Below are 230,686 nucleotides of genomic sequence, written 5' to 3'. Positions count from 1 at the left end.
CACCAGCCACTGCCAGAAGGCTTCTCCTGAAAGTGGGGTATCGTTCTGTTCGGGTTGGGGGGATGGTTGTTCCACAGTGATATCCGTTGCAATCACTGTTTCTGTCGCATTCTGGACTTCCGCTATCGGTGTGACGGTTCCACTGAAGGTTGCAGGCCGCTGTTGTGGATCTTCCCAAATCAGCGAAGGGGAAAAGCGCAGCAGCGTAAGCTCACTGCTCCAGCCGCCGCTGGCCTCAATCCGGCAATACCAGATGGCTTTATCCTCACAGGGGATGAGTAACTGGTGAGCCTGCATCTCGTCGAACAGTCGCACGTTATGTTGCGGTACGGCGTCAATTCCCTGGCGCAGCAACCAGCCACGGACAGCATCGGCAGCGTTCTTACTGACCAGCCATAGCGCTTCTTCCGTCAGCCAGCCGTCAGAACCGCCATTCGGGTTGTTGAGTCGGAACTCATGCGCCAGTAGGTCGCGCAGGGCGGCGATGATTTGCTGCGGCAGAGAGGTCTGTGGGTGGTGGATAGCCTTGACCGGATCGCCGCCGAGATTAAACGCCACCGACGCCCGGTCGGCTTTCTGCACCAGTTCACCCGCCAGCCCGGCATACTGATACTGGCCGTTCAGGCAGTGCAGCAGAGTGGATAACGCCGCGGCATCGGCGGCGAGCCAGTCGAGGTTTTCCGGTGGGAGTAGCTGGGTGAGCAGAAGAGCTGCCGCAGCCGGATGGCGCAGATAATCACGTTGCGGCAGATAGCGAAACCGATAAGGCTGGGTCAGCGGACCATGCCATGGAAACCAGCGTTGCCCGCTGGCGTCCTCCACCTCAATATCAGTGATGAGTTTGCCCAGATCGTGCAGCAGTGCAGCGTAGATGATGACCGTCGTCCAGCGTTCGGACTGAGCGGCCTGATCTTCCGGCGCTGCATCAGGCGGAAAAAGATAACTCTGCCGCAGCCGTGCGGCATAACAGGCGGCTTCGAGACTGTGATCGAGCAAACCGCCCGCGTGGGAATGGTGATGGTTTTCCGAGGCCGGAAACGACTGCGCCAGTTCTGCGAAGCGGTGGATTGGTATCAGCCAGAAGCGTTCAAACAGTGAGGCGGGAAGGGCGGTGCTCTGCCGAATAAACTGGATAAGCTGTTGGCGGGTCGTTTCAGCCAGTAGCGTTTGCGCGGATTCAGGATGCAGCCATCCCTCCGCGACGTCTGGTTCGCCAGTGGATGGTGTGGTGTTTTGCTTTTTGCGCGTCAGCCATATCCGCATAATGGCCCTTTATTCCCAATGGATTTTGAGGTGCAGGAAGGCGGCGACGCAGTGAATCCCTAGGAGCTTACATAAGTAAGTGACTGGGGTGAGCGAGGAAAGCCAACGCATCTGCAACTCGAAAGACGAAGGGAAGAACCTTTTTCGGGTAAGTCCGTTCCCCCTTCACTCTCTTCCCCTTCACCCTTTGGATTTTGCCTTTTGGTGCCGTCAGATTTGGGGCGAAATTGTTTATTGGGCCACGCAAATTTATTGGAGTGGAGAAAAACGGCAGAGCAGGATGCTCCGCCGTTGATATGAAGGTCATGCGCTCAGCGCTAACGGTTGCTGCGCCCGTTCAAGCAGGTATTCACAGGCATTACGCGCTAAACCGCTGGCGCGGAAAATCGCTTTTTTGTCCTGCCGCAACACCTTCAGCCACGATGCGATGTAACTGTCATGCTGTAGCTTCGACTGGATGCCAACGTGAGCACACAGGAAAGCCGCTCCCATTTCGGCGACCAGCTCTTCAAAACTGTACGTCGGATCGCCGAAGGTATGCTTTCCGGCAGTGATGCCGTCCCGGTTCAGCCGTGAAGCGTGTCCGGTAGCGTGCGTCAGTTCATGCAGCAGCGTGCCGTAATAATCCTCAAGCGAAGTGAACTGCTCAGGATGCGGCATGATGATACAGTCGCGTCCCGGCGAGTAATACGCCCGATTCTGGCGTCGGTGAGTGATCACTACCGAGCTTTGCCGGGCAACCTGCTCGGCAGCGGCGATAGGGTCATCGACCATCACGACAGGTTGTGAAAACGCCTCCGGCAGATCTTCGCATTGCTGAATGTTGAACAGCCGGAACTCGCGTACCACGGCGTAGGACGTCACTTTAGGGTTGCCGTCAGCATCAAAAACCGCGTTCCCGTTGCTGTCTACTACCTCGCGCTGCTGGGGCAGATAAAACACGGCCAGTGTAGATTTTTCGCCTTTGCGGATGTTACCGCCCGCATTGCGAATTTGAGTGAAGGTCAGCCAGCGATCGCTTTCATATCCCTGTCGTTCTGCGCTGTTCCAGAGCAGAGGAATATTGATGCCGTGATAAAACCGCCCGGACAGGGCATTCATCGGCACCACCGGTTCCCCTTCTCGCCACGGGCGAACCCAGGGGATCACACCTTTCTCCAGCGCGGCGATAATTTCATCGGTGACTTTTTGGTAAAGATCGTTGCTTCTGTTCATAAGCGTAACCTCATGATAAAGAAGCCGGGTACAGCGCTCCCGGTCGGGAGTCACCCGGCATGGGAGTAGAGGATGCTGAGGTAATCAGCTGGTGTGAAGGGCAGTAACCAACAAGTGATCATCTTCAAGGGTTAAGCGCAGCGGCGTCATCAGCGGTACATTGCTGCTGCCGTCGGCGGGAAAACAGTACAGACCGAAATTAATACTCTTACGGTCTGGGCCTGCGCTTTTGAATGTCAGTATGGTCGCGACAATCAGGTTTTCGAGACGGTCGTCTTCCTGAGAGGGATCGGGTGGAAAACTGACTACCTTTTCCCAGGCCTCAGATGAGATAGACAATGATAAGGATGTTGCTTCAGTGATGGATGAAGTTGGCATAGTATTTCTCCAGTGATGAAAGCAGAGAAACACCGCCCGACAGGGAGGAATTCCCTGCATGGTGGGGTAGAGGATGTATCAGGCGCTAAGCGCTGTCCGTGAGGATGATACGGAGCGGACGAAAAGGCGAGCCTCACCGGGTAGGTGGCAACCTGAAGGCTCTGGTTGCGGGGTGAACTTCGTCCAGATTAATACGGTATAAATAATAATCAAGAGCCTGGTTGTTCAGCGAGAGAGTCTGGGAGTCGTTATTCCTGAATCCACTTTGGTGTGCAAGGGTTATCCGCTACAGGGGATAAAGGTAATTTATCCTCTGGAGGGGATAAAGCATATTGGGCAATCGATGATACCTGCGAAGCTTACGGCTCAGGCTTTGAAGATCTGCTTACGATGCCAGCCGACGTATTGTTCAGTGGGCCACAGCGATATGTCATGAGGAAGATGCAACTGCTGGCCGTTCCGTTGCCAGAACAGATTATCCACTACCGGGCTACGGCTGACGCCGCCGGAGATACGGATAGTCAGGCTTTCATCCAGCCCGAATGCGCCCATATCAAAAGCATCATGGTGCAGAGAACACAGCGCCAGACCATTGTTAACCACACACGGCCCACCATAGGTTTTCCAGTGGATATGGGCTGCTTCAATACCAACCAGCGCACCATCCAGCCGTAGGTCGTAACCGCAGAAAGCACATCGCGAATGGTAAGCCCGGAGAACGATATCTCTGAAGCGCGGATCGCGGTTCTTCGAACGATCGATAAAATCCAGACCCAGTTGGTTGGCGAGGATCCGCTGAATACTCTCGGGGAAACGATCGATCAGGATCTGCTGGGCCAGTTGGTCGATTACTTCAGGGTGTGCAAGTAAGTGGTGGTAAGCTGTTTCATCAAAGCCGCCCGCTACTTGGTTATCAATTAACTCTTTCTTGGTCGGTTGGGTGTTGCCTTTACGGGGTTTACAGCCTTCCGCGTTAGTGATTTCCCAGAAGCCATCAGTTCTGAGCCGCCAGAAAGGCATATTTGGATAGTCAGTGTGCCGCTTGGGGCCAAACTCTTTCAGCAGGTGAGTGAGCGGTTCGTGGATCTCTAGGCCGTAGTTAAACAGGCGCGGGTGGCCTACTTTGTACTGCGATAACACAAACAACAGCAGCAACGGCTTGTGCGGCGCGCATACGTCACCCTGACGCCACACGGAAACGTTGGAGATGGCTGATTTCAGCGTTTCGAGAGATATCATAGGAATGAACCGGGTAACAGGCTGATGTTATTGCGATCATGCTCGCAAAAACGCTGAAATTCAATTGTTGATCGTCACGTTGGTTAGAGCAAAATTGACGTTTTATGTCTGTAATTGTGAAAGGTAACCTTTGCTTATTTACAGGAGTTGGTAATCATGTATAACCGAGCAGAAGAAACTGCTGGATGCAGCATAGCCCAGCCTCTTCTGGAGGCTATATGAGACAGTCGATGATTCGAAGTCAAATGAAGTAGGCCAACGTGTTTCTCCAGTGAGGAAAATTGAGAAACATTGCTTGGCAGAGACGAATGCCCTGCTTATAGGTGGCATTAGGTGCTGAGTATTGTCCGTTCGAGGATATAAACGGCGGAAAGGCTATACTTACCAGCAAGCATCATAATCCAAAGGCTATGGTTGCGGGTTAACTTTAAATATGATAATTCTTTTTAAGAGTCTTTAATATTGGTTAAGGCTATTTGAAATGTTAGAATTAGATCTCGGCAAAATGGAAGTTGAGGATATCTTTGAACTAGATATAAAGGAGTCTGATGTTCTAAAAATATACATCCCATTGGATAGTATTGGAGTTACAAATTCATATATAGATATTTGTGATGACTATTTAGAAGCAATATGGGTTGGTGAGAGATTAGCGTCAGAAGCCAAGGTCGCTAATGTGGTTTATGATTACCCTTTAGGGACGCATAAGACTCGATTGTGTTTAATAATTCATGAGCCAAGCATTAATATAAAAATCGCCCTCGAAGAATGTATCTCCTTATATTGTAGGGGTGATGATGGTAATTCAGTATTCTACCAATCTGTACGCGATAAAGTTTTAGATTTTGAACTGGAATTAGAAAACCACCCTATTAGGCTCCCCGAAATAGCAGACGATTACTATGCGAACTTAATAGAGGGGGCTTATTGTGAAATGTTATCTGAATCACCTGAATTATATCATGACGAGTTAAAAAAATATCCTGAGAGGGCGTTCGGATATTGGAGAAGTTCCTTTAGTAGTAAATTAGATAATAATTGCTATGTCTCTAAGGCAGGATGGCTATTTCCTGATGATTTAAATCTTAATCACTTTTTTGAAGTTACCGGTCAAAAATATCGAACTGAGACGCTATTACCAGCAGAAATATTGATAATAAATGATACTTCTTATGTAATGGCGGATGGTCTGGTTGCATATTTTCCGATGAAGCAATATATTAACTCAATGATTTGTAGTAGCCTTGCAATGTTTGCCGATGCTGAAGGAGATAAAGAAACAGAAGAGTACGATTGGTCAGATAGAGATATATATGATCCAAAAATGTTTGCTATTGAACATGCTTATATTTCATCTCAGAATATAAATAAATGTATGATAGATCCTAATGGAACAATGACTGCTGCTTATGATGGCAAATGTTGGCATCTTTTATATGACACAAAAATACTTTCAATAAATGCAATAAAAAGAATCTACGATAAGTTTAGAACAATATCATTAGCATTCGCTAATTATATAAATCTTCCTGATAATATCAGTTGCAAATGGGATTCTCTTTCCGATGAACAATTTGAGCAGCTTTGTTATGATGTAATTCATACGCATCCAAGGTTTAATTCTGACACAATAAGAAAATATGGTAAGTCTCGCTCCAGAGATGGAGGGAGGGATATTGAAGTGTTTGATATTCCAAGAACTGCTGGAGATATTCCTCGTAAATGGATTTTCCAGTGCAAACTTATAACAAATTCGAAGTCATTATCTGCAACAAGATTGATTGATGTAGGGGATATGTTAGAGCATTATAATGCTCAAGGATTTGGTGTGATGACATCAGCGCCAATTGATGCAACACTATATGATAAACTTGATGCTATCTGCAGTAAGCGTAAAATAGAGCAAATGAATTTTTCAGTATTAGAGTTAGAGCGCGCACTATATTATGACGGTATATTAAGATGCCGTTATTTTGGTAAATAACATAAAATCAATCAATATGGTAATATATCAATTGTGATTGATGGAAACAAAGCACATAAATACCATCTTATAAAGTTTGTGTTTTTTATGCTAATAATATAGTTTTCCTATAGGATATAAGGGAAACTATATTTATTAACTTCCATGATTGACTAACTGAAAATACACGCCGTCGTTTTTATAAAACGACGGCGTATCTTATTATTTATATATCTTTTGATTTTGTTCGCAACCACTCATGTTGATCTAAACCTATTCTTGAAAGATTGCTAACAATATCAGTTGTAATTTTCTGTGCATACGTTGTTTTTATTTCCCCAATCCATTTCAATACTTTAGGAGTGGATGTTCTTTCAACGAGTAAAGGAACGAATGAGATGTAGTCAGTATTAACTAGATTGTTCCTTTTCCCGATGATGACGCCGTTCCCATTTTCGACTCCAAAGGAAAATGAAATAATATTAGAAGCTTTTGCCGGCATTTTGATTTTATAAAAATCGCCATGTTCATCTTCGATTAACAAATTGTAATTATTATCATCTAGCGTTCCCTTGAGGAATAAAAAATCGGCTTTTTCATGCAATCTGACACTATCACATAATGGTTGTATGCATAGATAGACAAAATTATATGCATCTAAAAGCAAAGTCCCTTGTTTTAATGATACATTATCTATATGAGAATGGTATCTTAAATTCCTGCGCGTGATTTCAAGAGAGCATAATTGCATTAATTTTTTATCTTCTTCACCATCTTGGCTTAAGTATTCCTTTTTACCTAAAGATGCGCGTTCAATAGCATGTTGAATTTCTTCTAAAGAATCAGCCGAGAGTATATTCCTTAGATGTTCTACTGATAAGTCTTTTTGTGTTTTTTTTCCAGTTAATAGAAAATTCTTGCGACCATTTTTTGTATATTGAAAAATAGGCCAGTGGGATAAGGAATCTTTGCTTAAAGATTTCTTTAAGTTTTCACTTATTTGCAATGTTGATCTTATTTCTTCAGAAATTAAATCCACTGCATAATCATGAGCGTTTTCATAAGCATATGGCCTTGATTCTCTGGAGTTCATTAAATTTAAAATGTGGGAAACATATGCAGTGTCTAATTTATTATTATACTTCGTTAATATTCCATGGGTTTTTTCTCTTATTTCAGAGATGCAAGAGAGTGCGGCGTTGGATAGCAATCCAGCTGTAAGGTTAGTGAATTTTTTTATTAATACATTTGGAAGATCTTTTTCATAAACGTCTTTACTAATAACAACTATACACCATTGGTCAAGTGCATAGTTATCTTCAATAAAAATACTATCATCATTTTTTATTACGCTACGGTATATTTTCTTTAACTCATTGTTCAACTTAGTTATAACTGCAGTAACATGTTCACCAGTATAAATAGAAAGAAGACGTAAACGCCCTCCAGAATTTATATCTGATACGATAATCGACTTTATTATTTCAATAGCAAATTGCCCACTATCGCTTTGCATATCCCAGTCAAGTATTGTTATATCTGCCTTACGGGATGATGCTGTAATTATATCTCTTTCTTCAATATTAAAACTTTTGGCTAATAATCCGCAACAAGCAATGCCATCTTTGGCGAAAGCTTCTGCTAGAGCTTGGTAATCAAAAGGATGGTTTTTTATCTTTGCTTTTGATTTAGTTAATTCTATCCCTTGGGATGCTGATGGTGTTATTATTGGTGTAGCCTCATCGTCGGGATCAACTAAAGCATCAATATCTTCGTCTGTAGGGAAAGTATCGCTACCTGCTCCAAAAGACATATTGTCATCTACAGCAACTACAGAATGTAAAAAACGGCGAACGCAGTCTTCAGAAAGTTTATGAAAATCAGTAGAACTTGTCATTTATTTATATCCGTTATTCACTTTTTTCTTCTGATGGTTCAATAATAAAGAAAGCACCCTGATCAGGTGTGTAATCATCCAATTTTATGGTAAACCCATCTCGAGATAAACACTCTTTGGAAATGAATAATCCCATTCCACGACCTCCTGTTTTTCGTGTAAATCCCATATCAAATATTATATCTCGATCTCTAGTTGAAACACCGGGGCCTGTATCACCAATAACAAATCCTGTTTCAGTAGCATCAAGTATAAGTCTTTTTTCTCCTGTTGTTTTCCCGAGCCAGTATATTGCATTATCAATTAAATTGATAAAGACAGGATAAATAGTTGATGTATAAGTTACAACTTCTTGGCTAACAAATTTTGAGGTAGTGAATAATTCAATTCCTTCTTTCTCAAGACGATCATCGAATACGTCTCTGATAAATTCTAAAATCGCAGTTCCAGTTATGTTTGTTTTGGAGCGACTTAAACGTCTTGTTAATGGTGTAAAGGTTTTTAAATAACCATCTAAGTGATCAAAACTAGTTCTGATTTTTTGGTATATAATATCAAGCTTAGGGTTTCTGTCTGCCCATGCTTTCAATTCCCTTAGCGCGCTTCGAATTGCCCTAATATTACCATTGAATTCATGATGTACTACGGAAAGAGCCATGCCAAGTAGTATTAGCTCTGCGTTATTTGCTTGTTGGTCACGTAAATGTTCAAGTTCAGTTTCGATTGCTTCAGTTACTTGAGCTGATGATAAATTTTCTGAAATGGTACTATCACTAATTATGGAAATCTGGTCGGTCAGTTTTTTTATTTCATTAATGACTTCGTTTGAAGTATTCTCAATTTTACTTTCTAGATTTCTTTTTACATCCAATATGTACGCAGTATCTTTGCCATTAAGATTGGTTGATTGAAACTCATAAGAAATATTTTTTAGTTCACTTTTATGTTTTTTCTTATTATCAGAGATTAGCTTGTTTGCTTTAGATTGTACATCTTTCAAAGCATTTTTAGCATCATTATATAGCTTAGTGAGTTCTTTATCGTAGTAACTTTGCTGTAGATTCAAAGAATCCTCAAGTCTTTTCCGTAAGTTGAGGAAATCATTATTTTTATTGTCTAGCTCTATAAGCTTTCTGTCAACGTTGTCTTTTAGCTCATTTAATGATGACAATATTTTTTGTCTTTCTATTTGATATCTATCCCATAAGTTTGATAATTCTTTTGTTAACCCAACTCCAGAGGGTTTCTTTATATCGATAGAATTACGTAAGTTTTTTATGATGGTATCATTCTGTTCTTTAATTTTATTATATACATAATCTATATTGGTGTCTGTTATTTCTGTGCTGGAAAAGTAGTCTTCGTTTTTATTTATTAGTTTATTTATTTCAATGTTCCAGTAATCATTATCTAACTTATCAAAAAAGTCATATAAATCTTTCTTTAATCTGTCTTTTTTAGCTTTAGTTTGTTTAGATCTTTTGGACAATAGATCATGCTCTTCATTTCTACGTTGCTTTGTCTCAACAAATAATTCAGACATGTCACCATCATCTTTAAAGAAATCTCTTGCTATTTCGATAAAGAAATTCTCAAGCATTTCTTTAAATTGTTTATATGGTTTATTTTCAATGAATCCTTCTCGCCCCGCCTTTTCGACTAACGAAGCATTGTTTTCTTTTGTTAATTCTATTGCTCCAAACAGACGTCGATATGAGAAAAAATATTCAGAAGCGGATAACGTTCTTCGTTTTTCTATTTTCAGGAAATCCGTATCTGAATCTCCGTAAGGTAAAATTCTTAATCCATCTCGATAGATATATAAACCACCATACCTATCAGTTTTCTCCTTCAGTGGGGCCCACAGCTCCATGGGTAATCGTGAGTCACGGAGTCGACCATGAATATATGCTAACTTTATCTTAAAAGGGCCGCATTGAGTTAATTGATTATTATTTTTCCAAGTTACCACATGGTTGATTGGTTTTTCACCATAAACAGAAACAGTACCACTAAATTGACCAAATTCATTGAACCATCCTTCAATATGGTGATCTGCAATATTGAATTCTTGCGGTGTAAAAAAAATTGATTCGCTAATTCTATCAATACACTCACCATCTTCCAAATAGTCTCTAAAACGAGCTATAATAGGAGGATTCGAATCACTGTACATTGTGTTAGTGAAGCCTAATAAGGCTTTTTCTAAGCGGGAAGATTGCTCTGTTGTTTTATTGCTATCACTCGTGGAAATATCATCTATTAATATTTCTTCGGTAGGAGTTATTATAAAATGAGTCCCGTGACCATCACCGGATAGTTTTAATCCGCCTAATTTTCTCTCCCATAAAATAGGATCAAATTCAAAAAATGATAATTGTGTATTTATTTGTGATAGTTTTGATTTCGATATTTTGTGTGATAAGGAGTCTAAATTATTTTTTGCTTGCTCCAGCATCTCATCAAGAATCTTTTTACTAAGAGGCTCACCGTTGTTAATAGTTCTAATCGGTATATCTATATCATCAAGATCAAGTGATGGTATTGCAAATAGACTCCAATTAACAAATGCAGCAACTAAAGGCTTAAGTTCATTGTTTCTTTTGGCCCTAGTAAGAACCAGCACCTGTGGTCCAATTGCTGCAATAGATAAACGACCTATACCTTTCTCTCCCATAATAGGGCGGAAAGTTTTATTTCTGTCTATCACGGGTTTATCAATGGCATCTTCGTCTATTAATTTGCTGGAGGTACCAATTGTTAACCATCTCTCTTCAAATTCATCAGCGGTCATGCCTAAACCATCATCTCTCAGGATAAGAAGATTCTCTTTCCTGAAAAAATCAACTTCAACATTATCAGCATAAGCATCGTGAGCATTTTTAAATAACTCACTTAGGGCAGTAGGTATACCAGCAATTTGTTGTCTGCCAAGCATATCCAAAGCTCGGGCTTTTGTTTTTATTTTAGCCATATATCTATGAATCCTTATTAGTACAATTTTCTATGAGATGTAGCCCAAATAGTCTGGCGAGTTCGCAAGGTACAGCGTTGCCGATTTGCTTTGCCATTGAGTTCAGCGAACCTTTGAAGACATAACTTAAAGGAAATGTTTGTAATCTTGATGCTTCTCTTATGCTGATTGCTCTATGTTGCGTGGGATCTGGATGCCCAAAACGACCATTGGAGTAACTATTACATTTCGTCGTAAGCGTAGGCGCAGGTCTATCCCAACTCATTCTTCCATAAGTATCTGTATGACCATCATAATTTTTATGGCATTTATTTACTAACTCTTCTGGCCAGTTTCTTCTATCCCCCCCCTCTGGAGTGTGCATAATTCTTTTTAAGTTAAGAGGGGTTAGTGTTCCTGCTCTATGTAAAGGATCTTTGGGATCGGTTTCTCCTGAACATAATTTTGTGAAGTCTTGGATATAATCCCGTACAGTTTTGAATGGAATTTTATTTTTACCATGAGTTATTTCAGGTGGAGTAACTTCACCTACTCGACTGGCTAAGAGCACGAGCCTTTTTCTTCTCTGGGGGATCCCATAATTCTCAGAGTTGGCTATAAAAGATATATAATTATACTCTAACTCTTTAAGTAGTTTAATAAACTCTTGGAATGGACCTTCTTTTTCTTCATCAATTTTTTGCATTCCAGGAACATTTTCAAGCATAATATATTCAGGAAGGAGTTCTCTAATAAAACGATGAGTTTCATTTAATAGATTTCTTCTTGAGTCGTCACTAGTTTTGTTTTTATTCTGTTGCGAAAACGGTTGACATGGAGCACATGCACTTAGCAACAAAGGCCGTTTAGCTTGAATATCAATGATTTCGGAGATATCTTTAGGCTCTATTTTCCTAATATCATCTTGGATGAATTTTGCATCAGGGAAGTTTGCTTTAAACGTTTCTGATGCTTGTGGGTCAATATCTAATCCAAGCTCGATATCAAAGCCAGCCTGACGTAGCCCTTCACTGGCTCCGCCACAGCCACAAAAAAAATCTATAACTATCAATTTGATACCTTCTTTGAACTAAATAGAATAACTCGAATAAGTTGATATTTTAAATAAAATTGGTTGGTATGGATATAAACTTTGGTCACGCTACCGCCCTGAGGTAATGGCCATCCCCAGACCTTTTGAAGGGATTATGAACAACACTCTGTCAATGTTCAACGATGTTAATCCATACAGATCACAAACTTAGTTAATGAATTGAGTGATAATTAATCACTTATGATTAGGTATACAACAAAAAAACATTAGATAAGTTGGTATGACGGGCTTTCGGAGGGTTTTGTATCTAATTGTGCTGAACACAGTTTGTGCAATAAATTGACACTCAATCATATTGTTATGCCGCATTGTGCTGAGGGCGTAATAATTCACCTCCCAATCATCCCCCCAGCCTTCCCCCCACTGTCCTGCGCCACCTTAACCCCACCCGCCAGCGCCCCATTCACCGCCACGCCAACCCTCACCCCCGCCCACGTCATTGCCCCCAGCCAGAACGTTGGCAGCACCAAAAACATCGACCCCATCACCAGATTGATAATCACATCATCCTGCGAGTTCTGGATCCCGGCCAGATTCCAGCTACTGTGAGTATCACTGCTGTAAAGCACGCCCAGCAGCCAGCTATCTAGCCACCGGGCCAGCTCCCACCAAAACGTCAGGAAAAACAGCGCAAACTGCACAAACGTCAGCGTCATTACCGCCTTAACGTCCCAGGCCGAGCAGAGCGTTACCAGCGGAATACAAATCACCAGCGCCATTTGCAGCAACGCCTGTACCATTGGCAGAGCCTGACGCACGCTGTCAAACGCCGGGAAGGCCACCGCACTACCGATGATGTTCCCAGCAGTGGAGGCTAACCGCGTGGCGGCGTTAGTGAGCGTACCATCGACATTACCGCCGTAGCCGGGGTAAACGCGTCCATCCTGCGATACCTGCATATTGCGTTCACTGACCAGCGAGCGCAGCACGGCCTCTTCATATACTGCCTGCGACTGGCCGATCTTTTTAAACGCCGTCCAGATATCCGGGGCCGGGAGTTGCAGGAGTCGGGCCTTCAGCCCAACAGTGTCGTCGGCCCACCACTGTTTGCAGGTGGGGTAGCCGCCCGCGCCCGTATCGGCCAGCCCGGCATCGCGTGATGTGCTGTACGGCCACGCACTGTGCGGTGAAAGCGCATGGTCGGTATCGTAGTAACCAGCCGTGTTGAGAAAATAAGATGATCCCAGCCAGGCCGTATCGTCACTGGTGTCATCGTCCAGCTCTCCGGCGCGGAATTTCAGGCGGGCGCGGGAAGGGGCATAACACTCCTCGACAAAATCCCGCAGTTCCTGAGCCAGCGCCGGATCCTTAATTCGGGTGTGCTGTACCTCAAAACGGATCTGACGCAGATCCGGCTGGCAGGGAAGGGTGGCAACCGTTGCGCTGGTGATGCCTTTGCTGATCACATGAATAAAATACCACCAGACCGGGACGGCGGCGGTTTTACCGCCCAGCGAGTTTATAATCGGTTGATAGCCGGTATCGGCGGGCTGCGGCACCGACATGCCGCACTGCTTTGAGCGCGTGGTGTCATATTTGATGGTATCGAGGTCGATGTTCAACATTGGCACGCAGGTGAACATAATCACCAGCAGCGAGGTGTACATCAGGTGCTCGGTCCATATCAGGGACAACGCAGCTTTGTTGCCTTCATCCGCTCCCTGACTTCTGGCCTGTAACCACAGTGCCAGCAGCTTAATCAACAGCGGCAGGGCGAATAATCCGGTGGCGCTAATCGCATTCCACAGCCCGTTATTGACCACCCAGCCGAGCAGCGTCAGAAAGTATTCCAGATAGCTGTTGGTCGTCACCGGAACGCCTCCGGCACGATTTCGTTGAGCACAATCAGTACGATAAATATCAGCGCGATACGGCGGATTGCCGGACGATGTGGCGGTAAGCGGTCATACAGACGCCAGCCCACACCACAAATCACGCCATACAGCATTATGCGCCAGGGCAGCAGGTCGCTGTGGTTAATCTGCGGTGTATTGCCAGCAGCCAGATAAAACATCACCGCCATACAGACCAGAAGCAGGGTGCCGGACAGCATCAGTCGCTTCATTGCGTCTCTCCGCCTGTGGGTTTGCTGAGATCGTCCACCCGTTTGTCGGTATCGTCTTCTACGCCGATAGCCTGGCCTTTAGTCTTCGCCCGCATTGTCTGGCGTTCAAGGATGGTCAGTGCCGCGTTATCCGCCAGCGCCTGACGCATATCCAGCTCCAGTTTAAGCTGCGACAGTTCCTGGTCGAGCTGGGCGGTGGTCTGGGCCAGGGCGGTTTGTGCCTCTTTTTCACCGGAGACATTGGGTTCGCGCATTCCTGCCAGCAGCGTGCGCCGGGCCATCAGCGCCTGTTCCATCACGCGGGAGAGGGCCAGTTCGCCGGAGAGCCGCTGGATAAGTACCGCTGCATCGGGATCGTCGCGTAGCGCCTCAATCACGCCGCGCGTAAGATGCAGTTCGCCACCGCTGGCCTGCGCCAGCGTGTCATCGTTAACGGGCTGGCTGCGGTTCACCATATCGATAATCAGCGGCTGGATTTTATCCTGTTCTTCCTGAATCAGCGGCGTCAGCCCGACGCCAGATTGTGCGCCGCTTTGCTGGTCAGTGTCGCCGGATTGATCGTTATCCGGGGCGACGTTAATGGTCTGTTCACCAACCACCCGCGTTAGCCACTGCGCGGCATCGTCAGGCTTGCTCCATACCTGGCAAAGTTCCCCCTGACAGTCGTTGCTGGATACCGAGCTGGTGCTGGTCGCGCTGCGATTATTGAGGATGTTGTAGCCTGCAACCGTCGTATCGCGAACCAGTTTGATGGGCGATTGACCTTTACCGCCGCGATGTTCGCCACCAACCCAGCGTTTGCCTTTCTCTGCCGCTTCTTCGGCCGCTCTCTGGTCGGCGCGAACGGCGTCTTTTTCGCTGGCCGCAATTCCCTGATAGTTCTCCGCCTGGGCGCTCTGCGTCCATGCCGGACCGAGCGCATAATCGGTCATCTTGCCAGCCATCTTCTGGCAGCTTAACAGTGATTTATCAAAGTCGAGTCGTCCCTGAAGCACGCCGTTGGTCAGCAGATCGTAGAGCTGGGGATTGGCACGCTGGATCACCATCGCGGGCAGGCTGGCGACCGCACTGGTAGCGCTTTCGATAACCTCACCCATTAGTTGCTGGAAGCCGTCCGTCACGCCGTTGAGCTGATTGCGCACCGTGGTATCAATATCGAAATTGCCGCACATCATATCGCTGTTCCAGCTTACACCTGCCGTCAGCGGGAAGGTGTTACGCCGGGTTGCGGAAGGGGGAATGGCCGCACCGCCGCCGATGCGGTAATACATCCAGTCGCTGATTGCCCCCTGTTGCTGATACTGATATTTATCAGCCGCCGGGGCGAAAAAGGCGACGAACAGAAGACACCAGGCTGAGCGCATCGTTAACCTCCGCTGCTGCCAAGAAAGGTCTGCCCACGGCGCGGGCAGCATTTATAGGGTCGCCACAGCGTCCAGGCATATGCGCCATCCTCCGCCAGTTTATCGGCGTAATAGTCGGTGGAGGAGCCATCCGGGAAGATGGTGCAGGAGGTGGATTTTTTAGGAACCAGCATCTGCCACTGGTGGTTATTGCTGTCGCCTTCCGTAACCGGATCTGGAGGCCAGTAACCGTCGTGTGAAGTGGCAGTCAGCGGAATATAAACATGTGACTGACCGCTGCGTGTTACCAGATCGGCGGTGCGTTGGGCGATGATTGCCCCGGCCTTGTAGTCATGCGTCTGGCTGAGCGCCCCGGCTCGTGGGTAGATATTGCCCCACATATCGCCGTCTTTGCTGACTTCGCGCAGTCCTGGCGTTAACGCCTCCGGGTAGAACATTTCCGGTACACCGCTGCGCCAGGCGAGCGCATCCAGCGTGCTGAGAAAGTAGGGGAGGAAAGGCTGTGATGACGGGGCGCAGACGTAGCCAAACTGGGCGAAGAAGTTTGCCAGCGCATCACCGGCAGGGAAGCCAATCGCATCAGAATTTTTAAAGCGGACTTTGCTGTGCTGGCCGACGGCGCGGGGATTGGTATCGCCACCAGCTTCAGCGATACCGGGCAACGGCGAGCTTAACGGCGACATCTCAGCCCACGGGTTTTGTCCGGTAACGCTGTAGGCTGATACCACCAGGTCCGGGCGGAAATGCCGTACCTTCACTGATGTACGTACCGAGCAACCAAACGGTGAGCAGAACAGCCAGTAGCAGACGCCCACAATCTGGTATTGCACGCATTCCGGCGACAGCGCAGAGGCGGCGATTTCCGGCGTGGTGATAGCCTGTGCGGCAGGCACAGCCAGTGAGATTAATGAAGATAGAACAACGTGACGAACAGGCATATGGCACTCCGGATGAGACGGATGCCGTGGGTTTATCGCACTCTATGAAAGTTTTCCCGTCGAAACTCAATATCCAGATGGGAAAATTAACGGCGGCAGGGGATGCCGCCGTGGAGAATTATTTAAAGCGGGTAGTGGCGTTAATTTGTGTGCCGATTTCAATTTCGCTCAACGCATAGCTTTCCGGCGCGGTATTGATGACGATGCGGGCGTGTTGATTCTGCTGCAATGGCGTATCCAGCGTGATTTTCAGCCCTTCGGCAATACCCGGATCATCCGTTTGCCAGTCCAGATCGAAATCAGGCTTCACAACCGTCCAGTCGCCGTAGCCGTCGGCGGATACCTCAATACGGATATTCTGCGGTGCGGTGGATTGTGCCTGTGTGGCATAGAGGACCAGTGTGTCGAAATCCACCGACTGATGCCACTCTATATAGATATAGCGGAACTGGTCGTTGTACCAGCGTTCATTCTCCTCCTCGGTGCCGCTGCCTTTGGGATAAGTATCCGCGACGCTGAAGTGATCGCCGTCGTTCAGCTTGCCTTCCCTTGAGGTGGAGTTATCGCCGTCATAGCCATAGATATTAATAAAGGCGCGTTCGGCAATATTGTATCCAGGCAGTAACGGGTTCTGATAATTCGGCCATGGATCGGCGGGCGTATCCGCTTTTTTAAATACCCGGTAATAATCGATAGTGAAGGTTTCGTCGTTGGGCAGCGGCGGGTCGTTATCGTAGATATTGCCCACTTCGGCGTTATTAGTTTCATGGTGATTGAGAGAAATCAGCGGGAACATGCGGTAATCAATCTCAGTTTCTATTGTCGAAACCAACTGTCCGTCGATATAGAGCTTCAGATATTCCGGATCCCACTCCATACCGTAAATATGATAGCCATCATCCAGATCCGGTAGCGTAGCGCCCTCACCGTAAGCTGTCACCAGCGACTGGCTTGCCTCTCCTTGTCGAGGCAGCAGATTAAACTTAACGACGTTCTCCAGAGTGAAGACTTCCGGTGAATCGACCTCCATATTTTCGGTGTACACCGCATCCTGCATCCCCAGGAACCAGAAGGCCGGGGCCAGTCCGCTGCCGCTCAGAAAGCGGGTGCGGATTTCAAAATAGCCGTAGCGGGTGGCAAAGGCATCGTAATACGGCATATGGTTGGTGATAGGAAAACCGCCGCTCGGCCACTGATTCATATAGTCCCGCGTGCCGCCGGTGATACCCGCGACCTTGTAGGTGTTGTTGCTGGCTCGCCACGGTTGCCAGTATCCCTGCCCGGCATTATCGACATACAGTTCTAGGCTGACGGTGCCGTCTGATTCAGTAATAAAACGATAGCGGGCGCGGGAGGCATCCAGATCGCCCCAGCTTGCCTGGTAATACGGGCACCAGCGCGGGTCGAGGTCCGGTCCGTTAAATTCGTCGCTGAGATCGGGTTGATAGATCCAATCTGCGTTATCGGGCAGAAACGGTAATATTGGTGTACTCATGATGGTAATCCTCTTCAGAAGCTATAGATAAAACCGAGGCCGGTTTTGTGGAACTTCACAACAGGCTTATCGCCGGGAGATAAATCATGCCGGGCCTGCACTTCATAGGCGTAATCCAGCGTCATGGAGAGATGGGGCGACAGCTTTTGCTCGATAAAGATGCCGGTACGGGTTTCCGTGGTGTGCATCCGTTGATTGCGTGAAGCATTTTGTGACCAAACATCCAGCGTCCAGCGCCCATAAGGCGTGATGGTGGTGGGGCCTGCGTCAAACAGTGAGAAGGTGATTGGAATATAAGGGCGCAGCTGCGAGCGGCAGAACTCACCGGTCTGGTCGTCGCTGTTGGTATTCCAGCCCCGGTCGATAAAGTAATTCAGCCGCACCGCGATGGTCGGATTAAAGCGATATTCGAAGCCGCCTTCGCCTTTTAATTCCCGGTTCGCCAGACCGTTTTCATGCAGATTGTTGTACCAGTTGTAGACCGTCACCCAGCCGGTGGATTTGAATTTATCGGTGAAATTAATCCGCCAGTCGGGCTGGAATGACCAGCGCTGGGAGTTATAGCCGCCGGACTGCGTTTTTTCCGGGTTATCCTGATAGATGAAGGTGTAATTTCTGAAGTGGAAGGTCATGCCTAGCGCCAGATCCTTTTGGTCTACCATCAGATAGCGGGCGTCAAATTCGTATTGGTTAAACCAGTTGTCGCGGCTGAATCCATCGCTGTAATTGGTGCCGTGGGTTTCCTGATAATAGGAACCGTAAAACGTCCAGCGATCGCGGGAGAAATCCATCCATAATGTGGGTTCGAAAAAGCCGTCTTTATCGTACGACTGCCCTTCTTTGTTTTCGGTTTCTATCAGCAGGCCAGCTCGGACTTTCCAGGGCTTTGATGCCGGAGTCTGGTCGAGACCAGTATCCATTTCTTGCTGAATATCGTCGGTATCAATATCCGCTGCCATGACGGGTAGGCCGATACCGGATGCCAGTAGTGGCAGGGCGCAGAGTAGGGTATTTCTGTTCATAAGCTTTCTCGCAGAAAGGGAAAATGCCGCAAAAATGGGCATTCTCCTCGGTATCAGGATGGGGTTATTGGGTTGCCGCCAGGACGCGGACTTCCGCCAGCTGTGGCTTCAGATCCGGGCGCAGTTTGAAATCTGCACTGGTCAGCGTGACCCTGACTTTCTGCGCTTCGCCTTTATATGGCACCGCATTGACGACCTGCTTTTGCGAGAAGTCTTTCGATTTATCCTGAATGGTGTGCCAGTTACCCTGTGCGTCCTGAATCTCTACCGTCCAGCCAGAGACCACCGGATTACGCATATCCTCCGCCGTCTGCTCAAACTCCAGCTCGATACCGTCTACCTTCTGCACGCCCTGAAGATCGATAATCAGATCCGCAGGCCAGGTTTTATTGCCCCAAAGCGTTGAGGATTTGCCGTCTACTACCCGTTCGGTTGAGAATTCGGCGTTGATAATATCGCCGTGGGTAAAGACTGGCTTATTGAGCGCCAGATTGCGCTTGTCCTTCCTCTCCCGGTACGGGCGTAAGTCTTCGCTGGTGACGGAGAATTCTTTCAGCGCCTGCTGCGCCAGTTGTCGGATATCGTGCCCGGAAGGCTGCGTCGGATAGCCGTTACCGGTCTGATTGACCCAGCGATATTCCAGCGGGAACCAGTGGACCTTGATGGCATCCTGCTTCTGCCCGGTCGCAGCCGAGTTCTTCAACGCCTGAATCCAGGTCGCCCAGCGCTGGTAGTAGAAGTCACCGGTCAGTCCCTGCCACTGGCGGTTGGAGTAATCGCGCAGCCCGGCGTCGGCGGCTTGCTCGGTTCCCCATGTAGTGACCATTGCCCGTGCGTTAAACTCGAACTGGTCGCGGGTCCAGTCGTCCATGTCATCCAGCATCGTGCGGGCGCTGTTGATCCAGGTGCCGAGCATAAATTCCGGGCGGGTGCCGAGCACCTGATCCTGAAGTTTGATAAGACGCAGGAACTTGCCGGAAAGCTGGTTGAAGGCGCTGTAATCCTTCGCCATCCACGCATCTTCAAAGGCGCGGTAATATTCATACGAGGCGTTAGCCAATACCTGACGGGTGATATCCACCAGATCGTGCTGATACGCTGGATTATCCTTAAAGCGGTCGTAAACGCTCAGGTAGAGCGGCAGGATTTTTTCAAACTCGGCCTTGTCGTAGTCGATAAGCGCGGTGTAGTAGGTGCAGGCGTGGGTGACGCCAAAGCCGGGCTTGGCGTCGATGATGGAGTCTTCCGCCCGTTGGCGGTCTTTGCGGTGGTGATACGCGGTTTTCACCATAATATCCCATGCCTGCTCAATCTCTGGCGACTGCGCACCGTAGCGGCTGGTGAGCCAACTGTGGATATACGCCGTCGAGGATATGGGCGATTTTTCCCATGCCATGTCATAGAGCATTTCGTACAGCATCGGGTTGGTACCTAGCGATTCAGCGGTGACGCCGACACCTTTCATATTTTTCGATTCCGCCAGCGATTGCGGGATCTCCTGTGCCAGCACTTCCGGCATCCCGGAGAAGCCCATCCGACCGCCAAAGGCGTGCAGCATGTTCCAGATCCACGGCGTGTTGCTGAACTCGTGGCGAATAGCATGGTTGGGCTTGTTATCGGCGTAGAGATCGAGGATCAGCGCGTGATCTTTCTTCAGGCCGTTAAGGAAGGCGTCGGTGGGGTTTTCCTGCCAGTTCTGGATAATCCACACGGCATCTTTATCGTGCTCCAGCATCTTGTTTTGCACGGTCTGCGCCACTTTCACCATGTCCAGATCGGTGCGATTACCGCCTTCATGGAACGGATCGACGGCGTAGTAGTGGCTGATATCACCGAAGGTGGTTTTCAGCGTCTGGTAATAAACGTCGGCGACTTTGCTGAAATAGTCCGCTCCCTGCTTAACGTAGGTGCGCAGCATTGGCGGGCGGACAAAGCCAACCCAGTCGCCCTGATCGATCACCTGCGCCTGCGGGTTTTTGGCGGCGAAAGTATCCGGCACCTGCCCGGCAAAGCCGGGGAAGACCGGCGTGATGCCGTATACTTCCATCCTGTCGTGGATTTTACGCGCCAGCTCGGTGCGCTGGGCAAACCAGCTCTGCGGCAGCGGGCCGCCAAAGCTCTGCATATTCGCCATATAAAACCAACCAAAGTAAGCCGGGCCGGGCAGATACTGGCGCACATCATTATCGCTGTAGCCGAACTGGTGCAGCATCCGCCGCTGAACCTCTTCCTGACCGACAACATCCAGCATCAGGTTGACACCGTTCATCGCCGCCCAGTCGAGGAATTGCTCGTAATCGTGCCAGCGCCAGAACGCCATGGTGTAGGACGGCGTGCAGAAGTTAAGGGCATACTTGTACTGATACGGCGTCGCTTTTTCCGTCACGCCCTGCGGCATCGGCCAGTCTGTCGGTATCGCCAGATTGGACACATTTAGTGGGTCATAATTGACGTGCAGATAATTTTTCAGATACCAGTTCAGCCCGGAGGCCAGTGAAATACCGTTTGGTCCGCTGATGCTGATTTTGCCGTCAGTTGCTTTTACGGTGAAGCTGTCTTTGCCGGTGGTGGAGGGCGCAACCGCGAAGATAAAGCGGTTCTGGTACTGTGCGCCGAGCACCCGCTCAACCAGCGCCTGCGCTTCGCTGATGACTTCCTGCTGGCGATACACTGTGTTCTGGCGACGCTCATGGCGTTTCGCCCATTCGGTGGTTGCGTAATCGGTGACCTGAATCGCAGGCGGCGTCGGCGCGGTATCGCTGATTTTATCCCCCGTTAGATAGATATCGTTGACCACGCCCTTTGTACCCGCCGAGTAGTCGGTGATGTTGATGCGCAGGCGGCTGGCGCGAACGTTAAGCGGCAGTCGGTCGTTCGGTTTGCCAGTCTTTGCGGAGGCGATTTTGCGGTAAGTCACGCCATCCTCGCTGCTATAAACGTCGAAGTGCGTTAGCGTATTGAGTGGGGTAGAGAGCTGTAACTCGCTAAGCTGGTACGTGCCTTTTAAGTCCATCTCCAGCCAGCGGTTGTAATCCAGCTTCGACTGCCATTGGGTTGCCGGATTATTGTCCAGCAGAGGCTGACTGACATTGTTGCCTTGTGCATCCATCACACGAATTGCCGACGCAGATAAGCGACTGTTTGCTGCCGCCTGGTGGCAGACCAGAGAAATTGACAGCGCCAGTAAAGAGAGCCATCCGGTTGTTTTTTTCATACTTGCCATCCTGTTTGTTGAAATTCAAAAAACGATGACAGGAAACAAACGGGAGGCTTATGACCATTATCATATACGACAGTCCGTTATTTATGATCCGCTTCACTTCATTTGTTCCATGCGGAAAAAGAGTTTGCCGCTGCGAATAAATAAATCAGCCATAAACTGTGTATCCGTTCACGCTAATTTCCTGTGGCGTTATGACAACGGTTATAAGCAGGTTTTTAGGTGCTCTTTATTCTGAATCTGACGAAGTTCCGACTCTGAGGGCATTATGGCTATTCAACGCGATACAAAATGGAATGTGATCCTCTGGGGATTCTTTTTCCTGTTCTATTACTACAACTGGTCTTCCTGCTTCTTGTTTTTACCCATGTGGCTAACCCAGATGGTGGGGCTGGATAAAACGCATATTGGTATGGTGTTTTCCTCCTTTGCCGTGGCGGCTATCTGCCTGCAACCGCTGCTGGGCTGGGTAACGGATAAGCTTGGGCCGAAGAAATACTTGCTGTGGCTGATCGTTATCCTGATGGTGCTCTTCGCGCCGTTCTTTATTTACGTGTATACCCCGCTGCTGCAAAGCCACTTTGCGATTGGGCTGGTGGTGGGCGGGTTGTATCTCGGATTTATCTTCCACGCAGGCTATGGCGCGGTAGAAGCCTTTGTCGAGAAAGTCAGCCGTAATCGGGGCTTTGAATATGGTCGCCCCCGGCTGTTTGGCTGCTTCGGATCGGCAGCCTGCGCGACTATCTCCGGCATTCTGTATGGCTTCGATCCGACATGGATTTACTGGATTGGTTCGGCGCTGGCGTTACTGCTGGTGGTGATCCTGCTGGTTGCCCGCTCTGAGCCGCTGCCGGGGATTGAAGCGGAACAAGTCCGCCAGCAGAAGGTCAGCGTGTGGGAATTGTTTAAACTCCGCCGGTTCTGGTATTTCACATTATATGTATTAGGTGTGGCCTGTATATATGATGTCTTCGACCAGCAGTTTATTAATTTCTTCACTCGTTTCTTTGACCATCAGGAACAGGCGGCGAGAGCATTCGGTTATATCACTACCGCCGGAAATCTCGGCGATGCCGCCGTAATGTTTTTTATTCCCCTGCTGATTAATAAATATATTGGTAGCAAGAATGCATTATTAATTACCGGTACCATTATGACGATTCGGATCGTTGGTTCATCCTTTGCCACTGGCCCGATTGAAGTGCTCTTTTTACGGATGCTGCATAATTTTGAAGTCCCTTTCCTGCTGATTGGTATTTTCAAATATATTGCTGACGTTTTTGATACTCGTCTTTCCGGGACCATCTATCTGGTGGGAGTGATGTTTATCAAGCAATCCGCCGCCATTGTTTTATCAACAGTTGCGGGCCATCTGTACGACACTATCGGCTTTCATAACACCTATCTGATCCTTGGCAGTATTACCGCCGCGTTCACTCTGCTGTCCGCTTTCCTGCTGACTTCAACCCCACGACAGAAAACGGCGGACGCCTGCGCGCCCGTCACACTCTAATGGAGAGAACATTATGCAACCGAATATTCTGGTCTTTTTCACCGATCAACAGCGCTGGGATACGGTGGGCTGCTACAACCCTGCCGTCAGTACTACCCCTGTGCTGGACCAGCTTGCCCGCGAGGGCGTGAAGTTCGAAAACGCCTTTACCGTCCAGCCGGTCTGCGGCCCGGCGCGTTCCTGTCTGCAAACCGGGCGTTACCCGACGCAGAACGGCTGTTACCGCAACAATATCGCCATGCGACAGGATGAGGTGACGCTGGCGAAGCTGTTCAATCAGGCGGGATATGACACTGCCTATATCGGGAAGTGGCACCTGGCGGATCTGGATGAAAAACCCGTACCGGAAGAACTGCGCGGCGGCTGGCAATACTGGCTGGCGGCAGATGCGCTGGAACATACATCGCACCCTTACGGCGGTCACTTTTTCGATAACGATAACCAGCCGGTGCATTTCGACGGCTACCGGGTGGATGGCCAGACTACGTTCGCACTCGATTACCTGAAAAATCGCCAGCGGGATAATCCGTTCCTGCTGTTTCTCTCTTACCTGGAGCCTCACTTTCAGAACGATATGGCGCGTTTTGTCGCCCCAGATGGCTATGCCGAACGCTTCCAGACCGCATCGGTGCCGCCGGATCTGATTAACCGCCCCGGCGACTGGCCGCAGAACCTCCCTGATTATTACGGTATGTGTCAGAACCTGGACGAAAACCTTGGGCGTATCGTCGATTACCTGAAGGCCAGCGGCGAATACGACAACACGATTATTCTGTTCTTCAGCGATCATGGCTGTCACTTCCGCACCCGCAACGATGAATACAAACGCTCGTGCCATGAGTCCAGTATTCGCATTCCCTGTGTGGCACGAGGTGGGCCATTTAGCGGTGGCAGGACGGTGGAGCATCTTGCGACGCTGCTGGATATTCCGGTCACGATGTTGAGCGCCGCAGGCATCAAAGTACCGGATGCCTTGGTAGGCCGTGATTTGCAAACGGCTCTGGATGCTGATGATTGGGACGAGGAGGTGCTGATCCAGATAAGTGAGTCGGAAGTCGGGCGGGCGCTGCGCACCACGCGCTGGAAATATGAAATTGTCGCGCCCGGCAGCGATCCGTGGAATGAGTCTGCCGCGATGATTTACGTGGAGAGCCAGCTTTATGACCTGCTGAACGACCCGTGGGAGCGCCAGAATCTGATTGCCAGTCCTGAACATGCGCGGATTCGCGATAAATTACGTCAGGATATTGGCCGCAAAATGACGGCGATTGGTGAAGACCTGCCCGTCATTGTTCCGGTGGAGTAAGTGATGACAACATGGATGATTGCCGCGCTATGCGGCTGTGGTATGGCAACCAGCCTGCTCTCGGCGCTGTTCGGCGTCGGGGGCAGTATTCTGCTCGTGCCGGTGCTGCATTTGTTGTTTCCGCAATGTGCTGTGCAGGTACTGGCTGCGACGTCCCTGACGGTGGTGATGCTGAGTGCGTTGATTAACGTCTGCGCCTTCTGGCGACAAGGGATCCGGTTAAATACGTGGCTGCTGGTGCTCTGGTCGCTGGGGATGGCGACGGGAATGCAGGCGGGCGTGTACGCCAGCTTTTTGCTGTCGGATAAGGTGCTACTGATGTTGTTTGCACTAGTTCTCGTGGGGCTGGCATTACGCTGTGGATTTTCGCACCAGACAATCAGCGAAAACGTCCAGTTAGACAACCGGACGCGCAGCGCCGGGATGTTGTTGTGTACCGCTGGTGGTGCCGTGGCCGGGTTAACCGGGCTGGGTGGTGGTTCCGTGCTCGCACCGCTGATGTCGCAGCTCTCTGGGATCCCGCGCCAGCATATCGCTGTGTACTGCAACTGGATGATGCTGTTCGGCAGCGCCGGAACGGTGGTCAGCTATCTGTATCGCACTGCACCGGATATCGGCGCATTACCACCGGCGATGCAGTTTGGTTACGTCAATATGGCCATTGTGGCCGTGATTTTTCTCTGCACGCTGTTGTTCCAGCCGATCAGCATGAGGTTGCGCACTCTGCTACCTGAATGCTGGCTACAGCGCGTTTTCTCCGGAGTATTGCTGATGATTGCCACGTTGATTCTGGTGACGCTATGAAACACGCTTTCCATCTGATGGCAAAACCTGCGGGCTGGCGCTGCAATCTGGCCTGTGATTACTGTTTTTACCTGGCAAAAGGGCAGGGTGTGCTGCGTGATACCTGCGGACAGCGGCACATGTCCGATAAGGTACTGGAAACGTACATTCGCCAGTACATCGCGGCATCGCCCGGCCCGGAGGTGAACTTTACCTGGCAGGGCGGCGAACCGACGCTGGCCGGACTGGATTTTTATCGCCGGGCCGTGGCGCTTCAGCAGCGCTATGCCGGGGATAAGCGTATTACCAACAGCCTTCAGACCAACGGCGTACTGATTAACGACAAATGGGCGGCATTTCTGGCTCAGCATCGGTTTCTGGTCGGAATATCGCTGGATGGCCCGGCGCATCTGCATAATCATTACCGCAAGACAAACAGCGGTCAGCCCGTGTTTGAGCAGGTGATGGCGGCGCTGGATATCCTGAAGCGTCATCGTGTGGACATCAATATCCTGACCGTGGTGAACAATGTGACGGCACAGGCTCCACTGGAAATTTACCGCTTTCTGACGCGTGAGGTGGGGGCTGAGTTTATCCAGTTCATTCCGGTAGTGGAGCATGACGTGCAGCGCGGGCTGTTGCCCTGGTCAGTGACGGGAGAGGATTACGGGCGGTTTATGATCGCCATCTTCGATGAGTGGATACGCCATGATGTCGGGCGGGTATTCGTTCAACTTTTTGATAACGCACTGGCGGCGTGGTTGGGCGAACGCCCGGCGCTGTGCGTGATGCAGCCCACCTGTGGACGCGGGCTGGTGGTTGAGCAGAACGGCGATATCTACAGTTGCGATCACTATGTGGATGTGGAACATCGGTTAGGCAATCTGCTACAGCAGCCGCTGGAAAAGCTGGTTGTGGGTAAAGCACAACGACGGTTCGGCCAGCAGAAAGCGCAGCTCCCGGATGATTGCCATCGTTGTCCGTGGCGCTTTGCCTGCCAGGGTGGTTGTCCAAAGCATCGACTACACGAGCGGCTGAATCATCTTTGTGCCGGATATCGCATGATGTTTAGCCATATGGATCCGTATATGACCTATATGGCGCAGCAGATTCGTATGCAGCAGTCTCCGGCTGGGGTGATGTCGGTAGCGAATGACATTGCGTTGCATATTAGTAATAACATGCCTGCGACATCACGTGCTGCCATAACTGATAACGTAGCTCTCATGTTAAGGATGAAATTACCGGGTGAAGATTCCCCCGGTTCCTAAGAATGATTAAAATTTAGCGGGTAAATCGTGCTTATTATTAAGTATTTGATTTGTGAATTTTACCATTTTATCAGTCTTAATATTTTTGAAGTTATCGTGTATTGTCTCAATGTAATAGCTGAGTTTTTCAGCATGATTAGTATTGTTAAGGTCATCTATGTAAGGTAAAGATTTATTTATAGCATTCTTAATTTCGTTAATAAACGAGAGCCCGGCTTCAATGTCAGAGTAGACGCCATTCCGCATCCTGATATATTCTTGTAGCTGATTATTAATTTGGTCAAAGCGAATGTTGGCCATCTTGCTGTCATCTTCTGATTGTACGATCTTCGCCTCGTATTCCTTGATGGACTCTTCGAGGTTTTTTATTTTAGCACTATATTCTATTTCTTTTAATGCGGCTTTTTGTTTTGCATCACGAAGTTCTTTGTCATAGGTGACAGAATCTTCGGCAACTTTTTTAGCAATCAGCTCTGAGGATTTTAATGTCCAGCGAAATATGATTGCCTTTTTATGTATGATTTCGAAGAGGCACTGTACATATGGGTACAAAGCCGCTGCTATACACCCAAACACGATAGGGAATATGATGGAGGTATTCTGTGCTATATAGTTTATTCTGGTATCTACATTTGTAGATGTAGAGAACGCATATATAATATCTCGCCAGTTATCCACACAAAATGAGAGTGCTATAAAACCAAAAAAAGAATTATTTATTCTTTGCAAGAAAGCATCTTTAATTGAGCTAAAAGGGGAATTGTCTTCAAACATATCACCACCAAGAGAACACAAGAAAAACGGGGATTATATGTTCATCATGCGACTGATTAAGTACATCAAATGCTATACATAAGGCTTTACTGCTGAGGTGCAATGATACTGTTATCCAGCAATGCCAGTAACCGCACCGGGTGAAGAACATGCAGGCGACGCTGTGAGTCATCCAGTATGCTTGCCTGTCTCAATTCTTTGCTGAACCGTAAAGCGGTTTCAGTCTCACATCCTGCAAACTCGGCTACTTCACGCCACGTCCAGTCATAACCGGGAAAATACTGCGTCAGATACCAGAGGCTGCTCAGGACCCGGTGACGGGTGCGGTAACGAGCGATCCAGGTCATGCGATGCTCCGAATCAGACAGACTTGCCACCACCTGATTTAACAGAAATTGGGTGAACTGCGGGTGATAGCGCAGGAAGTCGCTGTTGGAGTGGGGAATGACGTGGCACAGCGATGCTGTCTGCAAAACGCAGGCGTAGCAGTGGTAGAACTCAGAGCCAAACAACCCCAGATAGCCAAACCAGTCCCCCTGTTGGCAGGCGCGAACCAGCATTTCTTTGCCATTTTCCAGCGTGTGGTGTAAACCGACGACGCCATGGTTGAGATACCAAAAGCCGCAGATGGGTTCTTCCTGTAGATAGATTTTGCTTCCTGTTTCACGAGCGATAGGGCGTAGCAGGGCATGGCGGGAAAAGTGGGCGTAGTGGAAGGCGGAGCGGTTGCGCACTGGAGCTGCGAGAAACGGCATCTCCACCGGCGGTGGTATGGCGGCCTGCTGAACCTGAACTGGCGTAGAGATACTGTGGAGGTTGGTGTCTGGAATAATCATAGCCTGCACCTGACGGGGAGCGGATTTTTTGGTTGCCGCTGTTCGCCTTCTTCCTCGTAACGGCTGGGCCAGATTTCCGCAGGGTGAACGTTGAGTGCGCGAGCAATCAGCCATTCGCCTTTCGGCCAGGGACGTGAAAGCGCATTCGCCAGCGTGGAAGAGGCCAGCCCCGCTTCCCGCGATACTGCCGCCATACTGGTGCCGCGTTTGTGCAGGGCGGCGATGATATCGGCTGGGTGCCAGTCTTGCTTAGTCATTCCTGTTACCTCACAAACTTGCGTATTTAACAAATTATCCTGTTTTGGGATTATTTTGTAAATCACTGATATTCGATTTTGGGATTAAAATCGAGTATCACAAATGTCATCTATTTATTCTGAACAGTATCAGCAAGTTATAAGACTGTTGCGTTCGGCGAGACAGGATAGAGGTCTGACGCAAGCACAACTTGCAAAAGCATTAGGTCGTCCGCAGTCATTTGTTGCCAAAGTTGAAAATGGTGAGCGTCGTCTGGACATCATCGAATTTGCCCATATTGCTCATTTGCTATCTTTGGATCCTGCTGCCGTACTGAAAATGGTTTTGCCTCAGAAGTGACGTTTTCTCAGCTCATTGTTGTTGGGTTTGATCGTAAATATCCCACTTTGGGATATTTAGGTGGTGACATGATAGTCGGGTCTTAACTTATTGTTGAGGCTGACGAAATGACTTCTGTCTACTCCATTGAATACCAGATGGTTATAAAGGCATTACGTGAAGCGCGGGTTGCTGGCTACATCACCCAAGAAGAGCTAGGCAAGGCGCTGGGAAGACCACAATCTTTCATCGCAAAAGTAGAAAACGGAGAGCGGCGGTTAGATATCGTCGAGTTTGTTCATCTATGCCGATTGGTTGGTATTGATCCTGTCAGTATCATTAATAAGCTATAGTACTAATATTCACTTCGAGAACATGAAGTTACTAAGTGAAGGATGTTCACAATAAAGCCCTCAAAAAGTGATATCGTTCAATCTATTGCCTGTTAGATTCTTTGATAATGTTTCCCGCAAAGGGAGAATGCCATGTCAGAGAGCCTGCAATCTAATACAACTCAAACGTTACCTGACGATAGGGAAGAGCTGTATCACCTTGTCTGGCGCGAGCCTGCGGAGCGAATCACTTCCCTCTATAGCATCAGCAAAGAACAACTGATAAAACGATGCGCTGAATTACTAATACCGAGACCGCTCGCCGGATACTGGAAGGCGCTAGCGAAAGGAACTGCACCGGCGGTACCTGCTTTGCCTGATTTGAAGAGTGGCAAGGTAGAAAAATCCCCCAGAAAAACCAGCCAGGCCATTCCTCCTCCCACAAAAATATCATCGAAAGTAGTAGCGCCAGCACCGCGAAAGCGAGTGAGGACAGCGGGTAGTGGCTATGCACTGATCGATGATCTCAAAACTTACCTTCCCGTCTCTTCCGTCACAAAAGACGGCTACTACAAACCAACGAAAAAGAAGTTACTCGATCTGAATGTTTCAGAAAAGGCATTCAATAGTGCTATCGATTTTCTGAGTCGGTTTTTTGCTGCACTGGGAAAGCAAGGGTATTGGGTAAGGTTAGCTGAAGGAAATGAAGGGCTTCATTGTCAGGGCATAGATATCAAAGAAGACCCAAAAGAGGGCGGTTTGCGCTATGACAGTTTATGGCGCCCTTGTTCAGCCAGTATTATCTGCGTTGGAGACATGCTGTTTGCGTTTAGCCTGGCTGAAATGACGGAATATGTTCCAGCAGAAGAGGTTGATGGTCGATACATCCGAGATGAAACGATGATCCGCTGGATGAGGGGAAAATATGACAAGCCATTTCGCTATGTCATTAAACATGCCTTACCTACCGGACGTTTCTTTCTACAGCTCTACTCGCCATACTCGTCAACTAACTGGCAGGTTGAGTTTCGCCAGACAAAACAGTGCGGGCTTATAAGCCAGATCCCAAAAATCATTTCTGCGATGCGTGATGCTGTTCCGTTGATTAAGAAGCAGCAGGAAGAGGCGAGAGTCAAAGCTGAAGAACGGCAGATCCAGTGGGAATTGGATGAGAAGAGATATCAGGAAAAGGAGCGGATCAAAAGGGAAAGAGAGGCATACAACGGCAGTTTAGCTGAATTGAAATTTATCATGGCGCAGTGGGCGGAAGATAAGCGAATAGAGCAGTTTTTTTATGAAGTAGAGCAGGATGAGGTAGGTCTTGATGAGCAACAGAAGATACAGATTATGGGACGCCTACAACTGGCCCGTAAGTTCTTATCGGAGCATAGGGCTGTTGAGCGGTTGCTGAAATGGAAAACACCGATGGAGCTGTTAAAAGAAATATAGTTATATAGGTACTATTTTTGCGGGAATACAGTGTTTTCATTTGTATTAGCTCAGACTTGAGCTGACGGTTTTCACTGGCAGAACACAATCAAATCTGATGGTCCGCTTTGAGCTGTGAGTTCAACGGGGCGATGCAGGAAAATATAAAAATACTTCCCTTAAAAAGGTAGTGTTACTTACCATCCAAAATAATGTAAAGTTTATTGATGAGTTTAATACACTTATCGTAACCTTGAAAGGAACTGACAATGCTAGAAATAAATAAAAATGAGTGGGTAATAAATGCTCACAAAGCAATTGTTAAAGAGTTATCAGATAGCTTTCAAAACCAGCAGCAAGACTCATGGAGTGAAAACTATATAACAACTAGGATGTTGATAGCACTTCTAGGTTTTGGTCAGGATATTAAATGGACCTCCATGCCTCAGAGAATAAAATGGGATTCATTTAAATTAAAAGGTGCAAAAGAAACTGAACTTGGTGACATCGCATTTTTTATAAAAATTATGTTAACATCTGAATTGTATTTAGAGGGGGTTGTCTTTTATGAGGCTAAAAGGCAATACTACGATGAAAAAAATGATCCACTAGGATTTAATTCAATTAAACTAGAACAGTTAATTAGAATTCAAAAAATTACAAGCGCAAGTAATATTCTGCTATATGATGTGGATATTAACAAAGGGAGTGCTGGAGCTTTTTCCTTACCTACAGTTTTCGTTGAAAAGATAATAAGTGAAGCACCATTAGCTGTACCGGGACGTATATTGACCCATTATGGCAATCCTTGGGTGAAATCATTGTCTGAAAATCTTTCCGGCTTTGGTCTCGATTACTCAACAGATGCGGTGAATAAGATGAAGGAAATTATAAAGTCGTCAGAAAAACCACTACATGTTATTAATGCTAGCACGAGTATGCTAGGTATAATCGAACCTGAATTGGACAGCAGCTTTATTCCAATGGATAGCTATGAAAATCTGATCTCCCCTCCATCGCCAGACCCAACTATCTCACGTTCCAAGAAAAATAGGATGGGTTAAATATTGAATGTTTCTCTTTTTAAAAAGCATTAACTGAGGGAGAATTTTTCGCTCAATGTCCGCTTCTGGCAGGAGCGGACAAGCTAACTGAGCTGAAGGTTCGCTGTGAGCGAAAAGCGGAAATTCATACATTTTCATCAGAACCAAAGTATGTATTATGCGTATTGTTATACTTTAACAACAGATGATGCACCTTTTACTAGCTCATATATAATCTAATAGCTTTGGTGATGAAGCGTTATTTCATCACGTAATTTGCATATCAGAACGACCAAGGTTATTTAAAAAAAACGTTAGCTTGTCAGATTACCTGATATCCTCGAAGTATTCTCTGACTAAGTCTTTTTTATTCATGCTTTCATAAATCATAAGAAAAAGTACATTTATGTTTTGGTATTTATAATTTATAGGGATTTTTGCATTATCTATTTTAAACGTTTTTATTTTATGCTCTCCTTTGACTGCTGGATCATCTAAACGTTTAAAATAAGTGTCCACGTCATAAACTATATACTCATGATCAATATGATTAATCACATCAATTCCATTTTTTTTTGTTACTTCTACGTGAACTAAGTTAGTCACAACATTTAGTTCTTTATCATAAAATGTGTCTTCTAGAGTTTCCTCAAAGGTTATAGAGAACTTATTTTCTTCTTTCACCACCGTAACCCATACATTATCATTTTGGGCATTAATATCATAGAAGCGAGATAAGTCAGGTAGTCTGTCTAAATTGAACGAAAACTTCTGTCCAAACATTCTTTCTTCAAGCGAGATAAGTTGATTCGTAACTGAATCAATTTTAAATGAAATATCTTGAATGTAGCTATTTGCAATTAGGTCATTGAATAAATCTATAAGGTTTTTATTCTTACTGTCGATAATAAGATAGGTGCCATTATGATTTTCATCAGAGATATAAGGAAAAACATCCTTGGTAATATATTGATTATCAATGTCAACTTTAAAAAGCTCGTACCTGCATAAATAGTTTTTTCCATACAAGTCTTTTATTTTCTCTTTTACTTCATCAGATACCATTAAGGATTTGTAATCAAAATTATTTTTTTCATACTCACGATTATACTTGTGGAATAATAACTTGCTAACTCTATAATAAATGGCGTTTTCTTGTAGGTTTTCATAGGAAAGAGCCTTCGCATAGATTAATTTATAAAATATAGACGCCATTCCTATAGAGTAGAAGCTATCAAATGCTTCCCCCTTATAATTATCAATGAAATTTTCAATGCTATTAATATGGAGGTCAGCGTTTGCACGATCTATTTCAGGCTTATGAAACAAATATGCGCTTACATATTCCTCATTGGTGAGAACACTATTTTCTAGTTTAAGTCTTATATTTTGGATTTTATTCTTGCATTCGAATTTAACTTGATCAATTAAATCACCTTCAATTTCACTGGGATTTCTTTTTATATATTCAGTAAGTTGTAGGAAGTCATTGTCCTGCAATAATACACACTCTGAACAAAAATCAAAATCAGTAACAGAAGATTGATGGCCATCAATTAAGGATTTATTCTTTAACCTCAACAACTCCAAATAATGTTTCACAAGAAATACCTCCATAACTTATAGGTTTCACAATATACTTAACTTTTTTATTAAAATCAATTGTAGTTATGTATTTTCTTGAGTGATTAAATTTAAATAATCATTCCTGTAATATGAATAAATCGCATAAGATGATATAATAGATCGGGCTGATTCTCTCTTTAAGATACTCATAGTTATGTGAACACTGTCCGCTCTTGGTACAGAGCGGATATTTCTTCAGGACTGTTCTGGACATCCCGCTAATTCAGCTAGGATCTACTGACAGCAACAGTCACCTCTGAAAAGTGAAGTTATCATCAACTAAAAGATCATCTAAGTAACTCATTATCGAGCGAATAAGATTGATCGCAAATTTTGCATCAGCATCATTTAATAATCCGTCATTGGGGTGAGCGTTGCTATGGTGATTTCTTAATTGGTTAGCCTTATCCAATATAGAGTTTGTAGATCTTAGCATGTCAAAAACTAATTTATTACGTTCGGTACTTTTTTGTACTTTCAGATGATTATTTATTAGCGGTAACAGTTCATGAATCCCAGCGTCAACTTTTCTTATAATGCCATGTTTATCACACATCATTTTTAGTGTGGCATGCAAGGCAGTATGTACTCGATCAAAAGCGTTTCCTGGCCCTTGATTCTGAATTAAATATTCAGCATCTTTCAGAAGTGTATAGATATTTTCATTAGTATGATTAACCGGCGAAGCTGTAACCGTCTTAAGAGTATCGCCATTTATATATGACTCAATGGCATTATAAAGATCTTTATCCCTGTGTTTTATAACACGCTGCATACTTTCAATATTCCAGAAATGTTTAATATTTCCCTCGTCTGCTCCAAGGATATTTTCTACTATCTGGATACATTTGTATGACAGTCCTTCATTTTTCCACTTTACATCCTTCAAAAATGATTCATTGATATACTCAGGAAATCCCGAAAGAGAGCATACTGTATACCAGTCACCCTCGTTTAAATTGTCAGCCAGAATGTTTGCCAATCCTATTATTTGTGCGTTATCTAACATTTTGTTGTACCGAAATGTTGGTTGTCTATTAGCCCGTTTCGTAATGTTACCAGAAGCCCTGTTGGCAGGCATCATATGTCGTTTAAGCCGCATTTCCTAGGCCGCTCTCTTCCAGACTCTGTTATTGTCCTCCAAACTGATGCCAAGAAAAGCTGTTGTCGAGTCCATACGTACATCTGAGAGATGATGTCTGCTTTTGGCACGGAGCAGCCTGTCAGATTAGGTTTAGATCTGTACCATAGCTGTGTTAGGCCAAATCTGAACTAATACATTTCATTGATTTTTTTAATTTATTGGGGGAATCTTTGTGAGTGAGAGTTGGGGGGTAATATCTAGCTACATATTATGCATACTTAATCACTCACAAGAGATTTTAAGATTCACACCATAGCTAAAAGCTCTTTGGTATGGGATGGGAATAGTTTGTAATTTTCTGCGAAAAATAGCATAAATAATTTATTTATTTTTAACACTATTTTTGTAAATCCAGATTTCCAAACTCCAAAGTTAGCAACATTAAAATTACTTGCAGGGGTTGCTTGTTTCTGTGTTTGGAAATATATTAGTGATTCTGCATGAATATGTTTTGAATAACACTTCCACTCTTTTGATATTTGCTCCACTAAGGTGTCAATTTGTGTCTTCAATGGTTGGTGAGTGAAGTTTGGATAGTCTTTAATATAATCTTTTAATTTTTCATGTTTAATTACAAAATCACCAGCCCTCCATTTTTTTAATTCAACTGGATGTTCATAGAAATATAGTAATTGCAGCGATAATTCAATCATGCTACGCAAATGCATATTAGCTGTTCGATATAATCCCATTGATGCCAAATAATAAGATGAGTTAACGTCTTGGTGCAATTCATCAAATATTTCGTCTAGTTCATTAATTCCAATATGATTAACACCATCTTTCCAGTTTTTGAAGATGAGAGTACTCCAGTACATTTCGAATATGTCAATTGTCTTTAAGTGAGCTAATGTTGAATCAGAAAAGATGCTAAAATCTTTTTTGTATGAATCATAGTCACAATATGCGTTTTGTACTATTCGTTCTCTGCTCATTTTATATATCCTTAAGCATTTTTGCCCATTCTTCCAAATCATTGTAGTTAATTGATTTAGAGGTTGAAGTTAACTTTTGCTCTTTGTAATGTCCCATTGAAATCAAATTACTTAACTTTGATTTCAGAATGTTTCTGAAAGCTTCATCTTTTTCTGCCCTCTTTATAATTCTATTAATAGTAACTTCACGAGAAGCATTTTGTGATTTAAACTCAACGCCAAGATTAAAGTTGGAAAAATATATAATGTCTGAGATTTTTGGGAATAGCTGTCGATTATTGAGTATTTCTTCTAGTATTTTAAATCTCTGACTATCTGAGTAATCGGGCTTTATGTTGTTCAAATCAAGAAAAAACTTGTAGTTCTTAATAAAAAGTTTGAGATAGGATGTATCCAGCCCTAGCTTTTCATATTTTCTAATGTTTTTTAAAACAGATTCTAATTTCTCTAAATTATTATCCATTAAACATTCTCCAACTGTTTTAGCATCTCATTAACTGCCGTCTTGTATGCTATTACACCAGCTACATCAGGAAACATAATCCTTGCTGGTGAACTTGCACTACTGGCTTCGCTTAGTTTAATATTCTTAGGGATAATAGTTCTAAAATCGTATACACCGTATTCCTCGCATACCTTTCTTATTTTAGGCATATATGCACTATGAAGATTGACTGAGCTTTCTACTCGCGTGAATAAGCATCCTAAAAATGAAACATCAATATTTAGTTCTCTTTTCAAACGGTCCACTCTGTTTTTAAGTAGTGGTAGACCAAGGAATGAGTAGAAGTCTGGTATTATTGGGGTAATAATATAATTAGATGCTACCAAGGCATTTTGAGGTGCTAGAGTTAAATTGGGAGGGCAATCGATTAATATATAATCATACTCACCTTCTAAACGCGAAATCTGACGGGATAGAATCATTTCCCTACCTGGTTTAGCACTAAGATCCAAATCTAGAAACGTCAATCCTAAATGTGAAGATATGAGATCTAACCCTTGAATTCCTGAAACATTTTTTATTACGGCATCGTTGATATTATATTCAGTATCTCTACTCGAAAGATGTTTATTCATACCTAAGACATCTGCAATGGTATTATTTTCTATTTGGTTCTGCCATATATCATATTTGATAAAGGAAAATGTAGCATTTGTTTGAGGATCTATATCTATAATTAAAACTCTTTTCCCATGGTCCTTAACTAAAATAGTCGCGAACTCTACTACAGATGTTGTTTTACCAACTCCACCTTTCATATTTATGAATGATATAGTTTTCATTATGTTCCTTATATCAACAATTATATAAATACTATCACGAGTATGATTTGTGTGTTTTTTGTACTTTCTTCATGGTTTAATCGTAGTCAAATTAGCTTCTAACTATGAATTTTTCAATGGTTTTTTATAGGTTATCCGAATAAAAATTGGTGAATTTTGCATGGGTTGTATGATAGTGAATCAACAATAGTCATTGATGAAACTGTGTTTTTGAGTAAATTTTTGTATTTTTTTGTCTATTTAAAGGAGAGATAAACAGTCCTTAAATTTATTGTTAGGGTTGCTTGCTGACGCAAAACTATCTGCCCAACCTGGTTGCACTGTAGTGTTATGCGGGCAGGTAAATTAGCCTATAACAGACGCTTCTCTGCAATTCTCATCGCCGCCTCCAGCTCACTACACCCAAACTCCCGCATAATCCGCATTCGCTCTGCCTTTTCATGTTTTTCCGTCATCCCCAGCGCCAACCACAGGGCAGGTGAGACCACCCGGAACAGCGCTTCCACTCTTGGCGAAAGTACTACGCCTTCGGTATATTTCCCCGGCGCTTTGGTGGCGCTGAGCAGGAGCTGCCGCTGTTCCGGCGTCAGGGATTTGAAACGACTAACCTGTTCCACTTCTTCGGGTGGCATCACCAGTAGCTCCCACCACTCAATCATATTGAGTAGCTTTTTTGCATCATCTGGGAAGTCACTCAGGTTCTGTGTCGCCAGCCACAGCCAGATCCCCAGCTTGCGCCACATCTTAGACCCCTTGGTCAGAAACCGCGCTAGCAACGGGTTGACGGTGATGATATGAGCCTCATCGGTGATATTGACGATGGGCCGGGCCAGATGCTGGTCGCGCTCGCCGAGGTTGTTGATATGGTTAATCAGCGAGATATAGGCGATCGCCAGTTGCGCTTCATATCCTTCACGGGCAAACATCGCCAGATCCACCAGAGTGATATCTGCCTCCGGCCACGCCTCACCCTCGCGGTTAAACAGTTCCCCTTCAAACCCGGAGCAGAACATATTCATCGCTTCGCCCATCTCCCATAGCCGGTTACGGCGGGATTCCGGTAGGGCTGCATCCTGTACCAGCGCAAACAGCGCATCGCGGATATCCTGCGTCAGCGTTTGTCTTTTCTCGTGAGCGGTGAGTCGGGCGGCGTGCAGAATCGCTTCGCGAATCAGCGCCCGGTCAGAGCGAGTAAGGCGGGCGTCCTCTTTCAGTTCACCGCCGGTGATCATCAGGCGGGCCGTTATCTCCATCTCGCCCAGCAGATCGCGCTGTTCGTTGTCGGCGTCTTCGGGATCGTCATCATCCGGTTCTGCTGAAGGTATGTTGCTTTCCGCCAGTTTCCACGCATCGGCAAACAGCGGCAGCGTGATGCCGGAACCGGGTTTCAGGCTGATTTTATTCACCGTCAGACCATGTTCGCGGGCGTAATCGGCCATCAGCCCGAACGAGTTGCCTGCCTCGACGATAAAAAGGCGCGGTCGATGCAGCGCCATCAGTTGCGCGATTTTGGCGTTCAGGGTGGCGGATTTGCCTGCGCCGGTCGGGCCAAGTAGCAACAGGTGCCCGTTCTGGGCGCGGTCCTCGCGGTTGAGCGGATCCCAGCACAGCATTCCGCCGCCCCGGTTGAAGTAGCTGGCGCCCGGATGCCCGGTGCCGCTCTCGCGACCAAACAGCGGCAGCAGGTTGGCGAGGTGTTGCACGAAACTGAAGCGGGTATAGAGCTGGCGCTTGTCCCGCGCCGGGTCGAAGCACATCGGCAGCCAGCGCAGCCACGAACTGAGTGGAGCGAGTTCGTCATTCTCCTGTACCGGAACCATACCCGCGTTCAGAAGCAGGCTGTTCAGGCTGCGCACGCGTCGGATCAGTTCGCCGCTATCCGGGGCGGAAAGATAAAACGCCAGCGCACTGCGGTAGAGTTTGTGGCCGTCCTTCAGCCAGTGGCGCACCTCCTGACAGTCTTTTTTGGTGTACTCCGATTCGACGTTCTCGCCGATGGCGCGGTCGCTGAGGCGGCTTAAATGCTCCTCCAGCCGGTCCTGCGGCCAGACGACGATGGTCAGCGCCATAATCACCCCTTCCGGCAGCAGGTCGAACAGCGCGTTAATGCCGTCGCCGCGTGCGGATTCTCCGGTCATATGGCCGACTGTGGGCGGTTTGCGCAGCCGGTCCAGCACAATGACTTTATGCGGACGCTGGTCGAGCAGCCATGTCCCTTGCGTGGCCTGCGAGCGGGGTTCACTGCACAACAGGCTCTCGGCAAAATCGTGCAGCTCCGGCGTGTCATCCTGCTGCGCCATCTGCTGCCAGAACTGCTGGGGCGAGTCGGCCATTTGCGGGGCGGGATTAAACCAGCGCAGCAGCCAGTGGCGAATGGCTTCACATTCCAGCCTGCGGGCGTGAATACCTGCGCCCGCCAGTGCGGAAATCATCCGTTCACAGACGGTGTTCAGCGCCTCTTCCGGGGTGTCTTCCAGCGGATCGCGGGATTTGGCGGGTAGCCAGCGGTAGACCACCATTCGGGTATGGCGCTGCTGAGCACGCCAGCGGGTATGGCTGACCGCATCGTCCAGGAAGTAGCCCTCCGGGCGGGAAACTGCGTGCAGGTGGCGCTCCATCTCGTTCAGCCAGGCGCGGGTAAAATCAGAGTTCCGTGCCTCCGATACGGCGTAGTCATGCAGTGCGGCCAGCAAGCTTGCGGTGTCGTCCTCATCCTGACAGTAAAACTGCACCACCCACGGATGGCGGTCGTATTCCGTGAAACTGTCCTGTAGCGCGTCCTTCAGAATATCGCGCAGTTCTTCCAGCCGTGCCGGAGAGCGGCCTTCGGTACCGAATGGTGTAATGTCGTACACCGCGCCGACCGAGCGTCCATCATCCAGCAGCAGCGTTTTGCTTTCCGGCTGGTACTCCACCCACGGCAGAAAATCGACAAACGACGCGCCTTTCTGGTACAGGCTGTCCACCGTCCGTTCGGTCAGGGTGCCGCTGCGCATTATCACAGCGGATCGGTCCGCTCGCCGGGCAGGGCGTACTGCACCCGGTTATAGAAGGGAAAGACGGTGGTGTAGCCCGGCACCGGAACACCTTCGCTGCCTGCCAGATGAGGGAAGATATACATCTCCAGATCCGGATTCGGCAGTCGCCGGAACAGCGCCTGCGTGGCATTGCCGTCGCTGCGTGTCGCCTGCTGCTGTTGCGCGGTCAGCGTGGCGTCATCCAGTGGGCGACGCAGAACCGACCGAGCGTCGTATAGCGCCTGCGCATCGTTATTCTGTTTGCCCCAGATGTTCAGCATGGTGGTGTTTTCATCCACCGGCAGCAGCGTTTTCTGGTCGGTGCTACAGGCGGTCAGCAGCAGCGACAACAGCAAAATCAGGATACGCATCAGTCCAGGTCTCCAGTGCGTTCGCCCGCAGTGCGGTAGTTCACCCGCCGTCCGTCAGGCTCGTAGTCGATGGCTAACTGGCGAGTGATATGGATGGCAACGGCCTGGCCGGGCGGCACGTAAATGGCGTCGAACATCTGGCCGTAGCGTTGTTTAAACCAGTCGGCGCTTTCTTTCAGACCGCCGCCCAGCGCCTGGCCGAGAACGTACTGCCCGCTGTCGCCCGTCAGCGCGGTGGTGATGGAACCATCTTCCACGGTGGAGGTGGTCTGGTTGTTCGCCAGCGCCTGCGCAGCGGCGGACGATCCTGCCAGCAGGAACTGCGAGCCGATATATTCGGCGGCGTTGGATTTGCGCTCTCCGGGGATGCAGGGCAGGCCGTGAGGGTCGGACAGCCAGCCGATATTACCTTCCGTGCCGCTTCCGGTTTTGTCGCCTTCGGCGGGTAGCGAGCGCACCGTGCCGTCGCGAAAGACAAAGGTGATTGACGTTAAGCTGCCGCGCACGCAGGAGAGCGTCCAGTCGCCGGTGGCGCTGCCGGAGATCACTGCGCCTTCAATGTCGGGCAATTCGATGCCGTTGGCGGTGAGGTTATCGCGGCCAATCAGCACTTTGAACGGGTAAGGGTCGGTGACGCTGCCATTAAGCGGAATGCGGCCCAGCAATGCGGTCATCGCCACCGATCCGATTAAGGTGCTGTTCTGTGGCAGGGTGTAGACCGGTTTGACGGCGGCGGGCGCTGGTGTTTCAGGCTGTGGTGCGGTGTTCTGCATCGCAGAGGGAAAGGCCAGCGCAGGTTGCAGAGGACGACCGTTTTTATCCGTCGGCAGAGCATCGGCGGGGGCTATCCAGCGCAGTGGTTCGCCGGAAGCCGCTTCCGGTTCATCAATGCCCAGCCCGGTCAGCGAGTCGTCCGCTGTTCTGTTGCCTTTAAGCTGTTGGATCTGCGTCTGTAGCGAGCTGAGCAATTCGTTTTGCTGCTCTGAAGTGCTAGTTTGCTGGTGGTTAATGGCCTCGTTGATACGGCTGTCGGTATTCTGCTCGCGTTCACGCAGGCGCTGATTTTCCTGCACCAGTGCGGCGTTGCTGGCCTTTACCGTTTCCAGTTCCTTGCGCCAGAGCTTCATCTGGCCGACCAGCGTGGCGACGGTATCTGCGGGCGTGTCGCCCTCGATCCCCAGCGCTTTCAACTCGTCGTGGCTGAGGGGGGTTGCAGGCGTAGAGGATTTTGACGGGGTGGTTTTACGGTCCTGGCAGGCATGAAACAGCATGACGCTGCCCGCCAGCAGGATGAGCGGCGTCAGAACCCGCAGCAGGATATTGGCCTGGAGCTTCATTTCTTCTTCTCCGGCGCAGGCTCCGGCAGGATCGCCTGTTCAGGACGATGATTGCGGGTAATGAGATAGAGCACGGTGGTGTCTTCGGCGCTGCCCGCAGGCCCCAGCCAGCGATGCTGGAAGACGGCGGCGTAAAACTGCCCCTGAAGCTGGCGCGGATCGAGTTCCAGCCGGGTGGCGCTTTTATTTTGCAGCCGGATCGCTGCCAGGTGGTAAGGATCCAGCTTCCAGCCGCCGATCGGTATGGCGTTGACGGGTAACGCGGGCAGTAGAGTGGTGATGGTTTTTGCCAGCCGCACGCCTTCGGGCTGAACGCCCGGCAAAGGCTTCACGGTGCGTAGCGGAGCATAAAGCATCTGCGCGGCGTAGCGGGTGAGCGCGACCGGCAGCGGCGTGGAGGGTAAGGGTTCAGGAGTTGTATCGGGCTTCGCGTCAGGCGTTTTTTTCTCGTCGCGGACAATGCGCATCGGTCCCCGGATGTGCTCGCCCTTGCTGGCGGAGACGTCCAGCAACATCAGCTCGCCGTTTTCTGTGTCCTGAAGCTGTAGCCGGGTGGCGGCAAACGGCTGGCTGGCGAGCAGGTACAACGTGCCGTTGCTGCTCTGAATGCGCAGCTTGCCTTCCAGCGTGGCGGGATAGCCCACCCGGACATTGCGGTCCACAAAGACGATCCGCTCCTGCCCGATGTTCAGCGCCACCGGCAGCGGGATGCGCTCCCACTTCACCAGTTCGACGGCGTGCAGGGGGAGGGCAACCAGCAGGATCAGCAGTGGGCGGACATTCATGGTTTAGCCGCCTCCAGCTTCTGCGGCGGCGATGAGAAGCAGTCCAGTGCCAGTCCCCACGGATTTTTCTGCTGGTCGATGTTATAGCGCAGCACTTTGATGGGGTAACGGACCATCGCCCGCTTGACGGGTTCGGAGTGGAAATACTCATCGACGGTCAGATCGAGTGTCACAATCCAGTTGTCGCGGTCGAGGATCTGCACCCGCTTGTCGCTGAATCCCCGACCGGGGATTTCATACACGCCGCGTACCCGGTCGCGCAGTTCGCCGTTTTGCAGGCGCTGGTGAAATTCCCGGTCAATCTGGCTGTAGCAGCCGGGGGTAAGATAAGCCCGTAGAGCACTGAGGTTGCGGGGATAATCTGCCTCGCCGTTGGTCGGCCAGCGGTTGATCTGCTGAAACACCGAAAATGCGAAGGCGTACACCGTGGCGGGCGGCACTTCCCACCATGGACGCTGACTGGCGGCGCGGAGGTCCGGCGGCAAATAAATGGTGAGCTGGTGCGGGGCGCTGTACCAGCCGAATCCCATACCTGATGCCAGCAGGAATAACGCGACCAGCGCAATATGCAGAGTGCGGATATGCGCATCCCGCGCGGCCAGCGCGTGCTTAAAGGCGCTCATCGTCGGCTCCGGCGAATGGCCCAGACGCCATCGTGCAGGACAAAACGCTGAGTGCCGATACCGAAACGGGCCAGTTTCAGCTCCAGTACCCGGTACAGCCAGCTCTCCGGGCGCCCGCGCTTCAGCCGTGCCAGCCAGCGTCCACCGCAGAGGATCGCCAGCGTAGCGCCGGGCAGGGCGCTGCCGGGGATAAGGCTCCAGTTGCGCCACAGTATTGCCGGAATGGTTCCAGTGATTGCGCCGGTAGTCAGTCCGACCAGCAGCGCTATCAGCAGCTCGCTGACCGTCAGACCGCGAAACACCGCAGGCTCGCGGTTCAGCCGTTCCGGGAGAAAAGGGATGGTACTCATGGCTTACAGGATGTCCGACGCCTGGTTGAGCAACCAGATGGTGATCACCAGCAGAACTGCGCCGACGCCCGCCATTGCGCCTAAATCTTTCCACTGCTTACGCCCACCCTGAATTTCGGAGTAGGTGGCGATACAGTTGTTGGCGACCACCAGAAAGCCCACAGCGCAGATGCCCAGCGTCATCAGGATCACAATGTCATAGCCGTAGTTCTGCAAGGTTTCCATGATGCCGTCGCCCTGACCGCGTGAGGGATCTTCCATCTCTGGCAGATCGGCCCGGACGGGCAGGGCCGGGAGCCACAGCAGCACTCTGAATAGCCATTTTTTCATAATGCCTCCTGAAGCTGCTAACTCAGTACCAGCCAGAAGCTGACTAGTAGCAGTAAGATGGTTCGCCCGCTGATGCTGCCCAGCGCTCGCCAGCTCAGCCGCGCGGTTGCCACGCCACGGTAGGCGTCATTCAGCACCCAGACCACCCACAGCAGCAGAAAGGCGCTGAACAGGCCGAGCATCACCAGACTAACGGCATCGGACTTCACCAGGCTGGCAGCCTGGAAGGCGCTGATTTGTTCGGGGGTCATGGCGTGGTTTTCTCCTCACGGTATTGCCCGACGAGCGTCGCCGTATTTCGCGGTTGGGCGCGAGCTGGCGTGAGGTAATGTTCTATCCCGCTGCGCAGGGTGGTGATATCGCCGTGGATACGCGGATAGTCAAAGTAATAGCGCTCGTTGATATCGGTTCTGGCGCTTTGTTGGGCGCGGTGGAGCGAGGCTTCGATTTGGCTAAGCTGGCTGAGGGACAGGGTTAGCTCTTCGCGCTCGGTGAGGGGGGCTGCGAGAGCGGATTTCGTTATAAACAGGCTTATGACAATTGTCGTGATGGTTCGCATAAACGGCTTTTCTTCAGTTCTGGTTTATTGAGTACCATGCAACGATCTGCAAGAAGATTTCAGCCAGAAATTGAAAATTCGATTACCAAGTTTATGTAACGCTGTTTTATCCTCATATACGATTTCATTTTTTGGGGAACAGGTTATGGATAAAATACTCGATATCGTGAATGGATGGCTTACCGCAGCAGTTTCAAGTGGGGCATTGCAGGTAAAGCAAATTCTACTATTTATTTTTATTGCCGGGCCATTGGCGCTGGTTATCTGGAAAATTCGAGGGATTATTGGATTCGTTAATGAGGTCAGAAACTCTAAGTTAAATGAATTACAGAGACTTCTTGATAGCCATGAGCTTCCTGATGAAGTTAATGTTTGCATAAAAAATGACATTAAGAGAATAATTGGTTATCGCATAACAGGTATTTCTGATGTCGCAAGGCAACGAATTATCTGGCGATTGCTGGAGAGTAATAGTCATTTAATCTCAGGCGATTTTTTTAAAAAATTCCGTTCGTTTTTGTTAATCAAAGACAAGGTTCTTATATTTGAGAAAGGAGCATCTTACTGGTTTGAGAACAGTGTGTATGGTTGGTTCTCGTTCCAGTTTCTGTTGTCTGCTGTTCTATTAATAGTGTTATCCATTTACAGGCATGAACAAATTCCTGTTTGGGGACATTTAGTCCTATATCTGGTTGCTGCGATGATGTTTCTATTTTTTATTGCTTTCGCAAATTTGATACCACGACCTAAAGAATGCAAGTTATTAAACGACATACTACAGACTCAATCTGATAATTCATCTGAATAATTCATCTGAATAATTCACCGTTGAAGGGGCGATCATATATATTTTTGAAAGCCCCACGCGACACAGATAACGCAAGCCCAATTCCCGTCGGCCTCAGCATCAAAACATACCCTGGGACGAGAAAGACTGGCACTGACAACCATACCAATCCCGTTGCCAGCCAGGCTGGAGCTGAGCATATGCTTGGTATGGTGATAAACCAACCCGGACTAATGGTCTGTGCCAAAGCGCCGCAGGTTCTGGCAAACCAGATCTCCTGCGAGGTCAATAGCAATCCTGGTTTTAAGTGCTGGAGGCAATGGATCCCGATACGGCTTTGCTAGTTTATAAAAAATGCTATAGTTTCACTATTGGTGTAACTATACTGAATTTAATAAACTAACTTAGCCATTCTGTCATGACCTTTTCCAGTTTCTCCAGTGACAGCGCGCGCTTTTCCTCTGACATCCGGCCAATATTGCGCAGCTTCCATTGAACGGCTGGCAAATTCTGAATGTGGGGCTCTGGTGCTAAATTCCAGTCAGGCTCTCCGCGTTTAAATGACATCAGGAAGTCGAAATCTTGTTGAGTGAAATGCGCTTTCAACGCGCTGAGCATTCTTTCCGGGACCTCTCTTAGCTCTTCCAGTGATACCTCCTCAAAAGTCATACCGCTGAATTCATTTTGAAAGGGTTCAGTAATATCCTTCCAGCGTGGGCTAAGCACTTCGGACAAGGGGCGATTATGGCTGAGCAAGTAAGCGATAAAACCATTGAAAATAGCGCGGTCGATTCCTTGTGTATCAAGGAGCATTTTGACGTCGTAAAAATCTCTGGGATGCTGGCGATCTAACGCAGCACATAGCTTGCCACCGTATAAATCGGGCAGTGAGACCACTGGGATCGCGGCAAAGCCAAATTCCTCCTCCACGGCTTCGACGACGTCGCGTTCTTGTGGTGGATACAACGTTCCCCGGGCAACTGGCGAGACTTCAATTTTAATTTGCGCGTCGTCAGTGGTGACAATGATGCGCATCTCATCGGGATTATGGGTTTGCAGCACTGCACGGATCCCGGCTTGAGCTTCCAGTTCAGCGGCGATACGGGTGAGCGCTTCTCGCACGTTGGGCAACGCGACCTCTCTGCTTTCCAGCGGGATGTAGGCCAGATCGATATCAACGGACAAGCGGGGAAAATCACGGATAAATAAGTTGATCGCCGTTCCGCCTTTCAGCGCAAAACAGGGCTCGTTAGCGACATAGGGTAATGCTCGCACCAGCAGGGTGACCTGGCGGTAGTAAGGGGAGGTTTTATCCATGGCTTATTCCCTTCTTAGTAAAATTTTCGGGCACAGTTATCTGGTATTGCGTGTTCAACTTGCCATTTACAACGACTTGTCGGTTGCCCGATCCTAGGTCGATTTTGCTGGTATCCACGCGTTTGAACCATGCATGTTCATAGAAACTGGCGAAAAACAGATACAGGCGCTTGGTTTGTACGGACTGGCTGAGCGTAAGCAGCTTCTCCACTTTACGTGGGTTGAGATTGACCAGCCCCTGAAAAAGCTCGGCAGCGTGCTCAAATGAGATTTCCTGAGGGACTGCGCTTAACAGCTCATAGGTTGCCAGTTCTGGTACGCTGGCGGTTATTTTTTTCCCTTTAACCTCAAGCTCGGTTCGGTACTTCTCGTCCAGTTGAGGAAGCTTCAGAGCTGATACCATCAGCCACTCAACGCCGGGAAATTCTTTAAACCATTTGGGCAATATCGCTTTGTTTTCAACGCTAAGCCAGCATTGATTCTGCTTAAGTTGTAGGTAATGGGAGCGGCCCTGCCAAGAGAGACTGCTCAGTCCGGCCAGATGTACCGGCGCTTCAAGCTGGCTTTGCAGACACCATAGCGCATCACTCCAGTCTGATTCTCGTCCTGCGCGCGCATAAACGCCAGCCCGTAGTTTTATTAACCAGCCATTTTGCGCGTATTTAAAGGCCAGAGAAGGCGATATGTTGTTCCGGGTCAGCCACGATTGTAAAACCAGGCTTCCCGGAGAGGTGTTTTGCAACAGCCAGTTTAATTTTGATGTCATAGATTCACTCAGAGTGTAACTATAATAAAAAAAGTAAACTATTTAGTGAGTGAAAAGTCAATGTACGGTGTTTGTCGCAGCATAAACATTGCCAGCGAGAGTTGTATCAGTTGGGCTGGAAATGATGACATCAAACGTATTTTTTGAAAGATCCGCCGGTCATGGATACTGTCAGCCCAATCCCTGCTGCCGCTGGTATAAATATATACTCTGGTACAAGAAAAATCGGCACCGCCAGCCACACCAGTCCCGTCGCTATCAAGCTGGATGAAATCATACGTCTGGCATGGTGATACACAAAACCGGACTCATGGCCTGCGCCGAACCGCCGTAAGTCGCGTCTTACCAGCCCGTCGATAAGGCCAATGGTAATGGTGAGCGCAAACAGCGGCAGAGCCTGCAACAAAATCGCCAGCCGCAGCAAAAAGGTTAGGGTGACGTTACTCGCAGACAGTAACGCGCAGCGGATTACCGTAGTGACCGCCTCTGTCCAGAACAATCCGCTTTGACCATTAAGGGAAGCAATAAGCGCCGCGCTCCCTTGTTGCAACGTATCGCTGATAAGGGCCAGATTTTCTACTAACCACACCGGTGCGCCAGCAGAACTCCGCCACCAATGCCATGTCGCTTGTAATACCTGTTCACTGTGGCTGGCGCAGGTATTCCGCCAGAAAAACGCATCGCCCAGCCACTCCAGCGCTATTGCCAGCATCCATGCGCCGAGGCAAAAGCCAGCCAGCACGCCGGGTAACAATGCAATCCAGCCGAGCAGTCCAGGACGGCGTACTGGTCCTGACGGAACATGCTCGGGCATCAGTGCAGCGGCAGCGTAACGTAGCGACAGAGGAATCGCGCCTCGTGAGCCTCATCCAGTCGTACCTGAAAAATATCGTGTTCATCCTGCGGTGATGTAGCTTCGCGCCATGCCTGAAAGCCCTGTAAATTCATGCGAGCGATAATCTGGTCGGGTGTCTCTCCCTGCGTCAGCGCTTCCACCGCCTGTTGCAGGGGAAGGGGCAGCGTTTGCGCAGGCCACATCACTTCAACGCTCACGAGCTGGCGGTGTGTCCGGGGTATCATCGGTTTGGTTCTCCGTGGTTTCGCTGTCGTTCAGCCATAAAATAGGGTCGTTTTTCGCCGTTACAACTGTCTCCGGGCGGTTCCACCATACGGGAGCACTGTCGTACTGTTTTTCCATATAGCGGGCGATTTGCGCGATGTTTTCCGGCATCAGCGGATCGTGTGCTGCGTCTGGTAACGGGATACGTAATTTCCAGAGCTGGCCGCCTTCCAGCAGAGCAAATGCCTGACCCTTGGGGAGCTGGACCAGCGAGGCAGGTTCCAGTAACGGCACCTGTACGCTACTCACCCGATCCTGGGTGTTGCTGGAAAACCCGATATTGCCCTGAGCGTCGGCGCTGTCGGTGACGCCGGAACTGACGCTGTTACTGAGCATGTCTACCTGCGGCAGTTGTTTGGTCAGCAGTTCGGCGGTGGCGGTCTCCCGTACCCGCATCATGATCAGGCTGTTGAAGTTGCCGACTACCTGGCCCGCCTTGGCGCGATCGCCGATGCGGGCTTCGATATCGGAGAGCGTCTGGGTGTAGGCCGTGACCTGCACGCCTGCGCCGCCGCCTTTGTTGATCAGCGGAATAAATTCATCGCCCATCAGTTCGCTGAACTCATCGCAGTGCAGGTTAATGGCCGCTTTTTCTTCCGCCTGCGGCAGACCGTCCATCACGCCGTGCTTGTAGATATGCCCGGCGACGCTGACCAGATCGGCGAACATCGAGTTACCGACGGCGGCGGCAATCTCCGCATCGGATAGCGCATCCAGCCCGACATAGACAATCGCCCGCTGGCGAATCGCCTGTTGCCAGTCGAATACCGGACGCGGGTCGTTGAGGTTGCCGTAGTCCGGGGCCAGCAGTTGGGCGATTTTCCCGGTGGTCAGTTTTTCCAGTAGCGGCAACAGCGAAGCGACGATTTTATCGAAATAGGTTTTGTCGTAGCGCACGGCAGAACGTAGGCCGTCGAGGATCGGGTCATGCAGGCGGGTGGTGGAAAGGTACTGCTCCAGCGCGACAACGTAGCTGTCCCGTCCCTGAAGGTTACGCGGCGTGTTTTTCTCAGTGATGCCACCGGCAATCCGTACCACGTTATCCCATGCCTGTCGGTCGTGGCCAGGCAGGAAGACGCGGGCGTAGTCGATAAACAATTTGTCGATATTGATGACGTGGCGGGCGATGCGGGCGTAATCTGGGCGCCGGCCCAGCGCCACCAGGGCGCGGGTGATGATGTTGACGAAGCGCCACGCAAACTCGCGGAAGGCGGCGGAGTTGCCCTCGGTGGAGAGCTGCCCGGCGATGCGGCTGGCAACTTCCGAGATGCGGCCAAAACGTCCGACGGCATTGTAGCGGGCAGAGATCTCCGGCCAGCCGAGATGGAACAGCCAGAAGACGCTTTCTCGCCCGGCGCGATGTGCTTCCGCCCAGACGCGCCGCAGCAGGTCAGCGTCACCCTTGGGATCAAAAACAATCACCGTGTCGCCACGGCGGATATCCTGGGCAATCAGCAGTTCCGCCAGCCGGGTTTTACCGACGCGGGTGGTGCCGAGGACCAGCGTATGCCCCGGTCGGTCACGCAGCGGCAGCGTGACGCGGCCTTCGCACAGTTCTACCCCATGAAGCAACGGATCGCCGCCGCTGGCGGAAGGACGGTCCGTGCGCAGCCAGTGTTCACATTGTGGCAGACGGCACAGATACAGCCGCTGGGTATGCGTGGGCAGCCAGCGAAAGCCGCGCCCGAGAAACAGGGCGTCGGGCAATAATGGGATGCGGCTGGAGGAGAGCGTCCAGAGTGGCAGATGACGCACGCGGCGGCGAAAGCGCAGGATGCGCACTCCCTGTTTTAGCCGCAGGGCAGACAGTGAAAGCAATGCCAGCGCTAGCAGCCATCCAGAAAGGGGAGTAAGCAGGAACGTCTGCGGTGCGATAACACACCATACTGCCGCCAGCAGGGCCGAGCTGGCGCTGTAAAGCTCCACCGCCGGGCGCAGGATAAAATCGAGCCTCACTGTGCCAGCCCCTTGTCGGTGATTAGCACCGGATACGCGGTGATGGGCAGGTGTTTTGCCATATCGTCGGCGCTGACGGGCAGCAGCGTTAACGCTGGAGCGATGGTCCGCAGGGCATTCAACCGCGCCAGTGTGGCAACGTTCACGACCAGCCCGGTGGCGTGCAGGGTTTTTAATGCGTCCCGGTGCTGGCGCAGCCATTCTGTGGACTGTGGATCGTCGCCGATTAAAAACAGCGGCGTCATTCCCGGCAGGTTGAGCGCCAGACGCGGTTGCTGACCGGGATGCAGATTGTGAGTGATGACCGGCAGTAACCTGGCCTCATCCAGCGCCTGCATGGGAACGGCAGGTCCGGCAATCGCGGCGGCAGTAAACAGCAGCATGGCTGGAATAAGGTGTTTCATGGCGACGTCCCTGATGCTGAGAGTAACCGGATTTGTTGGCTGATCTTCCGGCGGTAAACGGCGGCGGGTTTGCCTCCGGCAGGATGGTGGTAGTGGGCGGCAGCGTCCAGCCAGCTTCCGGGAGAGGCGTTGTAGTGCTGGCGCAGCAGCAGGGCGGTGACGGTGAGATTGTCCGCTGGATCGAAGCTGGCGCACAGCGAGGGAAACCACTGCCCGTTCCAGCCGAGGTTAACCTGTCCCAGCCCGGCGTCGATACGCTTCAGGCTGTGGGTGCGGGCGAAGGCCAGTAATGCCTGGCAGGCTGAAGAACGGCTGGGATAACGGTATCCAGTTCCCGCAATATTCAGCGTCCACGGCCACGGATGTAGCCCCTGTGCCAGACGGATGCCGCTTTCAGCGCGGGCCACCGCGTACAGCAGTTCCGCCGGAATCTGCTGTTGACGGGCGATTTGTGCATACAACGGCGGCACGGCGCAGGCGTGAGCGCTGATGAGCAGAGCGACTATCAGGGCGCAGAGACGGGATGCCATTGCTCCCCCTGTTGTTCGAGCAATAGCGGCAGCTTTCCGCCGCCGAGGCGTTGCCAGCGCCCGTTATCGTGATTAAGCGTTATCTGCCCGCGTTCGACCTTGCGCATATCAATATGCTGGCGCTGCGCCCAGCGTTGCAGGCTGGCATCGTCGTTACGACTATTGACCAGCCAGATGTCCAGCGGACGGTCGTCGTTGATAAGCTTTTGCGCCAGCGTCTCGCAGGCCGGGCATTTTTCACTGACGAACAGCGCCAGACGTGGCTGGACGACGCTGCGAATGGGCGTCAGCGTCGGGTAAAGCCGCTTCCATGCCTGATCGTAGGCACGCTGGAACGCCAGCTCTTTCTCCACCCGTTGATGCTCTTTACGGGCCAGCAGCTCAGCGAAGTGCTGGCGTTCGGTGTCGTTGTTGGTTTCCACACCAAGGGTGGTAAGGGGATCGAGTCCCGGCGACCAGATGCCGCGCTCGCCCTGACGCAGTTGCTGGTAGTGCTGCCATTCGCTGTCGGTTAATCCCCACTGCTGCGCCTGCGTGTAGGTAATGGTCTGTTCTTCAATACGGGTTTGCTGCGGGCTGGCATACAGCGGCAGTAGCAAAAGGAACTGCAACAGGTATCTGTGCATTGCGGTTTATCCTCCGGCGTTCAGCGTCAGTTGGTGGCCGCCCTTGCTGAAGGTGGCGCGGCTGCCTTCCAGTTGCAGCAGTTGCCAGCCCTGCACGCTGTCGCCGGGGGCAACAAGCTGAAGCTGTGAGAGCGAGCGATAGCCGGATGGCGCGATGACGGCGAACTGCCGCCCGGCGCGGAACTCGCTGCTGATAAGAGAAAAAGGGGCCTTTGCGGCCCAAAGCGGAGTTGTGACGGGACGTTTTGCCTTTGCGCGGCTGCGCGTGGCGGTCTGTTGTTGCAGGTGTTGATAACTGGTGCTGAGGGTCTGGATTTGTCCCTTCAGTTCTTTGAGCTGTTCGTTAATGGGGTTAAGTCGTTCGGCCTGAGTGCTGGTGGCATCGTTAAGCTGTCTGGCAAGGGCTTCCGTGCGATCGGTGATGTTTTTTACGGCAACCTTCAGCTCGTGGTAATCGCTGTCCGGCTGCGGCTGGTCGCGCCACTGTGTTATCTGGCGTTGTGTCTGCTGTTGCGCCAGCGCTAGGGTATTCAGGCGGTTGAAGCCCCAGAACATCGCCGCCGCCAGGAGCAGGAGAGCTGCGCCGGTAGTCAGGTAGGCCAGACGTTTAAGCATGATGGTCTCCCGTTCCCGGCGTGTTCAGGTGAAAACAGACTTCGCGGTTCAGTACATCTGTCTGCATCAGCCAACCCGGCCCGGCCAGCGTTTTTAGCGCCTCTTCCAGCCGCATCGGGCCGAGCCGGTATTGCGAGAGCGGCAGCGGTTTTCCTGCCAGAAACTGTGTTGGATGGTCATCGGCGCACAGGCTGTAGCCGCTCTGTTTCAGCAACCAGGCGAGGGCGTCGCCAACGGTGAGCTTCAGGTTTAGCGGCAGGTTGATGTTGACGATTTGGTGCAGCGGGTTGCGCTGGGCTTCGTTAGGGCGGGTGTTAATCAGCAGGTAGCGATCATAGCGCACCACTTCAGGTGCGGGTGGTGTGGCTGGTTTTGACGCAGGCACAGCGGGCTGTTGCGGCGAGTTGCAGCCGCCCAGCATCAGCAGTGTGATAACCATTCCCGTTGTTCGCGCCATTGTCTCTCTGAATCTGGTGAGGAATAGCCAGAGGGTGCGCAATGGTGAGAAGGCAAACAACGCGAAATTGTTTTTCGGTTGTGAAAGAAAGACGCCCGGAGCGGGCGTCGCAATGAAAATTCAGGCGGCATCATCTTCTGCCTCTGTTTCCTGATTTCCGGCCTGCCAGACGACTTCACCGTCAATTTTGACAAGGCCAATATAGAGCAGCCGGGCTTTCAGGCTGACGCCCGTTTCGCCTTTACGCTCACCTTTGCTGTAGGTGAACATATCGACGTATAAGTCGCCCAGGCGGAAGTGGATCAGCACCTTGCGCTTTTCATTGACCGCCTGCTCGCAGCGGGCAATCAGCTTACGCGCTTCGCTGCCGGTGACTTTGCAGTCAAAGCGGACATAGTCCACGTCATCGGCAGCCCCGCTTAATGCGGCAATATCACAGCATAAAAAGGGCTCGCCGCGTTTTGGGGTGACGGTGCGGACACGGTTAACGTAACCCAGACCGCTGGTGTACAGATTGAAGTAAGTTTTCTCGCTCATAGGATCCTCCCGCGTGGCTGAACGCGGCGCTAAGTGATGTGCAGAGTGCATCGGGTGAAAGGGATGCGCCTGTGTGATGCTGCGCAATTAAAAGGATTTGGAACCACGCCTTACGGCGGGTAGCGTGCAGGTTCCGACTACCAGGTAAGCAAGGGGATTTAAACGAGGGGGAAGGGAAATTGCGAGGCGATATTCTGTTTGCTGCACCTTAAATACCGTATTCCGCACGGAGGCTGTTAAGGTGCAGCGGGCTGAAGGGGCACTGGCCGCGTAGGGTTACGCGCGATTTCTGTCAGCAGTGTAAATCGCAATAACTGGCGCTTGCGCACAAACGGATCCCGTTGTTATCCGGTGGGCACCGGAAAAATGCAGGCGGTCCGGGCGGATAGCGAGACGGCTGTCGCCTGGCTATCCACCCGGAATGATACTGAACAGGAGCGTAAAGGTTGTTTTGCGCGACGGGAGCGTCACGAGCGCGAACAGGCAAAACAAACCGCGCTGTTGGGTATGGCGTGAGGGTAATGGCGTAGCCGCCTGGTGTCGTGCTGCAACTCATGTTCTGCGTCAGCTATTTTGTTGCCCCTGATACAGCATTTCTGCCTGTTCCATTTTTTCCTGACACTCCCGTGCCTGGCGGATAATGAAGGTCAGTACCGACATCTGCATATTGAACACAATGCGATCCCGCTCGATTTCCAGCAGGGCATCTCTGGCACGTTGCGGGATTTTGGGATTGCCAATCAGGTTGCAGAATGCCGGAGTGCCGGATTTGTTGTTCTGCTGGTTGCGCCAGCGCAGGAAGTTCGCGCCGGAAGGGGCTGGGCCGATGGTGAATATCAGCGGAAGCTGGCGCACGGGGTAGCGTCTGGCGCTCTGGATTAGACGTTGCATCAATGGCTCCATCATCTCGCGCACGCTTCGTGCATTGCTCTCCAGCAGCTCCAACTCCCCCTTACTCTTAAAAGGCTTTAAAAGGCCTTTTAGCGAGGAGACGTAAGCCAGCATTTTATAGTCTTCATCAGCCAGCGACTGATAGCTGGTTATGGAGTTATTCATCATCGGCAGCTCCGGGATTGTCGGTCTTGCCAGGCAGCGGTGATGAAAACGATGAGCGCAGCTTGCCGCTCAGTATCGCTTCCGGCAACGGGCCTAAACGTTCCACGGCGGCTCTGGCCTGTGGTGTATCGTCGATAAAATCCTGACGGGTCAGCCCGGAGCCGTGATATTTCTGCGCCAGACCGAAGGCGCTGCGAATAACCGTTGCGCCATTATTTAACCGGTTGTGCATTTCCCTGCGGGAGATGACGGCGATATGCGAGGCCAGCAGAAGCTGGCGTGCGAGCTGGTCGAAGTCGGTCAGCAGATAAACGCCCTGATAGGCCAGTGGAGCGTTGATAAACAGCGGAAAGCGGGCGGGCTGCACGTTGAAGCAGTTTTCGATATCGATGCCTTCCGGCAATTCGCTGAACATGGCTTTTGCCTGATCCAGCATCACTTGCATCAATTTACGCGACTGTACCAGTTTCTCTTCCATGCGCAGCATCCACAGATCGGCGTAAGGATCGTTATGTTCTGCGGCAATGCGCATCTGATTAAGGATTTCGATAAAGCGCGGCATTCCGATGATTGGCGCAGGGCCACTCTCAGTTGCCCGTCGCCCGGTCCACAGCCGGGTGGCGTTGTGAGTGTGAAGCTGAATATGGATCGCACTACGCAGGGGACCCATGTTGAAGGTGTAGTCCGACATATGTGTTTCCTGTTGCGGATGGGTGTCAGCGCAGAGTGATGGCGTGAGGGGTTGTGAGCAATGGGAAAACGAAAATGCAGGCGGGAAGATTGTTTGGTGGAAATTTTGATGCCACTGGCATCACCCTTTTGCCTATCGGTTGGTGGACATTGATAGGTGTTGGTGTGATTCAAGTGGCATCAATATTTGTCACTTATTAGATTGCCAGTCTGAAGGCTCCCGCCATCTGTTCCTTCCCTTAACGAAGCTGAAGATGCTTTGATAAAAGATCAATCGTCTATTCAACATGACTACGGCATTTAGAGCTTTTGCGGAAATGTCATACCGATCTTTATGCATCGGACATCGTTCTTCATTAAGGGTTAATGTTAAGATAGGTACAATTCATACAGATTGGTAGTTTGTTTCTACTGAGTGATAAAGTGGATTGTTAAATTTTGAATGTTTTTTTTTAGAGTCTATCAAAAAAATAAATTTATATTAACATGCTGATTTTTTCATATGCAATTGAATTGCATGTTATTTTTTTTCATGTGATAAGTTGGCATAGAGCGTTAGAGCAAAAAATCTGCTCATATGGGATCTTCGTGGAGATGTGAGAGATATGCAAAGTTCTGAGAAAGAAACTCGGATTGCTGTTATCGATAATCAATTGTGCATTGCTGGGTGGGATGTACAAGATCCAACCAAGGTTGTGCAAGAATTCGATATCCTCACTAATCAATCAGAAGGTGTAGCTAAACCTCACTATGAGTTTGGTGGGCATCAGTACAGTGACTATGTGCTGTTAGGGAAAGATGGCAAACCACTTGCTGTAGTCGAAGCTAAGCGCACAAGTAAAGATGCGTCTCTGGGCCGTGAACAAGCGAAGCAGTATTGCTACAACATCCAGAAGCAAGTGGGTGGTGAGCTACCCTTCTGTTTTTACACCAATGGGCAAGAACTTTATTTCTGGGATCTAGAAAACGCACCGCCGCGTCAGGTTTTAGGCTTCCCCACGCGAGACGATTTGGAACGCTTTGCATACATCCGTCGCAATCGAAAGCCGCTGACGCAGGAATTCATTAACACCTCAATTGCTGGTCGTGACTACCAGATTCGTGCTATTCGTTCGGTGCTTGAAGGTATTGAACAAAAAAGGCGTGACTTTCTTTTGGTTATGGCCACTGGCACAGGCAAAACGCGCACTTGCATTGCCATGGTTGATGCTTTGATGCGTGGCGGACATGCTGAAAAGGTATTATTTCTCGTGGATCGCATCGCTTTGCGTGAGCAAGCATTGGCAGCTTTCAAAGAGCACTTGCCGAATGAACCGCGCTGGCCAAATGTGGGTGAAAAGCTGATTGCTACAGACCGTCGCATATATGTCGCGACCTACCCGACAATGCTCAACATCATCCGGGATGATGTGCAGCACCTGTCGCCGCACTTCTTCGATTTCATCATCGTTGATGAAAGCCATCGCTCGATCTATAACACCTTCGGCGAAGTACTCGATTATTTTAAAGCCATCACATTGGGGCTGACTGCCACGCCAACTGATATTATCGACCACAATACCTTCCAGCTATTTCACTGCGAAGACGGTATTCCCACGTTCGCTTATACCTATGAAGAGGCTGTAAACCACGTGCCGCCTTATCTCTGCAATTTTCAGGTTATGAAGATTCAGACCAAATTCCAGATGGAAGGCATCAGCAAACGCACTATTTCGTTGGAAGACCAGAAAAAGCTGATCCTGCAAGGCAAGGATGTCGAAGACATCAACTTTGAGGGAACCCAGCTTGAAAAGCAGGTGATTAATAAGGGTACCAATACCCTGATCGTCCGCGAGTTCATGGAAGAGGCAATTAAAGATGCCAACGGAGTTCTGCCCGGTAAAACAATCTTTTTTTGTGCCACCAAGGCCCACGCCCGGCGTATGGAAGATATTTTCGATAAGCTCTATCCGCAATACCACGGAGAACTGGCTAAGGTGCTGGTGTCGGAAGACCCACGTGTCTATGGCAAAGGTGGCCTTCTCGATCAGTTCACTAACAATGATATGCCGCGCATTGCCATCAGCGTGGATATGCTAGACACCGGTATTGATGTACGTGAAATCGTCAACCTTGTGTTCGCCAAGCCAGTCTATTCCTACACCAAGTTTTGGCAGATGGTTGGGCGCGGCACGCGCCTGCTGGAAACCAGCAAACTCAAGCCTTGGTGCCTTGAAAAGGATATGTTCCTGATCCTCGACTGCTGGGACAACTTCGAATACTTCAAGCTCAACCCAAAAGGCAAAGAACTCAAACCGCAATTGCCATTGCCAGTGCGTTTGTTCGGCTTGCGGCTTGATAAGATCGAGAAGGCTTATGACCGTGGTCATGCCCATATTGCCAGTCGTGAAATTGCTAAGGTTCGTGTGCAGATTGCAGCGTTGCCCAAAGAGTCGGTCGTAATCAAGGAGGCTGTCGCAGCTCTGGCGCGGCTGGAGGATGACAACTTCTGGATTAATCTCAGCCACGATCGACTGGAATTCTTACGTGATGAAATCAAACCTCTGTTCCGCACTGTTTCTGAGGTCGACTTCAAGGCCATGCGCTTTGAGCGCGACCTGCTCGAATTTTCGCTGGCTGTGCTCGATGAAAATAAAGAACAAGCCGAAACGCTCAAAGAAGGTATCGTCGAGCAGATCAGTGAATTACCGCTGTCAGTTAGCTTCGTACAACAAGAAGAGGTCCTGATCCGCACGGCACAAACTAATCATTACTGGGCCAAAGCCGATGAGGATGCGTTCGATGTTATAGTTGCCAGGCTCGGCCCTTTGATGAAGTTCCGTGAAAAATCCAGAGGCGAGGAGCAAACTCAGCTTGATTTGGCCGATGAGCTTTATAAGAAAGAATGGGTGGAATTTGGGCCGCAGCACGAAGCCGTCAGCGTTACCCGTTACCGTGAAATGGTCGAAACTTTGATTGCCGAGCTGACTGAGCACAATCCGGTGCTACAGAAAATCAAGAACGGTGATGCGGTTAGTAGTCAGGAGGCCAATGAACTGGCTGAGCTGCTGCATGAAGAGCATCCGCACATTACTGAAGACCTGCTGCGTCAAGTCTATAAGAACCGCAAGGCACGTTTCGTTCAGTTCATCCGCCATATCCTCGGCATCGAAGTGCTCAAAAGCTTTCCTGATGAGGTTAGTGCAGCCTTCGACCAGTTTATCCGTGTCCACACTACGCTCAGCAGCCGACAGATGGAGTTCCTTGAACTATTGAAGAACTTCATTGTTGATCGCGAAAGGGTGGAGAAGAAAGACTTAATTAACGCCCCCTTCACGGTCATCCATCCAAAAGGCATCCGCGGCGTGTTCAGCCCGGCTGAAATCCAAGAGATCTTACAGCTTACCGAATGGTTAGCTGCCTAAAAACAGGCCATACCATGTTACAAAACAATCCTGAACTAAAATCTAAAATCGACCTGCTTTGGAACAAATTTTGGAGCGGTGGCATCAGCAATCCGCTTACTGCCATAGAGCAAATTACCTACCTGCTATTCATGAAACGGCTTGATGAGTTGGATCAAAAGCGGCAGGCCGATGCTGAGTGGACGAATGAAGAATACACCTCTAGGTTTGAAGGTACCTGGATTCCGCCTGAGGAGCGCAACTGGCCTGTGACGGAGCAGCGTCCCATTGACAAACGTACGCTGCGTTGGAGCGAATTTAAGCGTATGCAGGCAGAGGAGATGCTGCAGCACGTACAGGGCAAGGTATTTCCCTTCCTGAAAGACCTGAACGGTGCGGAGTCCAATTTTACCCACCACATGAAAAACGCCGTGTTCATCATCCCCAAACCGGCGCTGTTGGTAGAGGCAGTGAAGACTATCGACGACATCTTTGCGGTGATGGAAAAGGACTCACAAGAGCATGGGCAGGCCTTCCAGGACATCCAGGGCGATGTTTATGAAATGTTGCTTTCGGAAATAGCTACCGCAGGCAAGAACGGTCAGTTCCGTACTCCCCGACACATCATCAAGATGATGGCCGAGCTAGTGCAGCCGCAACTGGGTCACCGCATTATCGACCCGGCCTGTGGCACTGGGGGCTTTCTGCTGGGCGCCTATCAATACATCGTTACCCAGTTGGCTATCAACGCTGGTACTAGGAACCTTGTACCCGATGAAGATGGTTTTATCCGCACCTCAGTTGCCGCAACATTTGATGAAAAGCGCCAATTAGTCCTGCAAGAAAGCCTGTACGGCTACGATATCGACGCTACTATGGTGCGCCTGGGATTGATGAACCTGATGATGCACGGTATTGATGAACCTAATATCGACTACCAGGACACCCTGAGCAAAAGCTATAACGAAGAATCCGCCTACGACATCGTGCTAGCCAACCCACCTTTTACCGGTAGTATCGATAAAGGTGACATTAACGAAGCCTTGCAACTGACCACTACTAAGACCGAACTGCTGTTTGTTGAAAACATCTATCGCTTGTTGAAAAAAGGCGGTACTGCCTGCTTGATCGTGCCGCAGGGCGTGCTGTTTGGTTCTGGCAAAGCCTTCAGAGATTTGCGGCAAACGTTGATGGAACGCTGCGATCTTAAAGCCATCATCACCCTGCCTAGTGGTGTGTTCAAACCCTACGCTGGAGTCAGTACCGCCATTTTACTGTTCACCAAGGTCTGGGGAGCCAAAGAAATCATTACGAAACCTGCTACCGAACACGTCTGGTTTTATGAAATGGCCGCTGATGGCTACTCGTTGGACGATAAGCGTAGTAAGCAGGAAGGTTATGGTGACCTGCAAGACATCATCACTAAGTACCACAACCGCGATGCGGGGACCGACACCGACCGAACCGCGAAGTACTTTATGGTACCGTACAGCGAGATTGCGGATGAGAAGAACAACTTCGATCTTTCCCTTTCACGTTATAAAGAAGATGTATTCGAAGAAGTGAGCTATGAGCCTCCTAGAATTATTCTGGAACGTCTGATTCAAGCTGAAGTTGGCGACATAGACGAAGCAGAGTTGACCACTGTGCAGAATGGTATTGTGAAGGAGTTGCTAGAGTTGAAAAGGATATTAGGATGAAGTGGCATAAATTTTCTACTGTTATCACCGATGCCACTTCTAAGTTCAGAAAAATTAAGGCATCCAATTATCTTACTAGTGGCAGATACAAAATCATTGACCAGAGTAAAGAGCCTGTCGCTGGCTATACTGACGATGATAGACTTATTAATGAACAATTACGTCCAATATTGATTTTTGGTGACCACACTCGGATTCTGAAATATGAAAATGACCCTATAGCACTCGGGGCTGATGGAGCCAAAGCTCTTTGGGTAGATCCGAATATAGCTGATGCGCGCTACGTGTACTACTATTTACGCTCAGTCCCAATCAAAGAAGCAGGTTATAGTAGACATTTCAAGTTTCTCAAAGAGGTTAAAATACCAATACCCTACAAAGATGGACAACCTGATTTCGACTATCAAACTAGGGTTGTTTATCTGCTTGGCAAAATAGAAGGTATGATCGCTCTGCGCAAACAGCATCTGCAACAACTCGATAGCCTACTTGAAAGCGTTTTTCTGGAGTTGTTTGGCGATCCGGTACGGAATGATAAGGGCTGGGATATTGTGCCGTTTCACAAAGTAGGCAAATTTATCAGCGGCGGTACACCTAGTAAGAGTAGGGACGACTTCTGGAATGGAGACTTTCCCTGGGTTAGCCCGAAGGATATGAAGACGACAAAAATTGACAATGCGATCGACCACATTTCTGAAACGGTTTTTGAGCAGACATCCCTAAAACGAATTACTCCGAATCACTTACTGATAGTTGTTCGGGGAATGATACTTGCTCATTCTTTTCCTGTTGCGATCAATTCTGTCGATATCGCCATTAATCAGGATATGAAAGCAATTAAACCAGTTAAAGACATTAATGTCGTCTATTTATTGAACTGCTTAAAATCCCTTAAGCGTCAACTGTTAAAGCTCATCTCTACGGCAGGACACGGTACTAGAAAATTCGATTCTGTTTCCATGGAGAAGCTGTTTATACCGAAACCTCCTGAGGACCTTCAAAACCAATTTGTCGCCATTGCTGAAAAGATTGAAATCCTCAAATCTGATTACCAGCGAAGTCTCGTTGAATTGGAGTGTCTCTACGGCGCATTAGGCCAAAAGGTATTCAAGGGCGAACTTGATCTATCACGAGTGCCGATGCCAAAACCGTCTACTCGAGATATTACCGCTGTTCCCTTCGGAGACCAAACGACCATGCCCGCCCCCGTTGTACAAACCGTGCCTGCCATTCATTTACCCGATACTGATAATCTTCTGGCTGCATTGGAAAATGCTGAGGCTCGCAAGGCATTGATTACAGAATGGCTGGAAGCCTATCGTACGCAACTTGCTGACACTCCGTTTTCCTTACAACAATTCATGGAGCTGGCACAGAGTCGGCTGGCTGAGATTCATCCAGACAACGATTTGGTGCTGGGTACAAGCGACTTTGAACATATCAAAGATTGGGTATTCGAGGCGGTGGCGACCGGCAAATTGTCCCAGGTGTTTGACGATGCAAGCAATTGTATTGAGCTCAAGTCTGTTATCGAGCAAGGTCTGATATGAAACTACTACGTCTGAAGATCACCGACCCGGCAGGCTTTCGCAGCCTGCCCTGCGGTTTTGAGCACCATTTTCGCACGGAGTGGAATTTGCAGGATGAATTCGCAAAAGCTGACCACTTTGCCCCCTTCGTCTGCGCCGGACCGAATGGCAGCGGTAAATCCAACTTACTTGAAGTTCTGGCTGCAATCTTCTTTCAGCTGGAAATTCTGCGTGTGCGTCGTAGTTTTCTTCCTGAAGCATTGCAAGATGATACTCTGGATCTTTCACCCATTTCCTTTGAGCTAGACTATTTGATTCGAGTCCTTCCTGAATACCGTAGCTCTAACAGTCCCGAATGGGCAAAAGTGCATGTTAGGAAAAATGCCGGTGAAACGGTGCGCATTCTTTGGGAAAACCAAAGTGACTTTGGTTCGGACATAAATGAATCATTCACTAGTAGCCATATTGATATGCTCTTGCCCCAGTATGTGCTCGGTTACTCTTCAGGCGAGAACGAAATCCTTAGTCTTCCTTTTTTTAAGATGCGTTTTGTACAGTTTGATGAGTACTACAACGCACTTACCCAGCAACTTCCATATCCCGGTCACCCAGAAACCAGACTTGCATATCTTGATAACGGATTCAGCCAGGCCATCCTGCTGTGCAATCTGCTGTTTCTCGATGAGGATAGTTTGCGGCCTTTCCGCGAGGATGTGGGTATTGACTCACTGCAGGAATTCCGCATTATCGTTCGTCGTAGTGTTGGACTTCGGCCAGAACAACTTACTGCTTTTGCCAGTGAAGATGAAAATCAATACCAGTTACCTGAAGACATAGTCAATAGTAATCCCGCTCTACAGTTCCATATCGATGAACAGGGATTACTCCATTATCGTCTAAATATTACCCATTTACTGGAAGGCGACGAAAGATCTTCATTAATGATTAATGCATTACAGCGATGCGCTACCTTGAGTTACGTCGATGAAGTTACTGATACGCTAATCTTAGATTACCGGGTTAATGAGGCAACTAAGCAAGCCTTCCGTGAAAATTTCGACGGTTCACCATTGGCTCTATTCCAGGCGTTTCAGGTGTTGTTAGCTCTTAACCTGTATGTTGTAAGTGATTCGCTTAAGTCGGATTTATACTCTTCAACCAGTCACTATGTTAGTGAAACAGTACCGACGCTAGCATCTGATGAGCGAATCATGCGCTTTAAACATTTCTATTTCAGGAAGATAGGTGTCGAGAAGCCGATGCTCCTCAAAGAGCTATCGGATGGCGAACACCAGTTATTGCATAGCCTTGGTCTGTGTGTGCTATTCCGTGACACAAACTGCTTGCTTCTGCTTGATGAGCCTGAAACCCACTTTAATCCACATTGGCGAGCCAGTTTCATCTCCCGCCTGCGTCAATGCTTACCTGATCAAAGTGCTGTGGGGCAAGAGATGTTGATCACAACTCATACACCGTTTCTGATTTCAGATAGTAAGCCGGACAAGGTTTTGGTATTCAGCAAAGATGAAACAACTGGCGTTGTCAGCATTAACCACCCGGACTACAACACACTTGGTGCTTCAATCAACAAGATCACTATGAACACTTTTGGCAAACGCGAAACTATCGGTGGCTATGCACAGGCCCTGCTGGAAGATCTGCGCCGACGCTTTGAGGCTGGTGAAGAGGATAGGGAATTTCTTATTACCGAAATTCACCAGCAATTAGGCGACTCGGTGGAAAAACTGTTGTTGATCAATGCGATTCTTGGACAGAATGCACAAGACAGCGAGGAGGGGCAAAGCTAATGTTGTTTACTTACACTTATGTACCACATCAAATGGAGAGAATGCAGCGGTTTATCAATTTCATTTTCTATCAAGTATGGTGTAGAGCGAGGAAATTAGATGGGTATGACTTGACTCTATTTGATGCTAATCCACCACTTAAAGAGATAATGATCTCTTTTGCCTATGACCACACTGCAGCAGGAGATCGTTTTTCAAGTCAAGTTCAATCTATTTTTCAGAGTTTCGCCCAGCTCTCGCGAAAGCAAACAGCTCAGTTTAAACGGTGGTACCAAGGGAATAATAATCTGGAAAAGGTATGTGCCAATACGCCGAATACACAACTAGCCCGTTACGCTGATATAGCTGTGAACCATAAAGAGCTGTCAGAACAGCTCGGTACATTTTTCAAAGGATTATACTCGCAGTCATTGCTGGATCTCGCTGCTTTGCGCGCCAAGATTGGTGATATTGACGATCATTACAAGAACTTCGTGCAAATCAATAAAGTTGGGAAATGCCCGTTTTGTGGTATCAGTGACTTACTTAGCGAATACCATACTAAACGCGAAGCTTACGACCATTATCTGCCAAAGGCATTGTATCCTTTTAATTCTATAAACTTTCGTAATCTCGTGCCTGCCTGCCACTATTGCAACAGTAGTTATAAGACCAGTAAGAACCCAGCCTACACGCCAAAAGATCCTGCGGGAGCAGTTCGTCGTCGCGCGGTTTTCTATCCATATCAACCTGTGACACATGCCATCGAGTTACAAGTTACACTGCAAACTTCGGACATAGAAAATTTGGCACCTAACGATATCGCCTTGCAATTTGGTCCAGATGCTGTCGCCGAAGAAATCGATACGTGGAAGGATATTTACGGTATTGAAGAACGCTACAAAGCTAAACTCTGCGGGGAAAATGATGGTAAGTACTGGCTGACGCAAGTGCTTGACGAATGGAGAGAGGACGGACGAAATCCCTCTGATTTTCTGACTGCTTTAGCGCGGCAGACTCGAACGCGACCATACGCCGACTGCAATTTTTTAAGAAAACCCTTCCTTGAAGCATGTGAGGCTGTTGGCCTTTTAACTGATGGGCGATGAACAACGTCTCTTTTGACGACATCTTTATGCTCAAACACCGTCTGCCCACTACAATCTAATGAGGAAAAGGTGGGCCTATCTTGCAATGGCTATGTTAATAGTTGCAAAATCAGCGGTAATTCGTTGATACCATCGTCACCTAAAAAATGACCTGAATCGGGAAGCGCATAGAAGGGGGCATTGAGTTGCTGACTTAGTTTAAGCGTTAGTTCCGTCGGCACGATGGTGTCATTTAATGAGCCAATGACATAGCGGTGTTTTACTCCGTTAACTATCTGCCCCATTTCTAGCGGAGGATAGATGAATGCATCCATTTCTGAAAGGCCGTGTTGTCGCCATATCGGGAGTGTCTCATTGAACCCGGAAACAAGAATAATACCCGCTGGCATCTCATTTACCGTTAGTTGTGCTAACAACCGAAGTATTGTCACACATCCCAGGCTGTGGGCGACGAACCATGTTTTGTTATCTATCTTGCCTACGGAATCCCGCAAAACAGCAAGCCACTCCGATAGCACAGGGGATTCAGGGGAGGGAAGCTCAGGAATAATAACGTCAATATTCTGTTTTTCAGCTTCACATTTTAGCCACGGGAACCAGTGATCTGAAGGTTTTGCCATAAAACCATGTACGATAAAAAGCCTTTTCTTATCCATGAGTTACCAGCGTTGACGATGAGGTGTTTGGCAGACTGACAGACTGTTGGACAGTCTATTTTTGGTTGTTCAGACTAACGCGAAGTTGAAAATTTCACCAGTATATTACTGGACCAGGTTAAAAGAGGTAGTTGAACCATTGCCATAACAAAGGGCCTATTTGTTCCATTAATGGGGCGTATATCGATACTAAGACCTTTTTATGGAACAAAGTGGTGTTTATTGCTGAAGTTTTACGGCGTTATTAGAAGCGGTAGCTGAAACCCGCATTCCCGGTCCACGGCGACTCCATCCCATCACCTTTCTCGTAATTGATACTGGCGTAAATATGCGTGTGCGGCGTGAGAGCGGCGCTGATGCCAGCCTGGTAGCTTCCTCGTGTTCCGGCGATATCGTTATTGAAATTATCATCATTAACCCTGACCGGGTTGTTATGCACAAACTCCTGCTCCAGCGCGACTTTCAGCCACGGAACGAACTGCATCCCATGACGAGTTGCCATATTCTGGCGCAGCCTAAACCCAACTTGCCCCAGCGCGGATTTAGCCGTGCCGGGATGTGCCTGCATTCCATTCGACAGCCAGTAATCATCGCTTTGTGAGATGAAGCCAGTGAAACCGACAAAGGGGGAGAGGGTGGTGTTGGCAAATCTGGCGTTATACCCGGCAACCAGGCTGCTACCCAGACCGGGGATAGTGTAACTGCCGTCAGCATGGCCGCCGGAACTCATGCGGGCATTAAGGTGCTGGTTAAACAGATTGCCTTTCAGCATCCCGTCCAGCCAGAAACGGCTTTGATCATAATAGCTGGCGTATAATGCGGCGCTGTAGCTGTCCACTGAGCCATCGCTGTTATTGGCGAGATCAAGATCGGAACGGCTGTAGCCGCCTGCAATACCGAGTGTAAGCAGGCCAGTCTGGCGAGGAAGGTTTTTGTCATAGCCCATCATCAGCCCACCGAGCCGCTGGCGATAAGCTGCATTGCCTGTGCGGTTAACGTCAAAGCGATTACTTAGCGCCTGCACCCATAGCTCTCCCTGATGCGGACGGGAACGAGTAACGTCCAGGCGGGTTTGCAGCGCACTGGCTTCGGCCTGAAAAATGGTGGGAGCGACGTTTGCCATCGCCAGAACGGCTTCAGTTGATGGCGTGGGAGTTGCCTGTGGCGTCAGTGACCAGTTGCCCTGACCGTCGGGAGTGAGTCCATATTCCCAGGTGCCGATATCTACCTGCTGGTTTGGGTTCAACAGCGTAAACTGCGCGTCTCCACCTCCGGTTTGTACGACCTGTAGCGATTGCGGATCAGTGGGGGATTCGCCTGTGTCGTTTATCCAGATCCCAAAATCGCCGTTGGCTTCCCCGGAGATGTTAATCATATCGCCCTGTTGTGCGGCGAAGGAGGTTGAGTCAAACAGCACTGTACCGCCATCCATCTCCAGACCTGTAATCTGATAATTATGCGGGCTAGCATCACTGCCGTTTTGTAGGGAAAGTACGCCATCCAGCGCTAAGGTCAGGCCGGAGGTTTTTGCGCCCTCGTGAAGTACCAGTTCGCTACTGTTACCCACTACGCCTGTACCTGTCAGCGTTGCCTGGCTGCTGACGTTCATCAGCCCATAAAGCCAGAAGCTATCCAGAGCACCATCATTTATTTGGGCACTGCCGCCTTGGGCAATGATGAGCTGGTGGGAGAGGCCATAACCGCTCAGCGTGTATTGCCCGCCGGACTGCACCGTAGTGTTTTCATCGAGTCCGCCCTGATTTTGCATCACGCCGTAAACCAAAGTGTCATCTGCGGTGCCGCGATACCAGGCCGAAGGCTGGCTGTCGGTGACGACATTGTAGTGCCATGTGCCGGTGACGATTAATGTGCCGCCATCATTGACCTTGCTACCTTCGCTTGTCCCGCCGTTGCTGACCTGCTGAATACCACCGCTTTGTATAACGGCATCACGGGAAAAGGCAGTGTTACGAGTTTCGTAAGGATAGTTCCAGCCGGTATCCAGTTCGCCACCTGCTTCAATAACCGTATTCGTGTCGATGCCGTAGCGATTAACGACCAGGCCGCCAGCGCCGACGGTAGTATTCACAATCTGGCCGCCTTGTTCTGGATCTTCAACGCCATTATTTCCAGCGTTAACGTAAACCTGTCCGCCACTATCCACATAGGTGTTTTCAGCATAACCGTTCACCTGTAGATCTCCATTGGCGGTTATCTGTGTGTCATAAGCGCTGCCGCCCGGTTCCAGAAATAGCTCACCGTGATCGGTAACAGTGATGTGATTGGTTTGCCCGCCATCGCCAACGTAGCTATAGGCATAGGGGCCAGTGATGGTGGAGTTAGTCAGCGTGCCATAGACATGCTGATTACCCTTTGAGCCATCAACAATATCGCCAGAAACAGAGTTTCCGGCGTTAATCTGGGTATGGTAGTCCGCTCTGGCAGATAACGAGATAAACGGCAGCGTCAGTGTTATCAAGTAAGGGGCGAGTTTCATTAGGATCTCCCTGTAGCGATAGTGCTGAAGTCTGGGGAAATCCCTGAGGGGCGAACAGATTGTTTTGTATATGGGACGGGGAAATTTTAGCGGAATGCGATGGGGCATTGATGTGATGCCAGTGGCATCACCCTTTAGCCTATTGATTGGTGGTGAATTGATAGGGACTGATGTGATGCCAATGGCATCAACGTGTTTTCCATATCGATGTCGTGTGCGCCGGATGGTTTGAATTATTTCGTTTTTCGGTACTAAAAGTACCAGTATTGTCATTTTTCTGAACTACGCTGCTAAAAAGCATGAAGGCATCGGCTTTTACAGCTTGTAGGCTGTAATGTCTAAAAACAGCCTACAAGCTGTAAAAACATCAAAAATGGAGTACTGCTTATCCATTAATTCATACAGACAACGCCAGACAACCCAAATTAACCATCTGTAAATATGTCGATAAAATGCATTTTTTTAAACATATGGCCGAAATATGTTTATGGCATCGACACGTTCCGACCATATGTCGATAAAAATGGGTTTTATAAACATATGGGCAGAAATCGATGAAGCCGTCACAACATCAGCTACTCCCTAAACACTGCGCCCGAATCTCCGCAACCAACTTACTGATATCTCGTTTTTTAAGCGGTTCTGCCGGTGTTTGCGGTTTTGAAACTACAGGCGGTACAAACTCCGGCACCGCTGCTTTGCCGCGTCGATACTGATTAAACTCACCGCCCTGAGCCTTGCGCAGCGTCGCCAGCAGATAGGCGAGTGGGTTTTGTATACCGCCACGGGCAACGCGTTGAGCTGCGTCATCAAGCACGTCCTGGCGCAGCGGAGACGGCAGGTTCTGCATGGCCTGCAAGACAAGCTGTTTTTCAGGATGGGTTAACGGAATTTCCGGCGGCCAGTTCGGCGGTGAGTTGTTCGCGCGCGCGGTAGTACTATTACAAAGATCTGTAGGTACAGTACGTACAGGAGCCCGGTCCTGATTTGAGACTAAGCCGTCAGGCTCCGGTTTCCGGCTTAGTCTCGTTTCGGTACCAGGTGAAATTTTGCCTGGTACCGTATTGAGGCCGGACGTTTCTGGCTTAGTCTCCTCAGGAGACTGGCGTTGCTGCCAGCGGGCGCGTTCTTCCAGCAGTTCTATACGCGACGATAAATAACGCAGGCTGGTGTCCTGGCGAATGTCGTACAGAATACCTTGTGCAGTGGCGCGAATAGATTTGTTTTCATGTCGCGAGCACTGCTCCAGCAGATGAAGATAGCTGGCATCGAAACGCACGACATCCAGCACACTCAGCGGTTCATCGTGTAGTGCATAGATATTCCCAAGGATGCGCCCGGATATCCGATCCCGCGCCTTATGGCACAGGCTGAGCCAGCGCGTCAGGCGCAGCATCAGCAATGCCCGGCTGACGGTACTGCGCGAGGCTTTTTCATCCTGCGGGCGGTTAGAGAGCTGCACCTGCAATTCGCTGTAAGAGGGGAACACCGCGCCGCCGTTGTCCTGTGCCTGCATTCGGATCACCTGCCAGGCGAATTTATCTCTGGGCGATAGCAACGGATCCTGCAACAGGCGACGTGGAACCGTGTCATGTTGATTGCCCATAAACAGCAGGCTATCGGAAGCAGATGTCGGATCCTTCTGCATCCGTTGCTGGAGTTTATCGCCGGTCATGTTGATCAGCGCCTGGATATACGGTGTCATGATCTTCCCCTCAGTCACTCAGCTTTTCTCCCACTGTCGGATCAGATTCCAGACCACGGTCAGAGAGAGCGAACGTTCATGCGCCAGCAGCATCATGGCTTCCAGTGCGGGTATGGAGTCGATATTATCGACTTTGATCTCCTGCCAGCGGTTCCAGAGCGCGGCTTCTTCCTCCTCGCCGGGAACCTGGTTGCGCCCCTGACGAACGTGGATCCCCATTAGCCGACGGCGGGCGCTGATTTCAGCAGTCGATATCCCGAAGTAGTGGCTGATTAACGCTATTGAGCCGCCAAGCTGCACCGCCTGGCCGACCAGTTGCTGGAATTTCTGTTCCTGACGCACCTGAACCAGCATCTTGCGCAGTACATCATGGTTGATGGTGATTTTCAGGAACTGTGCCGAGGTGTTGCCCATGTGCATTAGTTCTTCAAAGGTCAGGGCGTTAAGTTCGTTTAACTCTTCGCGGTCAAAGCCCAGCGCTTCGCAATAGCGCACATTGCCGTCCTTCAGCGCCTGTATCACCTGTGACAAAACGGCCTGATTAATCGTCGGCAGCATGTTGTGCCTCCTGCTGGAACTCTTTGATCCGGCGGACAATACGGATCAGCCGGAATGCTTTAATAAGGAATTCATCGCTGAAGAAGAAGCCGTCTGCACCGTGTTGAAAAAAGAGCGTAGGCGTCAGCGCGGCGGCCAGATCTTCCGTCAGCGGGATCTCGTTGAGTGCCGCCAGCAGCGCCCAGCAGGCGCGTGACTGTGGCCGGGTGAACATGGGGTGATCTGATGCGAATGGCATCACCTGGAAGCCAATGCCATTTACATCGGCATCTGAAATTATCCGATCATCGATGGCGTAATGTTCTGCCAGATCCCACGCCAGGCGATCGCTGACCGAGCGTAAGGACTCCGTGGTATCCCACAGTTGTGGGATGCGCCAGATATCCGTAACGGGTTCGGTCCCTTCACACAATAGCGATGGCGCTTCTTCTGGCTCAGGCAGAGGGTCTGGCGTGCCAATGTCCTCTTCCTCTGCTTCAGGTTTACGCCTGCGCGTTGCCGGTCGCGGCTCGGGTTCTTCCGGTGGAACATAAGGCGGTGGTTCAGGTGTGGGGCCGAGCACGGCCTGACGTTTTTGCTCGGAAGGATCAACGTCCAGCAACAGCAGGTTGTAGTCAACGTTCAGCTCCTGACTCATCAGCCCCAGCAGCTCATCCTGTACCCGCTCGATGGCGAAGTCTTCAGGCTGGTCGTTGAACAGCGACAGCGCGGAGGAAAAGAGATTATCAAAGGAACCGGTATCTTCAGCCTCATGGCGTAGCCAGAGATGTAATGATGCCGCCCGCAATGACAGCAGCTTTTCCACCTGCGAGCGGCCCATTCCCGCGTACAGCACTTCGGGGATGCTGGGCAGCAGGTATTCCAGCGCCTGTTCCATGCGGCTGATGTGCGACTGGTTGATAGGATAGCCGTCGTTCTTCAGATGCTCCGCCAGCTCCCGTTGTGAAAGCTGGCAATCTTCCACCTGTTGGTACAGTTCCCGCGCCTTGTTGATCCCCAGCGCTCGCTCGATGAAGCTGAGTTTGCCGTGCAGATCGTTTTCCGCCAGATGGCCGATCAGGCATCGCAGTTCGCCCAGCATGGGTTGATCGGATGTACCGGCCCACGGCTTGTACAGACACTGAATGCGCCAGAACCGTTCATCATGCGTTTCACGCCACAATTCATTGAGGATCGACAGGCGGGTATTGCCGCCGTTGGCGATGATGAACCAATCCTGATCGGGACGGCGGGTGATCGGCGGCGGAGTGTCCAGCCCGCGATGGCGGATCGATGCCTTGATGTCGTCATAGTTGGGGTTACGCATCAACCGTGGGTTGAGATCATAAGGGCGGAGCTGCTCCAGCGTGACGGTCATCGAGGTTTCCGTCAGCGGATCGGCGAACCGTTCATCGGGCGATCTTCCACGATCAAAATTGCCCTGTAGCAGGCGGGACTGGAGTTCCGTCGAAGTCAGCTTGTTGTTCATGACCCGACTCCTTGCTGGCTGAGTGATTCGAAGCGGGTTTGGTCGCTGATAAATCGGGTTCGTACAGTGCCTATCGGTCCGTTGCGCTGTTTGCTGACAATGACTTCAGCGATGCCCCGATCCAGCGTGTTGGGATCGTACAGCTCGTCGCGGTAGAGGAATAAGATGACATCCGCATCCTGCTCGATAGAGCCGGAATCGCGCAGATCGGCATTGCAGGGGCGTTTATTAAGGCGCGATTCCAGCGCCCGGTTAAGCTGCGACAGCGCCAGTACCGGGCAGTTGAGTTCCTTCGCCAGCGCTTTCAGCGATCGGGAGATCGTCGAGATCTCCTGATTGCGATTCTCCGCTCCGCCGCTGCGCATCAGTTGTAGGTAATCAACCACGATCAGCGAGGGAAGCCCGTACTGGCGCAGCGATCGTCTGGCCCGACTGCGTAGCAGGGATGGGGTGAGGATTCCGGAATCATCGAGCAGCAGACGATCTTTCCATTCAGCCATCAGGGTGTTGGCGCTGAGGCCAATCTGTTGCCAGTCATCATCACTGAGATCGCCGCTACGTAGCCGGGTTTGTGAGACGTGCCCAATCAGAGATACGAACCGCAGCAACAGCTGTTCCGCCGACATTTCCATGCTGTAGATTTGCACCGGCTGCGTGGGGCGTAGCATTAGCGCATTCACGCACAGCGTTAGGGCAAAGGCAGTTTTGCCGACGGAGGGGCGAGCGGCGGCGATAATCAGGTCGGCAGGCTGGAATCCGCAGGTCAGGGCATCGAGCTGTTCCAGCCCGGAAGGTGTGCCGCTGAGGCTGCCACGTTCAGCCTCGTAGCGCTGGGCGATGCTTGCCAGTACATTGTCAAAGCAGGTACTGATATCGGTCAGGCCGCCATCCTGATGCGACTGCGCAATGGCAAACAGCTTTTGTTCGGCAAAGGTCAGTACATCGGCCACATTGCTACGTGGCTGGCCTGCCATATCGCTCAATTCATTGCCTAATAACAGAAGCTGGCGCAGCTCGCCGTAGCTGGCAATGTATTGCGCGTAGGGAATGATGTTGGCAGCGCTGGGCGTGTTTTTGGACAGTACTGCCAAGTAGGCGAAACCGCCCACCTGTTCGAGCTGCTCCTGCTGTTCCAGCGATTCACTTAGCGTGATCAGATCGATGGGGTTTCCCTGTTCGATCAGGGCCTGCATATGGGAATAAATCGTCCGGTGCGCAGAGATGAAGAAGTCCTGCGCGGAAATCTGCGTGGTAACGTCATCCCAGCGATCGTTATCCAGCATCAGCCCGCCGAGTACTGATTGTTCCGCCTCGACAGAGTGGGGCGGTTGTGGCCGCTTGCGCTTACTCATCTCGATTACCCTCCTGACAGGCCAGAAAAGCTTCCCACAGCCGGGTTTGTTGATGTGGAGGCAGAAGTAATAGTGGTAAATCGCTGGAGTAGAGCGGCTTATTGTTAGACCAGCCGATTTCAAACAGCGGCCAGTTTCTGGGCGCGGTCAGCGAACCGGACGTATCCCGTAGCTCGTTCTCATCTTCCAGGTTGTAGCAGTCCACCTTTTCCGGTGGGATATGCCAGAGTAGCGACATTAATACCGGTAGCGTTTCCCGCGCTTCTTCACGATCGGCAGCTTCAAAGAACACGATCACTTCATCGTCTTTCTCGAAGGGATACTGGGCGTAATAAGAGCAAAATGCTCGCCAGATTTTCCGTTTCATGCGATGCCCTCCATCTGTTGATGGGGCAGGGCGAGAAATTGCGGGAATAGTTCTTTTGCCAGCATCTGCATGGTTTCAGCCGCGCAGGGTGTTGTGCGTCCTTTCGGTCTGGCAGCATCCAGCCGATGCACCGGCATACCCAGCGATGCCGCACGGCGATAGGCCACGCTGGCGTAAACTGGCGTCATCAGGATCTCGGTGGGCACCAACAGCTCCTGCTCCTTTTGTTTGTGCTGGAGAACCTGAAGCAGGTTGTGATGAATTTCGCGGGCGTCGTTGGTGTGGTCGAGCTTGTTGATCACCGCTTTCAGCGGCGGTAGCGGGATGCCATAGCGGGTGAAGGGCTGGAGATCCCGGTACATTTGTAGCGTGCCGCGCAGGAACTCGCGTGCAGAGAGCATTTCCGGCAGTACCGGGGAGATAATGAGATCGCTGGCTAACAGCACCATTTCCAGCGCGATGGTGCGTGCGCCAATGGTATCGATCAGAATGACGTCATAGCCCGTTATCTGGCGTACCAGATGGCGCAGGCGGATTACGCCGTCGGGCGCAGCCTGAAGCAGGCTCATCAATTCGCCGCGCGGATCGTTAGAGATGATGATATCCAGTCCGGGAATGGAAGTGTGCGAGATGATGATGGCTGGATCCAGCTCGTTTTGCGCGATAAGCTCGTAGATCCCGCCGGGGGCTTCATTATCAAGAGGGTAATAGCTGCTGAGCGTCGGCTGTCGGATATCGGCGTCAATCATCAGGACTTTCAGCCCTTGATCGGCCAGGTAGCCGCCGAGGTTCGCCGTATCGGTGGTTTTCGCCACGCCACCTTTGGTGGAGAGGATGGCGGCAATTAGTGTAGGTAAACTGTGTGCATCTGCGTTTTTCATAACCAGTGCCTTTTTCGTTGTCTGAAAAGGGCTTCACTGTAAAAACGCTGATTTGTTAGTAGGTTAAGTTACCCGATCGCTTTGATTCAAAATCAACCGTAGAAATACGTGCCGGTTCGAGTCCGGCCTTCGCACTCACCCTCTAAACACCTCCTTCCTGTGCCACTCCACAAACCCTTCTTTTGGATAATTCTCGCGTAACATCGGTAGAGCAATCTCCTTTCCGTCGAAATCCCAGAACAGTCTGCCCACCATGCTGCTGCCATTTACTGCGGGTGACACCTGAACCCGCATACTCTCATCCAGCCCAATCGAACCTTTATCAAAGGCTTTATGGTGGATTGCGCACAGCGCAAGGCCGTTTGAAACCTCGCACGGGCCGCCGTGCTGTTTCCATTTAATATGGGCGGCTTCAAGCGCAACCGAAGTGCTGTCGTGGCGCATATTGAAGCCACAAATGGCGCATTCATAGTTATAGGCACGCAGAACCTGCTGGCGGAACAATGGGTCCCGCTGTTTGCGGATTTGCAGGATATCAAATCCCAGTTCATCCGCGATCTCTTCCTGAATGCTTTCGGTGAAGTGCGCCTCGAGGATGTGCTGGGCCAGGGCGTTGATGAGGTTGTTACTCTTTTTCAGCAGGGCAAAATGTTGTTCATCAAAGCCTCCGGCAACGTTATGCGTCACCAGTTCTCCGGCTGGGGGCTGTTTGCTGCTGCCGGATGTTGAACAATGCTCGGCATTTTGTAGCTCCCAGAACCCATCTCCCTGTAAGCGCTAGAAGGGCATATCGGGGCGGTACTGCGCGCGCTGTGGCCCAAATCGCTCCAGCAGGCTATGCAACGGGTCGCGAACTTCCGTACCGTAGTTAAACAGGCGACCGTGACCCTGCTGATAACCCGCCAGCACATGAAGCAGCAGCAGGGGCTTGTGCGGCGCGCGCTGCTCGCCTTTACGCCAGATGGTGATGTCGGCAATTGCCTGTTGCAGGGTTTTACTGGAAGTCATTGATTTCATTATCAGGTAAATAATTGCGATGATGCTCGCAAATTATCACCTGATCAACAGGTGTGAGGCCGATACACTATCGATGTCACTTTATCGCTTACCTGTAAAAGCTCAAAAAGGCGCCCAAAGGCGCCCGCAGGCGCCTCAAGGACACTCTCACCTCTTCGACTCTTTCCCCGCAATCACCGCGATAAACTCCAGCACCTGCTTTTGCTTGCGTGCGGAGAGCTTTTCTACTTTGCGCAGCGATTTCATCAGCGCTGACTCTTCGGGCTGGGGCGTTTGGGCGGTGAGCACGATGCAGCCTTGCATTACGCGCACATCGACGCGGGTGCCGGTGTCGAATCCGGCGGCTTTCAGCCACATCCCCTTCATCACGATGGACGGAAACTGGACGTACTTCACCGGCAGACGGCTGTAATCGGGATAACGGCTCGCATATCCCACCTTCAGGCGACGGTTATCTGCGGCGTGCACTTCTGGATCAAACGAAACTGCAATACAATGCGTATCAGTCATGGTGGCTATTCCCTATAAATAGTTACTGCGATTAGCGATGCGGGGGTGTTGGTAGCACCTTCGCATCGCGCTAATAAAACCCCTGTAAATTACGCCAGTACCTCGGGTGAAGTCCAGATGTAAATACAATGAAATAAGCGCGATTAGCACGCTTTTGGAATAAATAGAAAACCCCCTCATCCCAATAATTCCGTATTATTCACCATATAAATTCATCACCTTTTACACGCCCAAATATTCCCGCGTTCCAGAAAACAACGCCTGTCTGCATCAGGCCAAAAATGCGATCTAACTCACTGAAGCAAATAGCAAACTCTGAAACAACACCGTTTTGTACACTTTGCTTTACACTTTTAGTGATGTAAATCACAAATATCACTCCGTGAAGTGATCCGACTCTCACAAAATGAGGTGTACTCATTCAGCAATACATTACGAGCACAGCCTGGAAAGTTAAGTTTTCAGTATTTCCACTCTCCGCAGACACACTACGATGAATGGCAAATCGAAACGCAAAAAAAAACTTGTTGAATATTAACGGGTAAAAAAAAGGCGTGTGATTTGCATCACTCACATTTACAGCTTTTTAAATTATTGCCAGTGATTAATGTTGACCGGGCTATTTCCATAATCAATCAAATCTTGCATAGTGCCTCCACATTATTTCTCCCCCTGGATCAGGAGGCGAATAGTTATATTTCATCAGACTTTATTGATGAACCAGGTATGCTTTACTTCACATTAATACGTACATGACCACTGTTACTGGAGAAACAAAATGAATTATCCGGCAGAACCCTTCCGTATTAAAAGCGTTGAAACTGTATCTATGATCCCGCGTGATGAGCGCCTTAAGAAAATGCAGGAAGCGGGTTACAATACTTTCCTGTTAAACTCGAAAGATATTTATATTGACCTGCTGACCGACAGTGGCACCAACGCGATGAGCGACAAGCAGTGGGCCGGAATGATGATGGGTGACGAAGCGTACGCGGGCAGCGAAAACTTCTATCATCTGGAAAGAACCGTGCAGGAACTGTTCGGCTTTAAACATATTGTTCCGACTCACCAGGGGCGCGGCGCAGAAAACTTATTATCACAACTGGCTATTAAACCAGGGCAATATGTTGCCGGGAATATGTATTTCACCACCACCCGTTATCACCAGGAAAAAAATGGTGCGGTATTTGTCGATATCGTGCGTGACGAAGCGCACGATGCCGGTCTGAATATTGCATTTAAAGGTGATATCGATCTTAAAAAATTACAAAAGCTGATTGATGAAAAAGGCGCTGAGAATATTGCCTATATCTGCCTGGCGGTGACGGTGAACCTCGCGGGCGGGCAGCCAGTCTCGATGGCGAACATGCGTGCGGTGCGTGAACTGACGGCAGCGCATGGAATTAAAGTGTTCTACGACGCTACCCGCTGCGTAGAAAACGCCTACTTTATCAAAGAGCAAGAGCAGGGCTTTGAGAACAAGAGCATCGCCGCGATCGTGCATGAGATGTTCAGCTACGCCGACGGTTGTACCATGAGTGGTAAAAAAGACTGTCTGGTGAACATCGGCGGCTTCCTGTGCATGAACGATGACGAAATGTTCTCTTCTGCCAAAGAGTTAGTCGTGGTGTACGAAGGGATGCCATCTTACGGCGGCCTGGCCGGACGCGACATGGAAGCCATGGCGATTGGCCTGCGCGAAGCCATGCAATATGAGTACATCGAGCACCGCGTGAAGCAGGTTCGCTACCTGGGCGACAAGCTGAAAGCCGCTGGCGTGCCGATTGTTGAACCGGTAGGTGGTCACGCGGTATTCCTCGATGCGCGTCGCTTCTGCGAGCATCTGACGCAGGACGAGTTCCCGGCGCAAAGCCTGGCTGCCAGCATCTATGTGGAAACTGGCGTACGCAGTATGGAACGCGGAATTATCTCTGCGGGCCGTAATAATGTGACCGGTGAACACCACAGACCGAAACTGGAAACCGTGCGTCTGACTATTCCACGTCGTGTTTATACCTACGCACATATGGATGTGGTGGCTGACGGTATTATTAAACTTTACCAGCACAAAGAAGATATTCGCGGGCTGAAGTTTATTTACGAGCCGAAGCAGCTGCGCTTCTTTACTGCACGCTTTGATTATATCTAAATTATTTTTATGGCCCCATCACCAGATGGGGCTTTTTTGTCTTTCTTTTCCATGAACAGGAAGCCTTTGCGGTGCCCGTTACCGTGACATAACTAAAAGAAGCAAACCCTGACTCCGACATTTTTATTATCCGCATGATGTACAAATGACAGCTGTAATTATAACGAATAGTCTACAGGAACATTTATCATGGATATTAATGCCATTGAGCGACAGAGTAGTACCCCCGGACTGATTAGCGGAACCATGTTGGTTATCGCAACCGTTGTGGGTGGCGGGATGTTTTCCCTGCCGATTGCGATGGCCGGCGTATGGTTTCCCGGCGCCTCTGTTATTCTTCTTTTTATTGCCATCATGATGTTATTAACCGGTCTGATGCTGGTTGAAGTTAACCTGCATTATGGCGCCGGTGCCAGTTTTAATACCTTTACCCAGGATTTATTAGGCCGAAAGTGGAATATCGTGGTCGGTATCGCTTTCGGCTTTGTGCTGTATATTCTGACCTATGCTTATATTTCTGGTTCGTCGGCGGTGATGGCGCAAACCGTGTTCAAATACAGCGGCGTGCGCTTTCCGGCGAATATCTCGGTGGTGATCGTCAGTATGCTGGTCGGGGCGATTGCCTGGTACAGCTCACTGCTGGTCGGGCGCATCACCACTGTGTTGATTATCGGTAAATTTATCGCGTTCTTTGCCACCTTCTCCGGGCTGGTCGGTCATATCGAAGTGGCGAAACTCGTGGACAGCGTGGCGGTAGCGCTGCCGAATTCGCAGTACCTGCCGTACATTCTGATGACGCTGCCGTTCTGTATTATCTCGTTTGGTTTTCACGGTAACGTGCCGAGCCTGGTCAAACTGTATGGCAAGGGCGGTGTCTCGCATATTACGCGTTCGATTATCATCGGTACGCTGTTTGCCCTGCTGCTGTATATCTTCTGGCTGGGCGTCACGATGGGCAACATCAGCCGTTCCTCATTCCCGCCGATTATCGCCAAAGGCGGCAATATTGACGTGTTTGTCGAGGCGATCAGCGAACTGTTCACCAGCCGGTATATGGATCTGATCCTGACCTTCTTCGGCAACTTCGCGGTAGCCAGTTCCCTGCTGGCGGCGACGCTTGGCCTGTTCGATTACATCGCTGACCTGTTTCACTTCCCGGATGACGGCATGGGCCGCCTGAAAACCGCGCTGGTGACCTACTTCCCGCCAGCCGCCGTGTGCTTCTTCTTCCCGAACGGTTTTGTGCACGCGATTGGTTACGCCGGTCTGGCCTTTACCATCTGGAGCGTGATCCTGCCGCCGTTCCTGGTGAAAGCGGCGCGAAAACGTTTTCCGACCGCCAGCTATACCGCGCCGTGTAATAACACCGTGCTCAATCTGGTGATTGTCTGTGGGGCGGTTGTTTATCTGACGGTTGTTCTGGACGTATTTGGTCTGCTGCCAACGTTTCGTTAGACGGAGTCAAAATGAAAAACGTGTTGTCTGTTCAGTCGTCAGTCGTTTATGGCTATGCCGGAAATAAAGCCGCCGTGTTGCCGATGCAGCTCTCGGGGATCGATGTCTGGCCGTTTTACACCGTACAGTTTTCCAACCACACCCAGTACGGGATGTGGCAGGGCATGGCGATGCCGCACGGCGAGCTGAGCGCCATCATCAGCGGGCTGGACGACCTGCAAAAGCTGGCGCAATGCGATGCCGTACTGTCGGGTTATCTCGGTGATAAACGTCATTGCGAAGAGGTAAAGCACGCGGTCACCACCATTCGCCAGCGTAACCCGCAGGCGCTCTACTTTTGCGATCCGGTAATGGGCGACCCGCAAAAAGGCTGCATTGTCGCGCAGGGCGTGGAGTCCTTTTTTGTCGATGACGCCATTCAACTGGCCGACATAATGGGGCCGAATCTGTATGAGCTGGGCGTGCTGACGGGCAGACAACTGCGTAGTTTTGACGAGGTGGTGGAAGCGGCGCAGCAGCTGGTGGCGTGGGGTGTGAAGAAGGTGCTGGTAAAGCATCTCGGCGACTGCTCACGTGATAAGCAGGCGTTTGAAATGCTGCTGGTGACGCCGGAACAGACGTTACACATCGCCCGGCCGCTGTATACCTTTGCCAAAATGCCGGTGGGCGTTGGAGATCTGATTTGCAGCGTGATGCTGGCCTCACTGCTCAATGGCTATGAGGACAAGCTGGCGCTGGAGCGGACGACCAGTGTTGTCGATGCGGTGATGCGGCTGACGAAAGAGCGCGACTCGTATGAACTGCGGCTGATAGACGCGCGTCATCAGATTATGGACCCACCGGTTCGCTATCAGGCAACGGTGATCTGACGCCGCAAGGGGGCTCTGTGTTTCTGACATTGCTGCGGCTTCAGCATCCGTTGGTCTACCGTTTTGCGTGGCTGCGTATTTGGGTCGTGATGTTAAGAGCGTGTGGACTGCGTAAGAGAAAGGGGTGAGCATTTTACGCCGCTGTCGCTGCCGGATGCGGCTCGCGCCTTATCCGGCCTACAAATGAGCGTGAAACGCAGGCCTACAAATAAGTGTGAAATGTAGGCCTGATAAGCGAAGCGCCATCAGGCATAAGTGCCAGGTTTTACACGCGGAAGTAGCGTGGTGGAATCAACGCAGAGAAAGCGTCGAACTTCTTCACCATCTTTTTCCAGAACAACATAACAACCATCCTCGATTTGAAACATCGGCGCTATTTTAGTCAGCGCCGACAAATCGTAAAGTCTGTCGCCTTGTTCCGTTCCTGGGGCGGTGTAAACCTTTTTGGTCACTGTGTCGTCAAATACGGTTGCCGCGAATTTGACGGGGTTGACAAGGGGTTACGCCATAAACCAGTAATAAAAGAGGCCAACCTTTAAGCCGAGGATCACAATGTAGGCGCAGCAGTATTTCATGGTGCCGGACATTATCTGGTTAGCCTGACCGTCCATTTTGGTGGCCGAAACCGCGATGGCGATGCTTTGCGGCGAGATCATTTTCCCGCCCGTTGCGCCAGAGGTGTTGGCCGCCGCCAGCCAGTTGGGATCGATATGTAACTTGCTGGCAGCAATGGTTTGCAGCTTGCCGAACAGAATATTCGAGTTGGTATCGCTGCCGGTCACAAACGTGCCCAGCGCGCCAATCACCGGGGCGAGGAAGACGTACGAGCTGCCGGTCAGATCGACAATCGACTGGGCCAGCGTGGAGATAATCCCGCTGAGATCCATCACCGTAGCCAGCGCGACGATCGCCATAATGGCGACGATAGAGTTTTTAAGCTGGAAAATGGTTTTGATAAACACTTCCAGCATCCCGCGTGCAGATGCTCCCTGAATAAAACCGCCGATGATGGTCGCAAAGATGATTAGCATTCCTGGCGTGGTCACCCATTCCACTTTCAGCGCCAGCGTTTGGCCATCGGCCAGCGTGAAATGCAGCACCGAGGCCAGTTGGGACGCCGCAGCTTTTACTGACGGGAACAACGGTGAGCACAACAGGATAAACACAAAAATAAACAGATAAATAGAGCCCACGCGGAACAACACTTTTGCCGAGCGCGGTGTGGTTTCGCGGGTATGGCTGACTTCAATGCGCCACTCGGGATCGGTTTTCCCTTTGCGCAGGCGACTGGCAATGGCCACGGCAAACAGGCTGACCAGGCTTCCGGCAAAGGCGGGCAATTCCGCGCCAAGATGGATAGCGACAAAATATTGCGGAACCAGCGTGGTGATGCCGCAAATCAGCGTGATCAGAAATACGCCGCGAATAGCCTTCAGACCGCCGCCAATAATGCAAATAATCACAAACGGCAGCAGGATATTAAACAGCGCGAGCTGCAGAATAATGGTTCCGCCGAGGGTATAAACCGGCAGGTTAACCTGTTCCGCCAGTATGGAGACGGGAATACCCACCGCACCAAACGCTGTAGGTACGGTATTTGCCACCAGAGAGGCAATCGCCGCCTTCAGCGGGTTGAATCCCAGCGCGATAAGAATGCCGATCGGAATGGCGACCGCCGTGCCATAACCCGCCGCAGCTTCCAGGAATCCACCAAAACACCATGAAATCAGCAGCACCTGAATACGCTTATCTTCGCTAATGCTGGCGAGAATATCGCGCAGAATATCCAGCGCTTTGGTGGCCTGCATGACGTTATAACTAAAGATAGCGCCGAGGATCACAATCACAATCGGCCATAATCCCTTCAGTGCGCCATAGCCTATTGCGGCTTGCAGATTCTGTGCCGGCATCGCCCAGAATATCGCTGATAGCGCGGCGGTGAATACTAACGAGATCAACACAGAATAATGGATGGGCATTTTCAATTTCAATATTAAAAATACCATCAGTAGTAACGGAGAGAGTGCCAGGGCAAACATAAAATATTCGTTCATTGCTATTCCCGATTGGTTCATTAAACCTGATTTATATTTATGACGGGGAGGCTACATTGCTGCTCTAATAAAGTATGTAAACTGAATCGCTTCAGTGAATAAAGTAATTATGATTAATGCTTTTGTAACTATTGTAATCTTTTAATTAAAACCCGCTGTCAGATAAATATACTTAAGAGTAAGCCTAATACCTATAAGTAGTTATTTAATAACCTTTTTAATAATGGTAGTGACGAGAGTAGTACTCACCTGAAACTGTTTTTAAGGTGTTAATAACGCGGTGGTTTTCAATATAAAAATGTGAGCAAGGCCGAAAGAAATAAACCAGGGTGTTGCATGCGCGAGTCGATTAGAGGATTATTTGTTTTTGTCATACAAATGAAAATACAGACATTTGCGATTGTCCTGATATAAGAAGCGGAGAGTCGCCAGCAACGGAAAACGATCCGAACATCACCATGAATCCAGGCATGAGTAAAACCAAAAAACGAAAAACTGGGCGTGATATACGGCTGAACCTTTGCTTGATATCGCGATATCAAGCGCAATAAACAGAAATGAAGCAATGGAGTAGTTATTGTGAATGTAAATTTCTTTGTCACCTGTATTGGTGATGCACTGAAATCACGGATGGCACGAGACTCCGTATTGCTGCTGGAAAAACTGGGCTGCCGCGTGAATTTCCCTGAAAAACAGGGGTGCTGTGGTCAGCCAGCCATCAACAGCGGCTATATCAAAGAAGCGATCCCGGGGATGAAAAACCTGATCGCCGCCCTGGAAGACAACGACGACCCGATTATCTCCCCGGCAGGCTCCTGTACCTACGCGGTAAAAAGCTACCCGACCTATCTGGCCGATGAACCGGAATGGGCGCTGCGTGCCGAGAAAGTTGCTGCGCGTATGCAGGATCTGACCTCTTTTATCGTGAACAAATTGGGCGTGGTGGATGTCGGCGCCAGCCTGCAGGGCCGGGCGGTGTATCACCCTTCCTGTAGCCTGACCCGCAAGCTGGGGGTGAAGGAAGAGCCGCTCACGCTGCTGAAAAATGTGCGTGGGCTGGAGCTGCTGACGTTTGCCGATCAGGACACCTGCTGCGGCTTTGGCGGGACGTTCTCGGTCAAGATGGCCGAGATATCCGGCGAGATGGTGAAAGAGAAAGTCTTACATCTGATGGATGCGAAGCCGGAGTATTTGATTGGCGCGGACGTCAGTTGCCTGCTCAACATTGGCGGCCGACTGCAACGGGAAGGCCAGCCGGTCAAAGTGATGCATATTGCTGAAGTGCTGATGAGCCGCTGAGGGGAATGAGATGTCGATAAAAACCAGCGATGTAGAATTTAAACTGCGTATTCGTCAGCAGATAGAAGATCCGATCATGCGCAAAGCCGTGGCCAATGCGCAGGAGCGTATCGGCGCGAATCGGCAGAAAATGGTCGATGAATTAGGCCACTGGGAAGACTGGCGCGATCGTGCCAGCCAGATCCGCGATCACGTTCTGAGCAATCTCGACGCTTACCTGTATCAACTCTCCGAGAAAGTGACGGAAAACGGCGGTCACGTCTATTTCGCCAAAACCAAAGAAGAGGCTACCCGCTACATTTTGCAGGTCGCGCAGAGTAAAAACGCGAAGAAGGTGGTGAAGTCCAAGTCGATGGTGACCGAAGAGATCGGCGTCAACCATGTGCTGCAGGATGCCGGAATTCAGGTGATCGAAACCGATCTCGGCGAGTACATCCTGCAACTGGATCAGGACCCGCCTTCGCACGTCGTGGTTCCGGCTATTCATAAAGATCGCTATCAGATCCGCCGCGTGCTGAACGAACGTCTGGGGTATGACGGCCCGGAAACCCCGGAAGCCATGACCTTATTCATTCGCCAGAAGATCCGCGAGGATTTCCTGAGTGCTGAAATTGGCATTACCGGTTGTAACTTTGCCGTGGCGGAAACCGGCTCGGTGTGTCTGGTGACCAACGAAGGCAATGCGCGGATGTGTACCACGCTGCCGAAAACGCACATTGCGGTGATGGGCATGGAGCGTATCGCGCCGACCTTTGCCGACGTGGATGTGCTGATCACCATGCTGGCACGCAGCGCCGTGGGCGCACGTCTGACGGGCTACAACACCTGGCTGACCGGCCCGCGTGAGGCGGATAACGTTGATGGACCAGAAGAGTTCCACCTGGTGATTGTCGATAACGGCCGTTCGCAGGTGCTGGGCTCAGAGTTTCGCGATGTGCTGCGCTGCATCCGCTGCGGGGCCTGTATGAACACCTGCCCGGCCTACCGCCACATTGGTGGACACGGCTATGGCTCAATCTATCCCGGTCCTATCGGCGCGGTGATTTCTCCGCTGCTCGGCGGCTATAAAGATTTTAAAGATCTGCCGTATGCCTGTTCGCTCTGCACGGCCTGCGACAGCGTCTGCCCGGTACACATTCCGTTGTCAAAACTGATCCTGCGCCATCGTCGCGTTATGGCGGAAGAGGGCATTACCCCGAAAGCCGAGCGCCGGGCGATCAAAATGTTCGCCTATGCCAATAGTCATCCTGGGCTGTGGAAAGTGGGGATGATGGCGGGCGCGCATGCGGCGAGCTGGTTTATCAATGGCGGCAAAACCCCGCTCAAGGTTGGCGCGATTGGTGACTGGATGGAGGCGCGCGATCTGCCTGATGCTGACGGCGAGAGCTTCCGCAGCTGGTTTAAGAAACATCAGGCGCAGGAGAAAAAGAATGGATAACCGTACCGCGTTTTTAAACACCATCGCCCAGGCGCTGGGCCGCCCGTTGCGCTTCGAACCGCAAGCGGATGCCGCGCCGGTGAACAACTATGCCAACGAGCGCCTGACCGAACTTAGTCCCGAGCAGCGCTGCGATGCGTTTATTCAGTTTGCCAGCGACGTGATGCTGGCCCGCTGTGAGCTGACTCGCGAGGACCAGGCCGCAGACGCGGCGCTTCGTCTGTGCGAAGAATTGGGTCGACAGCCAGTGGTGCTGAGCGGTGACAGCCGGTTGGTGGAACTGGGGATAACCGAACGCCTGCAGCAGGAATGCAATGCCGTGGTCTGGGACCCGGCTCGCGGGGCAGAGAATATTACCCTGGCCGAGCAGGCGAAAGTCGGTGTGGTGTATGCCGAATATGGCCTGACCGAGTCCGGCGGCGTGGTGCTGTTTTCTGCACCCGAGCAGGGGCGTTCCCTGAGCCTGTTGCCGGAGTCCTCGATATTCGTGCTACGTAAAAGCACCATCCTGCCGCGGGTGGCGCAACTGGCAGACATTCTGCATCAGAAAGCGCAGGCCGGTGAGCGGATGCCGTCGTGCATTAACATCATCAGTGGACCCAGTTCAACGGCGGATATTGAGCTTATCAAGGTGGTTGGGGTGCATGGCCCGGTGAAAGCGGTGTATCTGATTATTGAAGATTGTTGAGGCAGGATGGAAAACCGCTCTGGCAGTGACGCCAGAGCGGGACAGATTTTATGCAATCATGCTGATGATCAACACGATTATCAGGCCAACCACGGAGTTTACCAGCTCCAGCAGACCCCAGGTTTTCAGCGTATCCTTCACCGACAGATCAAAGTAGCCTTTGAACAGCCAGAACGAAGCATCGTTGATATGGGTCAGCGTGTTGGAGCCAGCCGCTGTTGCCAGCACCAGCAACGCCGGGTCGACGCCCACCAGTTGACCGGTTGCCGGGTCGAGGATTGCTGCGCTAATAATCCCCGCCGCCGTCATGGCTGAGACCACGCCCTGACCCGTTGCCAGACGAATCAGCACGGTTATCAACCACGCCATGATGTAGGGAGAAATATTGCCGTGTGACATCAGCATGCCGATGGTATCGCCGATGCCGGTATCGATAATGGTTTGCTTCAGTACGCCGCCCGCGCCGATGATCAGGATCACCATGGCGATGCTTTTCACCGCGTTTTCAAAGGCGTTCATCACCCACTGCATGTCATGGCCGCGTGCGGTACCAAACAGCACGAAGGCTACAACCATGGCAATGAACATTGCGATTGGGGAAGAGCCTAAGAAGTTGACCACTTCCCAAGCCTGCGTCCCTTTGACCAGCCAGATGTTAGCGATGGTGGTGGAAATCATGATGATCGCCGGGATCAGCGGCACCAGAATCGACACACCGAAGGACGGCAGGTTGTTCTGGTCAACCGGTACATCGGCTTTCATAAATGAAGGCGTTGGGCGTTCAAGGTTACCGAGGAATTTCGGCAGGATCAGACCCGCGCAGATAACGCTCGGAATGGTCACCAGAATACCGTAGATATAGACCATACCCATGTCGGCACCATAGGCGTTTACCAGTGCCACCGGGCCCGGCTGCGGCGGGAACAGTGAGTGTGCGGTGGTCGCTGCGGCAACGGCCGGAATGGCCAGTTTCAGGAACGGGATCTTCGCTTCTGCGGCAATGACGATCACCAGCGGCGCCAGCATAATAAAGGCCACTTCGTAGAACATCGCCAGGCCGAAGATCAGGCCGATAATGATCACCGACAGCTGCACATAGCGCAGGCCGAGTCGCGCCAGCAGCGTATGGGCAATCTGATGCGCCGCCCCGGAATCGACCATCAGTTTACCGATGACCGCACCGAACACCACGATAATTGCCAGTTCACCCAACGTACCGCCGAAGCCGGATTTCATGGTGTGCAGCAGCTCCATTAAATCCATTCCCGCCAACATGCCGACGGAGAGTGCCGCCAGCAGCAGGGCGACCATTGAGTTTATTTTGAAACGCAAATTGAGCACCAGCATGAGGCCGATGCCGAATACAACCCACAGAATATTGAGAACGTGCATAAAACGTCTACCTTGTTTTGGTTGAACCATTATGATTTTGGTTGAGATGTTACATATATTGGTCAACCTATGATGCGATGGATGTCACATTGCGTTACATGTTTACATTAATACTGGGTTGTATGGCCGTTAATTAGCGGTATGGTCAGCAGATATCGTGATTTGGTTAACCAATTTATCGCTTCAGGTTGACATGTAATACCAAAAGGAGGAATTTATGTGCCATATCGTCGAGTCCATAACGTAAACGAGGAATAAAACATGGAACAGACATGGCGCTGGTATGGTCCTAACGATCCGGTCACCTTAGCGGATGTGCGTCAGGCGGGTGCAACGGGCGTTGTCACTGCCTTGCACCATATCCCGAACGGGGAAGTGTGGACGGTTGATGAGATCCTCAAACGCAAAGCGATTATTGAACAGGCGGGCCTGGTCTGGTCGGTTGTCGAAAGCGTGCCGATCCACGAAGACATCAAAACCCGTTCCGGTAACTATCAGCAGTGGATTGCCAACTACCAACAGAGTTTGCGCAACCTGGCGCAGTGTGGTATTCGCACTGTGTGCTACAACTTTATGCCGGTTCTCGACTGGACCCGTACCGACCTGGAATACGTCCTGCCGGACGGTTCCAAAGCGCTGCGTTTTGACCAGATTGAATTTGCCGCCTTTGAGCTGCATATCCTCAAACGCCCGGGTGCGGAAGCGGACTACACCGCCGAAGAGATTGCACAGGCGAATGAACGCTTCACCACCATGACCGAAGAAGATAAAGCGCGTCTGACCCGCAATATCATCGCCGGTCTGCCGGGGGCGGAAGAAGGCTATACCCTTGACCAGTTCCGTCAGCACCTTGAGCGCTACAAAGATATCGATAAAGCCGCGCTGCGCGAAAACTTTGCCGTCTTCCTGAAGGCGATTATTCCGGTTGCTGAAGAAGTTGGTGTGCGCATGGCGGTACACCCGGACGATCCGCCGCGCCCGATCCTCGGCCTGCCGCGCATTGTTTCCACCGTGGAAGATATGCAGTGGATGGTTGATACGGTCAGCAGCATGGCGAACGGTTTCACCATGTGCACAGGCTCTTACGGTGTTCGTGCGGACAACGATCTGGTTGATATGATCAAACAGTTTGGCCCCCGCATTTACTTCACCCACCTGCGTTCCACGCTGCGTGAAGATAACCCGAAAACCTTCCATGAAGCGGCGCATCTCAATGGTGACGTGGATATGTATGAAGTGGTGAAAGCGATTGTTGAAGAAGAGCATCGCCGTAAAGCCGAAGGTAAAGAAGATTTGATTCCGATGCGCCCGGATCACGGCCACCAGATGCTGGACGACCTGAAAAAGAAAACGAACCCAGGCTACTCCGCGATTGGTCGCCTGAAAGGGCTGGCGGAAGTGCGCGGTGTTGAGATGGCTATCCAGCGCGCTTTCTTTAGCCGTTAAATCAGACCGGCCGGCAACCTGTCGGGCCGGCTTTTTCTTTTCTCTTCCCGTCGGCATTTCCGGCGGGTTCTGGAGTTCACGATGACAACGACAATTGCCAATAGCAACCTGCCGGTTGCGCGCCCTGCATGGGATAATTCGCGCCTGCAATCCCGTATTGTTCACCTCGGATGCGGCGCTTTTCACCGTGCGCATCAGGCGCTGTACACCCACCATCTGCTGGAAACTACGGACAGCGACTGGGGTATCTGTGAAGTGAACCTGATGCCGGCTAATGACTGCATACTGATTGAAAACCTGCGCAAGCAGCAACTGCTGTATACCGTGGCGGAAAAAGGCGCGGACAACACCGTACTGAAAGTGATCGGCTCGATGAAAGAAGCCATGCACCCGGATCTTGACGGCTGCGACGGTATTTTGCGTGCGATGGCGCGTCCGCAGACGGCGATTGTCTCGTTGACGGTCACTGAAAAAGGTTACTGCACGGATGCCGCCAGCGGTCAGTTAGATCTCAATAACCCGTTGATTAAACACGATCTGGCAAATCCGACCGCGCCGAAATCGGCAATTGGCTATATCGTGCAGGCGCTGCATCTGCGTCGTGAGCAGGGTCTGCCGGCCTTTACCGTGATGTCCTGTGATAACGTGCGTGAAAATGGCCACGTGGCGAAAGTCGCGGTGCTGGGGCTGGCGCAGGCACGCGACCCGCAGCTGGCGCAGTGGATTGAAGCCAATGCCACTTTCCCATGCACCATGGTGGATCGCATTGTTCCGGCGGCGACGCCAGAAACGTTGCAGGAGATTGCCGATCAACTGGGTGTTTACGATCCGTGCGCCATCGCCTGTGAACCGTTCCGACAGTGGGTGATTGAAGACAACTTCGTGAACGGTCGCCCTGACTGGGATAAAGTCGGCGCACAGTTCGTTGCCGACGTGGTGCCGTTTGAAATGATGAAACTGCGCATGCTTAATGGCAGCCACTCTTTCCTTGCGTATCTGGGCTATCTCGGTGGTTATGAAACGATTGCCGATACCATGACCAACCCGGCGTACCGCAAAGCCGCGTTTGCCTTGATGATGCAGGAACAGGCGCCCACACTGTCGATGCCGGAAGGCACCGATCTCAATGCGTATGCGACGCTGCTGATCGAGCGTTTCAGCAATCCATCCCTGCGCCATCGTACCTGGCAGATTGCCATGGATGGCAGCCAGAAACTGCCGCAGCGCCTGTTGGACCCTGTTCGCCTGCACCTACAAAACGGCAGCGACTGGCGGCATCTGGCGCTGGGTGTGGCGGGCTGGATGCGCTATACCCAAGGCGTGGATGAGCAGGGGCAGACCATTGACGTTGTCGACCCGATGCTGGCGGAATTCCAGCGCATCAATCAGCAGTATCAGGGCAGTGAACGCGTTATGGCCCTGTTGGGATTAAGCGGGATCTTTGGCCATGATTTAGCGGAAAACGCGGATTTTGTGGAAGCGATTATCGAGGCTTATCAGCAACTGTGCGAGAAGGGCGCACGCGAGTGTGTCGCAGCACTGCACGCTGACGCATAACGCCCGAACTATGACGGGTCAATCAAAATATCTTTTTGGTTGACCCGTTTTCTGTTTTTGGCTTGCCGCAAATGCTATAGTTCAGGCGACATAAAGGTTATTTGTAGGCCTGATAAGGTGCGTCCTGCCATCCGACCTACGGATCTGAATAAACGCATCTGACGGATAGAACATAATGAAATCGAACACTTCTCAGCAAAGACCCTACCAGGAAGTGGGGGCCATGATCCGCGATCTCATTGTCCAGACGCCATACCAACCCGGCGAGCGCCTGCCCCCGGAGCGTGAAATAGCCGAGATGCTCAATGTCACCCGTACGGTGGTGCGCGAAGCGTTAATCATGCTGGAAATTAAAGGGCTGGTGGACGTGCGCCGCGGCGCCGGGATCTACGTTCTCGACAACGCGAACGCGCAGACAATCGACAGCACGGATATTAACCATTGCAATGATGCGGGGCCTTTTGAGCTGTTACAGGCACGCCAGCTATTAGAGAGCAATATCGCCGAGTTTGCTGCATTGCAAGCCACGCGTGAGGATATCGTCAAAATGCGCCAGGCATTGCTACTGGAAGAACGTGAGCTGGCGTCCAGCGAGCCGAACGGCTCGGAAAGCGGCGACATGCAGTTTCACCTTGCCATTGCCGAGGCCACGCACAACAGCATGCTGGTGGAGCTGTTTCGTCAGTCATGGCAGTGGCGTGAGAACAACCCGATGTGGATCCAGTTGCACAGCCACCTTGACGATACCCATTACCGTAAAGAATGGATGGGCGACCACAAGCAGATCCTGGCGGCACTCATTAAAAAAGATGCCCGAGCGGCCAAACTGGCAATGTGGCAGCATCTGGAAAACGTTAAACAGCGACTGCTGGAGTTTTCAAACGTTGATGATATCGACTTTGATGGTTATCTGTTTGACTCCTGGCCGTTGGATACGGTTAGCGCCTGATTTTAATTGCTCTTTTACAACGTGGGCTATCCCGGCCCGCGTATCACTTCCCGCTGATTTCCTCTGACTATTTTCCCGGTCTGGACGCGACGTAAAATAATGTTTCCATCAATGCAAATGGCGTTTTTTGCAGCGTCATTGCGGGGCGAAAATTGACATATATCAATTAAAAACAACTTATTTTCGCGTGCAAAAAAATGCATCATTTACCTTATCTTTACCTTTTCGTGCTTATTTTTCGACAAAACAGGTCAATGCGAAGTGAGAATCACACTGATTTGTCCAACGGTTAGTGCCGTTAATGTGTACGTAAAGGCGTATAAAAACAAAGGATTTAGATAAAAGTAGACATTAATCACGCTCTGTAACCTATTGGTCAGAATGATGTTTTGATTGCGCAGGTTGATGACTCGTCCAGCCGCTCCCATTTTAATCAAGTGAGTAAGAATAAATATTCGTAAAGTTAAAATTACACATTATTCTACAATCAAGTTATCTTTCATTTGAAATATCGTTCCACTTTTTTTGGGTTTATTAACAGTTTCATTACTATTGTGATTTTTTTTTACCGTTGACATGTTTTTACACTGGCTGCATATTTCATCGCCATAAGCGTGTTATTGCGTCAGGAGTTAAATATGCCTTCTCGAGATTATCCCGATATCCGAAAAGCCAGGGGTACCCGATCTAAAGATATGGTCCTTTTAAGTGCCCGTGTTGATACTTCTCTTTGGGAATATGTCCGAACACTGGCATTTGAAACGCGTAAAAGTAAACAAGACATTATTGCGGAAGCGTTAATGTTACATCGCTCTATTAATGAGAGCGAAAGCGAAAGTTCAAAGTAGTATCTCTCTGTTCGGGTTTTATTTAAAACCCAAAATGAAATATGTCCTGCCACTTCATTATTACCTTTATCGGTATGTTTTTTGGTGTGTTATTGGTGTTTCCCCTTAATCCATAGGGGACTTTTTTATGCAGGCGTTTTGCCTTCATAACAAAGTTGATAGCAAAATTCACAATTAAAAGTGAGTAACAACATGAAAAAGTCAGTAGTGGCATTAGCTGTAATGGCATTAGGGGTAACCTCCGTTCATGCAGCGGAAATTTATAATAAAGATGGCAACAAATTGGATCTGTACGGCAAAGTAAAAGCGGTACATTCCTGGACTGACGGTAAAGATGCTGATGGTACTTACGCGCGTCTGGGTTTTCGCGGTGAGACTCAAATTAACGATCAACTGACCGGTTACGGCCAGTTTGAGAGTCAGTTTGATGCTTCTAAGGCAGAAGGGTCACAGAATGGCGTTAATACACGTCTGGCGTTTGCTGGTCTGGATTACGGCCATGACGTTAGCTTTGACTACGGTCGTAACTACGGTATCGCTTACGATGTGGGAGCTTACACTGACACTCTTTCAGAGTTCGGTGGCGACTCCTTTGAGGATACTGACCGTTTCCTTACTACACGCACTTCTGGCGTTGCAACACTCCGCACCAAAAATCTGTTTGGTGCCGTTGATGGTCTGAACGTTGGCGCGCAGTATCAGGGCCAGGATGACTCTAACGCTAACCCGGCAAAACAGCACGGTAATGGCTACGGCTTCTCGCTGGGCTATGACAATATTGCGGATTCAGGCGTCTCTGCCATTGCGACCTATACCACTAACTCCGTGACTGCTGAGCAGAAACGTAGCGGCTGGGAAGGTGACAACGCTGAGTTCTGGGGCGCTGGCCTGAAATATGACGCGAATGCTATCTACGTTGCAACCATGTACGGCGAGTCCCACAACCTGATTCAGGATGCGGACAAAGCACAGCATTTTGAAGCGATGGCTGCCTATGTGTTTGATTTTGGCCTGCGTCCGAACGTGGCATACGTTCATGCGCGTGACAATAACAACACAGACCTGACCGAATACGTTGCGCTGGGCACTGATTACTACTTCAACAAAAACATGGTGGCCGATGTAGGTTATAAAATTAACCTGCTTGATGGCAAAAACGACGATAACCAGGTTGTTGCTGGCCTGACTTACCAGTTCTAAGTTTTTGTGATGATTGCAAAAGGCGTCTTTAGTAAGACGCCTTTTTTACATGTTTTTGAGGCTCACATCGGTTGGTTTTGCTCCGACTGTCGATCGCTAAATAGCCATTTCCAGATATCCACTTTTGCCCATGCAACGGCACAGAGAATGAGGTAAAAAAGAGGATTATGCGTAATGGAAATACGCATGACCTCCATCAGGTCTACATGCAAGTTTCCGGCTATTGCCATGTTGATAACAAAAATAGACGCAATAGCACTGACCAGTAAAATAATAATGGCCTGTATTTTGGCTACCGCCGGAAACTTTCCGGAAGCCCACTGCCACAAGAAAACGGTTGTTAGCAGAAAGATAATAAACAATCCTGTCGCACCAAATAGACCAAAGTTTTTATAATCGCCTACCGTGCTAATTAAACCAGCCAGAATAATCAACCCAAGTATGAGTTTTTTCAACCTCGACATGTACCCTTCCCGGAAGTGTTGTTGTAATTTAATTAATATGTCCATTTTTACGCATGTGCTATCAGCAAATGTATATGCGTAAAAGTGAATTATAAAGTTTTTAGAGAGGTGTTTGACTGTTATTTGCAGGTTATTAAATGCTGACATTTAATTGCAGAGTAATCTGATGAGGATATATTTATGGCGTTAGCCGAGTGATGCTCTTTACAGACTATAAGCTGTTGTTTATACCCTGGATAATTCGAGTATATATCAGCGTTTCGTGCTAATCAGGCGTGATCAGGAGGCGGGAAACGCGGCTATACAGCACCAGTCTCCGTTTTCCTGACGGTAGATAGATTCGGTATGCCCTGGGATCACCCATTCTTCCTCCCTGCCAGCAACACAGTCGATGTAGATACAGAGTCCGCAGCCACCGCGTAGCTCGCGGGGAATATCCGCCACCCGAAAGCGGACCCCTGCGGCCTGTAGCATCTTGCGCATTTTTATGACACCGACGGTGGAATGAAACAAGAACAGCGTTTCCTTCATTGACGTTTCCCCTGACGCTGGCCTATCAACGCAGCCCCGATGGCACCGGCAAACTGTGCGTCGGGATGGGTGTGTACGGGAATACCGACATGGTCTTCAAGCATACGGGCAAAGGCGTGACAGTGGCTGACTCCGCCGGTAAATAGCAGCGGCGCCTGGGCTGAAAGCCGCCCGATAAAGTTCGCGCTGCGTCTGGCCATCGCGTTGATCACGCCAGCCAGAATCGCCTCCGGCGCGATGCCCGCAGAGCGCAGGCTAATGACTTCTGACTCGGCAAATACTGTACACATGCTGGTAATAGCATGCGGTTCGACGCCAGCGGTAATCGTATCCAACTGCTCTACGCTGGCACCGAGGGTGCGTGAGATGACGTCCAGAAACCGCCCGGTTCCGGCAGCGCACTTGTCATTCATTAAGAAATCGCTGAGATTGCCATCGTCATCCAACTGGATGACTTTACTGTCCTGACCACCGATATCAATGACTGTGCGGGTGCCGGGAGCCAGCAATCGCGCCCCCAGTCCGTGGCAGGAAATTTCAGTGACCTGTTTGTCGGCATAATCGACGAGCTGCCGTCCGTACCCGGTGAGGGTCAAAAATGGCCTGTTCTCCAGCCCATCCTGCAACGTTTCCCATGCCTGCGCGATCGCATCTGCGGGGCGAAAAGGCGTTGGGCAAAGGAAGCGGCGTCTGATGACGTTACCTTCCAGCAACACGCCTTTCGTCGCCGTGGAGCCGGAATCAATCCCTATTGAGTATGTCATCCGCGTTTCTCACAACATTTCAATGAATGCGGCGACGCGGGTGCTAAGCTGGCCGATATCTGCGTTGGAGTAATCGGTTTCAATCGCGATATAAGGAATGTTGTGCTGTTGGCGTACGTGACGCTTAATCGCGAGCGATTCAACGGCGTAGGTGTGGCAAGCCTGCAAAATGACATCGACGACGCCGTCAGCCTGGTACTCTTCAACCATTTGGCTGAGCATTTTCAGACGCTGATCGTTAGGAGAAATGCAGGAGCAGCCGATGGCGAGGTATTTATCAGTCAGCGCGTCGTAGACATCGCCGGTTTCCGCCACGCATTGTTCGGTGGCCTTTGCGCCGGTGCAGTTTTCATAACCCACCACCCAACCGCCGTTTTCTTCAATGGCACGCACCACTTTCTCTGCTGCGCCGCCAATGGGGCAGCCGGTTATCAGGATGCGCGGACGTGACGCCAGACGTTTCCCGGCCTGCCATTCCTGATGTACGCGCTCGGCCATGCTATTAAGCTCGTCGATCAACGCGTCTTTATCAAAGCGGAAGGTGGCGCCGTAGACGACTTTCAGAATGTCACTGCCGCTAAGTGCGGGTGGGTTAAGTTGACCAACGCGATAGAAATTCGCCAGCGCCCGACGTTCCTGGTTTTTGAGAATAACGGCTTCACGCAGCGCAGTTTCGGTAATGGCTGTGCCAAAACGGGCTTCGACGGCCTGCTGCAGACGCAGGATCTCGGCTTTCCATAGCGCACGCGAAGCCGCATCGCTGGCGCTGTTGGGCAGTTGCATTACATGTACTGCTTTAAATTCGGCCATGTATTCGTACATTTTCTTTTTACCATCGCAGGTGGTTTCGCCCACCACCAGGTCAGAGAAATAGAAGTAGGGGCATTTGTCGGTTTTGCCAAACCCGTAGCTGCTTTTGATCAGCGGACACAGGTTCCGCGGCAGATCTTTTTCGGCTTCTTCAATGGTTTCATCAGAGGTCGAGCATAGGGAAACGACGACCGCGCCCGCCGCCATCGCAATCTCCTGCGGCATAAAGGTGCAATAGGTCCCAACGAGCGGGATACCCTGCTCTTTAAGATCCATTACGGTGAGAAAACCTTTCTGACGGGCGTCGGAGAACTGGTTGAAAATGGCGGGTAAATCGGTGATTAGCGACATGATTTTCCTTCCCCGTAACACGGGAGACAGTAAAAAGACGCCGCATTATAACCATGTAATATGTCAGGCTTTATTGATGTACAACAATTGCGCGTTTACAGATTACGACTGTAGACCCGTGACACTTCCCCCCACGGATGATAGCCCGGCCCGTCAAAGTAAAATCCCGCTTTCTCGTATAACCCTTCCAGGTCGGTACACAAATGGAGCTGCATAAACCCCAGCTGTCTGGCCTGCTGCGCAATATGTTCAATCAGGCGAAATGCCAGACCTTGCCCACGATAGCGAGGATCGATATAGAGCGCACATAGCCACGGCCACAGTTCGCCGCGACTGATAAAATCATTGGTGATCAATCCGGCGCAGCCAACAATGCTGTCGCCATCCTGCAACCAATACCACTGCGGTAGTGGGTTCTTTGCGCCAATGCAACGATGCAGCGCATCCTCGTAAACCTTCATGGAGTCTTCTGAGGCCCATTGTTGTTGAAAGTAAGCGGTGACCTCGTGCAGCTTTTCCGGTGTCTCGCGCAGGGAAAAAATGCGGATGTTGATTGTCATTGAATTTTTCTCCTTAAAAATTCGCCAGCGTCAGCAGGGAAGGTATTTGCGACAACAGATATAAAACCAGCCCAATAGAACCGCCGACCAGCGTGCCGTTGACGCGGATAAACTGCAAATCTTTACCGATGTTCAGCTCAATTTGCTGCGACATATCGTGCGCATCCCAACTTTTCACCGTGTCGCTGATATGGCGCGTCAGGAAAGTGGCGAACTCCGGAGCCACTTTATGCGCGGCCTGCTCCAGATGCCCATTCAGTGAGGCGCGCAGGGCGCTGTCGGCAACCAGCGTTTCGCCGAACCACTGCCCGGCGCTGGCGATGCGCAGCTTCACGCGGGAATCGTCGGCGTTAATGTCAGTTTTCACCCACTGGCGCAGGTCAGCCCACAGTTCGCCGAGATAGCGGTTAAAGGCTTCGTCTTCTTTCAGATAGCTTTTGAGGCTCTCTGCCCGCACGGCCATCTCCGGATCGTGTTTGAGCTTCTCGATAAGCCTTAATGTGGCGCGATCGAAGGCGTGGCGGATCTGATGTGCCCGATCGTGGCTGATATCATCCAGCAGAGAGTTGACGGCATCAGTGACCAGCTCGGCGCTGTGTTCACCTAACCATTCGGTCGGCAGGATCTTCGCCTTGAGTGGGTGTTCGGTCTCCAGCCAGCGTACGATCTGCTGGGCAATAAATGTTCGCGAACTGTCGCGCTGAAGCAGGGCGATCAGTTGAGCGATCAACGTGTCGAGCAACGCCTGATGGCGATTGTTTTTGGTCATGCTTTCCAGCATCAGCGCACTGGTGCCAGAAAGATCAACCTTGTCGATGGCCTTATGCACCGCCCGTTTAATGAGCCGCTGAATACGCGAGTCATCGGTGAGCTCGAGAAATCCGCTCATGATTTGCAGTAAATGCTGGCCAATACGCTGGGCATTTTCCGGTTGGCTGAACCAGTTGCCAATCAACAGCGCCGGTTCATGGCGGCGGATCAGCGCGACCAGAGACTGGGTATCGAGGAATTTCTCCTGCACAAACTGACCGAGATTTTCGCCGATTCTGTCCTTATTGCGCGGGATAATCGCCGTATGTTGCGCGATAAATGGGATCGGCACCCGGCGAAAAAGCGCCACCACGGCGAACCAGTCCGCCAGTGCGCCGACCATCGCCGCTTCGGCAATCGCCTTGACTCCGAGCACCCAGAAGTTAGGTGGCAGAAACAGCGTAATGACGAAGGTGGCGGCGGCGGCCAGCAGCAGAGAGAGCGCCAGTCGCTTGGCGCGTTTGAGTTCAGCAATTTTATTCATAGGCTTAAGGATAGAGCCAGACGGCGGGATCGCGCAAAATTTGTGGTGTGCCTCCCATTTTAGAGGGGAAGCGCTTATCCTGGGATCCAGTTATCCCAGGCCGGTAGCGGACCAAGTTCTGCGACCAGAAAATCGATAAACGAGCGCACCTTTGGATTGCTGTACTTGCTGGGAAAATAGAGCGCATACAGGGCGTGGGTTTCACAGGTGATGGTGCCGTCGAGCATCAGCGGCGTTATCTCTTCTTTTTGAATATGATCGCCAATCAGATAGGTGGGCAAATACGCCACGCCCTGATCTTCTAACACCGACTTCAGTAATACCAGGCTGCTGTTGGCCTGGATTGGCATATGCAGCTTCAACTGATGCAGACGATCCTGATCATCGGCCACCTTCAGCACCGGTGTGAGACCGGGGTAAACCAGGCAATCGTGATCCACCAGATCGCTTCGGCGCTGGGGCATGCCTTTTTTGGCAAGGTATCCGGGCGATGCGCAGTACGCCCAGCGGATAGGCACCAGCTTGCGCATAGCATAGTTCTGCGGTGGTGCGGTGGAGATGCGCAGGGCGATGTCGAAATCTGTTTCATTCAGATTAACGAAGTTATCGTTGAGATCGATATACAGGTTCACATCGGGGAACTGTGAGCGATATTTATCCACCAGATTTACCAGCCGCGAATAACCAAAAGCAATGGAACAGGTTATGCGTAATTCCCCCTGCGGGCTGTGATAATAACCAGAGGTAGTATTCAGCGTTTCATCAAATTCTGTCAGTAACTTATTGGCGCGGTTAAATAAATATTGCCCGGCATCGGTTAAGGTAATACTGCGGGTAGTGCGCTTAATTAATGTTGTCCCCAATGTATCTTCCATCGCCGTCAGGCTTTTGCTGACCGCCGACGGCGACACATTAAGCTGAGAGGCGGCCTCCGATAAACCTCCACAGTCGACGATTTTGACGAAAAACTCCAGATGCTTGAGTGAAATCGGCGTACTCATAGTTTCCTTAAATTCACAAGTGATGTGCAAAAACGGTACGAATAGGCCGTTACATTCGCCTTTTAAACATGCAACTATTGAATCACAGGAAACAACTTGCTTGCAAAATGAAAAAATAACAACTTAGGTGAGTTACGTCACAAAATAAAAGGAGGCGAAACGGAAACTCATCACATTGTGAATTTAATCTCATTAATTATTATTCTAAAGGTACCGATTATGTGGTCACGACTCGAACCCTACAGATCGTCGATTATTTTATTAGTTGCTCTGGTGATTGGCGGCTTATTAGGTATTTATGCCCCGACGTTTGCCAGCAAACTCCAGCCGATAGGTCAGATATTCCTGAACCTGTTATTTATGATTATTGTGCCGCTGGTGGGGATCAGCGTCATGTCGTCTATCGCCAGTATGACCGACCTGAAAAGGCTGGGGCGCATTATGGCAATTATCTTTATTGTTTCGATCGCCATGGCCTTTATTCCGGCGGCCGGGATCGTGGCGCTGGCGCTATGGTATAACCCGGCGCAGGGCGTCACTATCGATCTCTCGCAGTCCGTGCAGGCGGGTAGCGGCAAGATGGATTTTGTCAGCATGATTACCACCAGTGACTTTATCGGACTGTTTTCTAAGTCCAATATTCTGGCGCTGATCGTAATGGCGATCATCGCCGGTGTGGCGATTGGCCAGTCGGATCAGGCAGGTAAACGCATTGCGTCGCTGCTGGAAGATGCCAATACCGTGATCATGAAGATCGTCTCGATCATTATGAAGGTTGCGCCGATTGGTCTGGGCTGCTATTTCGCCGCCACCATGGCCAGTCAGGACTCGGCGCTGCTGTTAACCTTTGCCCGCGCCATCGGCCTGTTTATGGTCGCCACGCTGGTCTATTTTGTTTTTGGTTCGATTCTCTATTCGTATATTGGCGGCGGTATTCCGGCGGTCAAAGCCTTCTGGCGTAATGCGATTGAACCTTCGGCTACCGCGCTGGGGACCTGCTCTTCGCTGGGGACGCTGCCGGTGACGCTGCGTGCCGGTAAGGCGATGGGGATCAACCCGGAAATCGTTGATGTCTCTATTCCGCTGCTGGTTAACCTGAATAAAGGCGGCGTAGCGATGATTGCCGCACTGAAAATTGTCTTTATCTATTCCGTGCTGGGCATGGAGTTCACCACTGAGACCTTCTTCCTGACGATGCTGATTGCGGTGCTCTCCGCCATTATCGTCGGCGGCGTGCCGGGCGGGGCATTCCTCGGTGAAATTTTTATCGTCACCACGCTGGGTCTGCCAATGGAAGCGATCCCGATGCTGGTGGTACTGGGCACCATTACCGATGCGCCGGCCACACTGATTAACGTTATCCATGATTTGAATGCGGCGCAGATTGTTGAACGGTTCGCTGGAAAAAAGCAGACCAACGCTGAAATCAACTCTACTGCTGCGGTGGTATAGGTTTTCACACGGATTAAGAACAGGAGATGTTATGAAAGACGCAATGAAGCTTGAAACTCATCTGGTCGTGGCTGGACGGGATAAACGCTACACCCAGGGCGCGGTGAATCCGGTGATCCAACGTGCCTCTTCGCTGGTGTTTGATAGCGTGAAGGACAAGAAATTTGCCACCGCAAATCGTGCGAACGGCGAACTGTTTTACGGTCGTCGCGGAACCTACACCCACTTTGCTTTCCAGAAAGCAATGAGTGAGCTGGAAGGCGGCGTAGGCTGCGCGCTGTACCCGTGCGGTGCTGCGGCGGTGACCAACGCGATTCTGGCGTTTGTTCAGAGTGGCGATCATATTCTGATGACGGGTGCTGCCTACGAGCCAACCCAGGATTTCTGCAATAAGATCCTGAGTAAATTCAACGTGGAAACCACGTATTACGATCCGCTGATCGGCGCGGGTATCGTCGATCTTCTGCGGCCGGAAACGAAGGTAGTATTCCTTGAGTCACCAAGTTCTATCACGATGGAAGTTCAGGACGTGCCGGGAATGGTGAAGGCTATTCGCGCGGTGAATCCGGAGATTGTCATTATGATCGACAACACCTGGGCAGCGGGCGTGCTGTTCAAAGCGCTGGATTATGGTGTGGATATTTCCATTCAGGCGGGAACGAAGTACACCATCGGCCATTCGGACGCCATGCTGGGCACCGCGGTGTCGAACGCCCGCTGTTGGGACCGTCTGCGCGAAAACTCTTACCTGATGGGGCAAACGCTGGATGCCGATACGGCCTACAACGGCAGCCGCGGATTGCGCACCCTGGCGGTACGCCTCAAGCAGCATCAGGAGAGCAGTATCCATATTGCCCGCTGGCTGTCGGCAAGGCCGGAAGTGGCGCGGGTGAATCATCCGGCATTACCGGAATGTCCGGGGCATGAGTATTTCCAGCGCGACTTTGCGGGAAGCTCGGGACTGTTCTCATTTGTGCTGAAAAAAAGACTGACCGACGAACAGATGGCGAACTTCCTCGATAACTTTTCGCTGTTCCATATGGCCTATTCGTGGGGCGGATTTGAGTCGCTCATTCTGGCGAACCAGCCGGAAGAGCTGAACAGCATTCGTCCGGCTGGAGAGGTGGATTTCAGCGGTACTCTGGTCAGAGTGCATATTGGCCTCGAGGATATCAACGACCTGATTGCCGATTTGGACGCGGGATTTGCCCGCATTGCGTAAGGTGATGTGATCGTAGCCGGATGCGGCGCAGGCGCCTTATCCGGCCTACGTAACCGAGTAGGTCGGATAAAACGCCTGCCCAACATTCGCAATGACGTTATATTTATAATCAAATTAACTCATCTTTAGTCATATTGGATCATTTTTTATCAAAAGTAATCTTAATCACGATTTTTAGTATCCATCCTGGGTAGCATTGCCACTGATTTTAGTGTTATTAGCATATAAGGGATGATGAGTTATGAAGCTGAAAGATTTATTCACAAGGACACCGACTGAACGTCGCCATTATGGCGCCGCCGTGTTAGTCGGCATTGTTTCTGGCGTACTTTCTGCATTTGTTAAGTGGGGGGCCGAAGTTCCTCTTCCACCCAGGACATTTTCTCTGGGAAGAAATGAGTTTAATCCTCCGTACCTTTTTCTCCGAGACTATTTGGGGATTGACCCCACGCAAACGGTCTATACCTTTTCTGAACATGTGATTAATCCGGTTATGGTCACGCACATCATATTTTCATTGGTGTTTGCGGTTGGGTATTGCGTTGCCGCTGAAATTTTTCCAAAAGTTAAACTTTGGCAGGGGGTACTGGCAGGTTTAATCGTGACGGTGGCGGTTCATGGTATTTTCATTCCCGCACTTCATCTTTCGCCGCCCTTGTCTCAGCTACCATTTGATGAATATGTGTCGGAAATTATTGGGCATATTTTCTGGTTTTGGGTCATTGAAATGATTCGTCGCGATCTGCGCAATCGGATCACGCATGAACCCGATGCGGAAGTTCCGTTATCTCTCGTCAGATGATTAAAAGTAGATGCACTATGATGGATTGCCCCCAACCGCTAAACACAAAACCAGTGTTCGCGAATGGGGGCGGTTCATAGAAGGTTAACTCTCTGTTACTAACGTCGTTGCCTCATGCTGACGTACGCGTTTGAGTAAACCTGCCAGCGTGAACACGACAGCGATCCCCGCAGCAACCGCCAGCAGATGAAACGAAATCCTGCCGCCGTTAAACCACAGCCAGCGTCCGACTTCGACAGAAACCGCCATTACCGTCAGGATCACCATGTTCAGTGATGCGGAGACCGTACCTTTCGGTAACTTGTTGGAAAACAGCGTAAAGCGGAACAGCGTGGGGAAAATCATCCCAATGCCAAACGCATACAGGCTGGTTCCCAGCACCGACCACAGCCAGACGTGCGGCCACAGCAAATTACCCACAATCAGCACCGCCAACCCGCTCAGTTGAACAGGCGCAGCCCGCCAGATAAAGCGCGGCCTCGTCGGATCTTTTACAAAACGTACGACGACCATGTTGGCGACGATCACGGCGCCAAATACCGGCGCCTGCGCCCAGGCAAACTGCGAGGTGGTCATGCCGCCCGCGTCAATCAGGATCACCGGCGAGACCGCCACCCAACTCATCATCGGGATATAGCTCAGCGACAGCGTGGCGGCGCCAAACAGGAACACCCGGTTGCGGAACACGTCGCGGAAGTCACGCAGTACGCTGCACGCGCTGAACGGCACAGCACCGCGCTGGACGGTCTCCGGCATCGCCAGGACTAACCCGATCAGGGCGATAAGCCCCATGACGGCGATAATGGCAAACAGGATCTTCCAGTGGACAAAGTGCATCAGCGCCGCCCCGGAAAGCGGGCCGATAACCGGGGCAACCAGTACAATGGAAGTGATAACGGCCATCAGCTTAATGGCCTTTGTTTGCCCAAAGGCCTCTTGTACCGTGACATAACCGACAGTGGCGATAAAGCAGATGCTGGTGCCCTGCACGAAACGCGCAACCAGAAATTGCGTCATCGAGGTGGTGAAGAGTGTCGCCGTGCAGGCCAGCGTAAAGATTAACGCCCCAGCAATCAGTACCGGTCGGCGACCAATCCTGTCGGAAAGCGGCCCTAACAGCCACTGCAGCGCCATCCCACCCGCCAGATACAGACTGACTGCCGCCGGCGCCAGACTGACATCGGCATTGAAATCTCGCACCACATTGATGATGCCGGGCTGGATCAGGTCCGTCGACAGATAGGCGGCGAAGTCATACAAAATCAGCGCGATAGGGAAAAATAGCGTTGTGGCGCGTTGAGCGAAAAACGCGAGAATCCGTTGCATAAAACAACTCCTTGTCGGGAGAAAACCCTCAACGGGAATAGCGAAATTCAATACCGTCTTACAGACGTCAGGCTGGTGACAGAAAAAAAAACAGACTGCAGCTGTACTGAATTTCATGTAATCAAAAACGCTGCCTGCGTGAAGCGCAAACAGGAAATACGTCTTTCTGACTCAGGTCAGAAAACGTAACGATTACAAGTGACAATCAGCACATTACACCTCGGGAAGAGAACGTTGAATGGAAAATAACCTCCCGCAGTGTAATGCGGATTGGATGATAATTAAACGAGTTTATCGGGTTAATGCGCCGAAATTAAAGGGGCTTAACGCGGGAATGCGCATTGAGATAGCGATTCTGCGTGAGGTATTCCAGACAAATGCAGACGTTACAAAGGGACGTTTTTATCTCTGATAACGTCTCGCAAAGAGAGAAAGTCGCAGGTGAGAGAGCGGTTTTCCGGCGCTACAGTCACGGCATCTTATTTCCAGGTGACGGACCGCCATGAATACAGCACCGACTTCCACACCGCATGATGCGGTTTTTAAAACGTTTTTGCGCCACCCAGAGACAGCGCGGGATTTTCTACAAATACATCTTCCCGCTTCGCTGCGCGAACTTTGCGATTTTCAGACGCTGAAACTCGAGTCAGACAGTTTCATTGAAGAGGATTTACGTGCGTATTACTCCGATGTGCTGTGGTCGGTGAAAACAACGGATGGGGATGGATATATTTATGTGGTAATTGAACACCAAAGCACCCCGGATGCGCATATGGCATTCAGACTGATGCGCTACGCGGTAGCGGCCATGCAGAAACATTTAGATGCCGGGCATCAGCAACTGCCGCTGGTGGTGCCGATGCTGTTTTATCACGGCGCTAAAAGCCCGTACCCTTATTCTCTATGCTGGCTGGACGAGTTTGCCAACCCGAAGCTGGCTCGTCAGCTGTATGCTGCGGCGTTTCCGCTGGTGGATATTACCGTTATTCCAGATGACGAAATTGTGCAGCATCGACGCATGGCGCTGCTGGAGTTAATCCAAAAACATATCCGTCAGCGCGATCTTATGGGGCTGGTCGAGCAACTTGTTTCCCTGTTAGTTAACGGCTCGACTAATGACAGTCAGCTAAAGACGCTGTTTAATTATATTTTGCGAACCGGCGATGCACCTCGCTTCAATACGTTTATCAGTGCAATTGCCGAACGTTCACCGCAGCATAAGGAGCATTTGATGACGATCGCGGACAGATTGCATGAGGCAGGGCTACAAAAAGGCAGGCTGGAAGGGTTACAGGAAGGGCTGATAGAGGGGCAACGAACTGAGGCGCTCCGTATTGCCTGCACCATGCTGGCAGACGGTATTGATATCAGCACGGTACAAAAAATTACCCGGCTTTCCGCTGAAGATATTCAGGGCTTAAGCCACCAGGCAGAGGCGTAGCCGGGTGTACCGATTTACTCTATCGCCACCTTTACCGCCTCGCCGAGCTTTTGCATCACTTCCTGATGCTTCTCGTTTGGCGGTAACGCACAGTTGATGCGCACGCAGTTGCGATACTTTCCGGATGCGGAGAACAGCGAACCCGGTGCGACCTGGATTTTCAGGCGACAGAGCTGCTTAGCGACGCAGACCATATCGACCTGCTGCGGCAGTTCGACCCATAGCATAAAGCCGCCTTTCGGTCGGGTGACGCAGATCCCGCAGGGAAAGTACTCCCGTACCCAGCAGGTGTAGATCTCCATATTACGCTGATAAATCTGGCGCATACGCCGGATATGCCGATGGTAATGACCTTCACGTACAAAGGAAGCCGCCGCCAGCTGCGTAGCGGGAACGTTGGTGCCGATGACGGCGTATTTCATGTGCAGCAGCTTGTTGTAATAGCGACCGGGAACCACCCAACCGACGCGCAGACCGGGGGCGACGGATTTGGTAAACGAACTGCACAGCAGCACCCGACCGTCGCTGTCCCAGGAGTGAATGGTGCGTGGGCGCGGGTACTCCGTTGCCAGTTCTCCATATACATCGTCTTCAAAAATCACGATATCGTGACGCTGGGCGAGGGCGAGCACCGCCCGCTTCCGCGCATCCGGCATAATGAATCCGAGCGGGTTGTTGCAGTTGGGAACCAGCAGCACACCTTTGATCGGCCACTGATCCAGCGCCAGCTCCAGCGCTTCAATGCTGATCCCGGTATCCGGATCGGTCGGGATCTCAATCACTTTGATCCCCAGGCCGCGTAGCAGCTGCATTGTGCCGTAGTAGGCAGGCGATTCAACAGCGACAATGTCTCCGGGCTGGCAGACCGTCAGCAGCGCCAGCGACATTCCGCTCTGACTGCCGCTGGTGATGACAATATCATCTGCATTGACCACCGAACCGCCATCCAGCATCAGCCGTGCAATCTGACTGCGCAGTTCACGACAGCCGGAGATTTCATCGTAGCCAAGTATCGCGCGCAGGTTGTGCTGCGCCACGCGGCTGAGTTCACGCCACAGCGGCTTCAGGCTGGGTTGATCAATGTCGGGCACGCCGCTGCTAAAAGGGATTATCGATTTGTCCGCGTTGCCCTTTAGCATATCCAGCACCTGATCCCACTGGGTTATCTCGACCGGACGCTGCACCGGGCGCGACATCGGTGGCACGGGCGGCTGCGCTTTTTGTGGCGCGACAAAATAACCGGAACGCGGCTGCGGTGTGATCAACTGGCGCTGTTCCAGCGTCTGATACGCCTGCTGGACGGTGCTGATGCTCACCCCATGCTCCTGGCTCAGGCTGCGAACCGAGGGCAGTTTTTCGCCATGGCGATACAGCCCCTGCTCAATGCGTTCGGCCAGCAGATTGGCCAGATGTTGGTAACGCGTCATGCTGTATCCCTCATGGGTGCCATACAGATTAAAAAACCAGTACAGACTGGCGTGAAAATAGCGATGCAGAACTCTTTTTAACCAATCTGTATGTTAAATAAAAGTACTTTGTGAGTCTGTATTGTTCCGGGCCAAATCCGTGAAGATAAAGCCTCTGGCAAGACGGGGAGGCAAGGTATGGAATTTCACGAGAATAAAGCAAAGCAGCCGTTTATTGGATTTGTGCAGATCTGGCAGGCGATAAAACGGTGGCAACTACGGGCGCAAACGCGACGTGTGTTGCATCAGATGAGTGATGAGCGGCTGCGGGACGTCGGGCTACGACGCGATCAGGTGGAGTGACTTTCTTTTATCGACAGAGGCTGGGGATTATCTCCCGGCCTCTTTTACATTCATGATATTTATCAATTCATGCTTCTGGTTAGTCCGTTTCTTGATACTTACCCTGATAAGTATTATTTTCTTCTCAGCGATGAGGGAAAAGAAACATGACTGAAGATGAACTGTTTGCCCGCCGACCAATGGGAATGCGCATGGCAATGGTGGTGCGCCAGTGGCGGGCCATTATTGATGCTGCCATTACCGATACTGGCCTGACGCAGTCCAGCTGGACGGTACTGATGCAACTGTATCAACTGGGAGACAACGTCTCGGTCAGTGAACTGGCACAAATGCAGGGCATTGAACTACCGCCGCTGATGCGCACCCTCTCGCAGCTGGAAAAGCAGGGCTATCTACTGCGTTCCACATCGCCTTATGACAAACGCATCCGCCTGCTGGCGCTGACCGCACAAGGCCGCGCAAGGCTGGACGAACTTAACCGGGTGATTGAGACATATCAACATCGCGTCACCTGCACCATTCCTGAGGCGGAACTCGCTTCCTTCAGCGCTACGCTCAATCAAATCGCCTGCAATCTGCGGACAATCCGCGAAGAAGATAACAAGATCTAAAAAACTATGATGACCCCAGAACAAAAATTTGCCCGTTGGGTAAGGGTGAGTATTGCCGCTTTCCTGGTAGTATTCGCCTGGTTTATCGTTGCCGATATCTGGATCCCGCTGACGCCGGACTCGACGGTGATGCGTGTGGTAACGCCCGTTTCCTCACGCGTTTCCGGCTACGTCTCGCAGGTTTATGTGCACAATAATAGCCAGGTGAAGAAGGGCGACTTGCTGTACGAGCTGGATCCGACACCGTTTATCAATAAGGTCGAAGCCGCGCAAATCGCCCTTGAGCAGGCGAAATTGAGCAATCAACAGCTGGACGCGCAGATTGCCTCTGCCCGCGCCAATCTGCGTACCGCGCAATTCACTGCCCGCAACGATAAGACCACCTTTGACCGCTACCAGCGGCTGAGCACGATGCAGAACGTCTCGCAGTCCGATCTCGATAAGGTGCGTACCACCTGGCAGACCAGTGAACAGTCGGTTGCCGCACTGAGTGCCAGTATTCAGAACCTGCTGATCCAGCGCGGTGAGCGCGATGATGGCCGCAACGTGACGCTGCAAAAATATCGCAATGCGCTGGACGAGGCTCAGCTGAATCTCGGCTGGACGAAGGTGCATGCAGAAACCGATGGCACAGTGAGCAACCTCCAGCTCAACCCCGGACTGTATGCCACTGCGGCTACGCCGCTGCTGGCGCTGGTCAGCCACCAGACCGATATCGTGGCTGACTTTCGCGAGAAAAGCCTGCGCCACACTCGGGTGGATACCGATGCCGCCGTAGTGTTCGACGCCATGCCGGGCAAGGTCTTCTCTGCCCGCGTTACCAGCAGCGATGCCGGTATTCTGGCGGGTCAGGAGCAGGTTAACGGCCAGCTGTCGCAGCCGGAACAGTCAACCCGCTGGGTGCGCGATGCCCAGCGTATGCGTATTCACGTCGCGCTAAACGAACCGCTCGACACGCCGTTACCGACCGGGGCGCGCGCCACGGTACAGCTGTATAACAGCGAGGGGATGTTCGCCCGCACTTTTGCCGGGGCGCAGATCCACCTCGTTAGCTGGCTGCATTATGTCTATTAATACGCTGGCCCATGTTTTTACGCCGCACGGGAATATTGTCTACACCGCCAATGATTTTCGCCAGACCCTGCGTATCTCCGTTGCCGGGACAATCGCGCTGAGTATCTCGACCTTCTATAACGTGCAGTACGGCGTGTTTTTTGTGGTTTATCCGCTGATGCTGCTGTCGCTGGTGCCGGTGTTCAACCGCCATGTGGCAACACAGTTCGTGTTCAGCGCGGCGGTGAACTGTGTCGAAATGGTGTTGATCGTTGGCTATCTTTCACAGTGGCCGCTGATCATGACGCTGGTGGTGTTCGGTCTGTACGTGATGCGTTTTCGTTTTATGAGCAAAGGACCGCTGTTTCTGCTCGGTTCGATGGGTGTGGTGTGCCAGAGCACGATGCTCAACTTTATGAGCTATCCCACCACCAACTGGCATACGCTGATGTTCTCCAATATGGAAGCCTGCGTCATGGCAGTGGCGCTGAGCGCGCTGCTGCATTATCTGATCCCGGACGTGGAGCCGCGCCAGCCGCCGCAGCGCATAGAGAAAGATGCCGCCCGGGTGCGCCATGAATCGCTGCTTTCCGGTACGGTGGCAACGATGATTTTTGTGGTCTTCCAGATCTGTGATTTGAGTGATTCGCTGTCGGCGCTGATGGCAGGGATTTTGATCCTGTTTCCGATGCACTACCGCGGCGCGGTGATCAGCTCGATCTGGCGTGTGGTCGGGGTGGTGCTGGCCTGCCTGTATATTCTGCTGGTGCAGCTGCTTATCTATGATTTCAGCAACCACATGGTGCTGATGATGCCGCTGATTGGCCTCGGGCTGGCGTTCAGCGCCCGCCTGCACGTAATGGAAAAGGTCGGTGCAGGCGTGGGTTTTGCCAGTATCACCACCATTGGCATTATGTTTGGCCAGAACCTGCACCCGGATCAGGACCTGGTATTCAGCGATTTGTACCGCATCACCTCCGTCACCGTCGCGCTGGTGGCAACGCTCACCATGGTATTTCTGGTGCATCGGGTGTTGAACTGCTTTGCCGTGACGCGGTTTGTGATTACCGAGTGAGTGGGCAGTGAGTGCCGGATGGCGGCTGCGCCTTATCCGGCCTACGGGGAGCGGAATTTCCAGGCCCGGTAAGCAGTAGCGTCACCGGGCGTTTTTCGGATTGCCTGCTGCTTCACCTTTATCTAATTATTCAGAATATGGTTTATTTGTTCGAGGAATGAAAAAATATAAATTATAAATATTCTGAATTTTAATAATTGTGACCTTATGAACAAATTTAATTTTATGATTAAATATGATAAGCGTGATTATTATATTTTAAAGGGTGTAAAATCATATGACATGGGAATATAAAGTATCGACAGGTATACTGAGTCATAACGGTAAGTTAATTGCTTATTGTTACAGTGGTGCCGGTGAATCAAAGGATAAACCGAACTGTGAACACATTCGTAACAAGGGTCCCATTCCACGAGGTGTTTATTTTATTGCAGGATGGAATAATCACAAAAGTCCCTCCGCTATTATCCTCGAACCTATTGCAGGGACCAATACTTTTGGCAGAGATTATTTCGAAATTCATGGTGATAAAAAAGGGCTGCCACCGGGAACGGCATCTGCAGGATGTATCATTATGAATGGACAAGATAAGCGCCAAACCATTTACGATTCGGGTGATACAATTTTGGTGGTAAGATAATGAAATTTATTATTATCTTCTTTCTATTTATGCTTTCGGGTGCCTCCTGCGCTACAGAGCATACTGCACCTCAGCTTCTGCAGATGATAAATGAAAAAGGAGCAAATGCCGTTGTACACGAACTTTATAATGACGATGAATCAGAATGGTGGAACCATATTATTCCTGAAATTAGCAAAGGTAATAATGACTGGTTAACGGTGGCAAGTGCTCTGGAATCCGGAGTAGATGCCAGTACTGCGGAGGATTTGCAGGGGGCGGTTTCTGAAGCCATTCCACATAACCCAGTCGGTGTTCTGGCTATTCTCAGCGATAACAGACCATTGCTGACTATTGAGCAGATATGTGCATTTGCCTCTTTCCCTGAGTCAGAAGAAGAAATGAATAAGCTATTTGTTAATTCCATCAGAGAAATGTATAAGGTCAAAACGGCAGAAGGGAAGCAGTGTATTGCGGTTATGATCAATACTGTCGAAAATTCTGTTCCCTTTAATAAGGATTTATAAATGGCTATCCCTGGATATATGTCACTAATCGATGATGCTGGTAATGTTATCAAAGGTAGTGTGATGGTAAAAGACCGTGAAAATCAGATCGAGGTTTTAGGTTTGTATCATAATGTGAGTTACAACTCTGACTTGCATAATGGAAGGGTATTGAGTAAACGTCAACATCGTCCATTTTTAATTGAAAAGGAAATTGATGCTTCTAGTGTGCTTTTGTATAAAGCATTAAGTACCGGAGAAACATTAAGGAAAGCGGCTATTGATCTCTATCGAATAAATGATGCTGGTCAGGAAGAGGTCTATTTCACGATAACCCTGGAAGATGTGAAAGTCGTTACGATTTTTTCACTGATGCACGATGTTAAAGATCCTTATTACGAAAAACAGACCCATCTTGAACTTGCTCAGTTCCGCTACAAGAAGATTACCTGGCACTATCATGATGGGAATATAGTCCACTCTGATGATTGGGATTATCGCATAGGGTCTTGAGTAAATGACTCTGAATAAAATGATGTCACCCTGAGCCGTAATGCAATCAATACACGGCGCTTATACTCCTGAGCGCCGTCTGGCATCTTAGAAGTTATCCCTGCTTGCGCGACTTCGCTGAAATCACGTTGATAAACTCCTGCACCTGCTGTTGCTTACGTGCGGACAGCTTGCACACCCGACGCAGCGACTGTAATAACGCCGGCTCTTCCGGCTCCGGCAGCTTTGTCGTCAGCACAATGCAGCCGGGCATCACTCTGACATCGAATGGGGTACCGGTGGAAAAACCGGCGGCGGCCAGCCACTGGCCTTTCATAATAATTGCCGGAACATGCGTGTAATCCGGATAACGACTCGCATAAGTGACGGTACCCAGACGATTATTTGCCGGGGAGACTTCTGGAACGGTGAATTCTGCAATAGAATGCGGGGTAGTCATGGTCTCTATTCCTATTCCAATAGTGATTGTGATTAGCGAGGCGCTCGTGTTGCAGCACGGGCGTCTTGCGAAAAATAACACCTGTAAATCTAACCAGTAAATAAAAATAAAGCCAGCTAAAAATCGGTAATAATAACGACGTAACTGGAAATATAAATGCGGGAATTAAATTGAAGGGAAATAAAAAGTAGGCCGGATAATCAAAGCGTCATCCGGCAATAATCAGCACCCTATGCAGGCAACGTTAAATGACCCGTCGCCATATCAAACATCAGGCGGGCAAAGCCCTTAGCGCACTGCGGGTTTGATAAATACTGCAGCATAAATTCTTGTCGCGCTTCGTCGCTGTCCATCACCGCATCGTCCACCGCTTTGAAAAAACCGCCTAATATTGCCTGCTCAGGGCTGTTATTTTTTATTTGTTTCATCACGGTTTCATTCTCAGTGATTTTATTAAACACGGTCATTGCGCTGCTGAGCATATCTTTATCCGTCAGATGATCGGTGATAAACAGCTCATTCATTCGCGATAAAATATACGACAGAAATTCCTCTTTCTTGTCTTTGGGTTTTGCCGTACCCACATCGTTACTGGGATCAAGCGTATATTCCGCAGCATCTTCCTGTAATTTCAGATGCTGTTCGTGGATCTTCGATAAGCGATAGTGGCTCATCTCCACGTTGCTGAGATCGATCTCATCTTCCTCCAGTCGCTGTTCGTGCAGCAAAGGTCTTAAATGGCGGGCGAACAAGCTGAGCTTTTCCAGATCTTTGTCATCGTACTCGACGATCTGCGACATAAACTCGTAGAAACGCACAAAGCTGCCGAGATCCTTCTTGAAAATCTCCAGCCGATCTTTTTCCTGCTTGCAGGCTTTGAAGCTGTTTTCGGCATTGGTGATCAGCACCACATCACCGGTTTTTTGGGTTCTTTCGAACATCTCTTTGGCGGTCAGATAAGCGTCGATGGCGAGGGCATAGCGCTTCTGCCAGCGCTCAACGGCCGGGCGGCAGATATTACTGATGGCGGCGTTAGATTTATTCTTTGTAAAAAACGCGTCACAGAACTGATCCACCTCGTTCCACTGGAAAATCTGGCTGGCACGCAGTTTCTCAAACAGATCAAATACCTGCTGGGGATCGCTGACGTCGGTCAGCTCGGCGGTCTGATAATAGGGCTGGAAGGCATCCAGAATATCCTGCGGCTCGTTATAAAAATCGAGCACAAAAGTGCCGGACTCCGCTTTGCCCGGATAGGTACGATTCAGACGCGAAAGCGTCTGGACGCACTCAACGCCGCCGAGGGCTTTATCGACATACATGGCGCACAGCTTAGGCTGGTCAAAACCGGTCTGGAATTTATTGGCAACCAGCATCACCTGATAATCATCGCTATCGAACTCTTTGCGCATATCCCGGCCTTTCAGCCCCGGATTCATGTTTGCTTCGGTGAATTTCTGGTTCAGTAATGCGTCGCTGTTAGGGTCGCTCTCCTGAAACTCGACTTCGCCGGAAAACGCCACCATGGCGCTGATTTTTGCATAGCGGTTTTCGGCGATGTATTTATCAAATGCCAGTTTGTAACGTACCGCTGCCTTGCGTGAACTGGTGACCACCATCGCTTTTGCCTGCCCGCCGAGCAGGTTCATCACATGCTTGCGAAAGTGCTCGACGATCACTTTCACCTTCTGCGAGACGTTGTAATCGTGCAGCGTCACCCACTGGTTCAGCCTGATTTTGGCCCAATTGCTGTCTACTTCGCGGTCTTTATCTTCCAGCTTTTGCAGCAGCTGATACGCCACTTTATAGCTGGTGTAGTTTTTCAGCACATCAAGAATAAAGCCTTCCTCAATGGCCTGACGCATGGTGTATACGTGGAATGCCGCCGGTTTGTTGGTGGCCGATGCCGGTTCGCCTGGGTGCGGGAGGCGACCAAAAAGCTCCAGCGTTTTGGCCTTCGGCGTGGCGGTGAACGCATAATAGTTCAGATTGCCGCTGTTGCGACGCGCGGCAATAGTGGCGTTGAGGCTGTCTTCTGACGACAGTACCGTGTCGTCATCCCGCTCTTCGCTCATCAGCACTTCTTTTAGCTGTCGCGCCGTGGATCCGCTTTGCGACGAGTGCGCTTCATCGGCAATCACCGCGTATTTACGCTGTTTCAGGCTGACGCTATTTTCAATCGCTTTCAGCACGAACGGGAAGGTCTGGATGGTGACGATAATAATCGGCTGCGAGTGTTCCAGCGCGCTGGCCAGCTTTTCTGATTTGGAGCCATCGCCCTCTTTATTATTGATGCGCCCGACCACGCCGTCGGCATGTTCAAACTGGTAGATGGTGTCCTGCAGCTGATCGTCAAGCACCGTGCGGTCGGTGACCACAATGACCGAGTGAAACTGTTTCTCGCCGCTGTCATCATACAGGCGAGAAAGCTGGTGCGCAGTCCAGGCAATGGAGTTCGACTTGCCGGAACCGGCGCTGTGCTGGATCAGATATTTGTTGCCGGTCCCCTCGATCGCCGCGGCCTGCAGCAGTTTGTTGACCACATCCCACTGGTGATAGCGCGGGAAAATCAGACTCTCTTTTTTGTACTTCTGCCCGTTCCAGTCTTCTTTCTCTTCGATCTGTAGATGTACAAAACTGGCGAGGATTTTCAGCAGGTTATCCGGCTGCAGCACTTCGTTCCACAGATAGTCGGTCGCATAGCGGCCCGCGTCTTCCGGGATGTCATTGCCCGCGCCGCCTGCTGTGGTGCCTTTGTTGAACGGCAGGAAAAAGGTGTCGTCGCCCGCGAGTTTGGTCGCCATATAGACGTCGAACTGGTTGACGGCGAAGTGCACCAGCGCCCCGCGCTTAAAGGTCAGCAGCGGCTCGGGCTTATTGGTGGTTGGGTCTTTCGGCAGCCGGGTTTTCTTATACTGCGTGATGGCGTTCTGCACCGCCTGCTTAAACTCGGATTTCAACTCCAGCGTGGCGACCGGCAGACCGTTGATAAACAGCACCAGATCGATGCGCCAGCGTTTGGCTTTCAGTTCATTGTCATCGGCTGCGTTGGCGTAAGGGCTGTAAACCAGCTCCGGCACGATCCGGCAGCGATTCTGCCGATAGCGCGCTAGGGTGTCCGGGTTGAGTGTGTGCTCCGGTTTAAACTGGCAGAGAAAAAAGCGGGCGTTACGGATCTTCAGACCATGACGCAGTACGCCGAGCGTGCCCCAGCTGCGCGACAGCATATCGGTGGCGTTAATGTCGGCTTTTTGCAGTTGAGTGACCAGGTTATCGAGAAAATGACGTTCGGTGTCGTTGGGGTAAACCTTCGCAAACTTTTCCCACTCCTGCGGCTGGGTGGTTTGCACGAATTGCAGCGTGTCCTGTACGTAGAGCGCGCGTTCGCGATCGTAGCCGTCACTTTTGCCGACGACCCAGCCGTTGGCGGACATCTGGCGGATGATGTCGTTTTGCAGGTTGATCTCGCGGGTGATGTCGGTGGTCATACAGCAACCTCCGCTTCGGTTGTGGTTTGCTCGTCTGGAGCGCGCCAGTGGCGGATGTCGATTTTACCGGTGACGGCGGCGGAGATCAGGGCGGTGCGGCGTTCTTTGAGGAGGGCGATTTGCTGGAGTTGTTTTTCGATTAGGATGTCGATTTTGATGATTTTTTTATCAATGAAAGTGACGATACTCTCTTGTTCTATTTTCGATGGTATTAGCAGTGGTAATCTACGAAAATCTTCAAATTTCATTGATTGTCTCAGGCCTCCGCCCATGCCATAAAACACTTTAAAAATATCATAGGTATGAAGTAGGTAATATGAAAATGATGGTGTTATAGCGTGTTTTACGCTAAGCTTTAAATAAGCCGGTGTAATAATTCCACTCTGGGTCACTAGTCCAACCCGTAAACTATTTTTATCATTTTGTAAGTCAGTTAGCCTTAGTATTATATCTCCATCTTTTACTATCTGATAAGTGTTAAATGAGTCAGGTAATAATCCGAAATTTGTATCAGTTTTTCTTTTTATAATATTGCCATAACTTAATGAAAGTACATTATTTTCTAAACCATCAGTGTTTTTTTCGGTAGAATCTGAACATATGGCATACGTTGGTTTAACTTCCCATGACGAGGGGATAGAATCCAACCACTCAATACCTGAATCTTTCATCGGTACATCAGGATTTAGCCCTTTGGTCACCGCATGGCTAATCACAGCCTGACGTTTTTCTTTTAGCAGTTCAATAAGTTGTTGTTGTTTCTCAATAAGGCTGTCGATTTTTGCAGTTTCGTGATCTAGAAAATTTGCAATTTTTTCGCTTTCAGAAAATTGAATTTCTGGGAGTAATATATTTTTCATTTCAGAGGATTTTGTGCTCCATAAATCTGCCACGATCCCTTTTCCGTAGCGGTAAAACTCCTCCTGGAATGGACAACTCCTGAGCAAGTGATGAGCAAACTTTGGATTGATATTTCTAGGGCGCATGACGATACTTATTAACGAGACTGAACCATTTAATCGTGATACACCTGCAGATCCTTTTCTGTCAGAACGGCTATTTATTACAAAATCATCTTTTAAAACTAATTTACGGTTATCTCCTGCTTCAGTCTTCGCAGCTGTATCGAGTTGAGGAACTATACCTTGCATTGTAACTGATAAAGCAGGGTAATCTTTATCACTAACTTTTTCTCTTCGTTCGTCAAAAAACTGACCTAACCGTTTTATATTCCAATGAGCAGGTATCTCCCCCAACCACTCCACCCCAGAATCCTTATACTCTGGATACGCCTTATACTTAGCCATCAGGAGTGCACCTCCCTTAGCAACTGCATAATCTCGACACTTACCGCATCTAAATCAGCATCAATCTCTTCCAGCGATCGCGGCGGGGTGTACACATAGAAATGACGGTTAAACGGGATCTCGTAGCCGACAATGCCGATCTCGCCATCAATCGCGTCGCGCTTATCGGCGTTAATCCACGCGTCCGCCACGTGCGGCAACACTTCCGCTTTGACGTAGCTCTCGATCAAATCGCTGGTGGAAACGGCGGGATTGAGCGGTACGTTTTCGTTATCGCGCAGATCGCCGTCCTGCTCAAACTCCACCACCTGCCCACGATAGGCAAACGCGCCGTACAGCGGCTGGGCGTCTTCTTTTAATATCTTCTTCACCACCGGCGCGGCGTCCGGGTTTTTGCGGGTTACCGCGTCAATAAACTGCTTATTCTCTTTGGTATCCAGCTTCACACCGGCGGTTTTTAGCGCACTTTTTAAGTCAATCTGGAACTGATTAAAGTCATCGCTGACGCCGAAAATACCGCCAGGCTTATCGCCAAATGCGGCCTGAATATGTCGGGCTTTTTCCATTAATCCGCGCTGGGCCAGCCACAGCTTGCTGTCGAGCAGATCTTTGATTTGCTTCTCTCTCAGCTCGGTAAACTCGGTCTTGATAATGGCGCGGGCTTCGGTTTCTAACGCAGAGAAGTCACCGTAACTATCTGTCAGCCATTGGGCGGCAAACGCGTCAAACAGGCATTCCATCGGCGCGTTAAACGGTTTTGGCGCGAAACGTAAAGTGGCGATGGCCTCATCGGTAATTTGTGCCGACAGGCGCAGCGGGCGCTCAATGGTCAGGCGGCGATAGCCAAAATCGGTGCTGTTGAAGAGTTTGCTGGCGAAGGTTTTCGGCGCTTCGCTTTTCGCGGTTGCAGACTGACGACCACGACTGGATTTTTGCTCCGGTACTTTTTCCAGGCCCAGTGCTTCCAGCGTGGTGGTCTCTATCGCCTCAAAATCGCCGAAGGTTCGGGTGATGAGCCGGATATCGTCTTCCCCCATTAGATTACGCTTTGAACCCAGCGACTTGCGCATTTTGCCGCACAGGTTGCTGCCATCAATAAGCTGGACTTTGCCTCTGCGCTCCGGCGCTTTCTTGTTGGAGAGGATCCACACGTAGGTGGCGATGCCGGTGTTGTAGAACATATCGGTTGGCAGGGCGATGATGCCTTCCAGCAGGTCGACTTCGAGGATATAACGGCGGATCTCGCTTTCGCCGCTGCCCGCGCCGCCGGTAAACAACGGGGAGCCGTTGAGGATGATGCCGATGCGCCCGCCGCCGCTGTGGGCATCGCGCATTTTGCTGATCAAATGCAGCAGGAACAGTAAGGATCCATCGGAGACGCGAGGCAGGCCGGGGCCAAAGCGTCCGTCAAAACCTTTCTGTGCGTGCTCGTCGCCGATCTCGCCTTCGATCTTTTTCCAGTCCACACCAAACGGCGGGTTGGAGAGCATGTAATCGAATTTCTCGGCGGGTAACTGATCGTTTGAAAGCGTATTTCCGAGCTTGATGCGGCTGACATCCTGGCCTTTGAGCAGCATGTCGGCCTTACAGATAGCGTACGATTCCGGGTTTAGCTCCTGGCCAAAAGCGCGCATCACCGCGTTGGGGTTGAGTTCGTGCAGATATTCCATCCCGGAGGAGAGAAACCCGCCAGTGCCCGCCGTTGGGTCGTAGATGGTGCGGATGATACCGTCTTTGGTGAGCGCGTCGTCGTCGCCGATGAATACCAGCGAAGTGGTCAGGCGTACGATATCGCGTGGAGTGAAGTGCTCGCCGGCGGTTTCGTTAGACCCTTCGGCAAAGCGGCGGATTAGCTCTTCAAACACCAGACCCATTTCATGGTTGGAAATGGCGTTCGGGCTTAAATCCGCCGTCGCAAACTTCTGCACCACCTTATACAGCAGATTGGCTTCTTCCAGTTGACTGACAAACTCGCTGAACTTGAAGTGATCGAAAATCTCACGGGCATCGGTGGAGAAGGACTGAACATATTTCTCCAGATTGGCTTTGATGCCGTTTTGCCCCATCTTGCTGAGGTCCATCGGCGAGGTGTTAAAGAACGTCAGGCCATCTGCGGCGCGCAGGAGCATCTTCTCTTGCGCTTCTTCCGGCAAATTGAGTGCTTTAATTTTTTCTGCCTGAGCAAGTACGGCCTCTTTGCTGTCTTCGAGTACACACTCCAGTCGGCGCAGCAGGGTGAAGGGGAGAATAATGCGGCCATATTGTGATTGTTTAAAATCGCCGCGCAGCAGGTCGGCGACCGACCAAAGAAAAGCGGCCGTCTGGGTGAAATTTCCTGATGTCATAAATACTGTCCTGGCCTCTGTGAAGAGGCTTATTTTTTCTTCGGGTAGATAATCTCCTTTTTACCAGAAATTTGTAAGTTGATCATTTATAACGAGTTTTTATAATTTCTAGTGATCGTTTACAGCTAAAGATCATTTTAATGAATGTTTTTAGGAGAGAGGAAAAACAGCATTCTTGTTCTGCAAGAATGCGATAAACGGTTGGGGAGATATGCCTGATGGCGGCTGCGCCTTATCCGGCCTACGGGAAATGGAAGGGTAAAAATAGAATTCATCCCTCTCCGCTGTAGGGAGAGGGGAATGTTTACGGATTCCTGGCGTGGCTCCGTTAGATCACCTTTGCGCTATTTTCGTAGGTGTTGATAAGATGGTCGTGCAAGTTCCCTGTCCCGTGCATTGTCACCAAAAGATTCTGGCGCGCGCGGGTAAATCCGACATACAGCCGCTTGATGTCATCACTCAGATCTTCCTCATCCCTTTCCTTTGCGGCATCCATAATAGCCACTGAGTGAAATTCAAGTCCCTTACTGCTTGGTAAAGGCATTACACAAAGGAAATCATTTTGCGGCGACCAGTGTTTTTTGTCATCGCTGGTCACAATCATTTGGTAGGGGATGCTACGTGCCGCGAGACGTGGCCCCAGCATCCCCGAAATGCTGTAGGTTGAAGGGCAAAGTATGGCGATCTCTGACCATGCAACCCCTTGCTGCCGCTGCTCTGTAACCCAGTCGAGAACGTGGGTAATCTCCTCGTCCTGATTATCAAAGCTGGCCAGTGCCGGGTAATTTCCGGACAATCCACCCGCATCGGGCTGTTGGTATTTGAGCGCGGCTTCAATGTGATTATTGAGGTAGTTAAACGCCATGCTGCTGGCGAAATGGAGTATTTGCCGGGTATTACGATAGTTGGTATTCAGGATCGTAGTGCGGCCGAGGGCCTTAATATTGACACTAGAGAGTGTGAAGTCGAGGGCTTTCTTTTTCTGGTAGATAGACTGGGCGTCATCGTAGAGGAAAAGAAGTGAGTTATCTTTGTTGTCCGGCATACGTGCGAGTATTCTCAGCCACTCCGGTTTGAAATCGTGTCCCTCATCTATCAGGACTGCGCTGTATTGCTCCGGTTTTATAATCCCCTCTTCAAATGCCACCGTCAGCGCATTTTCCATCAGCTCAATAAAGTTTTTGCTTTTCGGCGGAAGACAATGATGTGCATTTAACTGCTGATAACACCAGGCATGAAAATGGATGACTTCGACGGGAAGTCTTAAAGTGTGCTGCTCAAGCTGTGATTTGAGTTTTTTGGCCAGTGTGATGTTGTAGCAAATTACCAGGATCGGCTTGGTGTTTTCAATATTGTTGGCAAGCTCAATACAACGGTGGTGCAAAATGAGCGTTTTACCGGATCCTGCCACGCCATGAATAACGCGGTGTCCTGCACCCATGCTTCTGGCGAGTTGTTCCTGGTTCCTGTCCATCATGCAAACCACATCAGGGGTGTGGAACGTAAAATTGTCCAGATCAACCTGCGTAACGGATGCGTTAATGCGTACATCGGGATATAGATGCCATCGAATACGGTCGAGTTGCTGTGGTGTTGTGTGATGAGTGAAATTATGTCTGAGAAGGGATTCGAGCCGGGCAGAGATTTGTTCCCTGGTCATGAACTCGCTGAGCTCGTCTTTGCAAATAACCTGACTGGCTGGGAATAGTTCATTTAGCGCTTCGGGAGTGAAACTCTTTTCTAGCTGTGCTCGGGTGATATTGCTCAAATAAACACCGAATCCATACGGCATAATAAAGTGGCCTTCATAATCTCCTTGTTGCTGGCGAAGCAGCGGATCTTTTTTTAGGCTATCGATAGTGTGAAAGGTATATTGACGAACCTGTTCGAGCGGATTTTTGAACGGTTGAATGCCGTCTTTAGTTTCATAATGAATATGTGATTTGTTGGCGGATTTGATTTTTGTAATAAACCAGTCTTTCACTTCTATAAATAACAAACCTTTTTCGGGGGTTAGAATGACAAAATCCGGATGCTCTTGTTTGTCCCCCATTCGGGTGTCATACCAGCAGGTACACTGTTCGCTGAGTCCCCCTTCCAGAAGTCTTGCCAGTCTTTTCTCGCCGGCAGTAATTTTCTCGCTACAACTGCTTATTGTGGGAATAATGATTGCCATGTTACGCCTACCAATTCATGAAAATTATATACATATGCTAAATTAATATTCTGATGGATATTAATGAAAACATGAATTCATCATGGTTAATGACATTAACAGACAATATTGCAAACAGAAAGCGTGATGCGAGATATTTGCTTCGGAGATATTTGCTCCCTTTCACAAATAAAAGGGAGCGGCTGTTTACTTCTTCAATCCCGCAAACGCGGCTCGGATCTCGTCTTCCGGCAAATTAATGCCGATAAACACCAGTTGGCTGTGCGGTTGCTCGTCGCCCCACGGGCGGTCCCAGTCGGCGCTGTACAGGCGCTGAACGCCCTGGAACAGCAGTCGGTTCGGCTCGCCTTCAATCCACAGCATACCTTTGTAGCGCAGTAGCTTCTCGGCGGATTCCAGCAGCAGGTTTTCCATCACTCGCGACACGTCGCTGATGTTGACCGGGTAATCCAGCTCGACGACGATCGAGGAGATATCGTTTTGCTTGTCGGCGATAAAGTGGAAGCGCGGTTTGGCGCTGACCACGTTCTCCTCCAGCATAAACCCGTTGGTGTCAAACAGCAGGGAGAGGTCGATGTCGCCATGGGTCACGGTATACACCGGGGCGCGGGCGTTGATGCGCGCCAGGCGTTCGCGCAGTTTCTCGCTAACACCCGCGACATCGGTTTTGGTCAGCAGGATGCGGTCCGCGTAGCCGACCTGCGACTGGGCGATGGTGAACTGGTTCATCTGATCGTCGGCATGTACCGCGTCAACCAGCGCAATTACGCCGTCCAGCAGGTAACGTTCGCAAATCACTTCATGGGAGAAAAAGGTCTGAATAATCGGGCCGGGGTCAGCCATGCCGGTGCATTCGATCACCAGACGGTCAAAATTGATCGCGCCTTTGTCGAGGTTGTCGAGCAGGTCTAACAGTGCGTCTTCCAGCTCACTGGAACGGGTACAGCAAATGCAGCCGTTGGTCAGGGTTTTGATCTGCGTGGCGCGGTCGCCAATCAGCTGATCGTCCACCGAGACTTCGCCGAATTCGTTTTCGATAACGGCAATCTTGTAGCCGTGCTGCTCGTTGAGAATATGGCGTAGCAGGGTGGTTTTACCCGCGCCAAGAAAACCGGTGAGTAGGGTAACTGCAATCGGGGTCATTCACTTCTCCTTCTAACAGCAACTGCTTCCGCCGCTACCGTAGCGGGCTTCCTGGCGCTCGCGGAAGAATTCTTCGTAGGTCATGTACGGCTTATCGGGATGGTTGGTCTTCATGTGCTCGACGTAGTTGTCGTAGTCCGGAATACCAATCAGCATCTTCGCCGCCTGACCGAGATACTTCTTTGCCTGACCTAAAGTACCAAACATGGAACGCCCCGGATATATGTTGAGCTCGTAGATGCAGGCTATTTCACTTGCCATTTTGACCGCGGGCAGTGCTCGCAATCCTCACGTACTGCGTGTACGCTCCGGTTGCTGCGCGCTGTCCGCGGCCAAACTGACTGCGCCAATTACGCCTGCGGCACTAAGTGATCGAGGCCGGGTAAGCGCTCGCCACCCGGCTTCAGGTTAGTGGTGTGAAGAGGTCTTCACGCCGCCTTCCGGCACCGGTACATACGGCGTCTCTTTATCAGAGCGACCGTTGATAGTGCGGGCTTTCTGCCAGGTACGGAACCCGTAGAAAATGATGCTGTACACCACCACCAGGAACAGAATACTCAGGCCGGCGTTGGTGTAGTTGTTGATGACGATATGGTTCATGTTGGCAATCTGCTGTGCGGTCAGTTCGCCGCCGTTGGCAATCTTCTCTTTGTACTGATTCGCCATGAAGAAGAAGCCTTCCATCTGCGGGTTGGTGCTGAACAGTTTCAGACCCAGCGCCCAGGTGGTGCAGATCAGCAGCCATACTGCCGGAACCACGGTCACCCAGATGTATTTGGTACGCTGCATTTTAACCAGCACCACGGTGCCGAGAACCAGCGCCACGGCAGCCAGCATCTGGTTAGAGATACCGAACAGCGGCCACAGGCTCTTAACGCCGCCCAGCGGGTCAACCACGCCCTGATACAGCAGGTAGCCCCACAGGCCTACGCAGCCCGCAGTACCGACGACACCGGCAACCAGAGAGTCGGTTTTCTTCAGGAATGGGACGAAGTTACCCAGCAAGTCTTGCAGCATAAAGCGGCCAGAACGGGTACCTGCATCCAGTGCGGTCAGGATGAACAGTGCTTCAAACAGAATACCGAAGTGGTACCAGAAGCCCATATCAGCCATCGGCAGGACTTTGTGGAACACGTGAGCGATACCGACAGCCAGCGTCGGTGCGCCACCTGCGCGGTTCAGAACGGACGGTTCACCGATGTCTTTCGCGGTTTGCAGGATCTGCTCAGGCGAAATGACGAAGCCCCAGGAACTGACGGTTGCCGCCGCATGTGCGGTGACGTCTTTCAGTTGCGCCATAATCAGCGGTGCATTTTCACCCCCCATTTCATGCAGGTTCGGCATGGTGATGCCAAGGCCCGCAGGCGGGGTGTTCATTGCGAAGTACAGACCCGGTTCGATGATGGAAGCAGCAACCAGCGCCATAATTGCGACGAAGGATTCCATCAGCATCGCGCCATAACCGATAAAGCGCGCGTCGGTTTCACAGGCCAGCAGCTTCGGTGTGGTACCAGAAGCAATCAGCGCGTGGAAGCCAGATACCGCACCACAGGCGATGGTGATGAACAGGAATGGGAACAGCGCACCTTTCCACAGCGGACCCGTACCATCAACATACTGAGTCATTGCCGGCATTTTCAGTTCCGGGTTGAGGATAACAATCCCCACTGCCAGACCAACGATAACGCCGATTTTCAGGAAGGTGGCCAGGTAATCACGTGGCGCAAGGATCAGCCATACCGGCAGCAGCGCGGAGATAAACGCGTAACCGATCAGGGTGAAGGTAATGGTGGTGTCTTTAAAGGTCAGCGCCGGGCCCCAGTACGGGTCGTGCGCAATCACGCCGCCGAAGTAGATAGACGCCACCAGCAGCACAATACCAATCACCGACACTTCACCCACACGTCCTGGACGCAGGAATCGCATGTAGATCCCCATGAACAGCGCGATAGGTACGGTTGAGCAGACGGTGAATACACCCCACGGGCTTTCTGCCAGCGCTTTTACCACGATCAACGCCAGTACCGCGAGGATAATGATCATGATTAAGAAGCAACCGAACAGCGCAATGGTTCCCGGTACCGGGCCCATCTCTTCTTTGATCATCTCACCCAGAGAGGCGCCGTTACGGCGTGAAGAGATAAACAGCACCATGAAGTCCTGCACCGCACCAGCCAGTACTACACCGGCCAGCAGCCACAGCGTACCGGGCAGGTAGCCCATCTGCGCAGCCAGTACCGGCCCAACCAGCGGACCTGCCCCGGCGATAGCGGCAAAGTGGTGACCAAACAACACGTTACGGTTAGTTGGTACGTAGTTCAGACCATCATTGTTGATGACCGCCGGCGTGGCACGCGTGGGGTCAAGTTTCATCACCTTTTGAGCGATGTAGAGACTGTAGTAACGATAGGCCACCAGATAAACGGAAACCGAGGCGACCACGATCCACAGGGCGCTGATGTGTTCACCCCGACGTAATGCCACTACCGAGAGGCAGAATGCACCGATGATGCCGAGAATGACCCAGGGTATGTGCTTGAATATCTTTTTCGTATCCATAGTAAAACCTAATAATTGGCCGAGGCCGCTGGGGGATTGATTGTGTGTTTGAGGAGATAAGTTGACTGCTATGTTGGGAGGATCTTGCCAGAGAGTTACGCGCGTAAAGTAAGGTAAATAAGTGAGTGGTTGTATGTCAGCTTAAGCGGTCCCAAGTGTCAGTGAGCGGTTCCTGATGCCGGTGAGTGGGGATAATTATGTGATTGAGATCACTGAGAAACGCCTTTAGATCCTGGGTTGACTGCGGGGATCGACGAATCGTCGATGCTGAGATCGATTCAGTTAGCACGAATTCCATAAAGTTTTCCCTTTCCAGGCCGAAAATTCTGACATCTGTCTAGCGGAAAGAGAAAACATGTTAAAACGAATGAAGATTGTTACCAGCTTACTGCTGGTATTGGCGCTATTTGGCGTTTTACAACTGGCCTCGGGCGGGTTGTTCTTTAACTCACTTAAGAATGACAAAGAGAACTTTACCGTTCTGCAAACCATTCGCCAGCAGCAGTCTGCGCTGAATGCCGCCTGGGTTGAACTGCTACAAACGCGAAACACCCTGAACCGGGCGGGGATTCGCTACATGATGGATCAGAACAATATCGGCAGCGGTGCGACCGTTGCTGAACTGATGCAGGTAGCGAGCACGGCGCTGAAACTGACGGAAAAAAACTGGGCGGTCTATGAGTCTCTCCCGCGTGACCCGCGTCAAAGTGAAGCCGCTTTCCAGGAGATCAACCGCACCTATGACATCTACCATGGTGCGCTGGCGGAGCTGATCCAACTGTTGGGTGAAGGGAAGATCAACGCATTCTTTGATCAACCGACGCAAAGCTATCAGGATGGTTTTGAGAAGCAGTATGTCAATTACATGCAGCAGAATGATCGTCTGTATGACATTGCGGTTGAAGATAACAACAGCTCTTACAGCCAGGCGATGTGGGTACTGGCGTGCGTGCTGATTACCGTGCTGGCGGCGATTGTCGCGGTCTGGTTCGGTATCAAACTTTCTCTTATCTCTCCGATGAACCGTCTGATTGACAGCATTCGCCATATCGCCAGCGGCGATCTGGTAAAGCGCATTGATGTCGAAGGGTCCAACGAGATTGGGCAACTGGCAGAAAGCCTGCGTCACATGCAGGGTGAGCTGATGAACACCGTGGGTGATGTGCGTAATGGCGCTAACGCTATCTATAGCGGCGCCAGCGAGATTGCGATGGGTAACAACGATCTCTCTTCACGTACTGAGCAACAGGCCGCTTCTCTGGAAGAAACCGCGGCCAGCATGGAACAGCTGACGGCGACCGTGAAGCAGAACGCCGAAAACGCCCGTCAGGCCAGCCATCTTGCGCTGAGTGCCTCAGAAACGGCGCAGAAAGGCGGAAAAGTGGTGGATAACGTGGTGCAAACCATGCGCGACATCGCTTCCAGTTCGCAGAAAATTGCCGATATTATCAGCGTGATCGACGGCATTGCCTTCCAGACCAACATCCTGGCGTTGAACGCCGCAGTAGAAGCTGCGCGCGCAGGTGAGCAGGGGCGTGGGTTTGCGGTGGTGGCGGGTGAAGTCCGTAACCTGGCCCAGCGCAGTGCGCAGGCTGCCCGCGAAATCAAAAGCCTGATTGAAGATTCGGTAAGTCGTGTCGATGTGGGTTCAACGCTGGTAGAAAGCGCCGGTGAAACCATGGATGAGATCGTTAATGCGGTGACCCGTGTGACCGATATCATGGGCGAAATCGCTTCGGCTTCTGATGAACAGAGCCGCGGTATCGACCAGGTCGGTCTGGCCGTCGCCGAGATGGATCGTGTAACCCAACAGAACGCCTCGCTGGTGGAAGAATCCGCTGCTGCCGCTGCGGCGCTGGAAGAACAGGCCAGCCGTCTGACTCAGGCCGTTGCGGTGTTCCGTATTCAGCATGATCAACAGCGTGCTCGCGATGTGGCGACCGCAAAACCCGCTTCAGCAACCGTACAACCACGCAAAGCCGCGGTAACGGATGCCGGTGATAACTGGGAAACGTTCTAAGCCTGTGATGCCGGATGGCGCTGGCGCTTATCCGGCCTACGGGAAAAGGTTACGTAGGCCCGATAAGGCGTAGCCGCCATCGGGCAATTAACGCAACATCAGGCGCATGGCGCAGCGTGAATCATACGCCAGGCCGTGTGCCGCTTCTGCTTCTCTTTTCTGGCGCAGTGGTGTAGAAAGCGCCTCATCTGTCAGCATCTCAAACCCCAGACCGGCATAGAAGGGCGCGTTCCATGGCACATCGCGAAAGGTGGTCAGTGTGAGTGATGCATACCCTTTTTCCCGTGCCTGTTCAGCGACGTAGCGAATCAACCCCCGACCAATCCCTTTCCCCTGCCAGTCCAGATGCAGAGAAACTTCAGCAATAAACAGCGATGATGCAAGCGGTTCTGCCAGCAAAAAGCCAACGGAAGAGTTATCTGCCAGTGCCAGCCAGCTCATTTCGTTGTCAACATAGTGCTGATGTTGGGAGAGCGTAACGGTGTGACCATCGGCGAGCCATGCCAGCGAAGGAACGCGCAGGAAGCGCTGTCCTGCGGAGCGTTCGATGCCCGGCAGGATAGGGGTATCGACCTGGGTTGTGGAGCGGAAAGTGATTTTCATGGAGGCAGTATAGCGGGGTTTCACGCAGGTCCGGTAATGTACGATTACCGGACCCTTACAGAGCATCACTCCTGACGTGGGTCGCTGATTGGCTGACGAACCAGGAAGATATAGGCGAGCGCGCCTACCATGGTGACGCAACCGCAGATGATCAGCGCCAGGCGGAACGAGTTGGTGGTATCAACAATAAACCCGGTGACAATTGGCGCGAACGATGCGCAGATAAAACTGGCAAAGTTCTGAATACTGCCCACAGAGGCGGTCATACGTGAAGCGACAGCGACGTGGATCAGCCCCCAGCAGGAGGTGCCGGCGAAGTGAATGCAGAACAGCGCCATACCGATCAGGAGTACCGCAGCCATTGATGTTGTTGCCTGTGGTACGACAAACGTGAAGGCTGCAGAGCAGAACATCCCGGCGATAATACAAATCTTACGGCTCTTAATGGGCGCCATACCGCGTTTTACCAACCCGTCGGTGACAAAACCGTTGATCAACATCCCGGCTGCGCCAAACAGGAACGGAATGGCAGCCATTAATCCGGTGCTTTTTAAATCCAGGTTGTAGGACGTTTGCAGGTAGCCCGGCAGCCAGGCCAGATATAACCATGCGGTGTAGTTGATGCCGCTAAAGCCCAACATCATGCCCCACATGGTACGGTTGCGGAACAGGCTGCGCCATTCGGCAAAGCTCAAAGGATCGCGACGCGCGTTGACACTGCCGGCGTTCAGGTACGCCTGCTCGGTGGCGCTCAATTCAATCTGTTCGCGGTTGCGGTACAGCATGTACCAGCCGATAGCGAGGAAAATACCCAGCACACCGATGGTGATGAACATCCAGCGCCAGCCCATGACCAGCATCATGGCAGCCAGAATCGGCGGACTAATGGCCACCCCGATCGTTGAAGCGGCGTTGAATAACCCCATCGGACGACCGCGCTCTTTGATGTTAAACCAGTCGTTGATGACCTTTACGCCACAGGGGTTCATTGGCGCTTCACCAATCCCCATCCCGATACGCACCAGCACGAACTGCGTGAAGCTGTGCACCATGCCAGACATCGCCTGGAACAGCGACCAGAAGAACATCCCCAGTCCAAGCATGATGCGCGGACCTTTACGATCCAGCAGCGGGCCGCAGGGCAGTTGCGCAATACCATACGCGAGAGAAAACACCGACAGTAGTATGCCGATTTGTGTGGCGCTGAGCCCCAGTTCTTCGCGAATGGTTAAGTTTGCTACCGACAATGAACTGCGGTCGAGGTAATTAATCACCGCAGCAAAAAATAATAAAATCATTGCTGTGGTCTGAATGCGCTTTATTCGACTACTGCGTTGCACCATGCCTTCTGGCGGAACATTAATATCCGCAGATGACGAGGTACCAAACGAAGAACTCGGGTCGAGGGTAATATTATTTTTTTCCACGCCGGACTCCTGAACCTCAATAATTTATTTTTACACAGCGGCAGGCTGTGCTGTATTGAAAAAGTACCGGTGATAAATCAATTTTTTCATCACCGCTCACGAAAGTTTTTTAATGCAGTCGACTTAGCGTGAGCATAGGCAAGAGGTATTTTTCTGGCGTTTTTATTTTTATAAAACCGTGCTCCCGGTAATGGTTTGCTGTTTTTAATCTGTTCTTAATAAGCATCATGGCAACGTTGGTTGATGGAGCGAATCATCGATTGTTTGGCTGAATTCAAATGGTTACAAAGCGCCAGGGTGGCATCCAGGTCACTGCGGCAAATCAGCGCGCTGAGGATGGTCATATGTTCATCGATGGCAATGATGTTGCGTTGCTTGAGGTCGCTTTCATCCCACTGATAGTGGAAGTGGAAAATCACAGAAATAATCTCAAGTGATTGATTAAAAAATATATTATCGGCTGCGGAAAGCAGTAAAGCATGAAATTCTCGGTCCAGCTGCGAGAACATGCGAAAGCTACTGCCGATGCTGTCACGCAGTATCCGGTGGCGCTCCAGCAGCGTTTTGGCCTGCAGCCAGCGCGGATCATCGTCAGGCAGGTTGAGGAAATGCTGCAGAGAGTGAGTCTCCAGCATTTCTCTCAGTTCGAACAACTGCTCGGCGTAGGCCTGATCGAACTGCTTCATGCTCCACTGACCGCGTTTTTCGTTTTTTATCAGGTTGTAACGTTCGAATTTTAAAAGATATTCCCGTACTACTACCGGGCTGACGCCCGCAGCTCTGGCCAGTTGCAGCTCAGAGAAACTCTCGCCTGCACGCAGTTGGCGCTGGTTAATCATGGTGAAAAAGGCCTGCTCAAAAATTCGATTTTGCTCAGCCATGGATGCCGTGGTACACGAAAAACCGTCATCATGGTCGGGCTTACGGACGATAACGTAGTGACTACCGACCTGCGTCAGTACGCCGCACTCGCCTAGATGGCTCAGCATGTGGCGCACGGTGGTCCGGCTGATGTTGTACATCTCCGCCAGCGCGCTTTGTGACGGCAACGGGGAAGGGATATGGCCACGCGCCATATCATCGATTATCTGGTTAATCACATTGTGGCGTAGGTTCTGTGAACGGCTCATTACGTCTCCTTTTTATCCATTAAAACCCGATTTAAAACATTTTTATGCGTTGGAATTCACAGATTGTGTTTCTGTTTTCTCCGGCATTTTTAAATTCGTCGATATCTGAGGCAACAAAAAAACAGGAGAGCAGAATCATGTCTACGATGAATACGCTGATTTGCCAGGAACCCAAAAAATTAGTCTGGAGAGAGCGTGAAATACCTATTCCGGGGGGTAACGAAGCACTAATTAAAATTAAATCTGTGGGGATTTGTGGCACTGATATTCATGCCTGGGGCGGGAATCAACCTTTTTTCAGCTATCCACGTGTATTAGGCCATGAAATATGTGGGGAGATTGTTCGGCTGGGTAAAAATATACAAAATATGAAAACTGGTCAGCAGGTTGCGGTTATTCCTTACGTGGCGTGTCAGCAATGTCCGGCGTGCCTGAGTGGGCGCACTAATTGCTGTGAAAAGATCTCGGTGATTGGCGTGCATCAGGATGGTGGTTTCAGCGAATACCTGTCTGTACCGGTGAGCAACCTGCTGGATGCGCAAGGGATAGACCCGCATGCCGCGGCATTGATCGAACCTTATGCCATCAGCGCCCATGCGGTGCGTCGGGCGGCGGTGGTACCTGGCGAGCATGTTCTCGTTGTCGGTGCCGGCCCGATTGGCCTCGGTGCCGCGGCGATAGCCAAAGCGGACGGTGCACAGGTGGTTGTCGCGGATACCAGCCCGGCACGCAGAGAGCATGTGGTTTCCCGATTAGGGCTCCCGGTTATCGATCCGTCCGCTGACGATTTTGATTCGCAACTGCGTGACCAGTTTGGCGGTTCGCTGGCGCAAAAAGTCATTGATGCCACGGGGAATCAGCACGCGATGAACAACACGGTGAATTTGATCCGCCACGGCGGCAGCATCGTTTTTGTCGGGCTGTTCAAAGGTGATTTACAGTTCTCCGATCCTGAGTTCCACAAGAAAGAGACCACCATGATGGGCAGCCGTAACGCCACGCCGGAAGATTTTGCCAAAGTGGGGCGTCTGATGTCGGAAGGCAAACTGACGGCTGACATGATGCTGACGCATCGCTATGCGTTTGACACATTGGCAGAGATCTATGAACGGGATGTGATCAACAACCGTGAGCTGATCAAAGGGGTGATTACGTTCTGAGACAGTTGCCATGCAGCGCCCGGAGTCGTGTTGGGCGCTGTTTTTTTTACTGGCACATTATTGGGGTTATCCGGATGGTTAACTCTGTATATCAACCACTTTGATTTCAACCATCCCGATCCCCAGCTTACGCGGCGAGTGGCCGAGAATATTGCCCTCGTTGGTAGCAACGGGATCGGGTGGGATTATCACCAGCGTGTCGGCGGATGTCGGGTTATCAAAATGCAAGGTGGTGGTGCTGACTTCCTGACTTAAGACCAGCGTTTGTTCCTGGTTGCCGACGCGTACGGGAATAGGGCGATTGGCGTTATCGCCATAGGCTTTCGCGGTGATAACCAGATCGAATTTCTTCGGCAACGGAGCCTTGTATTCGATTTTCACCTCTTCGCTCAGCTGGGCGTTAGACCAGCGCCCCCAGGATTCAGGGCGTGAAATTCCGCTAAACTGTTTCACTTCTTCCGGCGCGCCCGCTACGTTGAAAATGAAGCTGTCAGCTTTGTAGCGAATATCGTTATCGACAATTTTTAGCGTATCGACGTTACCTTTATAGCGTTCGATGTCGATGACCGTATCTTTAAACGTCGTCTTCCCTTTCCAGTTGGCTTTATCGACATGCTGCACGATCTGCTGCCCGCCCAGTTGCCCCTGTGATACGCACCAGTCGGTAGAGAGTGCCAGTTCCGGTGCCCACAGCTGCGCCATTTTGTAACAGCGGTCTATCCAGACAAAGTTGTCGCGCGGGGCGAAATCAGCCAGCTGGAAGCGCAGCGGGGCTGAATATTCACTTTCCGGCAGCGGTTCGACGCGTTGATCCGAGACCCGGAGCAGCAGCGGCAGACGGAAATGACTCCCGGAGAAAGCGATCATCTCTTTGTCCCGATCGATGGTGAATGCTTTCATCTCTTTCGGGAAATTCCACAAACGGATGATGTTGGGCTTCCACGCCAGCATTTTCTCTTTGATGTTCAGGAACACTTCCGATACGGATTCGCTGGATAAGCTACTGCGTCCAAGGCCGATAAAATTATCGCCGCCCAGAATATCCAGTACGGTAGCACCGTTATCCATGGTATTCCGCTTCACCGCCAGCGTCTCCTGCTGGGGTTGATCGCCACGTAGCACGAAGAACAGGTTGTTACGATCCTGCTTGTTCAGGTACTTCCATGCGGTGTTATTCATCGCCAGATGATCGGAAGACACCACGATAACGGTATCTTTAAACCACGGTGACGCTTTGATCTTATTAATAAACGTGGCAATGTTTTCCTGACTGCAACTGACGGCGCTAAATGACTGATTGGCTTTGCCATCGATGTCATAGCGTTTACGGTTGCAGGTGCGGGAAATAAACCCATCCGGGTGATGCGTGTCTACCGTCAGGGTAAACAGTGAAAAACGCTGCCCTGAGCGTGACAGCTCTTCGAATTTTTTCCATGCTTCATCCAGTACGGTGTCATCATAAAAGCCCCAGTCGTTACGATACGCAGGATCTGCAACGACGCCCTTTAACTCTTCAGCGCCGTACAGGTGATCAAAACCGTGGGATTTCAGGAACACGTCTTTCCCGGCAAAGCGCAGATTTGCGCCCTGCACAAAATAGTTCTGATAACCGGAGTTCTTCAGGATATCGCCCAGACAGATGTTGTTGGGGAAGAAACTGGAAACCGATGCCGAGGCGTTGCCTTCAAATGGTGCAAACAGCGGAATGCCACACTGTGAGGCGACCATGCCGGCGATGGTGTAATCGGTACCCGGCAGCTGCATGGTGTTGCTGAAATCCAGGCCTTCGTTTTTCAACGCGCCGAGTTCCGGGGTCAGATCCGGGAAGGCGTCATCGTTAAAATAAGTACGCTCCAGACTTTCGCCGTAGATATAAACCAGATTCAGCTTCGGATTGGGGATCGTTTTTGATGGCTCTTTGTAATAGGCCGCAAAATCGGGATCGCCATCGCGTGACTGGGATTTGACCAGTTCAGTTATTTGGTGGAACGCCGGGCTGGCATCAACAGAAGCCAGCGCCAGCAGCAGGGCCAGCAGACTGTAACCGACATGATGTGGATGATGGCGACGGCGACGCAGTATCCAGCCCAGCGTGACAAAAACGGTGGTCAGCGCCAGGGCGATCCCAACGCCCGGCAGGATATATTTTCCAATACCCGCGCCAGTCAGGCTGTTGGTCAGGGTGTACAGGACCGCATCGTTGATGCCGTCACCCGTGAAATAGTCACTGGCATACAGCGTGATGTTTAAGACAATAAAGATCCCCAGCACCGTTAACGTGGCGGCGAACCACCAGGTGTTGCGACCCGCTTTCCAGGCATAAATCAGTACCGAAGCGAGAAACAGAGTGATGGAGAGCAATTCTGACAACGGTCTATCCTCAGTAACACCGGGCAATTGCCTGGCAGGCTAATCATTTTTTTGAGAGTACAATGTAATAGCGTTGTTATATTGCTGCAATTGTAGTGACATTAAATGAGATTGTTATTCAGAATTGGTTTAGATATGCGGGTGTTTGCGGGCAATCACTCCTCATTTGATAGATAAATATCATCGGGGGATTGTTTGCTGCCGCGCCGATGGTGAAATGGCCGGGCGCGGCATTTGTTGTATCAGGAAATGAAGTTCATACCCTGTTTTAATACCAGATCGCAGGCCTTGGTTTTGACCTGCTTCGCCAGCGAGCTGTTGCCAATCGTGTTCAGGTCCAACTGTTGACCATCTTTGGCGTTGAGCAGACCCTGAATTCCGTCCATATAGTTGGTATCTTGTTTCTGTTCTGGCGCGCTGAGCCCCAGTTTATCCAGCACCTGGTTTTTGACGTTTTGCGCGTCAGTGACCGAGGCCAGTTTCTGCTTCGCGCAATATTCCAGGATCCCGGCGGCGTTATTCATGCTGTTGGAGGTCAACGACTGATTGCTGCCATTTAGCAGGCTGGTCAGGGAAGAGAGCGACGAGCTGCCCTGCGAGCCGGAGCTTTGTTTGCTCAGCTCACTGGCCGCGCTGGAGAGCGAATCTTGCCAGGAGGCGGCGAAAACGCTGGTGGAGATGAGCGTGCTGGCGGCAAGCGCGCAGCACAGCAGACGTTGGGGTGTTTTCATCATTATGTGTAACTCGTGTTATGCATTTTCAGCGCAGTATAGCGCTGGCTGTCTTAAGAGTGTTCCTAATGCTTAATACTCTTTACCGGTCACCCGACTGCGGTAGCTTTCCCAGTTAAAGATCACCCACAGGCTATTGCCCAACCGCATACGGTCCATCACCCGCTCGCCGAGCAGTTTGTTCATTTCATCCATATTGCTGTTGGTTAACATGCCGGTTGGGCGTTTAGACGACGAACGGCGATCGACAATCTGGTTGATGATCACTTTCTCGTAGCGGGATTCGGTCTGCATGCCGATCTCGTCGATCACCAGCAGATCCACATTGCTGAGATCGTTGAGCAGCTGTTCTTCACTGGTCTCACGATTGCTGAAGGTCTCTTTCATCGCCGACATGATATCGGCGACGGTAATAATCAATACCGACTTGCCGCGCAGCAGCAGTTCGTTGCAGATGGCGGCGGCAAGATGGTTTTTACCCGTGCCGGGTTTGCCAGAGAAGATAAAACTGGCGATGTTGCCGTCAAACTCTTCAACGTATTGGCGGGCTTTGCTCAGGGCATTCATCTGACCTTCGCACTCGACGTGATAGTTCTCGAACGAGCAGTTCTGGTGTAGTGGACGGATACCGGAACGGTTGAAGGTCCTTTGCATTTTCATGGCACGGTTTTCACGTGCCAATGCAGCGGCACGAATTTCACCTTGCTCCTTTTGCCAGGCCAGTAGCTCCTCGCCTGTTTTGAAGGCTGGTTCAACATTGGGTGGCATCATTTTTTGCAAACGTTTCATCAGGTCGCCAACATTTTTCATCGTTATCCCCTAAAACCTGGTGGAATATGGCTGTCAGGTTCGCTGACACTGTTCACATCGCGCTTCGGCATTCCGCCATTGCTGGCCCGGCCTATTTGGATACTGCGCGCCAGTTTTTGCTGCCACTGGATATGGTGAAAGACTTTGCCTTCGGCTTGCCAGTAGGCAACAAATGAGGCCAGTTCTTCGGCGGTGACCGGCTCTCTTAATGCCACGCCCCATAACGCCGCCTGACGCTGGAAGTCAGCATCTGGCTGCCAGTCGGCGTACATCGCAAATTTCCCCATTGGCACGGCAACCGGTGCCGCTTGCGGCTCTTCATAGAATTGGGCATCTAAGGTTACATCGCTTCCCGGGCGTGACAGCTTCTCTTCAAGCGCCAGTAACGCTGCCAGCCGTGCTGGGGTTACGGCGTAAAAAGCAGGCGCATTATTGGCAAAAACAGCCACAGCGCCAGCCGCCGACTTCGCCAACACCGCGTTGTGATCGTGTAATAAGGCGTCAATACTGATGACGTCCGGAGTCAAAATTTTGCAGGACATAATGTTTCTCAATACTGAACAACAACCGAGAAGGGACTGCTTTTATAGTAACACAGAGAAAGAGGAGAGCAGCAGATGAGGGAAGGTTCCCCCATCTGCGAAGGGGTAAACAGGTTCACTCGTTACACGCGCGGGCGTTTGCGATACAGCCATAGCCCTGGCACGGAAAGCCCAATTGAGAGTGCGCCCACAATCGATGATGCTTTCAGGAAGTTGGTCAGCAGGGTAATCATCAGCGCTTCGCTATAGCCGAAATGACCGATCTTTACGGCGGATATCATGGCGGTGTAGGCGGAGATCCCAGGGAACATAGGGATCACTGCCGCAACGGTGAAGACTTTCGGATGCGCCAGATACCAGCGTGACCACTGGATCCCAATGCAGCCTACCAGTAGCGAGGCCATAAAGGTCGACCATTCGATGTTGAATCCAGCGGTCATCATCACCATTCGGGAACCGTGTCCCAGGGCGCCTAACAACGCACACCAGGGAAGCGCCCGATGTGGCACATTAAAGACCATGGCAAATCCTAATGCCGGAATGGCAGAAAGGATCATGTCCTGTATGAGTGCAAAAATAAAATCGATTACGCCCATCCGCGAAGCCCCCATAAGGTCATCGACATCACCACGCCAATGCAGGTTGCCAGCGTAAGCAGACTGGCAATCGCCCAGCGAGCGAGGCCGGTGTTAATGTGCCCTTTAAACATGTCCGCAACCGAATTGATCAACGGAAAACCGGGAACCAGTAACAGCACGCTGGCGGCCATGGCTACGGTAGGGGTGTGATTAAACGTCGGGAGCGTAAGCAGCAGGCCGGAGATGGTGGTTGCCACAAAAGCGGTGATACAAAAGTTGATTTGTGGATGCAAATGCCGGGAAGCCAGGATCTGGCGAATGTACATGGCGATCATGCTGGCGAAGAAGGTGATCATCGCGCCATCCCAACCGCCGTTATTGAGCTTACAAAAGCAGGCGCAGGACAATCCGACCATGACAGCAACCAGCCATCTGGGATAGCGCAGCGGTTTGATTTGGTTAAACCGTTTCTCTACCCCTTTTTCATCCAGCAGATTATGCTCTGCCAAAATAACGATGTGTTGCACTTCCGTCACTACGTGCATGTTGATGCCACGATCCTGATTTTTTCGGGTCGATGTCAGGCATTGTCCGTCTTTGATCGTCGTCAGCACGATGGCATTCGATGATATGGCACTTTCTACACTGTCCATCCCCAGCGCCAGACCCAGGCGGGTGGAAAGTTCATCGACCAACGCGCTTTCTGCGCCATGTTGCAGTAAAAAAAGCCCGCATTGTATACATAACCGTGTAACCGTTCTTTGTGACGACTGCTCTGTTTGCATAGCTCGCTCTGACTAAAAGATGCTCTCTTAATGAAGAATATCTTCTTTTTATCATGAAGCGTGAGTCCGTTGGCTCTGGATAAGATCAATCTTTGTGTTGAAAAAAGAAACAGGCTACTTGGTGGTTGCAGGAAATCGTATCGTGGGACCCACGCTTGAACCCGGACTAAATTTTTCGAGATGAGCAGTAATTACGTAAGGAATGCTAATAATTTAATGTAGTTATTTTAATTGTACAATGAATGTACATGTGCGTGATTATGGCATGATGAATTTATAGTGTGATGCTATTGGGAACGTAGCATCGCCATTTTCTATTTATAATAAGGATAAATAATTCATCCTGTCTATTGTTTAACGCATGTCTATTAATTATTTATTTGATTGAAGGTGATACTTGCGTGCGCAAGATTGAGGACATGTGAATATGGAGGAGTTATGTTGCCAGGACGCTGCAAGAACGCAATTATTATTAGTAAATTACCTATCATACAAACTGGGCTTAAAGGGGTAATGCAAGCGCATTTCTCCGATTACAAACTGACCTACTGCCGCGCCGTAGAAGAACTGACATTGCTGCAACTGCGACGTTCAGATCTGGTTATCGCTGATTTAACCGGAGACTGTAGTCATCCGCGCACGATCTGCGAGCAATATTATTCTTTGTTACCTCAATACCGCGATATTCACTGGGTCTTTCTCGTTTCTCGAAATTATTATCCTGTGGCCGTTGAGCTGCTGATGTGTCCAATCAGTTCGCTGTTATCTGATGCCGAACCAATTGATAGTTTAGTAAATGCTATTGATGCAGGGAATGTTTATGCCGACAGAATTAGCCCGGTATTGCTCTCTCCGGTAATAACACCAGAAAGGCAGGATCATAGCGTACACTCAATTATTCTGACGCTATCTGAACGGAAAGTACTACGGCTTCTGGGAAAGGGCTGGGGGATTAATCAGATTGCCACATTACTTAAAAAAAGTAATAAGACCATCAGCGCACAGAAAAATAGTGCGATGCGTCGTCTGTCAATACACAGCAATGCGGAGATGTATGCCTGGATAAATAGTTCTCAAGGAGCACGAGAATTGAATCTACCTTCAGTTTATGGAGAGACCACGGAATGGAAGACAGAAGTATCAAAAGAAATGTCGCACTGGTAGAAAAGTGCGTAATGAGCAGCGTGGGTATTTATAATTTATTTAATGCCAGACCGAACAACCAATACCAACTTTATCCCTTTTCACAACTGCCAGACTTCAGCCAGGCGATGTCACAGACGTCCTTTTCCGCGGTTATTTTTTCACTTTCCGCGAAAAGAACCGATCGCCGCACTGGACTGGCTTACCTGACGGAGCTGGCGGTGAAACACCCTCGCATCAAGCGGGTGGTCATTGCCGATGATGATGACGAGGCGCGGCTAATTGGCTCGCTGTCACCGTTACCACTGGATGCCGTGATTAGTAAAGCATCCACGCTGAATGTGTTACAGGAAGAATTATTTGCAGCGCTGGATTGTGTCAGAGGGGAAACAGAAGACACGAAGAAACTCTGGTATATCAATCAATGCCGTATGCTTAGCCCAACCGAGCGCGAAATTCTGCGCTATATGTCGAATGGTTATTCGATGCTGCAGATTGCGATTGAGCTTGAGCGAAACATTAAAACGATTCGCGCGCATAAATTTAATGTGATGTCCAAACTGGGTGTTAGTTCGGATGCCGGATTACTGGATGCTGCCGATATCCTGTTGCATGTACGCTCTGCAGAACCGTCATCTTTTCGTCGTACTGCTCCGGTATTGCATGCTTGAGAAGATGCGTATCGGCGTAGTCATTGGCATGGAAAGATAAATCGATTACTGGCACACATCAACCCAGGTTGCCGCAGTCAGTTCTGCTATTCTCTCTGGCGCAATGCGAACCGCGCTGTGAGTGGCTCCAGCCGCAGGGAGCACTTCAGTATAGTGTTTCAACGAGACATCACAGTACACCGATATGGGTGTTTCCAGCCCGAAAGGACATACGCCTCCTACGGGATGACCTGTTGCGTTGACCACTTCATCACTACTCAGCATGCGCGCCTTGGCGCCAAACGTATTTTTCAGTTTTTTATTATCGAGACGAGCATCTCCTCTGGCGACGACCAGGATAATGTCGTTTCTCACCTTGAGTGACAGCGTTTTTGCTATCTGCCCGGGTTCGACGTTATGGGCCCTGGCTGCCAGATCGACGGTGGCGGTGCTTTGATCTAATTCGATGATTTCAATATCTGGCGCATGTTGCGCAAAAAACTGCCGTACGGATTGTAAACTCATTCTTCTCTCCCTCTCGCTTATCCGCAGTCCTGCACAGCAGAAAACCGCCTGGCGTAATTTGTCATAGGGGCAGCGTTACTGTAAATATTTTATTGTAACAACACAGCAACATTGGCAGTTTTTCGATCACCTTCACAATCAAAGAAACCGGTTACAGTAACCGGTTGCAGAATGTTGAAATGGCGATTAATACTGAAGCTGTCACTTCCTCTGTATCACATAATAAGAGCCATCTATGAAACTTAACTTTAATAGCGGTAGCGCTGGCGTTCCTCCCGGCACGGTTGCGAAAAGGGGTAACGGGCCTTACGTGGTGGTGTTGATACCAGCACTTTTACAGGGCTTCGCACAACAGGAGAGCGGCCATGTCTACTAACCATGCTGTGTTTAATGTGATTTTCCGCTTTGTTGAAAACTACGTTAGTCCTGTCGCCGGGCGCATTTCTTCACAACGCCATGTGATGGCAATACGTGATGGTTTCATTTCGGCAATGCCGTTTATGATTGTAGGATCTTTTCTGCTGGTTTTTGCCTATCCTCCTTTTTCGCCGGATACCACCTGGGGATTTGCCCGCGCATGGCTGGATCTGGCAAAACAATTTGAAGGCCAGATACTCACGCCGTTTGATATGACGATGGGGATCATGTCGGTCTATATATGTGCCGCCATTGCTTATAACCTGGGTAAACACTATGTGAAGTCGCATCAGCTGGATCCATTTATGTGCGCGATGCTGTCCATCATGGCGTTTTTGCTGATTGCCGCACCGAAAACCAAGGGTACGATGCCGGTTGATAGCCTGGGAGGGACGGGGATTTTCACCGCGATCCTCGTGGCAATTTATTGCGTTGAAATGATGCGCTTCCTGAAGGCGCACAACATCGGGATCCGCTTGCCCGATCAAGTGCCGCCGATGATCAAAAACTCATTTGATCTCCTGATCCCAGTACTGGTTGTGGTGCTGACGCTGTACCCGCTGAGCCTGGCGATACAGTCGCAGTTTGATATGCTGATCCCTCAGGCCATTATGGCCATCTTTAAACCGCTGGTGTCTGCTGCCGATTCTCTTCCGGCGATATTGCTGGCGGTATTGATAGGCCACTTGCTGTGGTTTGCTGGGATTCACGGGGCGGCGATTGTGTCCGGGATGCTGCAAATGTTCTGGCTCACCAATCTTGGGATGAACCAGTCGGCGCTGGCGCAGGGCGCGCCCTTACCGCATATCTTTATGGAAGCGTTCTGGACGTTCTTCATCGTCGTGGGGGGATCGGGGGCGACGATGGGGCTGGTGATTTGCTATCTGCGCAGCCGTTCGGCCCATCTACGCTCGATTGGACGCCTCAGCGTCGTCCCAAGCATTTTTAATATCAATGAACCGGTGATTTTCGGCACGCCGATAGTAATGAATCCGGTGTTCTTTATTCCATTTCTGCTTGCGCCGATGGTGAATGCCGTACTGGCCTGGGCGGCGATGAAGCTGGATTTGATTGGTCGCGTAATTTCTGTAGTTCCCTGGACCGCCCCGGCCCCGGTGGGGGCGGCATGGGCATTAGGCTGGGATTATCGTGCGGCGATCCTGGTGATCGTGTTGGCGCTGGTTTCTGCCATCATCTACTTCCCATTCTTTAAGGTCTATGAGAAGCAACTGTTGGCGCAGGAAAAAGAAGAAGCTCAGCGGATAGAAGAGGAAAATCAGCAGGTAGCGTAATCGTGCAGGCGAGGGGCTGTGGCTCCTCGTTTACTTTAACGTGCAGTCACCGCATTGCTGAACATCGGGCAAGCGATAGCGTTGACAGCAGGTTCTGCGTACTAACAGTCCCTCACGTGGAACGACGGTACGCCACAACGGATTATCCTGGCCACAGGATAGCTGTTTCTCAAAGAAGCAGGTTTGGCGCAATGTTGTCAGCAGTTCTTCGCCTAATAGCGGTTTCATTTCCGTTAAATACCAGTGGATGAGATACCCGGTATTGCTCCAGATAAGTTTCGCGTTGATCTCACCCGTTGATTCCAGCGCCTGAACAACCGGTGTCAGGGCTGACAAAATCAGCGTTTCCATACGTTGCTGCGGTGAGAGTGCCGTGGTCTGGTGATCCTGATGTACATCTATCCAGAAACATGCGGCACGCCCGGTTTCGTGAAACTCCACATGCATATGTTCCGGCGCGACATCAATGGCTTCTTTTTGCGTCAGCAGAGCCACCATAAGCGGGGGCATCATCAGGCCGATATACCATTGCGCCCAGAGGGAGATCAGCGGTTTATTTTCGCGTACTAACGTGGGCTGGTTGCGGTAGATGTGGTCTGAATAAACGGCCAGAAGCGAACTTAGCGTTGTCGGTTGCGTCCATTCATGTAATGTCATTGCCCCTTGAGGCGGGGTTTCGTCAAGGCGAATGAAATCCAGCAAGTGTTCGCGGGTTTGGGCGATGGTCGCACGCACGGAAGCCGCCAGCGAGGGCATCTCTGCAGGGAGATGGCTGTGCCAGATGACATCTTCAACGATGGGTGCGGAACGGTAAGCCATGGCGATATAAGGATGTTAATCTAAATGATAATGATTTCTAATCCTATAGGCGAGGGTAAATGATGGCAAGATCTTTGTCGCAATATCGGGCCGTTCCGCACGGAAAACTCAGGAAGAGGTGCAGTTTATCCGCAGCTCATCGCTGACCAGGGTGTTGTTTCGACCGAGATTCTTGGCCTCATAAAGTGCTTTGTCTGCTCTGGTAATCGCGGAGTCAATATCCTGATCCATTAAAGGCGCAATACCGATGCTGACCGTCACATTGGTTGCTACGCTCTCATTAAACATATGAGGAATCTTAAGGTCGTATACTTTCTGGCGGATACGCTCGGCTGCGGCCTGTGCCTGCTGTGGATCGACGGCGGTCAGTAACACCATAAATTCTTCGCCACCAAAACGCGCGACCACATCCCGGGAGCGCACGGAATCACGAATCGCGGCAGAAACGCGAATCAGCGCCTGATCGCCCATCATGTGTCCGTAATGGTCGTTATAGGCTTTGAAATGATCGATATCCAGCAATAAGACGTAATGCTTCGCGTTGCTCAGTGCCAGTAACGTATCGAGCCGGTGTTGCAGCCCACGACGGTTATACAGCCCCGTCAGCGGATCGAGCATGCTGAGGCCGTTCAGGGTTTCTCGCTCTTCCAGCAGTTTGTACATCAGCTGTTGGGCGAAGCCGTCGTAGCGCTTTTGGATCACGTGTTGAATGGCAATCCCGGCCATCGGCAACGCCATAAAATAGAAAATTCGCAGACCATGCTCGCTACCGTTAAGCCATAAACAGACGACGACTGAGGGTAACGAATGTAGCGTAAAGGCGATGATATTGTTGGCAAAAGCGATAGAGCCAATAAACAGCACGCTGAGAAGTGCAATCAACAGAAAATAATAATCATTATTATCCAGTGTTGTGAATTTCAGCACAATATGAGCTGCCCACAACAAGCCGAAAATGATTGAAATAAAAGGAAGATTAATTCTTTTATTCGTATATTTCCCATGCCATGCCAACAGTAATGTACTGGCGGCCAGGATGAGCAACGCTGGGACAGATACGGCTTTGACGGCAAAAAGTGGGAAAACAAGCGTAAACAGCGCGGAGACTGCATTGAGAAGCAGAAACAGACGTAAAGAAAGTTGATATTTCTTAGTGCGCAGAGTTCGCCAGGATTGTACTGTCATAGGTAAATATTGTTATTTATCTGCAATATACGAAGGTGTGTTTGTAAGGAAAAAATGATGAGCGAAAAATCATTCGTTCAGGTCGTTATTGTTTTTTGATGAAAAGCTAACCGGCGAGCAATTTATCACCTTAAACTATTTATGTCATCAATCGTTAAGTAAAACTCATAGAATTGATAGCCTTTCCTGGCTGACAAATGAGAAAATTTATCATATGATATTGGTTATCATTATCAATGTCATAGGTGAAACCATGTTGCAACGTGCGCTGGGCAGTGGATGGGGGGTTTTGCTGCCGGGAATAGTGATTGCCGGGCTGGCATTTACTGACCTGTCACTCGACGCATGGAAGGCGATGATTGTATTAGGACTGCTGCTGACTTCGCTAATGCTGTACCACAAACGTTTACGGCATTTCGTTTTGTTGCCTTCATGTGCAGCACTGATCGGCGGTATTGTTCTGGTGATGATGAACGTGAATCAGGGATGAGTAACACAGAGAAGAAAACCGAAAGGAAAATAAGATAATTGGTGCGAGGGGGGGGACTTGAACCCCCACGTCCGAAAGGACACTAACACCTGAAGCTAGCGCGTCTACCAATTCCGCCACCTTCGCACAGTCATCTTACTTTTTTGATATTGCCTCGTTGGTGCGAGGGGGGGGACTTGAACCCCCACGTCCGAAAGGACACTAACACCTGAAGCTAGCGCGTCTACCAATTCCGCCACCTTCGCACAGTGCGAGCAATATCAACGTGGATTATGGTGCGAGGGGGGGGACTTGAACCCCCACGTCCGAAAGGACACTAACACCTGAAGCTAGCGCGTCTACCAATTCCGCCACCTTCGCATACCATCGACACTACAAAAAGTATCGTTACCACGGAGGCGCATTCTAGTTGTTTTCAGCTTTTCGTCAATAGTTAATTGACCAGGACGCATTTAATTGATGTAAAAATGGGCGCTGTCCGGCGTTGCTTGGTGTCACGCCGGATAGCGGCATAAACGCCTTATCCGGCGTACATCCGTTAGGCTTTTTTCGCCTGACGCGTCATGATGGTACGATAAACCTTGAAACGACCGGTCTGCGCGATAACCTCATGGAAGCCAAACACCTCATCCAGCACCTTCGGATACGGCAGGAAGGCGTTGGCCACGATACGCAGTTCACCGCCGCTGTTCAGGTGACGAACCGCCCCGCGAATCAGCGTTTGCGCGGCATCAAGGCTGGTCTGCATGCCATCGTGGAACGGTGGGTTAGAGATGATCATATCGAAGCGGCCCGCCACGTCAGAAAAGACGTTACTGGCAATTACGTCACCTTCAATACCGTTGGCCGCAAGCGTTGCGCGACTGGCTTCAACCGCGGATGCGCTGACATCGCACAGGGTCAGACGAACTTTCGGCGAGTGACTGGCTAATGCAACGGAGAGCACGCCTGCGCCGCAACCGACATCCAGAACCTTGCCTTTAGTGTGCGGCGTCAGCGTTGAGAGCAGCAGCTGGCTGCCGACATCCAGGCCGTCACGGCTGAATACGCCAGGTAAGGTTTTGATGGTCAGATTGTCGACGGTGTATTCATCCCAATATTTTTCTGCATCAAAAACGGGCTGTTTTTCCAGACGGCCATGATAAAGGCCACAGCGACGGGCGCTGTCGACTTTATTCAGCGGCGCGTATTCGGCCAGCATCTGCTCTGCGCTGCGTACACCGCTGCGGTTCTCACCGACAACAAAAATATCGGTGCCGACGGGTAACAGCGACAGAATATTCATCAGCTGGAACTGGGCTTCCGGCTTATTCTTCGGCCAGTAATAGATCAGCGTATCGCTGTCAGCAACATCATCGGCTTGTGCGACGAGGCTAAAGCGGACGTTATCACCCATCTGGCGGTTCAGTACCTGCCAATGGTGCAACTGCTGAGTATGCGCACGGCTGGCGGCGCTTGCGAATTGGGCTGGCAGGTCATCCTGCAAATCACCGGCAAACAGAATACGGCTTTGTTCGAAATCATCACTGTGGCGCAGCAAGACTTCACTTGCCGGGGTAAAAGCAGACATGGAGTGCTCCTTAAATTGTACAGCGGGGGATTATAGTTGTTTGATGGCGCGGATTCGACAAATTTGCTATATTTGCGCCCCTGATTACAGGAGTGTTTCGCTATGACATCCCGACGAGACTGGCAGTTACAGCAACTGGGCATTACGCAGTGGTCGCTGCGCCGTCCTGGCGCGCTGCGGGGCGAGATCGCGATTTCAATTCCTGCGCATGTCCGTTTAGTGATGGTTGCTGCACAGTTACCCGCGCTAACCGAACCGTTAATGAGCGATATTTTACACGCATTGACCGTTAGCCCGGATCAGGTTTTACAACTGACGCCTGACCGCGTCGCCATGCTGCCGCAAGGTAGCCGCTGTAATAGCTGGCGGCTGGGAACCGAAGAGCCGCTGCTGCTGGAGGGCGCTCAGGTCGCCAGTCCTGCGTTTAATGAATTACGGGATAACCCCGCGGCACGCGCCGCGTTATGGCAACAAATCTGCGCATATGAACACGATTTCTTCCCTCGAACCGACTGATTTACCTGCAGCATTTCAGATTGAAAAACGTGCCCACGCCTTTCCGTGGAGTGAAAAAACATTCGCCAGCAACCAGGGCGATCGTTATCTCAACTTTCAATTGACCGTTGACGGCGCGATGGCAGCCTTTGCGATTACGCAGGTCGTGCTGGATGAAGCTACGCTGTTCAACATCGCCGTTGATCCTGATTTTCAGCGCCGGGGCCTTGGGCGTGAGCTGCTGGAATACCTGATCGATGAGCTGGAAAAGCGCGGTATTCTGACGCTGTGGCTTGAGGTTCGCGCCTCGAATGCTGCAGCAATCGCATTGTATGAAAGCCTTGGCTTTAACGAGGCGACGATTCGGCGCAATTACTATCCGACAGCCGATGGTCACGAAGATGCCATCATAATGGCATTGCCAATCAGCATGTAAGACAAGGTGTAATGATGATGAAGTGGGACTGGATTTTCTTTGATGCCGACGAAACGCTGTTTACGTTTGACTCGTTTACCGGCTTACAGCGGATGTTTCTCGACTATAGCATCACCTTTACCGCTGAAGATTTTCAGGACTACCAGGCCGTGAATAAACCGCTGTGGGTGGATTATCAAAACGGCGCAATTACCTCATTACAGCTGCAGCATGCTCGTTTTCAGAGCTGGGCTGAACGCCTGAAGGTCGAGCCAGGCCAGCTAAACGATGCGTTTATTAATGCCATGGCGGAAATCTGTTCGCCGTTACCGGGGGCCGTGTCGCTGCTTAATGCGATTCGTGGTAAAGCAAAGATTGGCATCATTACCAACGGTTTTACTGCATTACAGCAAATCCGCCTTGAGCGTACGGGCCTGCGCGACTATTTCGACCTGCTGGTGATTTCTGAGCAGGTGGGGGTGGCAAAACCCGATCCCCGTATTTTTGACCATGCGCTGGCGCAGGCGGGCAACCCTGACCGTTCCCGCGTGCTGATGGTAGGCGACACCGCAGAGTCCGATATTCTTGGTGGCATTAACGCCGGGCTATCCACCTGCTGGCTAAATACGCACCGCCGCGAGCAGCCAGCGGGCATTCAGCCGACCTGGACTGTCGTGTCGTTAAGCGAACTGGAGCAGCTCCTGTGTAAACACTGATTGCCTCCCCCCCATTGATGGGTAAAATAGCCGCAATTTTTCGTATTCAACTTGCACGGTCCGTTGCCGTGCTTACCTAAGAAGATTTGACTATGACGTTGTCTCCTTATTTGCAAGAGGTGGCCAAACGCCGCACTTTTGCCATTATTTCTCACCCGGATGCCGGTAAAACGACAATTACTGAAAAGGTGCTGTTATTCGGACAGGCGATTCAGACCGCCGGTACGGTAAAAGGCCGTGGCTCCAGCCAGCATGCAAAATCTGACTGGATGGAAATGGAAAAGCAGCGTGGTATCTCAATTACCACCTCTGTCATGCAGTTTCCGTATCATGACTGCCTGGTCAACCTGCTGGACACCCCAGGGCACGAAGACTTCTCCGAAGATACCTACCGTACTCTGACGGCGGTGGACTGCTGCCTGATGGTCATCGACGCCGCGAAAGGCGTTGAGGACAGGACCCGTAAACTGATGGAAGTTACCCGTCTGCGCGATACGCCGATCCTGACCTTTATGAACAAACTCGACCGTGACATCCGTGACCCGATGGAGCTGCTGGATGAAGTCGAGAACGAACTGAAAATCGGCTGTGCGCCAATCACCTGGCCGATTGGCTGCGGTAAGTTGTTCAAGGGCGTCTATCACCTGTACAAAGATGAAACGTATCTGTACCAGACCGGTAAAGGCCATACGATTCAGGAAGTGCGCATTGTTAAAGGGCTGAATAACCCTGAACTTGACGTTGCCGTGGGCGAAGACCTGGCGCAGCAGCTGCGCGACGAACTGGAGCTGGTGCAGGGCGCGTCCAACGAGTTCGATCATGAGCTGTTCCTCGCAGGCGAAATCACCCCGGTCTTCTTCGGTACTGCGCTGGGTAACTTCGGCGTTGATCATATGCTGGACGGTTTAGTGGAGTGGGCGCCCGCGCCGATGCCGCGTAAAACCGACACCCGCGTTGTCGAGGCTTCAGAAGAGAAGTTCACCGGTTTCGTCTTTAAAATTCAGGCCAACATGGACCCGAAACACCGCGACCGTGTCGCTTTCATGCGTGTGGTTTCCGGCAAGTACGAGAAAGGCATGAAAATGCGCCAGGTACGTATTGGTAAAGATGTGGTGATCTCCGATGCGTTGACCTTTATGGCCGGTGACCGTTCACATGTGGAAGAAGCGTATCCGGGCGATATTCTGGGTCTGCATAACCACGGCACGATCCAGATCGGCGATACCTTTACTCAGGGTGAGATGATGAAGTTCACCGGTATTCCGAACTTCGCACCGGAACTGTTCCGCCGTATCCGTCTGAAAGATCCGTTGAAGCAGAAGCAGTTGCTGAAAGGGCTGGTTCAGCTGTCAGAAGAGGGCGCAGTGCAGGTCTTCCGTCCGATCGCCAACAACGATCTGATCGTTGGCGCCGTCGGTGTGCTGCAGTTCGACGTGGTGGTTTCTCGTCTGAAGAGCGAATACAACGTTGAAGCGATTTATGAGTCGGTCAACGTGGCGACTGCGCGCTGGGTAGAGTGTTCTGACGTGAAAAAATTCGAAGAATTTAAGCGTAAAAATGAAATTCAGCTGGCGCTGGATGGCGGCGATAACCTCACCTATATCGCGCCGACCATGGTTAACCTGAATCTCACCCAGGAACGTTACCCTGACGTTCAGTTCCGCAAAACGCGCGAACACTAATCTGCCTCCCAGGGCGCGGTACTCACCGCGCCCTGCAACTTTTCCTGTCTTTTAAATCCCTTGCGGAATGTTCTTAAATCCCCTGTTTTTGTTTGTTTTTTAATCAATTCAGTCATCAGCCGCGAAATCGTGAACTATATTTAACAATGTGATGACATAAATATCGGCTTTTAATGCTCTTCATTAGGCATTTTTCAGTCCCTTTAGCTGATATTTATTTCAGTCACGAGATTCGTTGCTGGTTCTGACCGCTAAGCGGCAGAACATCGCTATAAGCACAACAAACAGGAATACATCGATGACAATGACAGGACTTAAGATTTCTAAAACGCTACTGGCCGTGATGCTGACTTCCGCTGTCGCAACGGGTTCTGCTTATGCAGAAAACGCCACAATGGATAAAGCGCAATCCGGGCTCGAAAGTGCGGGGCAGAAAGTCGATAGCTCTATGAACAAAGTCGGTAATTTCATGGATGACAGCACCCTCACCGCCAAAGTAAAAGCCGCGCTGGTGGACCACGAAAGCATTAAGAGCACCGATATCTCCGTCAAAACGGACCAGAAAGTGGTGACGTTAAGTGGCTTCGTTGAAAGCCAGGCTCAGGCCGAAGAGGCCGTTAAAGTTGCGAAAGGCGTTGAGGGCGTGACCTCCGTTAGCGACAAACTGCACGTGCGTGACAGCAAAAGCACCTCCGTAAAAGGCTATGCCGGTGATACGGCCATCACCAGCGAAGTGAAAGCCAAGCTGCTGGCCGATGACATTGTCCCTTCTCGTAAAGTGAAAGTTGAGACGACCGACGGCGTGGTCCAGCTTTCAGGAACCGTCGATTCACAGGCGCAAAGTGAGCGAGCTGAGAGTATTGCTAAAGCAATTGATGGCGTGAAAAGCGTCAAAAACGACCTCAAAACTCAGTAATTCGACTTAATTCATCCTCCTGACGTTTGTCGGGAGGCGTATTGTGCACCACACTAAAAATATCGCCGATGAGCTGCCTGAGCGCTCATATAAAGCGGTCGACATTAACTATGGTAAAGGAGAAGCATATGTTTCGATGGGGCATCATATTTCTGGTTATCGCGTTAATTGCCGCCGCTCTGGGATTTGGTGGACTGGCGGGTACTGCAGCAGGCGCTGCAAAAATTGTTTTTGTGGTGGGGATCATCCTGTTTCTGGTCAGCTTGTTTACCGGGCGTAAACGGCCCTAGCGTATCCCCTTTATTCTTCAAGTTGCAGGTGCGTTGGCTACGCGCGCTTACCCGAATCACTTACCAGAGTAAGCTCATCGGGACTCACGCCCTTGCCGCCTTCCTGTAACTCGAATTATGTTGGGGATTAGCTGTAAAGAAAAATTGCTACTAAGCCAGTCCATTGGACTGGCTTTTACGGTTTTAGCGCCGGGCAATTTGCGTTACCTTGTTGCTCTATTAAAAAAAACAGGAAGGCAGAGGTGGGGCAGAGAATACCCGTCACGCTCGGTAATATCGCGCCGTTATCGTTACGTCCATTTCAACCAGGCAGTATGGCGCTGGTGTGCGAAGGCGGGGGACAACGGGGGATCTTTACCGCTGGCGTACTGGATGAGTTCATGCGTGCGCAATTTAATCCTTTCGATCTCTTCTACGGGACATCTGCTGGCGCGCAAAATCTGTCGGCCTATCTCTGTAACCAACCCGGCTACGGGCGCAAAGTGATCATGCGCTATACCACCCGACGTGAGTTTTTTGACCCGGTACGATTCGTACGCGGGGGAAATCTCATCGATCTCGACTGGCTGGTGGACTCCACCGCTGCGCAGATGCCGCTGGCGCTGGATAACGCAGAGCGCCTGTTTGAGGCAGGTAAAGCGTTTTATATGTGCGCCTGTCGGGGAGATGACTACACGCCGGGCTATTTTTCGCCGAACCGGCACAATTGGCTGGATCTCATTCGCGCATCCAGTGCGATTCCGGGATTTTATCGTTCAGGGGTTGTGTTGGATGGCGTGAACTATCTGGATGGTGGAGTCAGTGATGCCATACCCGTTCAGGAGGCGGCAAAGCAAGGGGCGAAAACGCTGGTGGTTATCCGCACCGTGCCTTCGCAAATGTACTACACCCCACAATGGTTCAAACGTATGGAGCGCTGGCTGGGGGAGAGCAGTCTGCAGCCGCTGGTGAATCTGGTTCAACATCATGAAGCCAGCTACCGCGCTATTCAGCGCTTTATCGAAAAACCGCCGGGCAAGCTGCGTATCTTTGAGATCTACCCCCCAAAGCCACTTCATAGTATGGCGCTGGGGAGCCGTATTCCGGCATTGCGTGAAGACTACAAAACCGGACGCCTGTGCGGGCGCTATTTTTTGGCAACGATTGGTAAGCTGCTGGCGAAAAACGCGCCGCTGCCTCGTCAGACGCCGAAGATTGTGGTGCCCAGCCCGGTGGTGGTTCCACCCGCACCCGTTGCCAACGATGCCCATGCGTCCGTTGCGAGCAGTGCGCCCCAGGCCAACGATACGACGTTTAATAATGAGGATCTGGCGTGAGTCCCCGGTTTATCGATACGCATTGTCATTTTGATTTCCCCCCCTTTACCGGCGATGAGCCAGCCAGCCTCCAGCGTGCGGCTGACGTCGGTGTGCACCATATTATTGTGCCGGCAACGCAGGCGATGAACTTTTCACGCGTACTGGCGTTAGCGGAAAATTATCCTTCGTTGTATGCCGCGCTGGGCCTGCATCCCATTGTTATTGAAGATCACGATGATGACGGTCTGGACAGGTTGCAACAGGCATTGGAGCAACGACCGCAGAAGCTGGTGGCGGTTGGTGAGATCGGGCTGGATCTCTGGCGTGACGATCCGCAGTTTGATAAGCAGGAAAGGGTGCTGGAAGCACAGCTTAAGCTGGCGAAGCGTTACGATCTTCCGGTGATCCTCCATTCGCGCCGTACCCATGACAAGCTGGCTATGCATCTTAAACGCCATGATCTCCCGCGAACCGGTGTGGTGCATGGCTTTTCCGGAAGCCTGCAACAGGCAACGCGTTTTGTACAACTGGGGTACAAGATCGGTGTCGGCGGGACCATCACCTATCCACGCGCCAGCAAAACGCGTGAGGTGATGGCGACGTTGCCACTGGAATCGCTGCTGTTGGAAACCGATGCGCCGGATATGCCGCTTAACGGTTTTCAGGGCCAGCCTAATCGTCCTGAGCAGGTGGTCAGAGTTTTTACCGCATTATGCGAACTGCGCACTGAACCCACGGATGTGATTGCTGACGCACTGTATCGCAATACGATGGCGTTGTTTGATATGTGATTGTTGAGTGCCGGATGCGACGCAAAAGCGTCTTATCCGGCCTACGGATTGACCTCATGTGTAGGCCGGATAAGGCATAGCCGCCATCCGGCATTTCACAGGTACAGCGCCGGGAAGATTATATTATTCACACCGCGTTCGCGCAGCCCTTGCGCCAGCTTCTCCACATCTTCTGGTGTCGCGCTCGACCAGGCTTTGGCTTCACCATACACGCCATGCGCATGAAACGCGTTAAGGCGCACAGGAATGTTGCCCAGGCGGTGAATAAATGCTGCCAGCGCATCAACGTGCTGCAGGTAATCCACCTGTCCTGGAATGACCAGCAGGCGAAGCTCCGCCAGTTTTCTCCGCTCGGCCAGAAAGAGAATACTGCGCTTGATTGCCGCGTTATCGCGTCCTGTCAGTTGCAGATGACATGCGCTATCCCAGGCTTTTAGATCGAGCATCGCACCGTCGCAAACCGGCAGCAGCTTTTGCCAGCCGGTTTCGCTCAGCATGCCGTTACTGTCTACCAGGCAGGTCAGGTGCTGTAGCTGCGGATCGGCTTTGATCGCGCTAAACAGCGCCACGATAAACGGCAACTGGGTGGTTGCTTCGCCGCCGCTGACCGTCATTCCTTCAATAAACGGCGAGGCTTTACGAACATGCTGCAGCACCTCATCCACGCTCATGGTCAGCGTCATCGGCGTGGCCTGCTGAGGACACATATGCAGGCAGGTGTCGCATTGCTGGCAAATATCAGATTGCCACCATACTTTTCCCGCGCTCAGACTTAACGCTTCATGCGGGCAATGCAGCACACATTCCCCGCAATCGTTGCAACGTCCCATCGTCCACGGGTTGTGGCAATTCTTACAGCGCAAATTGCACCCCTGCAGGAACAGGGCCAGGCGACTCCCCGGCCCGTCGACGCAGGAGAAGGGAATCAGCTTACTGACTAAAGCGCATCTGCTGTTCATGGCTGATCACTCGGGGTTGTCGTTGCAGAATACGCGTATTGCGCGCGGCTTCTTCACCCAACCAGGTGGTGTTGGTACGTGAACCTTCAGTGCGATATTTTTCCAGATCCGACAGGCGCACCATATAGCCGGTCACACGGACCAGATCGTTGCCGCTCACGTTGGCGGTAAACTCGCGCATACCGGCTTTAAACGCGCCGAGGCAAAGCTGTACCAGCGCCTGTGGGTTACGTTTGATGGTTTCGTCCAGCGTGAGAATATCGCTGATCCCGGCGTGATAATACGCATGATGCGGCGCGACGGTTTGCAGATGGGTGATGGGATCGGGTTCATCACCATAAGGCAGGCGTGCGCCCGGCGTGGTGCCGATATCAGAACTGATACCCGACTGCGCATGCAGCATCGCGCGCTGCTTCCAGCCATATTTCACCGGCGTGTTGTTAACAAAGTCGGCGAGCTGGGCGCTGATACGATAACCAAGCTGATTAGCGTACTCATCTTTGCCGTAGCGAGCGTTCTCCCCCGCCTTATCGCACAGCAGGTTTACGGCTTCTGCCAGGCCGTACATGCCAAACATAGGCACAAAACGTTCGGGATCGATCAACCCTTCCTGCACCAGGAAGCTATTCTCAAAGAAATGTGATTTCTCGTAGAGGAATTCACATCGTGAATCAATGATGGCGATTTGCTGTTGGCAGTAATGCGGTAGGGTACGCGTAAAGAAGTCATCGACAGAGGTACTGCGCTCTGCAATGGCTTTCAGATTGAGCCTGACCAGCGTACTTCCACCGCCCGCAAGTGGCAGTGAGTTGTAACAACTGACGACGCCATAGTGGCCTTTTGTGAAAATTTTATCATTTTCAGGGCCGTTAGAAATGTGCGGTTTACTGCATTCGCAAATATTTTGCGCGACGTTGAGCAGCAGATCGTCAGGGGTAATTTGCGGATCATAAATAAATGTCAGATTGGGCGAAACCTGCTTTAACTCTGCATCTGCGCGTAAAATCGCCCGCGTTACAGGTGTGTCGGCAGGGCCGATATTGGCGTGCATAAACGCATCAGGCAGCGTTCTGTCGAGATAACGCCAGAAACGTTTTATTCGAATATCGATCTCGTCTTGTGTTAGAATTCTAACATACGGTTGCAGCAACGCATCGAGTTGACCGAGGTACACCGGCATCGACGTCACTGACGGGACGTGGTGGTAAAGAATGGTGAGTAAGGATAATGCGTCATCGAGATCCTTTGCGCCTTCCAGTTCCAGCCATGATGAACCGTTGGCCAGAAAACGCGCGTAATCGGGTAATACGTAGCGCGGTTTGAACGGAGCATGACCTTCGTACATATCGCAGATAACCCCGTCATCCAGCGCCTGGCGTGCTTGTGCAGGCAGTTGCGGATACGGCAGCGCGTTTTCAGCCTCCAGCGCCAGAAAATGGCGTTTCTGCTCAGGGCTGAGCACTGGACTGGTCACGATTTGTTGGCAGCGCTGTTGCAGCGTGAGTTCGCTTGACGTGGGCATCGTTGATTCCTTTATGTACTGAAGGTTAAGCGCCATTGTAGGAAGCAACGCAGCGCCAACCTTTGATCCGGATGCGCCTGATGTCACCGCATGCCGCCAGTAAAGGTCATTTATTTGAAGTAGATCTCATTAGAGTAATGCAAATCTGTATGTGGTTTTCATTAACTGTGATGTATATCGAAGTGTAATAGCGAGCGGATGTTAGAATACTAACAAACTCGCAAGGTGAAATTTTATACGGCGATGCCGTTGGAGAATGTTATGACCGATTTAACAGCAAGCAGCCTGCGTGCACTGAAACTGATGGACCTGACCACCCTGAATGACGACGACACGAATGAGAAAGTGATCGCGCTGTGTCATCAGGCGAAGACCCCGGTTGGCAACACTGCCGCAATCTGCATCTATCCGCGTTTCATCCCTATCGCGCGTAAGACTCTGAAAGAGCAGGGCACACCGGACATCCGTATTGCCACCGTGACTAACTTCCCGCATGGCAACGACGATATCGAGATCGCGCTGGCGGAAACCCGTGCGGCGATTGCCTACGGTGCCGACGAAGTTGATGTAGTGTTCCCGTATCGTGCACTGATCGCTGGCAATGAGCAGATTGGTTTTGATCTGGTTAAAGCTTGTAAAGACGCGTGCGCAGCGGCCAATGTGCTGCTGAAAGTGATCATTGAAACCGGTGAGCTGAAAGAAGAAGCACTGATTCGCAAAGCATCTGAAATCTCCATCAAAGCCGGTGCTGATTTCATCAAAACCTCCACCGGTAAAGTGCCGGTCAATGCGACGCCGGAAAGCGCACGCATCATGATGGAAGTGATCCGCGATATGGGCGTTTCTAAAACGGTTGGTTTCAAACCGGCTGGCGGCGTGCGTACTGCAGAAGATGCACAGCAGTTCCTGGCGATTGCCGACGAACTGTTTGGCGCTGACTGGGCCGATTCCCGTCACTACCGTTTTGGCGCATCCAGCCTGCTGGCGAGCCTGCTGAAAGCGCTGGGACATGGTGACGGTAAGAGCGCAAGCAGCTACTAAGTTTTATTGCCCATCGTAGGCCGGATCAGGCGCAAGCCGCCATCCGGCATGAATACGACTTGCCGGGTGGCGCATTGCTTACCCGGCCCATAATCGGGAGGTTCCCTTGTTTCTCGCACAAGAAATTATTCGTAAAAAACGTGATGGTCATGCGCTGAGTGATGAAGAAATTCGTTTCTTTATTAACGGTATTCGCGACAACACCATCTCTGAAGGGCAAATCGCCGCCCTGGCGATGACCATTTTCTTCCACGATATGACAATGCCTGAGCGTGTCTCGCTGACCATGGCAATGCGTGATTCAGGAACCGTGCTGGACTGGAAAAGTTTGCAGCTGAACGGCCCGATTGTGGATAAACACTCGACCGGCGGCGTGGGTGACGTGACGTCACTGATGTTAGGCCCGATGGTCGCAGCCTGCGGCGGCTTTATCCCGATGATCTCTGGGCGCGGTCTGGGGCATACCGGCGGTACGCTCGATAAACTGGAAGCGATCCCGGGATTTGATATCTTCCCGGACGACGCGCGTTTCCGTGAAATTATTAAAGACGTGGGTGTGGCGATTATTGGGCAAACCAGTTCGCTCGCACCGGCGGACAAACGTTTTTATGCCACCCGCGATATCACCGCGACGGTGGATTCCATTCCACTCATCACGGGTTCCATTCTGGCTAAAAAGCTGGCAGAAGGACTGGATGCGCTGGTGATGGACGTCAAAGTAGGTAGTGGCGCCTTTATGCCGACCTACGAGCTCTCTGAAGCCCTTGCCGAAGCGATTGTCGGCGTGGCAAACGGTGCGGGGGTTCGTACCACCGCGCTGTTAACCGATATGAATCAGGTACTGGCCTCCAGTGCGGGTAACGCGGTTGAAGTCCGTGAAGCGGTGCAGTTCCTGACCGGTGAATACCGTAATCCACGCTTGTTCGACGTCACGATGGCGCTGTGCGTGGAAATGCTGATTTCCGGTAAACTGGCGAAAGATGACGCCGAAGCCCGTGCGAAATTGCAGGCCGTGCTGGATAACGGTAAAGCGGCAGAAATTTTTGGCCGCATGGTTGCGGCGCAGAAAGGCCCAACCGACTTCGTGGAAAACTATGCGAAGTACCTGCCGACGGCAATGCTCAGCAAAGCGGTATATGCTGATACCGAAGGTTTTGTCAGCGCAATGGATACCCGTGCGCTGGGTATGGCGGTCGTTTCCATGGGCGGCGGTCGTCGTCAGGCTTCGGACACCATTGATTACAGCGTCGGTTTCACCGACATGGCGCGTCTGGGCGACAGTGTAGACGGACAGCGTCCGCTGGCGGTGATCCACGCCAAAGACGAAGCCAGCTGGCAGGAAGCGGCGAAAGCGGTCAAAGCGGCAATCAGCCTTGACGACAAAGCGCCAGAAATTACACCGACAGTCTATCGTCGTATAACCGATTAACTGTATACTGATCTGATCGCTTTTTTGCGGCGCAGATGTATGGAGAACAAGATGAAACGTGCATTTATTATGGTGCTGGACTCCTTTGGTATTGGTGCGACTGAAGATGCGGATCGCTTTGGCGACGTAGGCTCAGACACTATGGGACACATTGCAGAAGCCTGTGCGAAAGGCGAAGCTGACAATGGTCGCAAAGGCCCACTGAATCTGCCTAACCTGACCCGTCTGGGCCTGGTGAAAGCTCACGAAGGTTCTACCGGTAAAATTGCTGCGGGTATGGACGGCAACGCGGAAGTGATTGGTGCCTACGCATGGGCGCATGAACTCTCTTCCGGCAAAGACACACCCTCTGGCCACTGGGAAATCGCAGGTGTTCCGGTTCTGTTTGACTGGGGTTATTTCTCCGATCATGAAAACAGCTTCCCACAAGAACTGCTGGATAAACTGGTAAAACGTGCCAACCTGCCGGGCTACCTCGGCAACTGCCACTCTTCCGGTACCGTTATTCTGGATCAACTGGGCGAAGAACATATGAAAACCGGCAAGCCGATTTTCTATACCTCCGCTGACTCCGTATTCCAGATTGCCTGCCACGAAGAAACCTTTGGCCTGGATAAACTCTACGAGCTGTGTGAAATCGCTCGTGAAGAGCTGACCGAAGGTGGTTACAACATCGGTCGCGTTATCGCACGTCCGTTTATCGGTGACAAGGCCGGTAACTTCCAGCGTACCGGTAATCGTCACGACCTGGCCGTTGAGCCGCCAGCGCCGACGGTACTGCAGAAACTGGTCGATGAGAAAAAAGGTCATGTCGTGTCCGTGGGTAAGATTGCGGACATCTACGCGAACTGCGGTATCACTAAAAAAGTGAAAGCGACCGGTCTGGACGCGCTGTTCGACGCCACCATCAAAGAGATGAAAGAAGCGGGTGATGAGACAATCGTCTTCACTAACTTTGTTGATTTTGACTCTTCCTGGGGCCACCGTCGCGATATCGCTGGCTATGCTGCCGGTCTGGAGTTGTTCGACCGCCGTCTGCCAGAGCTGATGGAGCTGGTAGGTGAAGATGACATTCTGATCCTGACCGCTGACCACGGCTGTGACCCGAGCTGGACCGGTACCGACCATACCCGTGAACACATTCCGGTGCTGATTTACGGCCCGAAAGTGAAACCGGGTTCTTTAGGCCACCGTGAAACCTTCGCGGATATCGGTCAGACGCTGGCGAGCTACTTTGGTACGTCGCCGATGGACTACGGTAAAAACATGCTGTGATACCCGTTGTCTTTCGCGCTGTCGATGCGTTGACTTCATTCGCTCACCCCGGTCACATAGTGAATCTATGCTCCCGGGGATTCACGAATTCGTCGCCTTCCTACAACGCGAAATCCTTAGGGTATTTGAATACGTTTTGTAGGCCTGATAAGGCGTAGTCGCCATCAGGCAATAACAACAAGATAAGGATAAAAGATGGCTACCCCACATATTAATGCAGAAATGGGCGATTTCGCTGACGTAGTTTTGATGCCGGGCGACCCGCTGCGTGCTAAGCACATTGCTGAAACTTTCCTCGAAGATGTCCGTGAAGTGAACAACGTTCGCGGCATGTTAGGTTTCACCGGGACTTACAAAGGCCGTAAGATCTCTGTTATGGGTCACGGTATGGGTATCCCGTCCTGCTCCATCTACACCAAAGAGCTGATCACTGATTTTGGCGTGAAGAAAATCATTCGCGTAGGCTCCTGTGGCGCTGTGCGTATGGACGTCAAACTGCGTGATGTGGTTATCGGTATGGGTGCATGTACTGACTCCAAAGTTAACCGTATCCGCTTTAAAGATCATGACTTCGCTGCTATCGCTGACTTCGACATGGTGCGTAACGCAGTTGATGCGGCAAAAGCGCTGGGCGTTGACGCGCGCGTGGGCAACCTGTTCTCCGCTGACCTGTTCTACTCACCGGACGGCGAAATGTTCGACGTGATGGAAAAGTACGGCGTACTGGGCGTGGAAATGGAAGCGGCGGGTATCTACGGCGTTGCGGCTGAGTTTGGTGCGAAAGCGCTGACCATCTGCACCGTGTCCGACCATATCCGTACTCACGAGCAGACCACTGCCGCTGAACGTCAGACGACCTTCAACGACATGATCAAAATCGCACTGGAATCCGTTCTGCTGGGCGATAAAGAGTAAGCGTTGTGATGCCCGGTGGCGCTTTGCTTACCGGGCCTACCATTCTTCTCGTAGGCCGGATAAGGCGCAGCCGATATCCGGCATTTTTCAGGCCAGCGCTTAACGCACCGCTCCGGCAATCCATGCCGACAGCTCGCGTAACTCTTTCTCCTGCTGTGGGAAATCAACCAGCAGCGCCTCGCACTCCTGTTGCAGCCTATCCGCCCGATACAAACACCCTTGCAGACGACCCGCCAGCGCTTCTAACGGCGCGGGATTGAGGCTGTCGGTAAAGACCTGTGCACGGGTAATATGCCCCTTCTCAACGTCAAAATGCAGCTCTACGCCGCCCCAGGTGAAACGCTCGTCCAGCAGATGTGAAAACGCTGGAGCTTGACCAAAGTTCCACTCCCAACTGCTCTGGCGGGCAAAGGTTTCGGCAAAGTTCGGCAGATCCGGTGTTTTATCGGGAGAGATAATTTCAGCTTCTACGCGCTCGCCGTAGTGTTCAAAAAAGGCTTCTGTAACAGCCTTACACACCTGTTCGTGGGTAATGCCCGGCAACAGCTCAGTCAAATTCGCCACCCGCGAGCGCACAGAGGTAATCCCTTTTGCGGCAAGTTTCTTTTTATCGGGGTTCAGGTAGTTGGCCAGTCGACTGAGATCGGCATTTAGCAGCAGCGTGCCGTGGTGAAATCCGCGATCCTTGGTTTCCCGATATGCGGAACCAGAGACTTTGCGATCGCCCTCGGCGGTTTTAACCACCAGATCGTTACGCCCGGAGGCATCGGCGTTTACACCCAGCGAATTCAACGCATTCAGTACTATAGCCGTGGAGATGGTTTTGTCATACTCCGGTTTGCCGGCCATAAAGGTAAAGCAGGTATTCCCGAGATCGTGAAATACCGCGCCACCGCCGCTGCTGCGACGTGCCAACCGCACGTTGTCCTCTTCCATTCGGCGGGTGTTACACTCTTTCCATGGGTTTTGCGCACGGCCAATAACCACCGTATCGGCGTTACGCCATAAAAACAGGACGCGCTGCGTGGCGGGCATCTGGCGGAAAATGCACTCTTCAACGGCCAGGTTAAACCAGGGATCGTGAGAGTCAGAGATAAGCAGGCGTAGTGTGGTCATGGTCGATTTCCTTTCTTTGAATTACTCTTTTTTCTCGTTGTCTTCTTCCTGTACCGGTTTGTTGGCGGTCAGCAGGAAAGGGGATTGCTGCCAGCGGGTACGCTTGCCTTGCAATAATGTACGTGTGAGGACTACGCCAATAGCCAGTGACAGGAGCAGCATCAGGCGTAAGATGTTGGTGGTGTTGTCTACCTGCTTCGCTTCGGTGGCAAGCGTGTGGGTGTCGAGTGTCAGGCGCAGATAACCCAGTGGGCCGTTTCTCCCCTGAATGGGCTCAACGATTTGCTGATTAAAATAGCCCCCGGCTTTTTTGCCATCGAGCGCCAGTCGGTCACGGACGTTGACGCTCTCACCGGTGCGGGTAATCAGATCGCCCTGTTCATCGTACACCCCGGCATCCAGAATGCGGCTACTCTCCGTTAACTGCGTGAGTACGGCTTTGATGCGTTTTTCATCCGGTGTTTCGGTACGCATCAGCGGCGCGACGTTTAAGGTGACCTGGCGGGCCAGTGTACGCGCCAGTTCTTCCAGCTGCGGATTACGTTGCTGCTGGTGGCTTTGACTAAACCAGGATGCACCCTGCATCAGGGCGACAAGCAACGCGAGACAGGACAATACAATCACTGCACGATGAAGTCGGAATTTTAGTTTTGCGCGAGCCATATTCCACCTGCTGAAAATTTGAGGCTTAATGTTGCCAGAAGCGCTGGTTACAGGGTAGCCTCATGCGTTATTTTCCGCTGGATGATTCCGACCCGAACGATTTTACAGGAGCTTTAATGCCTAACATTACCTGGTGCGATCTACCCGAAGATGTCTCTCTGTGGCCAGGTCTGCCCCTTTCTTTAAGCGGTGATGAAGTCATGCCGCTGGACTACCACGCGGGCCGCAGTGGCTGGCTGCTGTATGGTCGTGGGCTGGATAAACAGCGTTTAACGCAATACCAGAGCAAACTGGGTGCGGCGATGGTGATCGTAGCCGCCTGGTGCGTCGAGGATTATCAGGTGATTCGCCTCGCGGGGTCGTTAACACCGCGCGCGACAAAACTGGCGCATGACGCCAAACTGGATGTTGCGCCATTAGGTAAAATTCCCCATCTGCGTACGCCAGGGCTACTGGTGATGGACATGGACTCGACGGCCATCCAGATCGAGTGTATTGATGAAATTGCTAAACTGGCGGGAACCGGCGAGATGGTTGCCGAAGTCACCGAACGCGCAATGCGCGGCGAACTGGACTTTACCGCCAGCCTGCGTAGCCGCGTGGCGACGCTGAAGGGCGCTGATGCCAATATTTTACATCAGGTGCGCGAAACGCTACCGCTGATGCCTGGCCTGACGCAACTGGTGTTAAAACTGGAGACGCTCGGCTGGAAAGTGGCAATCGCCTCCGGCGGCTTTACCTTCTTCGCCGATTATCTGCGTAACAAACTGCGTCTGACGGCGGCTGTGGCAAACGAGCTGGAGATCATGGACGGTAAATTCACCGGCAACGTGATCGGCGATATCGTTGATGCGCAGTACAAAGCCAGTACCCTGACCCGACTGGCGCAGGAGTATGAGATCCCGATGGCGCAGACGGTAGCCATCGGCGACGGAGCCAACGATCTGCCGATGATCAAAACGGCCGGTCTGGGTATTGCGTATCATGCCAAACCCAAAGTGAATGAAAAGACGGAGATCACTATCCGTCACGCTGATCTGATGGGCGTGTTCTGCATTCTCTCCGGCAGCATGAACCAGAAATAATGAGGTAAAACGTGGCAAAAGCTCCAAAACGCGCCTTTGTTTGTAATGAATGTGGGGCCGATTACCCACGCTGGCAGGGGCAATGTAGCGCCTGCCAGGCCTGGAACACCATTACCGAGGTACGCCTTGCGGCGTCGCCGACGGTGGCGCGTAACGAGCGGCTCAGCGGCTACGCCGGGAATGCGGGTGTCGCAAAGGTGCAGAAGCTGTCTGATATCAGCCTCGAGGAGCTGCCGCGTTTTTCTACCGGTTTTAAAGAATTCGACCGCGTACTGGGCGGCGGTGTGGTGCCGGGAAGCGCCATTCTGATTGGTGGCAACCCCGGCGCGGGGAAGTCGACGCTGCTGCTACAAACGTTGTGTAAGCTTGCCGAGCAGATGAAAACCTTGTACGTCACAGGAGAAGAATCTTTGCAGCAGGTCGCGATGCGTGCGCATCGACTTGGCCTGCCGACGGCGAATCTGAATATGCTGTCGGAAACCAGCATTGAGCAAATTTGCCTGATTGCGGAAGAAGAGCAGCCGAAGCTGATGGTTATCGACTCCATTCAGGTGATGCATATGGCGGATATTCAGTCTTCGCCAGGCAGCGTGGCGCAGGTGCGGGAAACCGCCGCTTACCTGACGCGCTTTGCTAAAACGCGTGGTGTGGCGATTGTGATGGTCGGTCATGTCACCAAAGACGGGTCGCTGGCCGGGCCAAAGGTGTTGGAGCACTGTATTGACTGCTCGGTGCTGCTCGACGGTGACGCCGACTCCCGTTTTCGTACCCTGCGTAGCCATAAAAACCGTTTTGGTGCGGTGAATGAGCTGGGCGTCTTCGCGATGACCGAACAGGGACTGCGCGAAGTCAGCAACCCTTCCGCTATCTTCTTAAGCCGTGGCGATGAAGTCACTTCCGGCAGCTCGGTAATGGTGGTCTGGGAAGGGACACGTCCGTTACTGGTGGAGATCCAGGCACTGGTCGATCACTCCATGATGGCGAATCCGCGTCGCGTGGCGGTCGGTCTGGAACAAAACCGTCTGGCGATTCTGCTGGCGGTACTGCACCGTCACGGTGGTTTGCAGATGGCAGATCAGGACGTGTTCGTCAATGTGGTGGGTGGCGTAAAAGTCACTGAAACCAGCGCCGACCTTGCGCTGCTGTTGGCGATGGTTTCCAGTCTGCGCGACAGGCCGCTGCCGCAGGATTTAGTCGTCTTTGGCGAAGTGGGGCTGGCGGGCGAAATCCGTCCGGTACCCAGCGGCCAGGAGCGTATTTCGGAAGCGGCGAAACACGGCTTTCGCCGGGCGATTGTGCCCGCCGCTAACGTGCCGAAAAAAGTACCGGAAGGGATGCAGGTCTTTGGCGTTAAAAAGCTAGCGGATGCGTTAGGCGTGTTTGACGACCTATAATTCATTACCCGTCGTCTTTCTGTCGGCAGGTGTGTTGGCTGCGTTCGTTCACCCGAATCACTTAGTTTACTAAGCTCATCGGGATGAAATGAGGGACATCCATGTCCCTCACCAGAGGCCAGCCTTCGGCTGGTCAAATTCGTTCCTGACGAATTTGTCACTCACTCGCCGCCTTCCTGCCAACAGAAATCCATAGGGTAATTATTTGTTTCACCCTGTAGGCCTGATAAGCGAAGCGCCATCAGGCAGTGTTACGCGATTTTCCAGCAGGAGGCTCTTGTGTCATCGTTCGACTATCTCAAAACCGCCATAAAGCAAAAAGGCTGTACCCTGCAACAGGTGGCGGATGCCAGTGGCATGACCAAGGGATATCTCAGCCAGTTATTGAATGCCAAAATCAAAAGTCCCAGCGCGCAAAAACTGGAGGCGCTGCACCGTTTTTTGGGGCTTGAGTTTCCTCGTCAGCAGAAAAACATCGGTGTGGTATTTGGTAAGTTTTATCCGCTGCATACCGGCCATATCTATCTTATTCAGCGCGCCTGTAGCCAGGTAGATGAACTGCATATCATCATGGGCTATGACGATACGCGAGACCGCAGTCTGTTTGAAGACAGCGCCATGTCACAACAACCAACGGTCTCCGATCGTCTGCGTTGGCTGTTACAGACCTTCAAATATCAGAAAAACATCCGTATCCATGCCTTCAATGAGGAAGGTATGGAGCCTTATCCGCACGGCTGGGACGTGTGGAGCAATGGCATCAAAACGTTTATGCAAGAGAAAGGGATTCAGCCTAACTGGATTTACACCTCTGAAGAGTCAGATGCCCCGCAGTATCTCGAACATCTGGGCATTGAAACGGTACTGGTTGATCCCAAACGGACATTTATGAGCATCAGCGGCGGGCAAATCCGCGAAAATCCATTCCGCTACTGGGAATATATCCCGACTGAAGTGAAACCGTTTTTCGTGCGCACCGTGGCGATCCTCGGTGGAGAATCGAGCGGTAAATCGACGCTGGTGAATAAGCTCGCCAATATCTTCAACACCACCAGTGCGTGGGAATATGGCCGTGATTACGTCTTTTCCCATTTGGGGGGGGATGAGATGGCGTTGCAGTACTCGGACTACGATAAGATCGCGCTGGGACAGGCGCAGTATATTGATTTCGCGGTGAAATATGCCAATAAAGTGGCATTTATCGACACTGACTTTGTGACCACTCAGGCCTTCTGTAAAAAGTACGAAGGGCGTGAGCATCCGTTTGTGCAGGCATTGATTGACGAATACCGCTTTGACCTGGTGATCCTGCTGGAAAACAACACCCCGTGGGTGGCGGATGGATTACGCAGCCTTGGGAGTTCGGTTGACCGTAAGGCATTTCAGTCTCTGCTGGTGGAGATGCTACAGGAAAACAACATCGATTTTGTACACGTTCAGGAGCCTGACTACGACGGTCGCTTCCTGCGCTGTGTGGAGTTGGTGAAAGAGCTGATGGGTGAGCAGAGGTAGGTTTTAATGCCGGATGGCGCTGCGCTTATCCGGCCTACACGTCGCACTAATCTCGTAGGCCGGATAAGGCGGAACGCCGCCATCCGGCGCTTAACGGTAATTACTTCGCAATACGCTTGTACTTAATACGCTTCGGCTCCAGCGCATCAGCGCCCAGCGTGCGTTTTTTGTACTCTTCGTATTCGGTAAAGTTACCTTCAAAGAACTCGACTTTACCTTCATCCTGGTAATCCAGAATGTGGGTGGCGATACGGTCAAGGAACCAACGGTCGTGCGAGATAACCATCGCACAGCCTGGGAATTCCAGCAGGGCGTTTTCCAGCGCACGCAGGGTTTCGATATCCAGGTCGTTGGTCGGTTCATCGAGCAGCAGCATATTACCGCCAACCTGCAGCAGTTTTGCCAGGTGCAGACGACCACGCTCACCGCCGGACAGTTCGCCTACGCGTTTACCTTGATCAACACCTTTAAAGTTGAAGCGGCCTACGTAGGCACGGCTTGGCATTTCGGTGTTGCCGATACGCATAATATCCAGCCCGCCGGAGACTTCTTCCCACACGGTTTTGCTGTTGTCCATGGCATCACGGAACTGGTCAACAGACGCCAGCTTCACGGTTTCACCCAGCTCAATGGTGCCGCTGTCAGGTTGTTCCTGACCGGACATCATGCGGAACAGGGTGGATTTACCTGCACCGTTCGGGCCGATGATACCGACAATTGCCCCTTTCGGTACTGAGAAGCTCAAATCGTCAATCAGTACGCGATCGCCGTAGGATTTACGCAGATGGGTCACTTCAACGACTTTATCGCCCAGACGCGGTCCTGGTGGAATAAACAGTTCGTTGGTTTCGTTACGTTTCTGGTATTCGGTATTGTTGAGTTCTTCAAAGCGTGCCAGACGGGCTTTGCCCTTAGACTGACGGCCTTTCGCACCCTGACGTACCCACTCCAGCTCTTTCTCAATGGATTTACGACGAGCTGCTTCCTGAGAGGCTTCCTGCGCCAGACGCTGATCTTTCTGTTCCAGCCATGAGGAGTAGTTACCTTCCCACGGAATGCCTTCACCACGGTCAAGCTCCAGAATCCAACCGGCTACGTTATCGAGGAAGTAACGGTCGTGGGTAATCGCCACCACGGTGCCTTCGAAATCGTGCAGGAAGCGTTCCAGCCACGCCACGGATTCGGCGTCCAGGTGGTTCGTCGGTTCGTCGAGCAGCAGCATGTCTGGTTTTTCCAGCAGCAGGCGGCACAGCGCGACGCGGCGGCGTTCACCACCGGACAGTTTTTCGATTTTGGCATCCCAGTCCGGCAGACGCAGGGCATCGGCGGCACGTTCGAGCTGTACATTCAGATTATGACCGTCGTGCGCCTGAATAATCTCTTCAAACTTGCCCTGTTGCGCAGCAAGTTTATCGAAGTCGGCGTCTGGCTCTGCGTACTTGGCGTACACTTCATCCAGGCCTTTCAGTGCGTTAACCACTTCGGCAACCGCTTCTTCAACGGATTCACGAACGGTGTGTTCCGGGTTCAGCTTCGGTTCCTGTGGCAGGTAACCGATCTTGATACCCGGTTGCGGACGTGCTTCACCCTCGATATCGGTGTCAATGCCGGCCATGATACGCAGCAGGGTAGATTTACCCGCACCGTTCAGACCGAGTACCCCGATTTTGGCGCCAGGGAAGAAGCTCAGAGAGATGTTTTTAAGAATATGACGTTTCGGCGGTACGACTTTGCCGACACGATGCATGGTATAAACGAATTGAGCCACGTGGACTTCGCCTCTTTTATAGTGATGAATAGAGTTTTCAAAGGCGAAGTGTAGCCTTTTTCATTGCTCAATCCCAGCCAGCAGATCTCACTCGCAACAAAAGTAAAAAAGTGTCCGTAACGTGGCGCATTCTGCAATGTCTGGTTAGCATGAATGAATTAAGCGGCACGATGCTGCACAGACGTAAACGATAAGAGGAAGAGCTTGTGGACAAAGCCAAACAATTTACCTGGCGCCTGCTGGCGGCTAGCGTATGTCTGCTGACGGTCAGTCAAGTGGCGCGAGCCGATTCCCTGGATGAGCAGCGCAATCGCTATGCGCAAATTAAGCAGGCCTGGGATAACCGACAAATGGACGTCGTGGAGCAGATGATGCCCGGCCTGAAAAACTATCCTCTGTATCCCTATCTGGAATATCGCCAGATCACTGACGATCTGATGAATCAACCTACCATTACCGTCACCAATTTTGTGCGCGCTAACCCGACGCTCCCGCCGGCACGTACGCTGCAATCGCGTTTTGTGAACGAACTGGCGCGCCGCGAAGACTGGCGTGGACTGCTGGCGTTCAGCCCGGAAAAACCGGGTACCACGGAAGCGCAATGTAACTATTACTTCGCGAAATGGAGCACCGGGCAAACCGAAGAGGCCTGGCAAGGCGCAAAGGAGCTGTGGTTAACCGGCAAAAGCCAGCCGAATGCGTGTGACAAATTATTCGGCGTATGGCGCGCTTCCGGCACTCAGGACCCGCTGGCGTATCTGGAACGTATCCGTCTGGCGATGAAAGCGGGGAATACCGGTTTGGTGACCGCGTTGGCTGGACAGATGCCTGCGCAATACCAAACTATCGCTTCGGCGATCATCTCGCTGGCCAACGATCCAAATTCGGTGATGACCTTTGCTCGCACCACCGGTGCGACGGATTTCACCCGACAGATGGCGGCGGTGGCCTTTGCCAGCGTGGCGCGTCAGGATGTGGAAAACGCTCGCCTGATGATCCCTTCCCTGGTGCAGGCGCAGCAGCTGAATGACGAGCAAACCCAGGAGCTACGCGACATTGTCGCCTGGCGTCTGATGGGCAATGACGTCACCGACGAGCAGGCCAAATGGCGCGATGACGCGATTATGCGCTCCAATTCCACCTCGCTTGTGGAGCGCCGCGTGCGTATGGCGCTGGGAACCGGCGATCGTCGCGGGCTGAACACCTGGCTGGCGCGTTTGCCAATGGAGGCAAAAGAAAAAGATGAGTGGCGTTACTGGCAGGCGGATCTGCTGCTGGAGCGGGGACGCAATGATGAAGCGAAAGAGATCCTGCATCAGCTCATGCAGCAGCGCGGATTCTACCCGATGGTGGCGGCACAGCGTCTGGGCGAAGAGTATGAGCTTAAAGTGGATAAAGCGCCGGACAACGTTGACTCTGCGCTGACTCAGGGGCCGGAAATGGCGCGCGTACGCGAGCTGATGTACTGGAACATGGATAATACCGCGCGCAGTGAATGGGCGAATCTGGTCACCAGCCGCACGAAGTCTGAGCAGGCTCAACTGGCACGTTACGCGTTCAATAATCACTGGTGGGATCTGAGCGTGCAGGCGACGATCGCCGGTAAGCTGTGGGATCATCTGGAAGAGCGCTTCCCGCTGGCCTACAAGGATCTGTTTACCCGCTACACCAGCGGCAAGGATATTCCGCCAAGCTATGCGATGGCGATAGCGCGCCAGGAGAGCGCCTGGAACCCGAAAGTGAAATCGCCGGTCGGCGCCAGCGGGCTGATGCAGATTATGCCGGGCACGGCGACGCATACGGTGAAAATGTTCTCGATCCCTGGTTACAGCAGTCCGAGCCAGCTACTGGATCCTGATACCAACATCAACATTGGTACCAGCTATTTGCAGTACGTGTATCAGCAATTTGGCAATAACCGCATTTTTGCGTCGGCGGCCTATAACGCCGGCCCGGGACGCGTTCGCACCTGGCTTGGCAATAGCGCGGGCCGGATCGATGCCGTCGCGTTTGTCGAGAGCATTCCCTTCTCAGAGACGCGGGGTTACGTGAAGAACGTGCTGGCTTACGATGCGTACTACCGCTATTTCCTCGGCGATAAACCGGAGTTGATGAGCGACGCAGAATGGCAACGTCGTTACTGATCGTGTCGGTTGTGTTATGCTATCGTACTCGTTAAAGAGTACAAAAGGGGGAAGCACGCACGCTTCCCCCCGCAACGATGGCGATAACTTATGACTCAGCAATCACCCTATTCAGCAGAGATGGCAGAACAGCGTCACCAGGAGTGGTTACGTTTTGTCGATCTGCTTAAACACGCCTATGAACAAGATTTACACCTGCCCCTGCTCAATTTGATGTTAACGCCGGATGAGCGCGAAGCGTTGGGCACGCGTGTGCGTATCATTGAAGAGCTGCTGCGCGGCGAGATGAGCCAGCGCGAGCTTAAAAACGAGCTAGGAGCGGGGATCGCCACCATTACGCGGGGGTCGAACAGCCTCAAGTCCGCACCGGTGGATCTGCGTCACTGGCTGGAACAGGTACTGCTCGGGAAAAATTGATCCGCCGGATGCGGCTTTGCCTTATCCGGCCTACGATTAAACATCCGGCACAATGCTATAAATACACCGCGTTATGAAACGGGCTGAGCGCCAGAATCACCGCCTGGTGATAGACGCTTGAGCGCGTCAGCTTGCCCGCGGTAAAGACGCCGATTGCGCCCTCTTTACGGCCAATCTCATCAATACCTGTATAGTCCGACATCACCGGGCCGAGTGCTTCACCTTTACGGACTCTGTCGAGAATGGCAGTAGGCAATGGCAGCGTGGCTGAACGGGCTTCGCCGCGCTGGACGCCGTTATCAATCACCACCCAACTGAAGGTGGCATCGTCGTCAATTCCCGCTTCAATAGCGACCCAGAAATCAGCCTGCGGGTGCAGGCGGCGCGCGTTATCAACGCGATTTCGTGCGCCAGTGCGCGTTTCCTGGCTTCCGAAAGGCTGTTCCGGCACGCCACTCTCGACGGCGACGGGTTCAATATGGCAGGATCCTTCCCCGAAAATCTCTTCAAATGCCCGCAGAATTGCCTGAATTTTGGCAGGATTGGTGGTCGCAGAGATAACCTTGTGCATAATTAAGCTCAGTTTGAAAATTCATCGCAGAGTCTACTCAAAGTACGACGAGTATATAACGGAAAAAAAGCATGTTACAGGTATACCTTGTTCGCCATGGCGAAACGCAGTGGAACGCCGAGCGACGTATTCAAGGCCAGTCAGACAGCCCACTGACCGCTAAAGGTGAACAGCAAGCCATGCAGGTGGGTGAACGCGCCCGCTCGTTTGGTATTACGCATGTCATCAGTAGTGATTTAGGTCGTACACGACGCACCGCAGAAATCATCGCCCAGGCCTGTGGCTGTGATATCACCTATGACTCACGACTGCGTGAACTCAATATGGGCGTGCTGGAGCAGCGTCATATTGATACGCTGACGCCGGAGGAAGAGGGCTGGCGTCGCCAGTTGGTGAACGGTACGGTGGATGGTCGTATTCCGCAAGGGGAGTCGATGCAGGAGCTGAGCGATCGCGTCAACGCGGCGCTGGCATCCTGCCTGGAGCTGCCGCCGGGGAGTCGTCCATTGCTGGTGAGCCATGGTATTGCGCTGGGCTGCCTGGTGAGTACCATTCTGGGATTGCCGGCATGGGCTGAGCGTCGTTTGCGTCTGCGCAACTGCTCTATTTCTCGTGTCGATTATCAGGAAAGCTTATGGCTGGCACCGGGCTGGGTGGTTGAAACGGCAGGGGACATCTCGCATCTGGATGCCCCTGCGTTGGATGAGCTACAGCGTTAACGGCGGATAGGAATCAGGAATTCGCAGCGCAGATTAATAGGGCGATCTCCCGCTTTGGCATCTTCTGCCGGGTAGTATCGCTCGATATCCTGCCCTTTACGGCGAGTCAGGTTCAGCATCGGCATGCAGGTGCCGTACACTGTCAGGATAAATTCCTGCACGCCCGTCCCCAGACCCTCATAGGTAAACATCACATACTCGCCGCCCTGTAACAGGATGGGTTGCGCCGACTGCACGTATCCGTTGGCCTGCTCGGGTGTGAGCGCGGTGGTATAAAACACTTCCTGTTCGTCATCTTTCTCAATGCTGGGGCGCGTTTCGTTGAGTCCGTACAGAACCTGCGGGATCGCAGGAGCCTGGGCAAGGAAGTCGCGCCAGAACTGAATCCGCATTTCATGACGGAAATCTGAAATCTGCTCAAGCGAGCAGGAATAACTCTGCGTGGTACCCAGCAGTGGTGTATCTTCCAGCGTGACGAATTCATGCGCTGGCATGGCAAATTCCCCGAGGCGCATCGGAGGGCGAATACCAAAAGCGCTCCATTCCGGCGAACGACGATACAGCGCAGGCGTCTGGGAAAATTGCTTTTTGAACGCACGGGTAAACGTCTGTTGAGAATCGAAGCGATACTGCAGGGCGATGTCCAGTATTGGACGCGCAGTCAGGCGTAGCGCCACTGCGGACTTCGATAAACGACGAGCACGGATATAGGCGCCAATAGCGTGGCCCGTCACGTCCTTGAACATTCTCTGCAGATGCCACTTGGAATAGCCTGCTTTTGCCGCCACATTGTCAAGCGACAAAGGCTGATCCAGATGGCCTTCCAGCCAGATTAAGAGGTCGCGAATAATGCCAGCCTGATCCATAAAATATCCTCATCCTTTCAACAACGAGTACCTGACGTCAGGTATGAGGATAATAGCATTTTTTGCTGTTTTAGCATTCAGTGTTTTTTTTGCTCATAAGTGCTTTTTTCGCACATACGAAAGCGTGATTATTGTAATCCTGTGATCTGTATACGTTTTATCTTAGAATGTCGAATAATTACACAGAGTAACATTTAAGAATGGTAACAATATGAAATATAAGAGCTTAGTCATTTCCTCAATTCTGCTGATGATGGCGCAGGTTGCCCATGCGGAGCAGATAGGATCTGTCGATACCGTGTTCAAAATGTTTGGACCGGATCATAAAATTGTGGTCGAGGCATTTGATGATCCTGATGTCACCAATGTGACCTGCTACGTTAGCCGCGCCAAAACCGGTGGCATTAAAGGTGGGCTGGGTTTGGCTGAAGATACTTCCGACGCGGCTATCTCCTGTCAGCAGGTGGGGCCGGTGGAGCTGAGCGACAGAATTAAAAACGGCAAAGCCCAGGGCGAGGTGGTCTTTAAGAAACGTACGTCTCTGGTGTTTAAATCCTTACAGGTCGTGCGTTTTTATGATGCGAAACGCAACACGCTGGCCTATCTGGCCTATTCAGATAAGGTGGTTGATGGATCGCCCAAAAATGCTATCAGCGCGGTACCCATCATGCCGTGGCAGCGATAACAGGTAGGCAAAATGCAACAGGCGCTGATCTGGTTGGTTGAGGACGAGCAGGGGATTGCGGATACGCTTATCTACATGCTGCAGCAGGAAGGTTTTAGCGTTGAAGCCTTTGAGCGTGGATTGCCCGTGCTGGAAAAATCACGCCAGAGGTGTCCGGATGCGATCATTCTGGATGTCGGGCTCCCGGATATCAGCGGCTTTGAACTGTGCCGGCGGCTACTGGAACGTCACCCGGCATTGCCAATCCTCTTTCTGACCGCCCGCAGCGATGAAGTCGATCGCCTGCTGGGGCTGGAAATTGGTGCGGATGATTATGTGGCGAAACCCTTCTCTCCGCGTGAGGTGTGCGCCCGCGTGCGTACGTTGCTGCGGCGGGTGAAAAAATTCTCCACGCCTTCACCGGCGACGCGGTGCGGTGATTTTGAACTCAATGAGCTTGCCGCACAGATTACCTGGTTTGGGATGCCGTTAAATCTGACACGCTATGAATTCTTGCTGCTGAAAACATTACTGCTGTCGCCGGGGCGCGTCTACTCACGCCAACAGTTAATGGATTTAGTCTGGGCCGATGCCCAGGATACTTTTGACCGAACGGTAGACACGCACATTAAAACGCTGCGTGCCAAACTGCGGGCCGTCAACCCGGAGCTATCACCGATTAATACACATCGCGGTATGGGATACAGCCTGAGGAGCACCTGATGCGCATTGGCATGCGTTTGCTGCTGGGCTATTTTCTGATTGTCGCCGTTGCCGCCTGGTTCGTTCTGTCCATCTTTGTACAGGAGATTAAGCCCGGCGTTCGTCGTGCGACGGAAGGGACGTTGATAGATACCGCTACGCTGCTGGCCGCGCTGGCGCGTGATGATTTGCTGTCTGGCTCTCCCACCAACGGCAGGCTGGCGCAGGCATTTTCGCAACTACACGATCGTCCTTTTCGCGCCAACATCAGTGGCATTAACAAAGTGCGCAATGAGTATCACGTCTACATGACGGACGCGCAGGGCAAGGTGGTGTTTGATTCCGCCAACAAAGCCGTAGGCGAAGATTATTCTCGCTGGAACGACGTATGGTTAACGCTACGTGGGCAGTATGGCGCACGAAGTACGCCACAGGACCCGGCCGATGCGGAAAGTTCGGTGATGTACGTTGCCGCGCCGATCGTTGACGGCGGGCGTATCATCGGCGTGCTTAGCGTCGGCAAACCGAATGCGGCGATGGCACCGGTGATTAAACGCAGTGAACGGCGGATACTGTGGGCCAGCGCCGTGTTACTGGGCATTGCCTTAGTGATTGGCGCAGGAATGGTATGGTGGATAAACCGGTCTATCGCGCGGCTGGCACGCTATGCTGATTCTGTCACTGAGAATCGCCCCGTTGCGCTTCCTGATCTTGGTAGCAGTGAGCTACGCAAGCTGGCACAGGCGCTGGAAAGTATGCGTCTGAAGCTGGAGGGCAAGAACTACATTGAGCAGTACGTCTACGCGTTAACGCATGAATTGAAAAGTCCGCTGGCGGCCATACGCGGCGCGGCAGAGATTTTGCGCGAAGGTCCGCCGCCGAACGTGGTGGCGCGTTTCACTGATAATATTCTGACGCAAAATGCGCGCATGCAGGCGTTGGTCGAAACGCTGTTACGCCAGGCGCGACTGGAGAATCGCCAGGACATTACGTTGATACCGGTGGCAGTAGACGCGCTATTTTCCCAGCTCAAAGAGGCGCGTAGCGTGCAGCTGGCCGCAAAAAATATCACGCTGACCATTATGCCTTCATCGCTTAGCGTCGCCGCCGACCCAGCGCTGCTGGAGCAGGCATTGGGGAATTTGCTCGATAACGCCATCGACTTCACGCCGCAGGACGGGACGATTGCGCTCAGCGCGCATCCGCAGGAGGACCGCGTCACAATACAGGTCAGTGATAACGGCAGTGGCATACCTGACTTTGCGTTACCGCGTATTTTTGAGCGCTTCTATTCACTGCCCCGCGAGAATGGGCATAAAAGCAGTGGGCTGGGGCTGGCGTTTGTCAGTGAGGTTGCGCGATTGCATCAAGGTGACGCGACGTTATGCAACCGACCAGAAGGTGGGGCGCAGGCCTCGTTTACACTTCACCGTCACTTCACATAACTTCAAATTCCCCGCACATAGCTGTTCTACCTTGCTGATATCGCAAAGGAGAACGCTATGTTTAAATCCCCCCTGTTTTGGAAAATAGTCACCTTAGGTGGCGCTATGCTACTGCTGTTAATTCCACTGACAATGGTCAGGCAGATTATTGTTGAGCGGTCGGACTATCGTAGTGAGGTGGAAGATGCTATCCGACAGAGCACCAGCGGAGCGCAAAAGGTGGTAGGCCCGCTGATTGCCGTCCCAGTGACGGAACTGTATACCGAGCTGGAAGGCGACAAACAGATCCAGCGAAAGCGCAGCTACATCCACTTCTGGTTGCCGGAGTCGCTGGTTGTTGAGGGCAACCAGAACGTTGAAGCGCGTAAGATAGGTATTTATGAAGGACAGGTCTGGCACAACGATTTATCGGTGAAGGCCGTGTTTAATGCTGAACGCCTCAGTGAACTGAACCATCCCAATATCACCATCGGCAAACCTTTTGTGGTGGTTGGGGTGGGCGATGCGCGCGGTATTGGCGTCGTGAAGGCTTCGCAGATCAATGGAACATCGCTGGCAGTCGAACCCGGTACAGGACTGGATGGTCGTGCTCAGGGGATCCACATTCCGCTACCGGATGCCGGCTGGGCGGAAAAAAATCTCAGTGTCGTGTTGTCGCTTAATCTGAGTGGAACCGGTGATTTTTCTGTCGTCCCGGTTGGTCGTAATAGCGAAATGACCTTAACCAGCAACTGGCCACATCCGAACTTCCTCGGTGATTTTCTTCCGGCTAAGCGTGAAATCAGTGAGTCAGGGTTTAAGGCGCAATGGCAAAGTAGCTGGTTCGCAAATAATCTGGGGGAACGCTTCGACGATGAGAAGATTGGCTGGCAGGGCATGCCCGCATTTAGCGTCGCTGTGGCTACGCCTGCGGATCAGTATCAACTGACAGATCGGGCGACAAAGTATGCCATTTTATTGATTACACTGACTTTCATGTCTTTCTTTGTGCTCGAGAGTATGACAAGCCTGCGTCTGCACCCGATGCAATATCTGCTGGTGGGATTATCACTGGTGATGTTCTATTTGCTGTTGTTGGCGCTGTCGGAGCATGTGGGTTTTACTGCCGCGTGGATTGTCGCCAGCCTGGTTGGCACGCTGATGAACGGCGTGTATTTACAGGCGATACTACAGGGATGGCGTAACAGCTTGTTTTTTACCGCAGCATTGCTGGGGCTGGATGGCGTGATGTGGGTACTGTTGCGTTCACAGGACAGCTCTTTACTGCTGGGAACCGGCGTACTGTTACTGGCGCTTTGTGGGGTCATGTTCCTGACGCGTCATCTTGACTGGCACGCGCTTGCACAGCCAAAGCCCGAAACGGAGAACGCAACTGAGGACGATGAATTACGGTTGTGGAAATAGGGGCGTAGTGAAATGAAAAACGGCGCATAAAGCGCCGTTTTTATACCAGTCAGGATGATATCAATCCTGCAGGTCGCCGCAGAAACGGTAGCCTTCACCGTGAATGGTAGCGATGATTTCTGGTGTATCCGGCGTGGATTCGAAGTGTTTACGAATACGGCGGATTGTTACGTCAACGGTACGGTCATGCGGCTTCAGTTCGCGGCCGGTCATTTTTTTCAGCAGTTCTGCGCGAGACTGGATCTTGCCCGGATTCTCACAGAAGTGAAGCATGGCACGGAATTCGCTACGTGGCAGTTTATACTGCTCGCCGTCAGGGCCAATCAGAGAGCGGCTATTGATGTCCAGCTCCCAACCATTGAACTTGTAGCTTTCGACGCTACGACGCTCTTCGCTCACTGTGCCCAGATTCATAGTACGGGACAGCAGGTTACGAGCACGGATAGTCAGTTCGCGTGGGTTAAACGGTTTGGTGATGTAATCGTCAGCGCCGATTTCGAGGCCGAGAATTTTATCGACTTCGTTATCACGGCCCGTCAGGAACATCAGTGCAACGTTAGCTTGTTCGCGGAGTTCACGCGCTAACAGAAGACCATTTTTACCTGGCAGATTGATATCCATAATCACAAGGTTGATGTCATATTCAGAGAGGATCTGATGCATTTCCGCGCCATCTGTCGCCTCGAATACATCATAGCCTTCCGCTTCGAAAATGCTTTTCAACGTGTTACGTGTTACTAACTCGTCTTCAACGATAAGAATGTGCGGGGTCTGCATGTTTGCTACCTAAATTGCCAACTAAATCGAAACAGGAAGTACAAAAGTCCCTGACCTGCCTGATGCATGTCGTAAATTAACATGATCGGCGTAACATGACTAAAGTACGTAATTGCGTTCTTGATGCACTTTCCATCAACGTCAACAACATCATTAGCTTGGTCGTGGGCACTTTCCCTCTGGACCCGACAGTGTCAAAAACGGCTGTCATCCTAACCATTTTAACAGCAACATAACAGGCTAAGACGTACCGGACACCCAATAAAACTACGCTTCGTTGACATATATCAAGTTCAATTGTAGCACGTTAACAGTTTGATGAAATCAACGTATCTAAATGATAGCTTTCATCACAAAATTGCAATATTACAACTAGTTGCACGCGCTAATTAATAAATGTAATGAATCCAATCTATGAGAACCATTCTAAATCAAATTATCATGGATAAACAGAAAGATATGCAACTTCTGTTAACATAAAAAGCAATAGTACAGGCAGGAAATAGTTTAGCATTTTTTACTGAATGTGAAATGCTTTTTCAGTGATTTCTGTTAAAAATATGTAAATTCGCGCTGCGTAATATGTTGATGCACATCACATAATTATCTGCAGACCGGTCAAAAAGAGTATCAAAATGCGTTTAACAATTATTCTGGTTGCTCCAGCCAGAGCCGAAAATATTGGCGCGGCAGCGCGTGCGATGAAAACCATGGGATTCACACAAATGCGAATCGTTGATAGCGAGGCTCATCTGGCGCCAGCGACGCGATGGGTGGCACATGGTTCAGGTGACATTATTGATAATATTAACGTTTTTCCAACGTTAGCCGATGCGTTGCACGACGTTGATTTTACCATCGCCACCACGGCTCGTAGCCGCGCGAAGTTCCATTATTACGCCACGCCGGTCGAGCTGGTTCCCCTGTTACAGGAAAAATCAACGTGGATGGATCACGCCGCGTTAGTGTTCGGTCGTGAAGATTCAGGCCTGACAAACGAAGAATTGGCGCTAGCGGATGTGCTAACCGGCGTGCCGATGGTGGCTGACTACCCTTCACTGAATTTGGGTCAGGCGGTGATGGTCTATTGCTATCAATTAGCAGGTTTAATACAACAACCGGCAAAAAACATTGAGGTGACGGATGAGCTTCAGTTGCAGGCGTTACGTGCCCGGGTTTTGCAATTATTAGCCACGCTGGACGTTGCGGATGATATCAAGCTCACGGATTGGCTACAGCAGCGGATGGGGTTGTTAGGGCAGCGAGATACAGCAATGTTGCACCGTTTTTTACATGATATCGAAAAAAACATTACAAAATAAAATGTCTTCTTTGTTTTGTTTTTTAGTGTTTGATTCTGACTTCAAGTGGGGTGCGCATGCTGTATTGGTTGAAAATAAAAGGGCAAGCAGTTGCTCGTGAACAAGTTTCGGAATGTGATCAATTTAAAAATTTATTGACTTAGGTCAGCAGATACTTTAACCCTAAAAGAATACAAGACAGGTCATAAATAATTACAGAGCACACAACATCATGAAACGCATCAGCATCACCATTACAACAACCATCACCATTACCACAGGTAACGGTGCGGGCTGACGCGTACAGGAAACACAAGAAAAAGCCCGCACCTAAACAGTGCGGGCTTTTTTTTCGACCAAAGGCAACGAGGTAAACCATGCGAGTGTTGAAGTTCGGCGGTACATCAGTGGCAAATGCAGAGCGCTTTCTGCGAGTTGCCGATATTCTGGAAAGCAATGCCAGGCAGGGGCAGGTCGCGACTGTTCTTTCTGCCCCCGCAAAAATTACCAACCATCTGGTGGCGATGATTGAGAAGACCATCGGTGGTCAGGACGCTTTAGCCAATATCAGTGACGCCGAACGTATTTTCTCAGAGCTTTTGGTTGGTCTCGCCGCCGCGCAGCCGGGCTTTCCGCTGACGCAGCTTAAAGCCTTCGTTGAACAAGAATTTGCCCAAATTAAACATGTCCTGCACGGTATCAGCCTGCTGGGACAGTGCCCGGACAGCATTAACGCTGCGCTTATTTGCCGTGGCGAAAAAATGTCGATCGCTATCATGGCCGGCCTGCTGGAGGCGCGCGGGCATCACGTTACCGTTATCGATCCGGTTGAGAAATTACTGGCGGTAGGTCATTACCTCGAATCTACCGTTGATATCACCGAATCTACGCGTCGCATCGCAGCCAGCCGTATTCCAGCAGATCATATGATTTTGATGGCAGGCTTTACTGCCGGGAATGAAAAAGGTGAGTTGGTGGTGTTGGGGCGCAATGGCTCTGACTACTCTGCCGCTGTGCTGGCTGCCTGTTTACGCGCGGACTGTTGTGAGATCTGGACCGATGTCGACGGCGTATATACCTGCGATCCGCGCCAGGTACCCGATGCCCGGCTGTTGAAGTCGATGTCTTATCAGGAAGCGATGGAGCTTTCTTACTTTGGCGCCAAAGTTCTGCATCCGCGCACCATTACTCCAATTGCCCAGTTCCAGATCCCGTGCCTGATTAAAAATACCGGCAATCCGCAAGCGCCAGGTACACTGATCGGCGCCAGCAGCGATGAGGACGATTTGCCGGTAAAAGGTATTTCTAACCTCAACAACATGGCGATGTTTAGCGTCTCCGGCCCAGGAATGAAAGGCATGGTGGGCATGGCGGCACGCGTTTTCGCCGCGATGTCGCGTGCGGGCATCTCGGTGGTGCTGATCACCCAATCCTCTTCTGAATACAGCATCAGCTTCTGCGTCCCACAGGGCGACTGTGTGCGAGCGCAGCGGGCGATGCAGGATGAGTTCTACCTCGAGCTGAAAGAAGGCCTGTTAGAGCCGCTGGCGGTGACTGAGCGTCTGGCGATCATCTCAGTGGTTGGTGATGGTATGCGTACGCTACGCGGCATCTCGGCGAAATTCTTTGCCGCGCTGGCTCGTGCGAACATCAACATCGTGGCGATCGCCCAGGGGTCGTCCGAGCGTTCTATTTCGGTGGTAGTGAACAACGATGACGCGACCACCGGCGTACGCGTTACCCATCAGATGCTGTTCAACACCGACCAGGTGATTGAAGTGTTTGTGATTGGCGTAGGCGGAGTGGGTGGTGCGCTGCTGGAACAGCTTAAACGTCAGCAGACCTGGCTCAAAAAGAAACATATCGATCTGCGCGTGTGCGGGGTAGCGAACTCGAAGGCTCTGCTGACCAACGTCCACGGTTTGAATCTGGAAAACTGGCAATCGGAACTGGAGTGCGCGAAAGAGCCTTTCAACCTTGGGCGCCTCATTCGTCTGGTGAAAGAATATCATCTGCTCAACCCGGTGATTGTCGACTGTACCTCAAGCCAGGCAGTGGCGGATCAGTATGCTGACTTCCTGCGCGAAGGTTTCCACGTGGTCACGCCGAACAAAAAAGCCAACACGTCGTCGATGGATTACTACCATCAGCTGCGTTTCGCCGCGGCGAAGTCGCGTCGTAAATTCCTGTACGACACCAACGTGGGCGCAGGATTACCGGTTATTGAGAATCTGCAAAACCTGCTTAGCGCGGGTGATGAGCTACAGCGTTTCTCCGGCATTCTTTCCGGTTCGCTGTCGTTTATTTTCGGCAAACTGGATGAAGGCATGAGCTTCTCGCAGGCCACCACAATGGCGCGGGAACTGGGCTATACCGAACCCGATCCGCGTGACGATCTTTCCGGTACGGATGTGGCGCGTAAGCTGCTGATCCTGGCCCGTGAAACCGGTCGTGAGCTGGAGCTTTCTGACATTGTCATTGAGCCGGTCCTGCCAAAAGCGTTTGATGATTCCGGTGATGTTTCCGCGTTTATGGCGAAATTGTCGCAACTGGACGATGAGTTTGCCGCCCGTGTCGCGAAAGCCCGTGATGAGGGTAAAGTATTGCGCTATGTTGGCAATATTGAAGAGGACGGCGTCTGTCGTGTGAAGATTGATGCGGTAGATGGCAACGATCCGCTGTTCAAGGTGAAAAACGGTGAAAACGCGCTGGCGTTCTACAGCCATTACTATCAGCCATTACCGCTGGTGCTGCGCGGATATGGTGCGGGTAATGATGTCACCGCGGCAGGGGTATTTGCCGATCTTCTTCGCACCCTTTCATGGAAGTTAGGAGTCTGACATGGTGAGAGTTTATGCCCCGGCTTCCAGTGCCAATATGAGCGTCGGGTTTGATGTGCTTGGCGCGGCGGTCACCCCTGTAGATGGTTCACTGTTGGGTGACGTGGTCTCGGTTGAGGCGGCAGACCAGTTCAGCCTGAACAACCTCGGGCGCTTTGCGAATAAGCTGCCGTCAGCGCCGCGGGAAAATATCGTCTATCAGTGCTGGGAGCGTTTTTGTCAGGAACTGGGTAAAACCGTTCCGGTGGCGATGACGCTGGAAAAAAATATGCCGATTGGTTCTGGCTTAGGCTCCAGCGCCTGTTCCGTGGTGGCCGCACTGGTGGCGATGAACGAATATTGCGGTAAACCGCTCAACGATACGCGACTGTTGGCAATTATGGGCGAACTGGAAGGGCGTATTTCCGGCAGTATTCATTACGATAACGTCGCCCCGTGCTTTTTGGGCGGCATGCAGTTAATGATCGAAGAAAACGGCATTATCAGCCAGCAGGTGCCAGGCTTTGATGAGTGGCTGTGGGTGCTGGCGTATCCGGGCATTAAAGTGTCGACGGCGGAAGCGCGGGCGATTCTACCTGCGCAGTATCGTCGTCAGGACTGTATTGCCCACGGGCGGCATCTGGCTGGGTTTATCCACGCCTGCTATTCCCGCCAGCCTCTTCTGGCAGCGAAACTGATGAAGGACGTCATTGCTGAGCCATACCGTACCCGCTTGCTGCCCGGCTTTAGTCAGGCGCGTCAGGCGGTAGCGGAAATCGGCGCGCTGGCCAGCGGCATTTCCGGATCAGGGCCAACGCTGTTCGCCTTATGCGATAAGCCGGATACGGCACAGCGCGTAGCAGACTGGCTGGGTAAAAATTACCTGCAAAATCAGGAAGGCTTTGTTCATATTTGCCGGCTGGACACGGCGGGCGCACGGGTACTGGGATAATCAATGAAACTCTATAATCTGAAAGATCACAACGAACAGGTCAGCTTTGCGCAGGCCGTCACGCAAGGGCTTGGCAAGAATCAGGGATTGTTTTTTCCGCACGATCTGCCGGAATTTAATCTGACAGAAGTGGATGAGATGCTGAACCAGGATTTCGTTAGCCGCAGTGCTAAGATCCTTTCCGCATTCATTGGCACAGAGATCCCACAAGAGATCCTGGAAGAACGCGTGCGAGCGGCATTTGCATTTCCGGCACCGGTTGCTCAGGTCGAAGGTGATGTCGGCTGTCTGGAGCTGTTCCATGGTCCGACACTGGCGTTTAAAGACTTTGGCGGGCGCTTTATGGCGCAAATGCTAACGCACATCAGCGGCGACAAACCGGTGACTATCCTGACCGCGACATCCGGAGACACCGGGGCGGCGGTTGCACATGCTTTTTATGGCCTGAAAAATGTGCGTGTGGTGATCCTCTACCCAAATGGCAAGATCAGCCCATTGCAGGAGAAACTGTTCTGTACGCTGGGCGGCAATATTGAAACCGTCGCGATTGATGGTGATTTTGATGCCTGCCAGGCGCTGGTGAAACAGGCGTTTGATGATGAAGAGCTGAAGGCGGCTCTGGGGCTGAATTCCGCTAACTCCATCAACATCAGCCGCCTGCTGGCGCAAATCTGCTACTACTTTGAAGCCGTGGCTCAACTGCCGCAGGAAGCGCGTAACCAACTGGTTATTTCTGTTCCCAGCGGTAACTTTGGCGATCTGACTGCGGGTCTGCTGGCGAAATCACTGGGCTTACCGGTGAAGCGCTTTATTGCGGCAACTAACGTCAACGATACGGTTCCCCGCTTTCTTGCCGAAGGCGAGTGGGCGCCGAAAGCGACTCAGGCAACCTTATCGAACGCCATGGACGTCAGCCAGCCAAACAACTGGCCGCGTGTGGAGGAACTGTTCCGCCGTAAAATATGGCGCCTGAATGAACTGGGTTATGCCGCTGTCGACGATGCGACGACCCAGGACACTATGCGTGAGTTACATGAGATAGGTTATACCTCAGAACCGCATGCTGCGGTGGCGTATCGTGCACTGCGTGACCAGTTGAATCCGGGCGAATATGGCCTGTTCCTTGGCACCGCACATCCGGCGAAATTTAAAGAAAGCGTTGAACAGATTCTGAATGTCACGCTGGATCTGCCAAAAGAGCTGGCTGAACGTGCAGACTTACCGCTGCTCTCTCATCATTTGCCTGCTGATTTTGCCGCGCTGCGTCAACTGATGATGACCCGCAGTTAATTGTTGTGCCCGGTGACACTCTGCTTACCGGGCCGACGAGACCTGTTATCCGGTAACAGGTAGGCGATGCTTGCTAACAATCTGAGTCGGGTTTTACCCGGCTTTTTTTATGGAGAAAATAAGGAGGAAATAGGGAGCGAAAAAGGAGAAATTCCCAATAAATGCGCTAACTTAGAGATTAGGATTGCGGAGGATAATAACGTTCATTCCCTTCACGTAATCTCCTTTTATCGACCCGATAAGGGCAATGATAAAAAGGAGTCACCAATGAAAAAATTCAAACCTGTGCTTCTTGCGCTTTCTATGATGCTGGTTGCTCCCCTTGCCGTACAGGCGGCTGAAATTACTCTGGTACCGGCGGTTAAATTACAGATTGGCGATCGTGATAGCCGGGGTAACTACTGGGATGGCGGGAACTGGCGCGATCACGGTTGGTGGGGAAACCACTATGAGTGGCGGGATCATCGCTGGCAACCTCACGGACCGCGCCCACAGCCACACAACAACCGCTATGATGATCATCATAACGATCGCCGCGACGACCACCGTCCAGGACCGAACGGGCACCATTAAGTTTGTGCTGTCGGATAAGGCGGATCCTTATCCGACATGTACTACATTATTGCTCGTGGCGCTTAAACACCAGTTCGCCATTCCCTGATGCTTCTTCATCAAAGAAATAGCCGTCGCTGTTAAACGCAGTCAGTTGCTTAGGCTTCGTCAGACGATGTTGAATAATGTAGCGACTCATCAGGCCGCGGGCTTTTTTGGCATAGAAGCTGATGACTTTGAATTTGCCGTTCTTCTCGTCAAGGAAGACGGGTTTGATCAGTTCTGCGTTCAGCTTTTTCGGCTTCACGGATTTAAAATACTCGTCTGAGGCGAGGTTAATCACCACGTTATCACCTTGTGCTTCCAGCGCTTCGTTAAGCTTATCGGTGATAGTATCTCCCCAGAACTGATAGAGATCTTTACCTTTTGCATTGGCCAGACGAATGCCCATCTCCAGACGGTAGGGTTGCATCAAATCCAGCGGGCGCAGAACACCATACAGCCCGGACAGCATGCGTAAGTGCTGCTGAGCGAAATCGAAATCCGCTTCGCTGAAGGTTTCCGCCTGTAATCCGGTGTACACGTCACCTTTGAACGCCAGAATGGCCTGACGCGCATTGTCCGGTGTGAAGTCTGGCTGCCAGTCATGGAAACGGGTTGCGTTCAGATCCGCCAGCTTATCGCTAATTCCCATCAGCTTGCCGATCTGCGGCGCAGAGAGTTGACGTGCCACGTGAATAAGCTGCTGAGAGTGATCCAGCAGTTCGGGCAACGTATGACGTGTGGTTGCCAGCGGACTTTGGTAGTCGAGCGTTTTTGCAGGTGAAATCAGAATCAGCATATCCAGTCCTTGCAGGAAATTTACTGCGACTTTAGCAAAAAAAACGACAGAATTGATCGATGGTTGTGATTGCCGCGCTATTCGCGCGGCGTCTCATCCCAGCTATCCGGCGCAAGCTGTTGTCTGATCTCAGGATAACGGCGCGGATCAAATTCCGGGCGCACACCGAGTTTGCGCTGACGCAGATAGTCGCTGGCAAGGGTATGAACAACCGGGGAGAGCAGCAGAATCGCCGTCAGGTTCGTTATCGCCATACAGGCCATGATGATGTCGGCGAGCTGCCAGACCAGCGGGAAGCTGACTACGGTGCCTGCGATCACGGTACTGACGGTAGCAATACGCAACAGCCAGACAACCCGGATATTGTCCAGACGTAAAAAGACCAGGTTGTTTTCCGCATAAATGTAGTTAGCCACGATAGAGCTGAAGGCAAACAGAATCACAATAAATGCGACAAACCCAGCTCCCCATTCGCCGGTCAGTGAGACCATGGCCTTCTGCATCAACTGGATGCCTTCCATTGGAATATAGGTCGTGCCATTCCCCGCCAGAAGAATAATCATGGCGCTGGCCGTACAGATAATCAGCGTATCACCTAACACACCGATCATTTGCACAATGCCTTGCGCCGCGGGATGCGGTGGCCAGGAGGCAGCTGAAGCTGCGGCGTTAGGTGTTGAGCCCATTCCCGCTTCATTAGAGAACATACCGCGTTGAAAACCGCTGGCAATGGCCTGACTCAGTGTATAACCAGCTACGCCGGCAGCAGCTTCCTGCCACCCTAAAGCACTTTTTACGATGTTGACGATGATCTCGGGGATCTGCCCGATATGCCAAAGACAGATAGTAAGGCTGCAACCGACCCACAGTAGCGCCATGATCGGCACAAACCATTGCATCAGACGAGCAACACCTTTAATACCGCCAATGATCACCAGGAATGACAGTATCGCCAAAGCGATGCCGGAAGCGAGGGGAGGGATGTCGAACGCAAATGCCAATGCGCGGGAGACAGAGTTTGCCTGCACGCTGTTAAAAATCAGGCCGTATGCGATGAGCAAAAAGAGGGCAAAGAGTACGCCCATCCAGCGCATACCCAGACCGCGCGCCATATACCATGCTGGCCCACCGCGGTACTGCCCCTTACTATCGCGTTCTTTATACAGTTGCGCGAGTGAGCACTCGGCAAAGGAGGTCGCCATGCCAATGATCGCCGAGACCCACATCCAGAAGACGGCCCCTGCGCCACCCGCGGCGATCGCCAGGGCAACCCCGGCGAGGTTTCCGCTGCCAATACGAGCTGCGAGACTGGTACACAATGCCTGAAACGAGGTTAAGCCACCCGGTTGCGGGCTGAGGCTGTTTTTAAGACTTTTGCCAAAATGGCGAATGTAGCGAAACTGAACAAACCCGGTACGCCAGGTGAACCAACATCCTGCGCCAAGCAGGAGGTAGATCATCACCGATCCCCAGAGTATTTCATTAATAAACGAGAAAAAATCAGGCATTAACATCCCTCTTGTTGATGCCGGTACGCGCTAATATTCCCATGTAAGCGCTACCAATTATCGAACAGTATATACCTTGTCAGGAGATTGATTGCGGGAGTTTACCATAACAATGGGTATAACCCTTAATTGCGCATCAGGGGCTTTAAGATGCGTAATCGGGAATGAGCAGTGAGTTGGACAATCCCGGCGGTTGCGCTGAGAGTGCGTCGTGCTATCATCAGGGAAGATCGGTTACATCCCCCTAACAAGCTGTTTAAAGAGAATCGCTATCATGACGGACAAATTGACCTCCCTTCGTCAGTTCACCACAGTAGTGGCCGACACCGGAGACATCGCGGCAATGAAGCTGTATCAGCCTCAGGATGCCACAACTAACCCTTCTCTCATTCTTAACGCAGCGCAGATCCCGGAATACCGCAAGCTGATCGATGACGCTGTGGCATGGGCTAAGCAGCAGAGCGACGATCGTGCTCAGCAGATCGTCGATGCGACGGACAAACTGGCGGTAAATATCGGTCTGGAGATCCTGAAACTGGTCCCGGGTCGTATCTCTACTGAAGTTGATGCTCGCCTGTCCTACGACACCGACGCGTCTATCGCGAAAGCAAAACGTCTGATCAAACTGTACAACGATGCTGGCATCAGCAACGATCGCATTCTGATCAAACTGGCTTCTACCTGGCAGGGTATCCGTGCCGCTGAGCAGCTGGAAAAAGAAGGTATCAACTGTAACCTGACTCTGCTGTTCTCCTTCGCGCAGGCGCGTGCATGTGCAGAAGCAGGCGTATACCTGATTTCTCCGTTCGTTGGCCGTATTCTTGACTGGTACAAAGCCAATACTGACAAGAAAGAGTACGCACCGGCAGAAGATCCGGGTGTGGTTTCCGTAACGGAAATCTACGAGTACTACAAACAGCACGGTTACGAAACCGTCGTCATGGGCGCAAGCTTCCGTAACATCGGCGAAATCATTGAGCTGGCGGGCTGCGATCGTCTGACCATTGCTCCGGCACTGCTGAAAGAGCTGGCGGAAAGCGAAGGCGCTATCGAACGTAAACTGTCCTTCTCTGGCGAAGTGAAAGCGCGTCCTGCACGCATCACTGAAGCTGAGTTCCTGTGGCAGCACAACCAGGATCCGATGGCTGTAGACAAACTGGCGGACGGTATCCGTAAGTTTGCTGTAGACCAGGGTAAACTGGAAAAAATGATCGGCGATCTGCTGTAATCATTAGAGCGTGGCCCTGACAGGGGTCACGCTACCTCTTCTGAAACCTGTCTGTCCTTCCCTTCGCAGTGTATCATTCTGTTTAACGAGACTGTTTAAACGGAATAATCATGAACACTTTACGCATTGGCCTGGTTTCCATTTCCGATCGCGCCTCCAGTGGCGTTTACCAGGATAAGGGTATCCCGGCTCTTGAAGCGTGGCTGGCGTCTGCCCTTACAACTCCTTTTGAACTGCAAACGCGGTTGATCCCGGATGAACAAGCGATCATCGAACAGACCTTATGCGAGCTGGTGGATGAAATGAGCTGTCATCTGGTGCTGACGACCGGTGGTACCGGTCCGGCACGTCGCGATGTGACGCCTGATGCCACGCTGGCTGTTGCCGACCGCCAAATGCCAGGGTTTGGTGAGCAAATGCGCCAGATTAGCTTGCACTTTGTACCGACGGCTATTCTCTCCCGCCAGGTTGGGGTCATTCGCAAGCAGGCGCTGATCCTGAATCTGCCTGGACAGCCAAAATCGATCAAAGAAACGCTGGAAGGCGTAAAAGATGCCGACGGTAAGGTTATCGTGCCGGGTATCTTTGCGAGTGTACCGTATTGTATACAGTTGTTGGATGGGCCGTATGTGGAAACTGCACCGGCTGTCGTAGCATCTTTTCGACCTAAAAGCGCAATACGCGATACAAACGCCTGAAAGTAGTCTATTCGTGATATAAATAGCAATCACGGTGGAGTATTGAATTGTTTACGATATAGTAATTTTTGCTTTACATATATCGACGAACAGATTCAATTACTCCACTGACTCATGGTTTGCTATGTCACAACACTCTCGACCGCTGAATCGCCAGGATTATAAAACCCTAACGCTTGCTGCCCTCGGTGGGGCGTTGGAGTTTTATGATTTCATTATTTTTGTCTTCTTTGCCGCCGTCGTTGGCGAACTCTTCTTCCCCGCTGACATCCCGGAATGGCTACGTCAGGTGCAAACCTTCGGTATTTTTGCCGCAGGCTATCTGGCCCGTCCGCTGGGCGGCATCATCATGGCGCACTTTGGCGATCTGGTCGGGCGCAAGAAAATGTTCACCTTGAGCATTTTGCTGATGGCGATACCGACGCTGGCAATTGGTTTGCTACCCACTTATGCCTCAATGGGGATCGTTGCGCCGCTGCTGTTACTACTGATGCGCATTTTGCAAGGCGCAGCCATTGGCGGAGAAGTGCCGGGCGCGTGGGTATTCGTGGCGGAACACGTACCGGAGCGTCGCATCGGCATTGCCTGTGGCACGCTGACCGCCGGACTGACGGTGGGAATTCTGCTGGGGTCGGTGGTTGCGACGCTGGTGAACACCGGCCTGACGCAGCAGGCGGTGCATGACTACGGCTGGCGTATCCCGTTCCTGCTGGGCGGGGCGTTTGGGCTGGTGGCGATGTATCTGCGCCGTTGGCTGCAGGAAACGCCTATCTTCCTTGAAATGCAGCAGCGTAAGGCGCTGGCACAGGAATTGCCGGTGAAGTCGGTGGTGAGCAAGCATAAAAAAGCGGTGGTTATTTCAATGCTGCTGACCTGGCTGTTATCGGCCGGGATTGTGGTGGTGATCCTGATGTCGCCCGTCTGGTTGCAGAAGCAATATGGATTTGCCCCGGCGCTGACGTTACAGGCGAACAGTGTCGCTACTATTATGCTGTGCGTGGGTTGTCTGCTGGCCGGATTGATTGTCGACAGGGTTGGTGCCAGCAAAACCTTCATTATCGGTAGCTTACTGTTGGCCTGTTCCAGTTGGTTCTTCTATCACCTGACCGGTAGCCACACTGAGCATCTGTTCCTGTTGTACGGACTGGTGGGGTTGTGTGTTGGTGTGGTGGGGGCTGTTCCTTATGTCATGGTGCGGGCGTTTCCAGCAGAAGTGCGCTTTACCGGCATCTCCTTTTCCTACAACGTTTCCTATGCCATTTTTGGTGGTCTGACGCCAATCGCCGTGACGATGTTAATGAGCGTGTCGCCAATGGCTCCGGCCTGGTATGTGCTGGCGTTATCGCTGGTGGGATTAGGTCTGGGGATTTGGCTGCGGCAGGATATTTATCATCACGATGCGAGCGCGCAGGGGGCGTTACAGCGCTTGTAAGGAATATCCCCCCGAAAGGGGGGATAACGTCGATTAGTGCGCTTCACCAATCGGCAGGATGGTACGACCAAACTGTTCGTTCAGTACTTCACCCATCGCCAGGTAAACGGCGCTTGCGCCACACACCAGGCCAACCCAACCTGCAACGTGGATAATGGCTTCATTACCGACAATGTTGCCAACGGCCAGCAGTGCGAACAGCACCGTCAGGCTCAGGAAGACAAACTGTAATGCGCGGGCGGCTTTCAACGTGCCGAAGAACATGAACAGAGTGAACACACCCCACAGACCTAGGTATACGCCCAGGAACTGACCATTTGTTGCCTCTGCCAGGCCCATTTTCGGCATGATCAGGATCGCAACCAGCGTCAGCCAGAACGAACCGTAGGAGGTAAAGGCGGTTAAACCGAAGGTATTGCCTTTTTTATATTCCAGCAGGCCGGCAAAAATTTGCGCGATACCGCCGTAGAAAATTCCCATCGCCAGAATAATAACATCAAAGGCGAAGAAACCCGCGTTGTGCAGGTTAAGCAGAATGGTGGTCATGCCAAAGCCCATCAGGCCCAGCGGTGCCGGATTAGCCAACTTAGTGTTGCCCATAATTCCTCAAAATCATCATTGATTGAATGGTGAAATAGTTTCCCCGAATAACGATCACAGTCTTCGGGGCGCGGCATGATAATCAGGGGAGAGGGCACTGTCTATGATCTAACGAAGGGAAAATGAATTATTTTCCCCTGTGACGAGCATCACGCTTGTGAGGTGTTGATTATTCGGCGCAGACAGGCGATTTGCAGCACGGCCGGAATGGTGACCCGATAGGCACTTCCACTCACGGCTTTTACGCCGTTTAAGGCAGCCCCCACTGGGCCGCCAAGCCCTGCGCCGCGCAAGAGTCCGTGCCCGATGACGCTAACTGCAGCGTGCGTACGCAAAATTCGGGTTAACTGGCCGGAGAGCAGGTGAGACACCCCTTTTGCCAGATTGCGGTCTTTCATTAATAGCGGCAACAGTTCTTCCAGCTCAGAGACTTTTGCATCGACCGCCTGCAGAAATTCTTGCTTGTGCTCAGCATCCATTTTTTGCCAGGTGTTGCGTAAAAAATGTTCCAGTAGATACTGTTCAATTTCGAACGTAGACATCTCTTTGTCTGCTTTGAGCTTTAGCCGCTTTGAGACATCCAGCAAAATCGCCCGGTATAATTTCCCGTGTCCGCGCAATTTGTTGGCAATACTGTCACCGCCGTAATGTTGAAGCTCGCCTGCGATTAATTGCCAGTTGCGGCGGTGCTGTTCCGGGTGTCCTTCCATCGATTTAAACAATTCGTTATGACTCAGAACGCTCGACAGGCGGGCTTTCCCTTTTTCGTTATGGGTGAGTAAACGGGTGATGTCGGCGAGTTGCTCCTCACTACAATGCTGGAGAAAAGCGAGATCGTCGTCATTCAAATACGTGACATTCATACTGAGTTCTACTTATGCAGAAGGGATTAGTCGTCGCCAATGATTTTCAACGTTGCCATATCAGACGAGTTTACCGACTGACCAGAGAAGGTAATTTTGGAGACACAGCGTTTGTTGTCGTTGTCGCTATTAATATTGATCCAATTGGTGGTCTGCCCCTCTTTAATGGATGAAGGGACATTCAGGCTTTGACTGGCCATGCGTGCAGCTTTGAAATAAACAGACGCACCGCTCAGGTGGATATCGCCACGGTCGGCGGTGAGCTGGATGCGTTTCACTACGCGGCAAACGGGAATTTTAAGTGTCAGATCGTTGGTTTCATTTCTGGGCATCGCAATCATACCGAGAACTTTATGATCGTTAGCGTGCGCGGCGCTGCTCAGTAGAAGACCCGCCAACAGGCTGGCGGGAAGTGTTAATGCGGCTTTCATGGTGTTTCTCTTAGGCGGGTTCAAAAATATGTTCGTTGCCGTCATCTTAACGCCGCCAGAAAAATGATTCATTCCTGTAATCTTTTCTTTTTATTACAATTTTTAGATGAATGATTGGTTTTTTGTTATTGGCTTTGTGTATACATTTTGGGTGGTGATTATTCGCAATTGTACATTTCAGCCATTTTTCCCTCATTTTATTGCCACGACGCTAAAAAAAATTTTCATGCCCCCCTTGATGACGTGGGTTACGACCCCATCTTGTAGACAACCGCAGTGGTGAGTCTGAAAAAAAACGATTCAGGGTAGTTGAAACCGCACGTTTCGCCCTTATTACAGATTCACAACCACATGATGACCGAATTTTTAGTGGAGACGTTTAGATGGGTAAAATTATTGGTATCGACCTGGGTACTACCAACTCTTGTGTAGCGATTATGGATGGCACTACTGCACGTGTGCTGGAGAACGCCGAGGGCGATCGCACCACGCCTTCTATCATTGCTTATACCCAGGATGGTGAAACTCTGGTTGGTCAGCCGGCTAAACGTCAGGCAGTGACAAACCCGCAAAACACCCTGTTTGCGATTAAACGCCTGATTGGCCGCCGCTTCCAGGACGAAGAAGTACAGCGTGATGAAGCCATCATGCCGTACAAAATCATCGGTGCTGACAACGGTGATGCATGGATTGACGTAAAAGGTCAGAAAATGGCACCGCCGCAGATTTCTGCTGAAGTGCTGAAAAAAATGAAGAAAACCGCTGAAGATTACCTGGGTGAACCGGTAACTGAAGCCGTTATCACCGTTCCTGCATACTTTAACGATGCTCAGCGTCAGGCAACCAAAGACGCCGGCCGTATCGCAGGTCTGGAAGTAAAACGTATCATCAACGAACCGACTGCCGCTGCGCTGGCTTACGGTCTGGATAAAGAAGTCGGCAACCGTACTATCGCGGTTTATGACCTCGGTGGTGGTACTTTCGATATCTCTATTATCGAAATCGACGAAGTTGACGGCGAGAAAACCTTCGAAGTTCTGGCAACCAACGGTGATACCCACCTGGGTGGTGAAGACTTCGACAGCCGTATGATCAACTACCTGGTTGACGAATTTAAGAAAGATCAGGGTATCGACCTGCGTAACGACCCGCTGGCGATGCAGCGTCTGAAAGAAGCCGCTGAGAAAGCGAAGATTGAACTGTCTTCCGCTCAGCAGACCGACGTGAACCTGCCGTACATCACTGCAGACGCGACCGGTCCGAAACACATGAACATCAAAGTGACTCGTGCGAAACTGGAAAGCCTGGTTGAAGACCTGGTTAACCGTTCTATCGAGCCGCTGAAAGTAGCTCTGCAGGATGCTGGTCTGTCTGTTTCCGACGTTCAGGATGTCATCCTGGTTGGTGGTCAGACGCGTATGCCAATGGTTCAGAAGAAAGTTGCTGAGTTCTTCGGTAAAGAGCCGCGTAAAGACGTTAACCCGGACGAAGCAGTGGCAATTGGTGCTGCCGTTCAGGGTGGTGTATTGACCGGTGATGTGAAAGACGTGCTGCTGCTGGACGTTACTCCGCTGTCTCTGGGTATCGAAACCATGGGTGGCGTGATGACTCCACTGATCGCGAAAAACACCACTATCCCGACCAAGCACAGCCAGGTGTTCTCTACCGCTGAAGACAACCAGTCTGCGGTAACCATCCATGTGCTGCAGGGTGAACGTAAACGCGCCGCTGATAACAAAGATCTGGGTCAGTTTAATCTGGATGGTATCAGCCCGGCACCGCGCGGTATGCCGCAGATCGAAGTGACTTTTGACATCGACGCCGACGGTATCCTGCACGTTTCTGCGAAAGATAAAAACAGTGGTAAAGAGCAGAAGATCACCATCAAGGCTTCTTCTGGTCTGAACGAAGAAGAAATTCAGAAAATGGTTCGCGAAGCAGAAGCGAACGCGGAATCTGACCGTAAGTTCGAAGAGCTGGTTCAGACCCGCAACCAGGGCGACCATCTGCTGCACAGCACGCGTAAGCAGGTTGAAGAAGCCGGCGATAAACTGCCAGCTGACGACAAAACTGCCATCGAGTCTGCACTGACCGCGCTGGAAACGTCTCTGAAAGGCGAAGACAAAGCGGATATCGAAGCGAAAATGCAGGCACTGGCGCAGGTTTCCCAGAAACTGATGGAAATCGCTCAGCAGCAGCACGCACAGCAGCAGGCTGGTGCAGCAGGCGCTGATGCTTCTGCAAACAACGCGAAAGATGACGACGTTGTCGACGCTGAGTTTGAAGAAGTGAAAGACAAAAAATAATCGCCCTTTGAACGGGTAATTACTGGCACGGGCGAAGAGGTTTCCTCTCCGCCCGTGCACGCATGTTAGGGGCAGATAAAAAGAGATGGCTAAGCAAGACTATTACGAGATTTTAGGCGTTTCCAAATCAGCGGAAGAGCGTGAAATCAAAAAGGCCTACAAGCGCCTGGCCATGAAATTTCACCCGGACCGCAACCAGGGTGATAAAGAGGCCGAAGCCAAGTTTAAAGAGATCAAAGAAGCGTACGAGATCCTGACCGATGCGCAAAAACGTGCGGCTTACGATCAGTACGGTCATGCTGCGTTTGAGCAAGGCGGCATGGGCGGCGGCGGCGGTTTTGGCGGCGGGGCTGACTTCAGCGATATCTTTGGTGACGTGTTTGGCGATATTTTTGGCGGCGGTCGTGGTCGTCAGCGCGCCTCACGTGGTGCTGATTTACGTTACAACATGGATCTCACTCTGGAAGAAGCCGTGCGTGGCGTCACCAAAGAGATCCGTATTCCTACCCTGGAAGAGTGTGACGTTTGCCACGGCAGCGGTGCGAAGGCAGGCACTCAGCCGCAGACTTGTCCAACCTGTCATGGTTCTGGTCAGGTGCAGATGCGCCAGGGCTTTTTCGCCGTACAGCAGACCTGTCCACACTGTCAGGGCCGCGGTACGCTGATCAAAGATCCGTGCAACAAATGCCACGGTCATGGTCGCGTAGAGAAAAGTAAAACGCTGTCCGTTAAGATCCCGGCAGGGGTTGATACCGGTGACCGCATTCGCTTAGCGGGTGAAGGTGAAGCGGGCGAGCATGGCGCGCCGGCAGGTGATTTGTACGTTCAGGTGCAGGTAAAACAGCACCCAATTTTCGAACGTGAAGGCAATAACCTGTACTGCGAAGTGCCGATTAACTTTGCGATGGCTGCACTGGGTGGCGAGATTGAAGTCCCGACGCTGGACGGCCGTGTGAAGTTAAAAATTCCGGGTGAAACGCAAACGGGCAAACTGTTCCGTATGCGTGGTAAAGGCGTAAAATCTGTTCGCGGTGGTGCGCAGGGCGATCTGCTGTGTCGCGTAGTGGTTGAAACCCCGGTGGGTCTGAACGACAAACAGAAACAGTTACTGAAAGATCTGCAGGACAGCTTTGGCGGCCCGACCGGCGAGCAAAACAGTCCGCGTTCCAAAAGCTTCTTCGACGGTGTGAAGAAGTTCTTTGACGATCTGACGCGCTAATTACTGCCTTACATCTGATAAAAAGCCTGGGACTGAAAAGTTTCAGGCTTTTTTATTTCTATTTTCCGTTCGGAAAATCTTTATCAACTTTTCTTTTTTAGATCGTAAAAACCGATCTATCCATCATGAATAATCTAATTTTAACGAGCTTTTTGAGGGTGTAAGATAGTAATTACGAAGTATTCACCCAATAGAGAGAATAAAAGTGAAACATCTACATCGTTTTTTTAGTAGCGACGCCTCGGGCGGCATCATTCTGATCATCGCTGCAGCGGTAGCTATGTTGATGGCCAATATCGGGGTCACCAGTGGATGGTACCACGCCTTTCTGGAGACGCCCGTTCAACTGCGGGTTGGCGCGCTTGAGATCAACAAAAACATGCTGTTGTGGATCAACGATGCCTTGATGGCGGTGTTTTTCCTGCTGATCGGTCTGGAAGTGAAGCGTGAACTGATGCAGGGATCGCTTGCCAGTTTGCGTCAGGCGGCGTTCCCGATCATTGCGGCGATTGGCGGCATGATTGTTCCGGCGTTGCTGTATCTGGCATTTAACTATGCCGATCCCATCACTCGTGAAGGGTGGGCTATCCCTGCAGCAACGGATATTGCTTTTGCGTTAGGCGTGCTGGCGCTGCTGGGCAGTCGTGTCCCGCTGGCGCTGAAAATCTTCCTGATGGCGCTGGCGATTATTGATGACCTCGGCGCTATCGTGATTATTGCGTTGTTCTACACCAGCGACCTTTCACTGCTTTCGTTGGGGGTTGCCGCTCTGGCCATTGTTATCCTGGCTGCGTTGAATCTGTGTGGCGTAAGACGGACGGGTATTTACATTCTGGTCGGCGTGGTGCTGTGGACTGCGGTACTGAAATCTGGCGTGCACGCGACTCTAGCCGGGGTGATTGTGGGTTTCTTCATTCCGTTAAAGGAAAAACATGGGCGCTCACCGGCGAAGCGTCTGGAGCACGTCCTGCATCCGTGGGTGGCTTATCTGATTCTGCCACTGTTTGCCTTTGCTAACGCAGGTGTTTCGTTACAGGGCGTTACGCTGGATGGATTGACCTCGATTCTGCCGCTGGGAATTATCGCTGGCCTGCTCATCGGTAAGCCGCTGGGGATTAGCCTGTTCTGCTGGCTGGCGCTCCGCCTGAAGCTGGCACAGTTGCCTGAAGGCACGAATTTCCAGCAGATCATGGCGGTGGGTATTCTGTGCGGCATTGGTTTCACCATGTCGATTTTCATTGCCAGCCTGGCGTTTGGCAGCGTTGATCCAGCGCTGATTAACTGGGCAAAACTGGGGATCCTGATCGGTTCTTTGCTGTCGGCAGTGATCGGCTATTGCTGGTTACGCACTCGATTGAACATGTCAGCCTGATCGGCTGACGCTTTGTGACAATTTTCAGGGAGAGAGTATGTCTCATATCAATTACAACCACCTGTATTACTTCTGGCATGTGTATAAAGAAGGTTCGGTGGTTGGTGCAGCAGAAGCGCTTTATCTGACGCCACAGACCATTACTGGGCAGATTAAAGCGCTTGAGGAACGCTTACAGGGAAAATTGTTCAAGCGTAAGGGGCGCGGACTGGAGCCCAGTGAACTGGGTGAATTAGTCTTTCGCTATGCGGATAAAATGTTCACGTTAAGCCAGGAGATGCTGGATATCGTGAACTATCGCAAAGAGTCTAATTTATTGTTCGATGTCGGTGTGGCGGATGCGTTGTCAAAACAGCTGGTCAGCAGTGTGCTGGATGCCGCTGTGGTAGAAGATGAACAAATCCACCTGCGCTGCTTTGAATCTACGCATGAGATGCTGCTAGAGCAGCTCAGTCAGCACAAGCTGGATATGATTATCTCAGATTGTCCGATTGATTCGACGCAGCAGGAAGGTCTGTTCTCGGTGAAAATAGGCGAGTGCTGTGTCAGTTTTTGGTGCACGAATCCCTTGCCTGAGAAGCCATTTCCGGCCTGTCTTGAAGAGCGGCGATTGCTGATCCCTGGTCGTCGTTCAATGCTGGGGCGTAAGCTGCTGAACTGGATTAATTCTCAGGGGCTGAATGTTGAAATCCTCGGTGAGTTTGATGATGCTGCATTGATGAAAGCCTTTGGTGCCACGCACAATGCCATTTTCGTTGCGCCCACGCTCTATTCGAACAATTTCTATGCCGATGATTCGATTGTGGAGATTGGACGTGTGGAGAATGTGATGGAGGAATACCATGCCATTTTTGCGGAGAGAATGATCCAGCACCCGGCGGTGCAGCGTATTTGTAATGCGGACTATTCCGCGCTCTTTACGCCAGTGAGCAAATAAGCAGACATAAAAAAACCCGCTTGCGCGGGTTTTTTCACAAAGCGACAACAAGCAGGCGATTAAGCCAGTTTGTTGATCTGTGCAGTCAGGTTTGCTTTATGACGTGCAGCTTTGTTTTTGTGGATCAGACCTTTAGCAGCCTGACGGTCCACGATTGGTTGCATTTCGTTAAATGCTTTCAGTGCAGTAGCTTTGTCGCCAGCTTCGATAGCTGCGTATACTTTCTTGATGAAAGTACGCATCATAGAGCGACGGCTAGCGTTGTGCTTGCGGGCCTTTTCAGACTGAACGGCGCGCTTCTTAGCTGATTTGATATTAGCCAAGGTCCAACTCCCAAATGTGTTCTATATGGACAATTCAAAGGCCGAGGAATATGCCCTTTTAGCCTTCTTTTGTCAATGGATTTGTGCAAATAAGCGCCGTTTAAATTGCAGCACTCGTTGCGTAGTGATGGCGCAGGATTCTACCAGCTTGCGTGCTGTGAATACAGCTTTTCGATGAGAAAAATTGAATTGGTTTACCGGTGAAGGGCATCAATTTGTTTCATAACAATGAAAACAATCTTCTTTCTGTTTCGAGGAAACAATCGCCGGTTAACCTTGACCGCTGTACAGGGTATACTTTCACGATTTTCACTGTTTTGAGCCAGACATGAAGCTGATACGAGGCATACATAATCTCAGTCAGGCCCCGCATGGGTGTGTGCTGACTATTGGTAATTTCGACGGCGTGCACCGTGGCCACCGTGCCTTGTTGCAGGGCTTACGGGAAGAAGGGCGCAAACGCGGTCTGCCAGTGATGGTGATGATTTTCGAGCCACAGCCGCTGGAGCTGTTTGCGACGGATAAGTCGCCTGCGCGCCTTACCCGCCTGCGGGAAAAACTGCGTTATCTGGCCGAATGCGGCGTGGATTACGTGCTGTGCGTGCGTTTTGACAGGCGTTTCGCCGCATTAACGGCACAGACCTTTATCAGCGACCTGCTGGTGAAGCGCCTTGGTGTACAATTTCTTGCTGTTGGTGATGATTTCCGCTTTGGCGCTAGCCGTGCGGGCGATTTCTTGTTATTACAGGAAGCGGGCGCTGAGTATGGTTTTGATATCACCAGTACCCAAACCTTCTGTGAAGGCGGTGTGCGGATCAGCAGCACCGCGGTGCGTCAGGCGCTGGCAGACGATAACCTGCAACTGGCCGAAAGTTTGCTTGGACACCCTTTTACCATTTCAGGACGCGTCGTACACGGCGATGAACTGGGACGAACTATCGGTTTCCCGACGGCAAATTTACCGCTGCGTCGCCAGGTTTCCCCGGTGAAAGGGGTGTATGCGGTTGAAGTGATGGGATTGGGTGAAAAGCCTTATCCCGGCGTAGCTAACATTGGCACCCGCCCGACGGTTGCCGGTGTACGCCAGCAGTTGGAAGTGCATCTACTGGATGTTGCAATGGACCTCTACGGTCGCCATATAGATGTAGTACTGCGTAAAAAAATACGCAGCGAACAGCGATTTGCCTCGCTGGATGAGCTAAAAGCGCAGATTGCGCGTGATGAGTTGACTGCCCGCGAATTTTTTGGGCTAACAAAACCGGCTTAATGCCTATACGAGTTTTAAATACGGAACCGAGAATCTGATGAGTGACTATAAATCAACCCTGAATTTGCCGGAAACAGGGTTCCCGATGCGCGGCGATCTCGCCAAGCGCGAACCGGGAATGCTGGCGCGTTGGACTGATGATGACCTGTACGGCATCATTCGTGCGGCCAAAAAAGGCAAAAAAACCTTCATTCTGCATGATGGCCCTCCTTATGCGAATGGCAGCATTCATATTGGTCACTCGGTTAACAAGATTCTGAAAGACATTATCGTGAAGTCCAAGGGACTCACGGGCTATGACTCGCCTTACGTTCCGGGCTGGGACTGTCACGGTCTGCCGATCGAGCTGAAGGTGGAGCAGGAATACGGTAAGCCAGGTGAGAAGTTCACCGCTGCAGAGTTCCGTGCCAAGTGCCGCGAATACGCAGCGACCCAGGTTGACGGTCAGCGTAAAGACTTTATCCGTCTTGGCGTGCTGGGCGACTGGTCGCATCCGTACCTGACTATGGACTTCAAAACCGAAGCCAACATCATTCGTGCGCTGGGCAAAATCATCGGCAACGGTCACCTGCACAAAGGTGCGAAGCCGGTGCACTGGTGCGTTGACTGCCGTTCTGCGCTGGCGGAAGCGGAAGTTGAGTATTATGACAAAACGTCTCCATCTATTGACGTTGCGTTCCATGCGGCAGACCCGGACGCAGTAAAAGCAAAATTTGGCGTCTCTGATGTCAATGGCCCAGTCTCTCTGGTTATCTGGACCACCACCCCGTGGACGTTACCGGCGAACCGCGCAATTTCTCTGGCGCCTGACTTTGACTATGCGCTGGTACAGATGGACGGCCAGGCGGTGATTCTGGCAAAAGATCTGGTTGAAAGCGTGATGCAGCGTATTGGCGCGGCTGAATACACCATCCTTGGCACCGTCAAAGGCGCTGAGCTGGAACTGCTGCGCTTTACCCATCCGTTTATGGGCTTTGATGTGCCGGCAATTCTTGGCGATCACGTGACGCTGGATGCGGGTACCGGTGCGGTGCATACCGCTGGCGGCCACGGTCCGGATGACTACGTCATCAGCCAGAAATACGGTCTGGAAATCGCAAACCCGGTTGGCCCGGACGGCGCATACCTGGCGGGTACCTATCCGGATCTGGACGGTGTGAACGTCTTTAAAGCCAACGACAAAATCGTTGCGCTGCTGAGCGAAAAAGGCGCGTTGCTGCACGTTGAGAAGATGCAGCACAGCTATCCGTGCTGCTGGCGCCACAAGTCGCCGATCATCTTCCGTGCGACGCCGCAGTGGTTCGTCAGCATGGATCAGAAAGGCCTGCGCGCGCAGTCGCTGAAAGAGATCAAAGGCGTGCAGTGGATCCCTGACTGGGGCCAGGCGCGCATTGAATCGATGGTTGCCAACCGTCCTGACTGGTGTATCTCCCGTCAGCGTACGTGGGGCGTGCCGATGTCTTTGTTTGTCCACAAAGACACTGAAGAGCTGCATCCGCGCGCTGTCGAACTGATGGAAGAAGTCGCTAAACGCGTTGAAGTTGATGGCATCCAGGCGTGGTGGGATCTCGATCCGAAAGATATCCTCGGCGACGAAGCTGACCAGTATGTCAAAGTCCCGGATACGCTGGACGTGTGGTTTGACTCCGGTTCAACCCACTCATCCGTCGTTGACGTGCGTCCTGAGTTTGCAGGGCATGCGGCAGATATGTATCTGGAAGGCTCTGACCAGCACCGTGGTTGGTTCATGTCTTCTCTGATGATCTCCACCGCCATGAAAGGCAAAGCGCCTTACCGCCAGGTACTGACCCACGGTTTCACCGTCGATGGTCAGGGCCGTAAGATGTCCAAGTCTATCGGTAACACCGTTTCTCCGCAGGATGTGATGAACAAATTGGGCGCGGATATTCTGCGTCTGTGGGTGGCTTCTACCGACTATACCGGTGAAATGGCCGTTTCTGATGAAATCCTGAAACGTGCTGCCGACAGCTATCGTCGTATCCGTAACACCGCACGCTTCCTGCTGGCGAACCTGAACGGGTTCGATCCGGTTAAAGACATGGTGAAACCGGAAGAGATGGTGGTGTTGGACCGCTGGGCGGTAGGTTGTGCGCAGGCGGCTCAGGAAGAGATCCTGAAAGCTTACGAAGCCTATGACTTCCACGAAGTGGTACAGCGCCTGATGCGCTTCTGCTCCGTAGAAATGGGGTCGTTCTACCTCGACATCATCAAAGACCGTCAGTACACCGCGAAAGCGGACAGCGTGGCGCGTCGTAGCTGCCAGACTGCGCTGTTCCATATTGCCGAAGCGCTGGTTCGTTGGATGGCGCCGATCATGTCCTTCACCGCCGATGAAATCTGGGGTTACCTGCCGGGCTCCCGCGAGAAGTATGTCTTTACCGGTGAGTGGTACGACGGTCTGTTTGGCTTAGGCGAAACCGAAGCGATGAACGATGCCTACTGGGACGAGCTGCTGAAAGTACGTGGCGAAGTGAACAAGGTTATCGAGCAGGCGCGTGCAGATAAGAAAGTCGGTGGTTCTCTGGAAGCGGCAGTGACGCTGTACGCTGAACCAGAACTGGCGGCGAAACTGACCGCACTGGGCGAAGAGTTGCGTTTTGTTCTGCTGACCTCTGGTGCGACGGTTGCGGATTATGCTGCGGCTCCGGCTGATGCTCAGCAGAGCGAACTGCTGAAAGGTCTGAAAATCGTACTGAGTAAAGCCGAAGGTGAGAAGTGCCCGCGCTGCTGGCATTACACCACCGACGTCGGCCAGGTGGCGGAACACGCAGACATCTGCGGACGCTGTGTCAGCAACATCGCCGGTGATGGCGAACAACGTAAGTTTGCCTGATGAGTAAGCCTCTTTGTTCAACAGGGCTACGCTGGCTGTGGCTGGTGGTAGTCGTGCTGATTATCGACTTAGGCAGCAAATACCTGATCCTCCAGAACTTTGCTCTGGGGGATACGGTGTCGCTGTTCCCGTCGCTTAATCTGCACTACGCGCGTAACTATGGTGCGGCGTTTAGCTTCTTAGCTGACAGCGGTGGCTGGCAACGTTGGTTCTTTGCCGGGATCGCCATCGGTATTTGCGTCATCCTGATGGTGATGATGTACCGCGCTAAAGCGACGCAGAAGCTGAATAACATTGCGTATGCGTTAATCATCGGTGGTGCGCTGGGCAACCTGTTCGACCGCCTGTGGCACGGCTTTGTAGTTGATATGATTGACTTTTACGTCGGGGACTGGCATTTCGCGACCTTCAACCTGGCGGATACGGCGATTTGTATCGGCGCAGCGTTGATTGTTCTTGAAGGCTTCTTACCGTCGAAAGAGAAAAAAGCCGCATAAAAAATGCCGGATGGCGCTATGCTAATCCGGCCTACAATATACTGCGATCCTTGTTTGCCCGGTAAGCGTAGCGCCACCGGGCCTACAGTCGGCAGCAATTTTAAAGAGCAACCTGCATGTCAAAATCAGTACAGAGTAACAGTGCGGTGCTGGTGCACTTCACCCTCAAGCTCGACGATGGCTCCACCGCAGAGTCAACCCGCAATAACGGCAAGCCTGCGCTGTTTCGCCTGGGCGACGGTTCTCTGTCTGAAGGACTGGAGCAGCACCTGCTGGGCCTAAAAGAGGGCGATAAAACCACGTTCTCCCTGGAGCCTGATGCGGCCTTTGGTATCACCAGCCCGGACTTAATTCAGTATTTCTCGCGTCGGGAATTTATGGACGCGGGCGAGCCAGAAATTGGCGCAATCATGCTCTTTACCGCAATGGACGGCAGTGAGATGCCTGGTGTTATCCGCGAAATCAACGGTGATTCGATCACGGTTGATTTCAACCATCCACTGGCTGGGCATACCGTTCATTTTGATATTGAAGTGCTGGAAGTCGAACCAGTACTGGAGGCGTAAAATGCAGATCCTGTTGGCCAACCCGCGCGGCTTCTGCGCTGGCGTAGACCGCGCTATCAGCATTGTAGAAAACGCGCTGGCTATTTACGGCGCGCCGATTTATGTCCGTCACGAAGTGGTGCATAACCGCTACGTGGTGGATAGCCTGCGTGAGCGCGGCGCTATTTTTATTGAGCAAATCAGCGAAGTGCCGGACGGCTCAATTCTGATTTTCTCCGCCCACGGCGTGTCTCAGGCAGTGCGTAACGAAGCTAAAGGCCGCGACCTTACCGTCTTTGATGCGACCTGTCCGTTGGTGACGAAGGTGCATATGGAAGTCGCCCGTGCCAGCCGTCGCGGCGAAGAGTCGATCCTGATCGGCCATGCCGGACACCCGGAAGTTGAAGGCACGATGGGCCAATACAGCAACCCGCAAGGGGGGATGTATCTGGTTGAATCACCAGAAGATGTGTTGAAACTGGACGTGAAAAATGAAGGTAAACTTTCCTTCATGACGCAGACCACGCTCTCTGTTGACGATACTTCGGATGTCATCGACGCGCTGCGCCAACGCTTCCCGAAAATCGTCGGGCCGCGCAAAGATGATATCTGCTATGCCACCACTAACCGTCAGGAAGCGGTACGTGCGCTGGCGGAACAGGCAGATGTGGTACTGGTGGTCGGCTCGAAAAACTCCTCTAACTCCAACCGTCTGGCTGAACTGGCCCAGCGAATGGGGAAAGCCGCGTATCTGATCGATGATGCGACTGATATCCAGGAAGCGTGGGTGAAAGAGGCGAAATGCGTAGGCGTGACCGCTGGCGCCTCGGCACCCGATATTCTGGTGCAGAACGTGATTGCTCGCCTGCAGGAGTTGGGTGGTGGAGACGCTATCCCGCTTGAAGGCCGTGAAGAGAATATCGTTTTCGAAGTGCCTAAAGAACTGCGTGTGGATGTTCGTGAAGTAGAGTAAGTCTTTCCGGTTACGATTATGCGAAGATGCCAGACTTAACGTCTGGCATTTTTTTTGGAGAAACCATGCGCTTACCGATCATTCTTGATACCGATCCCGGCATTGATGATGCCGCCGCTATTGCCGCCGCGCTGTTTGCCCCTGAGCTGGATCTGCAACTGATGACCACGGTAGCAGGCAATGTTTCGGTGGAAAAAACCACCCGTAATGCGTTGCAGTTGCTGCATTTCTGGAAGGCGGATATCCCCCTGGCGCAGGGCGCATCCATGCCGCTGGTGCGCCCGTTGCGTGATGCTGCTTCCGTACACGGTGAGTCCGGCATGGAAGGGTACGAATTTGTCGAGCACGACCGCCAGCCGCTGGCAAAACCTGCCTTCCAGGCCATTCGTGACGCGCTGATGCATGCCCCGCAGCCGGTGACGCTGGTGGCCATTGGTCCTCTGACCAACATTGCGTTGTTGCTGACTCATTATCCTGAATGCGTATTCAACATTCAGCGCCTGGTGATTATGGGCGGTTCGGCCGGGCGCGGGAACTTCACGCCAAACGCCGAGTTTAATATTGCTATCGATCCCGAGGCTGCCGCGAAAGTTTTCCAGAGCGGGCTGGAGATTGTAATGTGCGGGCTGGACGTGACCAACCAGGCCATGCTTGCGCCGGATTATCTGGCGACGTTACCAGGGCTTAATCAGACCGGAAAAATGCTACATGCGCTGTTCAGTCACTACCGTAGCGGTAGCATGAATACGGGGCTGCGAATGCACGACCTCTGTGCGATTGCCTGGCTGGTGCGCCCGGATCTCTTTACGCTCAGGCCCTGTTTTGTCGCCGTTGAAACGCAGGGGGAATATACCTCTGGCACAACGGTAGTAGACATCGAAGGGCGGCTGGGGCAACCCGCTAATGCCCAGGTGGCACTGGGGCTGAACGTTGAGGGGTTCCAGCAGTGGGTGGCGCACGTTCTGGCACTGGCCCCCTGATTTCCACGCTATATAACGATATGACGCTGCTTATTCCGTGGCGTCATGCCTTTTACTGATATCTTTCCCTGTTTATCATTAAATTCTAATTATCGACGTTTTCGGCTGGCGGCGCAGCGATACGCTGGTTAATCTGAAAACGATTTACGTAAAATTAACAAAAGAGAATAGCTATGCATGATGCACAAATCCGCGTTGCCATCGCGGGAGCCGGAGGACGCATGGGGCGTCAGTTGATTCAGGCCACGCTGGGTATGGATGGCGTACAGCTTGGCGCGGCGCTGGAGCGTGAAGGCTCTTCCTTATTGGGTAGCGATGCCGGGGAACTGGCGGGCTCAGGAAAAACGGGCGTGACCGTGCAAAGCAGCCTTGAAGCGATAAAAGATGATTTTGACGTTTTTATCGATTTTACCCGTCCGGAAGGTACGCTGACACATCTGGCGTTTTGTTGCCAGCACGGAAAAGGCATGGTGATTGGCACCACTGGTTTTGATGAGGCGGGAAAACAGGCTATTCACGATGCCGCACAGGATATTAGCATCGTCTTCGCCGCTAACTTTAGCGTCGGTGTTAACGTCATGCTGAAGCTGCTGGAGAAAGCCGCGAAAGTCATGGGTGACTATACCGACATTGAAATTATTGAAGCTCACCACCGCCATAAAGTGGATGCGCCGTCTGGTACCGCGCTGGCGATGGGGGAGGCGATAGCCGGGGCACTGGATAAAGATTTGAAAGACTGTGCCGTCTATGCGCGTGAAGGTTATACCGGTGAACGTGTGCCGGGCACTATCGGTTTTGCGACGGTGCGTGCGGGAGATATCGTTGGGGAACATACCGCGATGTTTGCTGATATCGGTGAGCGCATCGAGATTACGCATAAAGCCTCCAGCCGTATGACATTCGCCAACGGTGCCGTGAGATCGGCTATTTGGCTGAAATCTAAATCAAACGGTCTTTTTGATATGCGAGATGTGCTTGATTTACGCAATTTGTAAGGTTTATTACCCTTCGTGATGTGGTTATTGTAGTCGTAATTATTTGATTACAAAGGGCAATATTTTATTGCCCTTTATTTTGCCTATTTCATATTGATTTTGAATTGAGTATCTTGTTTTTATAGGTTTTGTTGTCTTTTTATGTTGGTTAAATGTAAATTTTGACCATTTGGTCTACTTTTTATCTCTTTTTTCTGTGATTTGATACTCTTCCTACTCCGCAAGCGTTTTCCACTCTAAGTTAGTTGATCTTTTTGATGCCTGGAGGCAGGTTAATTCGTCAATGGCGCAAAATAATAATAAAAATTGTCCTTTTGGGTAGACTTTTACGTGGGCTATCTCTAGAATGCCGCCGTTTGCCAGAAATCCATAGGTAAGCAAATTTGCATTGATTCATAGTGCGTTAATGAATTAATATGCAAATAAAGTGAGTGAATATTCTCTGGAGGGTGTTTTGATTAAGTCAGCGCTATTGGTTCTGGAAGACGGAACCCAGTTTCACGGTCGGGCCATAGGGGCAACAGGTTCGGCGGTTGGGGAAGTCGTTTTCAATACTTCAATGACCGGTTATCAAGAAATCCTCACTGATCCTTCCTATTCCCGCCAAATCGTCACTCTTACTTATCCTCATATCGGTAATGTCGGCACCAATGAAGCCGATGCAGAATCTTCTCAGGTACATGCGCAAGGACTGGTCATTCGTGACCTGCCGCTGATTGCCAGCAACTTCCGCGATACTGAAGACCTTTCTTCTTACCTGAAGCGCCATAACATCGTGGCGATTGCCGATATCGATACTCGTAAGCTGACGCGTCTGCTGCGTGAAAAAGGCGCGCAGAACGGCTGCATTATTGCGGGTGACAACCCGGATGCGGCGCTGGCGCTGGAAAAAGCCAAAGCGTTTCCGGGCCTGAACGGTATGGATCTGGCGAAAGAAGTGACCACTGCGGAGCCGTATAGCTGGACGCAGGGTAGCTGGACGCTGGAAGGTGACTTACCGGAAGCAAAATCTGCTGATGAACTCCCGTTCCACGTCGTGGCTTACGATTTCGGCGCCAAGCGCAACATTCTGCGTATGTTAGCGGATCGCGGCTGCCGCCTGACGGTTGTCCCGGCGCAGACCTCTGCAGAAGAGGTTCTGAAGATGAATCCGGACGGTATCTTCCTGTCCAACGGCCCTGGCGATCCGGCACCGTGCGACTACGCGATTACCGCGATTCAGAAATTCCTCGAAACCGATATTCCGGTATTTGGCATCTGCCTCGGCCATCAGCTGCTGGCGCTGGCGAGCGGTGCAAAAACCATCAAGATGAAGTTTGGCCACCACGGCGGCAACCATCCGGTGAAAGATATTGATAACAATACCGTGATGATCACCGCGCAGAACCACGGTTTTGCGGTTGATGAGGCCTCCATGCCTGCCAACCTGCGCGTAACCCACAAGTCACTGTTCGACGGCACCCTGCAGGGGATTCATCGTACCGATAAACCGGCATTCAGCTTCCAGGGACACCCGGAGGCGAGCCCAGGTCCGCACGACGCTGCGCCGTTGTTTGACCACTTTATCGAATTGATTAAGCACTACCGTTCTTTAGCAAAATAATCAGGAGCAAACAAAATGCCAAAACGTACAGATATAAAAAGCATCCTGATTCTGGGCGCGGGTCCGATTGTAATCGGTCAGGCGTGTGAGTTTGACTATTCCGGTGCGCAGGCGTGTAAAGCCCTGCGTGAAGAGGGTTACCGCGTCATACTGGTGAACTCCAACCCGGCAACCATCATGACCGACCCGGAAATGGCCGATGCAACCTATATCGAGCCGATTCACTGGGAAGTGGTACGCAAAATTATCGAAAAAGAGCGCCCGGATGCGGTGCTGCCGACCATGGGCGGCCAGACGGCGCTGAACTGTGCGCTGGAACTGGAACGCCAGGGCGTACTGGCTGAGTTTGGCGTGACCATGATTGGCGCAACGGCGGATGCCATTGATAAAGCAGAAGACCGTCGTCGTTTTGACATCGCGATGAAAAAAATCGGCCTCGACACTGCGCGTTCCGGCATCGCCCACACCATGGAAGAAGCGTTGGCGGTTGCCGCTGATGTTGGCTTCCCGTGCATTATCCGTCCCAGCTTCACCATGGGCGGCACCGGCGGCGGTATCGCCTATAACCGCGAAGAGTTCGAAGAAATCTGCGAACGCGGTCTGGACCTTTCCCCCACTAATGAGCTGCTGATTGATGAATCGCTGATTGGCTGGAAAGAGTACGAGATGGAAGTGGTGCGTGATAAAAACGACAACTGCATCATCGTCTGCTCCATCGAAAACTTCGACGCCATGGGCATCCATACCGGTGACTCCATCACCGTAGCACCAGCCCAGACGCTGACCGACAAAGAATATCAAATCATGCGTAACGCCTCGATGGCGGTACTGCGTGAAATCGGCGTGGAAACCGGCGGTTCTAACGTACAGTTTGCGGTAAACCCGAAAAACGGTCGTCTGATCGTCATCGAGATGAACCCGCGTGTATCCCGTTCTTCAGCGCTGGCGTCCAAAGCAACGGGCTTCCCGATTGCGAAAGTAGCGGCGAAACTGGCGGTGGGTTACACCCTTGATGAGCTGATGAACGACATCACCGGTGGTCGTACTCCGGCCTCGTTTGAACCGTCCATCGACTACGTTGTGACGAAGATTCCACGTTTTAACTTCGAGAAATTTGCGGGCGCAAACGACCGTCTGACTACCCAGATGAAATCTGTTGGTGAAGTGATGGCGATTGGCCGCACCCAGCAGGAATCCCTGCAGAAAGCGCTGCGCGGTCTGGAAGTGGGCGCGACCGGTTTTGACCCGAAAGTAAGCCTGGATGATCCGGAAGCGCTGACTAAAATCCGCCGTGAGCTGAAAGACGCAGGCGCTGAGCGTATCTGGTACATCGCCGATGCGTTCCGCGCTGGCCTGTCCGTCGATGGTGTGTTCAACCTGACCAACATTGACCGCTGGTTCCTGGTGCAGATTGAAGAGCTGGTGCGTCTGGAAGAAAAAGTGGCTGACGTGGGCATTAACGGCCTCGACGCTGACTTCCTGCGTATGCTTAAACGCAAAGGTTTCGCCGATGCGCGTCTGGCTAAACTGGCTGGCGTGCGCGAAGCAGAAATTCGCAAACTGCGTGAACAGTATCAGCTGCACCCGGTATACAAGCGCGTGGACACCTGTGCCGCAGAATTTGCTACCGATACTGCTTACATGTACTCCACGTATGAAGAAGAGTGTGAAGCGAATCCGTCCGTAGACCGCGATAAAATTATGGTTCTGGGTGGCGGTCCGAACCGTATCGGCCAGGGTATTGAATTCGACTACTGCTGCGTACACGCTTCATTGGCGCTGCGTGAAGACGGTTACGAGACCATCATGGTCAACTGTAACCCGGAAACCGTTTCCACCGATTACGACACCTCCGACCGCCTGTACTTCGAGCCGGTGACGCTGGAAGACGTGCTGGAAATCGTGCGTATCGAGAAGCCGAAAGGCGTTATTGTTCAGTACGGCGGCCAGACTCCGCTGAAACTGGCTCGTGCACTGGAAGCTGCCGGTGTTCCGGTTATCGGTACCAGCCCGGATGCGATTGACCGTGCCGAAGACCGTGAACGTTTCCAGCAGGCGGTTGACCGTCTGAAGCTGAAGCAACCGGCCAACGCTACCGTAACCGCTATCGAGCAGGCTGTTGAGAAAGCAAAAGAAATCGGTTATCCGCTGGTGGTGCGTCCGTCCTACGTTCTCGGCGGCCGCGCGATGGAAATCGTCTACGACGAAGCCGACCTGCGTCGCTACTTCCAGACGGCGGTTAGCGTTTCCAACGACGCGCCGGTGCTGCTGGACCGCTTCCTCGACGATGCGGTAGAAGTTGACGTGGATGCCATTTGTGACGGTGAAATGGTGCTGATTGGCGGCATCATGGAACATATCGAACAGGCGGGCGTGCACTCCGGTGACTCCGCATGTTCTCTGCCTGCTTATACGCTGAGTCAGGAAATTCAGGACGTCATGCGTCAACAGGTGCAGAAACTGGCCTTCGAACTGCAGGTTCGTGGCCTGATGAACGTCCAGTTTGCCGTGAAGAACAACGAAGTTTACCTGATTGAAGTTAACCCACGTGCGGCGCGTACCGTTCCGTTCGTCTCTAAAGCCACTGGTGTACCGCTGGCGAAAGTGGCGGCACGTGTGATGGCGGGTAAAACATTGGCACAGCAGGGCGTCACCAAAGAAGTCATCCCGCCGTACTACTCGGTAAAAGAAGTGGTGCTGCCGTTCAATAAATTCCCGGGCGTTGACCCGCTGTTAGGGCCAGAAATGCGCTCTACCGGTGAAGTAATGGGTGTGGGGCGTACCTTTGCCGAAGCGTTCGCTAAGGCACAGCTGGGCAGCAGTTCTACCATGAAAAAACAGGGCCGTGCGCTGCTCTCCGTTCGCGAAGGCGATAAAGAGCGCGTGGTTGACCTGGCGGCGAAACTGCTGAAGTTTGGTTTCGAGCTGGATGCCACGCACGGCACGGCGATTGTGCTGGGTGAAGCGGGCATTAACCCACGTCTGGTGAACAAGGTGCATGAAGGCCGTCCGCACATTCAGGACCGTATCAAGAATGGCGAATACACCTACATTATCAACACCACTGAAGGTCGTCAGGCGATTGAAGACTCCAAACTGATTCGCCGCAGTGCGCTGCAGTATAAGGTTCACTACGACACCACCCTGAACGGCGGTTTTGCCACGGCGATGGCGCTGAATGCAGATGCCACCGAGAAGGTGACCTCTGTCCAGGAAATGCACGCGCAGATCAAAAAGTCATAAAAAATAGGTTCGGTGATAATTGCGTTAACCGGACCTGAAATATAATTTTGAAAGGGTTTCTGTAAAGAAACCCTTTTTTAAATTCGTGTAAGGTCATTCCTGGCCAAATGCACTTTCATAACCACATTTTCAATGTAATAAGCACGATATAGCTCACACTAATCAACATTCAAGTCGCATACTATCCTTTATATCCACAATTTTAATATGGCTTAGTTTTTATTAATTTGGACAGGCCGTAGCCAGATTTTTAATTTGTGAAATGGTGTGCTTATGTGTGAAAAATATGTTGAAAGACCGCTTTATTTGTTAATTGCTGACTGGATGATGGCTGAGGATCGTTGGATCACCGCAAAGGAAATTTCCCGCCATTTTGATATTGAACACTGCAAAGCGATTAATACGCTCTCCTATATTCTGTCTGAAGTGGGGGAAATTGTTTGTGAAGTTAAGATGATCCCTAATCAGATTGCCGGTCGGGGCTGTCAGTGCCAGCGACTGGTGAAAGTTGTGAGTATTGATTCCCATCTTTACAGCAGGTTGAATCACAATTTGCAGGAAAAAAAGGTGAGCATGGCGAAAACGCCGCGCCTGTCAGCGGTTCCTCCAACAGAGCTCAACCGTGAGCAGAAATGGCAAATGATGCTCTCCAAGAGTATGCGTCGCTAATTGTTAGTTTGCCTGATGGCGGTATAAACGGTGATTGACGCGTAGGCCGGATAAGCGTGAGCGCATCCGGCATCAATTACGGTGCTGATTTCGGCTTCACGTCCGTCGTGCCTTTCAGGCGCGGCCGGTTTTCTTCGACCCGCGTTAAGGGCTGCGTTTCGTGTAAACCAGTCTGACAGCGGATCGCAAGATCCTGATACTCTTTGGTGTTCAGCCGTTTCCAGTGTAGTTCCTGGTCCGTGACTTCGCGCAGTACGCGAACCGGGGAGCCAACCAGCATCTGTCTTGCCTCCCCCTGAAATCCGGCTTTGACAAAGCTCATGGCGGCAACGATGCTCTCTTCGCCAATCACTGCGCCGTCCATAATGACGCTGTTCATGCCAATCAATGCATCCCGACCGACCACGCAGCCATGTAAAATTGCGCCATGACCGATGTGTCCATTCTCATGCACGATGGTATCGGTGTCGCAGTAGCCGTGCATGATACAGCCATCCTGCAGATTAGAGCCTGCCTCGAGGATCAGACGACCATAATCACCACGCAGTGACGCGTGTGGACCAATGTAGACACCGGCCCCCACAATCACATCGCCAATCAGCACGGCGCTGGGGTGGACATAGGCATCCGGGTGTACGACCGGAATCAGTCCTTCAAAGGCGTAATAGCTCATGGTTGTTCCTCGCTTTTTTGCCGGATGGCGTTTATCTGGCTGACATACCGTGTTTGTAGGCCGGATAGGGCGTTTACGCCGCCATCCGGCATGTCTTGATTAACGACCTTTCCACACCGGATCGCGTTTTTCCGCAAATGCCTGTGGTCCTTCCAGCGCATCTTCAGAGTGCAGGACCGCCGGATAATGTTTCAGTATGCCGCTACGGATGTAACGGTAGCCTTCTTCCACCGGCATTTCGCTGGTCGCACGGTAAATCTCTTTCAGCGCGGCGATAGCCAGCGGGGCGCTATTCACCAGTTGTTGCGCCAGTTCGCGGGCGCTGTCCATCAATTCACTCTGGCTAACAACACGGTTCACAATCCCCCAACGCAGCGCTTCTTCGGCGCTCATGCGTCTGCCGGTCATCACCATTTCGTTGACGATAGCCGGCGGCAGCAGTTTCGGCAGACGCAGTACGCCGCCGCTGTCAGGCACGATCCCGAGTTTGGCTTCCGGCAGCGCGAAGCTGGCATTCTCTGCGCAGACGATAAAATCGGCCGCCAGCGCCAGTTCGAATCCCCCCCCAAATGCATAGCCGTTTACCGCAGCGATGACCGGTTTATCGAGATCGAATATTTCGGTTAAACCGGCGAAGCCGCCTGGGCCAAAATCGGCATCAGGTGCTTCACCTTCCGCTGCGGCTTTTAGGTCCCAACCTGCGGAAAAAAACTTCTCGCCGCCACCGGTGATGATGGCGACGCGTAATTCAGGATCGTCACGGAAATTAAGAAAAACTTCGCCCATTTTAAAGCTGGTTTTGGCGTCAATGGCATTGGCTTTGGGCCTGTCCAGCGTAATTTCCAGAATCGGGCCATTGCGGGTCAGATGTAATGATTCACTCATGGTTCATCTCCAGATAAATAGGTTTGCAGGCAGGAGATATTCCTGCCAGAGAGGTTATTTCAGACTTTTTTTAATTATTTTCCCTGAACAGTTTCGCGGCAGGTCGGTTCTGATCTCCATAAAAGAGGGAACCTTAAATTTCGCCATATTGTGTTCGCAGAAGCTGAAAAACTCGGCTTCGCTTAATGTTTCACCTTCATTCAGGACGATAAACGCTTTAATGGCTTCATCACGGATTGAATCTTTAATACCGACAACCACAATGTCCTGAATTTTCGGATGCGCAGAAATAATATTTTCCAGCTCGACGCAGGAGACATTTTCCCCGCCGCGTTTAATCATGTTGCAGCGTCTGTCGACGAAATAAAAATAGCCATCCTCATCCTGGTAACCCGAATCGCCGGTATGTAACCAGCCTTCTGGCTCCAGTGCTTTGGCGGTTGCTTCTGGCTGAGCGTAGTACTCTTTGAAGATGGTTTTGCCCGGCACGCCTTTAATACAGATTTCGCCAATTTCTCCGGCGGGCAGGGGACGGTTGTGATCGTCACGGATTTCGGCTTCATAGCTAAACCCCACGCGGCCAATAGACGGCCAGCGTCGTTTGTCACCGGGACGGTCGCCGATAATACCGACGATAGTTTCAGTCATGCCGTAGGAAGTCAGCAGCCTGACGCCAAAGCGTTCGGTAAAATCGTCTTTTTCCTGCTCTGATAAGTTGAGGTAGAACATCACTTCACGCAGATGATGTTGCCTGTCGGTAGGTGCGGCAGGTTGAACCATCAACGTTCTGATCATCATCGGGATGCATTCCGTCACCGTCGCTTGATATCGACGTACCTGGTCCCAGAAGCCCCGGGCGCTGTACTTCTCAATCAGCACGAAGGTGCTCCCTGATGAAAATGCCGGCATTGCAGCCGTGCACTGGCAGTCGATATGAAACGCAGGCATCACCGTCATGTAGACGTCATCATCGCGCAGGGCGATTTGCCAGGCAGAGTAGTAACCTGCAAAACGCAGGTTGTAGTGGGTAATTACCACCCCTTTGGGACGTGAGGTGGTGCCTGAGGTAAACAGAATTTCCGCCGTATCGTCAGTAGATAACGCGGGCGTATAGCATAGCGTGGCTGACTGTCGGTCTTTCAGGAGGGAAAAGTGGCTCACGCCGTCATCCGCCGGAAGCCGATCGCCAATCAGACAGATGTGATTCAGTGGTGTCTCGTTTTCCTGGCGTATCTGGCGGTACATAGGATAAAACTGGGCGCTGGTGACCAGCAGGCGCACCTGACTGTTTTGCAGGATCCAGGCGCTTTCTTCGCCCAGTAAGCGGGCATTAATCGGCACCATAATGGCGCCGATTTTTGCCAGTCCAAACCAGCAAAAAATAAACTCCGGACAGTTATCCAGATGCAATGCGACCTTATCGCCCTTACGGACCCCTAAAGAATGGAAAAGGTTCGCCGTGCGGTTAATTTCTTCATTAAGCGAGGCATAGCTAAACTGCTGAACGCTTCCTTCGCAGGATTCGAAAATAAGTGCCGTTTTATCTCCGTACACCCCGGCCAGGTCGTCCCACATCTGACGCAAGTTTTGTCCGCCAACGATATCCATATTGCTTTATCCACTGAAAACAGGCGTGAGCGCTAACCGAACCCGTGGGTTAGCGCGTCGCGTTTATTCCTCAACCCTGGCCAGGCCTTTGCCGACCAGCTCATTTATGTCTGCTTCGCTATAACCGATATTTTTCAGAATGGCGGCGGTATCCATGCCGTGTGATGGCATGCCACGCCAGATTTTCCCCGGATTATTTTTGAATTTCGGCATGATGTTTGGCCCTTTGCAGGTGCGACCATCCATCGTTTGCCACTGAGTAATGGATTCACGGGCAACGTACTGCGGGTTGCCTTCCAGTTCTGGAATCGTCAGCACCTTCGCGCAAGCGATGTTCAGCTCGGCAAAGCGTGCCTGGACCTCGGCAATGGTGTGTTGCGCCAGCCAGGCATCCAGTTTTTCTTCGACTAATGGGCCGTATGGGCATTCAACGCGATGGATAAGCTGAGTGCCTTCCGGGACTTCAGGGGTACCGAGGATGTGAGCCAGACCAATATCTTTAAAGCACTCGTTGATTTGCGTGATACCAACCAGTTCCATAACGATGTAGCCATCAGCACATTTATACAGACCGCAACCAGCGTAGTAGGGGTCTTTACCTTTGGTCATGCGTGGGCAAATTTCGCCGCCGTTGAAGTAATCCATCATGAAGTACTGACCCATACGCAGCATCACTTCGTACATGGCAACGTCAATACTTTCCCCTTTACCCGTTTCGCGCACTTTGTGCAGCGCAGCCAGCGCGGCGGTGGTTGCGGTCATGCCAGAAAAGTAATCGGCGGTGTATGGGAAGGCGGGCATAGGTTGATCAACGTCGCCGTTTTGGATCAGATAGCCGCTGAATGCCTGCGCAATGGTGTTATAAGCCGGAAGATTGGTGTACTCCTCGGTACCAAACTGGCCGAAGCCGGAAAGGTGGGCGATAACCAGTTTCGGGTTATGTTCCCACAATACCTCATCAGTAATGCCGCGACGGGCAAAGGCCGGGCCCTTACTGGCTTCGATGAAGATGTCGGTGGTTTCCATTAATTTCAGAAACGCTTCCCGGCCTTCATCTTTGAAAATATTCAGCGACAGGGCGTGCAGGTTACGGCGTGAAAGCTGTGGATAGTTTGGCTGTACGCGGATGGTATCGGCCCATGCCACGTTCTCTATCCAGATAACTTCCGCACCCCATTCGGCAAACATTTGCCCGGCGAACGGCCCGGCAATTTCAATCCCTGAAAAGACAACCCGCAGTCCGGCAAGTGGCCCAAAGGTTGGCATGGGTAAATGATTCATAATTTAGCTCCTGGCAGTTAGTTGTAGGCCGGATAAGCACAGCGCCATCCGGCATCCCACTTAGCGGTATTGCTTGAGTACCGCACGACCCAACGTCAGGATCTGCATTTCGTCAGAACCACCAGAAACACGGTCAACGCGCAGGTCACGCCAGAAACGGGTAATGCGATGGTTGCCCGCGATACCCACGCCACCCAGTACCTGCATAGCGCTATCTACCACTTCGAACGCGGCATTGGCGCAGAAGTATTTGCACATTGCCGCGTCGCCCGAGGTAATGGTGCCGTTATCCGCTTTCCATGCGGCTTCCAGCAGCATGTTTTTCATGGAGTTCAGTTTGATCGCCATGTGTGCGAACTTCTCCTGAATCAGCTGGAAACGGCCGATAGTTTCGCCAAACTGTACACGCTGATTAGCGTAGCGCGCCGCATCTTCAAAGGCGCACATTGCCGTACCGTAGTTGGTCAGCGCGACGAGGAAACGTTCGTGGTCAAACTCTTCTTTTACGCGGTTGAAACCATTACCTTCCCGACCGAACATGTCTTTCTCATCCAGTTCGACGTCATCAAAGGTGATTTCACAGCAGCTATCCATGCGCAGACCAAGTTTCTCCAGCTTGTTGACCTTGATACCTGCTTTGCTCATATCAACAAACCACTCGGTATAAACAGGTTTATCCGGCGATGCACCATCTCTCGCCATCACCACGATATACGGGGTATAGGCGCTACTGGTGATGAAGCACTTACTGCCATTAAGATAAACCTTACCATTTTTGCGTGTATAAGTGGTTTTCAGACTACCAACATCCGATCCTGCTCCCGGTTCGGTGATCGCCGAGTTCCACATCTGCTTACCGGTTCCCTGGAACGCCATGATTTTATCAATTTGCTCCTGGGTGCCTTCACGCAGGAAAGTGTTAAAACCTCCCGGCAATTGGTACAACACGTAAGTCGGTGCGCCAAGACGACCCAGTTCCATCCAGACGGCGGCAACGGTGACGAAGCCGGCTTCCAGACCACCGTGTTCTTCCGGGATCAGCAGGCTATCAATCCCCATATCCGCCAGTGCTTTTACAAAACGCTCTGGATAGACGCTGTCGCGATCGCACTCGGCAAAATAAGCTTCCCAGTTCTCACTGGCCATCAGTTCACGAATACCTGCGACAAACAGTTCCTGTTCGTCATTTAAGTTGAAATCCATCTTTCAGCCTCTTGATCAATTGGGTTAATGAGAATTACTTGTCTTTCCAGTGCACTTTGGCGTCTTTAATAAAGGACAGCGTTACCATAATGTTGACGAAGAACAGCGGACATCCCCCGGCAATGATGGCGGTTTGAATCGGCTTCAATCCTCCCAGTGCCAGCAGCACAATACCGATGATGCCCACCAGGACAGACCACCCGATACGGACCAGCAGCGGGGGTTCTTCACCGTCGCGAACTTCGCGACAGGTCGACATCGCCAGGGTATAGGAACAGGCGTTAATCAGAGTGACAGTGGCAATGAAGCAGAGGATAAAGAATCCCCACATCGTGGCGGTGCTAAATGGTAAGGCGGCCCAGGTTTCGATAATGGCGCGCGCCACACCGTGCTGTTCAATCAACTGCGGGATATTGAGGATGTTTTTATCCATCAGCAGCAGCGTGTTACTGCCAAGGACAGTCCACAGGATCCAGGTCGACGCGGTCAGGCCCAGCACCATCCCGAAGCACAGTTCACGTACGGTACGACCACGAGAAATACGTGCCAGGAAGATACTCATCTGGATGGCGTAAATGACCCACCATGCCCAGTAGAAGACGGTCCAGCCCTGCGGGAAGCCGCCTTTGCCGATAGCATCGGTATAGAACAACATGCGCGGCAAATACATCAGCAGCATGCCGACGGAGTCGGTGAAGTAGTTCATGATGAAGCTGGCACCGCTGACGATGAACACCCAACCGAGCATCAGGAAACTCAGGTAGCTACGCACATCACTGGCGATCTTGACCCCTTTTTGCAGGCCACAGGCTACGCAAATAGCGTTCAGGATGATCCAGCAGGTAATGATGATGGCATCTAATTGCAGCGTATGCGGAATACCGAACAACCATTGCATACACTCGGTGACCAGCGGTGTCGCCAGACCGAGACTGGTACCCATCGCAAAGATCAGCGCCACCAGATAGAAGTTATCGACGATCGTTCCGAACAAGCCCTTTGCATGCTTTTCGCCCACTAGCGGCACCAGTGTAGAGCTGGGGCGGATGACGTCCATTTTGCGCACAAAGAAGAAGTAGGCGAAGGCAACGGAGAGGAAGCTATAGGTTGCCCACGGCAGCGGCCCCCAGTGGAACAGGCTGTATGCCAGGCCTATCTCTTTCGCTCCTGTCGAGTTCGGGGCGAGAGCAAAGGGGGGCGTAGAGATATAGTAGTAGATCTCTATCGAGCCCCAGAACAGTACGGCAGCGGATGTACAGGAGGCGAACATCATAAAAATCCAGCTGGCAGTGCTAAATTCTGGTTTTTCGTCACCTAATTTCTTTTTGGCGTACGGACCAAAAACCAGCCAGAACCAGCCGAAGAGCATGATGACCATATACCATTCAAATGCCCAACCCCAGACATTGGTGACATAACTAAATACCGCATTAATAACCACATTAGCGGCATCGAGATCTCTTACTGTTAGCCAGCAAAGTATCCCGACAATTATTAATGGCGGAAAGAAAACCTTAGGTTCAATTCCCGACTTTCTCTTTTCATTTTTCATGATTGAATTCCAGTGTGAAAACGAAATTTATTTAGCGTTCCCGTTTGTAATCTTTTGTTTATTTATTATTAATGATTTGTTGATAACTGTTTAACCTCTGGAGCGCCTCAGTGAGTAACTCATAATGGGTATTCGTAACGGGTGGTTCTGTTATGCGCGTCACACTTTTTTATGCTGGTAATTTTGGCTTAAAAATCAATCTTACATCTTTATATTCAATGACTTGATGTTGGTTTTTTAACTTTTTTAAGTGTTTGTCTTTCAATATTGTTGAACCAGCAAACAATATTGAAAATTTTCCTGTTTGACATGTTTTGTTCAATATTGGTGAGGCATGTAACACTATTGAAAGTTACGAATTTCAATGTGTGACATTTTCAATATTGGTGATTAATGTTTTATTTCCGAATTAAAGAGCGTGATATTTGTATTTAACACCGCCGATATAAATAACGTTTCCTTCATGATTTCTGGAGATGCAATGAAGATAATTACTTGCTACAAATGCGTACCTGATGAACAGGATATTGCAATTAATAATGCTGACGGTTCACTGGATTTCAGCAAAGCGGATGGCAAAATCAGCCAATATGATCTGAATGCTATTGAAGCTGCTTGTCAGTTAAAACAGCAGCAAGGAGAGGCACAGGTTGTCGCTATGAGCGTGGGGGGGAAAGCACTGACTAACGCCAAAGGGCGTAAAGATGTGCTCTCCCGTGGTCCTGATGAACTGATTGTGGTGATTGACGAGCAGTTTGAACAGGCGCTGCCACAACATACCGCGAGCGCGCTGGCCGCTGCCGCACAAAAATCAGGCTTTGATCTGATTATCTGCGGTGATGGTTCTTCCGATCTTTATGCTCAGCAGGTTGGTCTGCTGGTGGGCGAAGCGCTGAATATCCCGGCGATTAACGGTGTGAGTAAAATCCTCTCTCTTACCGACAGCACGCTGACGGTAGAACGTGAACTGGAAGATGAAGTCGAAACCCTGAGCATACCGCTGCCAGCGGTGATTGCGGTCTCAACTGACATCAACACCCCTCAAATCCCTTCCATGAAAGCCATTCTCGGCGCGGCGAAAAAGCCGGTTCAGGTCTGGTCGCCAGCGGACATTGGGTTTACTGGCGCACAGGCGTATTCCGTACAACAGGTTGCCGCACCGAAACAACGCGAGCGTCAACGCGTTGTGATTGAAGGTGACGGTGAAGAACAGATTGCCGCGTTTGTCGAGAATCTTCGCAAAATCATTTAATTATCAGGGGATGTTATGAACAAGTTTTCCAGTGTCTGGGTATTCAGCGATACCCCTTCTCGTCTGCCGGAACTGATGAGTGGTGCGCAGGCTTTAGGTGAAAAAGTTAACACATTCGTACTGAGTGACGCTGATAGCGCGATGGCATTCCAACTGGGTGCGGATCATGCCTGGTTGCTCAGCGGTAAGCCAGAAGATCGCATGATGGAGGATTACGCCGGGGTAATGGCTGAGACGATTCTTCAGCACAGCGAAGGGGGGGCGGTACTGCTGCCGAATACGCGTCGCGGCAAGCTGTTAGCGGCAAAACTGGGTTTTCGTTTGTCAGCGGCAGTTTCCAACGATGCCAGTGCAGTGTCATGGCAGGACGGAAAAGCAGCGGTCAAACATATGGTCTACGGTGGCCTGGCAATGGGAGCGGAAACCATCGCGTCACCGTTTGCCGTGATCACGCTCAGTAGCGGGACATTTGACGCCCAACAGCCAGACGCCTCCCGCAGCGGCGAGATGCACACGGTGCAATGGCAGGCTCCGACCATTGCCGTGACGCGTACGGCAACTCAGGCGCGTCAGAGCAACAGCGTTGATCTCGATAAAGCCCGTCTGGTGGTCAGCGTGGGACGTGGTATCGGCAGCAAAGAAAATATTTCACTGGCCGAAGCGCTGTGCCAGACGATTGGCGCTGAGCTGGCCTGTTCCCGTCCGGTGGCGGAAAACGAGAAGTGGATGGAGCACGAACGCTACGTCGGCATCTCCAACCTGATGTTGAAGCCTGAACTGTATCTGGCCGTGGGGATCTCCGGGCAGATCCAACATATGGTTGGCGCCAACGGCGCGCAAACAATCTTCGCTATCAACAAAGACAAAAATGCACCGATCTTCCAGTACGCGGATTTCGGCATCGTTGGTGATGCACTGAAGATCCTGCCTGCGCTGACGGCTGCCTTAGCGCGCTAAACCATATCGGGCAGGGTACGAGAGTGCCCTGCTGCAGAGAGGAGTTTGTTATGTCCGAAGATATCTTTGATGCCATCATCGTGGGTGCAGGCCTGGCCGGTTCGGTTGCGGCGCTGGTGCTCGCTCGCGAAGGTGCACAAGTGTTGGTTATCGAGCGCGGAAATTCTGCTGGCGCGAAGAATGTCACCGGCGGGCGCATGTATGCGCATAGCCTGGAGCGCATTATCCCAGGTTTTGCAGAACAAGCCCCGATTGAACGTGTGATTACCCACGAAAAACTCGCCTTTATGACCGACAAAGGGGCGATGACCATCGATTACTGCAACGGTGAGGATGCAGCATCGTCGCAGGTTTCTTATTCCGTATTACGCAGTAAGTTTGACGCCTGGCTGATGGAACAGGCCGAAGAAGCCGGCGCTCAGCTCATTACCGGTATTCGCGTGGATAACGTCGTGCAGCGCGAGGGTAAAGTCGTGGGCGTGGAAGCCGACGGCGATATTCTGGAAGCGAAAGTGGTGATCCTCGCCGACGGGGTGAATTCTCTGCTGGCTGAAAAGCTGGGTATGGCAAAGCGCGTTCAGGCATCGCATGTTGCCGTTGGCGTGAAAGAGCTGATCGAGTTGCCAAAGTCGGTGATTGAGGATCGCTTTCAGTTGCAGGGGAACGAAGGCGCCGCCTGTCTGTTTGCCGGGTCGCCAACCGATGGCCTGATGGGAGGCGGCTTCCTGTATACGAACGAAACAACGCTCTCTCTGGGTCTGGTCTGTGGTCTTCATCATCTGAAAGATGCGAAAAAATCGGTCCCGCAGATGCTGGAAGATTTCAAACAGCATCCAGCTGTCGCGCCGCTGATTGCCGGCGGCAAGCTGGTGGAATACGCCGCGCACGTCGTACCGGAAGCCGGAATGAATATGCAGCCAGAGCTGGTAGGCGATGGCGTCCTGATCGCCGGTGATGCTGCCGGGATGTGTATGAATCTTGGCTTCACCATCCGCGGTATGGATTTAGCGATATCGGCAGGTGAGGCGGCGGCGAAGACGGTGCTTTCTGCCATGACGCGTGACGACTTTAGCAAGCAGTCGCTCGGCGAATACCATCAGCACCTGGATGATGGCCCGATGCGTGACATGCGTATGTATCAAAAACTGCCTGCATTTCTTGATAATCCACGCATGTTCACCGCCTATCCTGAAATGGCGGTCAGTATCGCGCGCGACCTGTTCACCGTGGATGGTTCCGCTCCGGTGCCCATGCGTAAAAAAATCCTGCGCCATGCGAAGAAAGTGGGTTTCATCAACCTGATGAAAGATGGCCTGAAAGGAGTGACCGTATTATGACATCTCCCGTCAATGTGGACGTCAAACTGGGCGTCAATAAATTCAATGTGGATGAAGAGAGCCCACATATCATTCTGAAAACGCAACCGGATAAACAGGTACTGGAGGTGCTGATTAAGGCCTGTCCGGCGGGGCTGTATAAAAAGCAGGATGATGGCAGCGTGCGTTTTGATTACGCCGGGTGCCTTGAGTGCGGGACGTGCCGAATTCTCGGACTTGATACGGCGCTGGAAAAATGGGAATACCCGCGTGGGACGTTTGGCGTGGAGTTCCGCTACGGCTAATAAGTACGAGGTTGTGCCCCGTAGGCCGGATAGGATGCGGTAGCATCGCCATCCGGCAATCATGTGGCGCCAATGCCGGATGGCGGCGTAAACGCTTTATCCGGCCTACAGATGACGCTTTGCCCGTGTTGAAACAGGAAGTCGCTATGCAGCAGCCCAGAAACTTTGATGACATCAAATTTACCTCTATTCATCGCCGGATAATGCTGTGGGGAAGCGGTGGGCCATTTCTGGATGGGTATGTGCTGGTGATGATTGGCGTTGCGCTGGAGCAGCTCACGCCAGCGTTAAAACTGGATGCCGAGTGGATTGGTCTGCTGGGTGCCGGAACGCTGGCGGGGCTATTTGTTGGTACGTCGCTGTTTGGTTACATATCCGATAAGGTCGGGCGGCGCAAAATGTTCCTCATCGATATTATCGCCATTGGCGTGATATCGGTGGCGACAATGTTTGTGACCTCGCCCGTTGAATTGTTAGTGATGCGCGTATTAATTGGGGTGGTCATTGGCGCTGATTACCCGATTGCGACCTCGATGATTACCGAGTTTTCCAATACCCGTCAACGTGCGTTCTCCATCGGTTTTATTGCCGCGATGTGGTATGTCGGTGCCACCTGCGCCGATCTGGTCGGCTACTGGCTGTACGATGTTGAGGGCGGATGGCGTTGGATGCTCGGCAGCGCGGTGATCCCCTGTATTTTGATCCTGATTGGCCGTTTTGATCTTCCTGAATCGCCGCGCTGGCTGTTGCGCAAAGGCCGGGTGAAAGAGTGTGAAGCGATGATGATCAAACTGTTCGGTGAGCCGGTGGTGTTCGATGAAGAAGCGCCACAGGAAACTCGTTTTCTTCAGCTGTTTAATCGTCGTCACTTTCCATTTGTTTTGTTTGTCGCGGCCATCTGGACCTGCCAGGTGATCCCGATGTTTGCGATTTACACTTTTGGCCCGCAGATTGTTGGCTTGCTGGGCCTTGGTGTTGGGAAAAGCGCCGCGTTGGGTAATGTGGTGATCAGCCTGTGTTTCATGCTGGGCTGTATTCCACCGATGTTTTGGCTCAATAGCGCAGGTCGTCGGCCGTTGTTGATTGGCAGCTTTATTATGATGACGCTGGCGTTGGCCGCTCTGGGGCTGATCCCGGATATGGGGGCCTGGCTGGTGGTGCTGGCGTTCGCCGTGTATGCGTTTTTCTCTGGAGGTCCCGGGAACCTGCAATGGTTGTATCCTAATGAACTGTTCCCTACCGATATTCGTGCGTCTGCCGTTGGCGTGATCATGTCGTTGAGCCGCATCGGAACCATTGTTTCAACCTGGGCCCTGCCGGTATTCATTAGCAAATACGGCATCAGTAATGTCATGCTGATGGGGGCGGGAATTTCGCTGATTGGCCTGCTGGTGTCGATTGCCTTCGCCCCGGAAACGCGAGGATTGACGCTGGCGCAAACCAGTCAAATGACGATTCGCAGAAAACCGATGACCAGAGCGAGCGGTTAAGAGTGTTCTGTATTTTCCCTACTACTCAGTCAGTTAGCCTATAGTTAACGGGTATATCACTGAAAATGACTGAAAAGCAGGGAGAACACCATGCAAAAACATATTCTGATCACCTCCATTTTTACCGCCGCAGCACTGTTTACCGTTGCCGGCTGTTCCTCTAATCAGGCGGTCAAAACCACCGACGGTAAAACGATTGTCACCGATGGTAAACCGCAAGTGGATGAAGATACGGGCCTGGTCTCGTATAAAAACGCGCAAACGGGTAAGACGGAACAGATAAACCGCGATCAGGTGAAAGATATGAGTGAATTAGATAACTAACTCAATTTTCCTCATCCATCTACTCAATAATATTGGCTTTTAGCCTGCGGATTAACTGACTAAACTCACTGGTATTACAATAATGCAGTGATCGCAGGCTAATCATGATTCTCATCATTTATGCACATCCCTATCCGCAGCATTCGCATGCGAATAAGCGGATGCTTGAGCAGGTAAGGACACTGGAGGGAGTAGAGGTTCGTTCGCTCTACGAACTCTATCCCGATTTCAATATCGATATCGCCGCAGAACAGGACGCGCTGTCACGTGCGAGCCTGATTATCTGGCAACATCCTATGCAATGGTACAGCACACCTCCGTTACTCAAACTGTGGATGGATAAGGTCCTCTCCCACGGCTGGGCGTATGGTCACGGCGGTACCGCGCTGCATGGCAAACACCTGATGTGGGCAGTAACCACTGGCGGCGGTGAAAACCACTTTGATATCGGTTCCCACCCCGGTTTTGACGTGCTTTCCCAGCCTTTACAGGCCACGGCGTTGTATTGCGGACTCAAATGGCTGCCACCGTTTGCCATGCACTGTACGTTCATCTGTGATGATGAAACGCTACAGGCGCAGGCGCGCCACTATAAACAACGTCTGATGGAATGGCAGGAGGAACACCATGGATAGCCATACGCTGATACAGGCGCTGATTTATCTCGGTTCGGCGGCACTGATTGTGCCCATCGCCGTGCGGCTGGGTTTAGGGTCGGTGCTGGGCTATCTCATCGCCGGGTGCATTATCGGTCCGTGGGGCTTGAGGTTGGTGACGGACGCCGAATCTATCCTGCATTTTGCGGAAATCGGTGTGGTGCTGATGCTGTTTGTTATTGGTCTGGAGCTGGATCCACAGCGTCTGTGGAAGCTGCGGGCCTCGGTGTTTGGCGGCGGTGCATTGCAGATGGTGGTCTGTGGCGGGCTGATTGGCCTGTTTTGTATGTTCCTTGGGCTGCGCTGGCAGGTGGCGGAGCTGATCGGTATGACGTTGGCGCTTTCATCCACTGCGATTGCGATGCAGGCAATGAATGAACGTAACCTGATGGTTTCGCAAATGGGGCGTAGCGCGTTTGCCGTGCTGCTGTTCCAGGATATCGCGGCCATTCCGCTGGTGGCGATGATCCCATTGCTGGCAGCGAGCGGTGCATCGACAACGCTGGGGGCATTTGCGCTGTCGGCGCTTAAAGTGGCGGGGGCGCTGACGCTGGTGGTGCTGTTAGGGCGTTATGTCACGCGTCCGGCATTGCGTTTTGTCGCCCGCTCGGGCCTGCGAGAAGTGTTCAGCGCCGTCGCGCTGTTCCTCGTTTTCGGCTTTGGTTTGCTGCTGGAAGAAGTCGGGTTGTCAATGGCGATGGGCGCGTTTCTGGCGGGCGTTCTGTTGGCGAGCTCTGAGTATCGTCATGCGTTGGAAAGCGACATTGAGCCGTTTAAAGGCCTGCTGTTAGGGCTGTTTTTCATCGGCGTGGGCATGTCTATCGATTTCGGTACGCTGATTGATAATCCCTTGCGTATTATCGTTCTGTTGGTCGGTTTCCTGGTAATTAAAACCGTGATGCTGTGGCTTATTGCCCGGCCATTACAGGTGCCGGGTAAGCAGCGTCGCTGGTTTGCCGTATTATTAGGGCAGGGCAGTGAATTTGCTTTTGTGGTATTTGGTGCGGCGCAAATGGCGAACGTGCTCGATCCCGAATGGGCGAAAGCGCTAACGCTGGCGGTGGCGTTGTCGATGGCGGCGACACCGATTTTACTGGTTGTCCTGACGCGTCTGGAAAAATCCGCTACCGGTGAAGAACGTGAAGCAGATGAAATTGATGAAGAACAACCGCGGGTCATCATCGCCGGATTTGGACGCTTCGGCCAGATAACCGGTCGTCTGCTGCTGTCGAGTGGTGTCAAGATGGTGGTCCTTGATCACGATCCGGATCATGTTGAGACGTTGCGCAAATTTGGTATGAAGGTTTTCTATGGCGATGCGACGCGTATGGATCTGCTGGAGTCTGCGGGAGCAGCCAAAGCGGAAGTGATCATTAATGCCATCGACGATCCCCAAACCAGCCTGCAACTGACCGAGATGGTGAAAGATCACTTCCCGCATTTGCAAATTATTGCCCGTGCGCGCGATGTGGATCACTACATCCGTCTGCGCCAGGCCGGGGTAGACATGCCGGAACGTGAAACCTTCGAAGGCGCATTAAAAACCGGGCGACTGGCGTTGGAAAGTCTCGGGCTTGGGCGCTATGAAGCGCGTGAGCGCGCTGACGTCTTCCGGCGCTTCAATATATTGATGGTTGAGGAGATGGTGAAAGGCGAAGATGACGCGATTTCGCGTGCGGCTGTTTATAAGCGTACCAGCGCAATGCTGAGTGAAATTATTGCCGAAGATCGTCAACATTTATCGTTAATTCAACGCCATGGCTGGCAAGGCACGGATGAAGGTAAACATACGGGCGACACCGCCGATGAGCCGGAAGTAAAACCGTCAGCGTAGGGGAAAAAATGTGATGTACTGCAAACTTTACTGCTAGTTGGCTGTTTTTGAACGACTGTAATGCTGGGAGTCCACTCAGAATTCACGGACTCGCCAGCAGAACAGAAAATTTTCCTGAACATCTTCCTTTGGCTAGTCGACGAAAGATTGCGCTTTCCGTATAGTGGCGACAATTTTTTTGTATCCGGGAAATAATCAATGATCAGTCTGATTGCGGCGTTAGCGGTAGATCGCGTCATCGGTATGGAGAACGCCATGCCGTGGAACCTACCTGCCGATCTCGCCTGGTTTAAACGTAATACCTTAAACAAACCGGTTGTCATGGGGCGCCATACCTGGGAATCCATCGGGCGACCGCTGCCTGGGCGTAAAAATATCGTCATCAGCAGCAAACCCGGCACCGACGATCGCGTGCAGTGGGTGAAGTCCGTTGATGAGGCGATTGCAGCCTGCGGCGATGAACCTGAAATTATGGTGATTGGCGGTGGGCGCGTGTATGAGCAGTTCCTGCCGAAAGCGCAGAAACTGTATCTGACGCATATTGATGCGGAAGTGGAAGGGGATACGCATTTCCCGGACTACGAACCGGATGACTGGGAATCGGTGTTCAGCGAATTCCACGATGCCGACGCGCAAAACTCCCACAGCTACTGCTTCGAAGTGCTGGAACGTCGTTAATCATGTCACTGCCGGATGGCGCTGCGCTTATCCGGCCTACAGGGTAATATATGCGTAGGCCGGATAAGGTGCGAGCACCGCATCCGGCAGACGACTTATCAGGCGTTGACCGCCTCGCCGGGGTCCAGATTCAAATGGCGATTTGATGGTTGTACAAAGTACTGTTTGTCTTCCCAGCGCAGACAGGTGAGATCGCCTCCCCAACAGCAACCCGTATCCAGCGCGTAAATACCTTCCGGCGTGCCTTTGCCCTCCAGCGATGCCCAGTGCCCGAATGCAATACTGTAGGCTTCACTGACCGGTCCAGGAATGGCAAACCACGGCTTCAGCGGGGCTGGCGCATCTTCTGGCGACTCTTTACTGTACATATCCAACTGGCCGTTGGGGAAGCAGTAACGCATGCGGGTAAACGCGTTGGTAATAAAACGCAGGCGGGCCAGCCCCGTCAGCTCTGGCGTCCAGTTGTTCGGCATGTCGCCGTACATTGCATCAAGGAAAAACGGATAAGAGTCACTCGACAGCACGGCTTCCACGTCCCGTGCACAGTCTTTCGCGGTCTGCAAATCCCATTGCGGGGTAATGCCAGCGTGCGCCATGACCAGTTTTTTCTCTTCGTCTACCTGCAGCAGCGGCTGACGGCGAAGCCAGTTGATTAATTCGTCAGCATCCGGCGCTTCGAGCAGCGATGTGACCCTGTCTTTGGGTTTATTACGACTGATGCCGGCAAATACGGCCAGCAGGTGTAAATCGTGATTACCCAATACCAGGCGCACGCTGTCGCCCAGCGATTTCACATAGCGCAGGACGTCCAGCGATCCTGGCCCACGCGCGACCAAATCGCCGGTGAGCCATAAGGTGTCTTTTCCAGGGGTAAAGTCTACTTGATGCAGCAATGCTGCCAGTTCATCGTAGCAACCATGAACGTCGCCAATCAGGTATGTTGCCATAGAAATTGTTTTAATGAATGAGTGTTGGAACGGCAAGTCGGAATACGGGAATATCGATAGTAAAGGCGATGCCCTGCTCATCGATCATTTCGTAATGACCCTGCATGGTGCCCAGCGGCGTTTCAATAACGGCGCCGCTGGTGTACTGGTACTCTTCGCCAGGTTCGATGTGAGGCTGTACGCCAACCACACCTTCACCCTGAACTTCGGTTTCGCGCCCATGACCATTGGTTATCAACCAATAACGTCCCAACAGCTGCACTGGCGCTCGCCCCAAATTGCGGATAGTCACGGTATAAGCAAAAACGTAACGTTCATCATCAGGTGAGGATTGCGCCTCAATGTAGACGCTTTGTACCTGAATACACACTCGGGGCGAATTGATCATGCTTAACTCTCCTTCGAAGGCGCGTTTTCTGACAGATAGTTAGCCATCCGGCAGTATTGCGCGACAGAGATATTTTCCGCTCGCATTGCCGGGTCAATGCCCAACTCTGTCAGCACTTCAACGCTGAACAGATTACCGAGGCTGTTACGTACCGTTTTACGGCGCTGATTAAACGCTTCGGTGGTAATGCGGCTCAGGACGCGAACATCTTTAACCGGGTACGGCATCGTCGCGTGAGGGACCAGGCGTACAACGGCGGAATCTACTTTCGGTGCTGGTGTGAAAGCCGACGGTGGAACTTCGAGCACCGGGATCACATTGCAGTAATATTGCGCCATGACGCTTAATCGACCATACGCTTTACTGTTTGGCCCTGCAACCAGACGATTGACCACCTCTTTTTGCAACATGAAATGCATGTCGGCAATGGCATCAGTATAGGTAAAAAGATGGAACATCAGCGGTGTGGAGATGTTGTACGGCAGGTTGCCAAATACGCGCAGCGGCTGACCCATCGTTTGTGATAGCTCACCGAAGTTCATGGTCATGGCATCTTGCTGATAAATAGTCAGCTTTGGCCCTAAAAACGGGTGTGTTTGCAGACGTGCAGCCAGATCGCGGTCCAGTTCGATGACCGTGAGCTTGTCCAGACGTTCGCCTACTGGCTCGGTCAATGCAGCAAGGCCCGGGCCGATTTCGACCATTGCCTGACCCTTTTGCGGGTTGATAGCAGAGACAATACTTTCGATCACAAACTGATCGTTGAGGAAGTTTTGCCCGAAACGTTTACGGGCTAAATGGCCCTGATGGACTCGATTATTCATTGGTATTAACAATCATTTTGATGGCGAGGTTAAGCGCCGTAATAAAACTGCCGACATCTGCTTGCCCACGACCCGCCAGTTCAAGTGCGGTGCCGTGATCAACGGATGTGCGAATAAAGGGTAGGCCCAGCGTGATATTCACTCCGCGACCAAATCCCTGGTATTTTAGCACGGGGAGGCCCTGATCGTGGTACATTGCCAGCACGGCATCCGCGTGGTCGAGATATTTGGGCTGAAACAGGGTATCTGCAGGCAGTGGACCGTTTAATTTCATCCCCTGCGCACGCAGTTCATCCAGTACCGGGATGATGGTGTCTATTTCTTCCGTCCCCATATGACCGCCTTCTCCCGCATGCGGGTTCAAGCCGCAAACCAGAATATGCGGATCGTTCAGGCCAAATTTGGTGCGTAAATCATGATGCAGAATGCCGATCACTTCCCGCAATAATGCCGGGGTAATGGCGTCAGCAACGGCTTTAAGCGGCAGATGTGTGGTCGCCAGAGCAACACGCAGCTCTTCCGTCGCCAGCATCATCACGACTTTCTTCGCCTGTGAGCGGTCTTCAAAAAACTCAGTATGCCCGGTAAACGGCACGCCAGCGTCATTGATCACGCCTTTGTGAACGGGGCCGGTTATCAGCGCCGCAAACTCGCCCTGTAGACAACCATCGCAGGCGCGAGCCAGCGTGTCGACCACATATTGCCCATTCTCTACCGTCAGTTGACCCGCGACGACAGGTGCGCGCAGCGCAACCGGTAATAGCGTCAGCGTACCGGCTGATTGTGGTTGGGCTGGGATATCTGGAGAGTAGGGAAGGAGCGAGAGCGGTAAACCGAGCATGGCTGCCCGGTCACGGAGTAGCGTGGCATCAGCACAAACAACGAGTTCTACCGGCCACTCGCGCTGTGCAAGCTGGACCACAAGGTCCGGACCAATCCCGGCTGGTTCGCCGGGAGTGATCACAACACGTTGAGTTCGAGTCATTAGTTGCTCAGAATTTTAACGTACGCACTGGCGCGCTGTTCCTGCATCCAGGTCGCTGCTTCTTCCGAGAATTTACGGTTCATCAGCATGCGATAAGCTCTGTCTTTCTGTGCCGCGTCAGTTTTATCAACATTACGCGTATCCAGCAGCTCGATCAGATGCCAGCCGAAGGAAGAGTGCACCGGCGTGCTCATCTGACCCTTGTTCAGGCGGGTCAGCGCATCGCGGAAAGCAGGATCGAAAATATCGGCTGCAGCCCAACCCAGGTCACCGCCCTGGTTTGCTGAACCCGGATCCTGAGAGAACTCTTTTGCTGCTGCTGCAAAGGTCGTTTTACCGCTCTTAATATCAGCTGCAATTTGTTCCAGTTTCAGGCGAGCCTGTTGATCGGTCATGATCGGCGACGGTTTCAGCAGAATATGGCGGGCATGAACTTCAGTCACGGAGACGCTCTGGCTCTGGCCACGCATGTCGTTGACTTTCAGAATATGGAAGCCGACACCTGAACGAATTGGGCCAATGATATCGCCTTTTTTCGCGGTGCTTAACGCCTGAGCAAAGATACCTGGCAGTTCCTGAATACGTCCCCAGCCCATCTGGCCGCCTTTCAGCGCCTGCTGGTCAGCAGAATAGGTGATGGCCAGCTTGCCAAAATCGCTACCGCTACGCGCTTCATCAACCACAGAACGCGCCTGGCTTTCCGCCTGGTTAACCTGATCTGACGTTGGGTTTTCCGGTAATGGAATCAAAATGTGGCTCAGGTTCAGCTCAGTGCTGGCATCATTTTGGTTGCCAACTTGCTGCGCCAGGGCATCAACTTCCTGTGGCAGGATCGTGACGCGACGGCGAACTTCATTATTACGCACTTCAGAGATGGTCATCTCTTTACGGATCTGGTTGCGATAGGTCGAATAACTCAGACCATCCTGAGCCAGACGGCTGCGCATTTGATCCAGCGTCATATTGTTCTGTTTGGCAATGTTGGCGATGGCCTGATCCAACTGCTCATCAGAGATTTTTACGCCCATCTTCTGACCCATCTGCAGAACGATTTGATCCATGATCAAACGTTCCAGGATCTGATGACGCAGCGTGGCATCGTCCGGTAATTGCTGACCTGCCTGACCCGCATTCAGTTTTACTGACTGCATTAAGCCATCGACGTCGCTTTCCAGAACGACGCCGTTATTGACGACGGCTGCGACTTTATCGACTACCTGTGGGGCAGCGAAACTGGTATTCGCGACCATGGCGATACCGAGAAGCAGCGTTTTCCAGTTCTTCATACTTTTTCC

211 protein-coding genes, 3 tRNA genes, 2 pseudogenes and 1 other annotated feature (1 of these 217 only partly in view) are annotated in these 230,686 nt (G+C 51.4%); of the genes and pseudogenes, 101 read left to right on the top strand and 115 right to left on the bottom strand.

The window, feature by feature from the left end; all coding sequences use genetic code 11:
* The 4 genes from mobH to FDX19_RS18920 form a co-directional block, all read right to left on the bottom strand.
* On the bottom strand, window positions 1-1,263 hold the 5' portion of the coding sequence (gene mobH / locus FDX19_RS18935) for a MobH family relaxase (protein ID WP_137383916.1). The gene continues 357 nt to the left of window position 1, outside the view; 1,263 of the gene's 1,620 nt are visible here — the first part of the coding sequence; it begins with the start codon at window positions 1,261-1,263; its stop codon lies beyond the left edge, outside the window.
* Between the two features lie 303 nt (window positions 1,264-1,566).
* Complete coding sequence (locus FDX19_RS18930; protein ID WP_137383915.1) at window positions 1,567-2,478, bottom strand: ArdC family protein; 912 nt, start codon at window positions 2,476-2,478, stop codon at window positions 1,567-1,569.
* Window positions 2,479-2,562: 84 nt separating this feature from the next.
* Window positions 2,563-2,856, bottom strand: a complete 294-nt coding sequence (locus FDX19_RS18925) for a hypothetical protein (RefSeq protein WP_001143291.1) — start codon at window positions 2,854-2,856, stop codon at window positions 2,563-2,565.
* Window positions 2,857-3,222: 366 nt separating this feature from the next.
* A complete protein-coding gene (locus FDX19_RS18920) occupies window positions 3,223-4,095 on the bottom strand; it encodes a phosphorothioated DNA-binding restriction endonuclease (protein WP_137383914.1) in 873 nt (290 codons plus the stop codon).
* A 481-nt stretch (window positions 4,096-4,576) separates the two neighbouring features.
* Between FDX19_RS18920 and FDX19_RS25180 the strand changes: the two genes are divergently transcribed.
* On the top strand, window positions 4,577-6,079 hold the full coding sequence (locus FDX19_RS25180; RefSeq protein WP_170974403.1) for a hypothetical protein: 1,503 nt from the start codon (window positions 4,577-4,579) through the stop codon (window positions 6,077-6,079).
* A gap of 205 nt (window positions 6,080-6,284) precedes the next feature.
* Here FDX19_RS25180 and FDX19_RS18910 read toward each other — a convergent pair whose 3' ends face one another.
* The 10 genes from FDX19_RS18910 to FDX19_RS18865 form a co-directional block, all read right to left on the bottom strand.
* Entirely contained in the window at window positions 6,285-7,955 is a 1,671-nt protein-coding gene (locus tag FDX19_RS18910; protein WP_170974402.1) for a response regulator receiver domain, read from the bottom strand.
* Between the two features lie 13 nt (window positions 7,956-7,968).
* Window positions 7,969-10,929 (bottom strand): ATP-binding protein, encoded by a 2,961-nt coding sequence (locus tag FDX19_RS18905; protein WP_137383913.1) that lies wholly within the window; start codon window positions 10,927-10,929, stop codon window positions 7,969-7,971.
* A gap of 4 nt (window positions 10,930-10,933) precedes the next feature.
* Window positions 10,934-11,980, bottom strand: a complete 1,047-nt coding sequence (locus tag FDX19_RS18900) for a DNA cytosine methyltransferase (protein WP_079805248.1) — start codon at window positions 11,978-11,980, stop codon at window positions 10,934-10,936.
* A gap of 371 nt (window positions 11,981-12,351) precedes the next feature.
* Window positions 12,352-13,833 (bottom strand): conjugal transfer protein TraG N-terminal domain-containing protein, encoded by a 1,482-nt coding sequence (locus FDX19_RS18895; protein ID WP_137383912.1) that lies wholly within the window; start codon window positions 13,831-13,833, stop codon window positions 12,352-12,354.
* Window positions 13,830-14,087 carry a hypothetical protein gene (locus FDX19_RS18890; protein WP_137383911.1) on the bottom strand — a complete coding sequence of 86 codons (258 nt, stop codon included), beginning with the start codon at window positions 14,085-14,087 and terminating at the stop codon, window positions 13,830-13,832. Before FDX19_RS18890 ends, FDX19_RS18895 begins: the two co-directional genes overlap by 4 nt.
* Window positions 14,084-15,451: an integrating conjugative element protein gene (locus FDX19_RS18885; RefSeq protein WP_137383910.1), complete on the bottom strand. Its 1,368-nt coding sequence runs from the start codon at window positions 15,449-15,451 to the stop codon at window positions 14,084-14,086. Before FDX19_RS18885 ends, FDX19_RS18890 begins: the two co-directional genes overlap by 4 nt.
* Before the next feature lie 2 nt (window positions 15,452-15,453).
* Complete coding sequence (locus FDX19_RS18880) at window positions 15,454-16,389, bottom strand: TIGR03756 family integrating conjugative element protein (protein WP_137383909.1); 936 nt, start codon at window positions 16,387-16,389, stop codon at window positions 15,454-15,456.
* 118 nt (window positions 16,390-16,507) lie between these two features.
* Window positions 16,508-17,884, bottom strand: coding sequence for a glycoside hydrolase family 16 protein (locus tag FDX19_RS18875; RefSeq protein ID WP_137383908.1), 1,377 nt, complete (start codon window positions 17,882-17,884; stop codon window positions 16,508-16,510).
* 14 nt (window positions 17,885-17,898) lie between these two features.
* On the bottom strand, window positions 17,899-18,906 hold the full coding sequence (locus FDX19_RS18870; protein WP_137383907.1) for an OmpG family monomeric porin: 1,008 nt from the start codon (window positions 18,904-18,906) through the stop codon (window positions 17,899-17,901).
* A 64-nt stretch (window positions 18,907-18,970) separates the two neighbouring features.
* The gene (locus FDX19_RS18865; RefSeq protein WP_137383906.1) at window positions 18,971-22,120 is read right to left on the bottom strand and encodes an alpha-N-acetylglucosaminidase TIM-barrel domain-containing protein; all 3,150 of its coding nucleotides are present in this window, start codon (window positions 22,118-22,120) and stop codon (window positions 18,971-18,973) included.
* Between the two features lie 274 nt (window positions 22,121-22,394).
* Between FDX19_RS18865 and FDX19_RS18860 the strand changes: the two genes are divergently transcribed.
* Genes FDX19_RS18860 through FDX19_RS18845 form a run of 4 tightly spaced genes read left to right on the top strand, consistent with a single transcriptional unit; the run spans window position 22,395 to window position 26,999 of the window.
* Window positions 22,395-23,639: an oligosaccharide MFS transporter gene (locus FDX19_RS18860; RefSeq protein ID WP_137383905.1), complete on the top strand. Its 1,245-nt coding sequence runs from the start codon at window positions 22,395-22,397 to the stop codon at window positions 23,637-23,639.
* 13 nt (window positions 23,640-23,652) lie between these two features.
* The gene (locus FDX19_RS18855; RefSeq protein WP_137383904.1) at window positions 23,653-24,945 is read left to right on the top strand and encodes a sulfatase-like hydrolase/transferase; all 1,293 of its coding nucleotides are present in this window, start codon (window positions 23,653-23,655) and stop codon (window positions 24,943-24,945) included.
* Between the two features lie 3 nt (window positions 24,946-24,948).
* Entirely contained in the window at window positions 24,949-25,749 is an 801-nt protein-coding gene (locus tag FDX19_RS18850; protein ID WP_137383903.1) for a sulfite exporter TauE/SafE family protein, read from the top strand.
* Window positions 25,746-26,999, top strand: coding sequence for an anaerobic sulfatase maturase (locus FDX19_RS18845; RefSeq protein WP_249357571.1), 1,254 nt, complete (start codon window positions 25,746-25,748; stop codon window positions 26,997-26,999). Before FDX19_RS18850 ends, FDX19_RS18845 begins: the two co-directional genes overlap by 4 nt.
* A gap of 6 nt (window positions 27,000-27,005) precedes the next feature.
* Here FDX19_RS18845 and FDX19_RS18840 read toward each other — a convergent pair whose 3' ends face one another.
* From FDX19_RS18840 to FDX19_RS18830, 3 genes are all read right to left on the bottom strand, one after another.
* Entirely contained in the window at window positions 27,006-27,773 is a 768-nt protein-coding gene (locus FDX19_RS18840) for a hypothetical protein (RefSeq protein WP_137383902.1), read from the bottom strand.
* A gap of 86 nt (window positions 27,774-27,859) precedes the next feature.
* Window positions 27,860-28,609, bottom strand: coding sequence for a Crp/Fnr family transcriptional regulator (locus FDX19_RS18835; RefSeq protein ID WP_137383901.1), 750 nt, complete (start codon window positions 28,607-28,609; stop codon window positions 27,860-27,862).
* On the bottom strand, window positions 28,606-28,866 hold the full coding sequence (locus FDX19_RS18830; protein ID WP_137383900.1) for a helix-turn-helix transcriptional regulator: 261 nt from the start codon (window positions 28,864-28,866) through the stop codon (window positions 28,606-28,608). The genes FDX19_RS18835 and FDX19_RS18830 overlap by 4 nt, the downstream gene beginning before the upstream one ends.
* A 103-nt stretch (window positions 28,867-28,969) precedes the next feature.
* On the opposite strand from FDX19_RS18830, the gene FDX19_RS18825 reads away from it, so the two are divergent.
* From FDX19_RS18825 to FDX19_RS18810, 4 genes are all read left to right on the top strand, one after another.
* Window positions 28,970-29,206, top strand: a complete 237-nt coding sequence (locus FDX19_RS18825) for a helix-turn-helix domain-containing protein (protein ID WP_000095375.1) — start codon at window positions 28,970-28,972, stop codon at window positions 29,204-29,206.
* 107 nt (window positions 29,207-29,313) lie between these two features.
* Entirely contained in the window at window positions 29,314-29,538 is a 225-nt protein-coding gene (locus tag FDX19_RS18820) for a helix-turn-helix domain-containing protein (protein WP_137383899.1), read from the top strand.
* A gap of 132 nt (window positions 29,539-29,670) precedes the next feature.
* Window positions 29,671-30,966 carry a hypothetical protein gene (locus FDX19_RS18815; RefSeq protein WP_137383898.1) on the top strand — a complete coding sequence of 432 codons (1,296 nt, stop codon included), beginning with the start codon at window positions 29,671-29,673 and terminating at the stop codon, window positions 30,964-30,966.
* A gap of 248 nt (window positions 30,967-31,214) precedes the next feature.
* A complete protein-coding gene (locus FDX19_RS18810) occupies window positions 31,215-32,009 on the top strand; it encodes a hypothetical protein (protein WP_137383897.1) in 795 nt (264 codons plus the stop codon).
* A gap of 306 nt (window positions 32,010-32,315) precedes the next feature.
* On the opposite strand, the gene FDX19_RS18805 is transcribed toward FDX19_RS18810, so the two are convergent.
* The 14 genes from FDX19_RS18805 to FDX19_RS18740 form a co-directional block, all read right to left on the bottom strand.
* Complete coding sequence (locus FDX19_RS18805; RefSeq protein WP_137383896.1) at window positions 32,316-33,590, bottom strand: hypothetical protein; 1,275 nt, start codon at window positions 33,588-33,590, stop codon at window positions 32,316-32,318.
* A gap of 274 nt (window positions 33,591-33,864) precedes the next feature.
* On the bottom strand, window positions 33,865-34,623 hold the full coding sequence (locus FDX19_RS18800) for an abortive infection family protein (protein ID WP_170974401.1): 759 nt from the start codon (window positions 34,621-34,623) through the stop codon (window positions 33,865-33,867).
* Between the two features lie 380 nt (window positions 34,624-35,003).
* A complete protein-coding gene (locus tag FDX19_RS18795; protein WP_137383894.1) occupies window positions 35,004-35,693 on the bottom strand; it encodes a DUF5677 domain-containing protein in 690 nt (229 codons plus the stop codon).
* A gap of 1 nt (window position 35,694) precedes the next feature.
* Window positions 35,695-36,156: a hypothetical protein gene (locus tag FDX19_RS18790; RefSeq protein ID WP_137383893.1), complete on the bottom strand. Its 462-nt coding sequence runs from the start codon at window positions 36,154-36,156 to the stop codon at window positions 35,695-35,697.
* Complete coding sequence (locus tag FDX19_RS18785; RefSeq protein ID WP_137383892.1) at window positions 36,156-36,980, bottom strand: ParA family protein; 825 nt, start codon at window positions 36,978-36,980, stop codon at window positions 36,156-36,158. Before FDX19_RS18785 ends, FDX19_RS18790 begins: the two co-directional genes overlap by 1 nt.
* Before the next feature lie 350 nt (window positions 36,981-37,330).
* A complete protein-coding gene (locus FDX19_RS18780) occupies window positions 37,331-39,979 on the bottom strand; it encodes a conjugative transfer ATPase (protein WP_137384028.1) in 2,649 nt (882 codons plus the stop codon).
* Window positions 39,979-40,368: a TIGR03751 family conjugal transfer lipoprotein gene (locus FDX19_RS18775; RefSeq protein WP_001221379.1), complete on the bottom strand. Its 390-nt coding sequence runs from the start codon at window positions 40,366-40,368 to the stop codon at window positions 39,979-39,981. The genes FDX19_RS18780 and FDX19_RS18775 overlap by 1 nt, the downstream gene beginning before the upstream one ends.
* Window positions 40,368-41,705, bottom strand: a complete 1,338-nt coding sequence (locus FDX19_RS18770; RefSeq protein WP_137383891.1) for a TIGR03752 family integrating conjugative element protein — start codon at window positions 41,703-41,705, stop codon at window positions 40,368-40,370. Before FDX19_RS18770 ends, FDX19_RS18775 begins: the two co-directional genes overlap by 1 nt.
* Window positions 41,702-42,490 (bottom strand): TIGR03749 family integrating conjugative element protein, encoded by a 789-nt coding sequence (locus FDX19_RS18765; RefSeq protein WP_137383890.1) that lies wholly within the window; start codon window positions 42,488-42,490, stop codon window positions 41,702-41,704. The genes FDX19_RS18770 and FDX19_RS18765 overlap by 4 nt, the downstream gene beginning before the upstream one ends.
* Window positions 42,487-43,113 carry a PFL_4703 family integrating conjugative element protein gene (locus tag FDX19_RS18760; protein WP_137383889.1) on the bottom strand — a complete coding sequence of 209 codons (627 nt, stop codon included), beginning with the start codon at window positions 43,111-43,113 and terminating at the stop codon, window positions 42,487-42,489. The genes FDX19_RS18765 and FDX19_RS18760 overlap by 4 nt, the downstream gene beginning before the upstream one ends.
* Complete coding sequence (locus FDX19_RS18755; protein WP_137383888.1) at window positions 43,110-43,463, bottom strand: TIGR03750 family conjugal transfer protein; 354 nt, start codon at window positions 43,461-43,463, stop codon at window positions 43,110-43,112. The genes FDX19_RS18760 and FDX19_RS18755 overlap by 4 nt, the downstream gene beginning before the upstream one ends.
* A 3-nt stretch (window positions 43,464-43,466) precedes the next feature.
* On the bottom strand, window positions 43,467-43,793 hold the full coding sequence (locus FDX19_RS18750; protein ID WP_137383887.1) for a TIGR03745 family integrating conjugative element membrane protein: 327 nt from the start codon (window positions 43,791-43,793) through the stop codon (window positions 43,467-43,469).
* A 17-nt stretch (window positions 43,794-43,810) separates the two neighbouring features.
* On the bottom strand, window positions 43,811-44,044 hold the full coding sequence (locus FDX19_RS18745) for a TIGR03758 family integrating conjugative element protein (protein WP_137383886.1): 234 nt from the start codon (window positions 44,042-44,044) through the stop codon (window positions 43,811-43,813).
* A complete protein-coding gene (locus tag FDX19_RS18740; RefSeq protein WP_137383885.1) occupies window positions 44,041-44,352 on the bottom strand; it encodes an RAQPRD family integrative conjugative element protein in 312 nt (103 codons plus the stop codon). Before FDX19_RS18740 ends, FDX19_RS18745 begins: the two co-directional genes overlap by 4 nt.
* Before the next feature lie 145 nt (window positions 44,353-44,497).
* Here FDX19_RS18740 and FDX19_RS18735 point away from each other — a divergent pair, with 145 nt between their 5' ends.
* A complete protein-coding gene (locus FDX19_RS18735; RefSeq protein WP_082997182.1) occupies window positions 44,498-45,160 on the top strand; it encodes a hypothetical protein in 663 nt (220 codons plus the stop codon).
* 378 nt (window positions 45,161-45,538) lie between these two features.
* Here FDX19_RS18735 and FDX19_RS18730 read toward each other — a convergent pair whose 3' ends face one another.
* The 11 genes from FDX19_RS18730 to FDX19_RS18680 all read right to left on the bottom strand — a co-directional run bounded on the left by FDX19_RS18730 (window position 45,539) and on the right by FDX19_RS18680 (window position 53,467).
* Window positions 45,539-46,456, bottom strand: a complete 918-nt coding sequence (locus FDX19_RS18730; RefSeq protein ID WP_137383884.1) for a nucleotidyl transferase AbiEii/AbiGii toxin family protein — start codon at window positions 46,454-46,456, stop codon at window positions 45,539-45,541.
* Window positions 46,449-47,222, bottom strand: coding sequence for a type IV toxin-antitoxin system AbiEi family antitoxin (locus FDX19_RS18725; protein WP_137383883.1), 774 nt, complete (start codon window positions 47,220-47,222; stop codon window positions 46,449-46,451). The genes FDX19_RS18730 and FDX19_RS18725 overlap by 8 nt, the downstream gene beginning before the upstream one ends.
* Before the next feature lie 130 nt (window positions 47,223-47,352).
* Window positions 47,353-48,036 carry a TIGR03747 family integrating conjugative element membrane protein gene (locus tag FDX19_RS18720; RefSeq protein ID WP_137383882.1) on the bottom strand — a complete coding sequence of 228 codons (684 nt, stop codon included), beginning with the start codon at window positions 48,034-48,036 and terminating at the stop codon, window positions 47,353-47,355.
* Complete coding sequence (locus FDX19_RS18715) at window positions 48,036-48,302, bottom strand: hypothetical protein (protein WP_117271960.1); 267 nt, start codon at window positions 48,300-48,302, stop codon at window positions 48,036-48,038. The genes FDX19_RS18720 and FDX19_RS18715 overlap by 1 nt, the downstream gene beginning before the upstream one ends.
* Window positions 48,265-50,298 carry a type IV conjugative transfer system coupling protein TraD gene (traD, locus tag FDX19_RS18710; RefSeq protein WP_137383881.1) on the bottom strand — a complete coding sequence of 678 codons (2,034 nt, stop codon included), beginning with the start codon at window positions 50,296-50,298 and terminating at the stop codon, window positions 48,265-48,267. Before traD ends, FDX19_RS18715 begins: the two co-directional genes overlap by 38 nt.
* Window positions 50,295-50,702, bottom strand: coding sequence for an integrating conjugative element protein (locus tag FDX19_RS18705; RefSeq protein ID WP_137383880.1), 408 nt, complete (start codon window positions 50,700-50,702; stop codon window positions 50,295-50,297). Before FDX19_RS18705 ends, traD begins: the two co-directional genes overlap by 4 nt.
* Window positions 50,699-51,232, bottom strand: coding sequence for a lytic transglycosylase domain-containing protein (locus FDX19_RS18700; RefSeq protein ID WP_137383879.1), 534 nt, complete (start codon window positions 51,230-51,232; stop codon window positions 50,699-50,701). The genes FDX19_RS18705 and FDX19_RS18700 overlap by 4 nt, the downstream gene beginning before the upstream one ends.
* A complete protein-coding gene (locus tag FDX19_RS18695) occupies window positions 51,208-51,858 on the bottom strand; it encodes a TIGR03759 family integrating conjugative element protein (protein ID WP_137383878.1) in 651 nt (216 codons plus the stop codon). Before FDX19_RS18695 ends, FDX19_RS18700 begins: the two co-directional genes overlap by 25 nt.
* A 6-nt stretch (window positions 51,859-51,864) precedes the next feature.
* The gene (locus FDX19_RS18690; protein WP_137383877.1) at window positions 51,865-52,473 is read right to left on the bottom strand and encodes a hypothetical protein; all 609 of its coding nucleotides are present in this window, start codon (window positions 52,471-52,473) and stop codon (window positions 51,865-51,867) included.
* Entirely contained in the window at window positions 52,466-52,930 is a 465-nt protein-coding gene (locus FDX19_RS18685) for a response regulator (protein WP_137383876.1), read from the bottom strand. The genes FDX19_RS18690 and FDX19_RS18685 overlap by 8 nt, the downstream gene beginning before the upstream one ends.
* A 120-nt stretch (window positions 52,931-53,050) precedes the next feature.
* Window positions 53,051-53,467 carry an STY4534 family ICE replication protein gene (locus FDX19_RS18680; RefSeq protein WP_001291904.1) on the bottom strand — a complete coding sequence of 139 codons (417 nt, stop codon included), beginning with the start codon at window positions 53,465-53,467 and terminating at the stop codon, window positions 53,051-53,053.
* Between the two features lie 366 nt (window positions 53,468-53,833).
* Here FDX19_RS18680 and FDX19_RS25175 point away from each other — a divergent pair, with 366 nt between their 5' ends.
* The gene (locus FDX19_RS25175; RefSeq protein ID WP_001149395.1) at window positions 53,834-53,983 is read left to right on the top strand and encodes a hypothetical protein; all 150 of its coding nucleotides are present in this window, start codon (window positions 53,834-53,836) and stop codon (window positions 53,981-53,983) included.
* 48 nt (window positions 53,984-54,031) lie between these two features.
* Here the strand turns inward: FDX19_RS25175 and FDX19_RS18670 are convergent, their stop codons facing one another.
* Complete coding sequence (locus FDX19_RS18670) at window positions 54,032-54,526, bottom strand: DUF3158 family protein (RefSeq protein ID WP_000981784.1); 495 nt, start codon at window positions 54,524-54,526, stop codon at window positions 54,032-54,034.
* On the bottom strand, window positions 54,516-55,214 hold the full coding sequence (locus FDX19_RS18665; protein ID WP_001287071.1) for a PFL_4669 family integrating conjugative element protein: 699 nt from the start codon (window positions 55,212-55,214) through the stop codon (window positions 54,516-54,518). The genes FDX19_RS18670 and FDX19_RS18665 overlap by 11 nt, the downstream gene beginning before the upstream one ends.
* A gap of 604 nt (window positions 55,215-55,818) precedes the next feature.
* Here FDX19_RS18665 and FDX19_RS18660 point away from each other — a divergent pair.
* The 5 genes from FDX19_RS18660 to FDX19_RS18640 are packed head-to-tail and all read left to right on the top strand — an operon-like array spanning window position 55,819 to window position 64,721.
* The gene (locus FDX19_RS18660; RefSeq protein WP_137383875.1) at window positions 55,819-58,617 is read left to right on the top strand and encodes a DEAD/DEAH box helicase family protein; all 2,799 of its coding nucleotides are present in this window, start codon (window positions 55,819-55,821) and stop codon (window positions 58,615-58,617) included.
* Window positions 58,618-58,631: 14 nt separating this feature from the next.
* Complete coding sequence (locus FDX19_RS18655) at window positions 58,632-60,296, top strand: type I restriction-modification system subunit M (protein WP_137383874.1); 1,665 nt, start codon at window positions 58,632-58,634, stop codon at window positions 60,294-60,296.
* Window positions 60,293-61,846 (top strand): restriction endonuclease subunit S, encoded by a 1,554-nt coding sequence (locus FDX19_RS18650; protein ID WP_137383873.1) that lies wholly within the window; start codon window positions 60,293-60,295, stop codon window positions 61,844-61,846. The genes FDX19_RS18655 and FDX19_RS18650 overlap by 4 nt, the downstream gene beginning before the upstream one ends.
* The gene (locus tag FDX19_RS18645; protein ID WP_137383872.1) at window positions 61,843-63,633 is read left to right on the top strand and encodes a restriction system-associated AAA family ATPase; all 1,791 of its coding nucleotides are present in this window, start codon (window positions 61,843-61,845) and stop codon (window positions 63,631-63,633) included. The genes FDX19_RS18650 and FDX19_RS18645 overlap by 4 nt, the downstream gene beginning before the upstream one ends.
* Entirely contained in the window at window positions 63,633-64,721 is a 1,089-nt protein-coding gene (locus FDX19_RS18640) for an HNH endonuclease (RefSeq protein WP_137383871.1), read from the top strand. Before FDX19_RS18645 ends, FDX19_RS18640 begins: the two co-directional genes overlap by 1 nt.
* Window positions 64,722-64,810: 89 nt before the next feature.
* On the opposite strand, the gene FDX19_RS18635 is transcribed toward FDX19_RS18640, so the two are convergent.
* The 11 genes and pseudogenes from FDX19_RS18635 to FDX19_RS25170 all read right to left on the bottom strand — a co-directional run bounded on the left by FDX19_RS18635 (window position 64,811) and on the right by FDX19_RS25170 (window position 76,102).
* The gene (locus FDX19_RS18635) at window positions 64,811-65,377 is read right to left on the bottom strand and encodes an alpha/beta hydrolase (RefSeq protein WP_137383870.1); all 567 of its coding nucleotides are present in this window, start codon (window positions 65,375-65,377) and stop codon (window positions 64,811-64,813) included.
* Between the two features lie 244 nt (window positions 65,378-65,621).
* Complete coding sequence (locus FDX19_RS18630) at window positions 65,622-67,874, bottom strand: autotransporter outer membrane beta-barrel domain-containing protein (RefSeq protein WP_137383869.1); 2,253 nt, start codon at window positions 67,872-67,874, stop codon at window positions 65,622-65,624.
* Between the two features lie 571 nt (window positions 67,875-68,445).
* On the bottom strand, window positions 68,446-69,579 hold the full coding sequence (locus FDX19_RS18625; protein WP_137383868.1) for an STY4528 family pathogenicity island replication protein: 1,134 nt from the start codon (window positions 69,577-69,579) through the stop codon (window positions 68,446-68,448).
* A gap of 18 nt (window positions 69,580-69,597) precedes the next feature.
* Window positions 69,598-70,137, bottom strand: a complete 540-nt coding sequence (locus tag FDX19_RS18620; protein ID WP_137383867.1) for a DUF2857 domain-containing protein — start codon at window positions 70,135-70,137, stop codon at window positions 69,598-69,600.
* Entirely contained in the window at window positions 70,121-71,605 is a 1,485-nt protein-coding gene (locus FDX19_RS18615; RefSeq protein WP_137383866.1) for a ParB family protein, read from the bottom strand. The genes FDX19_RS18620 and FDX19_RS18615 overlap by 17 nt, the downstream gene beginning before the upstream one ends.
* Window positions 71,602-72,957, bottom strand: coding sequence for a replicative DNA helicase (dnaB, locus tag FDX19_RS18610; protein WP_137383865.1), 1,356 nt, complete (start codon window positions 72,955-72,957; stop codon window positions 71,602-71,604). Before dnaB ends, FDX19_RS18615 begins: the two co-directional genes overlap by 4 nt.
* Window positions 72,950-73,324, bottom strand: coding sequence for a hypothetical protein (locus FDX19_RS18605; RefSeq protein ID WP_137383864.1), 375 nt, complete (start codon window positions 73,322-73,324; stop codon window positions 72,950-72,952). The genes dnaB and FDX19_RS18605 overlap by 8 nt, the downstream gene beginning before the upstream one ends.
* A complete protein-coding gene (locus FDX19_RS18600; RefSeq protein WP_137383863.1) occupies window positions 73,321-74,205 on the bottom strand; it encodes a ParA family protein in 885 nt (294 codons plus the stop codon). Before FDX19_RS18600 ends, FDX19_RS18605 begins: the two co-directional genes overlap by 4 nt.
* Window positions 74,206-74,340: 135 nt before the next feature.
* A pseudogene (locus tag FDX19_RS18595) lies at window positions 74,341-75,213 on the bottom strand (phosphorothioated DNA-binding restriction endonuclease).
* A 156-nt stretch (window positions 75,214-75,369) separates the two neighbouring features.
* A complete protein-coding gene (gene symE / locus FDX19_RS18590; RefSeq protein WP_137383862.1) occupies window positions 75,370-75,732 on the bottom strand; it encodes an endoribonuclease SymE in 363 nt (120 codons plus the stop codon).
* A 199-nt stretch (window positions 75,733-75,931) separates the two neighbouring features.
* Window positions 75,932-76,102: a hypothetical protein gene (locus FDX19_RS25170; RefSeq protein WP_170974400.1), complete on the bottom strand. Its 171-nt coding sequence runs from the start codon at window positions 76,100-76,102 to the stop codon at window positions 75,932-75,934.
* 408 nt (window positions 76,103-76,510) lie between these two features.
* On the opposite strand from FDX19_RS25170, the gene FDX19_RS18585 reads away from it, so the two are divergent.
* From FDX19_RS18585 to pdxY, 3 genes are all read left to right on the top strand, one after another.
* Window positions 76,511-77,881: a tyrosine phenol-lyase gene (locus FDX19_RS18585; RefSeq protein WP_137383861.1), complete on the top strand. Its 1,371-nt coding sequence runs from the start codon at window positions 76,511-76,513 to the stop codon at window positions 77,879-77,881.
* A 189-nt stretch (window positions 77,882-78,070) separates the two neighbouring features.
* Window positions 78,071-79,336, top strand: a complete 1,266-nt coding sequence (locus tag FDX19_RS18580) for an aromatic amino acid transporter (protein ID WP_137383860.1) — start codon at window positions 78,071-78,073, stop codon at window positions 79,334-79,336.
* An 11-nt stretch (window positions 79,337-79,347) separates the two neighbouring features.
* Window positions 79,348-80,205 (top strand): pyridoxal kinase PdxY, encoded by an 858-nt coding sequence (gene pdxY / locus FDX19_RS18575; protein WP_137383859.1) that lies wholly within the window; start codon window positions 79,348-79,350, stop codon window positions 80,203-80,205.
* 500 nt (window positions 80,206-80,705) lie between these two features.
* On the opposite strand, the gene FDX19_RS18570 is transcribed toward pdxY, so the two are convergent.
* The gene (locus FDX19_RS18570; protein ID WP_137383858.1) at window positions 80,706-82,259 is read right to left on the bottom strand and encodes an L-lactate permease; all 1,554 of its coding nucleotides are present in this window, start codon (window positions 82,257-82,259) and stop codon (window positions 80,706-80,708) included.
* Between the two features lie 579 nt (window positions 82,260-82,838).
* On the opposite strand from FDX19_RS18570, the gene FDX19_RS18565 reads away from it, so the two are divergent.
* The 3 genes from FDX19_RS18565 to FDX19_RS18555 are packed head-to-tail and all read left to right on the top strand — an operon-like array spanning window position 82,839 to window position 85,684.
* Complete coding sequence (locus tag FDX19_RS18565; protein ID WP_137383857.1) at window positions 82,839-83,558, top strand: (Fe-S)-binding protein; 720 nt, start codon at window positions 82,839-82,841, stop codon at window positions 83,556-83,558.
* Window positions 83,559-83,568: 10 nt separating this feature from the next.
* Window positions 83,569-84,996, top strand: a complete 1,428-nt coding sequence (locus FDX19_RS18560; protein WP_137383856.1) for a LutB/LldF family L-lactate oxidation iron-sulfur protein — start codon at window positions 83,569-83,571, stop codon at window positions 84,994-84,996.
* A complete protein-coding gene (locus FDX19_RS18555; protein WP_137383855.1) occupies window positions 84,989-85,684 on the top strand; it encodes a lactate utilization protein C in 696 nt (231 codons plus the stop codon). Before FDX19_RS18560 ends, FDX19_RS18555 begins: the two co-directional genes overlap by 8 nt.
* A 48-nt stretch (window positions 85,685-85,732) precedes the next feature.
* On the opposite strand, the gene gntP is transcribed toward FDX19_RS18555, so the two are convergent.
* A complete protein-coding gene (gntP, locus tag FDX19_RS18550; protein ID WP_137383854.1) occupies window positions 85,733-87,076 on the bottom strand; it encodes a gluconate permease GntP in 1,344 nt (447 codons plus the stop codon).
* A gap of 261 nt (window positions 87,077-87,337) precedes the next feature.
* Between gntP and uxuA the strand changes: the two genes are divergently transcribed.
* The 5 genes from uxuA to FDX19_RS18525 all read left to right on the top strand — a co-directional run bounded on the left by uxuA (window position 87,338) and on the right by FDX19_RS18525 (window position 93,076).
* Entirely contained in the window at window positions 87,338-88,522 is a 1,185-nt protein-coding gene (uxuA, locus tag FDX19_RS18545; protein WP_137383853.1) for a mannonate dehydratase, read from the top strand.
* Window positions 88,523-88,603: 81 nt separating this feature from the next.
* The gene (locus FDX19_RS18540) at window positions 88,604-90,079 is read left to right on the top strand and encodes a fructuronate reductase (RefSeq protein ID WP_137383852.1); all 1,476 of its coding nucleotides are present in this window, start codon (window positions 88,604-88,606) and stop codon (window positions 90,077-90,079) included.
* A 175-nt stretch (window positions 90,080-90,254) separates the two neighbouring features.
* Window positions 90,255-91,028 carry a Uxu operon transcriptional regulator gene (gene uxuR, locus FDX19_RS18535; RefSeq protein WP_137383851.1) on the top strand — a complete coding sequence of 258 codons (774 nt, stop codon included), beginning with the start codon at window positions 90,255-90,257 and terminating at the stop codon, window positions 91,026-91,028.
* Window positions 91,029-91,666: 638 nt separating this feature from the next.
* On the top strand, window positions 91,667-91,876 hold the full coding sequence (locus tag FDX19_RS18530) for a hypothetical protein (protein ID WP_137345740.1): 210 nt from the start codon (window positions 91,667-91,669) through the stop codon (window positions 91,874-91,876).
* A gap of 192 nt (window positions 91,877-92,068) precedes the next feature.
* Window positions 92,069-93,076, top strand: a complete 1,008-nt coding sequence (locus tag FDX19_RS18525; RefSeq protein WP_137383850.1) for a porin — start codon at window positions 92,069-92,071, stop codon at window positions 93,074-93,076.
* A 62-nt stretch (window positions 93,077-93,138) separates the two neighbouring features.
* On the opposite strand, the gene FDX19_RS18520 is transcribed toward FDX19_RS18525, so the two are convergent.
* The 7 genes from FDX19_RS18520 to FDX19_RS18490 form a co-directional block, all read right to left on the bottom strand.
* The gene (locus FDX19_RS18520; protein ID WP_137383849.1) at window positions 93,139-93,540 is read right to left on the bottom strand and encodes a hypothetical protein; all 402 of its coding nucleotides are present in this window, start codon (window positions 93,538-93,540) and stop codon (window positions 93,139-93,141) included.
* Between the two features lie 279 nt (window positions 93,541-93,819).
* The gene (locus FDX19_RS18515; protein WP_137383848.1) at window positions 93,820-94,071 is read right to left on the bottom strand and encodes a DUF3343 domain-containing protein; all 252 of its coding nucleotides are present in this window, start codon (window positions 94,069-94,071) and stop codon (window positions 93,820-93,822) included.
* Window positions 94,068-94,835, bottom strand: a complete 768-nt coding sequence (yjiL, locus tag FDX19_RS18510; RefSeq protein ID WP_040230242.1) for a putative 2-hydroxyacyl-CoA dehydratase activator YjiL — start codon at window positions 94,833-94,835, stop codon at window positions 94,068-94,070. The genes FDX19_RS18515 and yjiL overlap by 4 nt, the downstream gene beginning before the upstream one ends.
* Window positions 94,836-94,844: 9 nt before the next feature.
* Window positions 94,845-95,996, bottom strand: a complete 1,152-nt coding sequence (locus FDX19_RS18505; RefSeq protein WP_137383847.1) for a double-cubane-cluster-containing anaerobic reductase — start codon at window positions 95,994-95,996, stop codon at window positions 94,845-94,847.
* A gap of 95 nt (window positions 95,997-96,091) precedes the next feature.
* On the bottom strand, window positions 96,092-96,556 hold the full coding sequence (locus FDX19_RS18500) for a GNAT family N-acetyltransferase (protein ID WP_137383846.1): 465 nt from the start codon (window positions 96,554-96,556) through the stop codon (window positions 96,092-96,094).
* 13 nt (window positions 96,557-96,569) lie between these two features.
* A complete protein-coding gene (locus tag FDX19_RS18495) occupies window positions 96,570-97,850 on the bottom strand; it encodes a DUF445 domain-containing protein (protein ID WP_137383845.1) in 1,281 nt (426 codons plus the stop codon).
* A gap of 74 nt (window positions 97,851-97,924) precedes the next feature.
* Entirely contained in the window at window positions 97,925-98,851 is a 927-nt protein-coding gene (locus FDX19_RS18490) for a LysR family transcriptional regulator (RefSeq protein WP_137383844.1), read from the bottom strand.
* A 219-nt stretch (window positions 98,852-99,070) separates the two neighbouring features.
* On the opposite strand from FDX19_RS18490, the gene FDX19_RS18485 reads away from it, so the two are divergent.
* The 3 genes from FDX19_RS18485 to FDX19_RS18475 all read left to right on the top strand — a co-directional run bounded on the left by FDX19_RS18485 (window position 99,071) and on the right by FDX19_RS18475 (window position 102,327).
* The gene (locus tag FDX19_RS18485; protein WP_137383843.1) at window positions 99,071-100,303 is read left to right on the top strand and encodes a dicarboxylate/amino acid:cation symporter; all 1,233 of its coding nucleotides are present in this window, start codon (window positions 99,071-99,073) and stop codon (window positions 100,301-100,303) included.
* Window positions 100,304-100,334: 31 nt separating this feature from the next.
* Entirely contained in the window at window positions 100,335-101,525 is a 1,191-nt protein-coding gene (metC, locus tag FDX19_RS18480; RefSeq protein WP_137383842.1) for a cystathionine beta-lyase, read from the top strand.
* Between the two features lie 241 nt (window positions 101,526-101,766).
* Complete coding sequence (locus tag FDX19_RS18475) at window positions 101,767-102,327, top strand: DUF1440 domain-containing protein (RefSeq protein ID WP_137351347.1); 561 nt, start codon at window positions 101,767-101,769, stop codon at window positions 102,325-102,327.
* 84 nt (window positions 102,328-102,411) lie between these two features.
* On the opposite strand, the gene mdtM is transcribed toward FDX19_RS18475, so the two are convergent.
* A complete protein-coding gene (gene mdtM / locus FDX19_RS18470; protein ID WP_137383841.1) occupies window positions 102,412-103,653 on the bottom strand; it encodes a multidrug efflux MFS transporter MdtM in 1,242 nt (413 codons plus the stop codon).
* Between the two features lie 502 nt (window positions 103,654-104,155).
* Between mdtM and FDX19_RS18465 the strand changes: the two genes are divergently transcribed.
* A complete protein-coding gene (locus FDX19_RS18465; protein WP_137383840.1) occupies window positions 104,156-105,094 on the top strand; it encodes an Rpn family recombination-promoting nuclease/putative transposase in 939 nt (312 codons plus the stop codon).
* A 14-nt stretch (window positions 105,095-105,108) separates the two neighbouring features.
* Here the strand turns inward: FDX19_RS18465 and FDX19_RS18460 are convergent, their stop codons facing one another.
* Window positions 105,109-106,521 (bottom strand): PLP-dependent aminotransferase family protein, encoded by a 1,413-nt coding sequence (locus FDX19_RS18460; protein WP_137383839.1) that lies wholly within the window; start codon window positions 106,519-106,521, stop codon window positions 105,109-105,111.
* 177 nt (window positions 106,522-106,698) lie between these two features.
* Here FDX19_RS18460 and FDX19_RS18455 point away from each other — a divergent pair, with 177 nt between their 5' ends.
* From FDX19_RS18455 to tssD, 7 genes are all read left to right on the top strand, one after another.
* On the top strand, window positions 106,699-106,863 hold the full coding sequence (locus FDX19_RS18455) for a DUF1127 domain-containing protein (RefSeq protein ID WP_137383838.1): 165 nt from the start codon (window positions 106,699-106,701) through the stop codon (window positions 106,861-106,863).
* Between the two features lie 146 nt (window positions 106,864-107,009).
* On the top strand, window positions 107,010-107,474 hold the full coding sequence (locus FDX19_RS18450; RefSeq protein WP_008786106.1) for a MarR family winged helix-turn-helix transcriptional regulator: 465 nt from the start codon (window positions 107,010-107,012) through the stop codon (window positions 107,472-107,474).
* Between the two features lie 6 nt (window positions 107,475-107,480).
* Window positions 107,481-108,548, top strand: a complete 1,068-nt coding sequence (locus FDX19_RS18445; RefSeq protein WP_137383837.1) for an HlyD family secretion protein — start codon at window positions 107,481-107,483, stop codon at window positions 108,546-108,548.
* On the top strand, window positions 108,538-109,602 hold the full coding sequence (locus tag FDX19_RS18440; protein ID WP_137383836.1) for a DUF2955 domain-containing protein: 1,065 nt from the start codon (window positions 108,538-108,540) through the stop codon (window positions 109,600-109,602). The genes FDX19_RS18445 and FDX19_RS18440 overlap by 11 nt, the downstream gene beginning before the upstream one ends.
* A gap of 277 nt (window positions 109,603-109,879) precedes the next feature.
* Window positions 109,880-110,242, top strand: a complete 363-nt coding sequence (locus FDX19_RS18435; protein WP_137383835.1) for a tlde1 domain-containing protein — start codon at window positions 109,880-109,882, stop codon at window positions 110,240-110,242.
* Window positions 110,242-110,748: a hypothetical protein gene (locus FDX19_RS18430; protein WP_137383834.1), complete on the top strand. Its 507-nt coding sequence runs from the start codon at window positions 110,242-110,244 to the stop codon at window positions 110,746-110,748. Before FDX19_RS18435 ends, FDX19_RS18430 begins: the two co-directional genes overlap by 1 nt.
* Entirely contained in the window at window positions 110,749-111,240 is a 492-nt protein-coding gene (gene tssD / locus FDX19_RS18425) for a type VI secretion system tube protein TssD (protein WP_087052217.1), read from the top strand.
* A gap of 94 nt (window positions 111,241-111,334) precedes the next feature.
* Here tssD and symE (FDX19_RS18420) read toward each other — a convergent pair whose 3' ends face one another.
* The 8 genes from symE (FDX19_RS18420) to btsT form a co-directional block, all read right to left on the bottom strand.
* Window positions 111,335-111,679 carry an endoribonuclease SymE gene (symE, locus tag FDX19_RS18420; protein ID WP_137383833.1) on the bottom strand — a complete coding sequence of 115 codons (345 nt, stop codon included), beginning with the start codon at window positions 111,677-111,679 and terminating at the stop codon, window positions 111,335-111,337.
* 230 nt (window positions 111,680-111,909) lie between these two features.
* Entirely contained in the window at window positions 111,910-115,167 is a 3,258-nt protein-coding gene (locus tag FDX19_RS18415; protein WP_137383832.1) for a type I restriction endonuclease subunit R, read from the bottom strand.
* Window positions 115,164-116,474 (bottom strand): restriction endonuclease subunit S, encoded by a 1,311-nt coding sequence (locus tag FDX19_RS18410; RefSeq protein ID WP_137383831.1) that lies wholly within the window; start codon window positions 116,472-116,474, stop codon window positions 115,164-115,166. The genes FDX19_RS18415 and FDX19_RS18410 overlap by 4 nt, the downstream gene beginning before the upstream one ends.
* Complete coding sequence (locus FDX19_RS18405; protein WP_137383830.1) at window positions 116,474-118,819, bottom strand: class I SAM-dependent DNA methyltransferase; 2,346 nt, start codon at window positions 118,817-118,819, stop codon at window positions 116,474-116,476. The genes FDX19_RS18410 and FDX19_RS18405 overlap by 1 nt, the downstream gene beginning before the upstream one ends.
* Before the next feature lie 328 nt (window positions 118,820-119,147).
* Window positions 119,148-120,995: a UvrD-helicase domain-containing protein gene (locus FDX19_RS18400; RefSeq protein ID WP_137383829.1), complete on the bottom strand. Its 1,848-nt coding sequence runs from the start codon at window positions 120,993-120,995 to the stop codon at window positions 119,148-119,150.
* A 186-nt stretch (window positions 120,996-121,181) separates the two neighbouring features.
* On the bottom strand, window positions 121,182-122,138 hold the full coding sequence (gene yjiA, locus FDX19_RS18395) for a GTPase (RefSeq protein WP_137383828.1): 957 nt from the start codon (window positions 122,136-122,138) through the stop codon (window positions 121,182-121,184).
* Window positions 122,139-122,150: 12 nt separating this feature from the next.
* Window positions 122,151-122,345, bottom strand: coding sequence for a YbdD/YjiX family protein (locus FDX19_RS18390; RefSeq protein ID WP_003830038.1), 195 nt, complete (start codon window positions 122,343-122,345; stop codon window positions 122,151-122,153).
* A 201-nt stretch (window positions 122,346-122,546) separates the two neighbouring features.
* The gene (btsT, locus tag FDX19_RS18385; protein ID WP_115601038.1) at window positions 122,547-124,697 is read right to left on the bottom strand and encodes a pyruvate/proton symporter BtsT; all 2,151 of its coding nucleotides are present in this window, start codon (window positions 124,695-124,697) and stop codon (window positions 122,547-122,549) included.
* A gap of 355 nt (window positions 124,698-125,052) precedes the next feature.
* On the opposite strand from btsT, the gene tsr reads away from it, so the two are divergent.
* Window positions 125,053-126,717, top strand: a complete 1,665-nt coding sequence (gene tsr, locus FDX19_RS18380) for a methyl-accepting chemotaxis protein (RefSeq protein ID WP_137383827.1) — start codon at window positions 125,053-125,055, stop codon at window positions 126,715-126,717.
* A gap of 87 nt (window positions 126,718-126,804) precedes the next feature.
* Here tsr and FDX19_RS18375 read toward each other — a convergent pair whose 3' ends face one another.
* From FDX19_RS18375 to FDX19_RS18365, 3 genes are all read right to left on the bottom strand, one after another.
* A complete protein-coding gene (locus FDX19_RS18375) occupies window positions 126,805-127,320 on the bottom strand; it encodes a GNAT family N-acetyltransferase (protein ID WP_137384027.1) in 516 nt (171 codons plus the stop codon).
* A gap of 65 nt (window positions 127,321-127,385) precedes the next feature.
* Window positions 127,386-128,747, bottom strand: a complete 1,362-nt coding sequence (locus tag FDX19_RS18370; RefSeq protein ID WP_137383826.1) for an MFS transporter — start codon at window positions 128,745-128,747, stop codon at window positions 127,386-127,388.
* A 215-nt stretch (window positions 128,748-128,962) separates the two neighbouring features.
* Window positions 128,963-129,877 carry a GntR family transcriptional regulator gene (locus FDX19_RS18365; protein ID WP_137383825.1) on the bottom strand — a complete coding sequence of 305 codons (915 nt, stop codon included), beginning with the start codon at window positions 129,875-129,877 and terminating at the stop codon, window positions 128,963-128,965.
* A gap of 137 nt (window positions 129,878-130,014) precedes the next feature.
* On the opposite strand from FDX19_RS18365, the gene FDX19_RS18360 reads away from it, so the two are divergent.
* A complete protein-coding gene (locus tag FDX19_RS18360; protein WP_137383824.1) occupies window positions 130,015-131,037 on the top strand; it encodes a zinc-binding alcohol dehydrogenase family protein in 1,023 nt (340 codons plus the stop codon).
* A gap of 78 nt (window positions 131,038-131,115) precedes the next feature.
* Here FDX19_RS18360 and opgB read toward each other — a convergent pair whose 3' ends face one another.
* The 6 genes from opgB to FDX19_RS18330 all read right to left on the bottom strand — a co-directional run bounded on the left by opgB (window position 131,116) and on the right by FDX19_RS18330 (window position 136,853).
* Window positions 131,116-133,407, bottom strand: a complete 2,292-nt coding sequence (opgB, locus tag FDX19_RS18355) for a phosphatidylglycerol--membrane-oligosaccharide glycerophosphotransferase (RefSeq protein WP_137383823.1) — start codon at window positions 133,405-133,407, stop codon at window positions 131,116-131,118.
* A gap of 242 nt (window positions 133,408-133,649) precedes the next feature.
* Entirely contained in the window at window positions 133,650-134,141 is a 492-nt protein-coding gene (locus FDX19_RS18350) for a DUF2501 domain-containing protein (protein ID WP_137383822.1), read from the bottom strand.
* A gap of 69 nt (window positions 134,142-134,210) precedes the next feature.
* Window positions 134,211-134,948: a DNA replication protein DnaC gene (gene dnaC / locus FDX19_RS18345; RefSeq protein ID WP_137383821.1), complete on the bottom strand. Its 738-nt coding sequence runs from the start codon at window positions 134,946-134,948 to the stop codon at window positions 134,211-134,213.
* Between the two features lie 2 nt (window positions 134,949-134,950).
* Complete coding sequence (gene dnaT, locus FDX19_RS18340) at window positions 134,951-135,490, bottom strand: primosomal protein DnaT (protein ID WP_137383820.1); 540 nt, start codon at window positions 135,488-135,490, stop codon at window positions 134,951-134,953.
* A gap of 122 nt (window positions 135,491-135,612) precedes the next feature.
* Complete coding sequence (locus FDX19_RS18335; RefSeq protein WP_137383819.1) at window positions 135,613-136,086, bottom strand: threonine/serine exporter; 474 nt, start codon at window positions 136,084-136,086, stop codon at window positions 135,613-135,615.
* Complete coding sequence (locus FDX19_RS18330; protein WP_137383818.1) at window positions 136,077-136,853, bottom strand: threonine/serine exporter ThrE family protein; 777 nt, start codon at window positions 136,851-136,853, stop codon at window positions 136,077-136,079. The genes FDX19_RS18335 and FDX19_RS18330 overlap by 10 nt, the downstream gene beginning before the upstream one ends.
* A gap of 438 nt (window positions 136,854-137,291) precedes the next feature.
* On the opposite strand from FDX19_RS18330, the gene FDX19_RS18325 reads away from it, so the two are divergent.
* Window positions 137,292-138,017, top strand: coding sequence for a response regulator transcription factor (locus tag FDX19_RS18325; protein ID WP_137383817.1), 726 nt, complete (start codon window positions 137,292-137,294; stop codon window positions 138,015-138,017).
* Complete coding sequence (gene bglJ / locus FDX19_RS18320) at window positions 137,978-138,667, top strand: DNA-binding transcriptional activator BglJ (RefSeq protein WP_137383816.1); 690 nt, start codon at window positions 137,978-137,980, stop codon at window positions 138,665-138,667. Before FDX19_RS18325 ends, bglJ begins: the two co-directional genes overlap by 40 nt.
* Before the next feature lie 45 nt (window positions 138,668-138,712).
* On the opposite strand, the gene FDX19_RS18315 is transcribed toward bglJ, so the two are convergent.
* The gene (locus FDX19_RS18315; RefSeq protein ID WP_137383815.1) at window positions 138,713-139,171 is read right to left on the bottom strand and encodes a YbaK/EbsC family protein; all 459 of its coding nucleotides are present in this window, start codon (window positions 139,169-139,171) and stop codon (window positions 138,713-138,715) included.
* A 235-nt stretch (window positions 139,172-139,406) separates the two neighbouring features.
* Between FDX19_RS18315 and FDX19_RS25165 the strand changes: the two genes are divergently transcribed.
* A complete protein-coding gene (locus tag FDX19_RS25165) occupies window positions 139,407-139,547 on the top strand; it encodes a hypothetical protein (RefSeq protein ID WP_170974399.1) in 141 nt (46 codons plus the stop codon).
* Window positions 139,537-140,880 carry a PTS sugar transporter subunit IIC gene (locus FDX19_RS18310; protein WP_137383814.1) on the top strand — a complete coding sequence of 448 codons (1,344 nt, stop codon included), beginning with the start codon at window positions 139,537-139,539 and terminating at the stop codon, window positions 140,878-140,880. The genes FDX19_RS25165 and FDX19_RS18310 overlap by 11 nt, the downstream gene beginning before the upstream one ends.
* Before the next feature lie 30 nt (window positions 140,881-140,910).
* Here FDX19_RS18310 and fhuF read toward each other — a convergent pair whose 3' ends face one another.
* Window positions 140,911-141,699, bottom strand: coding sequence for a siderophore-iron reductase FhuF (fhuF, locus tag FDX19_RS18305; RefSeq protein ID WP_137383813.1), 789 nt, complete (start codon window positions 141,697-141,699; stop codon window positions 140,911-140,913).
* Window positions 141,700-141,807: 108 nt separating this feature from the next.
* Complete coding sequence (locus FDX19_RS18300) at window positions 141,808-142,884, bottom strand: GGDEF domain-containing protein (protein ID WP_137383812.1); 1,077 nt, start codon at window positions 142,882-142,884, stop codon at window positions 141,808-141,810.
* Between the two features lie 253 nt (window positions 142,885-143,137).
* Between FDX19_RS18300 and FDX19_RS18295 the strand changes: the two genes are divergently transcribed.
* Complete coding sequence (locus FDX19_RS18295) at window positions 143,138-143,374, top strand: DUF1435 domain-containing protein (protein WP_137384026.1); 237 nt, start codon at window positions 143,138-143,140, stop codon at window positions 143,372-143,374.
* A gap of 39 nt (window positions 143,375-143,413) precedes the next feature.
* On the opposite strand, the gene FDX19_RS18290 is transcribed toward FDX19_RS18295, so the two are convergent.
* From FDX19_RS18290 to rsmC, 4 genes are all read right to left on the bottom strand, one after another.
* Window positions 143,414-143,500: transfer RNA gene (locus tag FDX19_RS18290), tRNA-Leu, on the bottom strand.
* Between the two features lie 32 nt (window positions 143,501-143,532).
* A tRNA-Leu gene (locus tag FDX19_RS18285) sits at window positions 143,533-143,619 on the bottom strand.
* Window positions 143,620-143,647: 28 nt separating this feature from the next.
* Window positions 143,648-143,734, bottom strand: a tRNA-Leu gene (locus FDX19_RS18280).
* A 178-nt stretch (window positions 143,735-143,912) separates the two neighbouring features.
* On the bottom strand, window positions 143,913-144,944 hold the full coding sequence (rsmC, locus tag FDX19_RS18275) for a 16S rRNA (guanine(1207)-N(2))-methyltransferase RsmC (protein ID WP_137383811.1): 1,032 nt from the start codon (window positions 144,942-144,944) through the stop codon (window positions 143,913-143,915).
* 102 nt (window positions 144,945-145,046) lie between these two features.
* Here rsmC and holD point away from each other — a divergent pair, with 102 nt between their 5' ends.
* The 8 genes from holD (at window position 145,047) to FDX19_RS18235 (ending at window position 151,547) form a co-directional block, all read left to right on the top strand.
* Window positions 145,047-145,460, top strand: a complete 414-nt coding sequence (gene holD / locus FDX19_RS18270) for a DNA polymerase III subunit psi (protein WP_137383810.1) — start codon at window positions 145,047-145,049, stop codon at window positions 145,458-145,460.
* Window positions 145,429-145,875, top strand: a complete 447-nt coding sequence (gene rimI, locus FDX19_RS18265) for a ribosomal protein S18-alanine N-acetyltransferase (RefSeq protein WP_137383809.1) — start codon at window positions 145,429-145,431, stop codon at window positions 145,873-145,875. Before holD ends, rimI begins: the two co-directional genes overlap by 32 nt.
* Before the next feature lie 17 nt (window positions 145,876-145,892).
* Complete coding sequence (yjjG, locus tag FDX19_RS18260) at window positions 145,893-146,570, top strand: pyrimidine 5'-nucleotidase (protein WP_170974406.1); 678 nt, start codon at window positions 145,893-145,895, stop codon at window positions 146,568-146,570.
* Window positions 146,571-146,662: 92 nt separating this feature from the next.
* Window positions 146,663-148,252, top strand: a complete 1,590-nt coding sequence (gene prfC / locus FDX19_RS18255; protein ID WP_137383808.1) for a peptide chain release factor 3 — start codon at window positions 146,663-146,665, stop codon at window positions 148,250-148,252.
* Window positions 148,253-148,550: 298 nt separating this feature from the next.
* Entirely contained in the window at window positions 148,551-149,168 is a 618-nt protein-coding gene (gene osmY / locus FDX19_RS18250) for a molecular chaperone OsmY (RefSeq protein ID WP_137383807.1), read from the top strand.
* Window positions 149,169-149,296: 128 nt separating this feature from the next.
* On the top strand, window positions 149,297-149,458 hold the full coding sequence (locus tag FDX19_RS18245; RefSeq protein ID WP_003019081.1) for a DUF1328 domain-containing protein: 162 nt from the start codon (window positions 149,297-149,299) through the stop codon (window positions 149,456-149,458).
* A 242-nt stretch (window positions 149,459-149,700) separates the two neighbouring features.
* Window positions 149,701-150,774, top strand: a complete 1,074-nt coding sequence (locus FDX19_RS18240; RefSeq protein WP_137383806.1) for a patatin family protein — start codon at window positions 149,701-149,703, stop codon at window positions 150,772-150,774.
* Entirely contained in the window at window positions 150,771-151,547 is a 777-nt protein-coding gene (locus tag FDX19_RS18235; RefSeq protein ID WP_137383805.1) for a metal-dependent hydrolase, read from the top strand. Before FDX19_RS18240 ends, FDX19_RS18235 begins: the two co-directional genes overlap by 4 nt.
* Window positions 151,548-151,642: 95 nt before the next feature.
* Here the strand turns inward: FDX19_RS18235 and FDX19_RS18230 are convergent, their stop codons facing one another.
* Together FDX19_RS18230 and FDX19_RS18225 are read right to left on the bottom strand one after the other, a co-directional pair.
* Window positions 151,643-152,506, bottom strand: coding sequence for a YjjW family glycine radical enzyme activase (locus FDX19_RS18230; protein ID WP_137383804.1), 864 nt, complete (start codon window positions 152,504-152,506; stop codon window positions 151,643-151,645).
* A complete protein-coding gene (locus FDX19_RS18225; RefSeq protein WP_137383803.1) occupies window positions 152,478-154,028 on the bottom strand; it encodes a YjjI family glycine radical enzyme in 1,551 nt (516 codons plus the stop codon). The genes FDX19_RS18230 and FDX19_RS18225 overlap by 29 nt, the downstream gene beginning before the upstream one ends.
* Before the next feature lie 261 nt (window positions 154,029-154,289).
* Here FDX19_RS18225 and deoC point away from each other — a divergent pair, with 261 nt between their 5' ends.
* From deoC to deoD, 4 genes are all read left to right on the top strand, one after another.
* Window positions 154,290-155,069, top strand: a complete 780-nt coding sequence (gene deoC / locus FDX19_RS18220) for a deoxyribose-phosphate aldolase (protein WP_003019042.1) — start codon at window positions 154,290-154,292, stop codon at window positions 155,067-155,069.
* A 106-nt stretch (window positions 155,070-155,175) separates the two neighbouring features.
* Window positions 155,176-156,498 carry a thymidine phosphorylase gene (gene deoA, locus FDX19_RS18215; RefSeq protein ID WP_137383802.1) on the top strand — a complete coding sequence of 441 codons (1,323 nt, stop codon included), beginning with the start codon at window positions 155,176-155,178 and terminating at the stop codon, window positions 156,496-156,498.
* Window positions 156,499-156,549: 51 nt separating this feature from the next.
* On the top strand, window positions 156,550-157,773 hold the full coding sequence (gene deoB, locus FDX19_RS18210; protein WP_042312511.1) for a phosphopentomutase: 1,224 nt from the start codon (window positions 156,550-156,552) through the stop codon (window positions 157,771-157,773).
* Window positions 157,774-157,968: 195 nt separating this feature from the next.
* Window positions 157,969-158,688, top strand: coding sequence for a purine-nucleoside phosphorylase (deoD, locus tag FDX19_RS18205; protein WP_000224864.1), 720 nt, complete (start codon window positions 157,969-157,971; stop codon window positions 158,686-158,688).
* Between the two features lie 99 nt (window positions 158,689-158,787).
* On the opposite strand, the gene lplA is transcribed toward deoD, so the two are convergent.
* Both lplA and FDX19_RS18195 read right to left on the bottom strand, forming a co-directional pair.
* Complete coding sequence (lplA, locus tag FDX19_RS18200) at window positions 158,788-159,804, bottom strand: lipoate--protein ligase LplA (RefSeq protein WP_137383801.1); 1,017 nt, start codon at window positions 159,802-159,804, stop codon at window positions 158,788-158,790.
* 21 nt (window positions 159,805-159,825) lie between these two features.
* Window positions 159,826-160,467 (bottom strand): YtjB family periplasmic protein, encoded by a 642-nt coding sequence (locus FDX19_RS18195; protein WP_137383800.1) that lies wholly within the window; start codon window positions 160,465-160,467, stop codon window positions 159,826-159,828.
* Between the two features lie 116 nt (window positions 160,468-160,583).
* Between FDX19_RS18195 and serB the strand changes: the two genes are divergently transcribed.
* The 3 genes from serB (at window position 160,584) to nadR (ending at window position 164,458) form a co-directional block, all read left to right on the top strand.
* Window positions 160,584-161,552, top strand: a complete 969-nt coding sequence (gene serB / locus FDX19_RS18190; protein WP_101741335.1) for a phosphoserine phosphatase — start codon at window positions 160,584-160,586, stop codon at window positions 161,550-161,552.
* 11 nt (window positions 161,553-161,563) lie between these two features.
* Window positions 161,564-162,946, top strand: a complete 1,383-nt coding sequence (gene radA, locus FDX19_RS18185) for a DNA repair protein RadA (RefSeq protein ID WP_043018344.1) — start codon at window positions 161,564-161,566, stop codon at window positions 162,944-162,946.
* 279 nt (window positions 162,947-163,225) lie between these two features.
* Window positions 163,226-164,458 (top strand): multifunctional transcriptional regulator/nicotinamide-nucleotide adenylyltransferase/ribosylnicotinamide kinase NadR, encoded by a 1,233-nt coding sequence (gene nadR, locus FDX19_RS18180; protein ID WP_137383799.1) that lies wholly within the window; start codon window positions 163,226-163,228, stop codon window positions 164,456-164,458.
* Between the two features lie 100 nt (window positions 164,459-164,558).
* Here nadR and ettA read toward each other — a convergent pair whose 3' ends face one another.
* Window positions 164,559-166,226: an energy-dependent translational throttle protein EttA gene (ettA, locus tag FDX19_RS18175; RefSeq protein ID WP_137383798.1), complete on the bottom strand. Its 1,668-nt coding sequence runs from the start codon at window positions 166,224-166,226 to the stop codon at window positions 164,559-164,561.
* 206 nt (window positions 166,227-166,432) lie between these two features.
* Here ettA and sltY point away from each other — a divergent pair, with 206 nt between their 5' ends.
* Together sltY and trpR are read left to right on the top strand one after the other, a co-directional pair.
* The gene (gene sltY / locus FDX19_RS18170) at window positions 166,433-168,370 is read left to right on the top strand and encodes a murein transglycosylase (protein ID WP_137383797.1); all 1,938 of its coding nucleotides are present in this window, start codon (window positions 166,433-166,435) and stop codon (window positions 168,368-168,370) included.
* Window positions 168,371-168,460: 90 nt separating this feature from the next.
* Window positions 168,461-168,787, top strand: a complete 327-nt coding sequence (gene trpR, locus FDX19_RS18165) for a trp operon repressor (RefSeq protein WP_005123945.1) — start codon at window positions 168,461-168,463, stop codon at window positions 168,785-168,787.
* A gap of 55 nt (window positions 168,788-168,842) precedes the next feature.
* Here trpR and yjjX read toward each other — a convergent pair whose 3' ends face one another.
* Entirely contained in the window at window positions 168,843-169,358 is a 516-nt protein-coding gene (yjjX, locus tag FDX19_RS18160) for an inosine/xanthosine triphosphatase (RefSeq protein ID WP_137383796.1), read from the bottom strand.
* Between the two features lie 71 nt (window positions 169,359-169,429).
* On the opposite strand from yjjX, the gene gpmB reads away from it, so the two are divergent.
* Window positions 169,430-170,077: a 2,3-diphosphoglycerate-dependent phosphoglycerate mutase GpmB gene (gene gpmB / locus FDX19_RS18155; protein ID WP_137383795.1), complete on the top strand. Its 648-nt coding sequence runs from the start codon at window positions 169,430-169,432 to the stop codon at window positions 170,075-170,077.
* Here the strand turns inward: gpmB and robA are convergent.
* The gene (gene robA / locus FDX19_RS18150) at window positions 170,074-170,943 is read right to left on the bottom strand and encodes an MDR efflux pump AcrAB transcriptional activator RobA (RefSeq protein WP_137383794.1); all 870 of its coding nucleotides are present in this window, start codon (window positions 170,941-170,943) and stop codon (window positions 170,074-170,076) included. The two genes, gpmB and robA, sit on opposite strands and share 4 nt — an antisense overlap.
* Window positions 170,944-171,154: 211 nt before the next feature.
* On the opposite strand from robA, the gene creA reads away from it, so the two are divergent.
* The 4 genes from creA to creD are packed head-to-tail and all read left to right on the top strand — an operon-like array spanning window position 171,155 to window position 175,158.
* On the top strand, window positions 171,155-171,628 hold the full coding sequence (gene creA, locus FDX19_RS18145) for a protein CreA (RefSeq protein WP_137383793.1): 474 nt from the start codon (window positions 171,155-171,157) through the stop codon (window positions 171,626-171,628).
* A 12-nt stretch (window positions 171,629-171,640) separates the two neighbouring features.
* The gene (gene creB, locus FDX19_RS18140) at window positions 171,641-172,330 is read left to right on the top strand and encodes a two-component system response regulator CreB (protein WP_137383792.1); all 690 of its coding nucleotides are present in this window, start codon (window positions 171,641-171,643) and stop codon (window positions 172,328-172,330) included.
* The gene (gene creC / locus FDX19_RS18135; protein WP_137383791.1) at window positions 172,330-173,754 is read left to right on the top strand and encodes a two-component system sensor histidine kinase CreC; all 1,425 of its coding nucleotides are present in this window, start codon (window positions 172,330-172,332) and stop codon (window positions 173,752-173,754) included. The genes creB and creC overlap by 1 nt, the downstream gene beginning before the upstream one ends.
* A 57-nt stretch (window positions 173,755-173,811) precedes the next feature.
* A complete protein-coding gene (creD, locus tag FDX19_RS18130) occupies window positions 173,812-175,158 on the top strand; it encodes a cell envelope integrity protein CreD (RefSeq protein ID WP_137383790.1) in 1,347 nt (448 codons plus the stop codon).
* Window positions 175,159-175,218: 60 nt separating this feature from the next.
* On the opposite strand, the gene arcA is transcribed toward creD, so the two are convergent.
* Window positions 175,219-175,935, bottom strand: coding sequence for a two-component system response regulator ArcA (gene arcA / locus FDX19_RS18125; protein WP_001194359.1), 717 nt, complete (start codon window positions 175,933-175,935; stop codon window positions 175,219-175,221).
* Between the two features lie 95 nt (window positions 175,936-176,030).
* Here arcA and yjjY point away from each other — a divergent pair, with 95 nt between their 5' ends.
* The 7 genes from yjjY to FDX19_RS18090 all read left to right on the top strand — a co-directional run bounded on the left by yjjY (window position 176,031) and on the right by FDX19_RS18090 (window position 182,870).
* Window positions 176,031-176,171 (top strand): protein YjjY, encoded by a 141-nt coding sequence (yjjY, locus tag FDX19_RS18120; protein WP_001541509.1) that lies wholly within the window; start codon window positions 176,031-176,033, stop codon window positions 176,169-176,171.
* Window positions 176,172-176,570: 399 nt separating this feature from the next.
* Window positions 176,571-177,257, top strand: coding sequence for a tRNA/rRNA methyltransferase (locus FDX19_RS18115; protein WP_137383789.1), 687 nt, complete (start codon window positions 176,571-176,573; stop codon window positions 177,255-177,257).
* 206 nt (window positions 177,258-177,463) lie between these two features.
* Window positions 177,464-177,590 (top strand) — a sequence feature (Thr leader region).
* Window positions 177,469-177,534, top strand: coding sequence for a thr operon leader peptide (gene thrL, locus FDX19_RS18110; RefSeq protein WP_032337689.1), 66 nt, complete (start codon window positions 177,469-177,471; stop codon window positions 177,532-177,534). It overlaps the preceding feature by 66 nt.
* Before the next feature lie 23 nt (window positions 177,591-177,613).
* Complete coding sequence (gene thrA, locus FDX19_RS18105; protein ID WP_137383788.1) at window positions 177,614-180,076, top strand: bifunctional aspartate kinase/homoserine dehydrogenase I; 2,463 nt, start codon at window positions 177,614-177,616, stop codon at window positions 180,074-180,076.
* 1 nt (window position 180,077) lies between these two features.
* Window positions 180,078-181,007 carry a homoserine kinase gene (gene thrB, locus FDX19_RS18100; protein WP_137383787.1) on the top strand — a complete coding sequence of 310 codons (930 nt, stop codon included), beginning with the start codon at window positions 180,078-180,080 and terminating at the stop codon, window positions 181,005-181,007.
* Window positions 181,008-181,010: 3 nt separating this feature from the next.
* Complete coding sequence (gene thrC, locus FDX19_RS18095; RefSeq protein WP_137383786.1) at window positions 181,011-182,297, top strand: threonine synthase; 1,287 nt, start codon at window positions 181,011-181,013, stop codon at window positions 182,295-182,297.
* A gap of 267 nt (window positions 182,298-182,564) precedes the next feature.
* The gene (locus FDX19_RS18090) at window positions 182,565-182,870 is read left to right on the top strand and encodes a DUF2502 domain-containing protein (protein WP_137383785.1); all 306 of its coding nucleotides are present in this window, start codon (window positions 182,565-182,567) and stop codon (window positions 182,868-182,870) included.
* Window positions 182,871-182,916: 46 nt separating this feature from the next.
* Here FDX19_RS18090 and yaaA read toward each other — a convergent pair whose 3' ends face one another.
* Both yaaA and FDX19_RS18080 read right to left on the bottom strand, forming a co-directional pair.
* A complete protein-coding gene (gene yaaA / locus FDX19_RS18085; protein ID WP_137383784.1) occupies window positions 182,917-183,690 on the bottom strand; it encodes a peroxide stress protein YaaA in 774 nt (257 codons plus the stop codon).
* Window positions 183,691-183,767: 77 nt separating this feature from the next.
* On the bottom strand, window positions 183,768-185,198 hold the full coding sequence (locus FDX19_RS18080) for a sodium:alanine symporter family protein (RefSeq protein ID WP_137383783.1): 1,431 nt from the start codon (window positions 185,196-185,198) through the stop codon (window positions 183,768-183,770).
* Between the two features lie 274 nt (window positions 185,199-185,472).
* Here FDX19_RS18080 and tal point away from each other — a divergent pair, with 274 nt between their 5' ends.
* From tal to FDX19_RS18065, 3 genes are all read left to right on the top strand, one after another.
* Window positions 185,473-186,426 (top strand): transaldolase, encoded by a 954-nt coding sequence (tal, locus tag FDX19_RS18075; protein ID WP_137383782.1) that lies wholly within the window; start codon window positions 185,473-185,475, stop codon window positions 186,424-186,426.
* A gap of 110 nt (window positions 186,427-186,536) precedes the next feature.
* Window positions 186,537-187,124 (top strand): molybdopterin adenylyltransferase, encoded by a 588-nt coding sequence (gene mog, locus FDX19_RS18070; RefSeq protein WP_137383781.1) that lies wholly within the window; start codon window positions 186,537-186,539, stop codon window positions 187,122-187,124.
* Between the two features lie 124 nt (window positions 187,125-187,248).
* Window positions 187,249-188,556 (top strand): MFS transporter, encoded by a 1,308-nt coding sequence (locus FDX19_RS18065; protein WP_137383780.1) that lies wholly within the window; start codon window positions 187,249-187,251, stop codon window positions 188,554-188,556.
* Window positions 188,557-188,589: 33 nt separating this feature from the next.
* On the opposite strand, the gene satP is transcribed toward FDX19_RS18065, so the two are convergent.
* The 3 genes from satP to FDX19_RS18050 all read right to left on the bottom strand — a co-directional run bounded on the left by satP (window position 188,590) and on the right by FDX19_RS18050 (window position 190,450).
* Window positions 188,590-189,156: an acetate uptake transporter gene (gene satP / locus FDX19_RS18060; protein WP_137383779.1), complete on the bottom strand. Its 567-nt coding sequence runs from the start codon at window positions 189,154-189,156 to the stop codon at window positions 188,590-188,592.
* Window positions 189,157-189,305: 149 nt separating this feature from the next.
* The gene (msyB, locus tag FDX19_RS18055) at window positions 189,306-190,019 is read right to left on the bottom strand and encodes an acidic protein MsyB (RefSeq protein WP_137383778.1); all 714 of its coding nucleotides are present in this window, start codon (window positions 190,017-190,019) and stop codon (window positions 189,306-189,308) included.
* A 26-nt stretch (window positions 190,020-190,045) separates the two neighbouring features.
* Entirely contained in the window at window positions 190,046-190,450 is a 405-nt protein-coding gene (locus FDX19_RS18050) for a DUF2541 family protein (RefSeq protein ID WP_137383777.1), read from the bottom strand.
* 383 nt (window positions 190,451-190,833) lie between these two features.
* Between FDX19_RS18050 and dnaK the strand changes: the two genes are divergently transcribed.
* From dnaK to nhaR, 4 genes are all read left to right on the top strand, one after another.
* Window positions 190,834-192,756: a molecular chaperone DnaK gene (gene dnaK, locus FDX19_RS18045; RefSeq protein WP_003829739.1), complete on the top strand. Its 1,923-nt coding sequence runs from the start codon at window positions 190,834-190,836 to the stop codon at window positions 192,754-192,756.
* 85 nt (window positions 192,757-192,841) lie between these two features.
* Entirely contained in the window at window positions 192,842-193,975 is a 1,134-nt protein-coding gene (gene dnaJ / locus FDX19_RS18040) for a molecular chaperone DnaJ (RefSeq protein WP_003829737.1), read from the top strand.
* Window positions 193,976-194,180: 205 nt separating this feature from the next.
* Entirely contained in the window at window positions 194,181-195,347 is a 1,167-nt protein-coding gene (gene nhaA, locus FDX19_RS18035; RefSeq protein ID WP_137383776.1) for a Na+/H+ antiporter NhaA, read from the top strand.
* Window positions 195,348-195,384: 37 nt separating this feature from the next.
* On the top strand, window positions 195,385-196,284 hold the full coding sequence (gene nhaR / locus FDX19_RS18030) for a transcriptional activator NhaR (protein ID WP_137383775.1): 900 nt from the start codon (window positions 195,385-195,387) through the stop codon (window positions 196,282-196,284).
* 59 nt (window positions 196,285-196,343) lie between these two features.
* Here nhaR and rpsT read toward each other — a convergent pair whose 3' ends face one another.
* Entirely contained in the window at window positions 196,344-196,607 is a 264-nt protein-coding gene (gene rpsT / locus FDX19_RS18025) for a 30S ribosomal protein S20 (RefSeq protein ID WP_003018940.1), read from the bottom strand.
* 105 nt (window positions 196,608-196,712) lie between these two features.
* On the opposite strand from rpsT, the pseudogene FDX19_RS25520 reads away from it, so the two are divergent.
* From FDX19_RS25520 to caiF, 11 genes and pseudogenes are all read left to right on the top strand, one after another.
* A pseudogene (locus FDX19_RS25520) lies at window positions 196,713-196,928 on the top strand (DUF2575 domain-containing protein).
* Between the two features lie 7 nt (window positions 196,929-196,935).
* On the top strand, window positions 196,936-197,874 hold the full coding sequence (gene ribF / locus FDX19_RS18015) for a bifunctional riboflavin kinase/FAD synthetase (protein WP_137383774.1): 939 nt from the start codon (window positions 196,936-196,938) through the stop codon (window positions 197,872-197,874).
* A 37-nt stretch (window positions 197,875-197,911) separates the two neighbouring features.
* Window positions 197,912-200,728 carry an isoleucine--tRNA ligase gene (ileS, locus tag FDX19_RS18010; protein WP_137383773.1) on the top strand — a complete coding sequence of 939 codons (2,817 nt, stop codon included), beginning with the start codon at window positions 197,912-197,914 and terminating at the stop codon, window positions 200,726-200,728.
* On the top strand, window positions 200,728-201,225 hold the full coding sequence (gene lspA, locus FDX19_RS18005; protein WP_137383772.1) for a signal peptidase II: 498 nt from the start codon (window positions 200,728-200,730) through the stop codon (window positions 201,223-201,225). Before ileS ends, lspA begins: the two co-directional genes overlap by 1 nt.
* Window positions 201,226-201,341: 116 nt before the next feature.
* Window positions 201,342-201,791, top strand: a complete 450-nt coding sequence (gene fkpB / locus FDX19_RS18000; protein ID WP_137383771.1) for an FKBP-type peptidyl-prolyl cis-trans isomerase — start codon at window positions 201,342-201,344, stop codon at window positions 201,789-201,791.
* Window position 201,792: 1 nt separating this feature from the next.
* Complete coding sequence (ispH, locus tag FDX19_RS17995) at window positions 201,793-202,743, top strand: 4-hydroxy-3-methylbut-2-enyl diphosphate reductase (protein WP_137383770.1); 951 nt, start codon at window positions 201,793-201,795, stop codon at window positions 202,741-202,743.
* Between the two features lie 65 nt (window positions 202,744-202,808).
* Complete coding sequence (gene rihC / locus FDX19_RS17990) at window positions 202,809-203,723, top strand: ribonucleoside hydrolase RihC (RefSeq protein WP_137383769.1); 915 nt, start codon at window positions 202,809-202,811, stop codon at window positions 203,721-203,723.
* Between the two features lie 173 nt (window positions 203,724-203,896).
* Complete coding sequence (dapB, locus tag FDX19_RS17985; protein ID WP_137383768.1) at window positions 203,897-204,718, top strand: 4-hydroxy-tetrahydrodipicolinate reductase; 822 nt, start codon at window positions 203,897-203,899, stop codon at window positions 204,716-204,718.
* Window positions 204,719-205,172: 454 nt separating this feature from the next.
* The gene (carA, locus tag FDX19_RS17980) at window positions 205,173-206,321 is read left to right on the top strand and encodes a glutamine-hydrolyzing carbamoyl-phosphate synthase small subunit (RefSeq protein WP_137383767.1); all 1,149 of its coding nucleotides are present in this window, start codon (window positions 205,173-205,175) and stop codon (window positions 206,319-206,321) included.
* A 15-nt stretch (window positions 206,322-206,336) separates the two neighbouring features.
* A complete protein-coding gene (carB, locus tag FDX19_RS17975) occupies window positions 206,337-209,564 on the top strand; it encodes a carbamoyl-phosphate synthase large subunit (RefSeq protein WP_137383766.1) in 3,228 nt (1,075 codons plus the stop codon).
* A gap of 273 nt (window positions 209,565-209,837) precedes the next feature.
* Window positions 209,838-210,233, top strand: coding sequence for a carnitine metabolism transcriptional regulator CaiF (caiF, locus tag FDX19_RS17970; protein WP_003829705.1), 396 nt, complete (start codon window positions 209,838-209,840; stop codon window positions 210,231-210,233).
* A gap of 76 nt (window positions 210,234-210,309) precedes the next feature.
* On the opposite strand, the gene caiE is transcribed toward caiF, so the two are convergent.
* From caiE to caiT, 6 genes are all read right to left on the bottom strand, one after another.
* Entirely contained in the window at window positions 210,310-210,906 is a 597-nt protein-coding gene (gene caiE / locus FDX19_RS17965; RefSeq protein ID WP_137383765.1) for a carnitine operon protein CaiE, read from the bottom strand.
* Window positions 210,907-211,005: 99 nt separating this feature from the next.
* Window positions 211,006-211,791: a crotonobetainyl-CoA hydratase gene (gene caiD / locus FDX19_RS17960; protein ID WP_137383764.1), complete on the bottom strand. Its 786-nt coding sequence runs from the start codon at window positions 211,789-211,791 to the stop codon at window positions 211,006-211,008.
* A gap of 54 nt (window positions 211,792-211,845) precedes the next feature.
* The gene (gene caiC / locus FDX19_RS17955) at window positions 211,846-213,399 is read right to left on the bottom strand and encodes a crotonobetaine/carnitine-CoA ligase (protein WP_137383763.1); all 1,554 of its coding nucleotides are present in this window, start codon (window positions 213,397-213,399) and stop codon (window positions 211,846-211,848) included.
* Window positions 213,400-213,462: 63 nt separating this feature from the next.
* Window positions 213,463-214,680, bottom strand: coding sequence for an L-carnitine CoA-transferase (gene caiB, locus FDX19_RS17950; protein ID WP_137383762.1), 1,218 nt, complete (start codon window positions 214,678-214,680; stop codon window positions 213,463-213,465).
* Between the two features lie 60 nt (window positions 214,681-214,740).
* Window positions 214,741-215,883: a crotonobetainyl-CoA dehydrogenase gene (gene caiA, locus FDX19_RS17945; protein WP_137383761.1), complete on the bottom strand. Its 1,143-nt coding sequence runs from the start codon at window positions 215,881-215,883 to the stop codon at window positions 214,741-214,743.
* 34 nt (window positions 215,884-215,917) lie between these two features.
* Window positions 215,918-217,435: an L-carnitine/gamma-butyrobetaine antiporter gene (caiT, locus tag FDX19_RS17940; RefSeq protein WP_137383760.1), complete on the bottom strand. Its 1,518-nt coding sequence runs from the start codon at window positions 217,433-217,435 to the stop codon at window positions 215,918-215,920.
* A gap of 481 nt (window positions 217,436-217,916) precedes the next feature.
* Here caiT and FDX19_RS17935 point away from each other — a divergent pair, with 481 nt between their 5' ends.
* The 9 genes from FDX19_RS17935 (at window position 217,917) to folA (ending at window position 226,247) form a co-directional block, all read left to right on the top strand.
* On the top strand, window positions 217,917-218,687 hold the full coding sequence (locus FDX19_RS17935) for an electron transfer flavoprotein FixA (protein WP_137383759.1): 771 nt from the start codon (window positions 217,917-217,919) through the stop codon (window positions 218,685-218,687).
* Window positions 218,688-218,702: 15 nt separating this feature from the next.
* Window positions 218,703-219,644, top strand: coding sequence for an electron transfer flavoprotein subunit alpha/FixB family protein (locus FDX19_RS17930; RefSeq protein WP_137383758.1), 942 nt, complete (start codon window positions 218,703-218,705; stop codon window positions 219,642-219,644).
* A 50-nt stretch (window positions 219,645-219,694) separates the two neighbouring features.
* A complete protein-coding gene (locus FDX19_RS17925; protein ID WP_137383757.1) occupies window positions 219,695-220,981 on the top strand; it encodes an FAD-dependent oxidoreductase in 1,287 nt (428 codons plus the stop codon).
* On the top strand, window positions 220,978-221,265 hold the full coding sequence (gene fixX, locus FDX19_RS17920) for a ferredoxin-like protein FixX (RefSeq protein WP_096758345.1): 288 nt from the start codon (window positions 220,978-220,980) through the stop codon (window positions 221,263-221,265). Before FDX19_RS17925 ends, fixX begins: the two co-directional genes overlap by 4 nt.
* Window positions 221,266-221,411: 146 nt before the next feature.
* Entirely contained in the window at window positions 221,412-222,755 is a 1,344-nt protein-coding gene (locus FDX19_RS17915) for an MFS transporter (RefSeq protein WP_137383756.1), read from the top strand.
* Window positions 222,756-222,845: 90 nt separating this feature from the next.
* Window positions 222,846-223,079, top strand: a complete 234-nt coding sequence (locus FDX19_RS17910) for a YgdI/YgdR family lipoprotein (protein ID WP_040230165.1) — start codon at window positions 222,846-222,848, stop codon at window positions 223,077-223,079.
* Between the two features lie 104 nt (window positions 223,080-223,183).
* The gene (gene kefF / locus FDX19_RS17905; protein ID WP_048212726.1) at window positions 223,184-223,714 is read left to right on the top strand and encodes a glutathione-regulated potassium-efflux system oxidoreductase KefF; all 531 of its coding nucleotides are present in this window, start codon (window positions 223,184-223,186) and stop codon (window positions 223,712-223,714) included.
* Window positions 223,707-225,569: a glutathione-regulated potassium-efflux system protein KefC gene (kefC, locus tag FDX19_RS17900; protein ID WP_137383755.1), complete on the top strand. Its 1,863-nt coding sequence runs from the start codon at window positions 223,707-223,709 to the stop codon at window positions 225,567-225,569. The genes kefF and kefC overlap by 8 nt, the downstream gene beginning before the upstream one ends.
* A 198-nt stretch (window positions 225,570-225,767) precedes the next feature.
* Window positions 225,768-226,247 (top strand): type 3 dihydrofolate reductase, encoded by a 480-nt coding sequence (gene folA / locus FDX19_RS17895; protein ID WP_137383754.1) that lies wholly within the window; start codon window positions 225,768-225,770, stop codon window positions 226,245-226,247.
* 98 nt (window positions 226,248-226,345) lie between these two features.
* Here folA and apaH read toward each other — a convergent pair whose 3' ends face one another.
* From apaH to surA, 5 genes are read right to left on the bottom strand one after another with little or no spacing between them, the layout of a single operon-like run.
* A complete protein-coding gene (gene apaH / locus FDX19_RS17890) occupies window positions 226,346-227,194 on the bottom strand; it encodes a bis(5'-nucleosyl)-tetraphosphatase (symmetrical) ApaH (protein WP_137383753.1) in 849 nt (282 codons plus the stop codon).
* Between the two features lie 10 nt (window positions 227,195-227,204).
* Window positions 227,205-227,582, bottom strand: a complete 378-nt coding sequence (gene apaG / locus FDX19_RS17885; protein WP_003018867.1) for a Co2+/Mg2+ efflux protein ApaG — start codon at window positions 227,580-227,582, stop codon at window positions 227,205-227,207.
* 2 nt (window positions 227,583-227,584) lie between these two features.
* Window positions 227,585-228,406, bottom strand: a complete 822-nt coding sequence (rsmA, locus tag FDX19_RS17880; protein ID WP_048212723.1) for a 16S rRNA (adenine(1518)-N(6)/adenine(1519)-N(6))-dimethyltransferase RsmA — start codon at window positions 228,404-228,406, stop codon at window positions 227,585-227,587.
* Window positions 228,399-229,391: a 4-hydroxythreonine-4-phosphate dehydrogenase PdxA gene (gene pdxA / locus FDX19_RS17875; protein ID WP_137383752.1), complete on the bottom strand. Its 993-nt coding sequence runs from the start codon at window positions 229,389-229,391 to the stop codon at window positions 228,399-228,401. Before pdxA ends, rsmA begins: the two co-directional genes overlap by 8 nt.
* Window positions 229,391-230,677 carry a peptidylprolyl isomerase SurA gene (surA, locus tag FDX19_RS17870; RefSeq protein ID WP_137383751.1) on the bottom strand — a complete coding sequence of 429 codons (1,287 nt, stop codon included), beginning with the start codon at window positions 230,675-230,677 and terminating at the stop codon, window positions 229,391-229,393. Before surA ends, pdxA begins: the two co-directional genes overlap by 1 nt.
* Window positions 230,678-230,686: the final 9 nt, after the last annotated feature.

Source organism: Citrobacter sp. wls619 (assembly GCF_005281345.1).
Lineage (GTDB): Bacteria > Pseudomonadota > Gammaproteobacteria > Enterobacterales > Enterobacteriaceae > Citrobacter.
The sequence above is the reverse complement of the archived record's forward strand: the minus strand, read 5'-3'. Positions and strand labels throughout refer to the sequence as shown.

What these genes read in the sequence shown, in the direction of transcription:
- FDX19_RS18580 (WP_137383860.1), top strand. Translation starts at nt 78,071, where the DNA reads ATGGATATTAATGCCATTGAGCGACAGAGTAGTACCCCCGGACTGATT.
- fixX (WP_096758345.1), top strand. Translation starts at nt 220,978, where the DNA reads ATGACATCTCCCGTCAATGTGGACGTCAAACTGGGCGTCAATAAATTC.
- FDX19_RS18690 (WP_137383877.1), bottom strand. Translation starts at nt 52,473, where the DNA reads ATGCTTAAACGTCTGGCCTACCTGACTACCGGCGCAGCTCTCCTGCTC.
- tssD (WP_087052217.1), top strand. Translation starts at nt 110,749, where the DNA reads ATGGCTATCCCTGGATATATGTCACTAATCGATGATGCTGGTAATGTT.
- FDX19_RS18655 (WP_137383874.1), top strand. Translation starts at nt 58,632, where the DNA reads ATGTTACAAAACAATCCTGAACTAAAATCTAAAATCGACCTGCTTTGG.
- FDX19_RS18435 (WP_137383835.1), top strand. Translation starts at nt 109,880, where the DNA reads ATGACATGGGAATATAAAGTATCGACAGGTATACTGAGTCATAACGGT.
- FDX19_RS18390 (WP_003830038.1), bottom strand. Translation starts at nt 122,345, where the DNA reads ATGTTTGGTACTTTAGGTCAGGCAAAGAAGTATCTCGGTCAGGCGGCG.
- FDX19_RS18520 (WP_137383849.1), bottom strand. Translation starts at nt 93,540, where the DNA reads ATGTCGAGGTTGAAAAAACTCATACTTGGGTTGATTATTCTGGCTGGT.
- FDX19_RS18295 (WP_137384026.1), top strand. Translation starts at nt 143,138, where the DNA reads ATGTTGCAACGTGCGCTGGGCAGTGGATGGGGGGTTTTGCTGCCGGGA.
- FDX19_RS25180 (WP_170974403.1), top strand. Translation starts at nt 4,577, where the DNA reads ATGTTAGAATTAGATCTCGGCAAAATGGAAGTTGAGGATATCTTTGAA.
- yjiA (WP_137383828.1), bottom strand. Translation starts at nt 122,138, where the DNA reads ATGACCCCGATTGCAGTTACCCTACTCACCGGTTTTCTTGGCGCGGGT.
- FDX19_RS18705 (WP_137383880.1), bottom strand. Translation starts at nt 50,702, where the DNA reads ATGAAACACCTTATTCCAGCCATGCTGCTGTTTACTGCCGCCGCGATT.
- FDX19_RS18680 (WP_001291904.1), bottom strand. Translation starts at nt 53,467, where the DNA reads ATGAGCGAGAAAACTTACTTCAATCTGTACACCAGCGGTCTGGGTTAC.
- FDX19_RS18790 (WP_137383893.1), bottom strand. Translation starts at nt 36,156, where the DNA reads ATGGATAATAATTTAGAGAAATTAGAATCTGTTTTAAAAAACATTAGA.
- thrA (WP_137383788.1), top strand. Translation starts at nt 177,614, where the DNA reads ATGCGAGTGTTGAAGTTCGGCGGTACATCAGTGGCAAATGCAGAGCGC.
- FDX19_RS18890 (WP_137383911.1), bottom strand. Translation starts at nt 14,087, where the DNA reads ATGAAGCGACTGATGCTGTCCGGCACCCTGCTTCTGGTCTGTATGGCG.
- FDX19_RS17930 (WP_137383758.1), top strand. Translation starts at nt 218,703, where the DNA reads ATGAACAAGTTTTCCAGTGTCTGGGTATTCAGCGATACCCCTTCTCGT.
- FDX19_RS18555 (WP_137383855.1), top strand. Translation starts at nt 84,989, where the DNA reads ATGGATAACCGTACCGCGTTTTTAAACACCATCGCCCAGGCGCTGGGC.
- FDX19_RS18310 (WP_137383814.1), top strand. Translation starts at nt 139,537, where the DNA reads ATGTCTACTAACCATGCTGTGTTTAATGTGATTTTCCGCTTTGTTGAA.
- FDX19_RS18050 (WP_137383777.1), bottom strand. Translation starts at nt 190,450, where the DNA reads ATGAAAGCCGCATTAACACTTCCCGCCAGCCTGTTGGCGGGTCTTCTA.
- creA (WP_137383793.1), top strand. Translation starts at nt 171,155, where the DNA reads ATGAAATATAAGAGCTTAGTCATTTCCTCAATTCTGCTGATGATGGCG.
- dapB (WP_137383768.1), top strand. Translation starts at nt 203,897, where the DNA reads ATGCATGATGCACAAATCCGCGTTGCCATCGCGGGAGCCGGAGGACGC.
- FDX19_RS17925 (WP_137383757.1), top strand. Translation starts at nt 219,695, where the DNA reads ATGTCCGAAGATATCTTTGATGCCATCATCGTGGGTGCAGGCCTGGCC.
- FDX19_RS18905 (WP_137383913.1), bottom strand. Translation starts at nt 10,929, where the DNA reads ATGGCTAAAATAAAAACAAAAGCCCGAGCTTTGGATATGCTTGGCAGA.
- thrC (WP_137383786.1), top strand. Translation starts at nt 181,011, where the DNA reads ATGAAACTCTATAATCTGAAAGATCACAACGAACAGGTCAGCTTTGCG.
- yjiL (WP_040230242.1), bottom strand. Translation starts at nt 94,835, where the DNA reads ATGACATACTCAATAGGGATTGATTCCGGCTCCACGGCGACGAAAGGC.
- FDX19_RS18485 (WP_137383843.1), top strand. Translation starts at nt 99,071, where the DNA reads ATGTGGTCACGACTCGAACCCTACAGATCGTCGATTATTTTATTAGTT.
- lspA (WP_137383772.1), top strand. Translation starts at nt 200,728, where the DNA reads ATGAGTAAGCCTCTTTGTTCAACAGGGCTACGCTGGCTGTGGCTGGTG.
- kefC (WP_137383755.1), top strand. Translation starts at nt 223,707, where the DNA reads ATGGATAGCCATACGCTGATACAGGCGCTGATTTATCTCGGTTCGGCG.
- FDX19_RS18875 (WP_137383908.1), bottom strand. Translation starts at nt 17,884, where the DNA reads ATGAGTACACCAATATTACCGTTTCTGCCCGATAACGCAGATTGGATC.
- FDX19_RS18585 (WP_137383861.1), top strand. Translation starts at nt 76,511, where the DNA reads ATGAATTATCCGGCAGAACCCTTCCGTATTAAAAGCGTTGAAACTGTA.
- ribF (WP_137383774.1), top strand. Translation starts at nt 196,936, where the DNA reads ATGAAGCTGATACGAGGCATACATAATCTCAGTCAGGCCCCGCATGGG.
- creD (WP_137383790.1), top strand. Translation starts at nt 173,812, where the DNA reads ATGTTTAAATCCCCCCTGTTTTGGAAAATAGTCACCTTAGGTGGCGCT.
- FDX19_RS18835 (WP_137383901.1), bottom strand. Translation starts at nt 28,609, where the DNA reads ATGATTATTCCAGACACCAACCTCCACAGTATCTCTACGCCAGTTCAG.
- caiE (WP_137383765.1), bottom strand. Translation starts at nt 210,906, where the DNA reads ATGAGCTATTACGCCTTTGAAGGACTGATTCCGGTCGTACACCCGGAT.
- FDX19_RS18415 (WP_137383832.1), bottom strand. Translation starts at nt 115,167, where the DNA reads ATGACCACCGACATCACCCGCGAGATCAACCTGCAAAACGACATCATC.
- FDX19_RS18300 (WP_137383812.1), bottom strand. Translation starts at nt 142,884, where the DNA reads ATGACAGTACAATCCTGGCGAACTCTGCGCACTAAGAAATATCAACTT.
- yjjX (WP_137383796.1), bottom strand. Translation starts at nt 169,358, where the DNA reads ATGCACAAGGTTATCTCTGCGACCACCAATCCTGCCAAAATTCAGGCA.
- FDX19_RS18440 (WP_137383836.1), top strand. Translation starts at nt 108,538, where the DNA reads ATGTCTATTAATACGCTGGCCCATGTTTTTACGCCGCACGGGAATATT.
- mdtM (WP_137383841.1), bottom strand. Translation starts at nt 103,653, where the DNA reads ATGCAACGGATTCTCGCGTTTTTCGCTCAACGCGCCACAACGCTATTT.
- apaG (WP_003018867.1), bottom strand. Translation starts at nt 227,582, where the DNA reads ATGATCAATTCGCCCCGAGTGTGTATTCAGGTACAAAGCGTCTACATT.
- osmY (WP_137383807.1), top strand. Translation starts at nt 148,551, where the DNA reads ATGACAATGACAGGACTTAAGATTTCTAAAACGCTACTGGCCGTGATG.
- FDX19_RS18735 (WP_082997182.1), top strand. Translation starts at nt 44,498, where the DNA reads ATGGATAAAATACTCGATATCGTGAATGGATGGCTTACCGCAGCAGTT.
- apaH (WP_137383753.1), bottom strand. Translation starts at nt 227,194, where the DNA reads ATGGCAACATACCTGATTGGCGACGTTCATGGTTGCTACGATGAACTG.
- creC (WP_137383791.1), top strand. Translation starts at nt 172,330, where the DNA reads ATGCGCATTGGCATGCGTTTGCTGCTGGGCTATTTTCTGATTGTCGCC.
- FDX19_RS18815 (WP_137383898.1), top strand. Translation starts at nt 29,671, where the DNA reads ATGTCAGAGAGCCTGCAATCTAATACAACTCAAACGTTACCTGACGAT.
- caiC (WP_137383763.1), bottom strand. Translation starts at nt 213,399, where the DNA reads ATGGATATCGTTGGCGGACAAAACTTGCGTCAGATGTGGGACGACCTG.
- FDX19_RS18750 (WP_137383887.1), bottom strand. Translation starts at nt 43,793, where the DNA reads ATGAAAAAATGGCTATTCAGAGTGCTGCTGTGGCTCCCGGCCCTGCCC.
- FDX19_RS18230 (WP_137383804.1), bottom strand. Translation starts at nt 152,506, where the DNA reads ATGAACAGCAGATGCGCTTTAGTCAGTAAGCTGATTCCCTTCTCCTGC.
- robA (WP_137383794.1), bottom strand. Translation starts at nt 170,943, where the DNA reads ATGGATCAGGCTGGCATTATTCGCGACCTCTTAATCTGGCTGGAAGGC.
- caiD (WP_137383764.1), bottom strand. Translation starts at nt 211,791, where the DNA reads ATGAGTGAATCATTACATCTGACCCGCAATGGCCCGATTCTGGAAATT.
- ispH (WP_137383770.1), top strand. Translation starts at nt 201,793, where the DNA reads ATGCAGATCCTGTTGGCCAACCCGCGCGGCTTCTGCGCTGGCGTAGAC.
- FDX19_RS18620 (WP_137383867.1), bottom strand. Translation starts at nt 70,137, where the DNA reads ATGCTGCCGACGATTAATCAGGCCGTTTTGTCACAGGTGATACAGGCG.
- FDX19_RS18695 (WP_137383878.1), bottom strand. Translation starts at nt 51,858, where the DNA reads ATGCACAGATACCTGTTGCAGTTCCTTTTGCTACTGCCGCTGTATGCC.
- rsmC (WP_137383811.1), bottom strand. Translation starts at nt 144,944, where the DNA reads ATGTCTGCTTTTACCCCGGCAAGTGAAGTCTTGCTGCGCCACAGTGAT.
- FDX19_RS18245 (WP_003019081.1), top strand. Translation starts at nt 149,297, where the DNA reads ATGTTTCGATGGGGCATCATATTTCTGGTTATCGCGTTAATTGCCGCC.
- nhaR (WP_137383775.1), top strand. Translation starts at nt 195,385, where the DNA reads ATGTCTCATATCAATTACAACCACCTGTATTACTTCTGGCATGTGTAT.
- FDX19_RS17915 (WP_137383756.1), top strand. Translation starts at nt 221,412, where the DNA reads ATGCAGCAGCCCAGAAACTTTGATGACATCAAATTTACCTCTATTCAT.
- FDX19_RS18490 (WP_137383844.1), bottom strand. Translation starts at nt 98,851, where the DNA reads ATGAGTACGCCGATTTCACTCAAGCATCTGGAGTTTTTCGTCAAAATC.
- FDX19_RS18800 (WP_170974401.1), bottom strand. Translation starts at nt 34,623, where the DNA reads ATGTTAGATAACGCACAAATAATAGGATTGGCAAACATTCTGGCTGAC.
- FDX19_RS18640 (WP_137383871.1), top strand. Translation starts at nt 63,633, where the DNA reads ATGTTGTTTACTTACACTTATGTACCACATCAAATGGAGAGAATGCAG.
- folA (WP_137383754.1), top strand. Translation starts at nt 225,768, where the DNA reads ATGATCAGTCTGATTGCGGCGTTAGCGGTAGATCGCGTCATCGGTATG.
- yaaA (WP_137383784.1), bottom strand. Translation starts at nt 183,690, where the DNA reads ATGCTGATTCTGATTTCACCTGCAAAAACGCTCGACTACCAAAGTCCG.
- pdxY (WP_137383859.1), top strand. Translation starts at nt 79,348, where the DNA reads ATGAAAAACGTGTTGTCTGTTCAGTCGTCAGTCGTTTATGGCTATGCC.
- FDX19_RS18360 (WP_137383824.1), top strand. Translation starts at nt 130,015, where the DNA reads ATGTCTACGATGAATACGCTGATTTGCCAGGAACCCAAAAAATTAGTC.
- FDX19_RS18660 (WP_137383875.1), top strand. Translation starts at nt 55,819, where the DNA reads ATGCAAAGTTCTGAGAAAGAAACTCGGATTGCTGTTATCGATAATCAA.
- kefF (WP_048212726.1), top strand. Translation starts at nt 223,184, where the DNA reads ATGATTCTCATCATTTATGCACATCCCTATCCGCAGCATTCGCATGCG.
- FDX19_RS18865 (WP_137383906.1), bottom strand. Translation starts at nt 22,120, where the DNA reads ATGAAAAAAACAACCGGATGGCTCTCTTTACTGGCGCTGTCAATTTCT.
- FDX19_RS18525 (WP_137383850.1), top strand. Translation starts at nt 92,069, where the DNA reads ATGAAAAAGTCAGTAGTGGCATTAGCTGTAATGGCATTAGGGGTAACC.
- FDX19_RS18600 (WP_137383863.1), bottom strand. Translation starts at nt 74,205, where the DNA reads ATGAAAAACGCAGATGCACACAGTTTACCTACACTAATTGCCGCCATC.
- msyB (WP_137383778.1), bottom strand. Translation starts at nt 190,019, where the DNA reads ATGAATGTCACGTATTTGAATGACGACGATCTCGCTTTTCTCCAGCAT.
- FDX19_RS18430 (WP_137383834.1), top strand. Translation starts at nt 110,242, where the DNA reads ATGAAATTTATTATTATCTTCTTTCTATTTATGCTTTCGGGTGCCTCC.
- FDX19_RS18810 (WP_137383897.1), top strand. Translation starts at nt 31,215, where the DNA reads ATGCTAGAAATAAATAAAAATGAGTGGGTAATAAATGCTCACAAAGCA.
- FDX19_RS18475 (WP_137351347.1), top strand. Translation starts at nt 101,767, where the DNA reads ATGAAGCTGAAAGATTTATTCACAAGGACACCGACTGAACGTCGCCAT.
- FDX19_RS18880 (WP_137383909.1), bottom strand. Translation starts at nt 16,389, where the DNA reads ATGCCTGTTCGTCACGTTGTTCTATCTTCATTAATCTCACTGGCTGTG.
- caiA (WP_137383761.1), bottom strand. Translation starts at nt 215,883, where the DNA reads ATGGATTTCAACTTAAATGACGAACAGGAACTGTTTGTCGCAGGTATT.
- deoB (WP_042312511.1), top strand. Translation starts at nt 156,550, where the DNA reads ATGAAACGTGCATTTATTATGGTGCTGGACTCCTTTGGTATTGGTGCG.
- FDX19_RS18930 (WP_137383915.1), bottom strand. Translation starts at nt 2,478, where the DNA reads ATGAACAGAAGCAACGATCTTTACCAAAAAGTCACCGATGAAATTATC.
- satP (WP_137383779.1), bottom strand. Translation starts at nt 189,156, where the DNA reads ATGGGCAACACTAAGTTGGCTAATCCGGCACCGCTGGGCCTGATGGGC.
- FDX19_RS18350 (WP_137383822.1), bottom strand. Translation starts at nt 134,141, where the DNA reads ATGATGAAAACACCCCAACGTCTGCTGTGCTGCGCGCTTGCCGCCAGC.
- mog (WP_137383781.1), top strand. Translation starts at nt 186,537, where the DNA reads ATGAACACTTTACGCATTGGCCTGGTTTCCATTTCCGATCGCGCCTCC.
- FDX19_RS17910 (WP_040230165.1), top strand. Translation starts at nt 222,846, where the DNA reads ATGCAAAAACATATTCTGATCACCTCCATTTTTACCGCCGCAGCACTG.
- FDX19_RS18870 (WP_137383907.1), bottom strand. Translation starts at nt 18,906, where the DNA reads ATGAACAGAAATACCCTACTCTGCGCCCTGCCACTACTGGCATCCGGT.
- FDX19_RS18925 (WP_001143291.1), bottom strand. Translation starts at nt 2,856, where the DNA reads ATGCCAACTTCATCCATCACTGAAGCAACATCCTTATCATTGTCTATC.
- FDX19_RS18760 (WP_137383889.1), bottom strand. Translation starts at nt 43,113, where the DNA reads ATGAGCGCCTTTAAGCACGCGCTGGCCGCGCGGGATGCGCATATCCGC.
- lplA (WP_137383801.1), bottom strand. Translation starts at nt 159,804, where the DNA reads ATGACCACACTACGCCTGCTTATCTCTGACTCTCACGATCCCTGGTTT.
- FDX19_RS18765 (WP_137383890.1), bottom strand. Translation starts at nt 42,490, where the DNA reads ATGAATGTCCGCCCACTGCTGATCCTGCTGGTTGCCCTCCCCCTGCAC.
- FDX19_RS18785 (WP_137383892.1), bottom strand. Translation starts at nt 36,980, where the DNA reads ATGAAAACTATATCATTCATAAATATGAAAGGTGGAGTTGGTAAAACA.
- FDX19_RS18605 (WP_137383864.1), bottom strand. Translation starts at nt 73,324, where the DNA reads ATGAAACGGAAAATCTGGCGAGCATTTTGCTCTTATTACGCCCAGTAT.
- tsr (WP_137383827.1), top strand. Translation starts at nt 125,053, where the DNA reads ATGTTAAAACGAATGAAGATTGTTACCAGCTTACTGCTGGTATTGGCG.
- FDX19_RS18330 (WP_137383818.1), bottom strand. Translation starts at nt 136,853, where the DNA reads ATGCAAACAGAGCAGTCGTCACAAAGAACGGTTACACGGTTATGTATA.
- FDX19_RS18740 (WP_137383885.1), bottom strand. Translation starts at nt 44,352, where the DNA reads ATGCGAACCATCACGACAATTGTCATAAGCCTGTTTATAACGAAATCC.
- FDX19_RS18700 (WP_137383879.1), bottom strand. Translation starts at nt 51,232, where the DNA reads ATGGCATCCCGTCTCTGCGCCCTGATAGTCGCTCTGCTCATCAGCGCT.
- FDX19_RS17935 (WP_137383759.1), top strand. Translation starts at nt 217,917, where the DNA reads ATGAAGATAATTACTTGCTACAAATGCGTACCTGATGAACAGGATATT.
- FDX19_RS18820 (WP_137383899.1), top strand. Translation starts at nt 29,314, where the DNA reads ATGACTTCTGTCTACTCCATTGAATACCAGATGGTTATAAAGGCATTA.
- FDX19_RS18910 (WP_170974402.1), bottom strand. Translation starts at nt 7,955, where the DNA reads ATGACAAGTTCTACTGATTTTCATAAACTTTCTGAAGACTGCGTTCGC.
- FDX19_RS25165 (WP_170974399.1), top strand. Translation starts at nt 139,407, where the DNA reads ATGAAACTTAACTTTAATAGCGGTAGCGCTGGCGTTCCTCCCGGCACG.
- FDX19_RS18115 (WP_137383789.1), top strand. Translation starts at nt 176,571, where the DNA reads ATGCGTTTAACAATTATTCTGGTTGCTCCAGCCAGAGCCGAAAATATT.
- FDX19_RS18405 (WP_137383830.1), bottom strand. Translation starts at nt 118,819, where the DNA reads ATGACATCAGGAAATTTCACCCAGACGGCCGCTTTTCTTTGGTCGGTC.
- FDX19_RS18495 (WP_137383845.1), bottom strand. Translation starts at nt 97,850, where the DNA reads ATGAATAAAATTGCTGAACTCAAACGCGCCAAGCGACTGGCGCTCTCT.
- FDX19_RS18770 (WP_137383891.1), bottom strand. Translation starts at nt 41,705, where the DNA reads ATGAAGCTCCAGGCCAATATCCTGCTGCGGGTTCTGACGCCGCTCATC.
- FDX19_RS18825 (WP_000095375.1), top strand. Translation starts at nt 28,970, where the DNA reads ATGTCATCTATTTATTCTGAACAGTATCAGCAAGTTATAAGACTGTTG.
- dnaT (WP_137383820.1), bottom strand. Translation starts at nt 135,490, where the DNA reads ATGTCCTGCAAAATTTTGACTCCGGACGTCATCAGTATTGACGCCTTA.
- FDX19_RS18615 (WP_137383866.1), bottom strand. Translation starts at nt 71,605, where the DNA reads ATGAACAACAAGCTGACTTCGACGGAACTCCAGTCCCGCCTGCTACAG.
- FDX19_RS18335 (WP_137383819.1), bottom strand. Translation starts at nt 136,086, where the DNA reads ATGGGCGTAATCGATTTTATTTTTGCACTCATACAGGACATGATCCTT.
- deoD (WP_000224864.1), top strand. Translation starts at nt 157,969, where the DNA reads ATGGCTACCCCACATATTAATGCAGAAATGGGCGATTTCGCTGACGTA.
- FDX19_RS18645 (WP_137383872.1), top strand. Translation starts at nt 61,843, where the DNA reads ATGAAACTACTACGTCTGAAGATCACCGACCCGGCAGGCTTTCGCAGC.
- FDX19_RS18860 (WP_137383905.1), top strand. Translation starts at nt 22,395, where the DNA reads ATGGCTATTCAACGCGATACAAAATGGAATGTGATCCTCTGGGGATTC.
- FDX19_RS18505 (WP_137383847.1), bottom strand. Translation starts at nt 95,996, where the DNA reads ATGTCGCTAATCACCGATTTACCCGCCATTTTCAACCAGTTCTCCGAC.
- bglJ (WP_137383816.1), top strand. Translation starts at nt 137,978, where the DNA reads ATGGAAGACAGAAGTATCAAAAGAAATGTCGCACTGGTAGAAAAGTGC.
- holD (WP_137383810.1), top strand. Translation starts at nt 145,047, where the DNA reads ATGACATCCCGACGAGACTGGCAGTTACAGCAACTGGGCATTACGCAG.
- metC (WP_137383842.1), top strand. Translation starts at nt 100,335, where the DNA reads ATGAAAGACGCAATGAAGCTTGAAACTCATCTGGTCGTGGCTGGACGG.
- FDX19_RS18080 (WP_137383783.1), bottom strand. Translation starts at nt 185,198, where the DNA reads ATGCCTGATTTTTTCTCGTTTATTAATGAAATACTCTGGGGATCGGTG.
- rimI (WP_137383809.1), top strand. Translation starts at nt 145,429, where the DNA reads ATGAACACGATTTCTTCCCTCGAACCGACTGATTTACCTGCAGCATTT.
- FDX19_RS18410 (WP_137383831.1), bottom strand. Translation starts at nt 116,474, where the DNA reads ATGGCTAAGTATAAGGCGTATCCAGAGTATAAGGATTCTGGGGTGGAG.
- dnaK (WP_003829739.1), top strand. Translation starts at nt 190,834, where the DNA reads ATGGGTAAAATTATTGGTATCGACCTGGGTACTACCAACTCTTGTGTA.
- gpmB (WP_137383795.1), top strand. Translation starts at nt 169,430, where the DNA reads ATGTTACAGGTATACCTTGTTCGCCATGGCGAAACGCAGTGGAACGCC.
- thrB (WP_137383787.1), top strand. Translation starts at nt 180,078, where the DNA reads ATGGTGAGAGTTTATGCCCCGGCTTCCAGTGCCAATATGAGCGTCGGG.
- FDX19_RS18445 (WP_137383837.1), top strand. Translation starts at nt 107,481, where the DNA reads ATGATGACCCCAGAACAAAAATTTGCCCGTTGGGTAAGGGTGAGTATT.
- FDX19_RS18755 (WP_137383888.1), bottom strand. Translation starts at nt 43,463, where the DNA reads ATGAGTACCATCCCTTTTCTCCCGGAACGGCTGAACCGCGAGCCTGCG.
- FDX19_RS18630 (WP_137383869.1), bottom strand. Translation starts at nt 67,874, where the DNA reads ATGAAACTCGCCCCTTACTTGATAACACTGACGCTGCCGTTTATCTCG.
- serB (WP_101741335.1), top strand. Translation starts at nt 160,584, where the DNA reads ATGCCTAACATTACCTGGTGCGATCTACCCGAAGATGTCTCTCTGTGG.
- FDX19_RS18730 (WP_137383884.1), bottom strand. Translation starts at nt 46,456, where the DNA reads ATGGATAAAACCTCCCCTTACTACCGCCAGGTCACCCTGCTGGTGCGA.
- symE (WP_137383862.1), bottom strand. Translation starts at nt 75,732, where the DNA reads ATGACTGATACGCATTGTATTGCAGTTTCGTTTGATCCAGAAGTGCAC.
- FDX19_RS18855 (WP_137383904.1), top strand. Translation starts at nt 23,653, where the DNA reads ATGCAACCGAATATTCTGGTCTTTTTCACCGATCAACAGCGCTGGGAT.
- FDX19_RS18540 (WP_137383852.1), top strand. Translation starts at nt 88,604, where the DNA reads ATGACAACGACAATTGCCAATAGCAACCTGCCGGTTGCGCGCCCTGCA.
- FDX19_RS18515 (WP_137383848.1), bottom strand. Translation starts at nt 94,071, where the DNA reads ATGAAGGAAACGCTGTTCTTGTTTCATTCCACCGTCGGTGTCATAAAA.
- FDX19_RS18455 (WP_137383838.1), top strand. Translation starts at nt 106,699, where the DNA reads ATGGAATTTCACGAGAATAAAGCAAAGCAGCCGTTTATTGGATTTGTG.
- FDX19_RS18315 (WP_137383815.1), bottom strand. Translation starts at nt 139,171, where the DNA reads ATGAGTTTACAATCCGTACGGCAGTTTTTTGCGCAACATGCGCCAGAT.
- deoC (WP_003019042.1), top strand. Translation starts at nt 154,290, where the DNA reads ATGACCGATTTAACAGCAAGCAGCCTGCGTGCACTGAAACTGATGGAC.
- FDX19_RS18560 (WP_137383856.1), top strand. Translation starts at nt 83,569, where the DNA reads ATGTCGATAAAAACCAGCGATGTAGAATTTAAACTGCGTATTCGTCAG.
- FDX19_RS18775 (WP_001221379.1), bottom strand. Translation starts at nt 40,368, where the DNA reads ATGCGTATCCTGATTTTGCTGTTGTCGCTGCTGCTGACCGCCTGTAGC.
- FDX19_RS18715 (WP_117271960.1), bottom strand. Translation starts at nt 48,302, where the DNA reads ATGATACCCCGGACACACCGCCAGCTCGTGAGCGTTGAAGTGATGTGG.
- FDX19_RS18665 (WP_001287071.1), bottom strand. Translation starts at nt 55,214, where the DNA reads ATGTCGGACTACACCTTCAACATGGGTCCCCTGCGTAGTGCGATCCAT.
- prfC (WP_137383808.1), top strand. Translation starts at nt 146,663, where the DNA reads ATGACGTTGTCTCCTTATTTGCAAGAGGTGGCCAAACGCCGCACTTTT.
- carB (WP_137383766.1), top strand. Translation starts at nt 206,337, where the DNA reads ATGCCAAAACGTACAGATATAAAAAGCATCCTGATTCTGGGCGCGGGT.
- FDX19_RS18090 (WP_137383785.1), top strand. Translation starts at nt 182,565, where the DNA reads ATGAAAAAATTCAAACCTGTGCTTCTTGCGCTTTCTATGATGCTGGTT.
- FDX19_RS18920 (WP_137383914.1), bottom strand. Translation starts at nt 4,095, where the DNA reads ATGATATCTCTCGAAACGCTGAAATCAGCCATCTCCAACGTTTCCGTG.
- caiB (WP_137383762.1), bottom strand. Translation starts at nt 214,680, where the DNA reads ATGAATCATTTACCCATGCCAACCTTTGGGCCACTTGCCGGACTGCGG.
- FDX19_RS18195 (WP_137383800.1), bottom strand. Translation starts at nt 160,467, where the DNA reads ATGGCTCGCGCAAAACTAAAATTCCGACTTCATCGTGCAGTGATTGTA.
- FDX19_RS18065 (WP_137383780.1), top strand. Translation starts at nt 187,249, where the DNA reads ATGTCACAACACTCTCGACCGCTGAATCGCCAGGATTATAAAACCCTA.
- FDX19_RS18225 (WP_137383803.1), bottom strand. Translation starts at nt 154,028, where the DNA reads ATGCCCACGTCAAGCGAACTCACGCTGCAACAGCGCTGCCAACAAATC.
- FDX19_RS18450 (WP_008786106.1), top strand. Translation starts at nt 107,010, where the DNA reads ATGACTGAAGATGAACTGTTTGCCCGCCGACCAATGGGAATGCGCATG.
- rihC (WP_137383769.1), top strand. Translation starts at nt 202,809, where the DNA reads ATGCGCTTACCGATCATTCTTGATACCGATCCCGGCATTGATGATGCC.
- FDX19_RS18720 (WP_137383882.1), bottom strand. Translation starts at nt 48,036, where the DNA reads ATGCCCGAGCATGTTCCGTCAGGACCAGTACGCCGTCCTGGACTGCTC.
- FDX19_RS18845 (WP_249357571.1), top strand. Translation starts at nt 25,746, where the DNA reads ATGAAACACGCTTTCCATCTGATGGCAAAACCTGCGGGCTGGCGCTGC.
- fhuF (WP_137383813.1), bottom strand. Translation starts at nt 141,699, where the DNA reads ATGGCTTACCGTTCCGCACCCATCGTTGAAGATGTCATCTGGCACAGC.
- surA (WP_137383751.1), bottom strand. Translation starts at nt 230,677, where the DNA reads ATGAAGAACTGGAAAACGCTGCTTCTCGGTATCGCCATGGTCGCGAAT.
- FDX19_RS18375 (WP_137384027.1), bottom strand. Translation starts at nt 127,320, where the DNA reads ATGAAAATCACTTTCCGCTCCACAACCCAGGTCGATACCCCTATCCTG.
- FDX19_RS18650 (WP_137383873.1), top strand. Translation starts at nt 60,293, where the DNA reads ATGAAGTGGCATAAATTTTCTACTGTTATCACCGATGCCACTTCTAAG.
- yjjG (WP_170974406.1), top strand. Translation starts at nt 145,893, where the DNA reads ATGAAGTGGGACTGGATTTTCTTTGATGCCGACGAAACGCTGTTTACG.
- FDX19_RS18635 (WP_137383870.1), bottom strand. Translation starts at nt 65,377, where the DNA reads ATGGATAAGAAAAGGCTTTTTATCGTACATGGTTTTATGGCAAAACCT.
- FDX19_RS18400 (WP_137383829.1), bottom strand. Translation starts at nt 120,995, where the DNA reads ATGGCAATCATTATTCCCACAATAAGCAGTTGTAGCGAGAAAATTACT.
- FDX19_RS18325 (WP_137383817.1), top strand. Translation starts at nt 137,292, where the DNA reads ATGTTGCCAGGACGCTGCAAGAACGCAATTATTATTAGTAAATTACCT.
- FDX19_RS18850 (WP_137383903.1), top strand. Translation starts at nt 24,949, where the DNA reads ATGACAACATGGATGATTGCCGCGCTATGCGGCTGTGGTATGGCAACC.
- FDX19_RS18795 (WP_137383894.1), bottom strand. Translation starts at nt 35,693, where the DNA reads ATGAGCAGAGAACGAATAGTACAAAACGCATATTGTGACTATGATTCA.
- FDX19_RS18745 (WP_137383886.1), bottom strand. Translation starts at nt 44,044, where the DNA reads ATGACCCCCGAACAAATCAGCGCCTTCCAGGCTGCCAGCCTGGTGAAG.
- uxuA (WP_137383853.1), top strand. Translation starts at nt 87,338, where the DNA reads ATGGAACAGACATGGCGCTGGTATGGTCCTAACGATCCGGTCACCTTA.
- caiF (WP_003829705.1), top strand. Translation starts at nt 209,838, where the DNA reads ATGTGTGAAAAATATGTTGAAAGACCGCTTTATTTGTTAATTGCTGAC.
- FDX19_RS18830 (WP_137383900.1), bottom strand. Translation starts at nt 28,866, where the DNA reads ATGACTAAGCAAGACTGGCACCCAGCCGATATCATCGCCGCCCTGCAC.
- rsmA (WP_048212723.1), bottom strand. Translation starts at nt 228,406, where the DNA reads ATGAATAATCGAGTCCATCAGGGCCATTTAGCCCGTAAACGTTTCGGG.
- creB (WP_137383792.1), top strand. Translation starts at nt 171,641, where the DNA reads ATGCAACAGGCGCTGATCTGGTTGGTTGAGGACGAGCAGGGGATTGCG.
- FDX19_RS18670 (WP_000981784.1), bottom strand. Translation starts at nt 54,526, where the DNA reads ATGATGAATAACTCCATAACCAGCTATCAGTCGCTGGCTGATGAAGAC.
- fkpB (WP_137383771.1), top strand. Translation starts at nt 201,342, where the DNA reads ATGTCAAAATCAGTACAGAGTAACAGTGCGGTGCTGGTGCACTTCACC.
- FDX19_RS25175 (WP_001149395.1), top strand. Translation starts at nt 53,834, where the DNA reads ATGCAGGCGGTCCGGGCGGATAGCGAGACGGCTGTCGCCTGGCTATCC.
- pdxA (WP_137383752.1), bottom strand. Translation starts at nt 229,391, where the DNA reads ATGACTCGAACTCAACGTGTTGTGATCACTCCCGGCGAACCAGCCGGG.
- yjjY (WP_001541509.1), top strand. Translation starts at nt 176,031, where the DNA reads ATGACTAAAGTACGTAATTGCGTTCTTGATGCACTTTCCATCAACGTC.
- arcA (WP_001194359.1), bottom strand. Translation starts at nt 175,935, where the DNA reads ATGCAGACCCCGCACATTCTTATCGTTGAAGACGAGTTAGTAACACGT.
- FDX19_RS18725 (WP_137383883.1), bottom strand. Translation starts at nt 47,222, where the DNA reads ATGACATCAAAATTAAACTGGCTGTTGCAAAACACCTCTCCGGGAAGC.
- dnaJ (WP_003829737.1), top strand. Translation starts at nt 192,842, where the DNA reads ATGGCTAAGCAAGACTATTACGAGATTTTAGGCGTTTCCAAATCAGCG.
- btsT (WP_115601038.1), bottom strand. Translation starts at nt 124,697, where the DNA reads ATGGATACGAAAAAGATATTCAAGCACATACCCTGGGTCATTCTCGGC.
- gntP (WP_137383854.1), bottom strand. Translation starts at nt 87,076, where the DNA reads ATGCACGTTCTCAATATTCTGTGGGTTGTATTCGGCATCGGCCTCATG.
- FDX19_RS18570 (WP_137383858.1), bottom strand. Translation starts at nt 82,259, where the DNA reads ATGAACGAATATTTTATGTTTGCCCTGGCACTCTCTCCGTTACTACTG.
- uxuR (WP_137383851.1), top strand. Translation starts at nt 90,255, where the DNA reads ATGAAATCGAACACTTCTCAGCAAAGACCCTACCAGGAAGTGGGGGCC.
- FDX19_RS18465 (WP_137383840.1), top strand. Translation starts at nt 104,156, where the DNA reads ATGAATACAGCACCGACTTCCACACCGCATGATGCGGTTTTTAAAACG.
- FDX19_RS18840 (WP_137383902.1), bottom strand. Translation starts at nt 27,773, where the DNA reads ATGTTTGAAGACAATTCCCCTTTTAGCTCAATTAAAGATGCTTTCTTG.
- FDX19_RS18530 (WP_137345740.1), top strand. Translation starts at nt 91,667, where the DNA reads ATGCCTTCTCGAGATTATCCCGATATCCGAAAAGCCAGGGGTACCCGA.
- FDX19_RS18625 (WP_137383868.1), bottom strand. Translation starts at nt 69,579, where the DNA reads ATGACACCGTATATCCAGGCGCTGATCAACATGACCGGCGATAAACTC.
- ileS (WP_137383773.1), top strand. Translation starts at nt 197,912, where the DNA reads ATGAGTGACTATAAATCAACCCTGAATTTGCCGGAAACAGGGTTCCCG.
- FDX19_RS18460 (WP_137383839.1), bottom strand. Translation starts at nt 106,521, where the DNA reads ATGACGCGTTACCAACATCTGGCCAATCTGCTGGCCGAACGCATTGAG.
- FDX19_RS18885 (WP_137383910.1), bottom strand. Translation starts at nt 15,451, where the DNA reads ATGCGCTCAGCCTGGTGTCTTCTGTTCGTCGCCTTTTTCGCCCCGGCG.
- tal (WP_137383782.1), top strand. Translation starts at nt 185,473, where the DNA reads ATGACGGACAAATTGACCTCCCTTCGTCAGTTCACCACAGTAGTGGCC.
- caiT (WP_137383760.1), bottom strand. Translation starts at nt 217,435, where the DNA reads ATGAAAAATGAAAAGAGAAAGTCGGGAATTGAACCTAAGGTTTTCTTT.
- FDX19_RS18365 (WP_137383825.1), bottom strand. Translation starts at nt 129,877, where the DNA reads ATGAGCCGTTCACAGAACCTACGCCACAATGTGATTAACCAGATAATC.
- FDX19_RS18500 (WP_137383846.1), bottom strand. Translation starts at nt 96,556, where the DNA reads ATGACAATCAACATCCGCATTTTTTCCCTGCGCGAGACACCGGAAAAG.
- trpR (WP_005123945.1), top strand. Translation starts at nt 168,461, where the DNA reads ATGACTCAGCAATCACCCTATTCAGCAGAGATGGCAGAACAGCGTCAC.
- dnaB (WP_137383865.1), bottom strand. Translation starts at nt 72,957, where the DNA reads ATGAGTAAGCGCAAGCGGCCACAACCGCCCCACTCTGTCGAGGCGGAA.
- dnaC (WP_137383821.1), bottom strand. Translation starts at nt 134,948, where the DNA reads ATGAAAAATGTTGGCGACCTGATGAAACGTTTGCAAAAAATGATGCCA.
- symE (WP_137383833.1), bottom strand. Translation starts at nt 111,679, where the DNA reads ATGACTACCCCGCATTCTATTGCAGAATTCACCGTTCCAGAAGTCTCC.
- FDX19_RS18685 (WP_137383876.1), bottom strand. Translation starts at nt 52,930, where the DNA reads ATGGCGCGAACAACGGGAATGGTTATCACACTGCTGATGCTGGGCGGC.